223 protein-coding genes, 4 tRNA genes, 1 other RNA gene, 1 pseudogene and 2 other annotated features (2 of these 231 running past the window's edge) are annotated in these 230,686 nt (G+C 50.0%); of the genes and pseudogenes, 178 read left to right on the forward strand and 51 right to left on the reverse strand.

Features of this window, described 5'->3' with window-relative positions:
• From addA to JOE45_RS00855, 4 genes are all read left to right on the forward strand, one after another.
• Positions 1-3,356, forward strand: the 3' portion of a protein-coding gene (addA, locus tag JOE45_RS00840; protein ID WP_210021986.1) for a helicase-exonuclease AddAB subunit AddA. Its footprint begins 613 nt before the window's first position; the window shows 3,356 of its 3,969 coding nt (coding positions 614-3,969); the start codon falls outside the window, past its left edge; the stop codon is at positions 3,354-3,356.
• 12 nt (positions 3,357-3,368) lie between these two features.
• A complete protein-coding gene (locus JOE45_RS00845) occupies positions 3,369-4,541 on the forward strand; it encodes an exonuclease SbcCD subunit D (RefSeq protein WP_210021985.1) in 1,173 nt (390 codons plus the stop codon).
• A gap of 77 nt (positions 4,542-4,618) precedes the next feature.
• Complete coding sequence (locus JOE45_RS00850) at positions 4,619-8,074, forward strand: AAA family ATPase (protein WP_210021984.1); 3,456 nt, start codon at positions 4,619-4,621, stop codon at positions 8,072-8,074.
• A gap of 103 nt (positions 8,075-8,177) precedes the next feature.
• Positions 8,178-10,358 (forward strand): stalk domain-containing protein, encoded by a 2,181-nt coding sequence (locus tag JOE45_RS00855; RefSeq protein WP_210021983.1) that lies wholly within the window; start codon positions 8,178-8,180, stop codon positions 10,356-10,358.
• An 88-nt stretch (positions 10,359-10,446) separates the two neighbouring features.
• Here the strand turns inward: JOE45_RS00855 and JOE45_RS00860 are convergent, their stop codons facing one another.
• Positions 10,447-12,372, reverse strand: coding sequence for an FAD-dependent oxidoreductase (locus tag JOE45_RS00860; RefSeq protein WP_210021982.1), 1,926 nt, complete (start codon positions 12,370-12,372; stop codon positions 10,447-10,449).
• A gap of 637 nt (positions 12,373-13,009) precedes the next feature.
• Here JOE45_RS00860 and JOE45_RS00865 point away from each other — a divergent pair.
• The 24 genes from JOE45_RS00865 to rnpB all read left to right on the forward strand — a co-directional run bounded on the left by JOE45_RS00865 (position 13,010) and on the right by rnpB (position 33,748).
• Positions 13,010-13,354: a histidine triad nucleotide-binding protein gene (locus JOE45_RS00865; RefSeq protein WP_210021981.1), complete on the forward strand. Its 345-nt coding sequence runs from the start codon at positions 13,010-13,012 to the stop codon at positions 13,352-13,354.
• Between the two features lie 130 nt (positions 13,355-13,484).
• Positions 13,485-13,658, forward strand: coding sequence for a 30S ribosomal protein S21 (gene rpsU / locus JOE45_RS00870; RefSeq protein WP_010491812.1), 174 nt, complete (start codon positions 13,485-13,487; stop codon positions 13,656-13,658).
• Between the two features lie 12 nt (positions 13,659-13,670).
• A complete protein-coding gene (locus tag JOE45_RS00875; protein ID WP_210021980.1) occupies positions 13,671-14,114 on the forward strand; it encodes a GatB/YqeY domain-containing protein in 444 nt (147 codons plus the stop codon).
• A gap of 128 nt (positions 14,115-14,242) precedes the next feature.
• Entirely contained in the window at positions 14,243-15,634 is a 1,392-nt protein-coding gene (locus JOE45_RS00880; RefSeq protein ID WP_210021978.1) for an NfeD family protein, read from the forward strand.
• A gap of 28 nt (positions 15,635-15,662) precedes the next feature.
• Positions 15,663-16,655 carry a flotillin-like protein FloA gene (gene floA / locus JOE45_RS00885; protein WP_210021977.1) on the forward strand — a complete coding sequence of 331 codons (993 nt, stop codon included), beginning with the start codon at positions 15,663-15,665 and terminating at the stop codon, positions 16,653-16,655.
• Between the two features lie 29 nt (positions 16,656-16,684).
• Positions 16,685-17,161: a hypothetical protein gene (locus tag JOE45_RS00890; RefSeq protein WP_210021976.1), complete on the forward strand. Its 477-nt coding sequence runs from the start codon at positions 16,685-16,687 to the stop codon at positions 17,159-17,161.
• Between the two features lie 184 nt (positions 17,162-17,345).
• A complete protein-coding gene (gene yqfC / locus JOE45_RS00895; protein WP_210021975.1) occupies positions 17,346-17,624 on the forward strand; it encodes a sporulation protein YqfC in 279 nt (92 codons plus the stop codon).
• A 21-nt stretch (positions 17,625-17,645) separates the two neighbouring features.
• Complete coding sequence (gene yqfD / locus JOE45_RS00900) at positions 17,646-18,827, forward strand: sporulation protein YqfD (RefSeq protein ID WP_210021974.1); 1,182 nt, start codon at positions 17,646-17,648, stop codon at positions 18,825-18,827.
• Between the two features lie 63 nt (positions 18,828-18,890).
• On the forward strand, positions 18,891-19,853 hold the full coding sequence (locus tag JOE45_RS00905) for a PhoH family protein (RefSeq protein ID WP_461479639.1): 963 nt from the start codon (positions 18,891-18,893) through the stop codon (positions 19,851-19,853).
• Between the two features lie 20 nt (positions 19,854-19,873).
• A complete protein-coding gene (locus tag JOE45_RS00910) occupies positions 19,874-22,120 on the forward strand; it encodes an HD family phosphohydrolase (protein WP_210021973.1) in 2,247 nt (748 codons plus the stop codon).
• 9 nt (positions 22,121-22,129) lie between these two features.
• The gene (ybeY, locus tag JOE45_RS00915; protein WP_210021972.1) at positions 22,130-22,651 is read left to right on the forward strand and encodes an rRNA maturation RNase YbeY; all 522 of its coding nucleotides are present in this window, start codon (positions 22,130-22,132) and stop codon (positions 22,649-22,651) included.
• On the forward strand, positions 22,648-23,349 hold the full coding sequence (locus JOE45_RS00920; RefSeq protein WP_210021971.1) for a diacylglycerol kinase family protein: 702 nt from the start codon (positions 22,648-22,650) through the stop codon (positions 23,347-23,349). Before ybeY ends, JOE45_RS00920 begins: the two co-directional genes overlap by 4 nt.
• 32 nt (positions 23,350-23,381) lie before the next feature.
• On the forward strand, positions 23,382-23,798 hold the full coding sequence (locus tag JOE45_RS00925) for a cytidine deaminase (RefSeq protein ID WP_210021970.1): 417 nt from the start codon (positions 23,382-23,384) through the stop codon (positions 23,796-23,798).
• The gene (gene era / locus JOE45_RS00930) at positions 23,798-24,715 is read left to right on the forward strand and encodes a GTPase Era (RefSeq protein WP_210021969.1); all 918 of its coding nucleotides are present in this window, start codon (positions 23,798-23,800) and stop codon (positions 24,713-24,715) included. The genes JOE45_RS00925 and era overlap by 1 nt, the downstream gene beginning before the upstream one ends.
• Positions 24,716-24,856: 141 nt before the next feature.
• Positions 24,857-24,994 carry a YqzL family protein gene (locus tag JOE45_RS00935; protein ID WP_210021968.1) on the forward strand — a complete coding sequence of 46 codons (138 nt, stop codon included), beginning with the start codon at positions 24,857-24,859 and terminating at the stop codon, positions 24,992-24,994.
• Positions 24,995-25,056: 62 nt separating this feature from the next.
• A complete protein-coding gene (gene recO / locus JOE45_RS00940) occupies positions 25,057-25,806 on the forward strand; it encodes a DNA repair protein RecO (RefSeq protein ID WP_210021967.1) in 750 nt (249 codons plus the stop codon).
• 239 nt (positions 25,807-26,045) lie between these two features.
• Positions 26,046-26,858 carry a pyruvate, water dikinase regulatory protein gene (locus tag JOE45_RS00945; protein WP_210021966.1) on the forward strand — a complete coding sequence of 271 codons (813 nt, stop codon included), beginning with the start codon at positions 26,046-26,048 and terminating at the stop codon, positions 26,856-26,858.
• 91 nt (positions 26,859-26,949) lie between these two features.
• A complete protein-coding gene (locus JOE45_RS00950; RefSeq protein ID WP_210021965.1) occupies positions 26,950-27,411 on the forward strand; it encodes a YaiI/YqxD family protein in 462 nt (153 codons plus the stop codon).
• A 39-nt stretch (positions 27,412-27,450) separates the two neighbouring features.
• Complete coding sequence (gene dnaG / locus JOE45_RS00955; protein ID WP_210021964.1) at positions 27,451-29,286, forward strand: DNA primase; 1,836 nt, start codon at positions 27,451-27,453, stop codon at positions 29,284-29,286.
• 52 nt (positions 29,287-29,338) lie between these two features.
• Positions 29,339-30,457, forward strand: coding sequence for an RNA polymerase sigma factor RpoD (gene rpoD / locus JOE45_RS00960; protein WP_210021963.1), 1,119 nt, complete (start codon positions 29,339-29,341; stop codon positions 30,455-30,457).
• 116 nt (positions 30,458-30,573) lie between these two features.
• On the forward strand, positions 30,574-31,410 hold the full coding sequence (locus tag JOE45_RS00965) for a hypothetical protein (protein ID WP_210021962.1): 837 nt from the start codon (positions 30,574-30,576) through the stop codon (positions 31,408-31,410).
• Positions 31,411-32,175, forward strand: a complete 765-nt coding sequence (locus tag JOE45_RS00970; RefSeq protein WP_210021961.1) for a tRNA (adenine(22)-N(1))-methyltransferase — start codon at positions 31,411-31,413, stop codon at positions 32,173-32,175.
• The gene (locus JOE45_RS00975) at positions 32,151-33,266 is read left to right on the forward strand and encodes a Nif3-like dinuclear metal center hexameric protein (protein ID WP_210021960.1); all 1,116 of its coding nucleotides are present in this window, start codon (positions 32,151-32,153) and stop codon (positions 33,264-33,266) included. Before JOE45_RS00970 ends, JOE45_RS00975 begins: the two co-directional genes overlap by 25 nt.
• A gap of 72 nt (positions 33,267-33,338) precedes the next feature.
• Positions 33,339-33,748: RNase P RNA component class A (rnpB, locus tag JOE45_RS00980), an RNA gene on the forward strand.
• Between the two features lie 76 nt (positions 33,749-33,824).
• Here the strand turns inward: rnpB and JOE45_RS00985 are convergent.
• Positions 33,825-35,678, reverse strand: a complete 1,854-nt coding sequence (locus JOE45_RS00985; RefSeq protein ID WP_210021959.1) for a S8 family peptidase — start codon at positions 35,676-35,678, stop codon at positions 33,825-33,827.
• 216 nt (positions 35,679-35,894) lie between these two features.
• Here JOE45_RS00985 and JOE45_RS00990 point away from each other — a divergent pair, with 216 nt between their 5' ends.
• From JOE45_RS00990 to JOE45_RS01050, 13 genes are all read left to right on the forward strand, one after another.
• Positions 35,895-36,395, forward strand: coding sequence for a YpuI family protein (locus JOE45_RS00990; RefSeq protein WP_210021958.1), 501 nt, complete (start codon positions 35,895-35,897; stop codon positions 36,393-36,395).
• Positions 36,396-36,475: 80 nt separating this feature from the next.
• The gene (locus JOE45_RS00995) at positions 36,476-37,615 is read left to right on the forward strand and encodes a glycoside hydrolase family 15 protein (protein WP_210021957.1); all 1,140 of its coding nucleotides are present in this window, start codon (positions 36,476-36,478) and stop codon (positions 37,613-37,615) included.
• Between the two features lie 66 nt (positions 37,616-37,681).
• Positions 37,682-37,891 (forward strand): DUF1540 domain-containing protein, encoded by a 210-nt coding sequence (locus JOE45_RS01000; protein ID WP_210021956.1) that lies wholly within the window; start codon positions 37,682-37,684, stop codon positions 37,889-37,891.
• A 30-nt stretch (positions 37,892-37,921) separates the two neighbouring features.
• On the forward strand, positions 37,922-38,344 hold the full coding sequence (locus JOE45_RS01005; RefSeq protein ID WP_210021955.1) for a hypothetical protein: 423 nt from the start codon (positions 37,922-37,924) through the stop codon (positions 38,342-38,344).
• 148 nt (positions 38,345-38,492) lie between these two features.
• Positions 38,493-39,185 (forward strand): lytic transglycosylase domain-containing protein, encoded by a 693-nt coding sequence (locus JOE45_RS01010; protein WP_210021954.1) that lies wholly within the window; start codon positions 38,493-38,495, stop codon positions 39,183-39,185.
• 87 nt (positions 39,186-39,272) lie between these two features.
• A complete protein-coding gene (locus tag JOE45_RS01015) occupies positions 39,273-40,442 on the forward strand; it encodes a cysteine desulfurase family protein (RefSeq protein ID WP_210021953.1) in 1,170 nt (389 codons plus the stop codon).
• Positions 40,439-41,650, forward strand: coding sequence for a tRNA uracil 4-sulfurtransferase ThiI (thiI, locus tag JOE45_RS01020; protein WP_210021952.1), 1,212 nt, complete (start codon positions 40,439-40,441; stop codon positions 41,648-41,650). The genes JOE45_RS01015 and thiI overlap by 4 nt, the downstream gene beginning before the upstream one ends.
• Positions 41,651-41,671: 21 nt before the next feature.
• The gene (locus JOE45_RS01025; protein WP_210021951.1) at positions 41,672-42,334 is read left to right on the forward strand and encodes a TerC family protein; all 663 of its coding nucleotides are present in this window, start codon (positions 41,672-41,674) and stop codon (positions 42,332-42,334) included.
• A gap of 194 nt (positions 42,335-42,528) precedes the next feature.
• On the forward strand, positions 42,529-44,370 hold the full coding sequence (gene typA / locus JOE45_RS01030) for a translational GTPase TypA (protein WP_210021950.1): 1,842 nt from the start codon (positions 42,529-42,531) through the stop codon (positions 44,368-44,370).
• A gap of 91 nt (positions 44,371-44,461) precedes the next feature.
• Positions 44,462-44,734 (forward strand): YlaH-like family protein, encoded by a 273-nt coding sequence (locus JOE45_RS01035; RefSeq protein WP_210021949.1) that lies wholly within the window; start codon positions 44,462-44,464, stop codon positions 44,732-44,734.
• 40 nt (positions 44,735-44,774) lie between these two features.
• Positions 44,775-45,230 (forward strand): hypothetical protein, encoded by a 456-nt coding sequence (locus JOE45_RS01040; RefSeq protein ID WP_210021948.1) that lies wholly within the window; start codon positions 44,775-44,777, stop codon positions 45,228-45,230.
• A gap of 7 nt (positions 45,231-45,237) precedes the next feature.
• Positions 45,238-45,510 carry a hypothetical protein gene (locus JOE45_RS01045; RefSeq protein WP_210021947.1) on the forward strand — a complete coding sequence of 91 codons (273 nt, stop codon included), beginning with the start codon at positions 45,238-45,240 and terminating at the stop codon, positions 45,508-45,510.
• A 138-nt stretch (positions 45,511-45,648) separates the two neighbouring features.
• Positions 45,649-46,101, forward strand: a complete 453-nt coding sequence (locus JOE45_RS01050) for a pyridoxamine 5'-phosphate oxidase family protein (RefSeq protein WP_210021946.1) — start codon at positions 45,649-45,651, stop codon at positions 46,099-46,101.
• Between the two features lie 34 nt (positions 46,102-46,135).
• Here the strand turns inward: JOE45_RS01050 and JOE45_RS01055 are convergent, their stop codons facing one another.
• Entirely contained in the window at positions 46,136-46,657 is a 522-nt protein-coding gene (locus tag JOE45_RS01055) for a YhcN/YlaJ family sporulation lipoprotein (protein ID WP_210021945.1), read from the reverse strand.
• A gap of 107 nt (positions 46,658-46,764) precedes the next feature.
• On the opposite strand from JOE45_RS01055, the gene JOE45_RS01060 reads away from it, so the two are divergent.
• On the forward strand, positions 46,765-48,099 hold the full coding sequence (locus JOE45_RS01060; RefSeq protein WP_210021944.1) for a PhoH family protein: 1,335 nt from the start codon (positions 46,765-46,767) through the stop codon (positions 48,097-48,099).
• A gap of 165 nt (positions 48,100-48,264) precedes the next feature.
• Here JOE45_RS01060 and JOE45_RS01065 read toward each other — a convergent pair whose 3' ends face one another.
• From JOE45_RS01065 to JOE45_RS01075, 3 genes are all read right to left on the reverse strand, one after another.
• Entirely contained in the window at positions 48,265-48,786 is a 522-nt protein-coding gene (locus JOE45_RS01065; RefSeq protein WP_210021943.1) for a hypothetical protein, read from the reverse strand.
• Positions 48,787-48,879: 93 nt separating this feature from the next.
• A complete protein-coding gene (locus JOE45_RS01070; protein WP_210021942.1) occupies positions 48,880-49,983 on the reverse strand; it encodes a hypothetical protein in 1,104 nt (367 codons plus the stop codon).
• Between the two features lie 190 nt (positions 49,984-50,173).
• Positions 50,174-50,782 (reverse strand): hypothetical protein, encoded by a 609-nt coding sequence (locus tag JOE45_RS01075; RefSeq protein WP_210021941.1) that lies wholly within the window; start codon positions 50,780-50,782, stop codon positions 50,174-50,176.
• A 181-nt stretch (positions 50,783-50,963) separates the two neighbouring features.
• On the opposite strand from JOE45_RS01075, the gene JOE45_RS01080 reads away from it, so the two are divergent.
• On the forward strand, positions 50,964-52,094 hold the full coding sequence (locus JOE45_RS01080; protein WP_210021940.1) for a class I SAM-dependent methyltransferase: 1,131 nt from the start codon (positions 50,964-50,966) through the stop codon (positions 52,092-52,094).
• A gap of 54 nt (positions 52,095-52,148) precedes the next feature.
• On the opposite strand, the gene JOE45_RS01085 is transcribed toward JOE45_RS01080, so the two are convergent.
• A complete protein-coding gene (locus JOE45_RS01085; RefSeq protein WP_210021939.1) occupies positions 52,149-52,379 on the reverse strand; it encodes a DUF2626 domain-containing protein in 231 nt (76 codons plus the stop codon).
• Between the two features lie 309 nt (positions 52,380-52,688).
• On the opposite strand from JOE45_RS01085, the gene JOE45_RS01090 reads away from it, so the two are divergent.
• From JOE45_RS01090 to ileS, 33 genes are all read left to right on the forward strand, one after another.
• Positions 52,689-53,339, forward strand: coding sequence for an RsfA family transcriptional regulator (locus tag JOE45_RS01090; protein ID WP_210021938.1), 651 nt, complete (start codon positions 52,689-52,691; stop codon positions 53,337-53,339).
• Positions 53,340-53,489: 150 nt separating this feature from the next.
• On the forward strand, positions 53,490-54,497 hold the full coding sequence (locus JOE45_RS01095) for a 2-dehydropantoate 2-reductase (protein ID WP_348632459.1): 1,008 nt from the start codon (positions 53,490-53,492) through the stop codon (positions 54,495-54,497).
• A gap of 33 nt (positions 54,498-54,530) precedes the next feature.
• On the forward strand, positions 54,531-54,923 hold the full coding sequence (locus JOE45_RS01100) for a DUF3397 domain-containing protein (RefSeq protein WP_348632578.1): 393 nt from the start codon (positions 54,531-54,533) through the stop codon (positions 54,921-54,923).
• A gap of 12 nt (positions 54,924-54,935) precedes the next feature.
• Positions 54,936-55,223: a late competence development ComFB family protein gene (locus JOE45_RS01105; protein WP_210021936.1), complete on the forward strand. Its 288-nt coding sequence runs from the start codon at positions 54,936-54,938 to the stop codon at positions 55,221-55,223.
• Between the two features lie 205 nt (positions 55,224-55,428).
• Positions 55,429-57,066 (forward strand): bacillithiol biosynthesis cysteine-adding enzyme BshC, encoded by a 1,638-nt coding sequence (gene bshC, locus JOE45_RS01110; RefSeq protein ID WP_210021935.1) that lies wholly within the window; start codon positions 55,429-55,431, stop codon positions 57,064-57,066.
• Positions 57,067-57,106: 40 nt separating this feature from the next.
• Positions 57,107-58,372 carry an adenosylhomocysteinase gene (locus JOE45_RS01115; RefSeq protein ID WP_210021934.1) on the forward strand — a complete coding sequence of 422 codons (1,266 nt, stop codon included), beginning with the start codon at positions 57,107-57,109 and terminating at the stop codon, positions 58,370-58,372.
• A gap of 203 nt (positions 58,373-58,575) precedes the next feature.
• Entirely contained in the window at positions 58,576-59,625 is a 1,050-nt protein-coding gene (locus JOE45_RS01120) for a DUF4349 domain-containing protein (protein ID WP_210021933.1), read from the forward strand.
• A gap of 126 nt (positions 59,626-59,751) precedes the next feature.
• Entirely contained in the window at positions 59,752-60,189 is a 438-nt protein-coding gene (gene mraZ, locus JOE45_RS01125; RefSeq protein WP_210023478.1) for a division/cell wall cluster transcriptional repressor MraZ, read from the forward strand.
• Between the two features lie 36 nt (positions 60,190-60,225).
• On the forward strand, positions 60,226-61,182 hold the full coding sequence (rsmH, locus tag JOE45_RS01130) for a 16S rRNA (cytosine(1402)-N(4))-methyltransferase RsmH (RefSeq protein ID WP_210021932.1): 957 nt from the start codon (positions 60,226-60,228) through the stop codon (positions 61,180-61,182).
• A gap of 12 nt (positions 61,183-61,194) precedes the next feature.
• Positions 61,195-61,635 carry a cell division protein FtsL gene (gene ftsL / locus JOE45_RS01135; RefSeq protein WP_210021931.1) on the forward strand — a complete coding sequence of 147 codons (441 nt, stop codon included), beginning with the start codon at positions 61,195-61,197 and terminating at the stop codon, positions 61,633-61,635.
• Positions 61,636-61,665: 30 nt separating this feature from the next.
• On the forward strand, positions 61,666-63,957 hold the full coding sequence (locus JOE45_RS01140; protein WP_210021930.1) for a penicillin-binding transpeptidase domain-containing protein: 2,292 nt from the start codon (positions 61,666-61,668) through the stop codon (positions 63,955-63,957).
• A 154-nt stretch (positions 63,958-64,111) separates the two neighbouring features.
• A complete protein-coding gene (locus tag JOE45_RS01145; RefSeq protein ID WP_210021929.1) occupies positions 64,112-66,067 on the forward strand; it encodes a stage V sporulation protein D in 1,956 nt (651 codons plus the stop codon).
• 141 nt (positions 66,068-66,208) lie between these two features.
• On the forward strand, positions 66,209-67,702 hold the full coding sequence (locus JOE45_RS01150) for a UDP-N-acetylmuramoyl-L-alanyl-D-glutamate--2,6-diaminopimelate ligase (RefSeq protein WP_210021928.1): 1,494 nt from the start codon (positions 66,209-66,211) through the stop codon (positions 67,700-67,702).
• Positions 67,703-67,746: 44 nt separating this feature from the next.
• Positions 67,747-68,709, forward strand: coding sequence for a phospho-N-acetylmuramoyl-pentapeptide-transferase (gene mraY, locus JOE45_RS01155; protein ID WP_210021927.1), 963 nt, complete (start codon positions 67,747-67,749; stop codon positions 68,707-68,709).
• 2 nt (positions 68,710-68,711) lie between these two features.
• A complete protein-coding gene (gene murD, locus JOE45_RS01160; RefSeq protein WP_210021926.1) occupies positions 68,712-70,130 on the forward strand; it encodes a UDP-N-acetylmuramoyl-L-alanine--D-glutamate ligase in 1,419 nt (472 codons plus the stop codon).
• A gap of 110 nt (positions 70,131-70,240) precedes the next feature.
• On the forward strand, positions 70,241-71,338 hold the full coding sequence (gene spoVE, locus JOE45_RS01165) for a stage V sporulation protein E (protein WP_210021925.1): 1,098 nt from the start codon (positions 70,241-70,243) through the stop codon (positions 71,336-71,338).
• Between the two features lie 8 nt (positions 71,339-71,346).
• Complete coding sequence (locus JOE45_RS01170; protein WP_210021924.1) at positions 71,347-72,420, forward strand: undecaprenyldiphospho-muramoylpentapeptide beta-N-acetylglucosaminyltransferase; 1,074 nt, start codon at positions 71,347-71,349, stop codon at positions 72,418-72,420.
• Between the two features lie 196 nt (positions 72,421-72,616).
• Positions 72,617-73,522, forward strand: a complete 906-nt coding sequence (gene murB / locus JOE45_RS01175; RefSeq protein WP_210021923.1) for a UDP-N-acetylmuramate dehydrogenase — start codon at positions 72,617-72,619, stop codon at positions 73,520-73,522.
• Between the two features lie 15 nt (positions 73,523-73,537).
• On the forward strand, positions 73,538-74,806 hold the full coding sequence (gene murA, locus JOE45_RS01180; RefSeq protein ID WP_210021922.1) for a UDP-N-acetylglucosamine 1-carboxyvinyltransferase: 1,269 nt from the start codon (positions 73,538-73,540) through the stop codon (positions 74,804-74,806).
• 98 nt (positions 74,807-74,904) lie between these two features.
• Complete coding sequence (locus JOE45_RS01185; RefSeq protein WP_210021921.1) at positions 74,905-75,705, forward strand: cell division protein FtsQ/DivIB; 801 nt, start codon at positions 74,905-74,907, stop codon at positions 75,703-75,705.
• A 178-nt stretch (positions 75,706-75,883) separates the two neighbouring features.
• Entirely contained in the window at positions 75,884-77,128 is a 1,245-nt protein-coding gene (gene ftsA, locus JOE45_RS01190; protein WP_210021920.1) for a cell division protein FtsA, read from the forward strand.
• Between the two features lie 49 nt (positions 77,129-77,177).
• Positions 77,178-78,320 carry a cell division protein FtsZ gene (gene ftsZ / locus JOE45_RS01195; RefSeq protein WP_210021919.1) on the forward strand — a complete coding sequence of 381 codons (1,143 nt, stop codon included), beginning with the start codon at positions 77,178-77,180 and terminating at the stop codon, positions 78,318-78,320.
• Positions 78,321-78,558: 238 nt separating this feature from the next.
• The gene (gene spoIIGA / locus JOE45_RS01200) at positions 78,559-79,467 is read left to right on the forward strand and encodes a sigma-E processing peptidase SpoIIGA (RefSeq protein WP_210021918.1); all 909 of its coding nucleotides are present in this window, start codon (positions 78,559-78,561) and stop codon (positions 79,465-79,467) included.
• Between the two features lie 71 nt (positions 79,468-79,538).
• Positions 79,539-80,261, forward strand: coding sequence for an RNA polymerase sporulation sigma factor SigE (gene sigE / locus JOE45_RS01205; RefSeq protein ID WP_210021917.1), 723 nt, complete (start codon positions 79,539-79,541; stop codon positions 80,259-80,261).
• Positions 80,262-80,433: 172 nt separating this feature from the next.
• Positions 80,434-81,216: an RNA polymerase sporulation sigma factor SigG gene (sigG, locus tag JOE45_RS01210; protein WP_210021916.1), complete on the forward strand. Its 783-nt coding sequence runs from the start codon at positions 80,434-80,436 to the stop codon at positions 81,214-81,216.
• A 154-nt stretch (positions 81,217-81,370) separates the two neighbouring features.
• Complete coding sequence (locus JOE45_RS01215) at positions 81,371-81,670, forward strand: YlmC/YmxH family sporulation protein (RefSeq protein ID WP_210021915.1); 300 nt, start codon at positions 81,371-81,373, stop codon at positions 81,668-81,670.
• Between the two features lie 133 nt (positions 81,671-81,803).
• A complete protein-coding gene (gene pgeF / locus JOE45_RS01220; protein WP_210021914.1) occupies positions 81,804-82,673 on the forward strand; it encodes a peptidoglycan editing factor PgeF in 870 nt (289 codons plus the stop codon).
• A gap of 83 nt (positions 82,674-82,756) precedes the next feature.
• Positions 82,757-83,440: a YggS family pyridoxal phosphate-dependent enzyme gene (locus JOE45_RS01225; protein ID WP_210023477.1), complete on the forward strand. Its 684-nt coding sequence runs from the start codon at positions 82,757-82,759 to the stop codon at positions 83,438-83,440.
• Between the two features lie 33 nt (positions 83,441-83,473).
• Entirely contained in the window at positions 83,474-83,899 is a 426-nt protein-coding gene (locus tag JOE45_RS01230) for a cell division protein SepF (RefSeq protein ID WP_210021913.1), read from the forward strand.
• Between the two features lie 20 nt (positions 83,900-83,919).
• The gene (locus tag JOE45_RS01235; RefSeq protein WP_210021912.1) at positions 83,920-84,189 is read left to right on the forward strand and encodes a YggT family protein; all 270 of its coding nucleotides are present in this window, start codon (positions 83,920-83,922) and stop codon (positions 84,187-84,189) included.
• Between the two features lie 40 nt (positions 84,190-84,229).
• Positions 84,230-85,009, forward strand: a complete 780-nt coding sequence (locus JOE45_RS01240) for a YlmH family RNA-binding protein (protein WP_210021911.1) — start codon at positions 84,230-84,232, stop codon at positions 85,007-85,009.
• Between the two features lie 99 nt (positions 85,010-85,108).
• Positions 85,109-85,588 carry a DivIVA domain-containing protein gene (locus JOE45_RS01245; protein WP_210021910.1) on the forward strand — a complete coding sequence of 160 codons (480 nt, stop codon included), beginning with the start codon at positions 85,109-85,111 and terminating at the stop codon, positions 85,586-85,588.
• A gap of 123 nt (positions 85,589-85,711) precedes the next feature.
• Positions 85,712-85,977: a binding site (T-box leader), on the forward strand.
• A 52-nt stretch (positions 85,978-86,029) separates the two neighbouring features.
• A complete protein-coding gene (gene ileS, locus JOE45_RS01250; protein ID WP_210021909.1) occupies positions 86,030-88,798 on the forward strand; it encodes an isoleucine--tRNA ligase in 2,769 nt (922 codons plus the stop codon).
• 53 nt (positions 88,799-88,851) lie between these two features.
• On the opposite strand, the gene JOE45_RS01255 is transcribed toward ileS, so the two are convergent.
• Entirely contained in the window at positions 88,852-89,616 is a 765-nt protein-coding gene (locus JOE45_RS01255) for a TraR/DksA C4-type zinc finger protein (RefSeq protein WP_210021908.1), read from the reverse strand.
• 112 nt (positions 89,617-89,728) lie between these two features.
• Here JOE45_RS01255 and lspA point away from each other — a divergent pair, with 112 nt between their 5' ends.
• The 8 genes from lspA to JOE45_RS01295 all read left to right on the forward strand — a co-directional run bounded on the left by lspA (position 89,729) and on the right by JOE45_RS01295 (position 98,031).
• The gene (gene lspA, locus JOE45_RS01260) at positions 89,729-90,250 is read left to right on the forward strand and encodes a signal peptidase II (protein WP_210021907.1); all 522 of its coding nucleotides are present in this window, start codon (positions 89,729-89,731) and stop codon (positions 90,248-90,250) included.
• A 3-nt stretch (positions 90,251-90,253) separates the two neighbouring features.
• The gene (locus JOE45_RS01265) at positions 90,254-91,204 is read left to right on the forward strand and encodes an RluA family pseudouridine synthase (protein ID WP_210021906.1); all 951 of its coding nucleotides are present in this window, start codon (positions 90,254-90,256) and stop codon (positions 91,202-91,204) included.
• A 16-nt stretch (positions 91,205-91,220) separates the two neighbouring features.
• Positions 91,221-92,387 carry an aminotransferase A gene (locus tag JOE45_RS01270; protein WP_210021905.1) on the forward strand — a complete coding sequence of 389 codons (1,167 nt, stop codon included), beginning with the start codon at positions 91,221-91,223 and terminating at the stop codon, positions 92,385-92,387.
• A 149-nt stretch (positions 92,388-92,536) separates the two neighbouring features.
• The gene (locus tag JOE45_RS01275) at positions 92,537-94,093 is read left to right on the forward strand and encodes a helix-turn-helix domain-containing protein (protein WP_210021904.1); all 1,557 of its coding nucleotides are present in this window, start codon (positions 92,537-92,539) and stop codon (positions 94,091-94,093) included.
• A gap of 240 nt (positions 94,094-94,333) precedes the next feature.
• Positions 94,334-95,287 (forward strand): ABC transporter permease, encoded by a 954-nt coding sequence (locus tag JOE45_RS01280; RefSeq protein WP_210021903.1) that lies wholly within the window; start codon positions 94,334-94,336, stop codon positions 95,285-95,287.
• Positions 95,277-96,230 carry an iron chelate uptake ABC transporter family permease subunit gene (locus tag JOE45_RS01285; protein ID WP_210021902.1) on the forward strand — a complete coding sequence of 318 codons (954 nt, stop codon included), beginning with the start codon at positions 95,277-95,279 and terminating at the stop codon, positions 96,228-96,230. Before JOE45_RS01280 ends, JOE45_RS01285 begins: the two co-directional genes overlap by 11 nt.
• The gene (locus JOE45_RS01290; RefSeq protein WP_210021901.1) at positions 96,224-96,982 is read left to right on the forward strand and encodes an iron ABC transporter ATP-binding protein; all 759 of its coding nucleotides are present in this window, start codon (positions 96,224-96,226) and stop codon (positions 96,980-96,982) included. The genes JOE45_RS01285 and JOE45_RS01290 overlap by 7 nt, the downstream gene beginning before the upstream one ends.
• Before the next feature lie 95 nt (positions 96,983-97,077).
• The gene (locus JOE45_RS01295; protein ID WP_210021900.1) at positions 97,078-98,031 is read left to right on the forward strand and encodes a siderophore ABC transporter substrate-binding protein; all 954 of its coding nucleotides are present in this window, start codon (positions 97,078-97,080) and stop codon (positions 98,029-98,031) included.
• Positions 98,032-98,074: 43 nt separating this feature from the next.
• On the opposite strand, the gene JOE45_RS01300 is transcribed toward JOE45_RS01295, so the two are convergent.
• Together JOE45_RS01300 and dapD are read right to left on the reverse strand one after the other, a co-directional pair.
• A complete protein-coding gene (locus JOE45_RS01300) occupies positions 98,075-99,223 on the reverse strand; it encodes an N-acetyldiaminopimelate deacetylase (RefSeq protein ID WP_210023476.1) in 1,149 nt (382 codons plus the stop codon).
• Positions 99,224-99,317: 94 nt separating this feature from the next.
• Positions 99,318-100,031, reverse strand: a complete 714-nt coding sequence (gene dapD / locus JOE45_RS01305) for a 2,3,4,5-tetrahydropyridine-2,6-dicarboxylate N-acetyltransferase (RefSeq protein ID WP_210021899.1) — start codon at positions 100,029-100,031, stop codon at positions 99,318-99,320.
• A gap of 397 nt (positions 100,032-100,428) precedes the next feature.
• On the opposite strand from dapD, the gene pyrR reads away from it, so the two are divergent.
• The 7 genes from pyrR to pyrE all read left to right on the forward strand — a co-directional run bounded on the left by pyrR (position 100,429) and on the right by pyrE (position 109,155).
• The gene (gene pyrR, locus JOE45_RS01310) at positions 100,429-100,986 is read left to right on the forward strand and encodes a bifunctional pyr operon transcriptional regulator/uracil phosphoribosyltransferase PyrR (protein ID WP_210021898.1); all 558 of its coding nucleotides are present in this window, start codon (positions 100,429-100,431) and stop codon (positions 100,984-100,986) included.
• On the forward strand, positions 100,983-101,891 hold the full coding sequence (locus tag JOE45_RS01315) for an aspartate carbamoyltransferase catalytic subunit (RefSeq protein WP_210021897.1): 909 nt from the start codon (positions 100,983-100,985) through the stop codon (positions 101,889-101,891). Before pyrR ends, JOE45_RS01315 begins: the two co-directional genes overlap by 4 nt.
• A gap of 23 nt (positions 101,892-101,914) precedes the next feature.
• Positions 101,915-103,198 (forward strand): dihydroorotase, encoded by a 1,284-nt coding sequence (locus tag JOE45_RS01320; protein ID WP_210021896.1) that lies wholly within the window; start codon positions 101,915-101,917, stop codon positions 103,196-103,198.
• A gap of 49 nt (positions 103,199-103,247) precedes the next feature.
• The gene (locus tag JOE45_RS01325; RefSeq protein WP_210021895.1) at positions 103,248-104,426 is read left to right on the forward strand and encodes a carbamoyl phosphate synthase small subunit; all 1,179 of its coding nucleotides are present in this window, start codon (positions 103,248-103,250) and stop codon (positions 104,424-104,426) included.
• Entirely contained in the window at positions 104,413-107,628 is a 3,216-nt protein-coding gene (gene carB, locus JOE45_RS01330) for a carbamoyl-phosphate synthase large subunit (protein WP_210021894.1), read from the forward strand. The genes JOE45_RS01325 and carB overlap by 14 nt, the downstream gene beginning before the upstream one ends.
• A gap of 107 nt (positions 107,629-107,735) precedes the next feature.
• Complete coding sequence (gene pyrF, locus JOE45_RS01335) at positions 107,736-108,452, forward strand: orotidine-5'-phosphate decarboxylase (RefSeq protein WP_210021893.1); 717 nt, start codon at positions 107,736-107,738, stop codon at positions 108,450-108,452.
• Between the two features lie 43 nt (positions 108,453-108,495).
• Positions 108,496-109,155, forward strand: a complete 660-nt coding sequence (gene pyrE, locus JOE45_RS01340) for an orotate phosphoribosyltransferase (protein ID WP_280874412.1) — start codon at positions 108,496-108,498, stop codon at positions 109,153-109,155.
• Between the two features lie 58 nt (positions 109,156-109,213).
• Here pyrE and mtnB read toward each other — a convergent pair whose 3' ends face one another.
• The 7 genes from mtnB to JOE45_RS01375 form a co-directional block, all read right to left on the reverse strand.
• Entirely contained in the window at positions 109,214-109,858 is a 645-nt protein-coding gene (mtnB, locus tag JOE45_RS01345; RefSeq protein ID WP_210021892.1) for a methylthioribulose 1-phosphate dehydratase, read from the reverse strand.
• The gene (locus tag JOE45_RS01350; RefSeq protein ID WP_210021891.1) at positions 109,855-110,517 is read right to left on the reverse strand and encodes a 2-hydroxy-3-keto-5-methylthiopentenyl-1-phosphate phosphatase; all 663 of its coding nucleotides are present in this window, start codon (positions 110,515-110,517) and stop codon (positions 109,855-109,857) included. The genes mtnB and JOE45_RS01350 overlap by 4 nt, the downstream gene beginning before the upstream one ends.
• Positions 110,514-111,791: a 2,3-diketo-5-methylthiopentyl-1-phosphate enolase gene (locus JOE45_RS01355; RefSeq protein WP_210021890.1), complete on the reverse strand. Its 1,278-nt coding sequence runs from the start codon at positions 111,789-111,791 to the stop codon at positions 110,514-110,516. Before JOE45_RS01355 ends, JOE45_RS01350 begins: the two co-directional genes overlap by 4 nt.
• A gap of 15 nt (positions 111,792-111,806) precedes the next feature.
• On the reverse strand, positions 111,807-112,676 hold the full coding sequence (proC, locus tag JOE45_RS01360) for a pyrroline-5-carboxylate reductase (RefSeq protein WP_210021889.1): 870 nt from the start codon (positions 112,674-112,676) through the stop codon (positions 111,807-111,809).
• 51 nt (positions 112,677-112,727) lie between these two features.
• Positions 112,728-114,002 carry a glutamate-5-semialdehyde dehydrogenase gene (locus JOE45_RS01365; RefSeq protein WP_210023474.1) on the reverse strand — a complete coding sequence of 425 codons (1,275 nt, stop codon included), beginning with the start codon at positions 114,000-114,002 and terminating at the stop codon, positions 112,728-112,730.
• A 49-nt stretch (positions 114,003-114,051) separates the two neighbouring features.
• The gene (gene proB, locus JOE45_RS01370) at positions 114,052-115,164 is read right to left on the reverse strand and encodes a glutamate 5-kinase (RefSeq protein WP_210021888.1); all 1,113 of its coding nucleotides are present in this window, start codon (positions 115,162-115,164) and stop codon (positions 114,052-114,054) included.
• A gap of 348 nt (positions 115,165-115,512) precedes the next feature.
• Positions 115,513-116,718 (reverse strand): pyridoxal phosphate-dependent aminotransferase, encoded by a 1,206-nt coding sequence (locus tag JOE45_RS01375; protein ID WP_210021887.1) that lies wholly within the window; start codon positions 116,716-116,718, stop codon positions 115,513-115,515.
• Between the two features lie 437 nt (positions 116,719-117,155).
• Between JOE45_RS01375 and JOE45_RS01380 the strand changes: the two genes are divergently transcribed.
• The 10 genes from JOE45_RS01380 to JOE45_RS01425 all read left to right on the forward strand — a co-directional run bounded on the left by JOE45_RS01380 (position 117,156) and on the right by JOE45_RS01425 (position 128,286).
• Positions 117,156-118,259, forward strand: a complete 1,104-nt coding sequence (locus JOE45_RS01380) for an S-layer homology domain-containing protein (RefSeq protein ID WP_210021886.1) — start codon at positions 117,156-117,158, stop codon at positions 118,257-118,259.
• Positions 118,260-118,663: 404 nt separating this feature from the next.
• Positions 118,664-119,446 (forward strand): IclR family transcriptional regulator, encoded by a 783-nt coding sequence (locus JOE45_RS01385; RefSeq protein WP_210021885.1) that lies wholly within the window; start codon positions 118,664-118,666, stop codon positions 119,444-119,446.
• 258 nt (positions 119,447-119,704) lie between these two features.
• Positions 119,705-121,009 (forward strand): MFS transporter, encoded by a 1,305-nt coding sequence (locus JOE45_RS01390; protein WP_210021884.1) that lies wholly within the window; start codon positions 119,705-119,707, stop codon positions 121,007-121,009.
• Positions 121,010-121,096: 87 nt separating this feature from the next.
• Positions 121,097-122,248, forward strand: a complete 1,152-nt coding sequence (locus tag JOE45_RS01395) for an iron-containing alcohol dehydrogenase (RefSeq protein WP_280875109.1) — start codon at positions 121,097-121,099, stop codon at positions 122,246-122,248.
• A 23-nt stretch (positions 122,249-122,271) separates the two neighbouring features.
• Entirely contained in the window at positions 122,272-123,714 is a 1,443-nt protein-coding gene (locus JOE45_RS01400) for an aldehyde dehydrogenase family protein (RefSeq protein ID WP_210021882.1), read from the forward strand.
• A gap of 80 nt (positions 123,715-123,794) precedes the next feature.
• Positions 123,795-124,916 carry an amidohydrolase family protein gene (locus tag JOE45_RS01405; protein ID WP_210021881.1) on the forward strand — a complete coding sequence of 374 codons (1,122 nt, stop codon included), beginning with the start codon at positions 123,795-123,797 and terminating at the stop codon, positions 124,914-124,916.
• Positions 124,913-125,263, forward strand: coding sequence for a Rieske (2Fe-2S) protein (locus JOE45_RS01410; protein ID WP_210021880.1), 351 nt, complete (start codon positions 124,913-124,915; stop codon positions 125,261-125,263). The genes JOE45_RS01405 and JOE45_RS01410 overlap by 4 nt, the downstream gene beginning before the upstream one ends.
• A gap of 49 nt (positions 125,264-125,312) precedes the next feature.
• Entirely contained in the window at positions 125,313-126,443 is a 1,131-nt protein-coding gene (locus tag JOE45_RS01415) for an amidohydrolase family protein (RefSeq protein WP_210021879.1), read from the forward strand.
• Positions 126,443-126,814 carry a Rieske (2Fe-2S) protein gene (locus tag JOE45_RS01420; RefSeq protein WP_210021878.1) on the forward strand — a complete coding sequence of 124 codons (372 nt, stop codon included), beginning with the start codon at positions 126,443-126,445 and terminating at the stop codon, positions 126,812-126,814. The genes JOE45_RS01415 and JOE45_RS01420 overlap by 1 nt, the downstream gene beginning before the upstream one ends.
• A gap of 110 nt (positions 126,815-126,924) precedes the next feature.
• On the forward strand, positions 126,925-128,286 hold the full coding sequence (locus tag JOE45_RS01425; protein ID WP_210021877.1) for an MFS transporter: 1,362 nt from the start codon (positions 126,925-126,927) through the stop codon (positions 128,284-128,286).
• A gap of 82 nt (positions 128,287-128,368) precedes the next feature.
• Here the strand turns inward: JOE45_RS01425 and JOE45_RS01430 are convergent, their stop codons facing one another.
• On the reverse strand, positions 128,369-129,298 hold the full coding sequence (locus JOE45_RS01430; RefSeq protein WP_210021876.1) for a LysR family transcriptional regulator: 930 nt from the start codon (positions 129,296-129,298) through the stop codon (positions 128,369-128,371).
• 134 nt (positions 129,299-129,432) lie between these two features.
• Between JOE45_RS01430 and leuC the strand changes: the two genes are divergently transcribed.
• The 16 genes from leuC to JOE45_RS01510 all read left to right on the forward strand — a co-directional run bounded on the left by leuC (position 129,433) and on the right by JOE45_RS01510 (position 152,643).
• Positions 129,433-130,851, forward strand: coding sequence for a 3-isopropylmalate dehydratase large subunit (gene leuC / locus JOE45_RS01435; protein WP_210021875.1), 1,419 nt, complete (start codon positions 129,433-129,435; stop codon positions 130,849-130,851).
• 32 nt (positions 130,852-130,883) lie between these two features.
• On the forward strand, positions 130,884-131,468 hold the full coding sequence (gene leuD, locus JOE45_RS01440) for a 3-isopropylmalate dehydratase small subunit (protein WP_210021874.1): 585 nt from the start codon (positions 130,884-130,886) through the stop codon (positions 131,466-131,468).
• A 204-nt stretch (positions 131,469-131,672) separates the two neighbouring features.
• Positions 131,673-132,545: a 3-hydroxyacyl-CoA dehydrogenase family protein gene (locus tag JOE45_RS01445; protein WP_210021873.1), complete on the forward strand. Its 873-nt coding sequence runs from the start codon at positions 131,673-131,675 to the stop codon at positions 132,543-132,545.
• Positions 132,542-133,756 carry an acetate kinase gene (locus JOE45_RS01450; RefSeq protein WP_210021872.1) on the forward strand — a complete coding sequence of 405 codons (1,215 nt, stop codon included), beginning with the start codon at positions 132,542-132,544 and terminating at the stop codon, positions 133,754-133,756. Before JOE45_RS01445 ends, JOE45_RS01450 begins: the two co-directional genes overlap by 4 nt.
• A 72-nt stretch (positions 133,757-133,828) precedes the next feature.
• Positions 133,829-135,127 carry an asparagine--tRNA ligase gene (asnS, locus tag JOE45_RS01455; RefSeq protein ID WP_210021871.1) on the forward strand — a complete coding sequence of 433 codons (1,299 nt, stop codon included), beginning with the start codon at positions 133,829-133,831 and terminating at the stop codon, positions 135,125-135,127.
• Positions 135,128-135,148: 21 nt separating this feature from the next.
• Entirely contained in the window at positions 135,149-135,829 is a 681-nt protein-coding gene (locus tag JOE45_RS01460) for a DnaD domain-containing protein (protein WP_210021870.1), read from the forward strand.
• 332 nt (positions 135,830-136,161) lie between these two features.
• Positions 136,162-137,025, forward strand: a complete 864-nt coding sequence (locus JOE45_RS01465; protein ID WP_210021869.1) for an ABC transporter ATP-binding protein — start codon at positions 136,162-136,164, stop codon at positions 137,023-137,025.
• Complete coding sequence (locus tag JOE45_RS01470) at positions 137,018-138,088, forward strand: efflux RND transporter periplasmic adaptor subunit (RefSeq protein WP_461479642.1); 1,071 nt, start codon at positions 137,018-137,020, stop codon at positions 138,086-138,088. The genes JOE45_RS01465 and JOE45_RS01470 overlap by 8 nt, the downstream gene beginning before the upstream one ends.
• Positions 138,088-141,018: an ABC transporter permease gene (locus JOE45_RS01475; RefSeq protein ID WP_210021868.1), complete on the forward strand. Its 2,931-nt coding sequence runs from the start codon at positions 138,088-138,090 to the stop codon at positions 141,016-141,018. The genes JOE45_RS01470 and JOE45_RS01475 overlap by 1 nt, the downstream gene beginning before the upstream one ends.
• 4 nt (positions 141,019-141,022) lie before the next feature.
• Positions 141,023-141,904: an ABC transporter ATP-binding protein gene (locus JOE45_RS01480; protein ID WP_210021867.1), complete on the forward strand. Its 882-nt coding sequence runs from the start codon at positions 141,023-141,025 to the stop codon at positions 141,902-141,904.
• 59 nt (positions 141,905-141,963) lie between these two features.
• Positions 141,964-143,439 carry an ABC transporter substrate-binding protein gene (locus tag JOE45_RS01485; protein WP_210021866.1) on the forward strand — a complete coding sequence of 492 codons (1,476 nt, stop codon included), beginning with the start codon at positions 141,964-141,966 and terminating at the stop codon, positions 143,437-143,439.
• A gap of 45 nt (positions 143,440-143,484) precedes the next feature.
• Positions 143,485-145,659 carry a hypothetical protein gene (locus tag JOE45_RS01490; protein ID WP_210021865.1) on the forward strand — a complete coding sequence of 725 codons (2,175 nt, stop codon included), beginning with the start codon at positions 143,485-143,487 and terminating at the stop codon, positions 145,657-145,659.
• Between the two features lie 211 nt (positions 145,660-145,870).
• On the forward strand, positions 145,871-146,380 hold the full coding sequence (locus JOE45_RS01495; RefSeq protein ID WP_210021864.1) for a GbsR/MarR family transcriptional regulator: 510 nt from the start codon (positions 145,871-145,873) through the stop codon (positions 146,378-146,380).
• Positions 146,381-146,467: 87 nt separating this feature from the next.
• Positions 146,468-149,578, forward strand: coding sequence for an efflux RND transporter permease subunit (locus tag JOE45_RS01500; protein ID WP_210021863.1), 3,111 nt, complete (start codon positions 146,468-146,470; stop codon positions 149,576-149,578).
• 49 nt (positions 149,579-149,627) lie between these two features.
• Positions 149,628-150,881, forward strand: a complete 1,254-nt coding sequence (locus JOE45_RS01505) for an efflux RND transporter periplasmic adaptor subunit (RefSeq protein WP_210021862.1) — start codon at positions 149,628-149,630, stop codon at positions 150,879-150,881.
• A gap of 31 nt (positions 150,882-150,912) precedes the next feature.
• A complete protein-coding gene (locus tag JOE45_RS01510; protein WP_210021861.1) occupies positions 150,913-152,643 on the forward strand; it encodes a hypothetical protein in 1,731 nt (576 codons plus the stop codon).
• A 95-nt stretch (positions 152,644-152,738) separates the two neighbouring features.
• On the opposite strand, the gene JOE45_RS01515 is transcribed toward JOE45_RS01510, so the two are convergent.
• Positions 152,739-153,725, reverse strand: a complete 987-nt coding sequence (locus JOE45_RS01515; RefSeq protein ID WP_210021860.1) for a phosphatidylinositol-specific phospholipase C/glycerophosphodiester phosphodiesterase family protein — start codon at positions 153,723-153,725, stop codon at positions 152,739-152,741.
• Between the two features lie 142 nt (positions 153,726-153,867).
• Positions 153,868-154,377, reverse strand: coding sequence for a 2'-5' RNA ligase family protein (locus tag JOE45_RS01520; protein ID WP_210021859.1), 510 nt, complete (start codon positions 154,375-154,377; stop codon positions 153,868-153,870).
• Between the two features lie 155 nt (positions 154,378-154,532).
• Here JOE45_RS01520 and JOE45_RS01525 point away from each other — a divergent pair, with 155 nt between their 5' ends.
• From JOE45_RS01525 to JOE45_RS01550, 6 genes are all read left to right on the forward strand, one after another.
• The gene (locus tag JOE45_RS01525; protein WP_210021858.1) at positions 154,533-155,090 is read left to right on the forward strand and encodes a phosphatidylglycerophosphatase A family protein; all 558 of its coding nucleotides are present in this window, start codon (positions 154,533-154,535) and stop codon (positions 155,088-155,090) included.
• Positions 155,091-155,224: 134 nt separating this feature from the next.
• On the forward strand, positions 155,225-155,389 hold the full coding sequence (locus JOE45_RS01530) for a hypothetical protein (protein ID WP_210021857.1): 165 nt from the start codon (positions 155,225-155,227) through the stop codon (positions 155,387-155,389).
• A 69-nt stretch (positions 155,390-155,458) separates the two neighbouring features.
• Positions 155,459-155,535: transfer RNA gene (locus JOE45_RS01535), tRNA-Met, on the forward strand.
• Positions 155,536-155,544: 9 nt separating this feature from the next.
• Positions 155,545-155,621, forward strand: a tRNA-Ile gene (locus tag JOE45_RS01540).
• Between the two features lie 11 nt (positions 155,622-155,632).
• Positions 155,633-155,718 (forward strand) — tRNA-Leu (locus JOE45_RS01545).
• Between the two features lie 191 nt (positions 155,719-155,909).
• Entirely contained in the window at positions 155,910-156,128 is a 219-nt protein-coding gene (locus tag JOE45_RS01550) for a spore germination protein (protein WP_210021856.1), read from the forward strand.
• An 87-nt stretch (positions 156,129-156,215) separates the two neighbouring features.
• Here the strand turns inward: JOE45_RS01550 and JOE45_RS01555 are convergent, their stop codons facing one another.
• Entirely contained in the window at positions 156,216-156,689 is a 474-nt protein-coding gene (locus JOE45_RS01555; protein WP_210021855.1) for an Hsp20/alpha crystallin family protein, read from the reverse strand.
• 136 nt (positions 156,690-156,825) lie between these two features.
• Between JOE45_RS01555 and JOE45_RS01560 the strand changes: the two genes are divergently transcribed.
• The 5 genes from JOE45_RS01560 to JOE45_RS01580 are packed head-to-tail and all read left to right on the forward strand — an operon-like array spanning position 156,826 to position 158,473.
• A complete protein-coding gene (locus JOE45_RS01560; protein ID WP_210021854.1) occupies positions 156,826-157,062 on the forward strand; it encodes a spore germination protein in 237 nt (78 codons plus the stop codon).
• 4 nt (positions 157,063-157,066) lie between these two features.
• Positions 157,067-157,285, forward strand: coding sequence for a spore germination protein GerPB (locus JOE45_RS01565; RefSeq protein ID WP_210021853.1), 219 nt, complete (start codon positions 157,067-157,069; stop codon positions 157,283-157,285).
• A 15-nt stretch (positions 157,286-157,300) separates the two neighbouring features.
• On the forward strand, positions 157,301-157,927 hold the full coding sequence (gene gerPC / locus JOE45_RS01570) for a spore germination protein GerPC (RefSeq protein WP_210021852.1): 627 nt from the start codon (positions 157,301-157,303) through the stop codon (positions 157,925-157,927).
• Positions 157,905-158,084 carry a spore gernimation protein GerPD gene (locus JOE45_RS01575; protein WP_210021851.1) on the forward strand — a complete coding sequence of 60 codons (180 nt, stop codon included), beginning with the start codon at positions 157,905-157,907 and terminating at the stop codon, positions 158,082-158,084. The genes gerPC and JOE45_RS01575 overlap by 23 nt, the downstream gene beginning before the upstream one ends.
• Positions 158,085-158,086: 2 nt before the next feature.
• A complete protein-coding gene (locus tag JOE45_RS01580; protein ID WP_210021850.1) occupies positions 158,087-158,473 on the forward strand; it encodes a spore germination protein GerPE in 387 nt (128 codons plus the stop codon).
• Positions 158,474-158,511: 38 nt separating this feature from the next.
• Here JOE45_RS01580 and JOE45_RS01585 read toward each other — a convergent pair whose 3' ends face one another.
• Positions 158,512-158,751 carry a hypothetical protein gene (locus JOE45_RS01585; protein ID WP_210021849.1) on the reverse strand — a complete coding sequence of 80 codons (240 nt, stop codon included), beginning with the start codon at positions 158,749-158,751 and terminating at the stop codon, positions 158,512-158,514.
• Between the two features lie 159 nt (positions 158,752-158,910).
• On the opposite strand from JOE45_RS01585, the gene JOE45_RS01590 reads away from it, so the two are divergent.
• Both JOE45_RS01590 and JOE45_RS01595 read left to right on the forward strand, forming a co-directional pair.
• A complete protein-coding gene (locus tag JOE45_RS01590) occupies positions 158,911-159,306 on the forward strand; it encodes a VOC family protein (protein ID WP_210021848.1) in 396 nt (131 codons plus the stop codon).
• Between the two features lie 212 nt (positions 159,307-159,518).
• Positions 159,519-159,722, forward strand: coding sequence for a hypothetical protein (locus tag JOE45_RS01595; protein ID WP_210021847.1), 204 nt, complete (start codon positions 159,519-159,521; stop codon positions 159,720-159,722).
• 38 nt (positions 159,723-159,760) lie between these two features.
• On the opposite strand, the gene JOE45_RS01600 is transcribed toward JOE45_RS01595, so the two are convergent.
• Positions 159,761-159,982: a DUF2905 domain-containing protein gene (locus JOE45_RS01600; protein WP_210021846.1), complete on the reverse strand. Its 222-nt coding sequence runs from the start codon at positions 159,980-159,982 to the stop codon at positions 159,761-159,763.
• 12 nt (positions 159,983-159,994) lie between these two features.
• Entirely contained in the window at positions 159,995-160,153 is a 159-nt protein-coding gene (locus JOE45_RS01605; RefSeq protein ID WP_210021845.1) for a hypothetical protein, read from the reverse strand.
• A 145-nt stretch (positions 160,154-160,298) separates the two neighbouring features.
• On the opposite strand from JOE45_RS01605, the gene JOE45_RS01610 reads away from it, so the two are divergent.
• The 5 genes and pseudogenes from JOE45_RS01610 to JOE45_RS01630 all read left to right on the forward strand — a co-directional run bounded on the left by JOE45_RS01610 (position 160,299) and on the right by JOE45_RS01630 (position 163,638).
• The gene (locus tag JOE45_RS01610) at positions 160,299-160,544 is read left to right on the forward strand and encodes a hypothetical protein (RefSeq protein ID WP_210021844.1); all 246 of its coding nucleotides are present in this window, start codon (positions 160,299-160,301) and stop codon (positions 160,542-160,544) included.
• A gap of 422 nt (positions 160,545-160,966) precedes the next feature.
• Positions 160,967-161,039, forward strand: a tRNA-Val gene (locus JOE45_RS01620).
• A gap of 863 nt (positions 161,040-161,902) precedes the next feature.
• Entirely contained in the window at positions 161,903-162,184 is a 282-nt protein-coding gene (locus tag JOE45_RS01625; protein WP_210021842.1) for a glycine zipper 2TM domain-containing protein, read from the forward strand.
• Positions 162,185-162,532: 348 nt separating this feature from the next.
• Positions 162,533-162,616 (forward strand): annotated as a pseudogene (locus JOE45_RS23315) (YolD-like family protein); the annotation flags it as partial.
• Positions 162,617-163,290: 674 nt separating this feature from the next.
• Complete coding sequence (locus JOE45_RS01630) at positions 163,291-163,638, forward strand: hypothetical protein (protein WP_210021841.1); 348 nt, start codon at positions 163,291-163,293, stop codon at positions 163,636-163,638.
• Positions 163,639-163,984: 346 nt separating this feature from the next.
• Here the strand turns inward: JOE45_RS01630 and JOE45_RS01635 are convergent, their stop codons facing one another.
• The gene (locus JOE45_RS01635) at positions 163,985-164,143 is read right to left on the reverse strand and encodes a hypothetical protein (RefSeq protein WP_210021840.1); all 159 of its coding nucleotides are present in this window, start codon (positions 164,141-164,143) and stop codon (positions 163,985-163,987) included.
• 271 nt (positions 164,144-164,414) lie between these two features.
• On the opposite strand from JOE45_RS01635, the gene JOE45_RS01640 reads away from it, so the two are divergent.
• Positions 164,415-164,729 (forward strand): hypothetical protein, encoded by a 315-nt coding sequence (locus JOE45_RS01640; protein ID WP_210021839.1) that lies wholly within the window; start codon positions 164,415-164,417, stop codon positions 164,727-164,729.
• A gap of 561 nt (positions 164,730-165,290) precedes the next feature.
• On the forward strand, positions 165,291-165,737 hold the full coding sequence (locus JOE45_RS01645) for an ATP-dependent DNA ligase (protein WP_210021838.1): 447 nt from the start codon (positions 165,291-165,293) through the stop codon (positions 165,735-165,737).
• Between the two features lie 149 nt (positions 165,738-165,886).
• Here JOE45_RS01645 and JOE45_RS01650 read toward each other — a convergent pair whose 3' ends face one another.
• Positions 165,887-166,597 carry a thermonuclease family protein gene (locus JOE45_RS01650; RefSeq protein WP_210024685.1) on the reverse strand — a complete coding sequence of 237 codons (711 nt, stop codon included), beginning with the start codon at positions 166,595-166,597 and terminating at the stop codon, positions 165,887-165,889.
• Between the two features lie 195 nt (positions 166,598-166,792).
• Between JOE45_RS01650 and JOE45_RS01655 the strand changes: the two genes are divergently transcribed.
• Positions 166,793-167,221, forward strand: a complete 429-nt coding sequence (locus JOE45_RS01655) for a cell wall hydrolase (RefSeq protein WP_210021837.1) — start codon at positions 166,793-166,795, stop codon at positions 167,219-167,221.
• A 444-nt stretch (positions 167,222-167,665) separates the two neighbouring features.
• On the opposite strand, the gene bluB is transcribed toward JOE45_RS01655, so the two are convergent.
• Positions 167,666-168,319 carry a 5,6-dimethylbenzimidazole synthase gene (gene bluB, locus JOE45_RS01660; protein WP_210021836.1) on the reverse strand — a complete coding sequence of 218 codons (654 nt, stop codon included), beginning with the start codon at positions 168,317-168,319 and terminating at the stop codon, positions 167,666-167,668.
• A gap of 176 nt (positions 168,320-168,495) precedes the next feature.
• Here bluB and JOE45_RS01665 point away from each other — a divergent pair, with 176 nt between their 5' ends.
• A complete protein-coding gene (locus JOE45_RS01665; RefSeq protein ID WP_245246542.1) occupies positions 168,496-169,437 on the forward strand; it encodes a hypothetical protein in 942 nt (313 codons plus the stop codon).
• Here JOE45_RS01665 and JOE45_RS01670 read toward each other — a convergent pair.
• Positions 169,432-169,863, reverse strand: coding sequence for a PilZ domain-containing protein (locus tag JOE45_RS01670; RefSeq protein ID WP_210021835.1), 432 nt, complete (start codon positions 169,861-169,863; stop codon positions 169,432-169,434). The two genes, JOE45_RS01665 and JOE45_RS01670, sit on opposite strands and share 6 nt — an antisense overlap.
• 104 nt (positions 169,864-169,967) lie before the next feature.
• Positions 169,968-170,195: a hypothetical protein gene (locus JOE45_RS01675; RefSeq protein WP_210021834.1), complete on the reverse strand. Its 228-nt coding sequence runs from the start codon at positions 170,193-170,195 to the stop codon at positions 169,968-169,970.
• Between the two features lie 236 nt (positions 170,196-170,431).
• Here JOE45_RS01675 and JOE45_RS01680 point away from each other — a divergent pair, with 236 nt between their 5' ends.
• Complete coding sequence (locus JOE45_RS01680) at positions 170,432-170,728, forward strand: DUF1811 family protein (protein ID WP_210021833.1); 297 nt, start codon at positions 170,432-170,434, stop codon at positions 170,726-170,728.
• A gap of 95 nt (positions 170,729-170,823) precedes the next feature.
• A complete protein-coding gene (locus JOE45_RS01685; RefSeq protein ID WP_210021832.1) occupies positions 170,824-171,342 on the forward strand; it encodes a divergent PAP2 family protein in 519 nt (172 codons plus the stop codon).
• Here JOE45_RS01685 and JOE45_RS01690 read toward each other — a convergent pair.
• From JOE45_RS01690 to JOE45_RS01710, 5 genes are all read right to left on the reverse strand, one after another.
• Positions 171,311-172,945, reverse strand: coding sequence for an ATP-binding protein (locus JOE45_RS01690; RefSeq protein WP_210021831.1), 1,635 nt, complete (start codon positions 172,943-172,945; stop codon positions 171,311-171,313). The genes JOE45_RS01685 and JOE45_RS01690 overlap by 32 nt on opposite strands.
• 197 nt (positions 172,946-173,142) lie before the next feature.
• Positions 173,143-173,376, reverse strand: a complete 234-nt coding sequence (locus JOE45_RS01695) for a DUF3892 domain-containing protein (RefSeq protein ID WP_210023470.1) — start codon at positions 173,374-173,376, stop codon at positions 173,143-173,145.
• Between the two features lie 58 nt (positions 173,377-173,434).
• Complete coding sequence (locus JOE45_RS01700; protein WP_210021830.1) at positions 173,435-174,628, reverse strand: ornithine--oxo-acid transaminase; 1,194 nt, start codon at positions 174,626-174,628, stop codon at positions 173,435-173,437.
• A gap of 13 nt (positions 174,629-174,641) precedes the next feature.
• Complete coding sequence (gene rocF, locus JOE45_RS01705; protein ID WP_210021829.1) at positions 174,642-175,547, reverse strand: arginase; 906 nt, start codon at positions 175,545-175,547, stop codon at positions 174,642-174,644.
• Between the two features lie 4 nt (positions 175,548-175,551).
• Positions 175,552-176,508, reverse strand: a complete 957-nt coding sequence (locus tag JOE45_RS01710; RefSeq protein ID WP_210021828.1) for a proline dehydrogenase family protein — start codon at positions 176,506-176,508, stop codon at positions 175,552-175,554.
• A gap of 205 nt (positions 176,509-176,713) precedes the next feature.
• Here JOE45_RS01710 and pruA point away from each other — a divergent pair, with 205 nt between their 5' ends.
• On the forward strand, positions 176,714-178,261 hold the full coding sequence (gene pruA / locus JOE45_RS01715; RefSeq protein WP_210021827.1) for an L-glutamate gamma-semialdehyde dehydrogenase: 1,548 nt from the start codon (positions 176,714-176,716) through the stop codon (positions 178,259-178,261).
• A 101-nt stretch (positions 178,262-178,362) separates the two neighbouring features.
• On the opposite strand, the gene JOE45_RS01720 is transcribed toward pruA, so the two are convergent.
• A complete protein-coding gene (locus tag JOE45_RS01720; RefSeq protein ID WP_210021826.1) occupies positions 178,363-179,106 on the reverse strand; it encodes an MBL fold metallo-hydrolase in 744 nt (247 codons plus the stop codon).
• 188 nt (positions 179,107-179,294) lie between these two features.
• Here JOE45_RS01720 and JOE45_RS01725 point away from each other — a divergent pair, with 188 nt between their 5' ends.
• The 3 genes from JOE45_RS01725 to JOE45_RS01735 all read left to right on the forward strand — a co-directional run bounded on the left by JOE45_RS01725 (position 179,295) and on the right by JOE45_RS01735 (position 181,054).
• The gene (locus JOE45_RS01725; RefSeq protein ID WP_210021825.1) at positions 179,295-179,654 is read left to right on the forward strand and encodes a YhjD family protein; all 360 of its coding nucleotides are present in this window, start codon (positions 179,295-179,297) and stop codon (positions 179,652-179,654) included.
• Between the two features lie 252 nt (positions 179,655-179,906).
• Positions 179,907-180,521 (forward strand): stalk domain-containing protein, encoded by a 615-nt coding sequence (locus tag JOE45_RS01730; RefSeq protein ID WP_210021824.1) that lies wholly within the window; start codon positions 179,907-179,909, stop codon positions 180,519-180,521.
• Positions 180,522-180,754: 233 nt separating this feature from the next.
• Positions 180,755-181,054: a DUF1292 domain-containing protein gene (locus JOE45_RS01735; RefSeq protein WP_210021823.1), complete on the forward strand. Its 300-nt coding sequence runs from the start codon at positions 180,755-180,757 to the stop codon at positions 181,052-181,054.
• A gap of 128 nt (positions 181,055-181,182) precedes the next feature.
• Here the strand turns inward: JOE45_RS01735 and JOE45_RS01740 are convergent, their stop codons facing one another.
• The gene (locus JOE45_RS01740) at positions 181,183-181,602 is read right to left on the reverse strand and encodes a DUF1885 family protein (RefSeq protein WP_210021822.1); all 420 of its coding nucleotides are present in this window, start codon (positions 181,600-181,602) and stop codon (positions 181,183-181,185) included.
• A 147-nt stretch (positions 181,603-181,749) separates the two neighbouring features.
• Between JOE45_RS01740 and JOE45_RS01745 the strand changes: the two genes are divergently transcribed.
• Positions 181,750-182,592 (forward strand): HAD family hydrolase, encoded by an 843-nt coding sequence (locus JOE45_RS01745; RefSeq protein ID WP_210021821.1) that lies wholly within the window; start codon positions 181,750-181,752, stop codon positions 182,590-182,592.
• A gap of 54 nt (positions 182,593-182,646) precedes the next feature.
• Here JOE45_RS01745 and JOE45_RS01750 read toward each other — a convergent pair whose 3' ends face one another.
• Positions 182,647-184,116, reverse strand: a complete 1,470-nt coding sequence (locus JOE45_RS01750; RefSeq protein ID WP_210021820.1) for an aminotransferase class I/II-fold pyridoxal phosphate-dependent enzyme — start codon at positions 184,114-184,116, stop codon at positions 182,647-182,649.
• A gap of 282 nt (positions 184,117-184,398) precedes the next feature.
• Between JOE45_RS01750 and JOE45_RS01755 the strand changes: the two genes are divergently transcribed.
• Complete coding sequence (locus JOE45_RS01755) at positions 184,399-185,577, forward strand: MFS transporter (protein WP_210021819.1); 1,179 nt, start codon at positions 184,399-184,401, stop codon at positions 185,575-185,577.
• A gap of 235 nt (positions 185,578-185,812) precedes the next feature.
• Here JOE45_RS01755 and JOE45_RS01760 read toward each other — a convergent pair whose 3' ends face one another.
• From JOE45_RS01760 to JOE45_RS01780, 5 genes are all read right to left on the reverse strand, one after another.
• Positions 185,813-186,541, reverse strand: coding sequence for a hypothetical protein (locus tag JOE45_RS01760; protein WP_210021818.1), 729 nt, complete (start codon positions 186,539-186,541; stop codon positions 185,813-185,815).
• A gap of 93 nt (positions 186,542-186,634) precedes the next feature.
• Positions 186,635-187,273: a DUF1054 domain-containing protein gene (locus tag JOE45_RS01765; RefSeq protein ID WP_210021817.1), complete on the reverse strand. Its 639-nt coding sequence runs from the start codon at positions 187,271-187,273 to the stop codon at positions 186,635-186,637.
• A gap of 188 nt (positions 187,274-187,461) precedes the next feature.
• Positions 187,462-188,508: an ABC transporter substrate-binding protein gene (locus JOE45_RS01770; protein ID WP_210021816.1), complete on the reverse strand. Its 1,047-nt coding sequence runs from the start codon at positions 188,506-188,508 to the stop codon at positions 187,462-187,464.
• Between the two features lie 45 nt (positions 188,509-188,553).
• Positions 188,554-189,318: an ABC transporter permease gene (locus JOE45_RS01775; RefSeq protein WP_245246543.1), complete on the reverse strand. Its 765-nt coding sequence runs from the start codon at positions 189,316-189,318 to the stop codon at positions 188,554-188,556.
• On the reverse strand, positions 189,251-190,090 hold the full coding sequence (locus tag JOE45_RS01780; RefSeq protein WP_210021815.1) for an ABC transporter ATP-binding protein: 840 nt from the start codon (positions 190,088-190,090) through the stop codon (positions 189,251-189,253). Before JOE45_RS01780 ends, JOE45_RS01775 begins: the two co-directional genes overlap by 68 nt.
• A 159-nt stretch (positions 190,091-190,249) precedes the next feature.
• Here JOE45_RS01780 and JOE45_RS01785 point away from each other — a divergent pair, with 159 nt between their 5' ends.
• The 7 genes from JOE45_RS01785 to gndA all read left to right on the forward strand — a co-directional run bounded on the left by JOE45_RS01785 (position 190,250) and on the right by gndA (position 198,481).
• Positions 190,250-191,146: a stalk domain-containing protein gene (locus JOE45_RS01785; protein WP_210021814.1), complete on the forward strand. Its 897-nt coding sequence runs from the start codon at positions 190,250-190,252 to the stop codon at positions 191,144-191,146.
• A gap of 435 nt (positions 191,147-191,581) precedes the next feature.
• Entirely contained in the window at positions 191,582-192,178 is a 597-nt protein-coding gene (locus JOE45_RS01790; protein ID WP_210021813.1) for a hypothetical protein, read from the forward strand.
• A gap of 183 nt (positions 192,179-192,361) precedes the next feature.
• Complete coding sequence (locus JOE45_RS01795; RefSeq protein WP_210021812.1) at positions 192,362-193,375, forward strand: LacI family DNA-binding transcriptional regulator; 1,014 nt, start codon at positions 192,362-192,364, stop codon at positions 193,373-193,375.
• A gap of 4 nt (positions 193,376-193,379) precedes the next feature.
• Positions 193,380-194,648 (forward strand): nickel pincer cofactor-dependent isomerase, group 22, encoded by a 1,269-nt coding sequence (locus JOE45_RS01800; protein ID WP_210021811.1) that lies wholly within the window; start codon positions 193,380-193,382, stop codon positions 194,646-194,648.
• Positions 194,649-196,214, forward strand: a complete 1,566-nt coding sequence (gene gntK / locus JOE45_RS01805; RefSeq protein WP_210021810.1) for a gluconokinase — start codon at positions 194,649-194,651, stop codon at positions 196,212-196,214.
• Between the two features lie 18 nt (positions 196,215-196,232).
• Positions 196,233-197,000 carry an SDR family oxidoreductase gene (locus tag JOE45_RS01810; protein ID WP_210023468.1) on the forward strand — a complete coding sequence of 256 codons (768 nt, stop codon included), beginning with the start codon at positions 196,233-196,235 and terminating at the stop codon, positions 196,998-197,000.
• 68 nt (positions 197,001-197,068) lie between these two features.
• Entirely contained in the window at positions 197,069-198,481 is a 1,413-nt protein-coding gene (gndA, locus tag JOE45_RS01815; RefSeq protein WP_210021809.1) for an NADP-dependent phosphogluconate dehydrogenase, read from the forward strand.
• On the opposite strand, the gene JOE45_RS01820 is transcribed toward gndA, so the two are convergent.
• Positions 198,478-198,837: a hypothetical protein gene (locus tag JOE45_RS01820; RefSeq protein WP_210021808.1), complete on the reverse strand. Its 360-nt coding sequence runs from the start codon at positions 198,835-198,837 to the stop codon at positions 198,478-198,480. The two genes, gndA and JOE45_RS01820, sit on opposite strands and share 4 nt — an antisense overlap.
• A 163-nt stretch (positions 198,838-199,000) precedes the next feature.
• Between JOE45_RS01820 and JOE45_RS01825 the strand changes: the two genes are divergently transcribed.
• A complete protein-coding gene (locus tag JOE45_RS01825; protein WP_210021807.1) occupies positions 199,001-199,513 on the forward strand; it encodes a shikimate kinase in 513 nt (170 codons plus the stop codon).
• Here JOE45_RS01825 and JOE45_RS01830 read toward each other — a convergent pair.
• The gene (locus tag JOE45_RS01830) at positions 199,510-199,803 is read right to left on the reverse strand and encodes a rhodanese-like domain-containing protein (protein WP_210021806.1); all 294 of its coding nucleotides are present in this window, start codon (positions 199,801-199,803) and stop codon (positions 199,510-199,512) included. The genes JOE45_RS01825 and JOE45_RS01830 overlap by 4 nt on opposite strands.
• Positions 199,804-199,916: 113 nt before the next feature.
• Between JOE45_RS01830 and crcB the strand changes: the two genes are divergently transcribed.
• From crcB to JOE45_RS01905, 15 genes are all read left to right on the forward strand, one after another.
• Positions 199,917-200,303 (forward strand): fluoride efflux transporter CrcB, encoded by a 387-nt coding sequence (gene crcB, locus JOE45_RS01835; protein ID WP_210021805.1) that lies wholly within the window; start codon positions 199,917-199,919, stop codon positions 200,301-200,303.
• On the forward strand, positions 200,303-200,662 hold the full coding sequence (locus tag JOE45_RS01840) for a fluoride efflux transporter FluC (RefSeq protein ID WP_245246545.1): 360 nt from the start codon (positions 200,303-200,305) through the stop codon (positions 200,660-200,662). Before crcB ends, JOE45_RS01840 begins: the two co-directional genes overlap by 1 nt.
• Before the next feature lie 15 nt (positions 200,663-200,677).
• On the forward strand, positions 200,678-201,973 hold the full coding sequence (gene aroA / locus JOE45_RS01845) for a 3-phosphoshikimate 1-carboxyvinyltransferase (RefSeq protein ID WP_210021803.1): 1,296 nt from the start codon (positions 200,678-200,680) through the stop codon (positions 201,971-201,973).
• A 52-nt stretch (positions 201,974-202,025) separates the two neighbouring features.
• Positions 202,026-202,874 (forward strand): C39 family peptidase, encoded by an 849-nt coding sequence (locus tag JOE45_RS01850; RefSeq protein ID WP_210021802.1) that lies wholly within the window; start codon positions 202,026-202,028, stop codon positions 202,872-202,874.
• A gap of 25 nt (positions 202,875-202,899) precedes the next feature.
• Positions 202,900-203,328, forward strand: a complete 429-nt coding sequence (locus JOE45_RS01855; RefSeq protein ID WP_210021801.1) for a CoA-binding protein — start codon at positions 202,900-202,902, stop codon at positions 203,326-203,328.
• A gap of 1 nt (position 203,329) precedes the next feature.
• Entirely contained in the window at positions 203,330-203,977 is a 648-nt protein-coding gene (gene thiE, locus JOE45_RS01860; RefSeq protein ID WP_461479630.1) for a thiamine phosphate synthase, read from the forward strand.
• 131 nt (positions 203,978-204,108) lie between these two features.
• The gene (locus JOE45_RS01865) at positions 204,109-204,930 is read left to right on the forward strand and encodes a hypothetical protein (RefSeq protein WP_210021800.1); all 822 of its coding nucleotides are present in this window, start codon (positions 204,109-204,111) and stop codon (positions 204,928-204,930) included.
• Positions 204,931-205,068: 138 nt separating this feature from the next.
• On the forward strand, positions 205,069-206,958 hold the full coding sequence (locus JOE45_RS01870) for a glucose PTS transporter subunit IIA (RefSeq protein WP_210021799.1): 1,890 nt from the start codon (positions 205,069-205,071) through the stop codon (positions 206,956-206,958).
• A complete protein-coding gene (ptsP, locus tag JOE45_RS01875; RefSeq protein WP_210021798.1) occupies positions 206,951-208,717 on the forward strand; it encodes a phosphoenolpyruvate--protein phosphotransferase in 1,767 nt (588 codons plus the stop codon). Before JOE45_RS01870 ends, ptsP begins: the two co-directional genes overlap by 8 nt.
• 53 nt (positions 208,718-208,770) lie before the next feature.
• Positions 208,771-209,304: a type 1 glutamine amidotransferase domain-containing protein gene (locus JOE45_RS01880; RefSeq protein ID WP_210021797.1), complete on the forward strand. Its 534-nt coding sequence runs from the start codon at positions 208,771-208,773 to the stop codon at positions 209,302-209,304.
• Positions 209,305-209,343: 39 nt separating this feature from the next.
• Entirely contained in the window at positions 209,344-209,757 is a 414-nt protein-coding gene (locus JOE45_RS01885; protein WP_210021796.1) for a VanZ family protein, read from the forward strand.
• A gap of 87 nt (positions 209,758-209,844) precedes the next feature.
• A complete protein-coding gene (locus tag JOE45_RS01890; RefSeq protein ID WP_210021795.1) occupies positions 209,845-210,261 on the forward strand; it encodes a hypothetical protein in 417 nt (138 codons plus the stop codon).
• Between the two features lie 147 nt (positions 210,262-210,408).
• Positions 210,409-211,428 carry a catabolite control protein A gene (gene ccpA / locus JOE45_RS01895; protein ID WP_210021794.1) on the forward strand — a complete coding sequence of 340 codons (1,020 nt, stop codon included), beginning with the start codon at positions 210,409-210,411 and terminating at the stop codon, positions 211,426-211,428.
• A gap of 36 nt (positions 211,429-211,464) precedes the next feature.
• Positions 211,465-212,169 carry a 5'-methylthioadenosine/adenosylhomocysteine nucleosidase gene (locus JOE45_RS01900; protein WP_210021793.1) on the forward strand — a complete coding sequence of 235 codons (705 nt, stop codon included), beginning with the start codon at positions 211,465-211,467 and terminating at the stop codon, positions 212,167-212,169.
• Positions 212,170-212,211: 42 nt separating this feature from the next.
• Positions 212,212-213,597 (forward strand): glycine--tRNA ligase, encoded by a 1,386-nt coding sequence (locus JOE45_RS01905; protein ID WP_210021792.1) that lies wholly within the window; start codon positions 212,212-212,214, stop codon positions 213,595-213,597.
• A gap of 88 nt (positions 213,598-213,685) precedes the next feature.
• On the opposite strand, the gene JOE45_RS01910 is transcribed toward JOE45_RS01905, so the two are convergent.
• Entirely contained in the window at positions 213,686-214,867 is a 1,182-nt protein-coding gene (locus JOE45_RS01910; RefSeq protein WP_210021791.1) for an acetoin utilization protein AcuC, read from the reverse strand.
• A 17-nt stretch (positions 214,868-214,884) separates the two neighbouring features.
• Complete coding sequence (locus JOE45_RS01915; protein WP_210021790.1) at positions 214,885-215,517, reverse strand: GNAT family N-acetyltransferase; 633 nt, start codon at positions 215,515-215,517, stop codon at positions 214,885-214,887.
• A 147-nt stretch (positions 215,518-215,664) separates the two neighbouring features.
• Between JOE45_RS01915 and acsA the strand changes: the two genes are divergently transcribed.
• Positions 215,665-217,389, forward strand: a complete 1,725-nt coding sequence (gene acsA, locus JOE45_RS01920; RefSeq protein WP_210021789.1) for an acetate--CoA ligase — start codon at positions 215,665-215,667, stop codon at positions 217,387-217,389.
• 65 nt (positions 217,390-217,454) lie between these two features.
• Here the strand turns inward: acsA and JOE45_RS01925 are convergent, their stop codons facing one another.
• Positions 217,455-220,586 (reverse strand): transglycosylase domain-containing protein, encoded by a 3,132-nt coding sequence (locus JOE45_RS01925; RefSeq protein ID WP_210021788.1) that lies wholly within the window; start codon positions 220,584-220,586, stop codon positions 217,455-217,457.
• Between the two features lie 188 nt (positions 220,587-220,774).
• Positions 220,775-221,073, forward strand: a binding site (T-box leader).
• A 49-nt stretch (positions 221,074-221,122) separates the two neighbouring features.
• Between JOE45_RS01925 and tyrS the strand changes: the two genes are divergently transcribed.
• Entirely contained in the window at positions 221,123-222,379 is a 1,257-nt protein-coding gene (gene tyrS / locus JOE45_RS01930; protein WP_210021787.1) for a tyrosine--tRNA ligase, read from the forward strand.
• A 59-nt stretch (positions 222,380-222,438) separates the two neighbouring features.
• Here the strand turns inward: tyrS and rpsD are convergent, their stop codons facing one another.
• Positions 222,439-223,038 carry a 30S ribosomal protein S4 gene (gene rpsD / locus JOE45_RS01935; protein WP_210021786.1) on the reverse strand — a complete coding sequence of 200 codons (600 nt, stop codon included), beginning with the start codon at positions 223,036-223,038 and terminating at the stop codon, positions 222,439-222,441.
• A 397-nt stretch (positions 223,039-223,435) separates the two neighbouring features.
• Between rpsD and JOE45_RS01940 the strand changes: the two genes are divergently transcribed.
• From JOE45_RS01940 to JOE45_RS01950, 3 genes are all read left to right on the forward strand, one after another.
• On the forward strand, positions 223,436-224,554 hold the full coding sequence (locus JOE45_RS01940) for an aminopeptidase (protein WP_210021785.1): 1,119 nt from the start codon (positions 223,436-223,438) through the stop codon (positions 224,552-224,554).
• A gap of 84 nt (positions 224,555-224,638) precedes the next feature.
• On the forward strand, positions 224,639-224,887 hold the full coding sequence (locus tag JOE45_RS01945) for an HPr family phosphocarrier protein (protein WP_210021784.1): 249 nt from the start codon (positions 224,639-224,641) through the stop codon (positions 224,885-224,887).
• 217 nt (positions 224,888-225,104) lie between these two features.
• Positions 225,105-225,392 (forward strand): Fpa/YlaN family protein, encoded by a 288-nt coding sequence (locus JOE45_RS01950; protein ID WP_210021783.1) that lies wholly within the window; start codon positions 225,105-225,107, stop codon positions 225,390-225,392.
• A gap of 40 nt (positions 225,393-225,432) precedes the next feature.
• Here the strand turns inward: JOE45_RS01950 and cax are convergent, their stop codons facing one another.
• Positions 225,433-226,485 (reverse strand): calcium/proton exchanger, encoded by a 1,053-nt coding sequence (gene cax / locus JOE45_RS01955; RefSeq protein WP_210023466.1) that lies wholly within the window; start codon positions 226,483-226,485, stop codon positions 225,433-225,435.
• A gap of 88 nt (positions 226,486-226,573) precedes the next feature.
• On the opposite strand from cax, the gene JOE45_RS01960 reads away from it, so the two are divergent.
• Positions 226,574-227,359, forward strand: a complete 786-nt coding sequence (locus JOE45_RS01960; RefSeq protein ID WP_210021782.1) for an SDR family oxidoreductase — start codon at positions 226,574-226,576, stop codon at positions 227,357-227,359.
• A gap of 117 nt (positions 227,360-227,476) precedes the next feature.
• Positions 227,477-227,869, forward strand: a complete 393-nt coding sequence (locus JOE45_RS01965) for an Asp23/Gls24 family envelope stress response protein (protein WP_210021781.1) — start codon at positions 227,477-227,479, stop codon at positions 227,867-227,869.
• 21 nt (positions 227,870-227,890) lie between these two features.
• Here the strand turns inward: JOE45_RS01965 and ftsW are convergent, their stop codons facing one another.
• Both ftsW and JOE45_RS01975 read right to left on the reverse strand, forming a co-directional pair.
• On the reverse strand, positions 227,891-229,033 hold the full coding sequence (ftsW, locus tag JOE45_RS01970) for a putative lipid II flippase FtsW (protein ID WP_210021780.1): 1,143 nt from the start codon (positions 229,031-229,033) through the stop codon (positions 227,891-227,893).
• Positions 229,034-229,049: 16 nt separating this feature from the next.
• Complete coding sequence (locus tag JOE45_RS01975; protein ID WP_210021779.1) at positions 229,050-229,397, reverse strand: YugN family protein; 348 nt, start codon at positions 229,395-229,397, stop codon at positions 229,050-229,052.
• Between the two features lie 224 nt (positions 229,398-229,621).
• Between JOE45_RS01975 and JOE45_RS01980 the strand changes: the two genes are divergently transcribed.
• Positions 229,622-230,686 carry the 5' portion of a M20 family metallopeptidase gene (locus JOE45_RS01980; RefSeq protein WP_210021778.1) on the forward strand. The gene runs 117 nt beyond the window's last position, so only the first 1,065 of its 1,182 coding nucleotides appear in the window; it begins with the start codon at positions 229,622-229,624; the stop codon falls past the right edge of the window.

Genomic DNA, 230,686 nt, shown 5'->3' on the forward strand with positions numbered 1-230,686 from the left:
GTGTACGAAAATTCGAGGATTGTTCGGCACTAGCGGAGAATCCGTGGATGCCCAGCTTGCGGGCGTATATCCGGCTGGAACTGCAGGGGTTGTCCGCTTTACTTCAAGATGCCTTACGTACAGCCCAGGAACCCGCCGGACCCGAACCGTATTTGGGAAATTTGAATGACGATATGAGTATCATTGAATCGCTGCTTGAAGCCGCAAATGGATCATCCTGGGAGCGCCTTTATCAAGCGCTTCAGGGGGCAAGCTTCGGGAAGCTGAAGCCCTGCAAAGGAGATCAGTACGACAAAGAGCTGCAGGAGCAGGTGAAAGAGCTTCGTAATGAGGCCAAAGAGAGGCTGGGAGACCTGAAGGAGGAGCTGTTTGGGCGAACGCCGGAACAGTATGATGAGGAGCTGAGAACGATGGCTCCGCTCATGAGGACTCTTGCAGATTTGGTGATCGAGTTTGCTGATCGGTACCGGAAGGCCAAGCTGGCCAAAGGTCTCGTCGATTTCGCCGATCTGGAGCATTACTGCCTGCGCATCCTAAGCTCGGAACAATCCTCTCCGGGAGCCCCGGTGCCTTCTCAAGCGGCTTTGGAATATCGGGAGCAGTTCGTCGAAGCCTTGCTTGACGAATATCAGGATACGAACCGCGTGCAGGAGGCGATTGTCGAGCTGATATCGCGGGAGGCTCCCGGTAACCGGTTTATGGTCGGCGATGTGAAGCAAAGCATATATCGGTTTCGTTTGGCGGAGCCGAGTTTGTTTCAGGAAAAATATAAAAGCTTTAAGCTGGACGGAACGGATCCGGGCAGACGCATTGATTTGGCCCGTAACTTCCGCAGCCGACGCCAAGTGGTGGACGGTACGAATTATATTTTCCGCCAGCTGATGAATGAGACCGTGGGTGAAATCGCCTATGATGAAAGAGCGGAGCTCGTATATGGCGCGGGATATCCGGAAGCGGAGAAAGGGAGCTTCGAGCTGGCCTCCGAGCTTGTTCTCATTGATAGGACGCCCTATGACGAGAGCGCGCCGGGCCAGAAGCCGGAAGGCGAAAGGGTAACGGAGACGGACAACGTATCGGAGACAGACAGCGCTTCTGAGGATGAGGCAGAAAACGTGCGTGAGCTAGAGGCGGCGCAGTTGGAAGCCCGGTATATTGCACAGCAGATTTGCCGCATGATGGGGATGGATGGCGGCGAACGGTTTCAGGTGTTCGATAAATCCGTGAAAGGACTGCGGCCGGCAGATTTCCGGGATTTTGTCATTCTGCTTCGCGCCACTCAGCAGTGGGCTCCTGTGCTGATCGAGGAGCTCCGGCAGCAGGGCATCCCGGCCTATGCGGAGCTGAATACCGGTTATTTTACGGCAACGGAGATTCAAGTCGTTTTGTCGCTGCTCAAGATCGTCGATAATCCGTATCAGGATATTCCTCTGGCCTCGGTGCTTCGCTCGCCAATCGTGGGGATGGATAACGAGGAGCTGGCTCATGTACGGATATGCAGCCGTCACGGTGCTTTTTTCGATGCGGTGAGAGCGTACGCCCGAAAAGATGAAGCGGAGACGGAGGGAGGGGACGATTTACCGGGTCAAGGCGGCTTGAAACCATCTTGCGATGACGAAGGCGCGTTTGTCCGGAAGTCCGAGATTCAACACAAATTAAGGTCTTTCCTTGAACAGTTAAAGCACTGGAGATTGATGGCGCAGCAGGGATCGCTGGCAGACCTGATCTGGGACATCTATCGGAAAACAGGCTATTTTGATTTTGTGGGCGGACTGCCGGGCGGACAGCAGCGTCAAGCGAACCTGCGTGCGCTGTACGATCGGTCACGCCAATACGAGGCGACATCCTTTAGGGGCTTGTTCCGTTTTTTGCGGTTTGTTGAACGCATGCAGAAAAGCGGAGGCGATCTGGGCACCGCCAGAGCGTTGGGAGAGCAAGAAGATGTCGTAAGGATCATGACGATCCACAAAAGCAAAGGCTTGGAGTTCCCGGTCGTATTCGTTGCCGGAATGGCAAAGCAATTTAATCGCCGGGATTTGACGGACAGCTTCCTGCTGCACAAGGAGCTCGGCTTCGGTCCGAAGCTGACCGACCCGAAGACTCGCGTTAGCTATCCGACGCTGCCGTGGCTCGCCATCAAGCGCAAAATCCAAATGGAGATGCTTGCCGAGGAAATGCGTGTGCTGTATGTGGCGCTCACCCGCGCGAGGGAGAAGCTGATCCTGGTTGCTTCGGTCAAAGGGCTTGAAAAACAGCTTAAGGCTTGGAGCCGGTTTGTTCTGCATGACCGCCTGGAGCTTCCGGATGATGCGCTGGCCAAAGCCAAGTGCTATCTGGATTGGATCGGCCCCGCGATGATACGTCACCCGGACGGAGCACCGCTTCGAGATGGAGCGGGCATCCTAGAACCGGATCATTCGATTTTGAAGGATGAATCTTCCGAGTGGAGAGTGCGTCTCATCATGCCGGAGCTGTTCGCCGGTATGGCGCAGGCAGCCGCTGGGATGAGTCCTGCCGACTCACGGTGGCAGTCCGTGGTTCGCTTGGAGCCGGTGGACGATACCGAGCAGTGGGAGCATGAAGTGTGGAGGCGGTTGTCATGGGACTATACCCAAAAGGATGCCACGCTTCTCTTGTCCAAAACATCGGTAACGGAGCTCAAGCGGCTGTCCGAGCATCATAAGCTGCTTGAACTGTTGTCGGATGAGCCTGCAGCGACCCTATGGCCAGGCACGGAGCCAGAACAGGCGTCCAGTCAAAAGGAAGGTTCTGGAACCGGTCAGACGGCATTCCGGCGAATGATTGTCCGAAGACCTCGTTTCATGGAGCAGAGGGAGCTGAATGCGGCAGAGCGAGGCACGGTGTTTCACTCCGTCATGCAGCATATTCCGCTGGATCGTCAGCCGTCGGAGGAGGACGTTCGGGAAACGCTTGCCGGCATGGTGTCGCGGGAGCTGCTGACCGTAGAGCAGCAGTCTCTGGTGGACCCGGCGGTGATTGTATCGTTCTTCCGCAGCGAGCTTGGACAGCGGCTGCTTCAAGCCAAACGGGTGCACCGGGAGGTGCCGTTCAGCTTCGGACTGCCAGCGCAGGATGTGTATGGCGCTGAGCAGGGGGGCATGTCGGAGGAAACAGTCATGCTGCAAGGGGTGATCGACTGCTTGATTGACGAGGAAGATGGTCTTGTTCTGCTCGATTACAAGACGGATCGCTTGAAGGGGGCTTCGCCTCACCGTGTGGCAGAGACGTACCGGATGCAGCTTGACTTATATGCAAGGGCCGTGGAGACAGTTTGGAAAAGACCGGTCATTGGAAAATACATCTTTTTATTTGACGGAGCTCATGTGGTGCAGCTATGAAGGAGGATGGGCATGCGGATATTGCATACGGCGGATTGGCATTTCGGCAAGACGTTAGAGGGAAGAAGCCGGCTGCCGGAGCAGGAAGCTTTTATCGATGAGCTGGCGGCGATAGTAAAGGATCAGCAGATTGATTTAGTGCTGCTTGCAGGGGATATCTATGATTCGGTCAATCCGCCTGCCGCTGCCGAGCAGCTGTTTTACGATGCATTGGCCAGACTCTCCGATCAGGGGAGTCGGCCGGTGTATGTCATCTCAGGGAACCACGATCATCCCGACCGGCTGGCAGCGGCCGCTCCGCTTGCGTTGGACTTGGGCGTGACGTTAGTCGGCCTTCCGGAGGCGAGGGTGCATCATGCGGCTGTCAAGCGAACGGGGGAAACCGCGGTCTTGTTTGCGCTCCCTTATCCGTCTGAATCACGCCTTCGCGAGCTGTTGTCCGAGGAGGCGGAGGAAGGGCTGCTGCGTTTCGCGTACTCGGAGCGCGTGAAGCATATCGTGCAGGAGCAGGCGAAGCATTACCGGAAAGACACGGTCAATTTACTGATGAGCCATCTGTACGTTCTGGGCGGCAAAGAAACCGACTCCGAACGGCCGATCCAGGTAGGCGGCGCCTACACGGTCGATACGGAAGCGTTGACGGCTGGGGCGCAGTACGTAGCGCTCGGCCATCTGCACCGTCCGCAGTACATCCGCTCGGAGACGATGATGCGTTACAGCGGCTCGCCGCTGGCGTACAGCTTCTCTGAAGCGGGACAAGCCAAATCGGTGACCGTGCTTGATATAAAGCCGGGTTCGGTCCCGCTGGTGGAGGAGATATATCTATCCTGCGGCCGCCCTTTGGTGGAATGGAAGGCCAAAGGGGGACTCTCTGAAGTTCACCGTTGGTTAGATGAGGGGAAAGACGCGAACGCCTGGATCGATCTGGAAGTACATCTTCAAGAGACGATGTCCCTTGAACAAATTCATCAGCTTCGTCTGGCACGCGAGGGGTTTATTCACATCCGTCCGGTTTATCCGGAGCTTCAGCAAGAGGCAATGGAGGCCGTTTCCGCATCAAAGCTGCCCATGGACGAGCTGTTCCGGCGGTTTTACGAGCGGCAAACCGGCGGCGCGCAGCCTGAGCCGGAGCTGGTTCGTTTGTTTATGGAGCTGTTGGCTTTGGAAGAGGACGAGGCAGTGTAAATATAGATCGTTGAGCGAGCATCGGTTGTTCAAGTGCAGCAGGGTTCGTTAGATTTGAACAAAAAGGAGGCTTCGGCATGCGGCCGATTCAATTGCAAATCGCCGGACTTCAGAGCTATCGGGAAGCGCAGGAGATTGATTTCACCGCGCTTACGGGCGCAGGGGTATTCGGCATTTTCGGACCGACGGGCAGCGGCAAATCGACTCTGCTTGATGCGATTACGCTGGCGCTTTTCGGTAAGGTGGAGCGCGCTCCCGGCGGTACGCAGGCCATTATGAATCAGGCGGAGCAGACGCTGTCCGTCTCGTTCACCTTCGAGCTGGGCTCCGCTAACGGTGCCATGCGTTACCGGGTAGACCGTCAATTTAAGCGGAACGGGGAAGTTTCTGTGCTGGGCAGCCTGTGTCGTTTGATCCAATACCGGGATGGCGAATCCCTTGTGCTGGCCGATAAAGCGGGAGAAGTCAACCAGCATATACAAGAGATCCTGGGCTTGTCGATGGCGGATTTTACCCGTGCGGTTGTGCTGCCGCAGGGGAAGTTTGCTGAGTTCCTGACGCTCGCCGGCAAGGACCGGCGGGCGATGCTGCAGCGCTTGTTTCATCTGGAGCCATACGGAGACAGGCTCAGCGGCAAGACTTCTGGGCGTCATAAGGAGACGGACGCGGCGATCAAGGAGCTCCAGGCGGAGCAGCAGGGCTTAGGCGACGCCTCGGAGTTGGCGCTGGCGCAAGCGGAGACGCGGCTTAGTGAAGCGCGCTCGGCGGCTGGCGTGCTGCGTGAGCGCCTGGCCGCCTGCGAGCTGCGCGCCGCCGAGCTGCGCACCGTGCGCGAGCTTCAGCGCGAGCGCGCCACAGTCGCTGCGCGTCAGGCAGCGCAGGCCGCGCAGGCGCCGCACGTGGCGGCGCTCGCCGGACGCCTAGCGCGTGCGGCGCAGGCCGAGCGGCTGCGTCCGCTGGTGCGCCGGCTCGCCGCCGCCGAGGTGCAGCTCGCGCAGCAGCGCTCGGCCGCAGCCGCTGCGGCGCAGGCGCTAGGCGACGCGCAGGGCGCGCTGGCGCAGGCGCAGGCAGCGCAGGCCGCTGCGCGCGAGGCGCTGGCCGCGCAGGAGGCGCCGCTGGCTGCGCGCCTCGAGCAGCTGCGCCAGGCGGCGGCGCTCGCGGCCGAGCTCGCGCAAAGCCGCGAGCGGCTCGCCGCGCTGGCCGCCGAGGCCGAGCTGCGCCAGGCGGAGCTCGCGGGCCTGCGTGCGGAGCAAGCGCGCGAGACCGAGCTGCGCGAGAAGGCGCTGCAGCGGCAGGCGCAGCTCAAGGATGAGTTGAAGCTTGTCGAGGTGTCCAGCGCATACAGAGAGCGGCTGCAGGAGGCGCTGCAGGAGAAGCGTGAGCTCGACCGGCTTGCGAAACAGAACGGGGAACAGCACGCAGAGCTGGCAAGCCGGCAAATCGAGCTGGAGCAGCTGAGGAAATCGCTGGAAACGCTCGGGCAAACGGAGCGTGAATGGGCGGGGAGAGGAGCTGCCTGGTTCGAACGGCTGTCTTCTTTACATACGGCATGCCATCAAACGGAACAAAAGCTTTCAGCGATGCAGGGTAAAATCCCCGAACAAATCGTCAGGCTGAAGAGCATGCAAAAGCAGGCCGAACTAACGGCGATGGCGGAAGTGCTGGCGATTCATTTGCATGAGGGTGAGGCTTGTCTGGTGTGCGGCTCCTCGGTTCATCCGAAGCCCGTTTTGGAGCGTGGGGGATTATCCACCGCGGAGAGCCGCGATAACATTCAGGATGAGGCTGTAGCTCAGCTGGAGCGGCAGCAGGACGAAGCCCGGGGGCGGCAGCTTGACCTGCGCCAACAGCTGCACGCTCTGCAATCCATGGAGCAGCAATGGCGTCTGGCCTCTGATGACGAAGGGCGGCAGGGCGAGGGTGATATGCTGTTCGCTCAGAACGAAGCGGCTGCGGCACTCGCTGATTCGTTCACAGAAGGAACGCCAATTTCCACTGAGCAGCTTCGACTCGTGCTGGACATGTCAACGAAAGAACTGGAGCTTGGCCGCCAGGAAGCGCAGGAGCTTCAGCAAGCTCTTCAGACACTGCTGCAGGAGAAAAAGCAGCTGGTCAAGCAGAGACATGATCTGGGAGCAAGGGAGCATACGGCCCGGAGCTTGTATGATTCGGGGTCGCATAAAGCGGCGGAGACGCTCCGTTCGCTCCAAACGCTTGGCACCGGGTGGTCCGACAGGTTTCCGGACTTTAAGCCGGAGGACGTTGCCGGTTTAGCGGAGCGGTTGAAGCAGCAGGATCAGCAGGCGGATGAGCTCAAAGGCCGATTAGAAAAAAGCGTGGAATTTTTGTCGGCTAAGCACGCGCGTATCGAGCAGCTGCAGCAGGAGCTGGGTGACCAGGAGAAGCAAGAGATCCGGATTGCCGCAGAGCAGCGAGCATTGCAGCAGCAGGTAGACGTCCAGGCGGAGCGGCTTCATGCTTGGGTTGGCAGCGAAGACGCAGGACGCTTGGCCTCCGAAACGCAGGCCAAGCTGAATGCACTGCGTACCGAGGAGCAACGGACGACAAAGCAGCTGGAAGCATCGCAATCCGGATATCAAGCGGCGGCTAGCAGCGAAGCGGCTGTCCGTCAGGCGGAGGAATCGGCGCGACTGGCTTTTGAAGAATCCGAACGTGAATGGGTTCAGCAATCATCTGAAGAAGGTTTTTCCACGGTCAAGGAAGTGACGGATGCCCTCATCTCCCCCGAGCAGCAGCGGCAGTGGAGCTCCGAGGTGGAAGAACACGGCAAGCTGGAGCACCAGCTGGCCTCACGCCTTGCGGAGCTCGATCTTGAGCTGGCGGGAAGGGCGGTCACGGATGAAGCGTGGACAGAGGTAGAGCGCGAGCTCAGTCAATGCAAGGCTGAAGATGAAGCTGCGCTGCAGACGACGGCCAAGGCGGAGAGGGATTGGGAGGATTTGCAGGCCAAGCACCAGCGCTGGCGCGAGCTGGAATCGAAGCAGGCGTCTTACCGCAGCGAACTGGCGCTGCTCGGTAAGCTGCAGAGCGTGCTTCGCGGCAACGCATTCGTCGAATATCTGGCCGAGGAGCAGCTTATGCATGTCAGCCGCTCGGCTTCCGATCGATTAGGACAGTTAACCCGGCAAAAATACGCAATCGAGGTGGATTCCGGGGGCGGCTTTGTTATTCGTGACGATGCGAACGGAGGGGTGCGCAGACCTGTGACTACGCTCTCAGGTGGCGAAACGTTCTTGACTTCGTTATCGCTTGCGCTGGCCCTTTCGACACAAATTCAGCTCAAGGGCGAGCATCCGCTTGAATTTTTCTTCCTTGACGAAGGCTTCGGCACCCTGGATCAGGAGCTGTTGGATACGGTAATCACAGCGCTCGAAAAGCTGCATACGGACAAGCTGACGGTTGGTGTCATCAGCCATGTGCCTGAGCTAAGGGCTCGTCTTCCACGACGGCTTATAGTATATCCCCCAGAGCCGGGTGGCCAAGGCAGCCGAATTTCATTGGAGACCATGTGAATGCCTTACGCTTTACCAGCGCCAAGATGGCAGACATAAGAGTGCTCTTCCAGGCATACCTGTTGTATAATATAAGGACACGCATCATCAAGGAGGTACCACAATGTCGCTACATCACTGGAAGTCGGATCGTCCGGATCGCATCCGTTGGAACGTTTTTTTTGTCCGGTCGTTGACGACTTCGACAAGCATCCGAAGGCTCAAACGCCTGCTGGCTGTGACGCTTTGCGCCGGGCTGCTTTTTTCACAGGCTGATCCGATATACGCAGACGCGATATGGGACCGTTGGAAAGCGGCCGATGCTGCCACGGCCAAAGGGAAGCCGGCGGACGCGGTGCCCCATTGGGAGTTTTTGGTTAATCATTATGCGTCTATCGGGGATTGGCAGAATGCAGCGCTCTTTTGCGGCAGACTCAATCAATATTTCGACCAAATCGGGGATTACGATAAGGCGATTCGTTACTACGTGCTGGAGAACGAGTACTGGCTCAAAGACGGCAAGGACTGGGGAGCTGTCGATTTACAGCGCGCGGAGCAAATTCGTACTACCGTGGAGGCCTATATCAGTACTTCGGATACAGAGGAGTTAAAACGGCTGGCCGCTCCACCGGATGGAAAGCTTGCGAAATTCGAGCCGGAATACGGGACGTATATCGGCATGTATTCGGAGCTAGATCCGAAAATGCTCAATTACTACACCCGATCTGAGCAAATTTACGGAAAAAAACACGCCCTTTACTTAGCCTACACCCAAGTAGGCAAGCCTTTTCCGAAGCAGTACGTTGAAAGGGCTAAGCAGGCGGGAGCTGCACTGCAGATCGCATGGGAGCCGATGGATGGACTTGATGCCGTTAAGGAAGAGACGGTACGACAATGGGCTCGTGAAGCCAAGGCGGCGGGGATTCCGATATTTTTGCGTTATGCCAGCGAGATGAACGGCAATTGGGTCGTATGGCACGGTGATCCTCAGAAATATATTCAAAATTTCCGCATGGTGCACGACATTATGGAACAGGAAGCGCCGAATGTGGCTATGGTATGGAGTCCGGGAGAAGTGCCGATGTACTCGATCCCCCCTTACTATCCAGGAGATGCTTATGTCGACTGGGTTGGCGTTAGTCTATACAGCGAGCCGTATGAGAACGGAGATCCGAAGCAGGGGAATATGCAGGCGACAAGCCCGGTGGAACGGCTTGATTATTTGTACAGGACTTATGCCGACCGGAAGCCTCTGATGATCAGTGAAACCGCCGTATCCCATTATGCGAATATTCCGAAGGAATCGTTCACCGACTATGGGCTGCTTAACCTGCAGCGGTTGTATGAAGTCATGCCTTACAAGTACCCGCGTCTGAAGTCCATCACCTATTTCAATGTCAATCTGGAAATGAGAGAATCTAAAAACAACTATTTGCTCAGGGACAACGAAGCGATGATGAAGCTATACAGCCGTATGATCGCACCGCCGTTCTATTTGACCAAAGTCCAGCAGGGAGCAAAGCCTTCGGATCATGTCGGCCATGTTCCGTTGACTGCCCGTGCGGCTATTGCCAAAAGCGCTAAAATTACGCCTTTCGTCAAAATTCCGGATATCTATATCGGGAAGCTTGAATATTACTTAAACGGCAAATTGCTCGAGACACAGACCGCCCCGCCATTCGGCATTGAGCTCAAGGCGGGCGCCGTTCCGGAAGGTTCTGTGTTAGAGATTGTTGTTTACAATAAGGACGGCCGGAGGACAGGGGCGCAATCGTTCCCATTGTCGTCGAGTGTTTCCGTTGAAGTGGACGGCAAGGATGTGAAGTTCGAACAGCGGCCGGTCATCCGGGAAGGAAATACGTTGACACCGGTGCGGGCGATTTTTGAATCGCTGGGTGCTAAGGTCGAGTGGAATGCCGATACTCGAACGGCAACCGCGCGTAAGGGAAATACGGTAGTATCCATACAAATCGGCAGCAAGTTCGCGAGTCGAAACGGAGAAACGATATCTCTTGAAATGCCCGCCCAATTAGTAAACGGGTATACGATGGTTCCGGCACGTTTTGTGGGAGAAGCGTTTGGCGGTGCCGTCAGCTGGGAAGGCACAACGCGAACGGTAGAAATCCGCAGTGAGGGCAAGGCTTCTGCTGCTAAGGTTAGCACAGCGGCAGTGCAGCGAGATTTGCTTATCCCCGAGAACCCGACTCAAGCTGAACAGAACATGGGAGCTGCGGCCTCAACTGTATTCGGATGGATTAAGCAGCAAATCGCTAAGGCAATCAAGCTGTTTAATCATGTGGCGTAAATGAGCTGAATGAAAAAAAACTGGCCACTGGCCAGTTTTTTTGCTGTAGTTATTTGGATTACATGGTTCGTTCGATGGATGAATTGTCCTACGATCCAATATTCGTTGCCAGCTCGGGTTCTTCCAAAATAGACTTGGCTGCCAGCATCGCGCTGGAGAAAGCACGTTCTGCTAGCTCCCCTTTGCCTTGGCATCCGTCTCCGCAGAAATAAAACGGCACATTCTCGATGCGGTTCGGCAGCAAATGGTTCCCTGAGATATTTTTCACACTGGCCACCATCGCTTTTTTAGAAACGCGCTTGACTTCCGTTGCCTCGCGCCAGCCAGGATAGTATTTGTCGAACAGAGCTTCCATTTGTTTTGTTTTATTGTCCAAGTAAGCTTTGCGTTCGGCTTCGTCAGCAAACTTATCGCTCAGGTAAGCGATCCCTTGAAGCAGCTGACCTCCATCGGGAACCAAGGTATGATCGGTAGCTGACACGTCGCTGATAAACAGCTTATTGTCCATATCGCTGATATAACTGAACGGCTTGGCGACGACCTGCTTCAAGCCCACATCGTATACCATGACCTCAGTAGCGGTATTGTCTTCGTACGGAGACAGAAACGGTTCCCATGGCGTAGTCTTCAGCAGCTTGCACACTTGCTGCACCGGCATGGCGAAGACGATGCGGTCGAAAGGCAGCTCTCTGTTTTTTGTTTGCAGCCAAAATTTGCGATCCGCATAACGAATGCCGTCCACGCCTTCTTGTAGAGAGATTTCCCAACGGCGTGACAGTTCTATTTTTTGCTTCAACTGGTTCGTGATCACAGCCCAGCTGCCCAAAACGTAATTAACCGGTTTTCCGGACAGGAACAGGTTATGGTAATACTCGCTAATGACCGCTCCGGAAACTTTTCTGGCTTCTTCAGGCGTGATAAAGAAATTCGAGCACACGAGATGCTCCCACAATTCCTTGACATCCTCGTCGGCGTCCGATTGTGCCAAATAATCCCCAAGTGTATCGTAGTTCCGCACATGGTGAATGTTGGCGATGATCGCCGTAATTTCCCCGACAAAACGAACCTTTTGCATCGGGTTCAAGAGCTCAGTCCTCATCAAATTGACAAAATCGAGCGGAGCAGGCGTCAGCTGCCCGTTCTTGGCATACATGACTCTGCGTTTATCGACCTGCTTGGAGCTGAAGGAAAGCCCCAGTTCTTTTTCCATCACGGACAACGAATGACGATCGATGCCATAGATCGCATGAGCTCCGTAATTTAGCGTAAAACCGGCTTTTTCATAAGTAAACGCTCTGCCTCCAAGCTGCGGACTTCGCTCGAATAATACTCCTTCCACGCCAGGATGCTCTGATAAATACGCGGCTGCGGTCAATCCCGCCAGGCCGCCTCCAATGACAGCCACCTTCATAACATGATCCCCTCTCTGATCCGGTTTGAGTGGTATCGAATCCGTATCCTGAGATGCGCGGATTCCGGTCCAAACCGGGGCCAACTGCCTGTGCATAAGTTCATTCAAATCGTCCTCATCCTGTAAACACCATAGCAGTAACGTTCCGAGATATGCGGATATCAGCATTCTCGCTTTGTTCGGATCCTGCAGCCATTGCAGAAGATGTTCATACAGAATGCGATTTTGTTCCTCAAGCGCGGCTTTGAGCGCATCGTTGTGCATCGACAACGCAATCCAGCTTCGCATTAATTTGGGCGAATACCGCAGGCTCTCAGCCAAGCTGAGGAGTAGTCCGTTGATATGATTTTCCAAGGAGGGGGGGTGACTCTGCGGGCGGTTTGCCCACGTTCGTATGATGGAAATTTGTCTCCTTGGAATTTCCAGTAGAATCTCGTCCTTGCTTTCAAAATAGTGATAAAACGTTCCTTTGGAAGTATTCGTTGCCTTAATAATATCGTCAACGGAGACTTTCTCATATCCGTGCTCGATAAATAGCTTTAAAGCAACTTCCATCATATATTCGCGTTTCTTACGGGTTGCGGCACGCATGAATTTGTTCATGAAATCCCCACCTCGAAACTTACTGACATTCATTATAAATGAAATTAGACTCCCAGTCTACATTGCGAGGCGGAATACGGAAATAAACTCCATTCATGTTTTGTATCATGCAAAATATCATGTTGCACATAATAATAATACGAACATTACAAATTATAAAGTAATATATATACGTATTTAAAATCGATATTTTTGGGATATACAGCGTAGTTTCTTGAAAAATAATAAAAATACAAACAATGATTCATGTTGTCAATTGGAATTCCTTTTTTGTACTGTATATATTTTACTTATTGTAAGATTGATTTCTAACAAACATGCGGAGGATACGTTGTACAAAATGGCTGACGGGGATTTCAGTGCAGGCTCCTTGGCGCATAAAACCTCAAAACCTTCTTATTTGTTATCTGCCATTGGGAGGAGGTAGTTTTGAAAAGGGAAGGAAAGCACTGGCCAATCATGGCCGCGAACGGTTTAAACAGGCGGTAGATTTGGTTGTTGAATGGGTGGAGCTATAAGTTGAAATGGGACCAGAAAAGACTTGTTTAATAATGGTGTTTTCTATTGGATTTTTGATGTCCGATTCGTTATGATATACAGGTAAGGTAACTTATGGGACGAAAAGAGGTGGACATCCATGGACTGCATTTTTTGTAAAATCGTCGAGGGCGCTATTCCATCAAAAAAAGTATTCGAGAATGAACATGTCTTCGCTTTTCACGATATTCAGCCGGCCGCGCCTGTACATGTTTTGATCATTCCTAAGAAGCATATTCCTTCTATGAATAATGTGGAATCAGGGGACCTGCATTTACTCGGCGAAATTCATGCCGCAGCTCAGCAAATTGCCAAGGAGCAGGGGGTATATGAAACGGGGTATCGGCTGATCAATAACTGCGGACCTGACAGTGGGCAAGTCGTTTTTCATATCCATTATCACCTGCTTGGCGGAGAAAAACTTGGGGCACTAAATGCAGGGTAATAGGGGTTCAAACGAATTATTCATTGTTTGCTTTGAATAGGTTGACACCTTGTTTTGTTTTCGCCTATAATGAAATTTGACGAATGTCTTTTGTTGTCTTGGACGGTCTGTTCGGAGGGAGGGAAAACTGGTGTCAGAAACTCGAGTTCGCAAGAACGAAACTATAGATGCTGCACTTCGCCGCTTTAAGCGCTCTATCGCTAAAGATGGCGTTTTGGCGGAGGTTAAAAAACGCAAGCATTATGAGAAGCCAAGCGTTAAGCGTAAGAAGAAGTCAGAGGCTGCTCGTAAGAGAAAGTTCTAGGAGGCTTAATCGATGAGCTTAAGCGAGAGATTAAACGATGACATGAAGCTTGCGATGAAGGGACAAGAAAAGTTTAAACTCTCCGTAATCCGTATGGTTCGTGCAGCTATCAAGAATATCGAGATAGATCAGCGTAAAACCTTAGATGACCAAGAAGTACTTGACGTCTTGAATCGCGAGATCAAACAGCGCAAAGATTCCCTCCAAGAATTTGAAAAGGCCGGTCGTGATGATTTGGCTGAAAACCTGAAGGCAGAGATTGCTATTTTGATGGAGTACATGCCGCAACAGTTATCCGAAGAAGAAGTAAAAGCCATTGTACAGCAGACCATCCAAGAAGTGGGAGCTTCTTCAAAAGCGGATATGGGAAAAGTCATGGGCGCATTGATGCCAAAGGTAAAAGGGCTCGCGGACGGCAAGCTTGTTAATCAGTTTGTCCAACAGCTATTGTCTTAACAACAACGAAAAACACTCCAGTAACGGAGTGTTTTTCTTCTTTTCGGATTATTTTATGAATCAATTGCGCACTCCACGCGTATTACCGTTTATAGGCTTATACATCATGGAGAAAAGGAGGTAAAGCCATGCGTGTTCAAACCGGTGGATGGAAGACGTATTTTTTGAAAAAATGCATCATGTTTATGCTCGCGATGACTCTGATTCTGTCGGCCATACTAATCGGACTGCCGGACATGAAGACCGCACATGCGGAAACGAAGCCTCTCGCGGCGCCGGTTGTCGTCATTCCGGTGCACCAAACCGTTGAAACTGGCCTGTACAATTTTTTGGAACGGGCGTTTCGTGAAGCGGAAGAGATGAACGCGCTCCATATTGTCTTGGACATTAACACGTTCGGCGGACGAGTGGATTCGGCGCAGGAGATCGGGCAACTGATCAAGAACAGCCCCATTCCAACTATCGCCTACGTACGAGGGAAGGCGATTTCAGCCGGCAGCTATATCGCGTTAAACGCAGAGCAGATTGCGATGGAACCTGGCAGTTCTATTGGAGCGGCTGCGGTTGTCGATATCACAGGAAATGAGATTGAGAATGTGAAGGTCATTTCTACCTGGTCTGGGCTCATGAAAGGCGCAGCCGAGATGCGAGGACGCAATTCGCAAATTGCCGAAGCGATGGTGGATAAAAACGTCGGTGTCACGATGCCCGAAATCGGAAGAACCGTGCCGAAGGGTGAAATCGTTACGTTAACGTCACAGGAAGCGTTGAAGGTCGGCTATGCGGAAACCGTTGCAGCGAGTCTGGAGGATGTCGTCAAGTTTGTCGGCGGAGAGAATCATCCGCTGATGATGATGGAGCTTAGCGTAGCCGAGAAGATCGCACGTTTTGTGACTCAACCGTGGGTAACTACTCTGCTGCTGCTTATCGGGATCGCCGGCGTAGCCATCGAGATTATCGTACCGGGATTCGGTCTTCCTGGCATTCTGGGATTGCTCGGCTTCGGTTTGTATTTCTTTGGCCATTACATCGCGGGCTTTGCGGGGATGGAGGATATCGCGCTCTTTGTGGCCGGCATCATACTACTCTTTCTGGAAATTTTCGTTTCCAGCTTCGGCATACTGGGTGTCTTGGGAGCTCTATGCTTGTTCAGCGGAGTGGTTTTGTCAGCTTACAACAAAGAAATGGCAGTGTGGAGCCTGGGAATCGCCTTTGTCTCGGCGGCTGTGATTGTCGCGATCGTGATCCGGATATTCAGGCACCGTGGTGTTTGGAATCGTTTCATCTTGAGTGAGAAGCTGACAACGGAGCAAGGATACGTGTCCGCATCGTCCCGGAAGGAATTGCTTGGCCAAACCGCTCTTGCGCTAACGCCGCTCCGGCCTGCAGGAACAGCAGCCTTCGGTGAGGAACGTGTAGATGTCGTCACTTCAGGCGAATTTGTCGCAGCTGGCCGCCCTGTGACGGTCGTTCAGGTCGAAGGTTCGCGAATCGTTGTTAAAGAATTGAAAGAAGTTTAGACGAAAAATGAGATAGGATGGTGTTTGTATGGATGCTTCTCTAATTACGTTTTTATTGCTCGTGGTGGTTGCGATCATCGCGTTGTCGGTGTTTTTCACCTTCGTTCCGGTGATGCTGTGGATTTCTGCACTCGCTTCCGGCGTGCGGGTCGGCATCATTACGCTCGTGGCTATGCGCCTTCGTCGCGTTATTCCGAGCCGGATCGTCAACCCGATGATTAAAGCGACCAAAGCCGGTTTGGATTTAAGCATAAATCAATTGGAAAGTCACTTCTTGGCGGGCGGTAACGTGGATCGCGTCGTGAATGCGCTTATTGCGGCGCACCGCGCCAACATTCATTTGGAGTTTGCACGGGCGGCTGCTATTGATCTGGCGGGCCGGGATGTGCTCCAAGCAGTACAAATGAGCGTTAACCCGCGTGTGATTGAAACACCTACGGTTTCTGCCGTAGCCAAAGACGGTATTGAAGTGAAGGTTCTTGCAAGAGTAACGGTTCGTGCCAACATTGACCGACTTGTCGGGGGTGCGGGGGAAGAGACTATCATTGCCCGTGTAGGCGAAGGGATTGTCACCACTGTCGGTTCCAGCAACTCTCACAAGGACGTGTTGGAAAACCCGGATATGATTTCGCGTACGGTATTGGGCAAAGGCTTGGATGCCGGAACGGCCTTTGAAATTTTATCCATCGATATTGCCGATGTGGACGTAGGTAAAAATATCGGCGCCATTCTGCAGACGGAGCAGGCGGAAGCAGACAAGCAGATCGCACAGGCTAAAGCGGAAGAACGCCGGGCGATGGCTGTTGCCCTGGAGCAGGAGATGAACGCGCGCGTCGTGGAGATGAAGGCTAAAGTGGTTGAAGCTGAATCCCAAGTTCCTCAAGCGATGGCCGATGCGCTTCGTGAAGGCAAAATGGGCGTGATGGACTATATGAACCTGAAAAACATCGAAGCTGACACCCAAATGCGTTCCGGTCTTGGAAAAATGAACAACCCGGATAAGAACAACGGAGACGCTTAAGCGTCTTTCGTTCGGAAAGGCGGGAATGAATGATGGGGATTATAGAGTTTATTCTCAACAACTGGTTCATTCTGGTGATTATTTATATTGTGATAAGCACCTTCACGAAAAATAAAAAAGGCAGAGCCGAACAGCCGGATAAGCCGAACCGGCCTGCAAGACCGGCTCCCGGAGGCATGCCTTCGTTCGGCGGCGACGGTCCTGGCTTGCCTAAACGCACCAAGGAGCGTCAGGGGCCCATGGCTGCACCGCCTGCCGAGAATCGAGCGATTGTTCCTCAGGAAATCCGTCAGGAGCCTGCGCCAGCACAAGCTCCGCGGCCAGAGAGGATGCAGCGGTCAAGGTCTACGCCGCAAACACAAGCATCAGGCCTCCGGAGGCCTTCCGTACGGCAGCAAAGCCCCGTGACGGCCTCGTTCCGTCCGACGCCCGAGGATTTAGCACGCGGCGTGCTATGGGCCGAGATTCTGGGCCCGCCGCGAGCCAAACGTCCTTACCGGCGGTGAAATCTTAAAGCATCTAATCACTGATCTTTTGATCAGCGGTTGGGTGCTTTTTTTATGATGGCAGATGATATTGGGCGCAGCTAAGCCTTCTAAGGGCATATTTTCAGTTTGCAGGCATATGGTGTAAATAGCCCGTGTTCTGGCTTTTGGATGCCTGAAGGGCAGTTTACGGAGGAGGTAACGTATGCGCAGATTGACCCGTAGATTCAATCAATGGACCGCCAAACTGCTCGACCTGCCTCAGGACGTAGCGATGGACTTGCCCCGCATGACGATGATCGGCAACATGCAGCTGTATATTGAAAATCACCGGGGGGTCCTGCATTTTTCAGGCGATTTGCTTACTCTGGCTTTGACAAAAGGCCGGGTTGAGGTATATGGCTCGGAGCTTGTGATACGTGCCATTTTGTCGGAAGAAGTGTTTATTGAAGGCGTGATTCGAGATATCAAATACATTCCTTAGCCCGGAAAGGGGAAGTCGAACGTGAAATCATCGTTTATCCATCGCCTGCGCGGATTTGTTCTGATTGAAGTGAAAGGCCGGCAATTGGAAGAGCTGATCAATCGCATGACGGTCATGCGAATGTCCGTCTGGGACATTCGTTATTCGGCTGAACATCAGGCCCTGATGTTTGTGACCATTCCTGACTTTTTCAGGCTTAGGCCGTTGTTAAAAGAGACAGGCTCCAGGTTCAGAATCAAGGAAAGACACGGCGTTCCCTTTTGGCTGGACAAGCTGGAGAAGCGTAAATTTTTTGTTATTGGGATGCTCGGCTTTTTCATCGGAATTTATTTGCTCTCCTCGGTTGTATGGCAGGTGCGGGTAGAGGGCAATAATGCGATTGAAACCGAACGCATTTTACAAGCCGCGCAGCAGGAGGGAATTTATAGGCTGCAGTGGAAATTCAGGCTGAAGGAACCTGAGACGCTGTCCAGATCGCTTCTCAGCCATCTGCCGGGTACGGCCTGGGTTGGTGTGGAGGTCCAAGGCACTCATGTACTCATTAAAATCGTCGAAGCTACGATTCCGGAGAAGCCGCCGCTGCTCAGCCCGCGTCATCTGGTAGCGTCCAAAAACGCGTTGGTGACGGATGTTTTTGCGGTGAGGGGCAAGCCTGCCGTGAAGACCAATAGCTATGTTCGCAAAGGAGATATACTCATCTCGGGCATCCTGGGGGATGAGACAAATCAGCAAACGGTTGTTGCCGAAGGCAAGGTGAAGGGGCTGGTTTGGTACAAGCCTACGGTAGAAGTGCCGCTGTTTTGGCAATACAAGGTCTACACGGGTGAGACGAAAACCCGATCTTTTCTCGTTTTAGGCAGCCGCGGCGTGCAAATGAGCGGTTACGGGAAAGTCCCGTTTGGACAGTATGAAACGCTTCCTGAACAAAAGTCGCTGGCTTGGCGAAATTATACGCTGCCGATCGGATGGCTTCGCGAGAAGATCATGGAAGTGAGCATGGAAGAGCAGCAGGTTGACCCAAGGGAAGCGTCGGCTATCGGACTTGAGCAGGCTAGGGGGCAAATTTTGTCCGCTGCAGGCAAAGAATCTCGAATTGTATCCGAAAAAATTTTGCATGAAAAGACAGAGAGTGGTAAAGTTTATATGGAAATACTTTTTGAGGTGGAAGAATCGATCGGGGTCGAACAACCGATCGTCCCATAATCTATAGATAAAGACGTTTTCGGAATTCTATTCACCGAAAACCCGGAGGAGAGATTAAACCTGTTGACAGATCAAGCAACCGTGAAAGTGGCGCTTAAAAATACGGCCGAAGGACTGGCCCTGTTCGGGCCGCAGGATAAGTTTTTACGCCTGATCGAAAAGGATATGCCGGCTCAGATCTTCACGCGTGAAGAAGAGATCGTGATTCAAGGTCCGGCTTCGGAGATCGCTCGCTTGGAGCATCTGTTTACCGTGCTCCTTACGCTTATCCGCAACCAGTACACGCTGACTGAGCGCGATGTGAATTACGCATTGGATCTCGCCAAAGAGATGAAGGCAGACCAACTGCTTGATTTGTTCAAAGGCGAAATCGCTGTCACGTTTAAAGGCAAACCGATCCGCGTTAAGACGATCGGCCAGAAGCAGTATGTAGATGAAATCAAGAAGAAGGACATTGTTTTTGGTATCGGACCGGCCGGAACAGGGAAAACGTATATTGCCGTCGTCCTCGCCGTCGCGGCACTGAAGGAGGGTAAAGTCAAGCGGATCGTACTTACCCGGCCTGCTGTGGAAGCGGGAGAGAGCCTTGGCTTTTTGCCGGGAGATCTCCAAGAAAAAGTTGACCCTTATTTAAGGCCATTGTATGATGCTCTTAACGATGTCCTAGGTCCTGAACAGGTAGCCAAATCACTGGAGCGCGGCTTGATCGAGATCGCCCCGCTGGCATACATGCGCGGAAGAACGCTCGACGATTCGTTTATCATATTAGACGAAGCTCAAAATACGACGCCGGAGCAGATGAAAATGTTTTTGACCCGTTTGGGCTTCGGCTCGAAGATGGTGATTACCGGTGACGTTACCCAGATTGATTTGCCGCGCGGGAAATCCTCCGGGCTAGTGGAAGCACATCGTATTCTGCGCTCGATCGATGAACTCGGCTTTATCGTTTTTGATGAACAGGACGTTGTGAGACACTCGTTGGTGCAAAAAATCATTATAGCCTACAATGAGGACAAAGAAGGCTGAGAAAGGGCTGACCTTTCGTCATGAAAAATCTCGTTTCCATTCCAGGGAAATTTCAATATCGGCTGACCGGTTGGAGACACAGCTCCGTTGTGCGCTTTCTTCTGTTTGCATTGCTTGCGCTTGTGTTTTACATTACGATGTTTCATCAGGTCGTGCCGCAAACCTATGACATTACATTAAATTCCACTGCGGAGAAAGATATTCTCTCAACGAGAGCAATCAAGAATAATGTAGCCACCGATCAAGCCAAGGAAGAAGCGGCCCAGCGCGTGCAGCTGGTCTACAAAATCGTGCCGCTCCGAAACGAGCTGGCTATAGAAGCGATTTTCGAGAAACTTCAGCAGATCAATAGCGATACAGACGTGTCGCAGACGGATAAGGTCAGCATTTATAAGACCGTCATCCCAACCTTGATTCAAGACCATCTCGACCGCCAATTAATGACGTATATGAACAGCGGACAATACAGCGACCAGCTGATGACGGAGATGAACAAAAGCTTTAGCGATCAGCGTTATCGGATTCCGGAGGAGTCGTTTTATAAAATTCCGAGATTGTCCACAGAGGACCTGAGCGTGATGGAGCCTGTGGCTAAAGAGATTGTAAGCAAGCTGATGAACGATCAGATATTCGACGCGCAGGCGGCCCGCGTGAAGGTGCCTGAGCTGGTGAACGCTTCAACATTAACGAAAAGCGTGACTCGCGAGCTAGTTCAGGAGCTTGTACGGGCCGCACTGACGCCCAATAAGTTCTACGATCAAAAGGGAACCGAAGAGGCCAAAACTCACGCGCGGGACAATGTGAAGGAAATATATATTAACAAAAATGACGTTTTGGTTTCCAAGGGTGACGAAATCACGGAGGAAGTGTACAACCGTTTAGCTGAGCTTGAACTGCTGAAGGATGACACCAGCTCTTGGCCGAATATGGGACTTTTGTTATTCGTTATTTTATGCTGTCTCGTTCTGTTCATGTTTGTCCGTCAAAGCACGCTGCCTGTAAATCATAATAACGTTCAACTGCTGATGCTGATCTTGATTATGATTCTTACGGTTGGGTTAATGAAGGTGTTCTCCATGGCCCAAAGCCTGAACTTTCCTTTCATCGGTTATTTGGCGCCGACAGCGATGGGGGCAATATTGATCACTATTTTACTTAACGCTCAGCTTGCATTTATCGCTTCGGTCGTATTCAGCGTTATCGCCAGCGTTGTCTTCAATGCGGATCATCTGTTTCCGTTCGATTTCAAATATGGCATGCTCACGCTGACCAGCTCATTTGCGGCGATATTCTCCATCCAAAGGGCAAGCCGACGCTCCTCGATCCTGAGAGCGGGGCTGATGGTTTCATTATTCGGTCTTATCCTTGTTGCGTCACTCTTGATGCTGGATGATGATATAACGCAAAGAGACGCGTTGTTTGCCACTTCCTTTGCTGTCGGAGGAGGGATGTTAACCGCAGTGCTCGTTATCGGCTTACTTCCGTTTTTTGAGGTCTCATTTGGTATTCTGTCGCCTCTCAAGCTGGTGGAGCTGTCGAACCCGAATCACCCGCTGTTGAGAAAGCTGCTCACAGAAACTCCGGGTACCTATCACCACAGCGTCATGGTAGGCAACCTGTCTGAAGCTGCGGCGGAGGCCATCGGAGCGGATGGTTTGCTCTGCCGGGTGGGTGCGTATTATCACGATATAGGTAAGACCAAGCGTCCGAGTTATTTTATCGAAAACCAGACGAATATTGAGAATCCACACGACAAAATCGATCCGGCTCTCAGCAAATCGATTATCGTGGCGCATGCCCGGGACGGTGTCGAGATGCTGAAGGAATATAACATTCCGAAGCCGATCCGTGATATTGCAGAGCAGCACCACGGCACGACGCTGCTGCAGTATTTTTATCATAAAGCCAAGAAGCAGGCGGAAGAGAAGGGCGAAAAGCCGCCGGAGGAAATCGAGTACCGATATCCAGGTCCGAATGCTCAGACAAAGGAAACAGCGATCGTCGGCATAGCGGACTGCGTGGAAGCTGCTGTCCGGTCCTTGCGCAATCCGACCGTGGAGCAGATTGATACCATGGTGCGTAAAATTATTAAAAGCCGGCTGGATGATGGTCAATACAACGAATGTGATTTGACGATCAAAGAGTTGGATCAAATTGCCAAGACGCTTAACGAAGCTCTGCTGGGTATCTTTCATTCCAGAATTGAATACCCGACCGAGATGCCGTCACAGAAAGCTGATTCGGGAAACAAGAACAAGACAAAATGAGGTGAAGCCATGAGCCTTATGCTTTCATGGAACAATGAACAAGAGATTTATGAGATAACGCCAGCCCTAATCGAAAAGCTAGAAGAGCTTCTTCGTTTGGCAGGCGCCCTGGAGCAAGTGACGGACGGGGAAGTGGCGCTGACGTTTACGGACGACGCTGTCATACAGGAGCTCAATAAACAATACCGAGGTCTCGATAAACCGACGGATGTTCTGTCATTCGCCATGCAGGAAATGGGTGACGATGAAATTGAGATTATCTACGGGGATGAGGATGACGGTATAGGGGATGGCGATACGGATGAAGAGGACGAGGAATTTGATGAGCCGCTCGGCGATATTATCATTTCGGTGCCTCGAGCTATCGCCCAAGCTGAAGATTATGGGCATTCGATTGACCGGGAGCTAGGCTTTCTATTCGTGCACGGCTTTCTTCATTTGATTGGATATGACCATCAAGACGAGGACGAAGAGCAGGTCATGTTCGCCAAGCAGGAGCAAATATTACAGCAGGCGGGTTTAACGCGGTGAAGCAGCCGGTTAAATGGCAGCGAAGCTTTCGTTATGCTTACGAGGGTGTGAAATATGCTCTGGCTACCCAACGAAATATGAAATTTCATTTTTTCGCGGGGGTCGCTGCGCTTGTGCTGGCTTTGTTCTTTGAACTATCCAAAACAGATATCTTGTTCATCTTATTGGCTGTGACGCTCATGTTTATGACGGAGCTCATCAACACGGCCGTGGAAAAAACGGTCGACTTGGCCATGCCGGAGCTTCATCCGCTAGCCAAAATTGCCAAAGATGTAGCTGCAGCCTCCGTGTTGGTGACTGCAGCTTTTGCCGCTATTACGGGCATGATTGTGTTCTACGAGCCGATGGACCGGTTAGTACGGACGGCGCAGGCGGGGAAAGGTCATGTTTTGACTGCGGCTAGCGTCTGGATTCTGCTCTCCTTGGTTGCCATCATAGCCATTATGGCGCAGACCCGCTTTTCCGACAAAGGGGTATGGATCAAGCCAAGCCTTCTGACATCGGTTGCCTCTGCCATAGCCAGCCTGATTGCGGTCAGAGCCCAGGATACGCTCGTAGTGCTGCTTGGATTTTTGCTTGCGGGCGTCCTTATGCTGGCCCTGTACGATAAACGGAAGCGGAGCCTCGGCTCGCTGCTGCTGGGCGCATTGCTCGGAAGCATGATTACGGTATTGGCTTATTACTTTATTTCTCTATGAATCCCAAGCTTGCTGGGAAAGGAGCGCGTCTCATGGATAAAACCGAACTGATCGCTCAAGCTAAAGAAGCGCGTGAGAAAGCTTATACCCCTTACTCGCAGTTTAAAGTTGGCAGTGCGCTGCTGGATGCCCAAGGGCGTGTGCATCTCGGGTGCAATGTGGAGAACGCAGCTTACGGACCGACGAACTGCGCCGAACGGACGGCTTTGTTTCGCGCCATAGCAGACGGGGAGCTGCCCGGTTCGTTTCGTGCGATGGCTGTTGTTGGCGATACCGAACAGCCAATCGCTCCATGCGGCATATGCCGACAAGTGCTGGTAGAGCTCTGTCGTCCCGATATGCCCGTGTACCTTACTAATATGCGCGGAGACGTCAGCGAGACGACAGTCGGAGCACTGCTGCCCGGCGCATTCACATCAAATGATTTGGACGGAGGAACCATTGACTAATGTCTTATTCTGATAAAGAAAAACAAACGGACTTTAAATCGGGCTTTGTCGCCATCATCGGCAGGCCCAACGTGGGCAAGTCCACGCTCATGAACCAGGTGATCGGACAAAAAATCGCGATCATGTCCGATAAGCCGCAGACGACCCGAAATAAAATTCACGGTGTGTATACGACAGAGGAAGCACAAATCGTCTTTTTGGATACACCAGGCATTCACAAATCCCAGTCTAAGCTGGGGGACTACATGATGAGAGCAGCGGAAAGCGCCCTTAGCGAAGTAGATGCTATTCTTTTTTTGATTGATGTAGTGGAAGGCCTTGGCGGAGGGGACCGTTACATTATCGAGCAGTTAAAAAAAGTGAAAACCCCTGTGCTGCTGGTGATGAACAAAATCGACCAAGTTCACCCCGAAGCGCTGCTGCCTGTCATCACCACGTACAAGGATCTGTATCCTTTTGCTGAGATCGTGCCCATCTCCGCGATGCAAGGGAATAACGTGAATACGCTGCTGGATCAGGTGATCAAGTACTTGCCTAAAGGACCTCAATATTATCCGGCCGATCAGATTACGGACCATCCGGAGCAGTTTGTATGCGCAGAGCTCATCCGGGAAAAAATATTACATTTGACGCGGGAGGAAATTCCTCACTCCATCGCCGTTTCTATTGAGGATATGCGCGTGGAAGAGAACGGCGTCGTGCATATCTCCGCAGTAATTTATGTCGAGCGGGATTCGCAAAAGGGAATTATTATCGGTAAGAAAGGTGCGCTGCTCAAAGAGGTAGGCCAGAAAGCCCGTGCAGACATCGAGGCTCTTCTCGGCTCCAAAACATTCCTGGAGCTGTGGGTTAAGGTAAAGAAGGATTGGCGTAACCAGGATCGCGTCCTGCGAGATCTTGGATTCCGTCACGAATAGCGGCTTCGCCGGTTTCAAAGGAATCCCAATGTGTTTAATGTAATGCAGACATACCATTTTTTGTTCAGCATACTTCTGTTCAAACCAAACCATCCTAAACCTAAGCAACTTGTAGACGCGTTACCAAGGGGAGGATGTACCATGAGAGATTTTTCGTGGAAGTATTTTTCGATCACTGGACATGTGGATGCCTACTTGCTTTATAAAGAATCTCAGGTTCAGCCCAGGGAGGAGCCTGAGCTCTTGGAAGAGGACGCTGCGGCTGAAGCTGTAGAGTAAATGCAATCAAGCAGTTCGATGGATTTCAGTTGCTGGTTTGGCTACATGGGGAGAGGCTGACGGTGCAGTACAGAGTGCAGGGAATTGTGATCCGCAGCATGGATTATGGAGAGGGCAACAAAATTATTACCTTGTTTACCCGTGAACAGGGTAAGATGAGCGTCGTTGCGCGCGGCGCAAAAAAGGTGAAGAGCCGATTTGGTTCCTCCGCCCAGCTATTTACTTATGGCGATTACTTGTTTTTTAAATCGAGCCAGCTGGGCACCTTAAATCATGCGGAAATTATTGAAGCCTTTCATAAAATAAGAGAAGATTTGCATAAGGCTGCCCACGCCTCCTACCTTGCAGAGTTAACGGACAGGATGATGGGCGATCAGGAGGGGCAGCCTTATTTGTTCGATCAGCTGAAGGCCAGCCTGCAAGCTATCCAGGAGGAAAAGGACTTGCAGATTATCGGTCATCTGTATGAGATGAAGATGCTGATGCATGCAGGATATACTCCAGAGCTTGAGAACTGTGTGGTGTGTCGCGAAAACTCATCCCCTGCAGTAGCGATAAGCGTTGGCATGGGCGGAGTGCTATGTGAACGGTGCCTGCTGCGTGATCCTGCTGCCGTCCGTTTGACACCGGGAGCATATAAACTCCTTCGTCTGTTTGTACAGATGGATGCCAGACGTCTCGGTCAAATCGATGTCAAACCGCAGACAAAGCAGTTATTGAAGCAAATCATGCGCTCGTACTTTGATACGCACGCGGGCGTAAAGCTAAAATCGCGCGATTTTTTGGATCAAATGGATAAATACGGGGTATAGTTTTTATGATTTTCAAAAGATTTGCACTGAATTGACATGTTTTTGGCCTAATGATATTATAATATGATACACCCAAGTTGATACCTCTCGTGACGGAGCCTGTGCGCAGGCTTTGGCAGCGGGATTTTTTTGTGATAGGAAGTCAGTGAAACATATATTGCCAATGTCTCGTAGTACTATAGTAGATTGAAATGCCGCTTTCATGAATCGAATGATAAAGAACGGAAAGGCGGGGTCTCATGGGAGGAACCGGCAAATCGGTAATATTCGTCGCTTCGGATTCAGCGGGGGACACGGGAGAAGCGGTTGTCCGCGCAGCGGCGGTGCAGTTCCATCCGCAGCAGGTGGAGATCAGACGGGTGCCTTTTTTGCATGATGCGTCAGATATAGATCGACTGATTCGCACGGTGCTTGAACGTAATGGAACGATTTTGTTCACACTGGTTATTCCGGAGTTGAGAGACTACTTGATTGAACAGGCGGACCGATACCGGATCCCTTATATTGATCTGCTCGGGCCTATTATCCGTACGCTTGAGCAATCATTGAAGCAAGAGGCTAGTCACACGCCGGGAATGATTCATAAGCTCGACGAGGATTATTTCAAGAAGGTTGAGGCTATTGAATTTGCCGTTAAGTACGATGACGGCCGTGATTTCAGTGGGGTGCTTCAAGCGGATATTGTACTGGTCGGTGTATCGAGAACGTCGAAGACGCCGTTATCTATGTATTTGGCCCACAAAATGTTCAAGGTGGCCAATGTTCCTCTCGTACCCGAGATTCAGCCGCCGGAGCAGTTGTTTATGGTTTCGAACCGCAAAATTGTCGGGCTGCGCATCAGCCCTGAAAAATTGAATGTGATTCGAACAGAGCGGCTCAAAACACTGGGGCTTCCGGACAGCGCCACTTATGCTAATTCGGAACGCATTCATTCGGAGCTTGACTACGCGGATCAAATCATGAAGCGGATCGGATGTGAGGTAATCGACGTCTCGAACAAAGCCGTGGAAGAAACCGCCAGCGTCATCATTGATATGTATCGTTCCAGATAGATTTCATTTTAGGCAGCAAGCAGGATTTTTTGTAAATTCATCGTATATAATATTAACGGTAGTACTTCAGTCACAAATCCGGTGGGGGCATATGACGTATAAAATAGTAGTAGATGCCGATGCATGCCCGGTAAAACAGGAAATCGTCCATACGGCAACCAAGTTCAGAGTGGGTGTCTTGATGGTGGCTTCTTTCGATCACCGGCTCCAACCGGCGGAAGGCGTGGAGATTGTTCAGGTGGACCGCTCAGACCAATCCGTCGATTTGTATATCGCCAATAGGATCTCGGCAGGGGATATACTCATTACACAGGATTTTGGACTTGCGGTGCTGGGTTTGGGCAAGAAAGCGATAGCCATGTCCAACCGCGGACAAATGTACAGCGACCGTACCATCGGCTTTCTGCTTGAGCGCCGGCACGAACAAGCAAAGCTGAGACGGGGAGGAAAGCATTCCAAGGGGCCTAAAGCGTTTACGGACGAGGATCGGCAAGAATTTCTACAAACTTTGACAAAAGTTTTGTCCCGTATGCAGGAGAATGGCGGAGTGTAGCGAATAATATTACGTGTTATTTGAATGAAGGTGGTTAGGATGAGTAACGGACGCATTCCCGAGCATGTCATTGACGCGGTCCTCAAATCCCACGATATTGTGGAGGTTGTCGGGCGGCACGTTCACTTGACAAAGCAGGGGCATTACCTCAAGGGTCTCTGTCCATTTCATTCAGAGAAAACACCGTCCTTTACCGTCACCCCGGAAAAACAAATCTATCATTGCTTCGGTTGCGGTGCGGGTGGCAACGCCATTCGATTCATCTCCGAGGTGGAAGGTTTGTCCTTTGGCGAGGCGGTTCGCAAGCTGGCGGACGAAGCGAAGCTTGATGTGGGCCTGGCTCCGCAAACAGGAAAGGAAGAAACAAAGGAGCACGCGGAACGGGTTAAGCTGCTGGCAGGTTATGAGCTTGCAGCAAAGCTGTATCAGTACATCCTTCATAACACCGAGCAGGGGAAGGCAGCTAAAGCTTACTTACGGGATCGGGGAATGAATGATAAGCTGATCGAAACCTTCGGGCTTGGATACGCGCCTACAAGGTGGGATACGTTAACCAACCTCTTGGACAAGAAACAGTTCTCGCTTCCGCTTATGGAACAAGGGGGGCTAATTTCGGCCAAACAAGACGGCAGCGGGTATGTGGATAAGTTTCGCGACCGCGTCATGTTTCCAATTTACGATTGGAAGGGACAGGTTATCGCTTTTGGCGGAAGAACCATGGGTGACGCACAGCCGAAATATGTGAACAGTCCTGAATCGATGCTTTTCCACAAAAGCCGGACACTGTACAATCTCCATTTGGCCAGACCCCAGGTTCGCAAAATGCAGGAGATCGTTCTGTTCGAAGGCTATATGGATATCATTCGAGCTTGGGAAGCAGGCATAAGAAACGGAGTCGCCACGATGGGTACGGCTCTCACTCCGGAGCAGGCGGAAGCGATTCGCAGGCTAGCCGAACGTGTGACGGTCGCCTATGATGGTGATCAAGCAGGACAATCTGCCGCTTACAAAAGCATTCCTATGCTTGAGAACGCGGGCTGTCAAGTCAAGATCGCCTTGCTGCCGAATGCACTCGACCCGGATGAGTATATTGCTAAACACGGTTCTGAACGATTTGTACGGGAAGTTATTGAAACCGCCGTACCTTCGATCAAATATAAACTTCTTTACTTTCGCAAAAATTACAAACTACAGGAGGATGGAGAAAAGCTCCGGTACATCAAGCAAGCACTCAAATTGATTGCAGGACTGTCATCACCCATCGAAAGGGAACATTATCTCCGAGAGTTATCGTCCGAATTCCGGTATTCTTTGGATGCTTTACAGCAGAATTTGAACGAAATCCGGCTGCAATCGGAAAAAAACGAAAGATTTGGGGATAATAAAGACAAACCGTGGAATAATGTTATGAATAACGGGAAGCCTCGGGAACACGTCCCTTCTATGGTTCCTGCCTATCAATTTGCAGAGCGACAATTGCTTGCCGTCATGATGCTGGACCGGGACATATCCGGTCATGTCGAGCGTCGATTGGGAGACGGTTTTAATATGGAAGCTCATGCGGCCCTGGCCGCATACTTGTATTCCTACTATGCCCAAGGGTATGAGCCGAATGTTGGCACATTCATAGGCATGCTGCAGGATGACAAGCTGGAGAGCTTGGCCAGTTCCCTGACCTTAATAGACAACCGCAACGGGATCAACGATGCCGTTATTGACGATTACATCCGGGAAATAAAGAAGTATCCTCTCTTGCAGTCTTTGGAGCAAAAGAAAGAAGAAGTGAAACAAGCAGAACGTTCAGGGGATATCCCTAGAGCACTGCAGCTGGGCAGTGAGATTATTTCCCTAGAAAAGCAGTTGAAATCATCCTAGAGCCGACCAAGCGGCTGACGGGGTGAAATTCTAGGGAGGAGGGAGTTGTATTATGGCGAACGATCAACGTACGGAAATAGAGACAGAGCTGACGTTGGAACAAGTAAAGGAACAGCTGATTGAACATGGCAAGAAGCGTTCCGCAATCACGTACAAAGAAATTATGGAAAAACTTGCTCCATTTGACCAGGATCCGGAGCAGATTGACGAGTTTTTCGAGCAGCTTCAAGAGATGGGCATCGATGTCGGCAATGAAGCGGATGAAGACAACGGAATGAGTCCGATGGAGCATGAGCACGATGAGTTTCATTTTGATGACGATTTGTCGCTGCCTCCCGGCATCAAGATCAACGATCCGGTTCGGATGTATTTGAAGGAAATCGGCAGGGTTCCGCTGCTTTCCGCCGAGGATGAGGTTGATTTAGCGAAGCGTATCGAGCTTGGAGACGAAGAAGCCAAGCGCCGCTTGGCGGAAGCGAATCTTCGGCTTGTAGTCAGCATCGCGAAGCGCTATGTTGGTCGAGGGATGCTGTTTCTGGATTTGATTCAAGAAGGCAACATGGGCCTGATTAAAGCGGTAGAGAAGTTCGATCATACTAAGGGCTACAAATTCAGTACCTACGCCACTTGGTGGATTCGTCAGGCGATTACTCGCGCGATTGCTGACCAAGCCCGGACTATCCGGATTCCGGTACATATGGTTGAAACGATCAATAAGCTGATTCGGGTATCCCGTCAGCTGCTGCAGGAGCTTGGTCGTGAACCGACACCGGAGGAGATCGCTAAAGAGATGGATCTAAGCACCGACAAGGTGCGGGAGATTATGAAGATCGCTCAGGAACCGGTGTCTCTTGAAACCCCGATTGGTGAAGAGGACGACTCGCATTTGGGTGATTTTATAGAGGACCAAGAAGCGCTTGCACCTGCGGACGCTGCTGCTTATGAGCTGCTTAAGGAACAGCTCGAGGATGTGCTCGACACCTTGACGGAGCGTGAAGAGAATGTACTTCGCCTTCGTTTCGGACTGGACGATGGCCGTACGCGTACATTGGAGGAAGTCGGCAAAGTATTCGGAGTTACCCGTGAGCGGATTCGTCAGATTGAAGCCAAAGCACTACGTAAGCTTCGTCATCCCAGCCGAAGTAAACGGTTAAAGGATTTTCTTGAATAATAGGTTATGCCTAGACCTTTCTGCGCACCGATGCGCGGCAAGGTCTAATTTTTTGCATTCCCGCAGCCGATATTCAATTATGTAAAAAATGCTGGGCTCAGGGGAGACAAAAGCCTATGGATGATAAAAAGAAAGTTATTATTCGTGAGATCGAGCAATGGCGCCATAGTAAGCTACTGCCAGAGCACTACTGTGATTTTTTATTGAACATTTATGATTTGGAACATGGTCAAGGGGAGCCGGAGCCTGGCGGTGTGTTAGGTGTCACACCGGACAAAATAAGAAACAGCAATTGGAAAATCTGGATGCTTGTATTGCTGTTCATCATCGTTTTATCTTTTACTGCTCTTAATTTTAACGCTTTTGAATTACCAATGCAAATAGCAATTTCCATCATCTTTTTGGCGGGCTGTTATGGATGGGGAGGTTCCAAGTTAAAGAAGGAACCGATGTCAGCGCAAATTTTGATCGGAATGGCCTGTTTATTTCTTTTGTTTATTGGTGTTTATTTACTGAGGTTGTATGGCGTTCAGGCTTCGGTGCCGGTAGTTGGATACGTGGCTTTCTGCAGTTTGGTTTGGATTATGACCGGGCTGCTGGCAAGACTGGCGTTATTCCAGCTTTGCGGATGGGTCAGCTTGGTGTTCTGCTACGGATGGCTGCTGCATTATCAGCTGGAGACATTGTCGTGGATCACGCTGCAGTTTAGCTGGCTGCCGCTTGCTATTTTATTTTGCTGGATGTCTTGGATCATCCATGAGAAGAACAGGCAGATCGGGCTGGTCTTCTTCCTGCTAAGCTTAATCGTTTGGTATATGCCTGAGTTATATGCTATGCTTTATGCTGAGAAATACGGCTCCCTAGCCGTGCAACGGCTGCTTTTAAGCAAGCTGCTGGTGGAGGCGGGGCTGCTGTTTGCTTGGAGAAAAAAATGGACTGAGTGGGTTGTATAAATGGTAAGATTATCAAAACGACTTGAAATGATCGCGCAAGAGGTACCAGCAGGCAGCCGGCTGGCGGATATTGGATCGGATCATGCTTTGCTGCCATCCTTTCTGTCGTTACAGGGAACTATTGTCCGCGGTGTAGCCGGAGAAGTCAACGCGGGGCCGTTTGAGGCGGCTTTGAAACAGGTCCGATCCGCCGGATTGGACGAGATTATCGAGGTAAGGCACGGTGACGGACTGCAGGTGATTTCACCTGGAGAGGTGGATGTCATTACTATCGCTGGTATGGGAGGTGCTTTGATCGCTTCGATACTGGAAGCGGGGAAAAGCAAACTGGCCGGTGTTCGTCGCCTGGTGCTTCAGCCTAATGTAGGCGAATCCAATGTTAGGCAATGGCTTCTTGAGAATGAATGGGTGCTCACAGGGGAACATATTCTGGAAGAAGACGGGAAAACATATGAAATTTTAACGGCTGTTCCCACAGAACTGGCTCCATATAGCAACGTCGAATTATACGCTCCACGTCCGCTGACCGGTGGTTTGGTGGTGGATCGGGAGCGGATGCTTCACATGGGACCTTTCTTGATCCGGGAGGCGTCACAGATTTGGATGGACAAGTGGTTTAGTGAACTAGATAAGCTCAACCGCATTTGTGAGCGGCTGTCTCATTCCGAACTTTCAGCATCGCGCAACAAGGAGGCAGAATTCAGAAGGGAAATGGACCGAATCAAGGAGGTGCTTGAGCAATGTATGCCAAAGGACAAGCGGTAATCGGGCTAATGGAGGAGCTAGCTCCGAAATCGTATGCTGTAGAGGGTGATAAAATCGGATTGCAAATCGGTACGCTGCAGAAGGATATCCGTAAAGTGCTTGTGACGCTTGATGTAACCGAAGAGGTGACTGACGAAGCGATTCAGGGCGGAGTTGATTTGATCATTGCTCATCACGCGATTATTTATCGTCCTCTGCCGCATATTCAGACGGACACCCCTGCAGGTCGGCTGTACGAGAAGCTGATCAAGCATGACATCGCTGTTTATATTGCACATACGAATTTGGATGTGGCAGAGGGCGGAATAAACGATATGATGGCGGAAGCGATCGGATTAACCGTCACCGAGCCACTGGATGAAGTACATACGGATAAGCTGAAGAAGCTGGTTGTGTTTGTTCCGACAGATTATGCCGATAAAGTGAGAGAAGCGATGTTCAATGCAGGTGCGGGCGGGATAGGCAAGTATAGCCATTGCAGCTTCAACATTGAAGGGATCGGTACTTTCATACCAGACGAAGGTGCAGACCCGTTCATCGGTAGGCCGGGCAAGCTGGAAGAGGTCAAAGAGGTACGGGTGGAAACGATTGTCTCGCAAAGCGTGGAGCGTAAGGTCGTTCAAGCTATGCTTAAGGCTCATCCTTACGAGGAAGTGGCCTATGATTTGTATTCGCTCGATCTGAAGACGCGTACCTTCGGCTTGGGACGGGCAGGTAAGCTTTCCAAGCCCATAACGCTGCAGGAGCTGTGTGAGCAAGTAAAACAGGCTTTTGACGTTCCGATGCTGCGTGTAGTCGGTGACCCGGCGCAGGTGATCCGAAAAGCGGCTGTGCTTGGAGGTTCGGGAAGCCGTTATGTCAAGAATGCAATGTTTGCCGGCGCAGACGTGCTCATCACCGGGGACATCGACTACCATACCGCTCACGATGCTTTGGCGGCCGGTATTGCCCTTATTGATCCGGGTCATAACGTAGAGAAAATTATGAAGCAAGGCGTAGCGGAATATTTGCAGCGAAAACTTTCCGAAAGAAAATGGGCGACAGCGGTCGCAGCTTCACAAATTCAGACGGAACCATTCCGTTTCGTGTAAAATTGGCTAAATACGGTGGTTGTTTTTTTGTGCGATTCCTTGTATACTAACTCAAGCATCTATTTGCAAAAGAAAGTTTGACAGACAATCGCTGGTGGCCTAAAGCCACGAGAGGAAAGTCCGGGCTCCGTAGGGCAGGATGCTGGATAACGTCCAGTCAGCGCAAGCTGAAGGCTAGTGCCACAGAAATGGACCGCCGATGGCAGCGGGGCGACCCGTATGCACAGGTAAGGGTGGAACCGTGGTGTAAGAGACCACGAGGAGCTATGGTGACATCGCTCCTGGTAAACCCCATTTGGAGCAAGACCTAGAGGAACGCAGTCCCGCAAGGGGCAGCCTTTGCCCGAGGCGCGTTCGGGTTGGTCGCTTGAGCCAGGCAGCAATGTTTGGCCTAGATAGATGATTGTCGCTTCAACGGTGGCAGGGTGGCACCCGATACGACCACCGGAAGCACAGAACCCGGCTTACGGCAAACTTTCTTTCAGCCATTATGCAATAGAGTGTTTATACGTGCAAAGAGCCGCCTCAAGGGCGGTTCTTTGCTTTGGGTATGCTTGTTTATTCATTCATGAGCAATCTTCGCAGCCATTGAGGCCAGCCGCTTAACTGAGTTTCTGTTTCATGACCGGCAGCTCTCGGCTGAGCGGCTTTCAGAGCGGCAACGACATCAATCAAGCCATAGCCAAAATATTTATCTTTACCGGCGTCTCCAAGATCCATGGCCGTGTCTCTCATCAACTGCATAACCTCAGTATTTTTCAATTCAGGGTTAGCGGAGCGGATCAATGCAGCCAGCGCAGTAACATGAGGGCTGGCCATGGAGGTGCCGGAGAGGGCCGCATATTGGTTCTGCGGATAGGTGCTGGCGATGCTTACTCCTGGTGCAGCCACATCGATATAATCGCCATAATTAGAGAACGACGCCTTCGACTTCTGGGAGTCCACCGCGGCTACAGCAAACACTTCCGGGTACGCGGCCGGATAGCCGGGACGCTCGGTATTGTCGTTTCCGCTCGCTGCAATCAGGATAACATCCCGGTCAAAAGCGTAGCGAATTGCATCGTGAAGGAACTCAGCGTCCGCGTAATTGCCCAGGCTCATGTTGATGACCTTCGCGCCGTGGTCTGTCGCCCAAATGATGCCTTGTGCAACGGCGTATGTGCTTCCTGCACCGGATTGGTCGAGCACTTTCACTGGCATAATTCGATTGTACCAGCTCATTCCTGCGACACCCAAGTTATTGTTGACGAGTGCTCCGACCACTCCTGCTACATGGGTGCCGTGGCCCACATCGTCCATAGGGTCTGATTCAGGATTGACCACGTTATAGCCGCTGACCAATTGATTGCTAAGATCTGGATGTTTTATATCGACACCGGTATCTACAACAGCTACGATAACGTCTTGAGAGCCTTTGGTAATATTCCAACCGGCTTCGGTTTCTATCTGGGGCAGATTCCATTGATAGCGACGGTAGAGTGAATCGTTGGGGGTGATCACCGAATCCGTGTTTGACGCCTCGGGACCCGCAGTTTGATTCGTTAAGTAAAGAAAATGCGGCTCGGCATATTCGATGTTCCATTTCTTAAAGTAGCTCATCAGTTGTTTGGCTTCCATGTTTCCTGATTCGAAGACATACGTATAGCCCAGCTTGCGGAATTGTCCCCCCCCGATGTCTTTCCGGATTTGGGCGAGATTATTTTCAGTTGGTTCATTCTTAAATTTGACAACGACCTGGTTTACATGATAGTGACTCGTGCCTTCGTTGTCCTCAGGATGATCGACCTTTACGTCTTGGAGTGAATCTGCATCCACGGATTCGATGTTATATCGTCCTTCACTTGGGTAAGCGACCATCCGCAGGTTTTTACGCTGATGATCGGCAACTTGCTGCAAAATTTGCTGACGTACAGCACTCAGAAGCGCAGTCGACCCGTCTCCCGATGGAATGCCTATAACAAAATACGTGCTTCCATCCGCCTGAATCGCATTCGACTGATAGGCTTTGCCTGCATCTACTTGCCGCTTAGCTTCTATAAGGTATGGTTCTACTGTTTGCCTAGCCGTGTCGCGCAAAGCGCCGGTTGTAACTCCTTGGGTGAGCGGCTGCTGCGCCTTTGTCCAAGTCAGCAGCTCCATATGCGGCTGCTCGGCCTGAACCTTTTTCAAGGTATTTATGACTTCGGCGCTTCCCTTCGTTTTCAGTTCCTGTACGGTGCGGTGGAGCAGCATGCTGCACTCACTGCGGCAGAGTTCATCGGTTCTTGCGATATCTTGATTCATTATCATTTGTTTCATTTGCAGCTCAGCTGCAGACGTCACTGTCTCGGGACGGGGCATTTCATCTCCACGGGGGAAGATCAGCGCCACGCCGGCGACAACAAGCAGAACGGACATCACGTATTTCCACATAGACTGCTGCCTCCTAAATGTTTGCTGTTATGTTTTCCATGATGACCGATTTGCTATAACAGTAATGTTATCCAAACGAGACATACACCCGAAACGGCGAATTATACTTTTAGACGTTTTTCATGTTACTTTTATAAGAGATTTATGGTAGGATGAAGGTGCAGGTCATTAATAAAGTCCATGTTGGTTTCTAAGTTGAGGAGGTCTACTTTAGCTATGGCAGTGTTTAACGTAAAAAATCTTTGTGAAACATCAAGAACGAAGCTGAGCGAAGCAATCGCAAAAATGGAGAGTTTTCTGAACGAGCATTCTTTGCAGCAGCTGAATACGGACAACGACGAAGCTATGGATGAATTTTACAAGGGCTATTTATCCGATACGAGACATCTGCTTGTGTTTTCTGAAGTGTCTTACGAAAAGCTTGGCGTGGCTCTCCGTCGCCCCAATTTCAATGTAGAATATGCAGAGAAGGTGCTTTACGAGGTGTATCATAGCTGCGTGAACAGTTTCTTTTACCCTAAGAATGAATGCTATTCCGAAGATGGCAGGTATGCTTATACCGGTCAGGATGCTATCCGATTCCGCAAAAAGCCAACCCGTGTAGTTCGGGACTTGACGATCGAGCTATCGAAAATATTCGAGATGCTCCGGGACGAGCTGGCTTATTACGAAACCGACTATATTACTCAAAAGCGTATGCAAGGCGAGAAAGTATAATTTTGCCCGCTTGGAGTACAATGATAAGGAAGAGGTGCTTCGCCAGAGGCATCTCTTTTTGTATAAGGAGGGTTTGATGCGTGTCGCAGACAATGGATTTGAAGCAGCTTGCTGAGGACAGTGTCCGCCTGATCCGCCTGAACCAGCATCCGAGCGGCGGATATGTTGCTAGTCCTCTGTTCGCTCATTATAACTACAGCTGGCTTAGGGATGGCAGTTTTATCGCCTATGCCATGGATTGTGCAGGAGAGCATACGAGTGCAGGACAATTTTACGAGTGGGTCAGCCGTATCGTTGAACGAAAGCAGGGACATATTCAATATTTGCTGGAGAAACAAAGCCGCGGCGAGCTTATTGGGCTCAATGAATTTTTACATACAAGATATCATTTGGACGGACGGGATGACGTTACATCCGAATGGGGACATTTTCAGCTGGACGGATACGGAACCTGGTTATGGGGGTTGATCCAGCATCTGAAGGCTGATGGTCAGAGTCGAATTCCGGATCGCTTTCGCGCCAGCGTTGATGCAACGGCGGCCTATCTCCAGGCGTTTTGGAGGCTGCCGAACTTCGATTGCTGGGAAGAGCATGCAGAGCATATTCATCCTTCGACGCTTGCTTGCATTTATGGCGGGTTAAAAGGCGTCGCCGAGCTGGACGGCAGGTCTGATCTGGAGAATGTTTGCAATCAGATCAAGACGTTTTTGCTGGAACATGCGGTTCATCCGGAGCAGGGCCATTTTGTCAAATATGTGACTCCGTGTCATGGAACAGATTCGCCGGCTTATACGATCGGTAATGACGGAGTAGACGCGAGTCTGATGTGGCTTAGCCAGCCCTTTGGCTTGTTCGATCCAGAACATGCTAGCTTGAGGCGAACGCTGGAGAAAATCGAATCGGATCTGCGCACAACGCAGGGTGGAATCCGCCGGTATACATCTGATGCGTATTATGGAGGCGGAGAGTGGCTTCTGCTGACAGCATGGTACGGATGGGTGAGGATGTCTATGGGGGATCGGCCGGAAGCTTTGCGAACGCTTCAGTGGGCGGCTTCCAAGGCGGATGAGCAAAGAAGGCTCCCGGAGCAAGTGCCGGATGCGCTGGAGGATCGGCGCCAGTATGATGAGTGGGTTGCTAGATGGGGGCTGCCCGCTATGCCCCTGCTGTGGTCTCATGCCATGTTCTTAGTCGTGTACCACAAGCTCGGCGAGCTTTAGCTTTGCCATGTTGCGGTAAGAATATCCCCCCTTCATAACGGGCAAGATTAGACGGGGGTGATAATCATGCCGGAAGTAAAATGCAGCGTTGCCAACTGCGAATATTGGGTGCAGGGGAACAATTGCAATGCAAGTACGATCATGATCGAGGTAGACAAACACGCGAACCTTGGTTATGATACGGAATTTGCCGCAGATTTCGTGGATCATAAGGATAAGGCCAGTAATGTTGCTAATACCTGTTGTCACACCTTCGAGCCGAAAAAATCGAAATGATCTTCTTCGTGAGAAGGGAGCGATCATCGCGTGAAAAGAAAGCTCGGGGGTAAATATCCCGAATCCGCTCGACAAGACATTCCTTTGCAGCGGCGTAAGCAGGAGCGGTTGCGTAAAGAGTCGAGGTTGAAGGTAAACGAGGAGTTTGCTGCTGAAGCGGCATATCCTCTAAACTCTTCTCGTTCCCGTCTAGAAGGGCCTAAGGCGTCCGTGAAATCGGAAGCGGGACAGCCATATGTGGCTCCATCTGTTTCGTACCGTTGGCTCGGCTATACCGCTCTGATCCTTGCGGTGCTATCGCTCATGATGTTCCCGGTACTGCTGGGCTCGTCAGCGACGCTGCTCGGATTGTTCGCCTTTATGCTCGGGCAGAGAGCCTTAGGGACTTGGTCTATCGCGATCGGACTGATTTCTTTGGCGGGTTATTTTGTTTTGGTACCCTTGTATACGTAATGGAGCTGATCGAGAAAAAGCAGGCCGAACAATGGCCTGTTTTTTTTCGACATAATGCCCTAAAATATGAGTAGATGACAAGCTCAAAAAGGTGTACAATAACGATATTGAGATTGTGAGATAGTAAACCAAGGAGCTTAAAGCCATTATGAGTTTGAATCCTGGATCAATCGATCCCAGAACCCTAAAAGAATTGCTGCGGCTCCAAATGTTGAGCAAATCCGATCTGCTGTCCTCTCCAGGCGGAACCACCGGTGAGGAGGGGAACAGCGACTTCTCGGAGCTCCTAGGCGGCCTGCTCGCCATGAAAGATCAGCAGGATATACCACCTGCTCCTTCCCTTAAGCCAACGCTGATGTCCATGCCAGGCCTTATGTCCATGAACCCGCTGGTTCAGGAGCGTCTTTCAGCCAGCAAGCCAACCGAGTATGAAACGCTCATTCAAGAAGCAAGCCGGCGGTTCGGTGTGGAATCGAGTTTGGTTAAAGCTGTCATTGATGCGGAATCTTCCTTCAACCCTAATGCGGTATCCCGAGCAGGTGCCAAAGGGTTGATGCAGCTGATGGATGCGACAGGGCAAGGTCTAGGTGTTACGAATCCGTTCGACCCTGTACAGAATATAGAAGGCGGCACACGCTACTTATCCAATCTTCTTGTAAAGTACAACGGTAATGCCAGTACTGCTCTCGCGGCGTATAACGCAGGACCGGGGCGTGTAGACCGGTTAGGCATCAAGAACGATGCTGAACTGATGGCCAAGCTCCATTTGCTGCCGGGCGAAACACAGCAATATGTTAGTAAAGTGATGCGTCTAAAGCAGGATTACGAGCCCATAGTGTAATGAGGTCATAAGACCAATTGCAGTCTTCCGCATCGGTTGCCGGGAGGAAAGCTGCAGTTGGTCTTTTGTTAAAAGGAGGAACAGTTTTTGCTTTATATGGATTATGCGGCGACAACGCCGATGTACGAAGAAGTGATTGACACGATGACGGAAGTGATGAGAAAGTTCTATGGCAATCCGTCTTCTTTGCATGCCATGGGAGCTGATGCGGAGCAGCTTGTAGCCCGAGCACGGCAAACCATTGCTGCTATGCTAAAGTGTGCTCCTGGAGAAATCCGCTTCACATCAGGCGGGACGGAGAGTAATAATTTGGCCATTCGCGGCGCGGCAGGACGGTACCGGCACAGGGGAAACCATCTGATTACCTCCATGGTCGAGCATGCATCTGTGTATGAAACCTTTCGCAGGCTGGAGGCAGAAGGCTATCAGGTCACCTACCTGCCGGTGGATGAAACGGGGCAAATCCGCCTAAATGATTTAAAAAAGGCACTGAAGGATGAAACGATTCTTGTTAGCGTAATGCATGTAAATAACGAGATGGGACGGATTCAGCCCATGGAGCAAATCGGCCAATTGCTTCGGGAGAGGCCCAAAACGCTTTTTCATGTCGATGCAGTGCAGTCCGTAGGTAAACTGCCGGTCATTCCCGAGCGGCTTGGGGCCGATTTATTGACTTGTGCAGCACATAAGCTGCGGGGTCCTAAAGGTATTGGCTTTCTGTATTGCCGTCGGGGTGTGGAGCTGGAGCCGCTGTTGCACGGAGGCGGGCAGGAGGAAGGCTTTCGCTCAGGCACGGAGAATGTTCCTGCGATCGTGGGAATGGCCAAAGCAGTTCGGATGGCGATGGACGAGCAGCAAGCCTTCGCTGAGCATACGGCTGGCTTGAGGAAAGAACTTGTTCGTTGTATTTCTACTATACCGGAGCTGGTACTCAGCGGCTCGAAGCAGCCGGAAGACATGGCCCCGCATATCGTTCATTTTTCGTATCCCGGCATGAAATCGGAAGTGCTTGTACATGCTCTAGAGCAGCGGGGCGTCTGCGTCTCGGCCCGATCGGCATGCTCTTCCGGAGCGGAGAAGCCGAGCCGGGTGCTGTTGGCCATGGGGGCTAGCCATGCGGCGGCGGTAAGCGGCATACGACTCAGTTATTCGCTTCAGCAGACACATGAGGACGCGCTGAGGTTTTGTTCTGCGCTGCAGGAAGTGGTCGCCGAGCTGAAGCCGGCCGCTTCACAGAAAGGAAGGAGAAACTCATGATTAGACCACAGCAAGCCATTCTACGGCTAGGGGAATTGACATTAAAGGGGCGCAATCGGCACCGCTTTGAGAAGACAATATTCGAACAAGTCAAACGTACGCTACGTTCTTTTGAGACTATAACGTATCAGAAGGAATTCGGGAGAATCATATTGCACTTAAACGGTGTGGACTATGAAGAATTGGCGCCATTTTTGCAAAAAGTGTTAGGCTTGGCGTCGTTCAGCCCGATTTATACCACCTCCTTGGAGTTGGAACGTATACAAGATACGGCTTTTAAAGTTATGGAGTCATTACAACCCTTCCCGCAAACATATAAAGTAAGTGTACGAAGAATAAATAAAAGCTTTCCTTACGATTCCCAAGAAATGAACCGTTTGGTAGGGGGGTATGTATTAAGGGCATTTCCTGATTTAAAGGTGGACGTGCACCGGCCGGAAGCCGAACTCAGAGTAGAGCTTCGCGAACAGCAAGCGCTGCTGTACTGCCGGGTAGATGGAGGGGCCGGAGGCTTTCCGCTCGGTTCCAATGGGAAGGCGATGCTGATGCTCTCCGGCGGAATTGACAGCCCGGTCGCGGGTTACCTAGCGCTAAGACAAGGCCTTAAACTGGAGGCCGTACATTTTCACAGCTATCCCTATACGAATGAAAAATCGCAGCAAAAAGTGATGGATCTGCTAAAAAAGCTGTCTGCTTACGCCGGTCCCGTGAAGCTCCATATGGTCTCCTTCACATCGGTACAGACTAAAATCCATGGGGCGTACAATAAGAATCTGCTGATTACATTGCTTCGCCGCGCGATGCTCCGCATTACGGAAAAGCTGGCGGAAGAGAATAGGGCCGGAGCGATTGTAACGGGAGAGAGTCTCGGGCAGGTGGCAAGTCAAACGCTGTCCAGTATGAACACCATCGGACGAGCGGTAAGCTTACCGATGATCCGCCCTCTGGTATGCATGGAGAAGCGGGAAATTATACAAGTGGCTGAAGCCATAGATACATTCCAGATTTCGATCCTACCCCATGAGGATTGCTGTACGTTGTTTCTACCGCCAAGCCCCAGTACAAACCCGAATCTCAAAGTGGTGGAGAGCATTGAAAGCAAGTTGGAGTGGCTTCAGGACGAGATCGAGGAAGCTGTTCGAAACACACAAACCATCTGGATTGACGATAAAGAGATCAAGGAAGACAAATTCTCTTCCTTTTTCTAATAAACTGGAGGTCGTGTCATCTTGATTGAATGGATCGTGCTTTTTCTGCAAATTATGCTGATTAACATCGTGCTCAGTGGGGATAATGCGGTGGTCATTGCGCTTGCCAGTAAAAAGCTTCCGCTGGAAGAACGAAAAAAAGCCATTTGGTGGGGTACCTTCGGAGCGATAGGCATACGCATCATATTGACCCTCGCTGCAGTATACGTTCTTCAGGTACCTTACATCCAAACCGCAGGCTCGGTTCTGCTGCTGTGGATCGCGATCAAGCTGATGATGGACGAGGAAGACCACTCCAACGTTAAAGAAGCCTCGACACTGGGCAAGGCAATTTGGACCATTATTGTAGCGGATTTCGTCATGAGTCTTGATAATGTACTAGCTATTGCGGCTAAGGCGGAAGGCGAAATCGGTATTATTATTCTCGGTATCGCAATGAGCGTTCCCATTATTGTCTGGGGTAGTACGCTTGTGGTGAATTTGCTTAAAAAATTCCCTGTGCTTGTTTTTGTGGGAGCGGGGATCCTGGGTTATACCGCGGGTGAAATGTTTATGGCGGACCATCAGGTATCCAGTTGGCTGCTCGGGAATATATCCCATTATGTTTTGCCTGTCATTACGACGCTCATTGTTATCGGATCCGGACTTTTGAAAAAATTTGTGTTAACGCCAAGGTCTTCCTGAAATTAACGATCTTACTGATTAGTGAAGCTCATTCAAGTCCTTGCGTTTTAGTTCCATTTCGCGTATAATGAAGAGTGAATTGTAGCGTCGGCGCTTACGTCCGACGCTTCTTTTATGAACGGGCTTCCGCGCAGGCTTCATACGTGCCCGCTCGCGGATATCAAGCCACATCTGAAGAGAGGGTTTTGTGACTTATGCATTCAAGAGACAAGATAAGAAATATTGCCATCATTGCTCACGTTGATCATGGCAAAACGACGCTGGTAGATAAGCTGCTTCAACAATCCGGAACGTACCGCGATAACGAAGCAGTTCAGGAACGTGCCATGGACTCCAATGATTTGGAGCGTGAGCGGGGCATTACGATATTGGCGAAAAACACGGCCATTAATTACAAAGACTATTTGATTAATATCGTGGATACGCCAGGCCATGCCGACTTCGGCGGTGAAGTAGAGCGAATTATGAAAATGGTTGACGGCGTTCTGCTTGTTGTAGATGCCTTCGAAGGTACCATGCCGCAAACGAAATTCGTTTTGCGCAAAGCACTCGAGCAGCATTTGACTCCGATTGTCGTCGTGAACAAGATCGACCGTCCGAATGCCCGTCCTGCCGAAGTAGTGGACGAGGTGCTTGATTTGTTTATCGAGCTTGGCGCCGATGACGACCAATTGGACTTCCCTGTCGCATACGCTTCTGCGTTGATGGGAACCTCCAGCATCGACCCGGAACGTCAGGACGAGAACATGCAGGCGCTCTATGAGACCATTGTCCAGCATATTCCACATCCGACGGAAGCTGTGGACCAGCCGCTGCAGTTCCTCGTTACATTGATGGATTATAACGAATATTTAGGCCGGATTGCCGTCGGTCGTGTGAATCGCGGTACCGTGCGCCAAGGCCAACCGATCGCTGTTATCAACCGTGAAGGGCAGATCAAGCAAGCTCGCGTTGAGAAGCTGTTCGGATTCCAAGGCTTGAAGCGTTTGGAGATTGAAGAAGCGGGGGCGGGCGATATCGTTGCTATCGCCGGTATTAAAGATATCAATATCGGAGAAACGTTGGCAGATCCGGCTAATCCTGAAGCGCTGCCGGTGCTCAAGATTGATGAGCCTACGCTGCAAATGACGTTCCTCGTGAACAACAGCCCGTTTGCTGGACGGGAAGGCAAATGGATAACGTCCAGAAAGCTGCGGGAGCGTCTGTTTAAAGAATTGGAAACGGATGTAAGTCTTCGCGTGGATGAGACGGACAGCCCTGATGCTTTCGTCGTAGCCGGACGCGGTGAACTGCATCTTGGAATTTTGATTGAAAATATGCGCCGTGAAGGCTTTGAGCTACAAGTATCCAAACCGGAGGTTATTATTAAGGATATAGACGGACAAAGAATGGAGCCGATCGAGCGCCTCATTATCGACGTTCCGGAAGAGAGCATGGGCTCGGTCATGGAGAGTTTGGGCACCCGCAAAGCGGAAATGGTCAATATGATCAACAACGGGTCGGGGAATGTACGTCTCGAATTCCTTATTCCTGCGCGTGGTCTGATTGGCTACCGGACTTATTTCTTGACGTTGACTCGCGGTTACGGAGTTATGAACCATGCGTTCGACAGCTATGGTCCTTATGCGGGCAGCGGAGTTGGTGGTCGTCACGAAGGCGTATTGGTTTCCAGTGAGACGGGTGTTACGACGTTCTACGGCATGATGTCGGTAGAAGACCGTGGTACGTTATTCCTTGAACCGGGAACCGAAGTTTACGAAGGAATGATCGTTGGAGAGCATACCCGCGACAATGACATCATCGTTAACATTTGCAAAGAGAAGCAGTTGACCAACGTACGCTCTGCTACGAAGGATGACACCGTGAAGATGAAGACGCCGCGGCTCTACTCCCTTGAGCAGGCGCTCGAATATTTGAACGACGATGAATACTGTGAAATTACACCGAAATCCATCCGCTTGCGGAAGAAAATTTTGAACAAAAACGAACGTGAGCGCGCTGAAAAGCACCGCAAAATGGCGGAAGCTGGCGTGTAATGAATGATCATATGCTTCACAAAGAGGGCTCTGAGAGATCAGAGCTTTCTTTTCCATAATGAAAGATAGTTCCACAAAGGGAGGTGTCATTATGACCGAATGGTTTCGCGCGCATCCTTACATCACTTGGATTTTGATTTTTGTTCTTATCACTTACGTGTATAATAAAGTGTTTCGGGTACGGAAGCTACCGATCCTAAAAGACGCCATCATCTACTTGATGCTCGCGTTAGGCTCCGGCATGCTGCTTTTCTTTCAATTAGCGGGTCTGCCGATTGTGCCGAGCTTATCTCTCGCCGTGGCATTGATGTTCATGGTCAGAATCCGTTACTTCGTTCAAGAGCGAAACGAAAAAAAGGAGTAGAGCATTCTAAGCAACGCGCTCGGATGGGAGTGAATACCCAATGGCTAAATTTTGGCTGATACCGATCCTGTGGGATGGGCAATATGCCCTGCTCGGCGAGGATAAGATTCTTTTGGAGCCGGAAGAAGCCCGCATTCGATTTGTCGAGGCGCTTCGCCCGGTTCATCCTCGGCTGCTTCTAAGCTTCAAGGCGGAGCTCCTGCTCGCGGACGAAGCGCTGGACGCATGCGGAACGGACATGCTTCCGTTTGATTTGGGACATGGACTGGCTATCCGTCTAGTCGCCGGTGAACAACAAGACACGGAGTCCATTCAAGCGGAAGAATACCCTTTATCCCATTGTGCTGAAGCGTATTTCAACCGTTTGATGACACCGCAAGAGGCTTCTTCCTTACTATTAGACACGGTCAATGATAAGGATACGGGGCCATGGTTGCAGACTATGCGGAAGTGGCTGGCTGAAGGCCGCCATGTAATTTTGCTGAGAGAGGACTGAAAGCGTTTTGAAATTACAGGATGCGCTGTTCAATTGGCTGCAAATCAGCATCGTCGCCGAAGCTCGTCCGGAAGATCACGCAGCCGCCGAGACGAGAGACTTTTTTGAAGTGATATTACGGGAAGACCATCATCTCACCCGATTTAGTTATACCTCGGATAATAGCGTATACCGGATTCAATATGAGACGGCGGAGGAGCATCGAACTCAGGAGTTTGACCGAGAGTCTGCGGAACAACTGCTGGAGGACATTAATTCGAACCCAAAATACAATGAATGACATAAACCATGAGGCTTGGAGATACAATAAAATATTAATATTCGAAGGGAGTGTCATGACAACTGTTTGTAGCTGTCACTATGCACCTATGATATAATGAATTTAGAAACAGCTACAATACCTGTAGGAGGGGAATCCATGGCCGAAACGATCACAGCTCTTTCGGAACAGCTATTCGACACATTGCAAAAGGAATCGTTTGCTTTGTTAAGCACGGTTGATCATGAAACCGGTGCGCCGGGCATGAATGCGATTTCCTGGCTCTATGCCAAGGATCAGAAAACGATTCGTTTCGCTGTGGACCAGCGTTCCCGCATCGGGACCAACATAGGGAAGCAGCCGCAAGTGAATTTGACCTTCATCGGCGCCGGCTCGGTACATGCCATTTACGGTACAGTTCGTCTTGTTACCGAAGCGTTAGACGGAGTTCCGTTTAAGCTGGCCTGTTATGACATCGATATTTCCGCGGTGCGGGATGCGATGTTCTACGGAGCGCGCATTTCCGTTGCCCCTGAATATGAAAAAACATACGACAAGCGTGCCGCTGAGAAGCTGGACACGCAGGTGTTTGACGCCATGAAAAAAGCCTAGAATCGTTTCGCATTCTAGGCTTTTTTTCTACAGATTAACGGCCTGGGTTTGTTTGCGGCGGCACTACATCCCGCGGCAGTTGTGGAACAATTCTTCCGATTATGGCTGCCATTTCCTCCGCGAACCCGTTGATCGCTCTGCCGTTCTGTATATGATCTCTGACGAGCCGCAAGCGCTCGGCAAGATCCATATCCGCAGTTACGATTGCATCTACACCATAAGGATCATGTTTTAGCGCTTCTGCCACAGACAGCTTGATCGTACCGACTTTTGCTCGATCCATGCCTTGCGGAACATTGACTCCCACGACAGCCGTATTGCCGAACACGACGCAATTGGCGCTCTCCACGTTCGGCACACTGACTGCTAGTTGCTCCAGCCTTTGGGCAACGGCTCCGGGATCTGTAATCTCTTTCTTTTGAGGAGCTGTTTGGTTCACTTTTACTTGACGGTTCTGTTCAACAGTCTGGGAAGGAGCAGCTCCATTCTTTGGTGATTGGGTACAACCTGTTAGCACAGCGGACAACAACATTATGATCCCGACAAATTTCATCATTAATCCTCGTTCCTTTCTTTTCATCATCTATTTTGGTTAGTTTGTCCTAACTGGCTAGTTCCTATGTATTTAGCTTTTGCCAAACACCAAATCTGGGAGGGACCAAGATGAAAAAAGTTTATGTGCTGGATACCAACGTGCTGTTGCAGGATCCAAATGCCATATATGCTTTTGAGGATAACGAAGTGATTATACCGGCAGTGGTGCTTGAGGAAATTGATTCCAAAAAGCGCAACGCGGATGAGCTCGGGCGTAACGCCCGCCAGATTTCCCGGATGTTGGATGGACTCCGAAGCAGCGGAAGGCTTTTTGAGGGCATTGATCTCGAAAACGGCGGAAGTTTGAAAGTGGAACTCAATCACAGAAGCTTTGCAAGGCTTCAAGAGGTGTTTGCAGATGTAACGAACGATAACCGGATTTTAGCGGTTGCACTTAATTATCATCTGGAGGAAAATGAGAAGCCTGATCCGAAGCCGGTTATCTTGGTTAGTAAGGACGTACTCGTACGGATAAAGGCGGATGTTCTCGGGATTACAGCGCAGGACTATTTAACGGACCGGATCGTAAGTGTGGCGGATGAAATTTATACCGGTCATCTGACCATTCTTGTGCATCCTTCTGTTATTGACGAATTTTATACGTACCGTAACCTTAGCGCAAGCTCCTTGGGCCTGACATATCCGGTGCATCCTCACGAATTTATTATTCTTAAGGACGAAATGGGGACCAGCAAATCGGCGCTGCTGAAGGTGGACGCTGACGGCAAGAAGCTGGAGCCGCTCTTTTTGAGCAACGACCCGATTTGGGGCATCGCGGCGCGAAACGCCCAACAGCGGATGGCGCTGGAGCTGCTTCTCAACGATGAGATTCCTTTGGTTACCCTGACCGGTAAGGCGGGTACAGGCAAGACGCTTCTGACGCTTGCAGCTGGCTTAATGAAGGTGGAAGACGAACGGAAATACAAGAAACTTCTGATCGCCCGCCCCGTTGTTCCTATGGGTAAAGACATCGGTTATTTGCCTGGAGAGAAAGAGGAGAAGCTGCGCCCTTGGATGCAGCCGATTTACGATAACTTGGAATATTTATTCGATACGAAAAAACCGGGAGATATCGAGAAAATATTGGCCGGGATCGGCAGTATACAGGTTGAAGCGCTGACTTATATCCGCGGACGTTCCATACCGGGACAATTTATTATTATCGATGAGGCACAGAATTTATCCAAGCATGAGGTCAAAACGATCGTGTCCCGCGTCGGCGAAGGCAGCAAAATCGTTCTTCTTGGGGATCCGGAGCAAATCGATCATCCTTACCTCGATGCATCCAGCAACGGTCTGACTTATGTGGTGGAACGCTTTAAGGAGCAAAACATCAGCGGGCACATCATGCTGGAGCGAGGCGAACGCTCCCATCTGGCGCAGCTTGCGGCAGATTTGCTATAAAGTAGTGGACCTTGAGCGGAAGGAAAAGAAAACGTTGGGGCTTAATGTGACGATGGGGTAGGAAATATAGATCGTTACTACAATATCAAGCGGCTGATTAGCGATATCCTATATCGTTATCAGCCGCTTTTTCTGAGGCTGAAGGAGCGCATAGCGGCCGCCGCTCTAAGGCCCATATGTCCATTCGATTTTGCAGCCGTAGGCGCGGGCAATGCCTTCGGCAAGCTCGGCGTGCTGCTTCTCCAGGGTGTACACTGAGCCGCTTTCATCGGCAGAGCTCCAATCCGCCAGCAGATGTTCCTCCAGCTGAGCTTCCGCTTGCTCGGGCTCATACGGCCGGCCGGATGGCTCTTCCGGTTTCTTCAGCTTACATACGACGGTCATATCCGCATACAGATAGGGGTTCTCCAACCGAGTGATAAAACCGTAATCATCGAAGGATGGATGCGTTCGCACGCCGGAAGGTAGCAGCAGCAAATCCATCTCCTCGTATGGAATGTTATACTGGCGCATGATCGGCTTTGCTTCATCGCGCTCCAGTAAAGTGGAGAAAATCAGGAGCTCTTTGTCCCGATCGAAGACGCTTGCTTTGCCGGCCAGTGCTTTCACGATTTGGGCATAGTATCCAGCTCGCTTGTCCTCGGGCATATCCATAGCCAAACCGTATTTGATTTGTAATTCCCTCATATGAGCCGTTCCTCTCTTTCTACCTGTCTCAACAATTGTAACCTTTTACTAAACCATTATGCGCAAAAAAAGCCGGCCAGCGCAACTTGTGCGTCACAAGGCCAACTTTAGCATAACACTCAGCTTTCCATCCTCGATTGTGACCCCGGTAACCCGCAGAAAAGCGGCGATATTTTGCGGATAAAGGCCCAAATCGAAGTCTTTCTCCAATGCTTCGATCGTCGTGGAAGGCAGCGTAAACCCGTTAAATCGCAGTTCCGTAATCCGAAAGCGCAGATAGGCCATGCTTTGGTCCTCGCCTTGGGAAGTCATCTCATAGCTGCCGACCATGAGTAGGGAAATCCCGTCACGCTCTCCGGAAGCTGTCATCTTGTCAGGGCTGAACCTGAAGGTCATATCTGTGAAAATCTCATTTTTTTGCCTTAAAAAATCGTTAAGTTCTTGGTCGGTTACTTGAAAAGTATAATTAAATCCGTTCATGATCAAATTCCCGCCTGAGCCTGAACCGGCCGTCACTATCTCGGGCAGCTGCTTCAACGCTTCACCTAATGCCTGGAAATAGATTCTGAGCATGGGCACTCCCTTGTCATGCCATAAGCGGTTCAGTTCCAGCATTTGCTGTTGTAGCTGGACTGCCGTTTCTTTATTTTCCGCTAACGTATCGTCCACTTCCTGTTGTAATGAGACAAGACGCGCCCGCTGTGCCAGATAAAGCGATTTGGTTTGCTGTAATCCCGTTTGTGCTTCGATAAGTCCAGCTTTCACTTGGTTCAACTGTCTCCATGCGTCCGTGTGACGTTTGAGTGCCTGCTGATCATTTCTTAGAATCATCTGCAGATAATCTAATGAAGCAAGCGCTTCTGAGAAGCTGCGGATGGAGAACAGCAAGTTCCAGAGGGAGTCTCGGTCTCCCATATAGTAAGCTCGGATAACTTGGGCTGCGTGGGTCCTCGCCTCCGCAGTTGAACGATTGGCTGTATGAAGCTGCTCTTCGGCCGTCACAAGCTGGGATTGCAGCTGCGCCTCCTGCTCCATGATGCGCAAAAGCTCCTGGTCGATCTCATAAATGGTCAATCCTTTTTGCATCAGTTCCTTGTTGTGTTGCAGCGTTTCCGCTTTCATGGTTGGGAGCCCCAAGCCGAGAATACACCAGCTTGTTAAAAGCAATCCTATGACGGCTCGTCTTAACTCTTTCATCGGCAATTTCACCTGCGATGTTCCCCCCATCCTCTCAACTAAAGATTATCATAGGAATGGGAAAATGATGACAAAAAAATGGCTTTCCGCCGGAAATCGGCGAAAAGCAGATTGAAGCTATGAAGATTTGGGCGCTGCAGGGAGTAAGCGCAGGATGTCTAGAAGGTTCTTTACCTGTTTTGGTGCTTCTTTAGTAAAATTCAACTTTTGATTTACATCGTCTATTTTTTGAGTCCACTCGATTACATTCACAGCTTTGCCTGGTGTCCTTATCTGTAAAGCTCAGCCTGCCGGATTGCTCCCTGTTAAAGCCTTGTTCGTCAATCAGCGTACTGATGGAAGCGGGGGCGGTCATTCTCCAGCGCTGTGTCAATGCTTTGATGCTTTCCGTCTGATCCGCGGAGATTAGCCCGCCGGTCATCAGGTCGTTCAATAGGCCAGGCAGAAAAGCTGAGAAATGCGTGGAGACCTCAGACCGGTTATTCTCGTTCACTGCCAGCGAAATCCGTTTGGCCGGTTCGCCGGTAGATAAGGCTACGTCCTTGGAGCCGGGCTCCAACCATTCCGGGTCGATGCCTTCCAGTAGCTTGACGTTGATACCTGAAGCAAGACCGGCGGTCTGATTCAATGTGCCCGGCATAATCTCGAGCGGCAGCATCATATATTCATCCGTTTGGTTTACCGCTGGCAAGTGCAAATACATTTTGTTATCTTTAAGAAGGATGGGCAGCTCGATTGGGGAGGCAGCACCCTTAGGCGTTATTGTGAACGTTGCTTCCATGCGAATCGGTTCCGCCATCGAGACGATGCCATCATACCGGATCGTGCTATCCTTAAAAAGACCAAGCATCATAGAAGCAGCAAGGGAATCATTTTTCGAGTGTTAAACAAGGTTGTGCTCTTTCCAATCGTTGTCTTCATTCATTATAGTTGCCGAAAGCTGCTTTGTCTGTAGTAAAATGGTGTTAGGCGGTGAAGACATGAATAGGGAACAATCAGGGAGTGAAAAGCTTCTAAGGATCATCAGAGAACGTATAGAAGAGCGAGGGGACCGGGCGATTTCCTTTTGCGAATATATGGACTTGTGCTTATATCATCCCGATTACGGCTATTATATGAAAGAGAAAACGAAGATTGGAAGGGACGGCGACTTCTATACCAGCGCTTCCATCGGCTCACTTTTGGGGGAAATACTTGCTGAACATGTCCGGAGTATAGCACCTGATACGCAAAGTCCGTTCTGGTTGACCGAGTGGGGCGGGGGAAGCGGAATACTGGCGCTGCATGTGCTGAATGCACTGAAGCTATCCTCTCCGGATCTCTATGATCGACTGCAGTACGTCAGCATTGAGGCAAGTCCCTATCACCGGAAGCTTCAGGCTGAAACGCTTGCGGATCATGCAGGGCGGGTTCGCTGGTTGAAGGAGGACGAATGGGTAAAGGAAGGTCCTTGGAATGATAGCGTCGTATTTTCCAATGAACTGGCGGATGCGCTGCCAGTACACCGCATAGCTTATCGAGAAGACGGTTGGCTGGAAAGCTTCGTGACATGGGATGATGCGGCTCAAACGCTGACGGAGCGGGAAATGCCTTTGACAGACAGGACGCTGAGGGAATTTGTAACTAAAGAACGGATGCCGCAACGGGAAGGGCAGAGGTTCGAGGTAGGACTTGCGGCTGTAGGTTGGTTAAAGAAAGCAGCTGAAGGCTTGGGACAGAGAGCCGAGATCATTACGATAGATTATGGAGATGCGCGAGAGGAGCTTTATGCACCGCATCGAATGAACGGGACACTTCTATGTTATCGGAAACATCAAGCCTATGATATGCCGCTCTTGTACCCAGGTGAGCAGGATATGACCTCTCATGTCAATTTCAGCGCTCTAATCGATGTAGGGCGCGAGAGCGGGCTTGGCCAATACCGGTTTATGACCCAAAAGCAGTTTTTAGTGGAGAATGGGCTGTTGACCGGACTTCAGCAGCATGATGCCTTAGATCCTTTCTCTCCGGCGGCCAAGCGGAACCGAGCCATTCGCCAACTGCTGTTAAGCGATCAAATGAGCGAGCTGTTTAAGGTGCTGGTCCAAAAAAAAGGTGAGCCGCTGTCATAAGCGGTTCACCTTTTTGTCGTTTACGAGGGAGTCCCGAGCTGCATCGCTTCAAGATTATACAGACATTTTGAAGAAAGACCAGTACGTAAATCCTGTAAACGAAATAATCATGTACCCCCAAAAAATCAATATGTAGGCACGCTCGGACAATTTCATGTATCCTAACAGAACAAAAATCGCCGTTTGGGCGAAAAAGATCATAGCGAACGGAATCATATGCCCAGCAAGCGCCGCTAACCCGATTACAAGCGTCCAAAAGCCGAGAACACGAAACATGCGATCCATTCTGCATCCCCCTCTCTTCCATCACATACGTTGCTTTTTTCACGTTACTACTCAACATTATAGCGAAAGCTGTTTCTCGTGTAAACGTCCAATCCGTGACGAAATTGAGTCATTTTTATGCCTCACATATAAAGATCATTCCCATTCTCCATGAAATGATGTATGACTACCTTCAAAAATGGCAATACAAATTACTAGAAATGTATTCTATGAACTCTACCATGGGCATAGAGATAAAGTAACGCAATATATCATGTACCACCTATCATAAATGTGGATGAACCTATAGGGGTTAGGAGGACTGCTTTCATGACGGCAATCAGACAAGATGCATGGAGCGAGGAAGACGATTTAATATTGGCGGAGGTGACGTTAAGGCATATCCGGGAGGGCAGTACTCAGCTCTCCGCATTCGAGGAAGTTGGGGAAAAGATCGGTAGGACCGCGGCAGCTTGCGGCTTCCGTTGGAATAGCTTTGTGAGGAAAAAATATGAAGCGGCAATACAAATTGCCAAGGCCCAGCGCCAAAAGCGCAACCAGCAAAGAAAGCATTCGGCTGCTTTTGCCACCGTTGCAGCTAACGGAATGGCAGGCCCGCTTGCGGAAGGAGGCTCAGTTCGCAGTGACGGCATTGTTGAGGAGCTGTCCATTGATGCAGTGATCCGATTTTTGCGGCAGTGGAAAGGCAGCTACCAAGAGATGGTTCGTCATGTACGGCAATTGGAAAAAGAAGTGAATGAGAAACAGGATGAGCTGGAGCGGCTGCGTTCAATCAATGACGAGCTGAGCAGGCAGGTGAGCGATGTTTCCACAGACTACCGCGTGGTAAATGACGATTATAAAGCTTTGATTCAAATCATGGACCGGGCGAGGAAGTTGGCATTTTTGGCTGAGGAAGAAGAGGAGAACAAAGCACGTTTTAAGATGGATGAGAACGGAAATCTCGAACGGATTGAATAAGTTGAATGCCAAGAAAATATACAAGACTACTCATACATAGGAAACCCTGAACGCCTGCGTCTTGCAGCCGTTTGGGGTTTTTGTTATATGGCCTGCTTTTTTGTTATGATAGAGTGAATATAGTTCGTTTAGATAAAAGGATGTGGGGATGTGAACCGGATCACAGTCATCGGGGCTGGTGCGCTGGGTATGCTGTTTACCGTTAAGCTTGCTGAGGCGGTCCCCGATATGGAATTGGTAGTTCGCCGTCCTTCCCAGAAGCAGCTGCTGATGTCTGCGGGAGTTTCTTTAACTGAAGCTGGCTCCTGGTTGGACAGGAAGGAAAAAGCTGCGAGAACCAGCACGGTTTATCCTAAGGTTGTTTTGATGAATGAAGAGAGGCTAATCCAAGACGACAGTCTAGCGGAACGAGAGAATACCACGCATTGGATTGTGCTGGCTGTGAAGCAATCCGCATTTACGAAAGACTTAGCCGAAGCGGTTCGGAGAAGGATGGGCCCCCATTCCTGGGTTGTTTGTTTGCAGAACGGAATTGGACATGTGGAAGCGATTTCATCAATTATACCAGAGGAACGGATAGTACTGGCCGTAACTACGGAAGGCGCTTTAAGACGTTCGGAAACGGAAGCGGCACATACCGGGCGAGGCGTCACTTGGATTGGCGGGGCGGGTTCAACTGATGATGAGGTGGCTGCGGCGGCGCAAAAAAAATGGGTAGAGCTGCTGGAAGTTGCAGGATTTCAGGCATTTCTGTCGAAAAACATCACTAGCCGCGTTTGGCATAAGCTTCTCATTAATGCCGTCATCAACCCGCTAACAGCGATATTGCAAGTGACCAACGGAGAACTGCCGGGGCTGCCGCAGGCGCAGCAGCTGATGCGCGCTTTATTCGATGAAGGAACCGCTTTGGCAGCGGCGCTTCGTATCGAGCTGGACCCGGACCTGTGGGAACAATTGCTCGAAGTATGCCGTCGGACTTCGGCCAATCGTTCTTCCATGCTGCAGGATGTACTTGCCGGACGCCCTACGGAGATCGACGCGATTAACGGAGGCCTGCTGAAGAAAGCCGAGTCGGTCGGTCTTTTCATGCCAGCACATCAAGCCGTTTACCAGCTTATGAAAGCTTTGGAAGGACGTTTATCGCTAGTTAGACATTGAACTTTATTGAGGGTTGGTGATGATCGCTTGAATGTGGTATTAGAGTGGCTCCATCAGCTTTACAAGGTGATTGCCTTTGTCCCTTTCGTGGCTTTTATGATTATTTGGCTTATCGGGTATTACAGTTATGGCCGTGATAAGCGCAAAGCGACTCACCTCAGCATGGATATTACCACGTTGTTTCTGATCGGCTCCGTAGCTTACATGAGCCGTAATCTGTTCGGGTCTGGGATGCTGCTTTGGACGATCGTACTGCTCTTTTTGATCGCGGCCGGTTTGCTCGGTAATCTGCAGAACCGGATCAAAGGACGTATTGACGTTGTCAAAATCGTCCGCACGCTTGGGCGACTTGGCTTTTTGCTGCTGGGAGCCTGCTATGTGCTGCTGCTGTTTATCGGTATCGGCAAATATATGATAAACTCTTGAGGAGCGTACCCCATGAATGTACATAACCTAATGGAAGATGTAGTGAAAAGCTGTCTGAAAGACTTGATGCATAACCAAGAGTATTTGGCCAAGCTTACGATCGAGGAGCAAAGTGACATTATCGCCATTGCCCTGAATAAACTCCCGGCTAAATATGTTTCGACAGTCAAGGGGGAGGTATTTGTCAAAACCCAGCTGCGGATGCAGGTGGAGACTGATGTGTACCGGGAGTTGTCCAATGCCATAGATATTGTTATGAATTCGGACAGAAAGTCGGCATTACGGGGCGACAACGATTAAACATGACCTGATTTACCCTTTGTATTAAAGAAGATAACCGTTCGCCGGATTTTGGCGAACGGTTCTTGCTGTTTCCAGGTGCAGGCATTTTGACGATTTTCCTGATCATGTGTACAATATAGATGCTACTTGCGATTACAAAGCGAAAGCAGCTTTCTTTACATAAGTATAAGTGAGAACAAGTTTGGGAAAGGTGGCGGGCAAAGTGCGTTTGGAAGCAATACAATGGGAATCCGGCCAGCCTTTGACGGACGATTACGGGAGCCGTTTTGAGAAGACGGGCGAGCTTTATGATTATAATCCATGGGAAATGGAAAGCTGGCGGGCCCGGGCATCCTGGCTTGACCATGAGCGCGTTCGTGGTGCGGACCGTCAGCGTGTGGCGGACGTTTTGCGCCGATTCAATGAGCGGGCGGGTAACGCTTGTGAAGCGATGGATGCGATCGAGCGGCTGAGGGACCCCCAGACGCTGTGCGTGGTTGGCGGTCAGCAGGCGTCTCTTTTCACCGGACCACTGCTTGTTATTTATAAGGCGATTACTTTGATTAGAACGGCAAGGGAATTCTCGGAGAAGCTGAACCGCCCGGTGGTCCCCGTTTTTTGGATTGCCGGCGAAGATCATGATTTCGATGAAGTTAACCATGTGAATTACCTGACTTCAAACCTTCAAGTGGATAAAATCAAGGTCGACCATCCTACAGGCTTGCGTACGTCTGTAAGCCAGACGAAGCTGAACCGGGAGCAATGGGAAGAAGCGCTGCAGCAGCTCGAGCAGTCGCTCATGCCGACAGAGTTCAAGGATGGCCTTGTGCAATCGTTAAGAGCTGCAGCGGAGGAGTCGGCCACCCTGGTCGATGGTTTCGCCAGGTTGATGGCTAAGCTGTTCGGTTCGTACGGCCTCGTGCTCCTCGACTCCGACGACCCGGCCCTGCGGAAGCTGGAGGGTACGATGTTCCGGACAATGGTGGAACGAAGCAGTGAGCTGAGTGATGCCTTTTTGATGGGGCGTGAACAATTGCTCGCAGCAGGCTATGAGCCCCAAGCCGAGCTGCATACGAAAGCAGCGAATCTATTCGTTTACGACGAAGAAGGCGAACGGACCCTGTTGTATGCGGATGATAATGGAGGCTTTACAGACCGTAAGGGCGAGCGCAGATTTTCCCGGGAACGGCTGCTCGACTGGGCGGATACCGCTCCGGAGAGGCTCAGCAATAACGTCATGACCAGGCCGCTGATGCAGGAGTTTATACTGCCTGTGCTGGCTGCGGTGCTCGGTCCTGCGGAGATTGCCTATTGGGGTTTGACACGAGAGGCGTTCCACCGACTCGGGATGCGAATGCCGCTGCTGGTTCCCCGCCTCGGTTTCACGCTAGTCGAGGGTACGGTACACAAAAACATGCAAAAATACGGGCTGACGTTCGAGGATGTGCTGCAGCGTCTTGAGGACAAACAGCAGGAATGGCTGCGGGCTCAGGACCGTTTACAGCTTGAGGCAAGGTTTAGTGAAGTGAAGGAACAGTTCCGAATAGGCTACGAGCCCTTGATTGCGGCTATTTCCGAAATTAATCCGGGCCTTAAGAAATTAGGCGATACCAATCTGGGCAAAATTATCGAGCAGATCGAATTTTTACAGCACAAAGCGGAGGATGGACTGCGTTCACAGAACGAGGCAGGGCTGAGGCAGTTTCAAAGAATCGGTCTTTCGATAGTGCCCGGCGGGAAGGCGCAGGAACGCGTTTATAATATCTCCGCTTATTTGAATAAGTACGGTGAAGGTTGGCTGAAGGAGCTGCTGGAGCTTCCGATGAACATGGACGGAAAGCATTATATATGTTATATGTAGTACATTATCTAATTGAGGTTATCAAGGAGGAGCAATACCCATGAAAAGTACCATTGATAAAAGCGTGATCCGTGACATCGCCCTGGCGCCGGAAGGCCATTTGAAAATCGATTGGGTGAACGCCCACATGCCGGTGCTAAACCGTATTCGCGAGCAGTTCGAGAAGGAGCAGCCGTTCAAAGGCTTGAAGGTAGCAATATCGCTTCACTTGGAGGCGAAGACAGCTTATCTTGCTAAAGTAGTGCAGGCCGGTGGAGCTGATGTGACGATTTGCGGCAGCAATCCGCTGTCGACGCAGGATGACGTGTGTGCTGCGCTGGTGGAGGACGGGATCACTGTATTTGCCAAATATAACCCGGAACCGAATGAATATAAGGAAATGTTCATCAAAACGCTGGAAACCGAGCCGGACCTGATCATTGACGACGGCGGCGACCTGGTTATGATTCTGCATTCGGAACGCAAAGACCTGATCAAGAACGTCCGCGGCGGCGCAGAAGAAACGACCACAGGCATTCTCCGACTGAAATCACTCGAAAAAGACGGGCAGCTGCAGTTCCCGATGGTAGCCGTCAACGACGCCTTCTGCAAATATTTGTTCGATAACCGCTATGGTACAGGCCAGTCCGTTTGGGACGGCATCAATCGGACGACGAATCTTGTCGTTGCGGGCAAAACGGTTGTTGTTGTAGGCTACGGCTGGTGCGGCAAAGGTGTGGCCATGCGGGCCAAAGGACTTGGCGCCAATGTCATCGTTACGGAAATTGATGCGATCAAAGCAGTTGAAGCATATATGGACGGATTCGAAGTCATGCCAATGCTGGAAGCGGCCAAGGTAGGCGACTTTTTCGTAACCGTAACAGGCAATCGTGACGTGATTCGCGGAGAACACTACGAGGTCATGAAGGACGGTGCCATTCTATCCAATGCAGGACACTTCGACGTGGAGGTTAACAAGCCTGAACTCGAAGCACTCTCCGTTTCCATACGCACAGTTCGCCGTAATATCGAAGAATATACGCTGAAGGACGGCCGTAAATTTTATATTTTGGCAGAAGGCCGTTTGGTCAACCTGGCAGCAGGCGACGGACACCCGGCGGAAATCATGGATATGACCTTCGCTTTGCAGGCGATGTCTCTGAAATATGTAAACGACAATTATAAGCAAATCGGCCCTAAAGTCGTCAATGTGCCATATGAGTTGGATGAGCAGGTGGCTCGTTTCAAGCTTTCTTCACTAGGCAAAGGTATTGACTCGCTCACTGAGGAGCAAAAAAGCTACCTAGACAGCTGGACTGAGCACTAAGATCAAGGCTTGCCGTTCATACTATAGCGTTTCTTCCCCTGCCATAGAGTAGGGGATCTTTTGTTTCTGCGCCCGACAGATGGTATGGATATTTGCAACAAATTTCCATTTCGCTGCAACAACGGTTTCATCCTCAGCGTCTTATCATTAACACGGTCGGTTTTCTTGCGAAACGTGCGACGATAAAACAAGGGGGATTATCTATGCCAAAGGTGCAGAGAGGATTGGTAAGGAAGCCTCGAGCCATGTGGACTCGCATATGGAGAGGAATAGCGATTGCTCTGTTAGCTGTATTGGCATTGGCGGGCTGCAGCGCCTCGAGCGACGAGGCCGCTTCGTCAACGTTTGCGGATACATCGTTGTCGAGCCAGAACGAAGCTTCGGATAGCAATGGAAGCCCGGGGGCGGCTCCTGCTCATCAAGCAAACACAGCGGAGAAAGCGTCGGAGAGCTCAGGAGCCGGGGGCAGCACCGCAGGTGTCACAGCACCTGCACAGACAGTGTTGGAGCCGTTCAGCCGCAAGATCATTTACACGGCCAACCTGGTGATGCAGGTGGACGATTATGCGGAAGCGGAGTCCAGGGTGCAGGAGGTTATTAAGCAGTCGGGCGGGTACATTTTGCAGTTCAACGAGAATTCATCGGCTGTGGAAAAATACGGGGTTTTTACGATTAAAGTGCCTGCCAACGGATTCCAATCCATGCTTGACCTTCTAGAGCAAATCAACCCGAAAATGCAAAAAAACATGCAGGGTCAAGATGTTACGGAGGAATACGTCGATCTGTCTGCACGGCTAAAGGCGAAGCAAGTGATGGAAGGCCGATTGGTCGCTTTTATGGAAAAAGCGGAGAAAACGGACGAATTGGTCGCTTTTTCTAACGAGCTGGGCAAGGTACAGGAGGAAATTGAGCGCATCCAAGGGCGAATGAGGTACTTGGAGCAAAACGTGGCCTATTCCACCATTGAGCTCAGAGTTGCGCAAAAGATCGGTTCTGCGGAAGTGATCAAGGCGCAGGACCAAGGACCGCTGATCGGGCGAGCGGCGGCGGCACTGAACGGAACAACGACGGTGCTTGCTTTCTTATTCCAGTGGGTGGTTGTGATCGCAGCGGGGGCGCTGCCTGTTCTGCTTCTGCTGGCGCTGGCCGTTATTCCTTTCTATTTGATACGGAAGCGGCGTAAGGCGAAACTGGAGGACATTCGGACTAGGCTTTCTGAACAGAATCAGCTTCAAGAACCGAAAAACGAATAAGGTAGTTTTTTAAAAAAATCCTGTGAACGTCTCATGACGGAGCAGGATTTTTTGTTAACATGGCGAAATATTATAATTCAAGTGGTGAAAAGTGGGGTAAAGTGGTGGAGAAGGGGGTGGCGAATGGTGTTCATGGGCGAGTTTCAACATACCGTTGACGAGAAAGGCCGCATGATCGTGCCGGCAAAATTTCGCGAAGCCCTTGGAACATCGTTTATCGTCACTCGAGGCTTAGATCAATGCTTGTTCGTCTACCCAATGCAGGAATGGTCGGTTCTGGAGCAGAAGCTCAAATCGCTGCCGCTTATGAAGTCCGATGCCCGTGCATTTACCCGGTTTTTTTTCTCCGGCGCCACCGAGTGCGAGCTGGACAAACAGGGCAGGGTGAACCTGCCGAACAATTTAATTGAACATGCCAAGCTGGACAAGGATTGTGTTGTTATCGGCGTTTCCAATCGGGTGGAGATTTGGAGTAAGTCGATTTGGGAAAACTATTTCCAAGAGTCCGAGGAATCTTTTAATGAGATTGCTGAAAAATTGGTCGACTTTAACTTTGATTTGTAATCCGTAATTATGGACGCCTCAGGAGGAGTATAGCGCATGTTTCATCACATAACCGTACTTAAGCAGGAAGCAGTGGAAGGTCTACATATAAAACCGGACGGCGTATACGTGGATTGTACGCTTGGCGGTGCTGGGCACAGCTTGGAGATTGCATCGAGGCTTGGTCCCGGGGGATTGCTGATCGCATTCGATCAGGACGATGCAGCGTTGGACAATGCCCGGCAGCGATTAGCCGGTGTAGCGGATAGGGTGAAGCTGGTTCGCAGTAATTTTCGTTTTATTGAACGGGAATTGGCGCGAATCCCTGAGGCCTTAAAGGATGGTCGCCCGCAGGTAGACGGCATTTTGTTCGATTTAGGCGTTTCCTCGCCTCAGCTCGACGAGGCGGACCGGGGCTTCAGCTACAACCATGATGCCGAGCTCGATATGCGGATGGACCGGACTGCGCCGCTAACGGCCAGAGATATCGTAAATGACTGGTCTGACAAAGAGATTGCCGATATTTTATTCGAATACGGTGAGGAGAAATTTGCCCGAAGAATCGCTGCAAAAATCATTGCTGCGAGGGCCGAAGCACCGATTGAGACGACCGGTCAATTGGTTGAACTGATAAAAGAAGCGATACCTGCAGCCGCACGGCGCACGGGACCTCATCCGGCCAAACGGAGCTTCCAAGCGCTGCGCATTGCCGTTAATGACGAGCTAGGAGCATTCGAAGAAGCGCTGGAACAATCGATCCGCTGCTTGGTTCCGGGAGGAAGAGCGGCTGTCATCACGTTCCATTCACTCGAAGATCGTATCTGTAAACAAACGTTTACCAAATATGTATCCAAATGCACATGTCCGCCGGATTTTCCGCTCTGTGTGTGCAACCCTGTCGGTGTTGTCAAGTTGATTAACCGGAAACCGATCGAAGCGGGTACGGAAGAGCTTGAAGATAACCCGCGTGCCCGGTCGGCAAAGCTGAGAATAGCTGAAAAATTACCTTCTTAAGGGGGAAAAACGTTGCCAGCTTACATGCATGGAAATTTAGCGACAAAACAAAAAACGCAGCCCAAAGTAAAGATCAAAGAAACCAAAAAAGTCATTTACCGAAATAAGGCGCTGCCGCTGCAGGAGAAGCTTCTTTATTTGTTCACAGTCCTCATTTGCGTTGTGGTTGCAGGATTGATCATCTGGCGGTATGCTCTAATCTATGAAATGAATGCGGACATCAAGTCCATCGAACAGAAAATCAGCAAGCTGGAAGCAGAGAACAGTATTTTGAAGCAGCGGGTGGAGGGATTGTCTGATCCGAGAAGGCTGGAAGAGGAAGCCAAAAAGCTCGGTTACGGAGTTCCTGCTGACAACCAGGTCAAGCCGTCCGGCACCGCTAAATCGGGTTCATCGTCAGCGTCTTCTCAAGGCATAGCTGCAAATACGAAAATACCAAAGGATCAACCCTGATCCGCCATTGGAATAGGGGGAAGAATTCGTATGACTGAAAAAGTAAAGCTGCGATCGCTAATTATTGGAGGGGCCTTCACCCTCCTTTTTGTTGTCTTGGTTACCCGTTTATATTGGGTACAAGTGGTCCAGGGAGCGGAATTACTGTCAGACGCGAAAATGATGTGGGCAACAGACAAGGAGCTCAGACCGGTGCGCGGTGCGATTTTGGACCGCAATGATAAAGTACTCGCCGAGGATTCGCCTGCTTATACGCTGGCGCTGAATCCGAAAATCATTCATGACAAGGGCATCGAGAACGAAGTCGTTCAGGGGATTTCCGAAATTTTGAACATTTCGAATGATTCTGGTGCCTTGTCAACGCTAGCAGACAAAATCCGTACCCGGATTAATCAGAAGAGAGATGATGGTTCGTATTATACTCAAGTTGAAATTCGGAATGAAGGCTGGAAGATCGACGCAGAAGTGGCCGATAAGATCAAAGCGCTGGAGAAAGAGCTTCAGCTGAAGCTGAATACAAAAAAAAGCCTGGGTATTCTGCTGCTTCCTGAAAGCAAACGGTTTTACCCATCCGGAGGCTTGGCGGCTCATTTGCTCGGCTATACGGATAAAGAAGGCAAGCCTATTATGGGACTAGAAACCCAGCTGGATTCTTATTTAAAGGGAGAGTCCGGATGGCTTAGCTACGAGAAGGACCGTTACGGCGTGGAGCTGCCTCATTCCCAAAGTAAATATCAGCCAGCCGTCAACGGTGACAATGTGAGACTTACGCTGGACAAAAACATTCAGTTTTATATCGAGAGCGCGATGCAAAAAGTGGTTGATAGATGGCGTCCGAAAAGCTTGACGGCCATCGCGGTCGATCCGAATACAATGGAAATACTCGGACTGGCCAATATGCCCTCGTTCAACCCTAACAAATATTGGGAAGCGAAACGGCAAAGCGATTTTATAAACCATGCGGTAGCTTCTCAATATGAACCGGGATCGACCTTCAAGCTGGTCACGCTCGCTGCCGCGGTTGAAGAAGGCATTTTCAATCCGAATGAAAAGTATCAATCCGGTTCGATTGCCGTTCCGGGGCGGAGACTGCATGACCATAACATCTCGGGCTGGGGCCAAATATCCTACCTCGAAGGCTTGAAGCGCTCCAGTAACGTTGCTTTTGTCAAAATGGGGTATGAGAATCTCGGTCAGAACAAGCTGCGATCATACATCGACAAGTTCGGCTTCGGCGAAAAAACCGGTGTGGACATTGCCGGAGAAGTAGGCGGAATCGTGAATATGCGCTATCCGGCGGAATTCGCTACGGCCACATATGGCCAAGGTCTGACGGTTACGGCGATGCAGCAAACGGCGGCCTACGCTGCCATTGCCAATGGTGGAAAATTGATGTGGCCTCATCTGATCAAAGAAATTTATAACCCGGAAACGGGAGAGAGTGTCAAGAAATTCGAACCGAAGGAAATCCGCAGAGTAGTTTCGGAAAGCACGGCAAAGCAGGTCGGTGAATATCTAGAGCAGGTTGTAGCCGATCAATCGCTAGGTACGGGAAGAAAAGCTTATATCGAAGGCTATCGTATAGCCGGTAAGACAGGTACGGCGAACAAGGTAGTTCAGGGTGAGAAAGGGTATGCTGAGGGTAAGTGGGTGATTTCGTTTGCCGGATATGCACCGCTTGAAAATCCGCAAATTCTCGTTACGATCATCGTAGACGAACCGGACCTGGGGGGCAACTACCATCTCGGGGGAGATGTAGCCGCTCCGGCGTTCAAGGAAATCGTATCGCAGACCTTACGTTATATGGGCACCGCGCCTAATACTGCGGATCAGCAGCGTGTTCAGGCTGCGGAACGGGAGATGCTTACCGCGGTTCCCGATCTGACTGATCTGCCGCTGGATCAAGCTCGAAGAACGATGGACAAATTCGGCGTGACTGTAGAACCGATTGGTCAAGGAGATAAAGTCATCGCCCAATCTCTGGTCGCAGGAACCGAAATCGGAACCTCGCAGCGAATATTTATATTGATGCAGGAGGGCGGAGACGTTCCTGTGCCGGTTATGACTGGTAAATCGCTACGGGATGCGGTCGGACTTTGCTCTTTTATAAACCTGCGTTGTCTGGCCGAGGGAGAAGGCTATGTGGCGAACCAAAATCTGGAGGGCGCTGGGGAAGACCGAGTTCTGCATCTTCAGCTTCGGCCTTATGGTGAGAAAGCGGAGAGCACCGAACCGAAGAAGTCTGAAGCTGAGGAGTCTTCTGATAGCGAAGAGGATAAAGAAAAAGAGGAGTCCCCTGTATCAGTTCCCAATGGAAACTAGTCCATAAAAGTTAACGCACCACCGCGATAGCTTGTTCTAACCCCTGGTTGTCCCGAATAGGGATGATATGAAACGATTTTTTGCTAACAACGGACAACGATAATTCAGACGTTGTGACCGTTGCAGCATTGTTCAGAAGGGGGAAGAAGCGGGCATGAGGGCATCGAACGTAACGGTTCGTCGACGTTTATTCGCCGCACTGATCGTGGGCACGATTCTTTTCTTGGCGCTGGTGGTGCGGCTCGCGTACGTGCAGATTTGGGTTGGTCCGGAGCTGTCGGACAAAGCGGAGGACTCATGGCGCAGGGACATCAAAGTCACGGCCAAACGAGGAGAAATCCTCGACCGCAACGGGGTGCAGCTAGCTTACAACATCAGTTCGCCAACGGTTGTGGCGGTTCCAGCCCAAATTAAAGATCCGAAGACAACAGCGGCTAAGATCGCCGCAGTGCTGCAGATCAGTGAGGAAACAGTCTACAAACAAATCACAGTCCGGAAATCCAGTGTATACATCAGGCCAGGCGGACGCAAAATTACGATTGAAAAAGCGGATGAAATCCGCGACCTGCAGCTACCTGGCATATGGGTAACAGAGGATAACAAAAGGCATTATCCGTTCGGTGGCTTGGCAGCCCATGTGCTTGGGTTTACGGGCGATTATAATCAAGGTTTGACAGGCATAGAATTGAAATATGACAAAACGTTGACGGGTATTGACGGAAGTATCTCGTATTTGTCCGATGCAGCCGGGCATTTGATGCCGGGATCCACGGATGAATACAAGGAGCCGCTGGCTGGCTTAAACCTGCAGCTCACGATCGACAGTCATATCCAATCGATCATGGAGCGTGAGCTCGACCAAACCATGGTCAAATATCAACCCAAGCATGTAGTTGCCATCGCGATGGATCCGAATAACGGGGAAATACTGGCCATGGGTTCCCGGCCTGGCTTTGAGCCAGGCAATTACAAAGGGTATCCGGTAGAGAATTACAACCGGAACCTGCCGATTTGGATGACCTATGAGCCGGGCTCAACATTTAAGATCATTACGTTGGCGGCTGCCCTCGAGGAGAAAAAAATAAGCTTGACCGAAGGATTTCACGATCCCGGCGCCATTGAGGTCGCAGGGGCGAGGCTCCGCTGCTGGAAACGGGGCGGACATGGAAGCGAGACCTTCCTTCAAGTGGTTGAGAATTCCTGCAACCCCGGCTTTGTTGTTATGGGGCAAAGGTTAGGCAAAGAGAAGCTGTTTGATTATATCCACAACTTCGGCTTCGGCAAAAAAACAGGCATCGATTTGGGCGGCGAAGAGAATGGAATTATGTTTAAACTGTCGCGTGTCGGTCCTGTTGAACTTGCAACGACCTCGTTTGGGCAAGGCGTATCCGTCACTCCGATTCAGCAAATCACGGCGGTATCTGCGGCCATTAATGGCGGCAAGCTATTTAAACCGCACGTAGCCAAAGGCTGGTATAAGCCCGAAACAGGCGAGCTTGTCGACTCCATGAAGCCGGAGGTGGTACGTCAAGTGATCTCACCGGAGACATCCAAGCAGGTGCGTGAAACATTAGAGAGCGTCGTTGCTAATGGTACCGGACGAAATGCATTCGTCGATGGTTATCGCGTAGGAGGAAAAACAGGGACAGCGCAAAAAGTCATCAACGGGCGTTATTCATCCGACGAGCATATTGTTTCGTTCATTGGGTTTGCTCCCGCAGACGACCCTAAGGTCGTTATTTATGCCGCCGTAGACGATCCGCAGGGCATCCAATTTGGCGGTTTGATTGCTGCTCCGTTGGTTAAGAATATAATGGAAGATACGCTGCGGTACATGAAGATTCCGCCGAGGAAGGATCAAATGGAGCGGAAGTATGTGTATGGGGATACCAAGATCGTGGAAGTGCCTAATTTGGTAGGGATGAGCATTACGGATATATATGAACAGCTCAACATGAATTTCCAGCTTGCCAAATCTGGAGTCGGGCGAACGGTGATAAATCAAGTGCCAAAGCCCGGTACGCGGATTGAGCAGGGATCTACAATCCGGATTTATTTATCCGATGCGCAGTCGGCTCCAGATGGAGGAGCCAAACCGCAAATGCAATAGCAATGTTGTATGTTGACGTGTTGTCCTTGCTCCTTTTGAAAAAAGGCTGCAGAAGCTCGTACCTTTTTTCAAAAGGGGCTTTTCAGGGCACATATTTTTGTCCATAATAGATACCATGTGTAAAAACGGAGGGGACGCTTGATGCAACTGAAGGAACTCGCTTCTCAGCTCGCGGTAAGCCGTCTCGTCGGCGATGGCCGCATCGAAATTACCGGATTGCAGACGGATTCCCGCAAGGTGATGCCCGGTGATTTGTTTTTTTGTATCCCGGGACTGGCCGTAGACGGACACGATTATGCGGGGAAAGCGGTAGAGCGGGGGGCTATGGCCTTGGTTGCCGAGCGGGAAATGGAATTGGACGTTCCCGTGCTTATCGTGAAGGATGCACGATACGCGATGGCGGTGCTTGCAAACCATTATTACGGTTATCCTAGCCGAGAGCTGAAGCTTATAGGTGTGACAGGAACTAACGGAAAAACGACTACCACCTATTTATTGGAGAAAATCTTGAGTGATCAAGGCTTTCAAACCGGATTGATGGGCAACATTCATGTCAAGATCGGTTCCCGATATATCGCTAACTCGATGACCAATACGCAGGAAGCGCTGGAGCTTCAGCGAATTTTACGTGAGATGGCTGACGAAGGAACAGATTACTGTATCATGGAAGCATCCTCACACGGTCTGGAATTGGGCCGGGTTAAGGGATGCCGCTTCCGTACGGGCATTTTCACAAATTTGACCCAGGACCACTTGGATTTTCATGGTACCATGGAGCAATACAAGGCTGCCAAAGGGTTGTTGTTTTCCCGTCTCGGCAATGAATTTTTTGAGGATCCGGGCATGAGTAGGTTTGCCGTGCTCAACGCGGATGATCCGGCATCCAATGATTACGCGAAGCTAACCTCAGCGCAAACTATAACGTATGGAATTGAGGATCCATCTGCCGATGTCAGAGCTGAAGCCATCGAGATGACCTCCAAGGGTACCCGGTTTAGCTGCGTTACATATCGTGGAACGGCCGAGGTGAATATGCGGCTAGTTGGGCGATTTAATGTATATAATGTGCTGGGGGCAATCGCAGCCGCGCTTGCGGAGGGGCTCGAACTTTCCAAGATTGCCGAAAGCCTCAGCCAAGTGGATGCCGTTGAAGGCCGGATGGAGATTGTGAATGCCGGGCAGGAGTTTCTTGTGCTTGTTGATTACGCGCATACCCCCGATGGTCTGGAGAACGCGCTCTCGACTATACGTCAGTTTGCCGAAGGCAAAGTATACTGCGTTTTTGGTTGCGGAGGTGATCGCGACCGAGTCAAGCGGCCTCTGATGGGAGGCGTTGCGGCCGAGTACGCGGATCATTTATTCGTCACTTCAGACAACCCGCGCACCGAGGATCCAGAGCGCATTCTCCAGGACATCGTTCCGGGGCTTACCAAAGCGGGATATGATCCAAGCCGCTACGAGCTGATTACAGACCGCAGGGAGGCCATTCACAAAGCAATCCGTCGTGCGGTTCCGGGCGACTGTATATTGATTGCCGGGAAAGGGCACGAAACCTATCAGGACATCATGGGCGTCAAGCATCCTTTTGACGACCGCGAGGTGGCCAAAGAAGCGATTATGCATCGTTTCCGTTGAACGTGTTAGGAACGATGGGGTTCAAGCAATTGGGGGGATAACGGGTGGATTTTAATATTGTGTTGATCACGCTTGGCGTGGCTTTTTTACTAGCTGTTATTATGGGGCCTCTGTTCATTCCGCTCCTCCGCAGGCTCAAATTCGGGCAGCAGATTCGTACGGAAGGTCCTCAGGGACACTTAAAAAAAGCGGGTACGCCGACGATGGGCGGGGTCGTCATTATGCTAGCGCTGGCGGTTGCGGTGCTCCGTTTTGGAGAGAAAAACTTAGAGACGGTCATTCTTCTGGTTGCGGCGCTTGGTTATGGACTCATTGGTTTTCTGGACGACTATATTAAAATATTGTTCAAGCGTTCTCTTGGTCTTACGGCCAAACAAAAGCTGCTTGGGCAGTTGGTTTTATCGGGCATTGTTTGCATTCTGCTGGTCCAATCCGGACAGAGCACGGATATACGGATTCCATACATCGATTTTTCGTTCGATGCTGGCTGGCTTTATTTTCCATTTGTGGTTTTTTTGATGCTGGGCACATCCAATGCAGTGAACTTTACGGATGGACTGGACGGACTTTTGGCTGGTACCGCAGCTATTGCCTTCGGAGCATACGCTGTCATTGCCTTAAACAACTCGCAGCCGAATATAGCGATATTTTCCGCCGCCATGGTAGGCGCTGTGTTGGGCTTCCTCGTGTTTAACGCGCATCCGGCGAAAGTGTTCATGGGCGATACCGGGTCCCTCGGTATTGGCGGGGGTCTTGCTGCGGTAGCGATTTTGACCAAAGGGGAAATTCTGCTTGCCCTTATCGGCGGAGTATTCGTCGTCGAAGTATTATCAGTTATTATTCAGGTCGTCTCCTTCAAAACGAGAGGGAAGCGGGTGTTCAAGATGAGCCCGATTCACCATCACTTCGAGCTTGTTGGTTGGTCGGAGTGGCGTGTGGTAATCTCCTTTTGGACGGCGGGTCTGATTCTTGCAGGCGTGGGACTATATATTAATGAGGTGTTGTAGTAATGGAACATCCGCAAAATTACCGCGGCCGCCAAGTTGTCATCTTGGGGCTTGCGCGCAGCGGCGTCGCTGCAGCCAAGCTGTTTCATGACAAGGGAGCTTTGGTTACGGTTAACGATAAGAAGGAACGCGAGTTATGCCCTGAAGCCGACGAATTAGAGGCTCTGGGTATTTCTGTTGTTTGCGGGGGTCACCCGACAGGCATAATTCATGAAGGAATCTCTCTCGTGGTGAAAAATCCTGGGATACCTTATTCCGCCGACCCGTTAAGGCGCGCGGCGCAGCTTGGCATTGAAGTCGTTACCGAGGTCGAGGTAGCCTATCATATTTGCAGGGCTCCTATGATCTGCATCACGGGCTCCAACGGAAAGACGACTACGACGACCTGGACCGGCCTGATGCTGGAAGCGGGAGGACTGAAGCCGATCGTCGCCGGCAACATCGGACGCGCGCTGACCGAAGCAGCCTTGGAGGCTGAGGATGACAACCATATGGTCGTTGAGCTCAGCAGCTTTCAGCTAAAAGGAACTCGTACGTTCCGTCCTCGCGTCGGATGTCTACTTAACGTATACGAAACGCATCTCGACTATCACGGAACCATGGAAGATTATGTTGAATCCAAGACGAAGCTGTTTGCGAATCAAACGGCAGAAGATACAGCAGTACTGAATTGGGACGATGCCGTATGTCGTAAAGCAGCAGGAGAGCTCAAATCCCGGGTGCTGCCGTTCTCCGTTCGGTCTGAACTTGCTCACGGTGTCTTCGTATCTCCGCCGTTCGGTGGTGAGGGGGAAGACGCTGAGGGTGTGATCGTGTACCGGGATAACGAAGGTGTATTGCATCCCATAGTTCCCGTGAAAGAGCTGGGCATTCCTGGCAAGCACAATGTGGAGAATGCGCTCGCGGCCAGCGGGATGGCGCTCGTTTCAGGCGTGCCTATCGACATCATTGCTCAAGTCCTGAAGGAGTTCCGTGGCGTGGAGCACCGCTTGGAGTACGTGGCGCTTAAGGAGGAAGTTTTATTCTATAACGACTCCAAGGCAACCAATCCGACGGCAACGATCAAGACGATTGAATCGTTCTCGCAGAACATTATCCTGATCGCCGGCGGACTTGACCGGGGCTCCGACTATGTGGAACTGCTGACCGCATTCCAGAAGCAGGTGAAGGGGCTGGTCGCACTCGGTGAAACGAAGGAAAAAATCGCCAGTGTGGCGCGGCTTGCAGGCATGAGCCAGGTCAAAACCGTCGATACTGCTAAAGAACTGCAGGATACGGTTGCGGAGGCGGTTCGAGCCGCTTACGCCATGGCTAAACCTGGAGATGTGGTGCTGTTATCGCCCGCATGCGCCAGCTGGGACATGTTTCCTTCTTATGAGGAAAGGGGAAGAATGTTTAAGCAGACCGTGCATAACCTGTAAAGAGGGAGTATACAAGCCTACGGTCTTTTTGATACAGCGACATCTTGCCGCAGCTATGGCCGCTTGGGACAATCCCTCACATCAAACTCAAGGTTAGAGGTGTGGGCGGTATGGTTAAAGCACGGTCGGCTCCGGACATGTTGATGCTAGGCTCCACGCTGCTCCTGCTTGGAATTGGCGTGGTCATGGTGTACAGTGCCAGCGCGGTGCTGGCGTTTCGAGAATTCGGCGATGCATTCTATTATTTGAAGCGGCAGGCGCTGTTTGCTGCCCTAGGCATCATGGCCATGGTTTTCACAATGAACACGGATTACTGGGTGTGGAAGAAGTATTCCAAAATCGCGCTTATCATTTGCTTCATTTTGCTAGTTGCCGTGCTTATTCCTGGCATCGGCGTTGTGCGTGGAGGAGCGCGCAGCTGGCTGGGTATCGGATCGTTCGGCATTCAGCCCTCCGAATTTATGAAGATGGGCATGATCATTTTTTTATCTAAATGGCTTTCCGAAAAACAAAGCACGATTACGCTGTTCTCCAAAGGCCTGATTCCTCCGCTCGGGCTTGTCGGACTAGCCTTCGGTCTCATCATGCTGCAGCCTGATCTTGGCACGGGGGCTGTGTTGGTAGGTGCTTCGCTCCTGATTATTTATACCGCGGGAGCACGTCTTACTCACTTGTCTTATCTTGCACTTGTCGGAGTCCTGGGATTTGTCGGATTAATCGCTGCAGCGCCTTACCGTTTGAAGCGGATCACGGCTTTTCTGGATCCTTGGCAGGATCCGCTTGGCGCCGGTTACCAGGCAATTCAATCACTCTATGCGATTGGTCCGGGAGGGCTTGTCGGACTCGGACTGGGTATGAGCCGGCAAAAATACAGCTACCTTCCTGAACCGCAGACCGATTTTATTTTCTCTATCATCGCGGAAGAGCTAGGCTTTATCGGAGGATCATTCGTACTCGTCTTGTTTACACTTCTATTGTGGCGCGGGATGCGTACGGCCATAACGGCTCCGGATACGTTCGGCAGTCTGCTGGCTGCAGGCATCGTCGGAATGATCGCCGTACAGGTGATCATCAATATCGGTGTCGTCATAGGCATGTTCCCCGTTACGGGCATCACGCTTCCGCTCATTAGCGCCGGAGGCTCATCACTTACGCTGATGCTGACCTCGATCGGTGTTTTGCTTAACATTTCCCGATTTTCGAGGTGATCCGCAATATGAAAAAAATCGTCTTCACCGGCGGTGGAACGGCAGGACATGTCACGCCGAATTTGGCTATCATGGCTCAGCTGCGCACGCAAGGTTGGGAGATCGAATACATAGGTTCCCGTGACGGTATCGAAAAAGAAATTATCGATCACGAGGGTATTCCGTTCCATCATATCGCTTCCGGTAAGCTGAGGCGCTATTTCGATCTGAAAAACGCGAAGGACCCGTTTAAAGTGCTTTTGGGGGTTGGGCAAGCTTACCGCCTGCTCCGACAGATCAAGCCTCATATTGTGTTCTCTAAAGGGGGCTTTGTTACCGTCCCTGTCATTCTGGCGTGCAGGCTGCATGGAATTCCTATCATTTGTCACGAATCGGACTTAACGCCGGGGCTCGCCAACAAAATTTCAATGCCATTCTCATCTCGCATTTGCGTAACCTTTCCTGAGACGCTTGAGCATATCCGCAGCGATAAAGCCGAATGCACGGGACTCCCGATTCGCGAGCAAATTCTGCAGGGTAATTCTTCCCGTGGAATGCAAATGTGTGGATTTCATTCACAGAAGCCTGTTTTGCTTTTTATGGGGGGGAGTCTGGGAGCCAAGAAGATCAACCAAGCGGTGCGCGAGTCTCTCGATCCGCTGCTTGCAGGCTTTCAAATCATCCACATCTGCGGCAAAGGCAATACTGAGTCTGCCTTGAACGAGGTGATGGGCTACCGTCAGTTCGAATATGTCAAAGACGAGCTGCCCGACCTGTTGGCCTGCGCGGATCTGGTTATTTCCCGGGCAGGTTCGACTTCCATCTTCGAGCTTTTGGCGCTCCGCAAGCCCATGCTCCTGATCCCGCTGTCTCGCGAGGCAAGCCGGGGAGACCAGATATTGAATGCCGAGTCATTCCGAAAAATGGGTTACAGCAAAGTGCTTTACGAGGAAGATCTTTCCCCGCAATCCCTTGTTTCCGGTGTTTCTGATCTTTACGAAGAACGTGCCCGGATGAAGGAGCAAATGTCACGCAATCCTTTCGGCAATGGAACCGAGAGAATCGTACAGCTGATCGAAGCCTGTCGTTTGCCAGAAGCATGACATAAATTTGCCCTGGGCATTTGTCACACTCTGCATTGATTCACATAAACTACACTATAACCGTGACAGACACCTGGCGAAGCCGCAAGTGAGTGCGCATCCAAAGAGAAACGGTGCTCATCGCTTGAGGGCTCTCGGGCTTTCGGGCTTACGCCTGAAGCCGACCGTCTTGTCGTTCTGTGAAGGAGGTTTTCCCATGCAACAGGTCATAACGGAATTGCTGAACGGATCCTATGGTGATGTTCGATTGAACGAACCGCTTGCCCCATACACCACTTGGAAAATCGGCGGACCGGCCGATGTCCTGCTTATTCCGCATGATATTAAACAATTGGTCAGCGCGGTTAGGTTGCTCCATCAGCACGAGACGCCATGGACTGCTCTGGGCAGAGGCTCCAATCTGCTCGTAAGCGATAAGGGAATCCGTGGAGTGGCCATTAAGCTGGGGGATGCGCTGGAGACCGTGCGTTTTGAAGGGGAGTATGTCTATGTCGGCGGCGCATATTCGTTCATCAAACTGTCGGTCATGGCAGGCAAGGAAGGGTTGACCGGGTTGGAGTTTGCCGGAGGGATTCCGGGAACCGTGGGAGGCGCCGTTTACATGAACGCCGGGGCGCACGGGGCGGATGTGTCGCGCATATTACAGCGGGTTGAAGTGCTGCTCCCGACAGGGGAGTTGGTGACGCTGCAAAAAGATGATTTGGCGTACGCTTACCGGCATTCGATTTTGCACACGAAACCGGGGATAGTAACGGAAGCGGTCTTTAAGCTCAGCTACGGCGACCGGAAGGAGATCGCTGCGGCCATGGCAGCCTATAAAGACAGGCGGCTGAGAACGCAGCCGCTTCAGCTTGCCTGCGCGGGCAGCGTCTTTCGTAACCCGGAAGGACATCATGCCGCTAAGCTGATCGAAGAGGCCGGACTCAAGGGCTTAAGAGTCGGTGACGCCGAAGTATCGCCACTGCACGCCAACTTCATTGTCAACACCGGGCAAGCGACAGCCCACGACGTGCTCACTCTGATCGAACAAGTGCAAAATGCCGTTTCCGAGCGTTTCGGCATTCGTCTTGTAACTGAGGTATTGGTGGTGGGTGAGCGGTAAATCGGAGGTGGGACTTTGGAAAAGTTGGTTATCGAAGGCGGGAAACCTCTTACGGGAGCCATCAGGATTCACGGCGCGAAGAACGCCGCACTGCCCATACTGGCAGCCAGCATCATGGCGGAAGGAACAATTACGATTCAGAACGTGCCCGTTTTATCCGATATTGATGTGATGCTTGGCATTCTACGCGCCCTTGGCTGCCAAGCGGAACTCAAGGGCGATGCGGTGATTGTGAATACGAAAGCAGTGAATCAATATCACATCCCTGAAAGCCTGATGAGCCAGATGCGGTCTTCTATTTTCCTAATGGGTCCTTTGTTGTCTCGTCTGGGACGGGTGGAGCTGTATCAGCCGGGGGGCTGTGCCATCGGTGAACGAAAGATTGACCTGCATTTGCGGGGATTGGCTGCCATGGGGGCTTGCATTGAGGAGAGCGGTAACAAGATCGTTTGTACGGCCGATGAGCTTGAGGGTGCCGAGGTTGTGCTTGATTACCCCAGTGTAGGGGCTACGGAGAATATTATGATGGCTGCTGTGATGGCCCGTGGAATGACCACGATCACCAACGCGGCTAGAGAACCCGAAATCCAGGATTTACAAAATTTCTTGAATACTATGGGCGCCAAAATTATCGGAGCCGGTACGGATACGATTACGATTGAAGGCGTCACGGAACTGTTACCTTGTACTTACCGCATAATCCCTGACCGGATTGTAGCCGGTACGCTTATGATCGCCGCTGCGGCAACCAGAGGTAATGTGACCTTGGAGCGGGCGAATCCCTCCCATTTGACCTCCGCGATCCACGTATTAAAGCGGGCGGGTGTTCAAATCACGATTAACGGTGATATAATGAACATATGCGCCAAAGCCCGACCCAAAGCTGTGGGGCGTATCGTCACCTCTCCTTATCCTTCATTCCCGACGGATTTGCAGTCACAAATCATGGTGTTGCTTAGCTTGGCGGACGGTCCAAGTGTTGTAAGGGAAACCGTATTTGAAGGCAGGTTTAAGCATGTCGATGAGCTTTCGCGCATGGGTGCGGATATTCGGGTGGACTTGAATGCGGCATTCATCCGGGGAGTGTCGAGGCTGTACGGCGCTACGGTAGAGGCCACCGATTTGCGTGCCGGGGCTGCGCTGGTCATTGCAGGCCTTGCTGCCCAGGGGACGACGATCATAGAACAGATTCATCATATTGATCGCGGATACGATAGGATCGAGCAAATGCTTGGCACATTGGGCGCCAATATTGAACGAATTACGCCGGTTAGGGCAGAGTAGCCCGAATTCATATGACCTCAACCGTTCAAATATCCCTTTTCCCTAGCGGAAAGGGATATCGCGGTTTACATATTATTCCTGAGCACAGGAGGATTTCAATGATCGCAGAAGAAAGGCTTCCCGTAATCAAAAAACCTGCTCCGAGAAACCGCGGCAGCAAAAGGCTGCTCCTGTTTCTTTTTGTTTTTTTTATTACGTTGCTCCTGGTGCTCTTCTTTCAATCGTCCTTGAGCCAAATTACGGAAATCGAAGCTCAAGGTCAAGAGCTTGTATCTGCCGAAGAGATTAAGGAAGCCGCCGCAGTGAAGCTGGGGGATCATTTTTTCTCCGTTTCTTCCAGCGGGATCGAAGCAAAGGTAAAGGCTTTGAAAATGGTAGAATCTGTTAAGGTATCCAAACAATTTCCCGGGCGGATTCTCATTGAAGTGAAGGAATATCCGAAGGTAGCCTATCAGATCGGAGAAGCCGGTCAAATTGAAGCGCTGCTGGCGGACGCTAGTGTCATACCCGTTACGCTTCAGGGCTTTGTACCGGACAAGCCCTTATTGACGGGCTGGGAGAAGGAAGATCCCCTAATGACGAAGCTGTGTCTTGTCATGTCCAAGCTTTCCGCTTCTTATTTTGCCGACGTATCGGAGATCAAGCCAGACCCGAGCGCTTCGTATCCGGACAAGATTAAGATGTATACACGCTCTCAATTCGAAGTACAGACAACGATAGAGTACCTTCCAGAAAAGATCATTCACTTGAACACCTACATCGCCAACTTAAGAGAAAATAACCAATCGGGCGGCGTTTTGCGGCTGCTGGAAGCTGATTCCCATACGCCCTTCGATTTAGAAGAGAGCAGCGGGAAGAAAGAGGCTGACAATACTCCGGATCCTATCGTAATGGATTGAAAAAATCCAGCTACTCAACCTCACAAAAAAATGGTAGAATTGTAATTATGGGATATTTTATGCTTATTACGAAAAAAATTGTGAAAAAAAGAGGAAACGAACGAGCCGTGTGGAATAACTACAGGAGGTTTGCTTGCCAAGGCTCATATACATTACATGTCACAGGAGGTGCCACAGGTTGAGCAGCAATGACATCATTGTTAGTTTGGACATCGGTACATCCAAAGTTCGTGCTATTATTGGGGAAGTCGTTAACGGCGCCATTAATATAATTGGAGTTGGATCTGCCGACTCGCAGGGAATCCGTAAGGGAGCGATCGTCGATATCGATCAAACGGTTCAGTCGATCCGAAGTGCGGTGGACCATGCGGAGCGGATGGTGGGCATTCAAATTTCGGAAGTGTATGTAGGCATTTCCGGAAACCATATCTCTTTGCAGACCAGTCACGGCGTAGTGGCTGTGTCGAATGAAGACCGAGAAATCGGGGACGATGATATTGAACGCGTCATTCAAGCGGCTAAAGTGATACCTTTGGCTCCGGAGAGGGAAATTATCGGTGTTGTGCCCAATCAGTACGTTGTTGATGGAACGGATCAAATTCATGATCCCAGAAGCATGATTGGCGTAAGGCTGGAAGTGGAAGCGACGATTGTAACCGGAACAAAAACCGCAATACATAATTTACTCCGTGTTGTGGAGAAGTCCGGACTGAAAGTAGCCGGATTGGTTCTAATGTCGCTCGCTGCAGGCCATCTGGCCTTGTCCAAAGATGAGAAGGCGATTGGAACCGTATTGGTAGATATCGGTGCGGGAGCAACCACCATCGCCGTTTTTAATGAAAACAATTTGGTTGCGACAGCCACGCTTCCGATCGGCGGAGAATATATTACGAATGACATTGCTTATGGTCTCCGGACGCAGGCGGATATCGCAGAGAAAATTAAGCAGAAATTCGGATGCGCACTTGTAGAGCATGCGGCAGATGATCAAGTGTTTAAGGTGAACCGACTCGGTAGCAATGTGGACAAGGAGTACTCCCAAGTCGATTTGTCAAATATTATCGAGCCTCGCGTACAAGAGATTTTTCATTTGATTCAGCTGGAAGTGCAGCGGTTAGGCTTTACGGATCTGCCGGGCGGATATGTATTGTCCGGCGGGACAGTTTCCTTACCGGGTATGCTGGCTGCTGCGCAATTAGAGCTGGCTACATCTGTTCGAATCGCCGTTCCGGATTTTATCGGTGTCCGGGATCCAGCTTTTACAAGCGGAGTAGGAATCATCCAATACGCATTTAAATATATGCGCGGCTCCAAGCAAAGCACCGGCGTGAAGAAGCTGGTCAACAAAAAGTCGTCTTCCGGTCAAGAACAGAAGCCATCGGCCATGGAACGGTTTAAAAATTGGTTAAGCGAATTTATTTGATCGAAAACAGCTTGCACGATGTAAGCCTAATGAGGGGGAAGACGCTAGTATGTTTGAATTTGATGTGGACATGGACCAGTTAGCGAAAATAAAGGTCATCGGCGTCGGCGGAGGCGGCAGCAATGCAGTCAACCGAATGATCGACAACGGCGTGAAGGGTGTCGAGTTTATTACCGTCAATACGGATGCTCAAGCTCTGCATCTTGCCAAGTCAGAGCAAAGGCTGCAGATCGGGGACAAGCTGACGCGCGGTCTCGGAGCTGGAGCAAACCCGGAGGTTGGCAAGAAGGCCGCGGAAGAATCTCGTGAATTGATAATGAATGCCCTGAAGGGTTCCGATATGGTGTTTGTTACTGCGGGTATGGGTGGCGGTACAGGAACGGGTGCTGCTCCGGTCATTGCCGAAATTGCCAAGGAATGCGGCGCTTTAACGGTAGGTGTTGTTACAAGGCCTTTCACGTTCGAAGGCCGCAAGCGGCACATGCAGGCAGAACAGGGGATCGCAGCCCTGAAGGAAAAGGTCGACACGTTGATCGTTATTCCGAATGACCGTTTGCTTGAAATCGTAGATAAGAAGACTCCGATGCTTGAAGCGTTCCGCGAAGCGGATAACGTGCTTCGCCAAGGGGTTCAAGGGATCTCCGACTTGATCGCGGTTCCCGGACTTATTAACCTTGACTTTGCCGATGTAAAGACCATTATGACGGAGCGCGGCTCGGCGCTAATGGGAATCGGCGTAGCTACTGGTGAGAACCGTGCTGCTGAAGCGGCGAAGAAAGCGATCTGTTCTCCGCTGCTCGAGACTTCCATTGACGGTGCACGAGGCGTGCTGATGAACATTACCGGCGGCATCAACCTGTCGCTTTATGAAGTGAATGAGGCAGCCGATATCGTAGCTTCCGCATCAGATATGGAAGTGAACATGATTTTTGGTGCCGTCATCGACGAAACCCTGAAGGATGAAATTATTGTTACGGTCATTGCTACAGGATTCGAGCATAAGCCTGCTCCGACCCCGGGTGCAAGAAAGCCTGCGGGCGCAACATCTTCTGCGGGGAGTACACAGCAGGAAGCATCGGATTCCAGAGTGGGCAATCTCCGTCCTTTCGGTGGAGGACAGACATCTAACGATCAGCTGGATATTCCGGCCTTCTTGCGGAATCGCAATCGTGGCGGCGGTATCGACAAGTAAACCCAATACGTTAAGCAATAACGAACAGCCGTCTCGGCAATCAGAGGCGGCTGTTTTTTATATGTACAACCCCTTAAACGAAGCCCCTATCATCCTCAAAAAAGCTTTCCAATCGTTTCCCATATACGACAAAAAAAGTCACCTGCTATCGGCATGTTTAGACAGACTTTGGAATAGGATTGCTATATACTTGTCTCATTCGCGACTGAGAGGGACAGATGGCAGGAGGTTGCGGAAAATGATCGTGTATATCGATGTCATTTTCCTGTTTAACGTGTTGATTGACGGTGTTTTACTATGGACGACGGCTTGGTCGCGTAAGCTGCACTTTCGTTGGTGGAGACTCGGGCTTTCCGCAGCGATTGGCGGCAGCTACGCGATCATGCTTTTTTTTCCGCCGCTGTCGTTCTTATACACGTTTGCGGTCAAGTTTATGCTGTCCTTGCTGATGCTGCTCACGGCGTTTGGATTCGGGGGATTACAGCATTTCGTGCGAAATCTCGGGGCGTTTTACCTCATTAATTTCGCTGCGGCTGGTGGGGTTGTCGGGTTCGTGTACTTTTGGCAATCTTCGGGCGAATTTGTACAAGGAATTTTGATCAGCCGGGATCTGAAGGTGACGCTTCCGCTGCTGCTGTTCTCGATTCCTTTTACCTTATGGATTTATCGACAAGTGACGCAGGCGCTGAGACGGAAGCAGGTGCTGACGACATATATCGTCAAGGTGGACGTACATATTGACGATTTCGCATCCACCTGCACCGGGCTGATCGATACGGGAAATCAGCTTTATGATCCTTTAACGAAGACGCCAGTCATGGTGATGGAGGCTGCACAATGGGGAGAGCACATTCCGGAAGCGTGGATGGTCAAAATACGGCGCGCCGAAGTCGATCAATTGGTTTCCTCGATCGGAACGGAGCCTTTTATATGGCAGGATCGGCTGAGGCTGGTCCCTTATCGGGGGGTGAACCGCAGCACGCAATTTATGCTGGCGATTAAACCGGATCGGGTCGTCATTACAACGGAAGGCAAACAGATTGAGACGATGAAGGTGTTGATTGGTCTTGACGGCGGCCGGCTCAGCTCGGATAATGCCTACCAGGCCATTATTCATCCGGCACTGATGGAGAGCGTTCAATCTTAAGACATGAACGGATTGAGTCATGCTCAACCAGCCCGCATAAATCATCTGTACCGAATAGGAGGAAGCGTAATATGTTAGTCAAGTGGAAGCTGATGATGCAGATATTGTATTTCCGACTTTTGCTGCTGCTCGGGCTTAAGGGAGAAGAGATTTACTACATCGGAGGAAGCGAAGCGCTGCCGCCCCCGCTCACCCGCGAAGAGGAAGAATATTTGCTTGAGAAGCTTCCGTCTGGTGATTCAGCTATTCGGGGGATGCTGATCGAGCGGAACCTCCGGCTTGTAGTTTACATTGCACGTAAGTTTGAAAATACGGGGATTAACATTGAAGACCTCGTATCGATTGGTGCGATCGGTTTGATTAAAGCTGTAAATACGTTCGACCCGGAGAAAAAAATAAAGTTAGCCACATACGCTTCCCGCTGTATCGAGAATGAAATCTTAATGTACCTCCGCCGCAACAGCAAAATTCGTACGGAGGTATCCTTCGACGAACCCTTAAACATCGACTGGGATGGTAACGAGCTGCTGCTCTCGGATGTGCTTGGAACCGAGAACGACACGATTTATCGTAATATCGAGGAGCAGGTGGACCGCAAGCTGCTGCATAAAGCGCTGGATAAGCTATCGGAGCGGGAGAGGATCATCATGGAGCTGCGCTTTGGTTTGCAGGATGGTCAGGAAAAGACGCAAAAGGATGTTGCCGATATGCTGGGTATTTCACAATCTTATATTTCCCGACTGGAAAAGCGTATTATTAAGCGGCTCCGTAAGGAATTTAATAAAATGGTGTAAACTGGTAATGTGTTTTTTTAGTCAATTATGAAAGCGAAATCTTCCTTACCGGGTATGACTTTAGATGGTTTTGCACACTCCGCAGCGTGGCCGGGGGGACCGAAGTCGGCGCATAAAAAAAACTACCAAGGAGATAATTAACAATAATGTTTCTCCTTGGGAGGTAATCGCGGTGACCCGAAACAAAGTCGAAATATGCGGCGTCGATACGGCAAAGCTTCCGGTTTTGACCAATGCGGAAATGCGTGAACTTTTCGTTCAGCTGCAAACGAATAATGAACGATCTGCAAGAGAGAAATTAGTCAACGGCAACCTTAGGTTGGTGCTGAGCGTTATCCAGCGCTTCAACAACCGGGGGGAATATGTCGACGATCTGTTTCAGGTAGGCTGTATCGGACTGATGAAGGCGATTGATAATTTTGATTTGGGCCAGAATGTTAAGTTTTCCACCTATGCGGTACCAATGATTATCGGTGAGATTCGTCGTTATTTACGGGATAACAACCCGATTCGAGTCTCCCGGTCCTTGCGGGACATCGCTTATAAAGCGCTGCAGGTACGGGATCAGCTCACCAACCAGAATTCGCGTGAGCCCACGATATATGAAATTTCCGAAGTGCTGAACGTGCCAAAGGAGGATGTGGTATTCGCGCTCGACGCCATTCAAGATCCGGTATCATTGTTCGAGCCGATCTATCATGACGGCGGCGATCCAATCTATGTGATGGATCAAATCAGCGACGACCGCAACAAAGACGTTTCCTGGATTGAAGGCATAGCTCTTCGGGAGGCGATGCGCAAGCTGAATGACCGAGAGAAAATGATTTTATCTATGCGCTTCTTCGATGGGAAAACGCAGATGGAGGTGGCCGACGAGATCGGCATCTCACAGGCACAAGTATCCCGGCTGGAGAAGTCGGCGATATCACAAATGCAAAAGCACGTGAAAAACTAAAACTCTCTCTTTCGAAACTCCGACCTGACCCACATCTTATAGGGTACGGTCTTTTTTTATTCCAGCAAGGTATTTTATTGAGGTTTCTCATATAATAATAAAAAAGGCAGTGACGCAAAACTTATCCAAGCCTTCTTCGGTGGTGGAAAACAGCGTGAAACTATCCGACTTTCAAATGAAGGATGTCATCAATATTGTAGACGGCAAAAAGCTGGGTCAGATTAGCGATTTGGAGCTGGATTTGTGGCATGGCCGGATCGAGGCCATTGTTGTACCGAATGGAACTCGTTTCTTCGGTCTGCTAGGCGGCGGAACGGATGTGATCATCCCTTGGGAGAATATCGTGAAGATCGGGTTGGACGTTGTGCTCGTTAAGCTGGAGGATATACGAAGCTACCGACGGCAGGACAGGACGGATCTGGCTTATGAATCTTACCGAGAATACCGCGGTTAATACGGTGAATCCGGAGTTGGCTTTCGAATTCTCGCTAGAGGTGTTCTACTTTGCCTGATAGCAGGACAGGATGCTCTTTTTTTTCGTTTCGTGTATACTTGTTAATAATCTGAGTACAGGGGATGGGATGGAGATGCAAACGTCGGAACCTTTCGTTCTGGATAAAGCCGATAACGGCTGCGGGCTGCTGAGACTCACGAGCTTGATGAGCTCGAATCCAAGGCTGACTGCCGGATTTACGACACGGAGCGGCGGAGTGAGCGGTGGGGCTTTTGACAGCTTGAATTGCGGACTCCATGTGGCAGACGCTCCAGAGGATGTTGTGGAGAACCGCAGAAGGCTGGCAGAAGCGCTTGCCGTGCCTTTTGAGGCTTGTACATATGCGGAGCAGGTGCACGGCAAAGAGATCCAGATGGTAACGAAGCAGCAGCGCGGTGCAGGTAACGATTCTAGAGAGCGGGCACTACAGGCCAAAGATGGCTTTATTACGAACGAGCCGGGAGTATTCTTGCACGCGCTCTTTGCCGATTGTGTGCCGCTTTATTTCTATGATCCTGTTCATAAGGCAGTAGGCTTAGCCCATGCGGGCTGGAAGGGGACGGCCCTTGGCATTGCCAAAGCGGTACCCGAGGCGATGAGTGCTGCTTATGGGACCAAGCCCCGTGACCTGAAAGCTGCCATTGGACCGTCCATAGGCATGTGCTGCTATGAAGTGGACGATGCTGTTATTTCACGAATGGATAGAGTCATTAAAGAACTTACGCTGATGTCCGGTTATGAACACGAGGGAGAAGTCCCGCTCTATGTAAAAAAAGCAAACGGAAAATATAATTTAAACTTGCAACAAATAAACCGACAAATTATGATGAAAGCAGGAATTTTGCCATCAAATATCGAAATAACTGGTTTATGCACAAGCTGTCGACTCGACTTGTTTTACTCGCATCGTAAGGAAGGCGGATCAACAGGTCGTATGGCCGCATGGATCGGTTTGCGGGAATAGTTTTGAGGAGCCCTTCGGGATTTGGGGTTTCGTCAACTTAAGGTTTGACGCAGCCGGGAGGTAGGTGAATACGTATGGTGGCCATAGAGCTGGAAACAAGGATCAACGAAGTAAAAGGGAAGGTAGCTGCAGCGTGCGCGCGTGTAGGAAGGAAACCTAACGATGTAGGGATCATTGCCGTAACCAAGTACGTATCGCTAGCTACGACAGGTCGAGTGCTGGAGCAGGGCCTCACGGATATCGGAGAAAACCGCTGGCAGGATGCGGCGGCCAAATGGGAAGCTTTCGGCGATCAAGGAACATGGCATTTTATCGGACATCTCCAAACAAATAAAGTAAAGGATGTTGTCGGACGTTTCGCCTATATCCATTCGTTGGACAGGCTGTCGCTTGCCAAAGAGATAGAAAAGAAAGCGGCTTCCCTAGGAATGGAAGTGCCCTGCTTCATCCAGCTTAACGTATCCGGGGAAGAAACCAAATACGGGCTGCAGCCGGAAGCGTTGGTTGATTTCGTCAAAGAAATTCGCGAATATCGTCATATCCGGATCGCAGGCTTGATGACGATGGCGCCTTATGAGGCAGAAGCGGAACAAACCCGCCCGGTATTCCGGGGATTAAGGGAATGGCGTGACCGGCTGAACGAGGAAGCTTTGCTCGATTACGAAATTACACATTTGTCGATGGGAATGTCTAACGACTTCGAAGTAGCTGTTGAAGAAGGAGCTACTTGGGTGCGTCTCGGTTCAATTCTGGTGGGTAAAGAGTAAGGAGAGGGCATCATCATTTAAGGAGGAGAGGACATGGGCGTAATGAACAAATTTATGAATTTGATCGGTTTACAGGACGAAGAAGAAGTAGTGGAGCGCGAACGCATCGTAGAGCAGCATGAAGAAGTTGAAACCTCAGCGCAAGATACACGTAAACATAAGGGGAACGTTGTGAGCATACACTCACAAAAAAATGTTCGGGTCGTACTGAATGAGCCTCGTACGTATGAGGAGACCCAGGAGATTGCCGATCATTTGCGTTCCCGGCGTTCGGTAGTGGTTAATTTGCATCGTGTTCGTCCAGACCAAGCGACCCGAATCGTCGACTTTTTGAGCGGTACAGTGTATGCGCTGAGCGGCTCAATATCAAAAATTGGCCCCAACATCTTTTTGTGTACTCCGGATACCGTTGAAATTCACGGTTCCATTTCGGAAATCATGAATCATGATGAAGGGTAGCCCCCACTATACTAAACGAGGTGAACAGCTTGATTGAGGGTTACATACGCACTCTAGTCGATATTTACCAATACGTGCTCATCGCCTATATTTTGCTCTCCTGGCTGCCGAATGCGAGAGAAAGCTTTATCGGGGAATTTCTGGGGAAGCTCTGCGAGCCCTACTTGGGTATCTTCCGCCGCTTTATTCCTCCGATCGGCGGGATGATCGATATTTCTCCAATCGTCGCACTCATTGCGCTTAGGTTCGTAGGCGAAGGGATCGTTGCTATCGTTTCCGCCATTTTTTAGGCAGGTTAGCAGTGGCTTGATTTGAAGGAGATTTTCATTAATGAATGAGAACATTTATGCCCACTTTCATCCGGATGAGCATCGCTTTGTGGACAAAGCGGCTGAATGGGTGGAGCGGGCGGAGCAACATGCTGTTAAACTTACCGATTTTTTGGACCCTCGCCAAGCCTTTATCGTGACGACGCTGATCAACCGAAGTGCAGACGTTCAGGTGCGTTTTGAAGGAGGTCATCCGGGAGCCGAGCGCAAACGCGCATGCATTGCCCCCGATTATCGTGTATTGGATGAAGAGGACATGGGCATTCAATTGATTGAGGTGACTTCTCCCGATGAGAAGCTGCAGGAGCTCGACCATGGGGATTATATGGGTGCGATCCTTGGGCTTGGCATCAAGCGCGATAAGGTCGGCGATATTTATGTTCGCCCGGACGGCTGCCATTTTCTTGTTGCTGCCGAGGTTGCCGATTATATGCGGCTCAACTTGAGCGCGGTTCATCGCGTTCATGTGCAAACCGAGCTTTTGCCTTTGGAGCGGCTGGTGAGTACAGAGGTCAAACTGGACGAGATGAGCTTGTCGGTCGCTTCGCTTCGCCTGGACGGTATTGTCAGCGATGTATATCGGCTGAGCCGTGCCAAAGTGCTGATTCCGATTAAAGCGGGACGCTGTAAGGTGAACTGGAAACAGGTGGAAGATCCGAGTAAGCAGCTGAAGGAGGGGGACGTCATATCTCTGCAAGGCTTCGGACGCTTCAAGCTGCTTGAGGTGGAGGGCGTGACCAAAAAGGGGAGGTATCGCTTGAAAATCGGCAAATATGCATAAATGCCGATTTTTTTATTTGCAATTGCAGGAAAATGCAGGCTATTGTCGAATATAGCAATACGTGCTAGCTTGGTTGCTAAATTTGCAGGAGGTGCAGCAATGGCTTTAACCCCGCTCGACATACATAACAAAGAGTTCAGACGTTCTTTCCGCGGATACGATGAAGATGAAGTCAATGAGTTTTTGGATCAGGTGATCAAGGATTACGAAGTGTTAATCCGTGAAAATAAAGAATTCCAGAATCAGTTGAACACTATTCAAGAGCGGCTGGATCATTTTTCTAACATTGAAGAAACATTAAGCAGGACGATCATCGTCGCACAGGAAGCCGCCGATGAAGTAAAGACGAATGCGAAGAAAGAAGCGCAGCTCATCATTAAGGAAGCGGAGAAGAACGCAGACCGCATTATTAATGATTCGCTCGTGAAGACACGCAAAATTGCCGTGGAAATGGAAGAACTGAAGAAACAGGCTTCGATTTACCGTACTCGCTTCCGTACCCTGATTGAAGCGCAGCTGGAGCTGTTGAGTAAAGAAGACTGGAGTTCTCTTGAGCGCACTGAGGTGGAGCAGCCTTAATCTATAAGGACTGCTTGGAATAAAGCGGTTGTACTTGGGTATATGCTTGTATTGAGCACAGCATATACAGGAAAGTTGACGCCGCAGTTTATTTCCGCTATACTCCACTATAAGTTTACATAAGCAAAAGCGACGATTGGGACGAGTACTTGGCGTCAGGCTGAAGTCAGCGAACCGGGGGTTGGTGGGAGCCCGGACCTCAGCGGCGAAGGAAAATCACCCAGGAGCATCTCTTGAACCCCTATGAAGTAAAGAGCATCGGCTGATCCCGTTACCGATCATGGAGCGAAGACGCTTCGATAAAAGCGGGCTTGAATTGATTCAGGCCGATGCCTTTATCTGGTTGCCGTCTTAATTTGGGTGGTACCGCGAGACTTCTCGTCCCTTAGATAGGGATAAGAAGTCTTTTTTGTGTTTATATCAAGTAAGGAGTGAATGAGCATGGATTATGGCAAAACATTAAACCTGCTACAGACTGATTTTCCGATGCGCGGAAACCTGCCGCAGGCTGAACCGAAGATGCAGCAGCACTGGGAAGAAATTGATATCTATAGGATGGTTCAAGAAAGCCGCAAAGGCAAACCGAAATTTATTTTGCACGATGGCCCACCGTATGCGAACGGCGATATTCATATCGGACACGCGCTGAATAAGGTCATAAAGGACATCATCGTCCGTTTTAAAACGATGCAGGGCTATGACGCGCCTTATGTGCCTGGCTGGGATACGCATGGACTGCCGATTGAACAGGCCATTGCTAACGGCGGCAAGGTAGACCGCAAGAAGATGAGCGTGCCGGAGTTTCGCGATTATTGTAAAGCCTATGCCTTGGAGTGGGTAGAGAAACAGAAGACTCAATTCAAGCGTCTATCCATCCGTGGGGACTGGAATAACCCGTATGTGACGCTTCAGCCGAAGTATGAAGCACAGCAAATCCGTGTTTTCGGGGGAATGGTGAATAAAGGCTACATCTACAAAGGACTGAAGCCTGTCTATTGGTCCCCGTCATCCGAAAGCGCACTGGCAGAAGCAGAGATCGAGTACAAGGACAAAACGTCTTCTTCGATCTACGTCGCTTTTGGCGTGAAGGACGGCAAGGGCAAGCTGCCTGAGGATGCTTCCATCGTCATCTGGACCACAACGCCATGGACACTGCCGGCTAACCTGGGCATTAGCCTGCATCCGGAATTCGATTATGCTTTAGTGGAGACTGGCGGTAAGAAATATGTGCTGGCGCAAGGGTTGCTGGAAGCGGCATCCAAAGAAATCGGCTGGACGGATGTCAAGGTATTGTCCACAATGAAGGGAAGCGAGCTGGAGCACGTACTCTGCCAGCATCCGTTCTATGATCGTACGTCGCTCGTGATGGTTGGCGAGCATGTGACGCTCGATGCGGGTACCGGCTGCGTACACACGGCACCGGGTCACGGTGAGGATGACTTTGTGATCGGGCAAAAATACGATCTCGGCGTGCTTTGTCCTGTTGATGATCAAGGGCATTTTACGGCGGAAGCCCCGGGCTTTGAAGGAATGTTCTACGACAAAGGAAATAAGGTCATCACGGAGAAACTGCAGGAATCTGGACATCTGCTCCATATGAACATGATTCAGCACCAGTATCCTCACGATTGGCGGACGAAAAAGCCAGTCATTTTCCGTGCTACGGAACAATGGTTTGCTTCCGTTGACGGCTTCCGGCAGGCCATGCTGGATGAAATCAAGCGGCTCCGCTGGACGCCGGAGTGGGGCGAAACCCGTCTGCATAACATGATTGCCGACCGTGGGGACTGGTGTATTTCGCGCCAACGCGCTTGGGGAGTTCCGATTCCGATCTTCTACTGCCGAAGCTGTAACGAGCCTCTCGTTAACGAAGCGACGATCGAGCACGTAGCATTGATTTTCGAACAGGAAGGCTCTAATGCCTGGTTCTTGAAGGATGAGAAAGAGCTGCTTCCAGGCGGTACGGTTTGTCCGAAATGCGGGAACGATCATTTCCGTAAGGAAACGGACATTATGGACGTCTGGTTTGACTCCGGCTCCAGCCATTCCGCTGTGCTGGAAACCCGCGAGGAGCTGCAGTGGCCGGCGGATTTGTATCTGGAAGGCTCGGACCAATACCGCGGCTGGTTCAACTCATCGTTGATTACCGGCGTGGCCGTTAAGGGCACTGCGCCTTACAAAGGAATTTTGAGCCATGGCTTTACTCTGGACGGCGAAGGCCGCAAGATGTCCAAATCGCTTGGCAACACGGTAGATCCGAACCAGGTCTCCAACAAGCTCGGTGCCGATATCTTGCGTCTATGGGTGTCTTCTACGGATTACCAGTCGGACGTGCGCATCTCGGATAATATCCTGAATCAGACATCCGAAGGGTACCGCAAAATCCGCAATACGCTGCGATTCTTGCTTGGGAACCTATACGACTTCACCCCGGCGACGGATCGCGTGAGCGTGGATCAGATGAACGAGCTCGACCGGTATGCGATGGTGCGCTTGCACCGGATGACAGACCGTGTCATTGAGGCATATGACAATTACGAGTTCCATGTTGTCTATCAAGCGGTGCACCATTTCTGCGCAGTAGAGATGAGCGCCTTCTATCTGGATATCCTGAAGGACCGTCTTTATGCGAGCACGCCGGAGGACCTGGAAAGAAGAGCGGCGCAAACCGTATTATATGATGCCCTCACGGCAATAACTAAACTGATTGCTCCCATTTTGCCGCATACGGCGGATGAGGTCTGGAACTATATCCCCGGAACCGAGCTGCCAAGCGTACAAGTTGCGGATCTGCCGCAGGTGGACAGCCGCTTGTTTGACAGCCAGTTGGAAGAGAAATGGGAGAAATTCACGGAGCTTCGCGACGATGTGCTGAAGTCACTTGAGGAAGCGCGGAAGGCGAAGCTGATCGGAAATTCGCTCAGTGCTGCCGTTCATTTGTACCCTGATCAGGAGACGCTGCAGTTCTTAAATGGATTTGATCGGCTTGACTTGCTGTTTATCGTGTCGGCAGTACATGTACACGAGGCTGGTGCATCAGTACCCGAAGGCGCTCATTCCTATAAAGGAATGTCGGTAAACATCGAAGTGGCCGAGGGAGAGAAATGCGAACGCTGCTGGATCGTTACACCGGAGGTCGGCCACAATGAAACGCATCCGACGCTGTGCAAGCGTTGTTCAGAGGTTATGGTGTCCGGCGCAAACGAGTAAAAGAAAAAACGAGCTGATCCATGGGACTTAATCCAAGGAAAAGCTCGTTATTTCTAAGACATATGTTCGTCTTCTATATTTAGTTCGGGTTCGAGCAGACCGTATCCTTCGCCGCTGCGCATATAGTCCTTGTAAGCTTTATTCCGGACTACAGTCACATGCTGACCGTAGATGTCCGTGGCCAAAAAGCTTTCGAAAGGTTCTACGTAACCGACGGTTTCATCCGCTTCAATTTCCATTTCGTTATAGCTGTCCGATTCATTAGGATTTTCTGCCATCGCAGGGGAGTTAGATGTGCCCCAGCTTTCTACAATTTGCCAGGCATCTTCACCGTCGAATTGATTTTGCTCGGGAAGTTCGTCAAGGCTGGTTCGCCCGAATGGAGGAGCCAGCAACTGCTCCTCTACGGGACGCCGGTCGGAAGAGTGCGGGTCGGGTACGTGTTCAACGCAGTAAGCCGCAGTAGGGACCGCCTGGAGACGTTCGAAGGGAATAGGCGTGCCGCAGTTTCGGCACACGCCGTAAGTTCCGTCCTCGATACGCTGGAGCGCCTCATTGGCATCAGCTAGATGGCGTTCGGCGTTCTCGTTCAGCGCAATATCTTTGCCGCGCTCGAACATCTCGGTACCCAAATCAGCGGGATGATTGTCATTGGTGGACAGCTCACCGGTTTGAACACGCATCGAGTCGCCTAAACCGAAATGATCGCCATCTTTTAAATGCTCTTCGAGCCAACGTTTTTCTTCGCGCAGCGTGTCAGTCAGTTGTTTAAGCTGCTGCACTGTAAGCGAATGGGATGGTAATGGTCCGATCGTCATAGAGTACGCCTCCTTTTTCACATATCGCAAGTGATGTTATTTTTCACGGTCCCGGCTGTTCTTAGGCAAGGGAATCGTTGTTAGTAGGGAAACGGATAAAGGAGCTGTTACGTTGAAATATTACATTTACGCGTTGATCGTACTGCTGCTGGATCAAGTAACCAAATGGTTCATCGTTACCGAAATGACGCTGGGAGAAATCCGTCCGGTAATCGGAGAATTTTTTCAGATTACGTCGCACCGGAACCGCGGCGCTGCCTTTGGCATATTGCAGGATCAGCGTTGGTTTTTTATCGTAATCACGATTGCCGTAGCGGTTGGTGTCGTTTGGTACTTGCAAAAGACTTTAAAGGAAGGCAAAAAGCTGCTGCCCTTGGCTTTAAGCTTATTGCTTGGCGGCGCACTGGGCAATTTTATAGATCGCGCTTTGTTCGGTGAAGTGGTCGATTTTTTAATGTTCCGTTTTCAATTTAACTGGTTCGGCACTCCTGTAGATTATACGTATCCCATTTTTAATGTGGCCGATATGGCCATTGTGATCGGCGTTGGTTTGATCTTCGTGGATTCGTTCATCAGCTGGCGTCAAGAAAGCAAACAGCAGGCACAAAGCAACACGGAAGGCGGAGATCTGTAAGTCATGAGCATAGAGGAAGAGCGTGAAGCTTCAGACAACCGGTTTGAATGGATTACCGAGACGGAAGAAGCGGGAGAGAGAATAGATAAGTTCCTGACGGAAATGCTGGAGGAAGAGGTATCCCGTACGCAGGTGCAGCAGTGGGTTAAAGACGGACATGTAACCGTAAACGGGCGAAGTGTTAAGCCCAATTACAAATTGTCAGATGGGGACAACCTTGTGCTGGTGATACCGGAGCCTGAGGAGCTGGAGCTTGCCCCTGAGGCTATCCCGATCGAAGTCGTCTACGAAGATTCGGATGTAATTGTGGTCAACAAGCCGCGCGGGATGGTTGTGCATCCGGCTCCGGGACATTCGGGTGGGACGCTGGTAAATGCGCTTCTGCATCATTGTAAGGACTTATCGGGGATTAACGGAGTAATGCGTCCGGGGATCGTTCATCGAATCGATAAAGATACATCCGGCCTTCTGATGGCGGCCAAGAATGATTTGGCGCACAACGGTCTTGCCGAGCAGTTGAAAGCTCATACAGTGAATCGTAAATACTTTGCTCTCGTTCATGGTAACGTTCCTCACGATAACGGTACGGTTGATGCTCCGATCGGCCGTGATCCGAAGGACAGAAAGCTGTACACGGTTACAGAGCGAAACAGCAAGCATGCGATCACTCACTTTGTAGTCTTAGAACGCTTAGAGGATTACACGCTGCTTGAGCTGAAGCTGGAAACGGGGAGAACACACCAAATTCGGGTGCATATGAAGTTTATCGGTCACCCGCTGGTGGGCGATCCGGCCTACGGGCCTTCGAAAAGCAAGGGAGTCCTTATGGAGGGACAAGCGCTTCATGCCGCTGTGCTAGGTTTCGAGCATCCGCGGACAGGCGAATCGCTGCAGTTCGAAGCTCCGATGCCGGAGGATATGCTGAGATTACTGGAAGTTTTAAAAACAAGGTAGGGGAAGAGAAACGGACATGGAGCACTTAGAGCGCTTAATTAATCCGAGAGTCAAAGACATTCAAATATCCGGTATTCGCAAAATATCCAATCTCGTGGCGACCTATAAGGATGCGATTACGCTTACGATCGGACAACCCGATTTTCCGACGCCCGAGCATATATTACGGTCCGCTGAGCAGGCTATTGCTGACCACCGGACTACATATACGCCGAATCCGGGAATCCTTGAGCTAAGACAGGCGGCTAGTAGATTTGTGGAGCAAAAGTACGGTCTGAAGTACGGCGCAGCAGATGAAATCATTGTGACCACAGGCGCGAGTCAAGCGCTTGATATTACGCTTCGTACGATTCTGGACGAGGGAAGCGAGGTCATCCTGCCCGGGCCGATTTATCCGGGATACGAGCCTTTGGTTCGCCTTTGCGGCGGCGTTCCTGTGTATGTGGATACACGGGCTAATGGCTTCAAGCTGACTGCGGAGCTCCTTGAGCCGCATTTGACAGAAAAAACACGCTGCATCATTTTGTGTTATCCATCCAATCCGACGGGGCGCATACTATCTGAAGCAGAGCTGTCGGAAATGGCCCAGCTGCTTGCACAGAGAAATATTTTTGTCATATCTGATGAAATCTATAGTGAGCTGATTTACGACGCTCCACATCAGTCGATTGCCACATTATCGGGGATGCGGGACAAGACCATCGTAATTAATGGCTTGTCCAAATCCCATTCGATGACCGGCTGGCGTATCGGCTTTACGCTCGCCCCGGCTTATTTATCTCAACACATGGTCAAGGTACATCAATATAATGTCACCTGCGCCAGTTCAATCAGTCAGTATGCGGCACTTGAAGCGCTGACCTCAGGGATAGACGATGCCCGGCCGATGAAAGAAGAATACCGGAAGCGCCGCGATTACGTGTACGACCGGCTGATCGATATGGAATTTGAACTGGATAAGCCGGAAGGCGCGTTTTATTTATTTCCTTCGATCGAGCGGTTTGGATTGTCATCCATGGAATTCACGATGAAGCTGCTGGAAGAGCAGCGTGTTGCTGTTGTTCCAGGCGATGCTTTCTCCATTTATGGTGAAGGGTATATCCGTATTTCCTACGCGTACGGTATGGGAGTTCTGGAGCAGGCGATGGAACGGCTGGAAGCATTCGTTAAGAAACAAGGTTGATAAGACTGCAATAAAGGTTATTTGAGCCCCGTAATCGCTGAATGAGCGTTGTTACGGGGCTTTTCATTTCAAGCAATTGACAATGATAATCATTTTCATTAATATAAAACAATGATATAAGCTGAAAAGAAGGGACGCGTTTGTAACCTATGAACCATACTCGAGAGTCTTCTTTGCACTATTTGAACACGGAGGAGCTTAATGTAGAGAGCCTGCACAGCATGGAGCTTCCAGAGAGTGATGATCCTATGTTCGGATTCGTGATGAAAGAAAGCGTGAAGGTGAGCCTGGAATCGGAAACCAAACGACGGGCAGGTAAAGTATTGAGCGGAGAATTATTTTTCATACCTCCTAACTGCCGATGTATGATTGAAAATAATGAAGGCGGAGCTTCTCAAGTCATTATCATTCGATTTCGTAGTGAGCGGAGCACCTTATCCATAATACAGCCATCGGTACAAAAATTCAGGATGTCCGATGAATTTCGCCTATACAGCTTTCGGATGCCGCAAATACGCAGCTGGATTCAGGATTTCATGAGTGATTGCGGACATGATGAACCTGTGCTTTATTACCAACTGCAATCGCATTTGTATGCCATGGCTTCCGCGTTTATATTGTCTATACAAAAATCAGGGGCCGTGGATGACGATCTGATCGATTACGTCGAACAAACGAAGCTATATATGCTGGAGCAGTATTACGCATCAATGGATATCGAAGAGATCGCCCGTTTGTCAGGGTTAAGCCCAAATCGCTTTTATCAGTCTTTCAGAAGACATACCGGGCTTAGCCCGCATAAATTTATTACCACCATCAGGCTGAATGCTTCATTATGCTTGTTGTCTAATACCCCTTCATCTGTTATGGATGTGGCTCATTCGGTAGGATATTCGGATGAGTTATACTTTAGCAGGTTGTTCAAAAAGCATATGGGGATGTCTCCAACAGAATATGCGGCAAGCGCCAGAATCCGAATTGCCAATCTATCTCCTGTTTTTCAGGGCGATCTATCTGTTCTGGGAATTACCCCCAAGCTTACTTTGAGAAGAGGCTGGTCAGATTATCAGGAGAAATATGTGCATCAGATTGCGAGCTGCAAGCCGGAGCTTATTTTAACGTCGCCCATACCGGAAGACCTGTATCGGCGATTATCGCAGATCGCTCCAGTCGTCATGCTTCATTGGAAAGGGATGTCGTGGAAGGAGCGACTGCTGAATATCAGCCAAACTCTTGGGCTGTCGACCGTTGCCGAGCGTTGGTTATCTTATTTTGACATGAAGGTGGAGAACGCGCGATTTCACATTCGCCGGCAGCTGGGGAACGAACCTTTTTTATTGGTTGGCACATTCGAAGATCAGTACCGGGTGTTCGGGATGCAGCACAAAAAAATGAGAGATTTGTTCTATGATGACCTGCAGGTTACACCGCCGGCCCGAGCTGGTGAGGTAAGCTTCCTTAAGGTCATGACGCTCAGCGAGGTGGCCTCTTTGGACTGTAATAATGTACTGTTTCTGGTGCCTACTACGGCCTCAGAACAATTTTGTGTAAAGCTGGAGGAAGACTGGCGGAGATTAAAACGAAACCGACAGGATAAACATTGTCTTTTCATTCGTTATGATGAACCGCTGCTGTACAATCCATCCATGCATGAAAGCTTGCTTGATCAAACCGTCAATCAACTGCTGCTAACCGCGAGCAAATGAGAAAAAGTCCATACGTAAAATAAGGAATGTCCATTCAAGTGACTGAGAATTTGTGTAAAATAGATAAAGGTGATAATGATTATCACTGTATCGCATGCTCGTATCAATCAAATGTTATAGGGGCATGAACGGGAGGATTGATGGACATGAATAGCAGTCATTATTTTTTTGATTTATATTGAGAATGATTATCTTTATTATTTATGTCTGTAATAATAATCCTGCGGATAAGGAATCGTTATGAAAAAAAGACATTTACTTATGGCTCTCGTGATTTTATCCATTACTTCTGTTTTTATCGGAGTCAAGAACGTAACTCCTTTGAATCTGTTCCATTTAACTGAGGATCAAGCTCAAATTTTGATAGATAGCCGGCTTCCCCGCTTAGTCAGCATCCTTATCGCCGGAGCCAGCATGAGTATCATTGGACTGATTATGCAGCAGCTAACTCAAAATAAATTCGTATCGCCAACAACGGCTGGCACAATGGATGCCGCCAGACTGGGCATCCTGGTTTCTCTGCTGATATTTACTTCAGCCACTCCTTTGCAAAAGATGCTCGTTGCTTTTGTATTTGCACTGCTGGGAACCTTTATATTTATGAAGATTCTAGACAAAGTGAAGATGAAGGATACGATATTCATACCCCTTGTAGGACTCATGTTTGGAAATATTCTTAGTTCGATTACTACATTTTTTGCTTATAAACACGATCTCATCCAAAGTATTTCCACATGGCTTCACGGGGATTTTTCGATGATCATGACCGGGCGCTATGAGCTTTTGTACATCAGTGTTCCGCTAGTCGTTATCGCATATCTGTTTGCCAACCGGTTTACGATTGCAGGAATGGGTGAGGAGTTTTCCGTTAACTTGGGATTGAATTATAAACAAGTGGTTTACATAGGTCTAACCATTGTAGCGTTAGTATCCTCTGTAGTCATACTTACAGTTGGAACATTACCTTTTCTGGGACTGATTATCCCTAATATCGTCACCATTTATCAGGGAGATCATTTGAAAAAAAACCTTTCTCATACCGCATTATTAGGTGCCGTTTTTGTATTATTTTGCGACATTCTCGGCAGGGTCATTATTTATCCGTATGAAATTTCAATAGGCCTTACAGTCGGCGTGTTAGGAAGCGGTATTTTTCTTTATTTACTCATGAGGAGAAAGGCACATGGCTTATAGAAGCAAGCTCGGATTTCTAGCAATTTTTGCGATTCTGCTTACGGTACTCTTTTTATTTATCGATATAGGCTCCAATTGGGATTATGTTCTTCCCCGAAGGATAAAGAAAATCCTTGCTATTATCCTGACCGGCGCTGCCATCGCTTTTTCGACTGTGGTGTTTCAAACCATCACGAATAACCGGATATTAACACCCTCGATGATCGGTTTGGATTCACTGTATATCTTAATCCAGACTTTTGTAGTCTTTATGTTCGGGGCATCGACCCTCACGATGATGGATAAAAACGTTCATTTCCTGCTATCGGTTGGAGTCATGATTCTATTTGCAGGTGTATTGTATAAAATCCTATTTAAAAAGGAAGGCAGCCAGCACATCTATTTTTTGCTGTTGATCGGATTCATATTCGGGACGCTGTTCTCCAATCTTTCGTCTTTCATGGAAATGCTTATTGATCCGAATGAGTTTCTGATTGTACAGGACAGGATGTTTGCCAGCTTTAATAATGTCAACACGGATCTTCTGTTGATCTCGTTCTTGACGGTATTCGCGACAGCAATTTATTTTATGAAATATGCCAAGTTTCTGGATGTGCTGTCACTAGGAAGAGAGCATGCTGTGAATCTGGGGATTCCATACGAACGAGTTGTAAAAAGGCTGCTCATCATAGTCGCCGTGCTGATATCCATATCGACTGCTCTGGTCGGGCCGATCACCTTCCTAGGCTTGCTTGTCGTGAATGTGGTTCATCAGTTTTTACGAACGTACAGGCATACCCATTTAATTTCAGGCTCGATTCTCATCAGCGTGATCGCTTTGGTCGGAGGACAATTGATTGTCGAGAGGGTGTTCACCTTCTCTACGACTCTAAGTGTAATTATCAATTTCATAGGCGGCGTTTACTTTATTTATCTTCTATTGAAGGAGAAAAAATCGTGGTAGAAATAAGGGGAGTATCTAAACAATACGGCAATAAACATGTGGTCGACGATGTTTGTATCAACCTATCGAAAGGGAAGATCACCTCTTTAATCGGACCTAATGGAGCAGGGAAAAGTACGGTCTTGTCTATGGTCAGTCGTCTGATTCCAAAGGATCGCGGTGAAATTTTCATTGACGGACAGGAAATCAGCCGTTGGAAAAGCAATGAGCTTGCCAAGAAAATATCGATATTAAAACAATCCAACCATATCAATGTCCGCTTAACGATCAGGGAATTAGTTTGCTTCGGTAGGTTTCCTTATAGCCAAGGAAAGCTTACTAAGGAAGATTTGAAGCATGTCGATGAGGCTATCAGCTATATGGAGCTGGAAGATATCGAGCACAAGTACCTCGATCAATTAAGCGGCGGGCAAAAACAAAGGGCATTTATTGCGATGGTGATTGCCCAAAATACAAATTATATCCTTTTGGACGAGCCGCTGAATAATTTGGATATGAAGCATTCCGTTCAAATTATGAAAGTGTTAAGACGAATGGTTGATGAACTGGGTAAAACGATTGTTATTGTAATTCACGACATCAATTTTGCCTCTTGTTACTCTGATTATATCGTAGCCCTGAAAGACGGGAAGGTTGTAAGAGAAGGGACCACCGACGAAATTATTAATCCATCCGTTTTAAAAGATGTCTATGACATGGATATTCACATTGAGGACATCCAACAAAATAAAATATGTGTTTATTTCTCATAATGGATGGTTTCAGATCAGACATTATTTTGATGGTTTTTAGTCAAACTGCTGCACCATCAATATAATAGATAAAAAATCTTGGGAGAGTGGATGAAATGAGTAAAAAGTTATCCGTTATTTTCTTCAGCATCATGATGGTTTTATTTGTCGCAGCGTGCGGCACGACCGGTTCGAATGAAGGCTCCAGCGCAGCCCAAGCGCCTGCTACAAACGAAGATCTGATTATTAAGCATCAATTGGGTGAAACCAAAGTAAAGAAAAGTCCTGAAAAAGTGGTTGTTTTCGATTTTGGTACATTAGATTCGTTAGATAAGCTGGGGGTCAACGTGACCGGCGTGCCGCAAGCGAACATTCCTCCGTATCTTTCAAAGTACAAAGATGCAAAGTATATGAATGTAGGCAGCTTAACGGAGCCTGATTTTGAAAAAATCAATGCGATTGGACCGGATCTTATTATTATTTCTGGTAGACAGTCTGCTGCATACGAGGAATTAACGAAGATTGGCCCTACGATTTTTATGGGGATTGATAACGCAAAATATATGGAGTCCTTTAAGAAAAATGTAACGACACTCGGAACGATATTCGATAAAGCATCCGCTGCGCAAGAAGAGCTGGCCAAAGTGGAGGATGCGATCAAAAAAGTCAATGAAAAGGCAGCTGCCAGCGGTAACAATGCTTTAATCATTTTGGCTAACGGCGGAAAAGTCAGTGCTTACGGACCGGGGTCCCGATTTGGAATTCTACACGATGTGCTTGGCTTTACTCCTGTAGATCAAAATATTGAGGTTTCGACTCACGGTCAGAGTATCTCCATGGAATTTATCGTTGAAAAAGATCCGGACTATCTATTTGTCGTCGATCGGGACGCTGCCGTGGGGAGCGGATCTTCCGCAAAGCAGGTGGTGGAAAACGAGCTGGTGAAGAAAACGAAAGCCTTTAAAAATGGTCACATCGTATATCTGGATCCCAACTACTGGTATCTTTCAGGCGGAGGACTGATTTCCGTTGCAGAGATGGTGAAAGAAGTGGAGGCAGGATTGAAATAAGAAGAAACACCGAGAGGGGCATCCCTTCTCGGTGTTCTTTATATTAATGGCTTGATTTCCAAGTCAGGTATCGGCTCATGAGGCCGATGGCCAGATCGATGGCCCGTTCATCAGGCTCAATCTTGGCATGATGCAGGCCGTACGGCGTGCCGACGCCAAGCCAGAACATGAAGCCTGGGACGGATTCCAGAAAGTAACCGAAATCTTCGCCGGTCATCGCTTCCGTGCATTCGATCAGCTCTATGTGATGGGGCTGCTGTGTTTCGCGTACCCACTCCATGAACTCTCCGGTTACCTTTGCCTCGTTATATACTTGCCGGTAGTTGGAGCCATAATCAATTTCAGCCTTGCACGCAAACGCGGTTTCCAGACCCTGGACCAATGCTTCGATGCGGGACTTGACGAGGGTCATCGTCTCCGCAGAAAGCGTGCGGATGGTGCCTTCCAGCCGAGCCTTTTCCGCGATAATGTTTTGCTTTGTGCCGCCATCGATTTTGCCTATGGTGATCACGGCCGAATCCAGCGGATTCACGTTGCGCGAAATGACGCTCTGCAGCTGGCCTACCAGCTGGCAGGCGGCAATTACCATGTCGTTGGCGTTGTGAGGGAATGCCGCATGGCCTCCTTTGCCGGTCAGATCGATGAATAACTCGGAGGTGTTGGCGAACAAAATTCCGGGTTTCGTTGCAATCGTTCCTACCGGATATTCCGGCGCGATGTGCAGTGCGAAGATTTCATCCGGCATCCACTCCTGAAGCTCTTCGGTTTCGAGCATCGGCTTGGCGCCGCCGGGGCCCTCCTCAGCCGGTTGGAAAATAAATGTCAGGTTGTCTTGGATGGGATGGCTGGCAAAGTGCGTAAGGATGCCGAGGCCAATCGACATGTGCAGATCGTGACCGCAGGCGTGCATGTAGCCGGGATGCTTGGAACGGAAATCGTAACCGGTGTCTTCCTGGATCGGGAGGCCGTCCATATCCGCCCGATAGCCCAGTCTGCGCCGCGGCTGTGTACCCCGGACATTGACCAGGACGCCCGTGCGCCAAGTTCGGATTTCAATATGCTCCTGCGGTAGGGTGGAGATATAGTCAAGCAAATACTGCTGCGTTTTGAATTCTTGAAAGCCCGCTTCGGGCATTTGATGCAGGTCGCGGCGAATTTCCACGAAACGGCTGGGAGTAGCAGTGACGCTCACGGTTGTACAGCCTCCTTTACTAAGTTGGGCCCTTACAAAAGCCGATTCTAATAGAAAGACCCGGCGTCGCAACGCCGAGCCTCTATGCTTTGAATTACAGATTGCGCAAATCCTTCAAAATTTCCGTTTTGGACTTCGTCTTGTCGTCCACTTTCTTGATAACGCGAGCAGGCGTACCGGCAACAACGCTGTATTCCGGCACATCTTCTACAACGACGGCGCCTGCGGCAACAACGGAGCCTTTACCTACGCGCACACCTTCGAGAATGACTGCGTTGGCACCAACCAGTACGTCGTCCTCGATCACAACCGGTTGGGCTGAAGGAGGCTCGATTACGCCTGCGAGCACGGAGCCTGCGCCGATGTGGCACATGCTGCCGACTTTAACGCGGCCGCCGATGACGCAGCCCATGTCGATCATCGTGCCTGCGCCGATGGAAGCGCCGATGTTGATGACTGCGCCCATCATGATGATGGCGTTGTCGCCAATGCCAACCATGTCGCGGATAACCGCGCCCGGCTCGATGCGGGCATTGATGCCCTTCATGTCAAGCAGCGGCACAGCCGAGTTGCGGCGGTCATTTTCAATCACAAAATCCTCGATTTTGGAGGAATTCGCGTCAAGCACGCTTTGGACCTGGGACCAGTCTCCGAAGATTACGCCGGAATTGCCGGTGATAAATGTTTGAATGCCTTCGCCGAAGGAAATCGACTCGAGGTCGCCTTTCACGTAAACTTTAACCGGGGTTTTCTTGGTGCTCGTTTTAATGAGATTAATGACTTCTTCTGTATTCATTTCGATCGACATAACTATATTTCCAACTCCTCTATGTAATGGTACCGTGAACGATGGGTGACATCCGTCTCCAATGTTCTGGCTGAGAATGAACTACATCTTTTATAGCATAAAATGACCGCTTCCCGCAATCTTTACGGAGGCAGGATTCGAGATCTATTGACAATAAGTGTCGAACGTGGGATAATTATTTTAGTTGAATAGCACCTTTAATATCAGTCCCGTGAGGCTGGCAAGGTGAACGATGAATTCGAACGCTCTACCCGGAGCGCTGCGCAGCATACGCTAGGCGAAGCGTACTAGCATCCGGAAGATGAGTTCTGTTCTTGCGTACAAACCTTGCCCAATCGGCAAGGTTTTTTTTGTCTCACGACCGATTCATAAAGCTCAGAAGGAGGTTGCCCTGCGGATGCAGCAAACCGAGCATGTGCTGATGGATGAGATCGCCATAAGGCGGGCGTTAACGCGAATCGCTCACGAGATATTAGAACGAAACAAAGGCTTTGAGAACTGTATGCTCATCGGCATTCGAACGAGAGGAATACATTTGGCCGTTCGGGTGGCAGAGCGAATCCAGGAAATTGAAGGCGTACCGGCCCCCGTTGGCGAGGTGGACGTCACAAGGTACCGGGATGATCGTAGAGTAGCTGCGGGGAGCAGTGATGAAAATGCTGCATTGGAGCCCAAGCTGGAGGTTCGTAACAAAAAGCTGATTCTGTTCGACGACGTACTGTATACGGGACGAACCGTTAGAGCGGCGATGGATGCGCTGATAGATCTGGGCCGGCCGCAAATGATTCAGCTCGCGGTGCTGGTGGACCGCGGACACAGGGAGCTGCCGATTCGGCCGGACTATGTAGGCAAGAACATCCCGACCTCCCGGTTGGAGAACATAGATGTCCAGCTGCAGGAAGTGGACGGGATCGATCAAGTCGTGATTACAGGGCAGAGGGGACCAAACGAATGACACAGCTGCAGGCAAACACGCATAAGCATCTTCTCGGTACCAAAGGGCTAAGCGCTGCGGAGTTGACCTCCATATTGGATCGGGCGGCTTACTGGGAGCAACACCCTGTGAAGGTATCGAACCATCTGCAGGGACGCTTTGTGGCCAACATGTTTTTTGAGAACAGTACGAGAACTCGCTTCTCCTTTGAAGTGGCGGAGAAACGGCTCGGTGCGGAAGTGCTGAACTTCACGGCGGCCGTCTCCAGCGTGCAAAAAGGCGAATCGATATACGATACGGTCCGGACCCTGGAGTCGATGGGGATCGATGCCGGCGTGATCCGGATGAAGCCGAACGGCCTTCTTGCGGAGCTGGTGCAGAAAATTAAAGTGCCGCTAATCAATGCCGGCGACGGAAATAACGAGCATCCTACGCAGGCGCTGCTCGATTTGTACACGATGCGCAAGCACTTCGGCCACATCAGCGGTCTTCATGTAGCGATTATCGGTGACATTCAACATAGCCGGGTAGCCCGATCGAATCTGTGGGCGCTCCAAACGCTGGGGGCCAAGGTAAGCTTCTGTGCTCCCCCGGGCATGCAGGCTGCGGAGCTGGCGGAACATGCGCCTTACATCACGATAGACGAAGCTTTGAAAGCCGACGTAATTATGATGCTTCGCGTACAGCTTGAGCGGCACGAAGGCTCGCTGTTCGGCTCGGCTGAGGAGTACCGTGCCGCTTACGGGCTGACTACGGAGCGATCGGCCAAACTGGCGCCGCACGCCATTATCATGCACCCTGCGCCGGTGAACCGGAACGTAGAAATCGACGATGAGCTGGTCGAATGCGACCAATCAAAAATTTTCCCGCAAATGAGCAACGGCGTACCGATTCGGATGGCTGTGATCGAACGGGCTTTAAGTTAAAAAAAAACGATGCGGAGGTACCGATGGGAATCTGGATTCTGAACGCTGCGGTAGTAAGTGAAGGCAAGGAACAAACGATTAAGCATGTTCTGGTAGAAGGAAATCGAATCGAGAGCATAATAGAAGCAGGGACCACGCCCGATACGGCCGGACATACGGTGATCGATGCGCAGGGCAAGCTGCTGACGCCTGGGCTGATCGATATGCACGTTCACCTGCGCGAACCGGGCTTTGAGCATAAAGAAACGATTGCGACGGGAACACGTTCGGCAGCGCGGGGCGGCTTCACGACCATTGCCTGCATGCCGAACACAAGACCGGTAATGGATACGGTAGAGACAGTGAAATATGTGTTGGACAAGGCTGAGACCGAAGGCATCGTGCGTGTGCTGCCTTACGCCTGCATCACAAAGAATGAGCTGGGCCGGGAGCTGACCGATTTTGAAGCACTGAAAGCGGCTGGAGCGATTGGCTTCACCGACGACGGCGTTGGTGTGCAAAGCGCTCAGATGATGAAAGACGCCATGGCTAAAGCGGCTTCGATCGGAATGCCTGTCATCGCTCACTGTGAGGACAACACCCTGGTCGAGGGTTTGTTTGTAAGTGAAGGGGCGTTCGCCCGTAAGCACGGGCTGAAGGGTATTCCGAATGAATCGGAAGCCATCCATGTGGGCCGCGACATTCTGCTGGCCGAAGCGACAGGGGTTCACTACCACGTATGCCACGTCAGCACCGAGCAGTCCGTACGGTTAATCCGTCAAGCCAAGCAAATCGGCATTAAAGTTACGGCGGAGGTTTGTCCGCACCATCTGCTGCTCTCCGACGAAGATATTCCGGACAGTATGGATGCCAATTGGAAAATGAATCCGCCGCTTCGTACGCCGCGCGACGTGCAGGCTTGTATCGAAGGACTAGTGGACGGCACGATTGACATCGTGGTTACTGATCATGCCCCGCACAGCGACGAAGAGAAAGCACGCGGAATGCAGCTGGCGCCGTTCGGTATCGTCGGCTTCGAAACGGCATTTCCGCTTCTTTATACGAAGTTCGTGGCGACCGGAGAATGGACGCTGCAGTTCCTGGTGGACAAGATGACCAAGCTTCCGGCCGAAGTATTCGGATTGCCTTGGGGTACCTTGGAGGTCGGCCGGACGGCGGACCTGACACTGATCGATCTGGAGACCGAGAAGGAAGTGGACCCAGCGGAATTCGAATCCAAGGGACGCAACACGCCGTTCACCGGTTGGAAGCTCAAGGGCTGGCCGACCATGACCATAGTCGAAGGCAAAGTCGTTTGGTCGGAATAAAGCTTGTCGGTTTAATGTAACTTACGAAGAATGAAGGAGCTGACTATACATGCAGGCTAGATTGTTATTGGCAGACGGTACGTTGTTTACCGGTAAAGCATTCGGAAGCACCGGCGACTCGGTTGGCGAGGTCGTCTTTAATACAGGGATTACAGGATATCAGGAGGTTCTCTCTGATCCGTCCTACTGCGGACAGATCGTGACGATGACTTACCCGCTTATCGGCAATTACGGTATCACTCGGGACGACTTCGAATCGATTCGCCCGTTCGTGCACGGCTTTGTCGTCCGTGAGCATGAGGTAGTGCCGAGCAACTGGAGAGCGGAGTACTCGATCGATAGCCTGCTCAAGGAATACGGTATTCTCGGAATCAGCGGTATCGATACGCGGATGTTGACCCGCCGGATCCGTCATCAAGGCTCAATGAAAGGCATTTTGACTACCTCAGACAAGCGTGTGGAAGAGCTGCTGGAGCAATTAAATGCGACGCCGATCATGACGGACCAAGTGTCCCGCGTATCCACGAAAAGCGTATATAGCTCCCCAGGCACGAAAGAACGCGTCGTTCTTGTAGACTTCGGTTCGAAGAGCGGCATTTTGCGCGATTTGACCAAGCGCGGCTGTGATGTAGTTGTTGTGCCGCAGGACACGACGGCTGATCAAATCCGCCGCCTGGCACCGGACGGCATTATGCTGTCCAACGGCCCTGGGGATCCGAAGGATGTTCCGGATGCCGTCAAAATGATCTCCGAGCTGATCGGCGAATTCCCGATATTCGGCATCTGCCTGGGTCATCAACTGATCGCTCTGGCCAGCGGCGCCGATACAGAAAAACTCAAGTTCGGGCATCGCGGCGGGAACCACCCGGTGAAGGATTTGAAGTCCGGACGATGCTATATTACTTCACAAAACCATGGCTATACCGTAAAGGAAGAGTCCATCGGCGCTACCGACCTGGAAGTGACGCATATCAACAACAACGACCGTACGATCGAAGGCCTGCGTCATAAAAAGCATCCGGTGTTCTCCGTACAATATCATCCGGAAGCGGCTCCCGGACCATTTGATTCCAGCTATCTGTTCGACGATTTCCTGGAAATGATTCGCGAACATAAGAAGAATTATCCGCCGGTACCGCGCCAAGCGCAAATCGCATCGGCTTATCAGGCGAGCAGCGCCAAATCCGCTTCCGCATCGAAAGGAGAACTGCACTATGCCGAGAAATAATGACATCAAGAAAATACTCGTGATCGGCTCCGGTCCGATCGTTATCGGACAAGCAGCCGAGTTCGACTATGCCGGTACGCAGGCTTGTCAGGCGCTAAAAGAAGAGGGCTTTGAAGTCGTACTTATTAACAGCAACCCCGCTACGATCATGACCGACACTAACATGGCCGATAAAGTATATATCGAACCGATTACGTTAGATTTTGTCACTCAAATCATCCGTCAGGAGCGTCCGGACGGCTTGCTGCCTACATTGGGGGGCCAAACGGGCCTCAACATGGCTGTGGAGCTGGCGCGTGCAGGCGTGCTGGAGCGCGAGAACGTGAAGCTTCTCGGAACCCAGCTTACAGCTATCGAGAAGGCGGAAGACCGCGACCTGTTCCGTGAGCTGATGCGCGAGCTGGAGCAGCCGGTGCCGGACAGCACGATCGTTACGACTGTGCAGGAAGCCGTTGATTTTGCGAATGAGATCGGTTATCCGATCATCGTACGTCCGGCTTACACGCTCGGCGGTACGGGCGGCGGCATTTGCGCGAACGAAGAGGAACTCCTTGAGACGGTTTCCTCCGGGATTCGCTACAGCCCGATCGGTCAATGCCTGATCGAGAAAAGCATCGCAGGAATGAAAGAAGTTGAATATGAAGTCATGCGTGACGCGAACGACAACTGTATCGTCGTTTGTAACATGGAGAACTTTGACCCGGTTGGCGTACATACAGGCGATAGCATCGTCGTGGCGCCGAGCCAAACGCTGTCCGACCGTGAGTATCAGATGCTCCGTTCGGCTTCGCTCAAAATCATCCGCGCCCTGAACATCGAAGGCGGATGTAACGTACAGTTTGCGCTTGACCCGTACAGCTACCAATACTATGTTATCGAAGTGAATCCACGTGTCAGTCGTTCATCCGCGCTTGCATCCAAAGCGACTGGCTATCCGATCGCCAAAATGGCGGCCAAAATTGCCATCGGCTTTACGCTGGACGAAATCGTGAACCCGGTAACGGGACAAACTTATGCTTGCTTTGAGCCGACGCTCGACTATATCGTATCCAAAATCCCTCGCTGGCCGTTCGATAAGTTCACGGCAGCCAACCGGAAGCTCGGTACGCAGATGAAAGCTACGGGCGAGGTCATGGCGATTGGCCGGACGTTCGAGGAATCGATTCACAAAGCGATTCGTTCTCTGGAAATCGGCGTACATCGTCTGCATTTGAAGGAAACCGACAAGCTGGATAAAGAGATATTGGATCAGCGTCTCGAGAAGCCGGACGACGAGCGGATGTTCCTGATTGCCGAAGCACTGCGTCGCGGCTACACCGTGCAGCAGCTGCAGGATCTGACGAAGGTGGACTGGTGGTTCCTGCACAAGCTGGAAGGGTTGATCAAATTTGAAGCCGAGCTGCTGCAGCCTGAGCTATCAGAGGAACTACTGCGTGAAGCGAAGCGCAAAGGCTTTACGGACCGCGCGATCGCCGAGGTAAGAAGCCAGGCAGAACAAGGGCTTAACCTGACGAAGGAAGCGGACGTACGCACTTACCGTCTTAGCCTGAACCTGAAGCCGGTATACAAAATGGTAGATACGTGCGCGGCGGAATTCGAAGCTACGACACCTTACTACTATTCCACATATGAAACCGAAGACGAAGTAAAAGAAACTTCGAAGCAAAAGGTCGTCGTACTGGGCTCCGGTCCGATCCGGATCGGACAAGGCATCGAGTTCGACTACTCGACAGTGCATGCCGTATGGGCAATCCAAAAAGCGGGCTACGAAGCGGTCATCATTAACAACAACCCGGAGACCGTATCGACGGACTTTAATACATCAGACCGTCTTTATTTCGAGCCGCTGTTCTTTGAAGACGTGATGAACGTTATCGAGCGTGAGCAGCCAATCGGCGTTATCGTTCAATTCGGCGGTCAAACGGCGATTAACTTGGCAGCCCCGCTGTCCAAAGCCGGCGTACGCATTCTGGGTACGGATTTGGAAAACATCGATGCTGCGGAAGACCGCAAAAAGTTCGAGGCGCTTCTTCGCACGCTGGAGATTGCTCAACCGCCGGGCGGCACGGTAACCTCTGTCGACCAAGCGGTAGGCATGGCTGCGAAATACGGCTATCCGGTGCTCGTTCGTCCGTCCTACGTACTTGGCGGCCGTGCAATGGAAATTGTGTACTCCGACGAAGAGCTGCTGAGCTACATGGAGTATGCGGTTAAAATCAACCCGGAACATCCGGTTCTGATCGACCGGTACATGCTGGGTAAAGAAGTGGAAGTCGACGCGATCTGCGATAAAGAAACCGTAGTGATCCCAGGCATCATGGAGCATATCGAAAGAGCGGGCGTTCACTCCGGTGACTCGATCGCAGTTTATCCGACGCAGACGGTCTCCGAAGAGCTGAAACAAAAAATTATCGATATCACAACCAAGATTGCCAGAGGCTTGCAGGTTGTCGGTCTTGTGAATATTCAATTCGTTATCTATCAGAACGAAATCTACGTCATCGAAGTTAACCCACGTTCCTCGAGAACCGTACCGTTCTTGAGCAAAGTGACGAAAATTCCGATGGCAAACGTGGCAACTCGCGTTATCATGGGCGAGAAGCTAGCGGATATGGGCTATCAAACTGGATTGTGGCCTGAAGATGATTTTGTGTCCGTGAAGGTGCCTGTGTTCTCCTTTGCCAAGCTGCGCCGCGTAGACACCACGCTTGGGCCGGAGATGAAATCGACCGGTGAGGTTATGGGCCGCGACAAAACATTCGCCAAAGCCTTATATAAAGGCTTGATCGGCTCCGGCATGAAGGTGCCGCCGACGGGTGCGATTATTGCGACGATCGCCGATAAGGATAAAGAAGAAGCAACGGCTATCTTCCGCTCCTTCGAACGACTTGGATATCGGATCGTGGCGACGGGCGGAACGGCGAGGGCGCTTGAGGAAGCAGGACTGAAAGTAACCCGAGTGAACAAGCTGAGCGAAGGCTCGCCGAACATTCTGGACCTGATTCGTAACGGCGAAGCGCACTTCGTAGTCAATACGCTGACCAAGGGTAAAACACCGGAGCGCGACGGCTTCCGGATTCGCCGCGAGGCGGTAGAGAACGGCATTGTTTGTATGACGTCGCTTGATACAGTAAGCGCACTGCTGCACGTGCTAGAGTCCATCTACTTCCAATCGACGGCTATGCCGGTATTTGAAGCATAACACCATCTGTATTAGCACAGTGTCCCGCTGACCGCGAGGATGCTGTGCTAATCCCTTGATTAGGCATATAAAAGATAGCTTTCATTCCTTAATAGGAGGCGGGGAACATGGCGTTTGATAAGAATAAGGCAGAGCGAATCATGGTTGCGCTCGATTATGCTCATGCACAGCAGGCGGAAGTACTGGTGAAATCGCTCGCAGGTATTCCTTGCTACATGAAGGTGGGCATGCAGCTGTTCTACAGTGCCGGTCTTTCCTTTGTCCAGATGCTGAAAGAACAAGGCTACCATGTGTTTCTGGACCTCAAGATGCACGATATTCCGAACACGGTCAAGGGCGGTGCGGAAAGCATCGCAAGACTTGGTGTGGATATGTTTAACGTGCATGCCGCAGGAGGCAAGGCGATGATGGAAGCGGCGTTGGAAGGCTTGGAGAAAGGGCTTCAAGGAGGCCGCAAACCGATGGTCATCGCTGTTACTCAACTGACGAGCACAGGCGTAACAGTTATGAATGAGGAAATCGGTATTGCGGGTACGGTGGAGGATGCCGTGCTGCGTTACGCTCGATTAGCCCGGGAAGCGGGTTTGAACGGCGTAGTCGCTTCCCCGCTGGAAGTTGTCCGGATCAAAGATACATGCGGCTCGGATTTCGTTACCGTTACGCCTGGAATTCGCCCGGCAGGAGCGGATATCGGTGACCAGACCCGCGTCATGACGCCTGCAGAGGCGTTCGCTCAAGGTACGGACTATATTGTCATCGGCCGTCCGATCACAGCCGCACAGGATCCTAGAGGGGCTCTGGAAGCGATCTTGGCCTCCGTCTAGAGAAAAGCTTGTCCATATGAGAGAACAAATGGAGAGGAATGATATGAGCGTGCAAACAACCATTCGAACTAACCATCAGCTGGGAGAACGCATAGCTTCGGATCTGCTTGAAATCGGAGCTGTAGCGCTTCGTCCGAATCAGCCTTTTACCTGGACATCGGGGCTGAAATCGCCAATCTATTGCGACAACCGCCTGACCATTTCTTACCCCGAGATTCGCGACCGTATCGCAGAAGGCTTTGTTTCGCTGATCCGCGATAACTTTCCGGATGCGGAAGTCATTGCCGGCGCGGCAACGGGCGGCATTCCACACGCCGCTTGGGTGGCGCAGAAGCTCGGTTTGCCGATGGTCTATGTTCGTGATAAGGCGAAAGGTCACGGCAAGGAAAATCTGATTGAAGGCTATATTAAGCCGGGTCAGAAAACGGTCATCATCGAGGACCTAATTTCGACTGGCGGCAGTTCGCTTAAAGTGGCGCTTGCGGTGAATGACGCCGGTGCCCAAACGCTTGGCGTTCTCGGCATTTTCTCTTACCAGTTTGACAAAGCGAAGGAAGCTTTCGAAGGCACGGGGATTCCTTTCGAAACGCTGACGAATTACACCGCGCTGCTGGATGTTGCACTAAAGGTGGGCAGTATTCAGAAGCAGGATCTGCAAGCGCTCCAAGCATGGCGGAGCAATCCGGCCGAGTACGGGAAGTAAAATGAAAAACTCCGGTTAACCTTGTCATGGTTAATCGGAGTTTTTTTGGTGGTTACGGCTATTTTTTGAGCAAAGCCAAACGGTAAGCGTACTCGAACAAGAATTCAAATGCTTCCAGATGGCGCTTGGCCTCAAAGGCGTTCGCTCCCCAGGCATAGATGCCGTGCTTACGCAGCAGGATACCGGGAATACGGGGGATGATCGCTCCTTCCACAAGCTTGGCAATGCTCGGAATGTCGGCGAAGTTCGGCAGAATCGGAATTTCGATTTGCGCTTCCTCTTCCCAAATGTTGAATGCCTTGATCAGCTCCACGCCGTCTATAGGCACGCTGCCGCGCTCTCCATAAAGCTCGGATACCAAGTTGTTGAACACCGTATGTACGTGGAAAACGGCGCCGCAGCCGGTTGCACGGTAAATTTCACAATGAATGAGCGTCTCCGCGGACGGTTTAAGGCCGGTCGTTTCGATCGGCTTGCCGTTCTGGTCCACCAGCAAATAGTCTGACGGAGTGTTGACGGACTTGTCTTTACCACTGGACGTAATCGCAAAAGCGAACTGATCCGGGGAGAATTCGCCCGTACGTATGGATAAATTACCGCTTGTACCGGGAAACCATCCTCGCTCCGCAAAGAGCGTTTTGACCTCGCGCAGCTCGGCGAACGCCTGCTGCTTCTCTTCTAAACGAATGGCGCTGAAACTCAACGTATCTTCATCTCCTCGAGCTGCTTAATGACATCAAAAAAGTTTTCAAAAGGGTAATAATTCAAGTTGAGATCTTCACACAGCTTCACCAAGTGAGAACGGGCAAAGACGATGTCCGCCAACTTGGCGCCTTCAAAATCGGTGACGCTGTCTCCGATCAGAATACGCTCGTAAGACTCCGCAGGATATTGACGGATGATCGTCGTCTTGCACATACCGCAGTCGTTCGCGCAATGCTTGTCACAAGAATGCGGCCATTCAATCTGAATGTGTGATCCGCTGAAGTTGCTGCCGTTGCAGTAGATGTACTCCTTTGGAATCGGGAACTTCGACAGGACGGGATAGACGAAAAAATCAATGCCGCCGCTGGTCACCAAAAAATGAACATCCTCACACTTGCAGTACTCAAGCAGCTCGCGGAATCCGTCACGGATCGTTACGTTGCCTATGGCATAATCGATGACTTCCTGCTGCATGGAAGTGGGGAGCAGGGCGAACATGCGTCCTACGCCCTCACGAATTGTAATCTCTTTGTTAATGATTTGATCAACAAGCGTGTCCCAGCCTGGGGGCTGAAAATGCTTCATGATCGCAACGATGTTGTCGTTCACAGTGATGGTTCCGTCAAAATCGCAAAAAATAATCCGTTTTTTGCTCATTCCTTAATCCCCCAAGCGTCGATTGCCGCCTGCAGCTCCGGGTGACCGTCAGCCGCATATTCACGAAGCGGTTTGCCGGTTAAACAGCCGTTGATGGCCTGCCGGAAGGCGCGGCCTCCGGCGGCGGCACCCATTGGATGACCGTGAACCCCGCCTCCTGCATTGACTACGACCTGTGTGCCGAAATCTTTGAGAATCAAAGGCACAAGACCGGGGTGAATGCCTGCAGACGGAACAGGGAAGCTTTGAGCCAAAGGGGCTTGTCCGTTCGCGGACGAGACATACGCCGCTACGTCTGTGGTTAGCAGCGCTTCTTTGATCGCCATGTTCTCCTCGCGGGGCATAACCACCGAGCCGTAAGGGGAAGGGAACAGGACGAGGTCTGCGCCGGCCAGCCGCATCAGCTTGCCGAGCAGCACGCTGGCTGCGATCCCGTGATAAGGCGACGGGTAGAACGCTCCGGCCAAGGCTGGGTGGGCCATAATCGGCACGCGGATATCCGGGTGCCGGCTTAGCTCGGCCAAGGCGTCAAAGCCGTAGGCCAGTACATTAAAGAGCAGTGCATTGGCTCCAGCGCTAATGGCTTTCTTCGCTTGCTCGATCAAGCCGAAGGTCGGGCCTGTCAGGTTGACGGCATACAGCAGTTTTTGCCCGGTTTCCCGTTGTGCTTCAGCCGCGGCTTGCATGCAGGCTTCCACACGCCGTTCGATCGGGGAAAGCGGATTCTCGAACAAGATTTCATCGTCCTTAATCAAATCGACGCCGCCTAAGGCCTGCTGCAGGAACTGCTCGCGCAGCGCCGGAAGATCATGACCGACAACCGATTTGAAGATGCTCATCAAGAGCGGCCTGTCATGAACGCCGAGCAAGTTGCGGACACCTTGAAGGCCGAATCTTGGTCCGGGAAAGTCGGACAGGAAAGCCTCGGAGAACGAAAGATCAATCAGCTTGATGCGGCCGTCCATCGACAGCTTGCCGAATACGGTGACGAGCAGGGCAGGGATGTCCCGGCTGAAGTTGATTTCAGGGTAAGCGATTTGGATATCGGCGTACCGTTCAGATGCGGGCTCTCCGGCCGCAGGCTCATGAACGTCCACGCGGACAACGCGGCCCAGATGTTTTTCCATCTCGGCTTTTCGCGCTTCGGGAAGGTCTGTCCAGCTTCCTAGGGTTAGGCCGACGGCGATGCCTGTTGCTTTTTTATGAAAATCGGCCTTCTCGTCATAGCAGCGGTAGGTTGCTACGCAATACGCGCCATGGTTGTCAAAATTCAATGCCTGACACCTACTTTACTTGGTTTGGGAAGTGACGGAGGCGCTGATTGCTGCCCCCATCTCGCCGGCGCGTTCCGCCGCGCGGAGCACCGCTTTCGTGACCGCTTCGGGGAAGCCGTGGCTGTCAAGCGTCTCGAGTGCAGCCTGTGTCGTGCCGTTCGGCGAAGTAACTTTGAGACGCAAATCGGATGGGTTCTCTCCGGTTGCCTCCACCATACTTGCGGCCCCGAGCACCGTTTGCACGGTCAACCGACGCGCTTCTTCAGGAGCAAGACCGCCCTGAATACCGCCTTGAATCATGGCTTCCATCATGTAATAAATGTAAGCCGGCCCGCTTCCAGATACACCGGTAATCGTGTCGAGCAACGGCTCTTCGACGACGGAGACGACGCCGGTAGATTCAAACATTTGTATAGCGATCTGGCGTCCTTCTGGTGAGACATGGGAAGAGAAGCTGATGCCGGTAGCTCCAAGGCCGATCGTGCTCGACGTATTAGGCATGGTTCGTACGATGGAGTAATCCGCTCCGCCAAGCAGTTCCTTCATCGTATCGGTGGTCAGGCCGGCGATGACGGAGATGAGAAGCTGTTCTGCGCTCAGCAGGTGCTTGATCCCGATTAGGCCTTCAGCGGCATCCTTCGGCTTAAAGGCCAGGACGACGATATGACCGGATCGGATGGCGTCTTCCTTCTCCGATTCGATCACAGAATAGCGAACGCCATAGCGTTCTCGGAGCTCTTCAAGCCGAGCATGATTGGTACGGTTCATGACGAAAATGTTCTCCCCATGCACACCGCCCTTCGTGATCAGCCCGCGAATGATGGCTTCAGCCATCGAGCCGGCACCGACAAAAGTTATTTTCATATGAGACAAGGATTGAGTCATCTGGAATGCTCCTTTACAAGCGCGGAAAGAAGAGATGCCGGAGGCACACTCTTATCCACGGATTTGTCCGTTTCCGCTAACGCGGAATTTGCTTGAGGTTAGGGCGGGCAAGCCCATCGGACCGCGGGCATGCAGCTTCTGCGTGCTGATGCCGATCTCGGCGCCGAAGCCGAATTCAAAGCCGTCAGTGAAACGGGTGGAGGCATTATGGTAAACGGCAGCCGCATCCACCTCGGCAAGGAAACGTTCTGCGTTCCCGGCATCGTCGGTAACAATACACTCCGAGTGCATGGTGCCGTGGCGTCGAATATGCTCAAGCGCTTCGTCCAGGCTATCGACAATGCGTACGTTGAGAATATAATCGTTATATTCCGTATCCCAATCTTCTTCAGAAGCTGCTGTCATAGAAGGCATGAGCTTCCGGGCGGCTTCGTCGCCGCGCAGTTCAACCCGCTGCTGCGTAAACTGCTCCCCGATCATCGCCAAGTGACGCTCGGCAAAATTACGGTGTATCAGCAGTGTTTCCATTGCATTGCAAACGGACGGACGCTGCACCTTGGCATTAATGGCGATGCGAAGAGCCATATCCGGCTGTGCGGTTTCGTCAATAAAGGTGTGGCAAATACCGGCCCCGGTTTCGATGACTGGTACGGTGGCATTCTTCACCACATTTTGAATGAGCGATGCCCCGCCCCGTGGAATTAAGACGTCAAGCAGGCCGTTCAGCTTCAGCATTTCGTCGACGGATGATCGGCTCGGATCCAGTACCAGCTGCAGCGCATCCGGAGGAATATCCGTCGAAGCGAGAGCGGTGTGAAGCACCTCTACAATGCGTTTGTTCGAATACAGAGCGGACGAGCCGCCGCGCAGGACGACTGCATTGCCGGTTTTCAGGCATAAGCCCGCCGCGTCTACCGTAACGTTGGGACGCGCTTCATAGATAATGCCGATAACGCCCAACGGTACGCGAACTTTCCGGATGTTCAAACCGTTCGAGCGGCTGATCTCCTCCAATGTTTCTCCGATCGGGTCTGGCAGCGCTACAACCTGACGCAAGCCTTCGGCCATCGCTTCAATGCGTTGCAGGTTCAGTGCCAGACGGTCCAGCAGCGAGGTGGTGATTCCGCTTTCGCGTCCGCGATGCAAATCTTCCGCGTTAGCAGTAATGATCGATTCGGCATGCTCTACAAGCGCATCCGCCATGCGCAGCAAAGCGTTGTTTTTCTGCTCCGTCGTTAATAGACCTAGCTTAGGTGCCGCATGCTTCGCAAGCGTTGCCTTTTGTACCACTTCGCTATGAGTTAAAGTTTGATCCATGTTCGTCATCATTACCATCTCCTTTAGGATGTGATTTATCAATGTATGAACGGTATTTTTATTTGACCGCCGAAGAGAGCGTAATCCATTCATCTCTATGAATGACTTCGATACGGGCTACTTCGATTCTCTTTTGGACTTCTTCTGTGCTGAGCCCGCGTACGGCTTGAAGCTGCCAAGCGGCGTAGTTCACAACCCCGCGGCCTATCGTCTGCAGGGTAGGTCCGGCCACTTCAATGACATCGCCGGGATGAAAGTCGCCGATGACTTCCTTAACACCTGCCGGAAGAAGGCTTTTGCCTCGCGTCACGAGTGCGAGCTCCGCGCCTTCGTCCACGACCACTTTCCCCAGCGGCTGGGAGTGAAAGCCGAGCCACTGCTTTTTCATCGGCAGGTTGTGAGCACTTGTATCAAAGTAAGTACCCTTGCCCGTACCTTCGACGGCAAGCAGCATATCTCCGGGCTCTAGAACTCTCCCTATGAACACGGGTACACCTCCGCGCATCGCAATCCGTGCCGCCTCGATCTTGGATCTCATGCCGCCTGTTCCGACCATAGAGCCGGAGTCCCCAGCGATTTTATAAATTTCTTCGTCAATCTGAAGCACACGGTCAATGCGTTTCGCATCGGCGTTCTTTCGCGGATCTTCCGTATACAAACCATCCGTATCGGTTATGATCACCAGCTTCCGCGCACGGACAAGATTAGCCACCAACGCAGACAGGGTGTCGTTATCTCCGAATTTGAGCTCGTCGACGGCTACGGTATCATTTTCGTTAATGATCGGCAGAATGCCGTGCCGTAGCAATTCCTCGATCGTCATCTGAGCGTTATGGATTCGCTTACGGCTCACAAAATCGGAGCGGGTGAGCAATATTTGCCCGACGCCGATCTCGTGCTGTCCGAACGCGGCCTGGTAAGCCTGCATGAGCAGTGCCTGACCGACGGAAGCGGAGGCCTGCTTCTCGTGCAGCTGCTTGGGACGGATGGCGTAGCCCATCTCCCGAAAGCCTGCGGCTACAGCGCCGGAAGTGACAAGGAGCACGGCATGCCCTTGTTTGCGAAGCTCCGCGAGCTCCGCTGCAAAAAAATGGATTTTGGCTCGGTTCAATCCGCCTTCGTCGGAGGTGAGCGAGCTGCTGCCGATTTTGACTACAATCGTTTGCTGCATCCGGATCACTCTTTCCTAACTTTGTCATATCAATACAAAAAGGCCCCGTCCTGCTAAGGACGAAAGCCTCTACTTCCGCGGTACCACCTTACTTGATGATTGATGAAAATCATCCGTCTTCCATCCCCAGTAACGGCAGGGAGCGCCGTCCAACTCCTCGTTGGCCGTTCAGGGGCGGGTTCGGCAAGGCTCCACGGTAAATTCTCGCAGCCGGTGGAATTTACTCTCTGGACGTGCAGTGGCTTCCTACTGTTCCCATCATTACGTTTGCTATTCATTTAAGGATAGCATGCGTGGTAAGCTTTGTAAAGACGGGAAGCGGGGGATGGCTTTGTACAACCGACAGAGCTATCCGAACAAACCGAGCGCTTTAATGCGCTCCACCGCTTCCTGCAGCCTGTCCTCCGTGCTCAGTAAGCCCAGACGAACGTAGCCTTCGCCGTGTTCGCCAAAACCGACGCCGGGAGCGACGACGATCTTTGCTCTCTCCAGCAGCATGTCAGCCAGAGATTCGGATGTGTATCCTTCAGGGACAGGCAGCCATGTAAAGAAAGAGCCTTGCGAACGGTTCGCTTTCCAGCCAATGCTATCAAGCGCTCTGAACAAGGTGTCTCTGCGGCTTTGATAGACCGAGATAAGCTCCTTCACGCAATCCTGAGGGCCGGTCAGCGCAACGGACGCTGCCTCCTGAATCCCGCCAAACAGGCTGCAATAGTAGTGATCTTGGATCAAATTGATCATTCTAACAACCTCGGCGTTGCCGAGACAAAACCCGACTCGCCAGCCGGCCATGTTGTACGTTTTGGACAGTGTGTAGAACTCAATTCCTACTTCTTTGGCTCCAGGAGTTTGCAGGAAGCTGAGCGGTTTTTGCCCGTCGAATCCGATGGCCCCGTAAGCAAAATCGCTGGCCACCACAATCCCGTTTTTGGCTGCGAAATCTACGGTTTCCTTATAAAAGGAAGCGGGAGCGGAAACGCCTGTCGGATTGTTCGGGTAGTTGATGAACATCAGCTTCGCCTTGTTGATATCTTCCGGAGACAGAGCGTTATAGTCAGGCAGAAAAGCATTCTCCTCGCGCAGCGGCATGAAAGCCATCCGAGCTCCGGACAAAGCGACGCCTGACCAGTAATCGGGGTAACCGGGGTCAGGAACGAGACAAATGTCTCCGGGGTTCAGCAAGCATTGAGCGATTTCTACAAGCCCTGTTTTGCCGCCGAATATGATCGCCACTTCCTTCTCCGGATCGAGCTCGACACCGTAATCCTCCCGGTATCTTTGGGCTACCGCTTCTTTCAAAAACAAATAGCCGTTAAACGGCGGGTAACGGTGGTACTGCGGGTTTTCCGCAGCTTCCTGCAAAGCTCTCACAATATGAGGAGGAGTGGGGCGGTCAGGATTGCCCTGTCCCAAATTAATGACATCATGTCCCGCAGCGCTTTGCTCATTGGCTTTGCGCACGAGCTTAGCGAAAAACTGTGTAGGCAGGTCCGTGAGACGCTGCGCTTGTTGAATCGGAAAAGCGCTGATGGCGCTTTGAGATGCATTGTTCATTTCAAAGGTCACTCCAATGGGTTCAAGAATTGTCCGTAAACGCAAAAAGATCCCGCGGTATTATCCCGCAAGGGCGGATAGGAATAATGTAACACGAAAAAGCCGGCAGGTACAGACGGTTTGCAAAACCGTCGAGGATTGTCCTAATTCCGACCATGGATTTTAGACACTTGGGTGATATGCTCACACTGAATTCCGATGTTTGAGAACGGCCTCATTCTACTATTATATATAAGCCTGCTTCTCGCTTTAATACGAGTAACTGATGAGAATGAATATGAACTATTTTTCCTGCTCCAAAAGGCCTGAATTTCTTCCCGAAATAGGAATAAAAAAATACATTTTAGATATTTTGTCCTGAGTGTTTCAGCTTATTGGGCCACGGGTAATACCCATACGATAGTTTGCTAACACGTTATATAAAAAGGAGAGGATTCATGTTGAAGAAGCATTGGAAGCGTTTAATGCTCGGGGTACTTTCCGCAGTGCTTATGGTGCCTGGAGGTGCTGCTGCGGCTAAAGAATGGAAAGGAGATGAGGTTAATAAGGCTAAAGCAAATGCGGGACTCCGTCTGCAATGTGTGGCAGACCAAAGAACAGCCGTCAAAGGTGGAAAAATCGGGTACCACATTCTGTATCACAATGTGAAGGTAGACAAGAAGTCCGGAGGCTGGATGATGGTAAAGATCCCGGATGGTCTTGAAATCGATACCATTGAGGATGCTGAATGGGATTCCAATGCGCAAACGCTGAAGTGGAAAATCGATGGCAAAGATGATGACGCCGATGTCGTTCACTTTAAGTTGAAGGTAAAGGAAGACGCGCCGAACAATGCAACCTTCACACTGGCCTGCGAAGGCGGGCTTGACAGTGGAGTCCAAGCGGCGACAGCACCGGTTACCGTAGTGTTAGGCAGCGAATTGCACCAACCGGTATTTAACGGATATCCGGACGGAAATTTTCAACCGGAGAAATTTTTGACCAGAGCCGAAACGGCGGCTGTGATTGCCCGCGTGTCAAATCTGAACGGAGACGGGAACGCTGCGGTTTATAGTGACGTTTCTGTAGACCATTGGGCTTCCAGGTATATTCAGGCAGTGACCGCAGCCGGTTACATGTCCGGGAGCAACGGCCAGTTCCATCCGGAGCATCCGATCACCAGGGGAGAGTTCGTGACGCTGATGCTGCGCGTCCGCGGGATTGACGCCATTCCCATGATGTCAGGCTTCACGGATACAGACGGACATTGGGCGAATGATGCTGCGGCTACGGCAGCCGCACTAAGGTTCATGGAGGGTTCAGCCGGCGGAAGAGCCCAGCTCGACGGCGCAGTGGAACGCCAGATGGCAGCCAAATGGCTGAGCATGATTTATTATCGCGGAGCGCTGCAGGATGGGGAAACGCAGGTAATCCAGCATTGGCCGGATGTTCAGCGCGGGCATTGGTCTTTCGGTTGGGTTGAGGAGCTTTCCATGATTGCTCATGAAGGAGTAATGCAGTCCCCGATGGAGGAAAGACTGATTCGTTATGTAAAGGATTAATCTGAGAATCATTGAACCGGTCAGGAATCTGACCGGTTTTTCCCGTTCTCTTTATTCATTACGGTCTCGGAACATCTACGGAGGTGATGATACTTTACCAAAACAGGAACCTTTAGACATGTAATAAATCCAAACGTATAAAAATAAATATCAAGTAGTGAACAAGATTCACTAAATTCAAATGATAAAGGGAGCCATGAAAAACTCCAATTCAAACAAAAACACAGTTGAATATGCAGTGAAAGGGTAATTGAATTTTCGATACCTGAGTGATTGAGAGAGTTTTATGGGAAATAACTTATAAACAGGGGGGAATGCAAGTCGAGTTTCGGTATTGACAAATTTTTCATTCAACTATACAATTTATTTGGTGAATGTGATTCACTAAAAGGAGGTGAAAACAAATGGAGACTACAAAAAGCTCCTACGGTAACGTAGCTCATGCTTTAGACATTCTACTAGCTTTTAAGCATAAAAGTGAATTTTCATTAGTTGAATTGTCGGATTATTTAAAAATTAGAAAAAGTTATTTGTTAAAAATACTGGATGGCTTAAAAGAAAAGCAATTTATTAGCCAGGATCCCAGTACGGGAAATTATCAACTGGGTTTGGCTTGTCTTGAATTAGGATATGCCTTCGAAAAGCGGTTGGATATTCGTAAGGTGACCCATCCTTTACTTGTAGAATTGGCTAAAGCTACGAATGAACTTGTACACTTTGGTGTACTGGATGCTAATGTCGTAGTGCTGCTGGATCGTGTCGTTTCGAATGATTCATCTTTACGATTACAGTTTCACTTGTCATTAACGTCACCACCTTATTCCACGGCACTTGGAAAAGTCTTATTGGCCTTCAGCGATGAAGCTCGAGTGGAACACTATTTATCAATGACGAAAATGGAAGCTTATACGACTCACACAACCATTGATCCTAGTATATTCCGGCTAGAGTTAGCGCAAATTCGGAAGCAGGGCTACTATCTCTCTTATGAAACCTTTGAAAATGGGATTTCATGTGTATCTGCTCCTGTCTTTTCTAAAAATGGATCGATTGCGGCGGCTATAAGCATCTGTGCGCCAACCATTCGAATTATGTCCAAAGAAAAAGAATTAATTGAATATTTACTTGGAACGACTTCCAAGGTATCAAGTAAATTAGGATACATTCCAATGGAGGTGACTAGCTAACACCATGACACGAATTGGATAAAAAAGAGGGACCTTTTCATAATAATGGCAAGCGACCAAACTCCCATTTGAAAAGATGCACCTCTCATACTAAGTTTACCACACTCACTCAAGAATTTGAAAAAGTTTAGACGACTTGGCCTTCCTACAGGTTACTAGAGGTTCAGTACAATTACTTCATTCAATTTATGTAAGCGCTATATATGTATGAGATCATTTTTGATAATAAAAAATCACTTACATATAGGGAGGAATAGTATGGCTCAAATTCAACTTGCAGCTCAACCGGAGCTTAATAAGAAAAAAGCAAACAGAGCATTGTTAGCAAGTATGGTCGGAAGCTCCATTGAGTGGTTTGATTTTTTTCTTTACGGTTCCATGGCTGCATTGGTATTTAATAAACTGTATTTTCCAAGTGAGGATCCCGTAGTCGGTTTATTGCTTGCTTATTTGTCGTTTGGGCTCTCATTTTTCATTCGTCCATTAGGCGGAATTGTATTTAGTCATATTGGCGATAAGATTGGGAGAAAGAAAACGCTGATGTTAACCTTAATGCTGATGGGTGGAGCAACTGTTCTGATTGGTTTATTACCAGATTATAATGCGATCGGGATATGGGCGCCTATAATACTCGTCTTCCTGAGATTGTGCCAAGGTCTTGGGATCGGTGGGGAGTGGGGCGGTTCTGTGCTGTTAGCAGTAGAATATTCATCCAAAAAGAACCGTGGGTTCTATGGAAGTATCCCGCAGCTTGGCGTGCCCGTCGGAATGCTTCTTGGAACCGTTGCCATCTCGTTGTTAAGCCAGTTGCCGGAAGAACAATTTCTCTCATGGGGCTGGCGATTACCTTTTATCCTGAGCGCTGTATTGATTGTTGTAGGACTTTGGATTCGTAAAGGCATCGATGAAACGCCGGTTTTCCAAGAAGCGAAAGAGAGCGGGGATATCGCCAAGGTACCACTCGTGGATACGATCCGTTATCACTGGAAATCGGTGTTAATCACTGCGGGAGCTAAATTTGTAGAAACATCACCTTATTATATCTTTGCCACTTTTGTAATCGCTTACGCAACGGGATATCTGGGTTATGAAACGGTTACTGTACTTAATGCCGTAGCCATTGCCAACCTGGTAACGATATTCATGATCCCTTTCATGGGGAAACTTTCGGATAAAGTCGGTAGAAAGCCGCTATACATTGGCGGAACCATTGCCATGCTGCTGTTTGCTTTCCCGTATTTTTATTTGATATCGCTGCAGTCCGCCTTATGGTTGACGGTAGCGACAGTTATCGCGATAGGCATTATATGGGCTCCGCTAGAGGCTGTGATGGGAACGATGTTCTCGGAAATCTTTAGCACCAATATACGTTATACAGGAATTTCTGTGGGGAATCAGTTAGGTGCTGCAGTGTTTGGAGGCACAACTCCGATGGTTGCACTTGCACTGCTTAATGCTTTCAATGACTCTTGGGTACCCATAGCTCTATATATTATTTTAGCCTGTGTCATTTCTCTTATTTCGCTTTTGGCCATACGTGAAGGAAAAAATGTGGATTTATAATCATCATCAGATCGTTTGACAGGAATAAATAAAGAATCTAATCGGATTCAAATCAAAAAGGAGTGGATGATATTGTCCTCGGTTTTTATGCCAGTGAGAATAGAATTCGGAATAGACAGCAGCATGCAAATAGGTAGTGAATTTTATTCACTAAAGTGTGGGAGGGTAATGATTGTTACGGATAGTGGAATTATACAGTCTGGTTTGTTGGAAAAAATGACTCAAAGTTTGACTGAAAGCAATATACAGTTTGCGTTATACGATAGAGTGCTGCCAGATCCTAATATAGAGTGTGTGGAACAGGCGAAGGAATTTTATATTGCAGAACAATGCGACGGAATTTTGGCGGTGGGAGGCGGAAGCTCCATTGATACCGCCAAAGCAGCCGGGATCTTGGTTACCAATTCGGAACCCATTATGAGCTTTACGGGAATAGATCAAATCCAAAATCCGCTTCCACCGCTGATTACTATACCGACTACATGCGGAACGGGATCTGAAGTAACGAATGTAACGGTTGTCACAGATGAACATCATTTTAAGCGGCCTATTATATCATCGTACATTATTCCTAAAGTGGCTATTTTGGATCCGAATTTACTTCTTAGTCTTCCTCCTCATCTAGTTGCTTCGACCGGTATGGATGCATTAACTCATGCCATCGAAGCTTTAACGAACAATATTCAAAATTGGTATGGGGATTCATGCGCTTTGGAGGCGATCCGTCTTATTAGTACATCCTTGAGGCCTGCGGCAGCGAACGGAAACATTACCGATCTTAGCCGGATGTTATATGCCAGCACCTTGGCAGGTATCGCCTTTACCGTATCGCGTTTAGGTTTAGTTCATGCCATGTCCCACCCTGTCAGCGGTTTTGCCGGTGTTCCGCATGGTGTAGCCAATGCTGTTTTATTACCTTATGTGATGTCCTTTAATTTGGTAGGCAATCCACATGGGTATGCGTTAGTTGCCGATGCATTAGGAATCTCCCGACAGGAGAATGAGATGGCTGCGGCCATGGCGGCAGTCAAGGAGGTAATAAAATTAAATCATCAGCTCGGCATTCCAAAATCGTTTAAAGAACTGGGAGTCAATGAAGAACTGATCCCACGCATGATTGAGGATACATTCAAAAGCGGTAATATCGCCATTAACCCTAGAAGGGTAGCCAAAAAAGATGTTGAACAAATCTATAAAAAATCGTTGTACGGGGAAAGCCCGCTAGGATTTATCGAGTGAAAGATCATCAGAGGAGGAAAAATATGCGTTATTTAAACTACATTAACGGGCAATGGAAAGAACCGGTTTCAGGGGAGTACAAATTAAATTTGAGTCCGCATAATCAAGAGGTTTTGGGAGAATTTCCATCAAGTGCGGAAGAAGATGTTCAGGAAGCGGCGGCAGCGGCAAAGAAGGCCTTTTCTTCATGGAAGAAGCTTTCGTTTCAACAGCGAGCGTCATTTTTGATGAAAGCAGCAGCCATCTTGAAAGAGAAAGTCGAAGAAGTCGGTCGGGATTTAACGTTAGAAGAAGGAAAAACACTGGAAGAGGGTATGGGTGAGACACGGCGCGCCATTAGTATTCTTGAATATTATGCGGCGGAAGCCCGGCAGCCGATTGGTGAAGTGTTTCCTTCCGCCAATGCGGAGACATTCTTGTATACCACGCGTGTACCAGTTGGTCCTATTGGACTAATAACCCCATGGAATTTTCCGATTGCGATTCCGGTGTGGAAGATGGCCCCTGCGCTTATTTATGGAAATACGGTCGTGATTAAGCCGGCCGACATTACGCCAAAATGCGTGTACCATATCATAAGTGCTTTGGATGAAGCGGGACTGCCGGCAGGCGTCGTCAATTGTGTATTTGGCAGAGGTTCTGTCATAGGTACGGAATTGGTTCAGAATCCAGACATTAAAGCGATTTCCTTTACCGGTTCCAATCAAGTGGGTCAGCAGATTCAGGGTCAGGCAACGGCTTCAGGCAAGAAAGTGCAATTGGAGATGGGAGGCAAAAATCCGCTTATTGTGCTGGCCGATGCGGACTTGGAGAAAGCAGTGGATATCGCGATCAGCGGTGCATTTAAATCCACCGGGCAAAAATGTACGGCAACGAGCCGGGTCATTGTGGAGGTAGGGATTTATGAAGCCTTTCGCGACCGGCTAGTCGAACGTACAAAGCAGCTGAAAGTGGGTAATCCGTTGGGGGGAGGCGTCTTCATGGGGCCTGCTGTATCCAAAACACAGCTCGATGGCGTGATCGACATGATCGAAGCGGGGAAAGCGGAAGCAACATTGCTATGTGGAGGAGAACGGCCGACGGATGAGTCGCTTGCAGACGGCTTTTATGTGATGCCGACCGTATTCGAGAATGTGTCACGTGATGCGCGAATTGCACGCGAAGAAATATTCGGGCCCGTCATAGCGCTCCTTAAGGTAAAGAATTACGATGAAGCGATAGAAATCGCTAATGATACGGAATTTGGCCTAAGTGCGGCCGTTTGTACGAACAACTTGACGCTGGCGGAGCGATTTATTGATGACATCGAAGCGGGTATCGTGCACGTCAATTCGGAAACGGCGGGCGCGGAGCCGCAGGTCCCGTTCGGCGGCTGCAAGAATTCAAGTACAGGCTCCCGAGAACAGGGCAAGACGGCTATCGAATTCTATACGCAGGTGAAGACCGTGTATAAGGACCGGATCTAATACGGTTTCGGAGATGATTAAATCGCAATTATTGTGTCTGGGTTATCTTTAAAATTTTAATAAAAGGAAGGTTGAACCATATGATTACCTCCAATGCAAAATCAAAGCCGTTGTTAAAGCATGGAATTATCGATTGTGATTTTCACCAGACCTTACAAAGCTTTGACGATCTAAAGCCTTATCTTCCCAGAGTCTGGTGGCCCAGGTTGAGCGCCCCTGAAGCTACATTGCCTATCACGATCTTTAAACCTATTCCGTTGTCCCGGAGAGATGCAACGCCCGGCAACGGGCTTCCTGCCGGTTCCGACCCGGAATATGCAAAGGCCGATGCGCTTGATCGCTATAACATCAGCAAAGCGATTCTTACAGGCAGCCTGCTAACCGTATCCGCGCATAATAACCCGGATTACGCAGCAGCTGTGGCCTCGGCATTCAACGACTATACGCTCGACACATGGATACCAGCGGATGATCGCTTTCTGGCGTCCATTCTCGTGGCTACTCAGGATCCGCTTCTGGCAGCAAAGGAAATCGACCGCCTCGGTTCGCATCCGAAAGTGGTTCAGGTCATTATGGCAGTCTCGTCACGAGAACCTTACGGACAACGCCGGTTTTATCCGATATACGAAGCTGCGGTGCGTAACAACCTGGTTGTTGCGTTCCACGGCGGCGGCGAAGGGGACGGGATCAATCCTCCCATTTCGGCAGTAGGTTACCCAACAACGAATTTTGAACGCCATAATATTTTGGCGATTCATCATATGTCTCAGATAAACAGTATTGTTTGCGAGGGTGTGTTTGAAACCTTTCCATCGTTGAAAATCGCCTTCATTGAGGGAGGTTTAGCATGGGTTCCGCATTTGATGTGGAGAATGGACAAAAATTTTAGGGCCATGAGAAACGAAGTCCCGTGGCTGCGAAAGAAACCAAGCGAATATATCATTGAACATTGTCGTTTTACAACACAGCCGATCGAGGAGCCAAGTAATCAGGAGCTCATCCAAATGCTCAGCATGATGCGCGCAGAAAAAACGGTGATGTTTGCAACCGATTACCCGCATTGGGACAATGATACGCCAACCTTTGTCCTCCATAAACTGCCCGAGGATATGCGCAGACGCGTAGCCTATGAGAATGCCGCTGAGCTTTATGGAATAAACGATGATCATCTCAGGAAAGAAGAAGGTGACATGGTGGGATGAAATACAATGCAGCCGAAGTTGGAGAAATTGAAATCGGAACATGCAAGATCGTAAACATCGATGGACGAAGCATCGGGATTTATTACGATGGTGAGAATTATCATGCCATACGCAATGTGTGCCCGCATGAACAGGCCGAACTATGTAAAGGACATTTTTCGGGAACCACTTTGACTTCGAAGCCGCATGAATACATCTATGGAATGGAAGGAGAAATTCTGGTCTGCCCTTGGCATGGATGGGAGTTCAATGTGAAAACAGGGGAGTCGCTTGTGGACCCGGACAGGTATAGGGTAAAGGTATACGATGTATCCGTTGAAGAGGACAGAATTGTGGTACACATCTAATATTGCAGGGACAAGTAAAAGGTTAAATAGATCTAAGGAGTGAAAATGAATGGAAGTAACCGAAGTTAAGATAGCGGAACCGAAAATCAAAATGAAGCGAAGTATTATTGACGTCGACATCCATAATTATACTCCGCTTGACGAGATCAAGCGCTATTTGCCTCGAGCTTACCGTGATCAGATCGATTTGTGGGGATGGAGGCTCCCGGGCTCATTATATCTCAACGGAGGGGTTAAGGTGGGTCAGATGACTGACTCCACTCCCCCTGGGGGAGGCTTCCCCGGAAGCGACCTGCAGTTCATGAGAGAACAACTATTGGATCGATATCAAATCGACTATGGGGTGTTAACTGGTAGTGATTACTCGTGTCAAGCGTCGCCCGATTTGGATTACGCCGCAGCGGTCAGCTCCGCGATTAATGAATATACATTGGAGCATTGGCTTGCGAAGGAGAGCAGGCTGAAAGGATCCGTGTTTATTCCTAAGCAGGATCCGCTGCAGTCCGCAAAAGAGATTCACCGTGTTGGCTCACACCCGGACATGGTACAAGTCATCGTGTCCAGCGGGGCTGAAAAACCATACGGGCATAGGTACTATCATCCGATTTACGAGGCATGCGTCGAGCATAATCTTCCTTTTACGATTCATGTGCTGATGGAAGGGGTTGGCATTAACGGACCTAACACCGGCGCTGGTTACGTTAGCTATTACCCTGAGTATCGGGCTAGTAGACCGATGGTGATGGCGGCGCACCTGGCCAGCTTCATCTATGAAGGCGTTTTTGAAAAATTCCCGACCTTGAAGGTCGTTCTTCAGGAGGCAGGCGTGTTTTGGATTGCGCCATATTTATGGAAGATGGACGAGGATTGGAAAGCGCTGCGCTTCCAAACGCCATGGGTGAAGAAAAAGCCGAGTGAATATTTCCGCAGCAACGTGAGAGTGTCCTCACAGCCGCTTGAGCCGACGCCGAATCCAGAGACTTTCAATCAAATGATGAACTCTGTTTATGCTAATGAAACCTTAATGTTTTGCAGCGATTACCCGCATTGGGATTTTGATTCACCTTTGCGTGCGTTTCCCAAATTGGAAGATTCATTATGGGAGAAAATCTTTTATCAAAATGCGGCTGATTTATATAGCCTGCCGGCAAGAGGAGCGGGAAAGGAAGGTGCGAGGTGATGTCCGGTTTTCTAGTTGGTAAGGCATCCGAGATTCCTGAAGGAGATAAAAAGATTGTTGTAGCGGACGGACGAAGCATTGGTGTTTATAACATCGGGGGACAATTTTATGCCATCCGCAACACCTGCCCGCATCAGGGAGCGGCCCTTTGTACCGGTATTACGGCAGCGTTCATTACCTCTTCGGGTACAGGCAGCTTTGAGTACGAACGTGATGGCGAGATTGTACGTTGCCCCTGGCACCAATGGGAATTCGACATTAAAACGGGCTGCATGGTCATTGATCCGAAGATGAGAACGAAGAGCTATGAAGTAACCGTGGAACGCTACGATGTTTCCATAGAAGATCAAGATGTATATATCCATCTTTAGTATAACCCTAAAGTCGGCCGATCCTGACTAGATGTGTGATTGAATTTAAATCATAGACTACCCTTGATATTTTCAGATCAGGGGTAGTCTAAAAGGGGTGGACAATTTTCATGCAAAAACAGCAGGAATCAAAAAAAACATCAACAAAAGCACTTGTAGCGAGTTTAATAGGAAGCTCTATTGAGTGGTATGACTATTTTCTCTATGGAACGCTTGCAGCACTCGTATTCAATAAAATATTTTTTCCAACGATAGATCCTGTAGTGGGCTTGCTTCTCGCCTATACATCGTTTGCCCTTCCGTTTTTTATTCGCCCGCTTGGCGGCGTTATTTTTAGCCATATCGGGGATAAAATTGGACGGAAGAAAACACTCGTCCTCACATTGGGATTAATGGGCGGCGCCACGGTCTTGATTGGATTGCTTCCATCTTATGAAACGATTGGTATATGGGCGCCGATTTTGCTTATTACTCTAAGGCTTATACAAGGGCTTGGAATCGGAGGAGAATGGGGCGGCGCTTTGCTCCTTGCAGTTGAGTACGCACCTAAAGGGAAAAGAGGTTTTTTTGGAAGCGTGCCTCAAATGGGTGTTACCATCGGAATGCTTCTCGGTACCTTGTCCATTACCCTCATGACGGCATTGCCCGACGACCAGTTTTTAGCGTGGGGCTGGCGCGTTCCGTTTATTTTAAGTGCCGTGCTCGTTCTCCTCGGGTTATGGATCCGTAAGGGAATTGATGAAACCCCTGCGTTTCAAGAAGCAAAGGAGAGCGGCAACATTGCTAAGGTTCCGATTGTTGATACTTTCCGTTACCACTGGAAATCTGTACTTATTGCCGTGGGGCTAAAAGCCGGAGAAACGGCTCCGTTTTATATTTTCTCGACGTTCATTATTTCCTACGCTACGGGGCACCTTGGATTCTCAACTACACCTGTGCTTAATGCCGTCACTATCGGAACGTTAATTACAACCATCGTGATTCCTTTTATGGGGTCTTTTTCCGATAAAGTGGGACGAAAACCCTTATTCATCGGGGGAATGATTGCGATTATATTGTATGCGTTTCCTTACTTCTATATCCTCTCGTTAGGCTCGACCCTATGGTTAACGATAGCGACAATCATCGGTTTAGGCGTATTGTGGGCCCCGGTTACGGCTGTACTTGGGACGTTGTTTTCCGAAATATTTAGTACGAACGTTCGGTACACCGGTGTAACCGTCGGCTATCAATTAGGGGCTGCGTTGGCAGGAGGTACCGCTCCGCTGATTGCTACTGCACTGATGAACGGTTTTAACAATTCCTGGATGCCTGTTGCGGTCTACATGATGTTTATCGGATCACTTTCACTTTTCGCAATTATCAGTACGCGAGAAACCAAAGACCTTGATTTTGAGAGTAACGATTTTGAAAGTAAAGAAGAAGAAAAAGAATTTATTCTTATACCTCAGGGTGAGGCGCAGAAGGGTTAAAGGTTAATTTATCGCTTATCATCAACGCGTCGCGCTGCTTTTTTTCGATCCTACTATTGTATTTGATGTATCGTTCAACCGGTCAATTATCTGACCGGTTTTTGGCGTTCTCGGTGTTCATGGTATCTCGAAACGTTTCCATGAAGGCGACAACCGCTTTCGATAAATACCTGCCTTTACGGTAAGCGACGACAAGCGTTCTTGTCGGCCTGAACGACAGTGGAAGGTAAGCCGGAGCGAGCTCGCTCCAACGTCCCCGGGATACCATATGCGGCACAAAAGCAATGCCCATTCCTGCGGCGACAAGCGACTGGACGGTTTCGATGTTGCTGCTCTCGAACACGATATTCGGTGTAAAACCGCCCTTCTGGCATAAGTTGAGCGTAATTTGTCGGAAGCCCTGTCCTCTTTTTAAAGTAATGAAAGGTTCGTCTCGTAGTTCGGCAATATCGATCACGTTTCCATGTCCATCGGCCGTATGACGGGCTAACGGGTGAGTCTTGGGAACGGCAAGCACGATTTCTTCTTCAATAACCGCCTCATAATCAAGCGCATCATCGATAAGCGGCAATGACAGGAGGCTGATATCGGCTTTTCCGCTTGCCGTGAGCTGTTCGAGATTGAATGTCGTCTCCTCCACGAGGACGATGTCGATTTCCGGATAGCGTGCCTGAAATACCGGCAGCACCAAGGGGAGCACATGGGCGCCCGTAATCGGCAGGCTGCCGACGACCAGCCTGCCTTTACGCATTTGTGAGATGTCTTCCATCTCTTTTTTGAGCTGCTCGACCATGTCGAGTATTTTTTGCGCTTTCTCTACAAACACTGTTCCGGCATGTGTGGCTTCTACCGAGTTCGTGGTTCGCTGAAATAAAAGCACGCCGATTTCCTTCTCCAGCTTGGACAACTGCTGGCTAAGCGAGGGCTGGGCAATGTGCAGTTTTTCAGCGGCTCGTGAAAAGTTTTTGTCTATGGCGATTTGCAGCGCATATTGCAGTTGACGAAGTTCCATGAGTAGCGGCTCCTTTATAGTTCCTTATAATCAAAACCTATCAATCCTATAGATATTATATCTTGGATCAATGAAGATGGAAATGGTACGATATTACGCATAGGATGCATCATATTGATATTGAGGTGGAACCGATGGCAAAAACTATTATCGAAAAAATTTGGGATAACCATGTCATTCATTCGGAGCCGGGTAAGCCGAGCATTATTTACATCGATCTTCATTTGGTTCACGAAGTGACTTCCCCGCAGGCGTTCGAAGGTCTTCGCATCTCCGGCCGCAAAGTACGCCGTCCGGACCTGACGTTCGCGACGATGGACCACAACGTCCCGACGAAAGACCGTTTCAATATTACCGATCCGATCTCCAAGCAGCAGATCGACACGCTTTCCAAGAACTGTGCTGATTTCGGTGTAAAGCTGTTTGACTTGAACCACATCGATCAAGGCGTTGTGCACGTTATGGGTCCTGAAGTTGGACTGACGCATCCGGGCAAAACGATCGTGTGTGGCGACAGCCATACGTCCACGCATGGTGCGTTCGGCGCGCTGGCCTTCGGAATCGGTACCAGCGAAGTAGAACACGTGCTTGCAACGCAATGCTTGCAGCAATCGACACCGAAAACGCTGGAAGTACGCATCAACGGCAAGCTGAAGCCGGGCGTTACGGCGAAAGACTTGATTCTTGGCGTTATCGCTCAATACGGTACTGACTTCGCTACAGGTTATGTTATTGAGTACACTGGCGAAGCGATTCGCGGCTTGACCATGGAACAACGTATGACCGTCTGCAACATGTCCATCGAAGCGGGAGCAAGAGCAGGTCTGATCGCTCCGGACGAGACAACGTTTGAATACCTGCGCGGTCGTGATTATGTACCGCAAGGTGAAGCATATGATCAAGCGGTTGCTCAGTGGAAACAGCTGACTACGGATGAAGGTGCGGTTTACGATCGCGTAGTGGAATTCGATGCAGCTAGCCTGATTCCTCAAGTAACCTGGGGTACAAGCCCGGGTATGGGTACGGATGTTACGGCTAGCGTGCCGAACCCGGCTGATTTTGCAACGGAGAACGAGCGTAAAGCGGCTGAGAAAGCGCTGGAATATATGGCTCTCACACCGGGTACGCCGATGACGGAGATCGCTATTGATTATGTGTTTATCGGCTCCTGTACGAACGGTCGGATCGAGGACCTGCGTGCAGCTGCGGCAGTGGCGCAAGGCTATAAGGTGGCTTCGAACGTAACCGCCATCGTAGTACCGGGTTCGGGCCGCGTCAAAGCGCAAGCGGAACAAGAAGGACTGGATAAAATCTTTACTGAAGCCGGATTTGAGTGGCGTGATGCGGGCTGCAGCATGTGTCTGGCGATGAATCCTGACGTGCTTCAACCGGGTCAGCGCTGTGCATCGACCTCCAACCGGAACTTCGAAGGTCGTCAAGGTCGCGGCGGACGTACACACCTCGTTTCTCCGGCGATGGCGGCAGCCGCTGCGGTCGAAGGTCGTTTCACGGATGTGCGCGACTGGAAATTCAAAGTGAAGCAAGAAGCTTAAGATCAATTTTCTCATGTGAGGAGTTTAACGACATGGAAGCTTTTAAACAGCATACAGGCCTGGTCGGTCCGGTGGACCGCGTAAACGTGGATACAGACGCTATTATTCCTAAGCAATTTTTGAAGCGCATCGAGCGCTCGGGCTTCGGTCAATTTCTATTCTATGAGTGGCGCTTTGACGAGCAAGGCGCCGTCATTCCGGAATTCAGTCTGAACCTGCCCCGTTATCAGGGCGCGTCCGTACTGATCTCCCGCGCCAACTTCGGCTGCGGCTCCTCCCGTGAGCACGCGCCATGGGCGATTCAAGACTACGGCTTCAAAGTAGTGATCGCGCCGTCGTATGCCGATATTTTCTACAATAACTGCTTTAAGAATGGCATTCTGCCGATCCAGCTGAGTGAAGAGCAGGTAGAGGAGTTATTCCAACGTACCGCAGCGAACGAAGGCTACCAACTGAGCGTTGATCTTGAGAACAAAACGATCAAGGACAGCCAAGGTCTCTCCATCAGCTTCGATCTGGATGAGCATCGTCGTCAATTCCTGCTTCAGGGGCTCGATGATATCGGCCTGACGCTGCAGCATGAAGCTAAAATCACGGCTTATGAGGCTTCCCACTAATTACAAATTCATTCTATTGTGCATTATGCAGCCCGTCAGTACCCGGATCCCGGGAATTGGCGGGCTTTTTTATGTGATTTCACGGTCTGCCGTGAAAAGGTTCATATGGAGATGTTTTTTGACATACAAATCTGGTTAATATTTTTTATTTCCTTCTTTGGTTGTATATAATAGCACTGGGAGCATGATAGAGAGGTGTTTGCCATGATGGTTAGCAAAGTCGGGGTCGTCGGCGCCGGCACAATGGGACAAGGCATTGCCGAAATGCTCGCTGGCAAAGGACTCGATGTAATTTTGATCGAACGTACGCCAGAGAAGCTGGATCAGGCGATAGAGCAAATCGAAGTGAGTCTGGATAAGCAGCTGGAGAAGTGGGCGATTACTGCCGTTGAAAAAAAGATCATTTTATCAAAAATACACAAAGAAGCCTACTTGCACCGGATGATGGAGTGCGATTTGGTCATTGAATCGATCAGCGAGGACTTGGAGCTTAAGAAGCAGCTGCTTGGCCAGTTAGATGACGTTTGCCCCCCGCACATTATTCTGGCCAGCAATACGTCCACCTTAAGCTTAACGGAGCTTGCCGCGGAGACGAAAGCACCGGAACGGGTGATCGGTCTTCATTTTGTACATCCGGTATCGAAAATCCATTTGGTGGAAATTGTGAGAGCACTCAAAACGAGTGACGACACTTTTACCCGAACGAAGAGGTTCGTGGAAGAGACGATTCAAAAACGCGGGATTCAAGTGTATGAATCGCCGGGCTATGTTACCACGCGTTTAATCTGCGTGCTGATTAATGAAGCGATGCATGCGCTGTCCGAGCGTGTGGCTGATGCGGAGGATATTGATAACGCGATGCGGATCGGGTATGATTTCCATTACGGACCGCTTGAGATGGCTGACCGGTTCGGTCTGGATTCGGTGCTCGCGGCTATGGATCGGATGTTCCGTGAATTCGGAGACGTCAAATACCGTCCGTCCGTACTGCTGAAACAGATGGTGCGTGCCGGACATCTTGGTACGAAAACGGGACAAGGTTTTTTTAGCTATGATAAGGACGGTGACCGTCTATGATCATTCTGGTCATTAATGCAGGCAGCTCATCTCTAAAATTTCAATTATACAATATGAAGGAAGAAACGGTGCTCGCCAAGGGTAGAGTGGAACGCATCGGTATGGAATCGGCGATTTTGTACTTTGATCCTTCAGGAAAACAGGAAATCCGCGAAGTGCGGGAAATTTTGGAGCATACTACGGCTATCCGTAAAGTGCTGGACATCCTCGTTCATCCGGTACACGGAATACTAGAATCTACGAAACAAATTGAAGCGGTAGGACACCGGGTGGTCCACGGGGGAGAATCGTTCTCCAGCTCGGTGCTTGTGAACGAAGAGGTCAAACGCGAAATTAAACGGCTGTTCGACTTGGCTCCGCTGCACAATCCGGCACATATCCTGGGGATCCAGGCCGTGGAGGCGAATATCCCTGACATTCCGCAGGCTGTCGTTTTTGATACGGCGTTTCACCAAACGATGCCGCCATCCTCTTACTTGTACCCGATTCCGTTAGTGCTTTACAAAAAGCACAAAATCCGTCGTTATGGCTTTCACGGCACGTCCCACGCTTATGTGAGCGAGCGGGCCGCGGCTTTACTAGGCCGTCCACTCAAGGAGCTGAAGCTCGTGACCTGCCATATTGGCAATGGCGCGAGCTGTACGGCTGTTATGGGGGGCCGTTCGTACGATACGAGCATGGGAATGACCCCGCTGGAGGGTCTGATGATGGGTACCCGCAGCGGAGACATCGATCCTGCAATCGTGCCGTTCGCGATGGCGAAAGAAGAACTGACGCTGGCCGAAGTGAACTCCATGCTCAATAGGCATAGCGGACTCATGGCCATGTCGGGCATCGGAAGCGACATGAGGGAGATTGGACAGGCGATGGAAGCGGGAGACCGCAATGCCGGGCTTGCCTTCGATATGTACGAATACCGGCTGCGTAAATATATCGGCGCTTATGCCGCAGCGATGAATGGTTTGGATGCTATCGTGTTTACTGCGGGCGTGGGGGAAAATTCCGCCTTGCTTAGGGCTGATGTTTGCCAGAATTTGAGCTTTCTCGGAGTCGAGCTGGATGAACATGCGAACGAACGAATGGAGTCTGGGGAACGGGCGATTACAACGCCAGGGTCAAAGGTGCAGGTGCTTGTCATTCCGACGAATGAAGAGCTGGTCATTGCACGGGACACATACCGTTTGATTTTACACCGCAATGATGTAGAATAATGAGATAAGGCTTATACCGAACGTCTGTTCATTGATATACTAAGCATAGCCAAACGCAGGGAGGATGGTTTCATGGGCCGGAATTTATGTATGATTCGGGAAGCTGGTCACCACGCGAACGAAACCGTAACGATCGGGTGCTGGCTGCACAATATTCGTTCCAGCGGGAAAATCCGCTTTTTGCAGCTGCGGGACGGTTCCGGGTTTATTCAAGGTGTGGTTGTGAAGAACGAAGTGGATGAGAAGGTATGGGAGGATACGGGGAAGCTGACGCAGGAGAGCTCCTTGTACATCACGGGTGTTGTTCGTGAGGACACCCGAAGCAAGGGCGGTTATGAGCTGACCGTTACTGGAGTGGAAATCATTCAACTGACGAGCGATTATCCGATTACGCCCAAGGAGCACGGCGTCGATTTTCTGATGGATCACCGTCACTTGTGGATCCGATCTCCGCGGCAGCGGGCAATTCTGGTGATCCGAGCCCAAATCATTCGGGCGGTCCAGCAGTTTTTCGACGAGCGCGGGTTCCATCTGGTCGATCCGCCCATTTTGACACCTTCTTCAGCTGAAGGGACGACAAGTTTGTTTCATACCAAATATTTTGATGAGGATGCGTTCCTGACCCAGAGCGGTCAGCTTTATATGGAGGCCGCAGCCATGGCGCTCGGCAGAGTCTATTCGTTCGGGCCAACGTTCCGTGCGGAGAAATCTAAGACGCGCCGTCACTTAATCGAGTTCTGGATGATCGAGCCGGAGATGGCCTTCGTGACGCATGAGGAAAACCTTGAAGTGCAGGAGCAGTTCGTCGCATACATTGTGCATTCGGTGCTGGAGCACTGTCGCAAGGAGCTTGAGGTGCTGGAGCGGGACGTGTCCAAGCTGGAGGGAATCCAGGCTCCTTTCCCGCGGATTACATATGATGAGGCGGTTAAGTTCCTGCAGCAGAATGGTCATGAATTCCAGTGGGGCGAAGACTTCGGAGCTCCTCACGAAACGGTGATTGCTGAGGCATATAACAAGCCGGTATTTATCACGCATTATCCGACCGACATCAAAGCGTTCTATATGAAGCCTGATCCAACACGGCCGGAAGTGGTGCTGTGCGCGGATATGATCGCTCCGGAAGGATACGGTGAAATCATTGGCGGCAGTCAGCGTATTGACGATCCGGAGCTGATGGAGCAGAGGTTCCAGCAGCATGAGCTGTCGAAGGAAGCGTATCAGTGGTATCTCGACCTACGCAAGTACGGCTCTGTTCCACATTCCGGCTTTGGTCTGGGGCTGGAGCGTACGGTGGCATGGATTTGCGGCCTCGATCACGTTCGCGAGACGATTCCGTTCCCGCGGCTGCTGTACCGTTTATACCCGTAACATCCGAAAGGAAGGGCTCGCATGAGACGTAGCGATCAAGACGCAAAGGAGCTGCCGTCTGTGCTGCTCGCAGGATGGCAGGAAGGAAACGTGGCTGTTCCGTATTGGCTGCTCCGATATTATACTCAGCTTCGGCTCCAGGAGCCTGATGTGATGCTGATTCTCCACGTGATGGCATTCAAGCAGAAGGAGCACAAAGATTTTCCTACACTAGAGGAGATTCAGTCGCGGATGGCGATTCCGCAGGAAAAAGTGATTGCGGTACTGCAAAAGCTGCTGAATGAAGGACTGCTGCGAATTGACGAGGAGAAGGATCCTTTGTCTGCCGTACACAGTGAGAAGTATAATTGGCAGCCGCTTATGGAACGGCTGGCGGAGTGCCGTCTGGAGGAAATGCTGGAGGAGCGCGCGGCAATGCGCAGGCAGATGGGTGCCGGGGCATCTGGGAAGAAGGATATTTTTAGTATCTTTGAAAATGAATTCGGGCGCCCGCTCACCCCGATGGAGCTGGAATCGATCTCGGGATGGATCGATAAGGATGGACATCCCGAAGAGCTCATTCTTGCCGGCTTGAAGGAAGCGGTATTCGCGGGCAAGGTACATTTCCGTTACATCGATCGGATTCTGCTGGAATGGCAGCGTAACCGGATCCAAACCGTCGAACAGGCGAAGGAGCATTCGCAGAAGTTCCGTGCGCGGTGAGCGTGAGAGCATCTTAGGACATATTGAATAAACTTGAAATCCCTCGAAGGGAAGGACTATGGAAGTCCTTCCCTTCGAGGGATTTTTTTTCATGAATTAGGCTGATGAAGAATAAGGATTACGATAATTTCAGCGTCCGGTTATCCCGCGGTCAAATATTCTTAGGCGAATGACCTCTTCCCCGCGGGGTAGCAGGCATTCGATCATACTTTGGAAATAATTTTTAAAAATGGATGTCTATTCTGTAACCTTTTTTTGAACATCAACGTCTAAAGGATGGAAGACACATTCTGACAGTTGATAGAGACGCAACTGCTGAAAGGAGTGCCTACATGATTCGTTGGCTGCGCAAACATAATGACGGGAAGCGGACGGAATCGAACTCCGAAGCTCCCGCAATACAGCCGGACGGGCACCCGGGAGCAAGCACCGGGCACACGACGGCAGCAGCTGAGGGCGCCGCTGCGGCACAGGACCAGATGGACAATCGTACGGAATCCGAACCGGCTCTCCATATGAGCATACCGCTGTTGACCGTATCCGGGGTAGAGCGCTCTTTTCCAGTCGGAGGACAAGAGCTGCATGTGCTCAAGGGAATTGACATGGAGTTGTATCCGACTCAGCTTGTCATGCTGAAGGGAAGATCCGGCTCGGGCAAGACGACGCTGCTGAATTTGATCGGAGGTCTGGATCTGCCGAATCGCGGTGAGATCCGGTTTAAAGAGCATTTGATTCATCAATGCAGTGACGATCGGCGGACGTACATAAGAAAAACAGAAATTGGATTTATTTTTCAATCCTTTGCACTCATGCCTCTTTTGTCCGCTTGGGAGAATGTGGAGCTGTCGCTGCGGATGGCCGGCCGGCCAAGATCCGAGTGGAAGGCCCGCGTGACGCACTGCCTGGAGCTCGTAGGTCTGGGCAAACGGATGCATCACAGGCCATTCGAGCTCTCCGGAGGAGAACAGCAGCGCGTGGCTATTGCTAAAGCAATTGCTCATAAGCCCAGCCTGCTGCTTGCCGATGAGCCGACGGCAGAGCTGGATTCACAAATGGGAGCTCAAGTCATGACTGTCTTTCGGGACATTATCCGTACGGAACGAATGACGATCTGCATGACTACACATGATCCGACAATAATGGAGGTTGCCGACCGTGTATTCGAAATGGTGGATGGAAAATTTGTCAATGGTTAAGAGAACGGCCAAACCTTTTCTTCTCGTATGCATCGCAGCGTCGCTAGCGGTTTCTTCGGGCTGCTCGCTCCTGCCAAAGGAAGAAGAGGAGGAAATTGTGCCTATCGTCAAGCCGCCCCAGCTGTCCAAGAAACCGGAGTATGTGGTGAAGACGGATACGCTGGAGACGAAGGTACGCGGTTCCGGAAAACTGATGGCGACGGTGGAGGAAGACTTGTATTTCACTGATGAGAACAGCCGTCGTATCAAGAACATTACGCTTAAGAGCGGTGATCAAGTGACACAAGGGCAAGTGATCGCCGAACTGGATGTCACGGAGCTGGAGAGTCAGCTAAAGCAAAAACGGCTGCAGACACGCAAAGATGAGCTCACGATGATAGAGACGCTGCGCAAAGCTGACGAGATGAGCGCTGAGCAGCTGGAGCAGGCAAAGATTGATTTTGAGCTGAAGCGGGAAGAGCTGATTAAACTGGAGAAGACGATTGCCGGGGCGACGCTTACGGCTCCGTTCTCGGGGACAATCGTATCCGTTTATCTGAAGAAGGGCGATACGGCCAAAGCCTATGACGCGGTCGCAACTATCGCCGACTTGTCGCAGCTGACGGTGGGAGCGACACTTAGCGCAGACGATTTGAAGAAGGTAGCTGTCGGCATGGAGGTTGTTGTAGATATTAACTCGGCCGGCCAGCACAAAGGAAAGGTGCAGCAGCTGCCGAACCCGAAGGAGGACGATGGCAGTGGGGGAATCGGCGGGTTCCCGGGAGCCGGCCAAGGCAGAGAGCCTGACTCGATTGAAAACTATATGATCGTCCAATTGGATCCGTTCCCGGAGAATCTGAACCGCGGCACACCGCTCAGCGTATCGGTCATCACGCAGCGTAAGGAGAACGCGGTCGTTATTCCGCTTGCTGCGCTTCGCTCCTATGCCGGCCGCAACTATGTGCAGGTCGTAGATGAGCAAGGCGGCAAACGGGAAGTGGATGTGGAAATCGGCCAGCAGACATCTACGGATGTAGAGATTGTGAAGGGTCTTACTCCTGGTCAGAAAGTAGTGGGACGCTGATGGCGATGATTCGTTTTTTATTTCGCAAAATGTGGAACACGCGCTGGCTTACGCTCAGCACGTTAGCCGGCCTCATTATGGCCGTTGCGTTCACTACCAGCATACCGATGTATTCGGACGGCTCTTTGAAACGGGTCGTATCCTCGACGCTGCAGGAGAAAAGCGAGGGGATGTCGGCCGGCTCGGTGATGATCCGCTATCAAGCTGCCGGTAATGACCGGGCGGATCTCGGTGCATTCACCGATGTGGATTCATATATCAGAGAAGAGCTGCCGCAAGAAATCGGGTTTCCGTATGAAGCCTATGTTCGAAGTATGTCCATTCGAGGTTCGCAGCTTTCTCCTGACGACCCGACAAAAGTGGATCCGAGCAAGCGCAGGCAGATGACGCTGATGGCGCAGAACGGACTTAAGGAACAGATTGAGCTGATACAAGGTAATTGGTTCTCGGATCATCCTCAGGGAGGCATAATCGAAGCGGTTATTCACGAGGAAGCCATGTTTCGCGGTGATATGCGCGTCGGCGACGTGTTTAATTATCCGATTTCCGGCGGACTCGGCATCGCACCGCTGAAGGTAAAGATCACGGGCATATTCAAGCCGAAGAATGATGTTGATCCCTACTGGTTTCAAGGAATGGAAGGACTTATCACTACCTTTTTTATGAGCGAAACGGGATTTAATGACGAGCTTTTAACGAAGAAAAAGATTCCGCTCAATCTGGCTAACTGGTATTACGCCTTTGATTTGCGGGAAATCCAAACGAGTCAGATCTCCTCGCTGGAGCGCAAGCTGGAGCGGCTCGACATTACGGTGTACCAGAAGCTGAAGGACACCCGTGTAGATGTATCGTTCATTCCTCTGCTGCAGGAGTTTAAAGTGCAGAGTGTGCAGCTGCAAATTTTGCTGTTCACCTTGGCGGCTCCCATGATTGCTATGGTGTTTTACTACATCGTCATGAATGCCAGGCAGTCGCTCGACCGGCAGAGAACGGTTATTGCCGTCATTCGAAGCCGGGGCGGGAGCACCAGGCAGATTATTTGGATCTATCTGCTGGAGGGATTGCTGCTCGGAGCGACAGCTATGATCATAGGTCCCATGCTCGGTTGGTTTATGGCCAAGAGCATAGGTTCGTCCAGCGGTTTTCTGACCTTCGTGGATCGTAAGGCGGTACCGGTCGGTGTGTCTGAGGAGGCGCTGCTCTACGGAGCGGCTGCGGTGATCATCGCGCTGATGGCTAGTGTCATCCCTGCGATCGTCTACGCGAGAGCCTCGATTGTCAGCTATAAACAACAGGTGGCTCGCTCTGACAAGAAGCCGTTTTGGCAAAAGTGGTTTCTGGATGTGCTGCTGCTGTGCTTGGTCGGATATGGGTATTACTTGTTCGGACAGCGGCAGGAATTGTTTGCACAAACGGGAATGACGACGGACCAGCTGCAGGTGCATCCGCTGCTGTTTTTCATTCCGGCCTTATCGATCATCGGCCTCGGATTGTTTTTTTTGCGTATTTTTCCATGGTTGCTCCGCTTTGGTAATTGGCTTGGCAAGCGCGTGTTGCCTGTTCCGGTGTACTTGACGCTGACGCAGCTGTCCCGGTCGTCTACGGCTTATTATCCGTTGATGCTGCTGTTGATCCTGACGCTGGGGCTAGGGGTGTATAACGCTTCGGCCGCGAGGACGATCGATCTAAACTCGACGGACCGAATTTTGTATGCCTACGGTTCGGATGTGGTGATGAAAGCGGATTGGCAGGCCGTCTCCGATGAGCTGCCGCAAGCTCCGAATCCGGGAAGCGGCCAAGGTCAAGGGCAAGGACAGGGCAATTCGGGTGGCAGTCCGCAAGTCCCTGGAGGTTCGAATCCGGGCCAAGGTCCGGGAGGCCCCGGACAACCAGGAGGTCCCGGAGGCGGCATGGGGGGGCCCCCGCCGGTGATGCGCTATATCGAACCGCCATTTGAGGTGTTTCGCGAGCTGGAAGGCGTGGAGCATGCGGCGCGCGTTCTTCTTTCTAAGAGCAACGTCGTTGTGTCGGGCAAATCGTTGGGTCAAGGCATGCTGATGGGAATCGATAACGTCGATTTTGCAGGGGTGGCGTGGTTCCGTAATGATTTGTTCTCTACGCATCCGAACAACTACTTGAATCTTCTTGGACAGTACGAACAAGCGGTCATCATACCGACTTCGTTCGCCGAGAAGCACCAGATCAAGCCGGGCGACTTGATGAATATTACCCTATCCGGTCAACCGGTCGAGTTCATCGTCGTGGCTGCTGTTCCTTACTGGCCGAGTCAGTATCCGGAGCAGACTCCTTTTATGATCGCGAATCTGGAATACATTTATGATCAGGCGCCGATAACGCCTTATGAGGTGTGGCTGAAAATGGAAGAAGGCGCCAAGGTCACACCGCTGATTGAAGCGCTCAATGAAAAGAAGATTGACATTGCGAGCGTTAAGGATGTCCGCAACGAGCTGATCTCGCAGAACAAGCATCCGGCCCGCGGAGGCGTGTTCGGTATTCTGAGCCTTGGCTTCCTCGTCTCGGTGCTTGTATCGCTGATCGGATACATCCTGTACTGGTTTTTCAATTTGTCCAGCCGGGTGGTGCAATTCGGCGTATTGCGCGCGATGGGACTATCTAGACGTCAATTGACGGGAATGCTTCTGCTAGAGCAGACGTTCACTGCAGGTTTGGCGATTGCGCTGGGGCTGGGCATAGGCAAATTGACGAGTTACCTGTTCCTGCCTTTCCTCCAAACGGCGGAGAACATCAAGACGCAGGTGCCTCCGTTTCGCGTGATATTCGATGCACGGGATACCGATCAGCTCTATGTCGTCGTAGCCGTCATGATGCTAACCGGTGCGGGATTGCTGTTCCTTCATATCAGACGCTTGCGCGTCCATCAGGCCGTGAAGCTGGGAGAGGAGAAATGATGCAGTGATTCATTGCGATGGACTCGTCAAAATTTATAAGAGCGACGAAATCGAAGTCGTTGCGCTGCAGGGGCTTAATATTTCCGTAGATAAAGGAGAAATGATGGCCATTATCGGCAACAGCGGAAGCGGTAAGTCGACGCTGCTGAACATACTGGGCGGCCTCGATCGTCCTTCGGCCGGGCAGGTGCGTGTAGGGGAATGGAATCTGCTCAAAATTACGGACGAGGAACTGGTCCAGTATAAGCGCAGTACTGTCGGATTCATCTGGCAGAACAATGCCCGTAATCTGGTGCCGTATTTGACCGCGCTTGAGAATGTTGAGATGCCGATGATGCTGAGAGGGAAGTATGACCGCTTTTACGCCAAGCAGCTTCTGGAATGGGTCGGCCTCAAGGATCGGCTGAACAATAAGCTGCAGCAGCTCTCCGGAGGTGAGCAGCAGCGCGTTGCGATCGCCATAGCGCTGGCCAATCGGCCATCCCTGCTGCTTGCCGACGAGCCGACCGGCTCCGTCGATACGAAGACGTCGGATATGATCATGGACATCTTTCGCCGCTTCAATACAGAGCTCGGGGTAACGATCGTCATCGTAACGCATGATATGGCGCTGGCCGGCAAAGTGGACCGCGTGGTTGCGATTCGTGACGGTATGACAAGTACCGAATTCATCAAGCGGAATCCGAACCTGGATCAAGCCGAAGGCGAAGCTGCCGCTGGCAGTGGGACGATCCATGATGTGCATGAGGAGTATGTGGTACTTGACCGGGCAGGAAGGCTGCAAATACCTAGAACGTATTTGCAAGCGCTTGGAATCGACGGCAAGGCATCCATGGAGTTTGATGGGGAGAAAATCATCATCAGAACCCCAAAATCACTGGACTAAACCGCAGTGCAGCTGCAAAGAAATGCATCTTAAACCATTCAATCGGAGGGGTTTTCAGTATGAACAAATGGATGAAAAGAACTGCGGCGCTGTCGCTTAGCGTAGGTATGATGACGCCTGTACTTGCAGCTTGTACGAGTCCGAACACCACGGACAACACGGAGCGCACTCTGCGCATCGCTACTACGATGGGATACGCCGCGAACGATGAATATTTTCGCCAGCGGTTTACCGAGCTTTATGAGTTCGCGAATCCGAATGTGACGATCGAAATCATTCCTATGCAAGACGATCGGTATATGTACGGGGGCCAGCCAGAGGGAGGCGAGAAGCCGGAGGATCCGCTGGAAAAGCTGAAGGGAATGATGCAGGGCGACAATCCGCCGGATATCGTCATGATCGGATATGAGCAGATGCCGGATTTAATCAACAATAATATGCTGACGCAGCTAGACCCATTGATTACAAAGGACAAATTCGATATCAGCGATTTCGTTCCGGCGGTGATCGAAGGCATAAAGAAGGCGGGTGAAGGTAAAATTTATGCGCTCGCGCCAACCTTCAACTCGTCAGCCGTCATTTACAACAAAAGGATGTTCGACGAAGCGGGCGTAACGTATCCGACGGACAAAATGACCTGGGAACAAACGTTTGACTTGGCACGGCGGTTGGCCAAGGGAGAGGGTGAAAACCGAAAGTACGGTTTCTCGTTCTCCACTTACAATATGGGCGGAGATATGTCCTGGGCAACACAGCTGTACACAGCGCCTCTGCAGCTGAGAATGTTCGATGACAATGGCGAGAAAATGACGGTCGATTCGGATCAGTGGGAGAACGCTTGGAAAACGATGCTGCAGATTAACACCGAAAAGCTTGTACCCGGTCCTTTCGATATGTCCAATATGAACGGGAAGATGAGCCCGAATGAACCTTACAATCCGTTCCAGCACGACGATTTTCTGTCGGGACGCGTAGCCATGTCTATCATTAACTATGGTGAGCTTGATCGTTTAATCAATGCGATGAAGAATGCTGAACATTACAAAGGCTTTTCAGCATTCGAGTGGGATGTTGTGACACTGCCTGTGCATCAAGAAGCACCTGATATGGGCGGCTATATCGGGATGGAGGGCATTATGTCCATCAACGCGAAAGCTCAAAATGCAGAGGAAGCCTGGAAGTTCATGAAGTTTATTAACGGAGAGGATTGGGCACGTCTGAAGGCCAGCAGCGCTCATAATATCGTGTCCCGGCAAAAATATATTAAGAAAAAAGACGGAGCAGAGTACAATCAGCAAGCGTTCACTACTTTACTGCCGGTACCGTTCCAGGACAACAAGCTTTATCTTGAAAACCCGAGATTGTATGATGTGCAAGGCATCGGCCACCAAAAGCTCCAACAAGTCATGGAGGGCAAACTCGAGGTTCGCGAGGCTCTGAAGCAGTGGCAGACCGAAGGCGACGCGATGATTCAGAAATTCAAAGAGAATCCGGATGCCCAGCCGGATAAGTCAGGCATGATACCGTTGGGATAATCCCACGTCAAACCTATGCAAATTCAACAGGGAGGCTAGCAGCAGATGAAACCGAAACGCAAACGAACGAAAACAAGCATCCTTTATCTAGCGACCGCACTTATATTCGGCTCCGCCGTTCCCGCCTTTGCGGCAGACGGCGGTACGCCGCCTGCAGTGAGCAGCGCCGAAATATCCATGGGAACCGCACCGGTGCTGGGCAAGGTTGACATCGGCGGCAGCCATTATTTTGAGCTGAAGAATGTGACCATGCTACCGGAGCAGGGGAGCAAAACCGTTACGTTTACAGTGACGGTCCATAACGGGGGAAGCAGCGATTTGCTGTTCATCGATTATTGGGTCCGGCTGAAAACAAAATCAGGTAATCAAATCTCGGTTCGCGTATTGCCGCAGGATAAAGACAAGAACCGGATCACTCCGAAGTCCAGCCAAGACATTAGCTTCTATGCCAGCGTGAATGGAACGACGGAGCTGAACGATCTTATCTTCGAATTTATTAAATGGGATTTCTCGCAGACGGACTTCGAGCGCAAAATCGGTGAAGTGGCCGTTCCGGCGAATTACAGCATTGTAACGGCGGCAGGAGAAGCCCATACGATCCAGATTACCGGCAATCCGGTCAAAACGACAATCAAGAAAGTGCTGCTGAGCAAAAACGAGAAAAATTACACTCCCACGATTGTGCTGAATATGGAGAATGTAGGCACACGAAGCGTTGTCGTACCCGGGTATCAGTATTTGCTGCGCTCAAGCGAAGGCTACATGTATCCCTTAGATGCCAAAGGCATCAAGGATCTCTCCATTAACCCACAGGTGAACGAAGAGATTGAGCTATCCGGCTCCGTGCCCGTTTCGGTGAAGCTGGAGGGCTGGCAGCTTGTGATCGTTCAGAACGCGGCTGATGTAAAGCTGAACCTGCCGATTGCGTATTATGCACTGCCTGACGTGTCGAAATCGGAAAGTGTGGATACGGGCAAAGAGTATAACTTCTCGAATAAAGAAGGAACGTATACCGCTCAGTTGAACACCGTTCAGCGTCTGCCATGGGAGGATCAGGACATCCTGACCGCCGGTTTTACGCTTGCCAACAAAGGCCCGGAATCGCTCCCGATTCCTGCCATGACGGGATACTTTATGCTCGATAACGCGGTGAAAGTGGAAGCAAGGCTGATCAAAACGGATAAAGTCATTGGCTTAGCTCCGAACGCATCGGCGCAGTTCCAGTTTATCGGGAAAATTCCGTATACCTACGAATTTGGCGAAGTAAAGCTGGTTCTGCAGGAAAAGAGTTCTTCCAGCGAATCCCAGAACGGAGGGCCGACGCAGGCGAGCGCTTTACTGGAGTTCGTACATCGAGCGGAGCTAATGAACATTACGTATAACAACATCGGCCAAACGTATAACGTAAAGAGCGTAGGGCGAAGCTCCAGCTTTAAGGTTCGTGAGGTTAGAACGTACACCGGCGAAACGACCAACACCTTTGCGGCCATAATAGAAGTTAAAAACCTGGAAAAGCGCTTCTCCGATATGACTCAACTGGTAGCCCACTTCAAAACCGTGGACGGCACCATGTATCCTGCAACCGTATCAGAAATCAAGAACAAGGTAAGCCCTGGAGGTGCGGCGCTCCTGATGCTGTCGAGCAAAGTACCAAAAACATTCCCGATTACCGGTACGCATATCATGATCGGTGAGGCCGTTACGGAGGATAAGCTAACGGAAATCGGGAAAAAACCGGATGCTTATGTCAATGCAACGGCATTCTGGCTGCCTCAAGAAAGCCATACCGTCCAGGATCGATTAAAAGATATCGATCTGGCGCCTTATACTCTGTCCCTCGGCAATATTCATACGAAAATCGACGGAGCTGGATTGACGCTTAAGTTCGATTATGAGCTTGCTAAGGATATGCTGCTTGTCACGAATATGGAAAACCGAAAGCTGATCGTGGAGCTGGAGGACGACGGGGGCAAGGTCAAGCTGACCAAGGAATTTGCTTTTGAACCATCGACAGGAGTAGGCTCTCAAGCATCCGAGGTGGCGGGAGACAAACTGCTTCTCGGCAAGCATAAGGATTTGGAGATGAAGCTAGGAGACAGTGAAATCATCTATCTGGTCCGGTTCCTCTCCGGCTATAAGCTTCATATTTACGAGTCTTTCGACGGTCAAAAAAAGCTGCTGGCCTCAAAACATATTCAATGGTTTGAAACTGTAGAGTAAACAAAGCCATTATTCATCCTTGATTTAATAATGCTATAGAAACCGTCTCTGTCAAGTTGTGCAGGGGCGGTTAATTTAGGTGAAACAGGATATTTATGAACAATTGGTTAATTTTGTTCTGGAAGGATTGACAGTTTTTTCAGAATAACTTATGTTTATATCGTTAACAACATTCTTAACGATAATTACATAGATAACCGAGGAGATTACCATGAATTCTAAGCCGCAAAACTTTGCTGAACTGAAGCAAGCTGCAAGTAACCACTTGTCTCTCTCTTTTGAGACAGACGGATTCAGCCCATTGGTCGGGAAAATTTTCGCGCTGCTGCTTTTTGCTCCTGAGCCCTTGAGCCTGCAGGAAATGGCGGATGAGCTTGGAGTAACGAAGGCCGCTGTCAGTGTCCAGGTACGCGCTTTGGAGAAACATTGTATGTGCCAGAAAATTCCTACCGGCAATGATCGTAAGGACTACTATCATATCGCCGATGATTTTAGCTTGATCACACTGCGCTCGATGCGGCATAAGGTGGAGTCGATTACAAAGCAGTTGGATGACACGCTGACGATTTTATCTCAAATAGACGATGTGAAGGAGGAGGAGAAAGCTTCTTTTCATGTAACCCAGCGCCGTTTTGTAGAGAGTGCGGCGATGTACCGACTAGTGATGTCGCGACTAGAAGGCATAGAGGAAGAATGGAACCAGTTAAGGGAGCAGCTGTGATATTGAACCAAAAAGGTTCTGAAATTGAAGGGGATATATAAAAAACCTCGTCTAAGTAGTCAGCAATCCTAATGGAGGAGTAGAGAGATGAATCAATTATCGAGTTTTTCTATGAAGAATGTCGCAGCCGTTATCATAATATGTGCGATGTTGTTCGCCGGGGGCGGTTTTGCCGCAACGAGCATTAATCAGGAAACGATGCCGGATATCTCGCTTCCCCTGGTTTTTGTCAGCACGACGTATGTCGCGCCTCCAACAGACGTTATGGAGGACGTGACCAAGCCTCTGGAGAAAGCGATCGTTGGTCTGGAAGGACTTAAAAAAATCACTTCAACTTCCGCCGACAACTTCTCAACGATTCAAGTCGAGCTGGAAAATGGCATGGATCCTGATGATGCGAAGCGGGAAATCGAAAGCATGCTTTCCAATGTCAGGCTTCCTCAAGGCGCTTCCGAGCCTAAAGTGGCCAAATTCGGCTTCAGTTCGATTCCGGTCTACTTCTTGGCCATGAGCGGTCAGAACGGCGTAAACCAGTCTGATCTTGACCGGATCTATAGCGACATCATTGATCCTACTTTGAGCACACTTGATGGGATCGACCGTTTGGACGCCGTAGGGAATCAGGAAGCAACCCTGAATATGAAGCTGAATATGAATGCGCTCATTAACTATGGCTTGACTCCGACACAGGTTTCGCAAAGTATTAGAGCGGCTCTTACGACAAGTCCTGCAGGTTCCGTCGATATTAACGGCAACACGCAAATGGTACGCGTACGAAGCGATTTGAACTCCATCTACGCTCTCGAAAATATGAAAGTCAATACCATGGACGGAAATACGGTCCTGCTGAAGGATATTGCCAAGGTCGAAGCGATTTCTGAATCGACATTCTTGTCCAGATTGAACGGCGAACCTTCGATCAGTTTGACTCTTTATAAAGCTAAAGATGCGAACACCGTTGAATTTGTCAGTAAAGTAGAAACTTTGGTTGCCGGGTGGGAAAAGGAATTTCCTAATGTGAAATTCACCCCTATCATGAACCAGGCAAAAGAAGTAAAGAAGTCCATTAACGGAATGCTGGAAAAAGGTATTCTGGGTGCCTTATTCGCCTCCATCATGATTTTGCTCTTCTTAAAAAATATTCGTATGACCATTATCGTTTTAGTCTCCATTCCCTTATCGATATTAATTACGTTGTTAGTCATGGTGCCTTTGGACATCACCTTGAACATTATGACCCTAGGCGGATTAACCATTGCGATCGGCCGGGTAGTGGACGATAGTATTGTCGTTATTGAGAATATTTACAGCGAGCTGGTTAAGACTCAGGAACGCAACGAATCTGTTATTAAACTGGCTACGTCACAGGTTGCCTCCGCGATCACCTCGTCGACCTTGGCGACGGCCGGCGTCTTCGTACCGGTTGCCTTTGTCGGAGGCATCGTAGGCGAGGTATTCAGACCATTTGCCATTACGATCGCAGCAGCGCTTCTGTCTTCATTACTTGTTGCTTTGACCGTTATTCCAATGCTTGCCAAGCTGCTCGTTCTGAACCATAAGAAGCTTAAACACCATGAGGATCCTAACGGCGGAAGGTTCATGACTAGATATAAGAAGCTCCTCGTCTGGACCCTTGATAATCCTAAGAAAACCCTTCTAGCTTCCGTTCTTTTGTTTGTTGTGACGATTGGGGGAACGGTTCCATTTCTGGGATATGAGTTTATGCCAGAAAACAGTACGGCAAAGGATGTTCAATTTTCGATGAAATTGCCGCGTGAAACGTCTTTCGAATCGATGGATCAAAAGGCTAAAGAAGTGGAGCGGATGCTGCTTGAAGCCAAGGCTCCGAATAATGAACCTGCGTTTACCTTTGTAAATACCATGGTCGGTTTTGACTACGGTGAAGATCGGATTGCTTATCATACCTCGATTATGGCAGCGGCATCCGAAGCATCTGATACGAAAGAGCTGCTGGAAGAGATGAAGGTCAAGATCGCCGAGTTGATGCCGGCGGGCTCAGAGGTAACTGGTAATTTGACCGAAGCAGGCGGTGCTCCTGGAGGCGGCGCGGATTTTATCTACATGCTGAAAGGCGAGGATCTGGATCAGCTCATGATTGGAGCTGAGAGGGTTAAAGATAAAATGCGTGAATTCCCGGAGCTGACGGAGATCGAGGACAGCTTAAGCGAGAAGAAATTGGAGCTTGAAGTCAGGGTCGATCAAAACAAAGCGCGCTTGTACGGCTTGTCTTCCGCTCAAATTCTGGATGGTATCCGGAGCTGGCTGGCAGAAGATAGTATCGGCGATCTTCGATTCGACAACACCGTATTTAATACGAAGGTGATGCTCGACGACGACTTCAAGGACTCACAAAACAAAATAGCACAGTTCCAGATTCAGACGCCGACAGGGGCAACGGTTTATTTGAGCGAGGTGGCTCAGGTCCGTCAAATCGATTCTCCGGCGAGCATTACCCGTGAAAATCAAGAGCAATATGTGAGAATCACAGCATCTATTGAAAGTAAAAACAAGGGCGGCGTAAGTAATACAGTCGGTGCGGCGCTGCAATCGGTTGAGCTTCCGAATGGTGTTCGGACTGAAGTTCAAGGCGTTAGCAACGACATTCAACAAACGATTACGGATATGGTCGTTGCCATGGCCGCTGCGATCGGTATTGTTTATCTGATTATGGTCATTGCCTTTGGTAACGCAAGTGCGCCATTCGTTATCTTGTTCTCGCTCCCTCTGGCCGCTATTGGCGGATTCGTGGGACTAGTGATAACGGGAGAAACGATTAATATCACGTCTTTGATCGGCTTCCTTATGCTGATCGGGGTGGTGGTTACCAATGCGATCGTATTGGTTGACCGCGTACAGCAAAACGTAGTGGCCGGGCATTCCATCCGTGATTCGTTGATTGAAGGGGGAATAAGCCGTTTCCGCCCGATTATCATGACTGCTGGGGCTACGATTACGGCGATGCTGCCTATGGCCCTCGGAGCTGCCGAGGGAGGGCTCATATCGAAAGGGTTATCGGTTGTCGTGATCGGCGGACTAACGACCTCTACTATCCTCACCTTGGTTGTTGTGCCTGTTATGTATGAGCTGGTCGAAGGAGCGAAGCAGCGGGTAAGCAGATTGTTCAAGCGGAAAAAGGAAAAGGCTGCTGCCGTTAAGGCAGAACCTGTGACCCAATAAACCAAGATGTGACCGGTAGTTATAGATAAGGAAAAAGGAGAATCGGCAAATGAATCGGACTTTCAATAAAACAGTCAAACATAGTACCAAGGTAATGGGGGCTGTCGTGATCAGCGCGGCTCTCATTACGGGATGCTCTTCTGATCCGTCGGCCCAGCCCACGGCGAGTGCAGCAGAATCTCAACTGAAGACCGTTAGAGTGGCACCAATTGAGAAGAACAAAATCAGTGAGCCTCTGGAACAGGTTGCGGATGTCATTTCCTCCATACAGCTTGATATCGTCACAAAGGCAGGCGGGGATGTCCGGGAAATTCTGAAAAACCGCGGCGACATGGTGGAAAAAAATGAAGTGATTTTCCGTATGGACCCGACGGATGTGCTCATCCAGAAAGAAAAAGTACAGATTGCTTTGGCTACCGCTCAACAGCAGATGACGAAATCGAGACAAGATTTGGCGAATTCCAAGCAGGACCTCCAAAACGGAATTACCAAGCTTGAACAGTCGATTAGAGACATGGAGAAAGACTATAACAAAATGCGCAACGATTACGACATGGGGCTTGTGACTAAATTCCAGCTGGAGCAAATGGAGTCGCAGCTGAACAACCTTCGCCTCGACCTAGAGAGCTCGAATAATAAGCTGAGGACACTTGAAAGCACGAATTCGTTGGCTCAGCTCGAGCAGGCGGTGCAAACATCGAACGTATCTATGCGCGAGATTGAACGCACGCTTGGAAATATGGAAGTGAAGGCTACCGTCAGCGGCGTTCTGACTGAGCTGCCCATCGAGGTAGGCATGTATCTGAATGGAGGGTTCCGTGCAGCCCAGGTGCAGCAGCTTGACCCGATCAAAATCAAGGCGGAGCTAACGGAGGATGCGGCAAAGCTGGTAAGAGGAAAATCGGAGCTTACCTTCTATATTCCGGGCACGATGGATCAAACGAAAGCCAAGGTGAGCTATCTGGCCGATGTCATGAGCTCCCAGTCAAAATCGTATACGCTGGAGCTTGAGGTCCCGAATGCCGACCGTAAGCTCAGACCAGGGATGAAGGCGCAAATTTTGCTTACAGAGGAAAGCGACCAAATGGTAGTAACTATTCCTTCACTCAGTGTTGTGCGTGAAGGCGGTGAAACCTTCGTGTTTGTGCTCGTGGGTGACCTGGCTGAGAAGCGGAAGGTGGAACTCGGACGAGTGAACGAAACGATTCAAGAAGTCATCTCGGGTGTCAATGAAGGCGAACAGCTCATTATCTCCGGGCAGAACCAATTGAAGGACAAAGAGAAAGTACAACTGGCCAAGTAAATTACAACAGACCCGACAGGAGGAAACTCAATTGAACCACAAGTTGAAAAAAACCGTAGCATCCGTTGTCATTACCGCCTCAATCATGAGCACCGGCTACTCTGCTTTAGCTGCTGAGGCTTCGGAGCCTGCAATAAGCGCACAGAAGGTAGCTACATACAAATTGACCGAAGCTTTGGAAGTGGAAGTTAAAAGCGTGTTGAACGAACGTGTACAGGAAGGAACGCGTTTAGGGGTCGTCATTCGAATGAAGAATAACGGCAATACGGTTACGAGAGTACCGGAATATGAGCTGCGCGTAAAGACGAGCGAAGGGATACAATATACCCTTCAGCCTAGCGGAGTCAATGCCAAAGCGATTCAACCTAAAGCCAACACGGAGCTTAGCTACATGACGGTGATCGATCGTACCGACAGCGTGAGCTTGACAGAGGTTAACTGGACAGACGTGGACGTGTATGTGTATCCGAAGAAAGAGACGCTGATCGCAGCGGCTCCCATTCAAGGAGAAGCGTGGAAAGGCATCGATACGCCGATTACGAATCCAACGGCCGTTAAGAAGTGGTCGGAATCCTTCGTTATTCCATCGGTCATCTCACCGATTCAATATACACCGGTAGGCATTAACAAGGAATCGACCATAGAAGGTACCTTCTATGTAGTACAGTTTCTTGCCTACAATCCGGCGAATAAAAGAGAATCTGTTCCAAATTTCGTTGTGGATGGCAAAACGGATGGCAAGATTTACTCGGGTAAACGGGTAGAGCAGGGTATCGTCGCATTGGAGGCTAAGGAACAAAAATATATCCATTTTGCCATCCCTGTCGATCAGGATGCCGTGCTCACCAGCATAAATATTCTCACACCCGAGACATTCGCTCAGGGCGGTGGAGCAGGAGCTGCGGGAGGGCCGGTTACCTACAATGTCGGACGGTTGAACGTTCTGCTGCCGACCCAAGGGAATATTAATAATCACCAGGCTTATACACTCGGCACGCCTATGAAGTTCGACAGCCTCAGCACCCTCATCCATCCGAATATGGAAGTTTCCGTTGTGGAGCTGCATATGGATGAGAACAAAGTGGAAGGCTTCAATAACGTCACGGCCAAATTTAAACTTGCAAATAAGAGCAATCGTCCGATTGCCGTGCCGAATTTCCATTCGGATATCATGAGCGCCGATGGATATCAGTATAACGGCAGCAAGCAGAACATCACTACGCCATCCGTTCTGCCGAATTCTTCGCTTACGGTCAGCTTTACCTATTCGGTGCCAGCATCTGAGACGGGCAGCGGACTTGCGCTTCGAGTGCTGGATGCCAAGACGGCCGCTCCTCATAAAACAACGATCGCAGCGTATAATGTAGAATTACAAGCTGCTGGAGAGAACAGAGAGTTCAGCGTGTATCCGTTCGATGTGAAGGTGAGAAACTGGACGATCGGCGCACAATTCAATTCGATGACGCTCAGCTATAGCTACAAAGCTAAGTTCTTCTTTGATATTCAGCGACAGCAGCAAGTACAGGTAGATCCGAGCTTCTCCCATTTGCAGTTTGAGTTCTATAATTCTGCAGACAATTTGCTCGGAACGTCAACTGCTTCCTTTATTGGTCTGAACCGGCTTGTATCGGGAGAAAACAACATCAGCATCCCTCAGACGTACGACCAGCTTGGGTTCCCGCTTAAAGTTCGTATCTACGAAGTGTTCAACACGGAGACGGGCGCCGAGGGCAAACGTCTGCTGGGAGAATACAAGCAATAATTCAATCTCTTATTCATTTTATTTAAGTAAGGGGCTGTCCCAAAAGCTATGGCTTTTGGGACAGCCCCTTTATTCTTTCTACGCGATTAGGCCGTTTAAGACGTCTTAAGAAACTGGATTAGTTTGGAAATCCACTGCTCGACAATTCCAGAGTCCGGTCGGGACGAGCTAACGTCTTGAACCTGCATATCTGGTTTTACCGCGAACTTTGTTTCGATGGCTGGCGCTTTCGGTGCAGGTAAGCCGGCTTGATGATAATCGAGCCGATCTGTGTAGAAGCCGTACACTCCAATTCGGTCGAATTTGACCAGCTCAGCCTGATCGTTCGTCGTATGCACGTACACTAAGGCACCCGCTTGGTTTAGTTTGCGAATATAACTTTCATTCGCTCTTTCGAACGGCATTGCTATGGCCGGAACGTTGTTCTTTTTTACAAAATCAACAACCCGATTCTCTGGCAAGCCGGACAAATATAACGAGAAAATGTAAGAGGGAAAACGATGCATCTGCTGCACTTGTTTGATCATCTCCGGGGAATACAGCTCCGGCACGACCCGTTTCAAGATCTCAGGATCCACGGAGCGAGTGATCTCCAAGATTTGCTGGAATTGTTTCTCTATCAGACGTGGATCTGTTTCCTTGGTGTCGGTGATGAGGTAAGAGTCGGGATACTGTTTGAGCAGCAGCACCAAGTCCTCATAGGATAAAGGTTTGAATTCATTTAATATTTTGGTATTTTGGAAGGCTTGAAGTGTCATCGGCTGATCTTTTCTATTCTGGGCTGTCGGCTGCTTCAATAGGGTAGATAAATAATCAGACCAATCGTGACGTGCCACCAGCTGGTCATCCTGCGTCAGAATTAAATCGGCTTCGAATACACGGTGCCCCCTGTTATAGTTGGTTATGAAGGCTTCATACGAATTGGTCACGGACACGGAAGATATTTCGCCCAGCCCGTGAGCGATCAGGCGATAATCCGTCCAAGTACCTTGTGCGTGTGTCACTCCGCCAGGAACAAGCAGAAGACAGATCAGGACGATACAGCCTGCTGTCCAGTCTTTCCATCGGGATAAAGTAAGCAATAACTCCATCTCCTTCTCTCTTTTTCTTTTTATATAACCCGGAGAGAAGAGATTGTAACATGTATTTACTGCTAGAACGTATAAATGGATATCTGTCCCCAAAATAAAAAACCGCCCCATGGGCGGATAAATGGCGGATAATTTACAGTAAGGAGAATTCTCTTATGGGGCTCCATGAGCCGTTCGGTTCCTGCCGCAGCAGGGAGAACCGGTCGATGGTGCACTCCAGGCTCAGCGATGTATTTCTTAAGCTGGAGAGCACGTCGTGCAGCTCGTCGGTTCCAAGCTGCTGAGCAACCGTTACATGCGGCGTATAACTGTAAGGTTTTTCGTTGTCGGATAATAATTCCGTACAAATCCGGTTTCTCAGATCCACCATGGGACCTGGATTGGCCAGAGCCATATAAATGACATGGTTAACGGGATAAAAGGTAGAGAATCGGTTGAAATTCAGCTCGAACGGATCGACCTCTTCTGCTGCACGCTCCAATTGGCTAATGACTCCAACCAGCTGCTCATTGTCCCAAGCTTCTTTATCACGCAGCGTAAGATGGGGTTTAATCAACGGGTAATGGGGATCGTACCTTCTGCGGTAAAGGTCCGCGAATTCTCCGATTTCGGTTGGTGGAAAGACAGCGATGCCATAGAACATATCAATCCCTCCTTTGGTTTTATTATACCCGCTTCAGGTGAATCTTTCCAAGAAAAAAGCCGAGGGAAGAAAAAGACAACAAAAATCCACATTTTTATACAAGCGTTTACATAATATGATATAATGATATGATTTGAGACAAAGGGGTGGGGCCAATGAAACGTCAGGTTCACAGCAATGAAGTCAAGGCCGCGGTATACCAAAAGCTGGAGGAACGCGGAGTCACAATTGAGGATATAGCCCTGATCGTGAGAGAAATGCAGCTGCCTTATGATCCCGGCTTAACGCTGCAGAGTTGTACAGAATCAGTACATGCAGTATTGCAAAAGCGCGAGCTGCAGCATGCGATCTTGGTCGGCATCGAGCTGGACGTACTGGCGGAGAAAGGGCTACTGAGTGAACCGCTTTTGTCCATTGTCCGATCCGATGAAGGTTTGTTCGGTTGTGATGAAACGCTTGCACTCGGCTCCGTTTTCGGCTATGGGAGCATTGCCGTCACCACCTTCGGGCATCTGGACAAGCATAAGATCGGCATTATTCAGCGGCTGGATACTAAAGCGGGCTTCGGTGTTCATACGTTCCTGGATGATCTTGTGGCGAGTATTGCTGCATCCGCATCAAGCCGGATCGCCCATCATAAGCGCGATGCTGATGAGCGGGAAAACGTTGTGCCTTATGTGCCCAAAGCTGATTCGGAAGAGCAGGTTAGTTAAACAACATCCTTTCAAACGGCTCCCCTTATCTGTTATATATTGGATAAGCTTCCTTAGTAAATAAGGGGGCTTTCTTTGGGTTAAGCTACTATAAGAACTTTATCCTCATCTAATATTCAAGCGGAGTGAGAACAATGAACTGGATCTATTGGGGTAAATTGTACGACAGTAAATTTCAAGCCGGCTGCTTAGCGAAGCGGATGGAAGAAGATTGGTGGATATATGGTTATGAATGCCCATCGGAGGTAGAAGTATTCCGGTCCCAAAAAGGACGTTTTGGCGTAAGGTACACGGTATAATTTTATGCTTGACTTAGATGTTTTATTTGGTGTATATTTATTTTTGTCGCTTGTAAGGCGAACCATTAACGCGGGGTGGAGCAGCCCGGTAGCTCGTCGGGCTCATAACCCGAAGGCCGCAGGTTCAAATCCTGCCCCCGCAACCAAATATATTAGGGCCCTTAGCTCAGTTGGTTAGAGCGGTCGGCTCATAACCGATTGGTCGGGGGTTCGAGTCCCTCAGGGCCCACCACATAAGATCATGCCGGAGTGGCGGAATAGGCAGACGCACAGGACTTAAAATCCTGCGGTAGGTGACTACCGTACCGGTTCGACCCCGGTCTTCGGCAGTTCTTAGAATGAATGTGAATAAAGGGTGTTGCTTTGCATGTCAAAGCAACACCCTTTATTCATAGTAATAGAATGGTTCTTCATCGAAAGGGCTTCGAATAGAAGCTTTTTTATATTTTTGGATTTGGAGTGTTTTTTTATCCTCCCACTCATATACTTATATAATCACACAAAGAGGAGGAGGGATTCCATGCCTTCGATTATTTTTGCGCCCATCAAAGTAACCAGCAACTCTGGAGAGCTGGTGTTTGGCGACGTGCTCCAAATTACGCCGAAAAGCACATCCAAAGCGAATGCAGGGTCCGGAGGAAGCAATACCGGTGATTTCAGCGCCACGTTCTCGCTCATCAGTCTTACGAATACAGTCGATCCAGATATAGCCGATTCGAACAATGCAGGCAACAATTAGGCTACATATGCTGACATTGATGCAGTCTTAATTAAAGGCGCAGCCCCTTCGCTCCAAGAGGAACGGACGGGATGCGCTTTTTGGCTTTTACGTAAACCGGATATCGATCTCTTGATACGGGTTCTCGTGGCTTTGCTTTCGCATATGGAACTGCAGAATGCCGTTACGGTAGACTGCTTTGCAGCTTCCAGGAACGACGGGGCTGGCTAGTCGGATCGTCTGGATATTATTGTCCGGCAGCCCCTCTAACCGGATTTGACTCACGTTCAGCAGGGCTCTCAGCTTGCGTGCTTGCGCTTTTTCCGGGACATGCACCTTAACAATGACATTGTTGTGAGTGTCAAATACCTCGGAGTGAAAATGATGCTTGAGCGATGGAGAATCCATGTTGGGCAGCGCTTGCTTCATGACATCCTTCACATAGTTTTCAACCCAAGCCATCGGTTCGCCATCCTTCCCAAGGTTCGACGGCCCGGCAAAAGGCATCTTGCCTCCAAAAAATTGCTCGAAATTTTTCCAATTCATATCAAAGAAGTTTTTATTGTTTTTGCTTCCGTCCATGTTCACCACTCCTTACTGCTTCAAGTATATGAACGCATTACGCAAAGCATAACTCTTGAAGTGGCGCGAAAGAACATACTTCTTGGCGTCCGAACATATAATGAATCAAATCCATAACGGGTAAGGTGTTGCTGTCATGCCGGCCATCGTGGGTGTAATTAAGATTGTGAATGTAGGTACAGGCTCCGTTGTACACATCGGCGACGCAATTCAATTGGCTCCCAAAACGGTAGCCAAAACGTTCGCGGGGGCGGGCTCTTTTAATACCGGAGATCATATTAGAACCTTCAACATGGTAAACTCCACTAATACCTACGATAATGACGTAGCCGATTCCAACGTGATTTCGGCGGATAAGGCAGGTGTCATCTGATCCTATGCAGTTAACCATTCATCAGAATATCGTCATACATCAACTTAAAATCGGCGCAGTGACGAATTCGTCCGTCCTCCAGATCGGTACGGCCGGGACGATCCGCTCCTTGGCGAATTTGTATAATACGGGAGGGTTCACCGGACCTGCTCCTGAATTGGGGGGGACGCCCGCCGCTCCTTCGACCGTGCCTTTCGTGCCGCTTCCTGCACCATCCAGATAAATGGAGGAATATTCGATGAATTCATCCTACTCCGAATCTTACTTTCAACAATTGAACGAATATTTGAGGTGGCAGACGGAACGCATCCGTTATTTGGAGAGCCGTATCGAGCTTATTACGCAGGAGCTGGAATCGCTCAAGAGGCAGCGAGGAGTAACCATTGAGAGGATCGAGTACAAATTCGACCAATTAAAAGTGGAAACCCTGGAAGGCACATTAAACTTAGGCTTGTCCCCGTCCGGTCTTGGAGCTCAGTCATTAGATGACGCTACGGTAGGAGGCAAAGTCATCGGAACTAATACAGCTCGGTCGGAATCCTTTGCCCGCGTACAGAGACAGGTCTATGATTATTTGCGGCAGTCCTGCCCTGAAGAGCTTGCCGGCCTGGAATCAGAGTATGGTATAGAGCTCGGACGAGATTTTGCGGACTTTGTGGTCGGGGATTTACAGGGGCAAGCCGCGCAGCGGATCGAGTACTACTTGGATACGATGGTGGACCCGAAGCAGCCCATCCTGACGCAGGAGCAAGAGCTAAGGATCACCGACAAAGTGATTGGAGATATCCGGCTCGCAATGGAGCAATATGTCATAAAGATGAATCAACAAGGAGGTGCTGCGGATGATTCTAAAGGTAGAAAATAATGCACTGAACGTCGGGAGTGTGAAAGTGACAGCTGTGGCCAGTTCCTCCATACTTCTCATTGGCGACACACAGGTAATCACTTTGTCCAGTGTGTTCGATACCCCGCCGGAGTCGCTCATTATCGGACCTCTTGAACCATTGTCTCCAGAGGAATAAGCATGGCACTCCCGGTTCGAACCTCCGTCGTGAATCGAGTCATGATTTACAGTATCGGCTATGCGTCCTTCTTTAATGTAGGCGATATTGGTGATTTCTCGCCGGTGACGTTCGCTTTAGCTGTCCAACGGGAGATTCCCGTATTCTACGGTAATGAGGGGAATTTAAGATCGTACCCGCTGTTTACGAGTCCGATCCCGCTCCCGAAGGGAGAAAGTGGGGCACGCATGACGGTAAATCACGCCGTTCCGGTCATACGGGTCAATGACGTTGAGGTACTGGCTGTTTCCACATCCTCTATAGTGCAGATCGGTTCCATCAAGTCCATACGGGCAGAATCTCGTATTAAGCATATTCGGCAGCTGCTCCGCGGTCTGCCGCCCAGGTAGGCACAAGAGACCCCTCAGAGGAGGTCTCTTGCGGCATTTTAGTACACATGAGGATAGCCAGCCGGGTACATCGGGTGCGTTTGGTAAGGGGGAAACGCTTCGCCGACCTCCCAGGATTCAACGATTTGTCTAGCCGTATAGAAATCATACCCGCGTCCCAATAAATAACTGATAGCCGCCGCCTCATACATGGCGTGATGAACCGATGTTTTAGGCGCCTCATACAAGCTGTGGTGAACTGCCGGCATAACCACTCTCAATACGTAATCCCGATCCATTCCGAAGCCACGTCCTTCCAAGAGAAAAGTTAGTCTTGCTTACATCCATACTATATTCGCCTACGGGCCAAATGCCCTCGGGCTCCAGCCCAAATTTGTTTTATGATATAATAGATTAGAGTAGAGTAGGATGGATGGAGTGAAGGGAGAGGAAATGCATTGGCACGAAGAAAGGTGGAGCATGTCGGTGTCATGGTGAAGGACATCGACGCTTCGGTACAATTTTATAAGGAAGTGGTCGGGCTCGAGCTGAAGGATACGCTTGATCATTCGAACGGTGTGATCAAGCTTGCTTTTCTGGGCTTCGGGCAGGCCGGCGAGACAGAGCTGGAGCTGATTCAAGGCTACAACGACGGTCTTCCGCAAGAGGGTAAGGTGCACCACTTGGCATTCACTGTGGATGATATTGAAGAAGAGTGGGCCCGGATCGGTGAGATGGACGTTCGGCTCATCGATCAAGAAATTACTACACTGCCTAATGGATCCAGGTATTTTTTCTTCTACGGACCGGACGGCGAATGGATCGAGTTTTTCGAGTCCACCCGCTCAACCTGACGTATGAAGAACGCTAATTCTTTGGATAATGAGAGAATCAATTGCTTTTTGTGCAAGCACTTTTATGTTACATGGGACCCGAGCTTCCCCAGAGGCTGCCGACTTTACGAATTCAAGACGAGCGAGCTGCCTTCGGCAGTGGTCAAGCGGTCTTCGGGAAAGCCGTGCATGGCGTTTGAGAAAAAACAATAAAGCTGCGGGAGAGTATAGTTATGCTGTTCAGCAAGAGTCAAAAGAAACTGATATTGGAAGTTTTACTTAAAGAGAGACGGCGGTTGTTTTCCAAGCATAAAGGAGAGCTCCTCGATCAAACGATAGCCGACTTATCGCAAATGGTGCGTAACGAAGATATCAATATTACCGAGCCGAAGGATAACTCCATTGATTGGAGCTCCCGGCGAAAGAAACGGAAATAGTGAGTTCTCATGAAATAAGGCATCCCGCCCGGGATGCCTTATTTCGTAAACCAACGGATCAAATACATCCCGAGGGATAATACGACACTGATCACAATGCATGTGACGATCGGGAAATAAAATTTCACATTCTCCTTCTCCACGACAATGTCGCCGGGAAGCCGGCCGAGATTCAAAAATTTGCCGCCTACGGACCAGAGCAGCCCGACCACAATCATGACCACTCCGCCCCAGATCAATAACTTGGGAATTGAATCCATGCTTGCCGCCCCTTATTTAGTAATCAGCTTTAACTTCACCGCTTGTTCTTCCGTTAAAATGAACTCTTCATTAGGCCAGAACTCCTCATCCTTATCTCTGCCGAAAAGCTTGAGCAGTTCAATCCAAACTCCCTTTTCCATCGCTTCGGATGCAGAAATCATAATTTTCATAGGAATCGCCTCCTAATTAGCGGTATATGCTTATTTTACACTAAAATCAATGTTAAAAAACACCATCTTTGAATAGGGAACATTAAATAGGTTTCTTACGTCTTATCATATAGACAGTAATTGAATACAAGAGGAGACTGTGTTGATGAAACAGAGATGTAAGGTGTTCATGTTCCTACTGCCTTTGTTTTGGATAGGGATGTCCTATATAAAGCCAACCATGGCCTGCGCATGTGCAGGGGAGGATCCAGAGCCCACTCTTGCCGACTGGTTGTATGTTTCCGCAGGTAGTATTGGAATCGCCGGAATGGTGATCTTGACCGCTGTACTAACCGTAAGGGCAGGAATGGCTCACAGCAAAAAAGACGGGAAGGCTCCCGTCAACGAATGAATGATGCTTGGCTTAGGCTGTGGCTGATTTTTGAAGTTCGTTCTGATCGGTACTAGCCCCAGTCTTACATATTCCGGCGCTATACATCGTGGAGTTCATGTAATGAAAGCCGGTTTTAAAAATGACCTCATTCTTCGTTGATAAAGAAGGGTGCACCTGATTACATGCTATACAATAGTACATAATAATCTCCTTTCGCGCCGATGTGACATTTATAGACATATTATATGCCCGAAATTGTGATTTAAGACACAATTTATTTTGAATATTTTCTAAAGTTTTATTTAGAACTTTGCATAGAGGAGGAAAGAGATGGATACTTGGTGAATAACACTTATATCTTGGATTGAATTGATAATAATTCTTGACTTTTTTTTATGAGATTGGTATTATTAATAACGTCCAAACGAAATTAATATCATGACTTGTTAGCTCAGCTGGGAGAGCACCATCTTGACAGGGTGGGGGTCAGTGGTTCGAGCCCACTACAGGTCATACCGTGAAAGTCCTTGTGCAGCAAGGGCTTTTCGCTTTTTTTAGGGCAGTGTACATGGTGAGGCTATATCACATTTAAAACCAATGAAAGATTATGATTTGCACAGTTTCGAGCCGTCAAATGTTAAATCCAAACAAGCAATTGATAAATGGAAGAGTTGGGCCTCAAGAAAGTAGAGCACAATCCAATATTGACTCTTTGATTAACCCCTGGTGTTAATTGTTCAATAGGGGGAACTCATTCTTTCATAAAGGCTTCAGTTATTAGGCGGCTGTTTCAATGTTTTTGATTCAATTCATTTAAACTGGGGTAATAAAAAGTAGTGGGAAGTGGTGATGGTGACCGAAAGGTTGGTTGAATAACCATGAAATCACTAAAGAGGATGAAACGAAGATTTCTTCGGGTCCTTTCAGGTAAGATTCCCTAGCGGTTGGAAAATAGCTTAGTTACTATTAACGTTTGCAAGTTAAATAACATGATCACGTCTTCCCATAGAAAACCCTACGGTTAAAATCGTAGGGTTTTCGCTTTGTTCCATCTATTCAGGTGCTGCGATTCATATCTAGATCTAATCGTTAACAAACGGCTATCATTGATTTTGAATGTCAAAAAGCAGCTCGCCCGTGAGGAACGGCTGCTTTTTGGTTTTTTAGTTACTTTTACCATTACAGAGTCCCCATTTTCTAAAAATCTAGACTTTAGCCGGGCTCTCAAAAAGGGATACCATTAATCGAAGAACGTAAGGTTGTTTTTGAAATATAAATTTAGGAATTCTTCCATCCCAGTCGGGCAAACTATGTTCTGGGAATGCGCTGGCAAAACGCTGCTCTTCCTTATCACAAAACGAGGGAGTGAGATTTGGATGACTGAAAAAAACAATAATCGGAACGGTGCTGGTGATCGCAACACGACCGATACGGCTGGCATCGACACCGGTGAAGCTGTGGGAACCGTAGGCGGTGCAACCGCAGGCGCTGTTGTGGGTTCCCTTTTGGGACCGCTTGGCACTGTTGCAGGTGGCATCGTCGGCGCAGCGTTGGGCAACGAAATGGGTGAGGGTATCGGGGGTGCCAATAACAACGCGAAAAACGCGCGTGATGCTGGAGGTAACGGCGGCGCCACAACACCGGATCAAAAAGAATAAACAGCGCTAGAACCAACCTACTAGTGAGGAAAAGCAGGGCGCAGGGGCAACCCTGTGCCCACTTATTTATTGGGCAGCACTTCAATGAGGACCACACCAAATGGTCTATTTTAGTGTTTACTAATCCACTAATTCGCAGGATAACGAATGAAGACGAGGCCAAAATTCTTAGCTCCATGTGACCCACATTGTGGTAATATAAAAAACAAATCATGGATTTACTACAAAAAATAGCGTGGTCAGTTGCGATCCCTTCATTTCTGCACATCCATAAGCTTTATTTTATAAGATATTTTAGGAATAGGAATAGGAATAGGAATATAAATAGAATTATTACGGGGGAAAAGGGTGGCAAAGGCAAAGGTAGCAAAGCGGCCAACGAGGGATGAATTTGTTTTAGAGGAGATAAGAAATCAACATAATGAGAGTAGATTATCCACGGGATTAGATCCGGGGTTTTTTATGACAAGATAAAACGTAAAATTTTATACTGAGATTGGTGATAAAACTGCAATGTCTTTATTACTAGGAGGTTATCATTATTGAATAATTCAAAAAGGATTCGGACTACTATTGTATTATTATTTGGTTTGTTATTTATCTTCTTTGTGATTTCAAGTGCGTATTTGATAATGACGGACAAAGACAATTATAACTTGAGTTGGATGATGTTTATGGCTCTAATGTTTTTTGGACTAACCCTAGGAAATGTAGTTGCATTATTAATGAAAAGAAAGAAAAAAATGCCCTGGGTATAATAAATCTGAGGCCAGTGGATTGAGCTTATAGCAACGAAAAAAGGAGCCACTACCACTACGAGTGCCTCCCTTTTCCGGAACATGATGACAGCACCTTTCTAGTTAGCCAGCTCAACGATCATCACTATGAGCGTGAGCAAAGCGATGAGTTCTGATCTACTCATTCAGTTCTCCTCCATCTTGATAGGATGGCTCTCCAGTCCGGCTTCCCCTCTCCCAAGGAGAATCATTACGTTCTATTAAATGCTTATGCAGGTGGAGAAAATAAGATGACATGACTATATTTTTAATATAGGAAATCCGTTGAATAACAGATTTACCTACCTGAAAGAAAGGGGTTGCTTAGTATTGTCCAGAACCATTGAATTTACTGAAACGAGTTTAATATTAAATCTAAATGGATTAAAGAGTTTGGCGGCTTTAAGACGTAAAGTTGAAATTCCATATTCAGCAATACAAAAAGTAAATACTGAGGACTTCAAAATATCTTTGCTCTCATTTAGAGTAGGCACCTCTATATTCGATATTAGACAGGGACGATTTATGCTGACAGACAAATGGTCGTTTATTTCATATGAGAATCATAAAGATGTAATTGTTTTAACACTGAACAACCATGAATTTGAAAAGGTTGTTTTCCAAATTCATAACCCCGAAGAAGTTAAGAATCAAATTATAGAACGAATTACCGGATAAATGGCTGATGTTTGATGAGGGGACCTTCAGAAAACCTCGAAATAGATCCACTTGCGGGGTACTTGAGTGTTTATCGTTTTTTGTGTTGATGAAAAAAATAGATGGGGGATTTCTCCCCCACTCATTACCCTTTTAAGGAAAGCAGCCATTCGGCATAACAAGGACTGCAGAGGACTTCAAATCGTTCTTCAGTGCCGGTTTTATTATATACTGTAATACTGTGTGCAGACTTTGCTTCCTTTTCACAATAACAACAGTTATACGACATTGAATTACACCTCTTCCTTGGATTTAGGGCAAGAGTATTATTCCCATGGAAGAAGCAATTATAATTTTCCTTAACACTCTAAATATCAATTCCATCTAGTTTTTCGTTAGGTTGTCCATAATTGCGAATCGGTACAGTGTCATCAGCTCTGAAACCAATGCGTTCATGTACTCTTGTGTCCTCGTACATCGTTTCCGGGTTTCCATCTGTTTCTTTATCTATTTTCTCATTTGGCATGGTTTGACCTCCTTGTAATTAGACATATGAGTTATCTTCTACACGTGTCGTGTTATTTAATCCCTAAACATTCCTCCTATTTTTTCTTTAAAAAGCAGCAATGATAAAGCACCTTATTCAGGTGCTTGTGATGGAGCTTCCTAGCCCATTTTGAAAATAAAATACTGGATTGAAAAATAAACAGAGTGGTAAAATGAAGGGAAACGCAATTGTTCAACCTGCTTATTTTATGAATTGATGGAGGAAAATATGTAGGTGTAAGGAGAATCAGATGAAAACTTGGATGAAGATTAGACTCGCTGATGCCATCAAAACATATGATGCCCATCCCGATTATGATTATAAATGCAGCATTGACGTTCTGGCTTGGGAACATGCTGAGGAGCGCGGCATCGATCAACAGAATGGGGTAGTTGTCTCCATTATCATAGGGATTGTCAAGGAAGAGCAGGCCGAGATCCGGGTTCAATATGAGAAAGAAGACTATGAAGCTCATAAAACGAATCTGCTTATACAGAAGGCGGTCAAGGAAGGCATGAAATGGATTAAAGAAGAACTGGACACCTATTTGTCGAATCGGATGTGAAACATAGAACGAGCGAAGCCGTCTTTGCCGCAGCAAAAAATAAAATGGAGCACGTGTATAAAGATTCGTAATTCTGGCCATCATACTATTAACGGTGAAAAGAGAGGTGTGGTTCCGTTGGGCGATCTAACGAGCAATACCATGGAAGTTGTTGTTGAATCAAGATAGAAGCGGAGGTGTGTGCCAAAGACACGTTACTGTAGTATACGTACTGCAAGATGTGAATGAGGTTTAGAACCCCGAGCTTATGGAAAGATTCAAGGCAAAATACCATAACGTTCACCGTTGGAAGGGACTCCGAAAGGGGTCCTTTTTCTATTGTCGTTTTCGTCCCATATCGCCCTTCTTTTCCCTGCTTATTCAGTGAATCTCCCATGATACATTGGATTCAGGTGATGCATATGTTGATTGGTCCTATGCTCCTTGAGTCTCAAGACAAGCCTTTTTCAGACCCATCTTATATCTTCGAGCCGATGCTGGATGGTCATCGTCTGATATTGATTAAGAAAGGCAGTGAGATACGTCTTTTTACAAGGCACAAAACCGAATGTACACGCCAATATGGACCGTTTGCAGTTAACCGAGCGAGTGAAAATCCACTCCTTCGCCAAGCATCGTTCGGTTCATTATGTGGTCTGGGATATTCTTCATCATAAAGGCCGCGACTTACGTGAGCTTTCATTAATGAAACGAAGATCGATCCTTGAATCCATTATGAAGACAAATGCTTCCTATCACATCATACCTCAAATGGATGAGAGGGGCGAAGACCTCTACAAGCAGCTGGTCGATCAATCCATGCAGGGGATGGTAGCGAAGAAAAAAGACAGCCCCTACGTTTCCCGGCGTTCTCATGACTGGTTAAAAATTGTGAATTATAGGTACGAGGATGTTTTTATTACAGGATATCGAAAAGTGGGTTCTGGATGGCTGGCCCATGTTCAATTTGTTCAATGGACGCGTCACGGCTTTCTAAGGAAGCCATCCTTGGTTGAATTTAAATTTTAATGTTCTATTCATCTATTTTAAAGATTCTTTTCATGATCACATATCATAATCAAGCTTGTACCCCATCTTTATATATATTCGTTGCATCCCCGCTGTCGCAGCCATCGACGAAGCGGGGAATTTTTTTATTACTCGAATATTTCGGAAGTTTATTCACAGGCTATCCCATCGCCATCCCGGTCCAAACCGCTGCGATAGCCCGGGTCCCCACGATGAAGCGGAGCTTTTCCGGCAGCCCGCACCTCAGCGCACTTCGCATAATAGACATCCTCGTTCTGCGATGCTTTCGGCTTGGTTGGTACGGGTGCCGTACTGTCGTCATATCCTTTATCTGAGACATAATCTTCGATACTCCAAATGCCGAGCTTAGCCTTCTGAGCTTCCTTTTGGATTTCCCTGAAGCGATCGGCATGCTTGACGTCCGGCGGGAACACAGAAACCCTTGCTAATCCTTTTTCCAGCAGCACTTCATTGAACATTCTATCATTCACATAGACATAGGCGAGAATACGTCCGTATCGATCTCGCTCAGAGACATCGAGCTCCAGCCTGACTTCCTTGCCTTCCAGCGTTTCCTTGGCGAGGGCAGACGCTTCGGGGCCGAACGGCTGCATTGGCTTGCTAGGATGGACGGTTTCTGGCGTATCTACCATAATCATACGGACGGTTTCCTCCTTGCCCTCCATCTCAATTTTGATCGTGTCTCCATCGACGACCCTTGTCACTTTTGCGGTGAAGAGCATCTTGTTCTCAACTGGCGCAGACGCGGCAGAAGTTGAGGCGGCCTGTGAATTGCCACAACCTGAAATCATAATCGCTGCTGTTAACACCAAGGCTGACATTCTGGACCATTTTTTCAAATCAAGGTTCCTCCTTAAACATGAACGAAATCAACAAAGCCCCTGAGGTGCTTCCTCAAGGGGCTTTACCGGCGTATCCGGTCTAGATAACTTACCACGAATAACCATATCGGTCAATAAACTAATCTAAGGCAGTCACCCATTGGCTCGTTATGCAATATCTTATGGTTATAACATAGTAAAGAGGTGAAATGAATGGCTGTAGTAAAGGCCAGGGATCAAGATGTTGCGCTCTTAGCCAGATTACTTAGAGCTGAAGCGGAAGGGGAAGGCGAGCAGGGTATGCTGCTGGTCGGGAACGTAGGGATTAATCGAATCCGGGCCGATTGCTCCGATTTTAAAGCAATTCGCACCATCCCTCAAATGATCTATCAGCCCCACGCATTTGAGGCTACGATACACGGGTATTTTTATCAGAAAGCCAGGGATCGGGAAAAACGTCTGGCCCGGAGATCTATTAATGGCGAAAGATACTGGCCGGCCAAATTCAGCTTATGGTATTTCAGACCACCCGGAGATTGTCCTCCAACGTGGTACGATCAGCCCTTTGTGGGACGTTACAAGAAGCATTGCTTTTACCAGCCTACGGGTGAAGAATGCGAAAATGTATATAACACGTTCTAATATGTTTGTTTGTTTTGAGCCGAAAGGCTCTTTTTTATTGATATAAGGCTCTCCAGTTGTTGGTTGCTGGAGAGCTCGATGGGGTCTCATGATGATATCCTTTGCTCTTCAGCGGTTATTTTTTACGTTTCTTTATATTGGATATCGTTGCTGTGTAAGGTGCAAAAGGTCCTACATCTCTTTCGATAAAAGTGTAGACGTGATTATAAACAGGAACACAGTGATGACGATTGATCACTTCAATAGGCTGGATGACCTGAACGAGCTGAGGATGATAGAAATCTCTAACGACGTGAACAGGTCTTTGGACAATCGGTTGTGCCGGGGGACAGCATTTACGTGCATGAGTCAATGGATATCACTCCTTTCGTATTTGATCCAGTATACGTGGTACAGGGTGATATCGATTGTTCATCTGCCTTGATGTTAGTTTTTTTTCCCAAATCAGGTATATTTGCTTGGCTTTCCCCAAGCTTCGCTAAAGATCAGATCCGGGAGGGTTCTTCTTTTTTCCCAATTCGAGGATTCTAAAATAGGTTTGGATGGATATTGATCCGTATATCCAATCGATATCAGCGCGATCGGATCGATATGAGGCGGGATTTCCAAGATATCTCGGATGTCATTCTTTTTATAAAAGCTAACCCAGCCCATGGCCAAACCTTCGGCACAAGCTGCCAGCCACATATTTTGAATGGCGCAAGCCGTTGACATGATATCGGTTTCGGGAATCGAATTACGCCCCAATACATGGGAGCCGCCCCGTGTGGGATCACACGTTATGCAGATCGTCAGCGGAGCTTCCTTAATCCCCTCAATTTTAAGACTCAAGAACTGGTCTTGTCGTTCATCTTCATAATGAATGGCTAAAGCGCGTCGTTCTTTGTCTGCTGCCCAAGCCAGTTGTTCTTTAACCTCTTTGGATGAAACGAGTATAAAATTCCAGGGCTGCATGAACCCTACCGAGGGACCGTGGTGTGCTGCTTGCAACAGTCTCATAATCATTTCATCCGGTATCGGATCGGATAAAAATGTTCGAATATCCCTTCTTGTATAAATAATTTTGTACAGAGCTTCTTTTTCCATTTCATTAAACATCTCACTCACCCCGATCTGACGAAATTTCGCTATTTCTTGCTGCTTTATAATATTAGCAAGGAAACCTAACGATTGTAAATCGGCAGATACGTTTTGAGCTTACCTCGGCATGTGTTTCCGGCAAGGCTTATGCTATAATGACAACAGAAGACAAGCTTCTAGAAAGAGGGATTTTCATGAGAGACTTTCCTGGGATAATGCAGCCTCCTTTCGGGGGCGGGGAAGAGCAGAACACCGGTATTGGGGCCTTGGATTGGGGTGAGCAGGAGTGGGGGACACACCGGTTTCATGTACGGAGTCTGGTTCAAGAATCCATTCAACTGCTTGCGAAGCCAGAGAAGGTGGTTGTGCTAGGAGCGGGAAATCACGGTGACGTGGATCTGCCGGGCTTGGCCGTTCATTTTCAGCAGGTCACCGTGCTGGATACGGAAGACAATATGCTGGAGGAGTGGCTGAATGAAACGGGAGGACTTGCACAAAGTCGTCTGAAATCGCTCACCCGGGTTGATTATACGTGCCTGGATCACATTTCATTCTACGAAACGTTTGAAGAGATGCTCATGAACGGGGTATCCGGTGCGGAAGTCGCAGGTTATCTTAGGGATTGTGTGTTCGAGGCGCGGCGTAACGAAGCTTTACCTCATTTGAACAAATCATTCTCGCTCGTCGTTTCATCGGGCGTACATACCCAATTATTTTATATTGACGCGCTTACGCAGTTTTACAGCCACATAGAGCGATACGGAGATCAGGACATTCGTCTGATCATGGAGGCGCTCGCCTATTTGCGTAATAACTTGATGACCGATTATAACGGGTTGCTCCTATCCCTGGTTAAGCCGGAAGGAAGAGTGACCGTGTGGACGGATATGATTTTGCTGGATGAGGATAAGAAGTGGATTGCGGAGGAGCTGAGCCAGCCGCGTGAAGACCGCGAGCGTGCGCGGTTTCTGTTCGAAGCCTTCGGTAAATACGGGATGGAAGCGGCGGTTGTCGGATTGAAGGATCTTCACGACCGGCTCAGGCCGGAAAAGCTTCTGTTTCGAAGTTGGGTGTGGCATACGGAATCTGGCAAAACGTATATCGTTGCCGGTTTGTCAGGCCATCCACGTTCATAAGGGCTTGAATCCAATCAAATCTTCGTCCGTACAAAAGCTGCATCCGGTGAGTACGGGGGTTTTCCGAAGCTTGACGGACATTTGGTTCAGCATGCCGGTTAAGGCAGCGGTATCCGTCTCATCCAATGAAAATTGTGCGCTGTACTCATAATGCCCCTCTTCCGGCAAAATAGAGCGGGCGATGGTACCGACTGGTTTGTATTCTTTGCCCATGGCGGTAAATTTTAGCTCGACGAGAAGATGGTCCTCTTCCGGCAGCGGTGATGCGGTATAGAATCGCGCTCCGCCTGCGCTTAGGTTAACCAGCGCGGCTTTGACGATTTTGGATTCGGGATCGATCACTTCGTAATCAATGATCTTTAATTCGGCGCATAGAGGGTGCTGAAATTCTACACGAAAAAAGCTGCGCTTGTTATTGACACTCATTATGACAACAATCCTTTACATAAGTATAAATAAATGATACCAACCTTACTATACCGTAAGGGGTTTGTTTGTGGCAACATAGACCAGTAATAAAAAACCGCTCATTAATAGAGCGGTAATTGAATACTGTTGTTTTCCTTCGTATTATGCAATATCGCATTGTTGCCGATGATTTCGATTCGATCAATCTCCCCAAGCGAGGATGGACCGTTCAAGGAAGAAAGTGTGCTCTTGCGTTCCAGTACGGTGATCAGCTGAGGAATCGCCTTCTGATCGCTCGAAATGAAGCTAATGGGAATCTTACGGTCATGAAAATGTAATTCCGTTGTCATTGTCAGAATTCCTCCCTTTCATGATTCATATATTTATTATACATGATTCAAACGGAAAATCGATGAGAACTTTGTAACAAATCCTGACACTGCCGTGGGTGTTTAGACATGGAAATTTGACGATAAACTCGAATTTCGTCGTATGGTGTGAATGTTTCGTAAATAAAGATTGCACGATATCATTATTAAGAGCACAATCAAAGACTAGACCATACATAGTAAGGGGAGCATATACAATGAAAAAGCTGTTTAGTCAAATGACGCCGGAGGAGCTTCAGACGGAAATGAAACTGCTTCAATCGGAGATGCAGCGGGTCGAGTTCCCGAGTCAGCGATCGGTGCTGGAACGTAAATATTTTGCCGCTATGGCCTATACGCTGAATCCTGCCGATTATCCGCCAGGTTTGTATAAAGTGGACGGCGTACAGCTGCCGTTCGAGGTTCATTATGTGAATGGAATTATGGCCTGGGGCAAGCTGGGACAAGAACCGGATGCCAGCTTCCCGATTTCCATGCTGGCCCGTCTCTCCTAGTTACGCCACATCGTGGAAACGATGTCCCAAATTTGATTTTCTATAGATGTATAGAAATCCGGGAACATTTAGATGCTAAGCTTGAGGTGATGGCTATGAACCGGGCGTTATGGACGTCCATTGCAGCTATAGGTACGGCTCAAGCGTTGAAAATATCGGCCAGGGTTAGGGCGAAGGAGCACTGGGCGTGGAGAGACCTGTTTCGTACGGGCGGTATGCCGAGCTCCCATTCCGCTGGAGCCGTCTCTTTGGCCACCTATATCGGTTTGAAGAAAGGCAGTTCCTCTATTTCGTTTGCGCTAGCGTCGCTGCTCAGTCTGGTTGTAATGTATGATGCGATGGGGATTCGTCGACACGCAGGGCTTATTGCCATGGAAGTGAATCTGTTGGAAGAAACCGTAGTCAAGCTGACGGAGCAGCATCCTCCTCATGTACATCAGCAGCGGGGAGAAGACCTGGAAGAACGTTTAGGCCATCTCCCCAAGGAAGTACTGGGCGGGGCGCTCCTAGGGGTCTTAATCGGATGTCTCGGCTACGCAACGGAGTCCGGGCGGACAGGGCGGTTTGAGAATGGGTTCAAGTTTATACGGAAATCCTTGACCGGTTTGGTGTGACCTGTCGTTCCGCAGCTTCTGGCGCAGTTACCGTAGGCAGTGTGATGGTGAATTTGGTTCCCATATCCGGGACACTTTCCACTTCAATTGTTCCATCGTGGTCCTGTACGATTTTGTGACAGATAGATAATCCGAGTCCGGTTCCAGACTCTTTGGTGGTGTAGAACGGAATGAAGATTTGATCAAGTTCCGACTCCGGTATGCCTTTGCCCGTATCGGTCACCTCGATGACGGCATTTTGGTTCTGCAGGTAAAGCCGTAAATGTACCATTCCTTGCTCAGGCATGGCCTCGAGGGCATTTTTGACAAGGTTAAGCAGCAGCTGCAGCATTTTGTCTTGGTCCATCAGCATACAGGCTTCTTGTCCTTCGTCTTCAAAGTAGATTTGGTGACCCAAGCGCGTTACCTCCGAATCGAGCAGAGAAATGACGCGGGTAATGCAGCCATCAATGGACTGGATTTTGAACTGGGTGACATGCGGCTTCGAGAATTGCAGAAATTCGGCGGTCAGCATGCTCATCCGGTTAATTTCGTCCATAATCAGGTCGTACCAAGGCTCCACATTGTAATTCCCCGCTCTGGACAGCTGCAGAAATCCTTTGACCGTCGTCAGCGGATTGCGAATTTCGTGCGCCATGCCGGAAGCCAGCTCACCGACAACGCGCAGCTTCTCGGAACGCAGCATATGCTCCTCCCGCTTCAGCCAGCTTTCCCTTTTCATTAAGTATAAATTATGCTCCGCCACCAAGATCAAATCGTCTTTATGCATTCCGTCTTCAGGATAGCAGGCCAGCCCAAAGTTGATTTCGATGCCCGTCAGCTTGGGGAATTCGGAAGCGAGAAGTTGGGTAACCGTATGGATCGTTCGCTTCATGTCGGTAGGTTCGATGACGATGGCGAATTCATCACCGCCGTAACGGGCAACAAGGGAGGCATCCGGAAACATAATACAGAGCAGATCGGCTGCTTGCTTTAGTATTTTGTTTACACCCTGAAAGCCGTTCGTCGTGTTAAGAGATTTCAAATTTTTGCAATCGATCAATACAAGAATAATGGATTCCTTTTGATCCATAAAAATGCCCATTTGTCTGTGGAATTCCTGGAAGTTGCACAGTCCCGTGAGAGAATCATGGGTACTCAAGTGCATTTTTTCGTTCGTCAATCGTTGCTTTTGCTGTTCTATAGCGTGCATATACTTTCGGAAGAGGAAGGCCATTAGTAAGCAACTGGCCGCTTTAAAGATGGTATCGGCTATCGTATACAATGTCATGGTGCTGTAGGTCATTACGGAAAAGGAAAAGGCCAACATGATGCCTACATTGTAGGATAAGGCCGATACAAGAGAAGGTACCTTATAAAAAATGATGCCCATATGCAGTAAATAAAGGGGCAAGCTCCAATCCGTCGCGCTAATGATATGGAACAGGACCAGAAGCGTCAGTTGAATGGCCTGAGGTATGGGGATGAATTTGCTTGCCACATGGGACAGGATATAGCTTAAGGTTAGGCCAATGAGCAGAAGTGGACTTTCGGTTTGCTGGAAGTAAAGGGAGGAAGCGCAGACAAAACCAGCATAAATGAGGAAGACCAGGCTACCGTTCATAGTGAAACTCCAACTCCCGACTAATTCAATTGATAATATATGGATTCTGTGTCCATACACTAATTCCTGCCAGCCACGCATATTTTATTTAGGCTAGGGCCCGGTTATATATTTCGTTCATAGTTATTTTTTTGGGTTATATACAAAAAGAATCAAGCCGGACGGAAGACCGTACCGGCTTGATTGACAGGGCAAGTTTAGAACCCGGGAAGTTGATCGAGATTGTTGGTCGGGTCTCCGTCCGCATTGGAACGTAAATGTTCCTCCCCGTCCCGTCCCCGAAACACATTGACATTCACCAGCTGTCCGCTTTTGGCAAGCTGTTGAGCTTCCAAATAATCCACGACCTCACCGGATGACAGCCTTAGCTCCACGATATCTCCATCGCCGTTCTTGCGTACGGCAACGACATGCGGCTTGGGTTGATTCATCATTTTGATCTCCTCCTTGCCCATAGCATGCTCAGGATGGAGGCAAATGATGCCTGATTTACCCGAGCACCTCAGCAATTCGCTCATAGGCCCAATCCAGCTCGGATGTGGAGATCGTGAGCGGCGGCGCCAAACGAATAACGTTGTCATGCGTTTCCTTGCATAGAATTCCTTTGCTCATCAGCTTCTCGCAATAAGCTCTGGCCGGCGTCGCAAGCTCCAGACCGATGAACAATCCACGGCCCCGAATGTCGCGGATAAGCGGATGCGTCAGCTGGCGAAGGAGACCGAGAAAATAGTCTCCCAACTCCAAGGAACGTTCCGCGAGCTTCTCATCCAGCACGACCTGCAGGGCGGCCGTCGCCACGGCGCAGGCGAGGGGGTTGCCGCCGAAGGTTGAGCCGTGCGAGCCCGGCTCGAACAACTCCAGTACTTCACGATTTGCCGCTACAGCGGAGACGGGCAGGACGCCTCCGCCCAGCGCCTTGCCGAGGATGTAGACATCCGGCTCTACGGATTCCGCATCGCAGGCGAAGCGGTAGCCCGTTCGTCCGAAGCCCGTCTGGATTTCGTCGGCGAGCAGCAGCACTTCCCGCTGCTTGCAGATGTCAGCTGCTTGCCGCAAGTAGCCGGGAGGCGGGAGCACGACACCCGCTTCTCCTTGTATCGGTTCGACCAGGAAAGCGGCCGTTCTGGGGGAGATGGCCTGTTCCAGGGCATTCGCATCGCCGTAAGGAATGACCGTAAAACCGGGGGTGAAGGGTCCGAAGCCGTGCTTATACTCCGCATTTGAGGAACAGGAGGTAACGGTTATCGTTCTGCCATGAAAATTGTCTTCGCACACGAGGATTTCGGCTTGATTGTCTGGGATGTTTTTTTGTGTATATGCCCAGCGGCGGGCTGCTTTGATCGCTGTTTCTACGGCCTCGGCCCCAGTGTTCATCGGCAGGATTACCGCTTTGCCGGTGTAGTCGGATAACCGTTCATAGAACTCGCCCAGCCGATCGTTGTGGAACGCGCGAGAGGTTAAGGTCACGCAGTCTGCCTGATCCTTCAACGCGCGGATAATACGGGGGTGACGGTGGCCCTGATTGAGCGCCGAATAGGCACTAAGCATATCGAGGTATCTTCGTCCCTCGGGGTCAAAGACCCATACCCCCTCGGCTTTGGATATTACTACGGGGAGCGGAAGGTAATTCCGCGCCCCAAACCGGTTCGTTGTATCAATGATGTTTTCCGACGTCGGTTTCATAGCGCTCCCCCTCCTATAGAATGCGCTGCCCCAGCAGGGAGAGAATCAGCTCCACTGCCAGTCTTGCGGTTTTGTTATCCCGCTCGAGCGCCGGGTTGACCTCTACCATCTCCGCGGAAACCATGACGCCGGATTCGTGAAGCAGCTCCAGCGCCAAATGCGCTTCACGGTAGCTGAGGCCGCCTTTGACAGGCGTTCCGGTTCCCGGAGCCTCGAGCGGATCGACGCTGTCGATGTCGAAGCTGACGTGTACGCCGTCTGTACCGGCGCTTGCCAAGCGTAACGCTTCCTCCATCACCCTTGCGATTCCCATGCGGTCGACCTCATGCATAGTGAAGCACGTAATGCCTTCTGCGTGTATGAGCTCTTTCTCTCCCGGGTCAAGCTGTCTGGCTCCGATGATGACGGTATGCTGAGGCTGAATTTTGGGGAGAACACCGCCGATTCGTGTCAGCCGGTCGTGTCCCTTACCGAGCGCCGCCGCAAGGGACATGCCGTGAATGTTGCCTGAGGGGCTTGTGTCCGGCGTATTCAAATCTGAATGGGCGTCAAACCAGATGACACCTAAGCTTCTGTAATGCTGCCTAAGCCCGGTCAGCGTGCCAATCGCGATGCTGTGGTCCCCGCCTAACACAAGTGGGAAGCGTCCGCGGTCTAGTACAGCCTTGATCTGTAAAGCGAGCGATTCATTGACCTCCACAACCTCATTCAAGTGCTTGAGCGCCGCTGGCTGAGTAGAGGCGGCTGAGAGCAACGGGGCAGGGACCGGTTCCGGAAGCTCGAAGGAGAAGCCCAACTGCCGCAGCTTCCGTTCCAAACCGGCCCGGAGTATCGCATCCGGGCCGAGCCTTACGCCTTTACGCCCGGCACCCAAGTCAAATGGTACTCTTAGAATGGATAGATTCGGTTTCCTTGTCATGGTTTTATTCCTCCTTTCCGTTCTGGGCGGATGGGCGGTCGCGCCAATTTTTCAACACGAACCACAGATTGGCGGGACGTTCGGCCAAGCGGCGGACAAAATACGGGTACCACATCCGTCCATAAGGTACATAGCAGCGCACCTTGTGGCCCTCTCGGGCCAGCTGTTCCTGCAGCGGCATACGCACGCCATACAGCATTTGAAATTCATAGCGGTCTGCTCTTACGCCATTTCTTTTAGCGTATGCTTTCGTCCAGGCGATCAGCTGCTCATCGTGGGTCGCTACCGCGGTATAGACGCCGGAATCCAGTCTTACCCGGATCAGTTGCTTCATGTTGGCGTTCACGTCGTTCATGTTTTGGTAAGCAAGCGGCTTGGGCTCCTGGTAGGCGCCCTTAACCAAGCGGAGATTCACATTCGCTTTGGTGAGCCGCCGCACGTCCTCTCTGCTTCGGTATAAATAGGCTTGAATGACGGTGCCTACTTGAGTTAAGCCTTCGGCATGAAGGCAGCGGATCATGGCGATAGTATCATCGGTGTAAGGCGAATTCTCCATGTCGATGCGGACGAAGCTGCCAAGCTTTTGGGCTTTCCTGACGATGTCCCGGATATGGGAGAGGCAGGTCGGTGGGTCCAAAGCCAATCCCATCTGGGTAGGCTTTAAGGAAACATTCGAGTCCAAATCTTCGGTGTGTATCCTCTCGAGAAGCATAATATATTCCCTTTTAAACCTGTCTGCCTCCGATAAATCGCGAATGCTCTCGCCAAGCACATCCAAGGTGGCTGCGATTCCCCTGTCATTTAAACGGCGGATCTGCAGCAAGGCTTCATCGGCTGTTTCTCCCGCGACGAACCGGCTGGCTCCGAGCTTCATTCCGTACCGGTGAGCCGTCGCCTCGACAGCCCGGTTTCCGGCTAGCGCAAGCAGAGTGGAACGGAACAGTTTGGTACCGATATCCAAACACGATCACCCTCTCTCCGATTTGCTTCTTGTGGGCGGCGCGGCGGCATACATATGTAGTAGAAGTGCAGCTTCGTTTGGCCTGAGGAGTCGGCGCCGCTGGTTCGGTGCTAATCTATTTTATTCCGCAAGAACCCGAAATGAGACTTCAATTAATCAAATGAGATTTCCCATAACTTTGTATCGAGCAGAGGAGGAATGACTCATGGTAGAACCTTTTCGCAACGAGCCGTTCACAGACTTTACCCAGTCGGGGAATCGAGAGGTATTAGCAGCGGCGCTCGAGAGGGTCGAAGCGCAGCTAGGGCAAGAATACAGCCTGCGGATTGGCGCTGAACGGCTGCTCACGGACCGGAAGGCCGATTCGGTCGATCCTGCCGATCCGACGAGGGTGATCGGAACGGTAAGCCAAGCGGATCAAGCTTTGGCAGAGAAAGCGATTCTCGCCGCAGCGCATGCGTTTACGTCATGGAAATCGGTGCCCCCGGCGGTACGGGCCCGCTATTTATACAAAACCGCCGAGCTGCTGCGCAGCCGGAAAGCAGAGTTTTCCGCTTGGATGGTGGTGGAAGCGGGGAAGAGCTGGGCGGAGGCGGATGCCGATACCGCAGAAGCGATTGATTTTCTTGAGTTTTACGGCCGGGAAGCGGAGCGTCTGTCGGAGCGGCAGCCGCTTACACATATTCCGGGAGAGGACAACGAGCTTACCTATATTCCGCTCGGGGTCGGCATAGTTATCCCTCCATGGAACTTTCCGCTCGCTATTATGGCGGGAATGACGTCGGCGGCTGTGGCGGCCGGCAACACGGTTGTGCTGAAACCGGCCAGTGCGACACCGGTCATAGCCGCTAAGTTTATGGAGATGCTCGACATGGCTGGCTTGCCGGATGGTGTGGTCAACTTCCTGCCAGGCTCCGGGCAGGAGGTGGGCGATGTTTTGGTGGAGCATCCGTTGACCCGGTTTGTTAGCTTTACGGGATCCCGCGAAGTGGGGCTGCGTATCAACGAGCGGGCGGCCAAAACCGCCCCCGGACAGCGCTGGATCAAGCGGGTCGTCGCCGAAATGGGCGGCAAGGATGCGATTATCGTCGATAGCGACTGTGACCTGGAGCTGGCAGCGGAGGCGATTACGGCGTCGGCCTTCGGGTTTGCCGGACAAAAGTGCTCCGCCTGTTCTCGCGCCATAGTGCATGAGAGTGTATATGATGAGGTGCTTCGCAGGGTGGCGGAACGCGTAAGCCGTCTGCGTGTAGGTGATCCGTCAGATCCTGAAATGGATGTCGGACCGGTCATCGATGCCAAGGCTCACCGTAAAATTCTCGAATATCTGGAAATCGGTCGTATGGAGGGCCGTGTGGTGTGCGGAGGCAGAGCGGGGAATGCCAAGGGGTATTATATCGAGCCGACTATCATCGCAGATGTCGACTCGAAGGCACGAATCGCGCAGGAGGAAATTTTCGGGCCGGTGGTTGCGTTCATTAAAGCGTCCTCGTTCGATCAAGCGCTCGAGCTGGCCAATGATACGGAGTATGGGCTGACCGGAGCGGTCATCACGAGGAACAGGGCGCATTTGGAACGGGCTCGCTCGGAGTTTCATGTCGGTAATCTATATTTCAATCGCAAATGCACAGGAGCGCTTGTAGGGGTTCATCCGTTCGGCGGCTTTAACATGTCCGGAACGGATTCCAAAGCGGGTGGGCGCGATTACCTGCTCCAGTTTACTCAAGCCAAGGTCGTCTCGGAACGATTCTGAAGGGTACTGCAGCAGCAAAACCTGACCCCAACGGGTCAGGTTATGGATGGCGTCTGTTGGGATGAGATGGCGTCCATGAAACGCGGCGCGATCGATGATCCTTACGACGGCAAGGTATACGTTTTGAACTGCTCCATGAAGGTCATATGACCCGTTTTTCCGATAAATTGGGACATGTTGTCTCCATAGTGCATAAGCAGCACCTTCTTTTGTACGTCCGCGGGCAGTGTAAGCAGCTCGTCCAGGCAGGCGTGCACGGTTCCTGGACAGAACAGCTGACAATCGTGCAGGATGACTTCACAGCCTTGTTCGTGCAGTCCAAGCAGCAGCGGAGCGCTAAATTTCATATCTGCGCTGTAAAATATGTTGCCGTTAAGCAGCAGAGAGTAGCTTGACTTGCCGGGAATATGATCTGTCGGGATCGTCTCCACGCTTAGTCCCGGATGGAGGGCAAACGGCGTCCGCTCCGCCAAAGAAATCACTTCAAAATAATCGTTCAAGCTGACAAGGCCTTCGGCCGTATTCTCAAGTCCTCCCCGAAGCGTATGCTCCCAGAGAACGGTTTCCAATGGAGCAGGAACCAGCAGCTTGATTTTGCGTTTGAACACGTACATATATTGAAAAGCAAGCTCTTCAAGCCCGCCCACATGATCCGCATGGATATGAGAGATGAGCACCGCATCGATCCGATCGAGCGGAATCCCGAGTTCGTACAACGCCCTTGGAGCGGTAATCCCGCAATCGATTAATAATGTAAAGCCGTCCGAATAGACCAATGCGTTGTTATTGTAAAATGTTTTGGCAAATGCGCTTCCCGTACCGATCATTTGAATTTGCAGGCTCACTTGCGGTCCTCCACTCGCCTATGACATACCAGCTGAATATTTATTTAATCTACCATGTTTTTCATGAAAGATTCAAGAATATTTTGTCAGGTTTTGGCTTCAATAAAGGAATAGGCTTGTCTTTGTTGAAAAGGGAACAAATGTTCTATATAATGAGTGTACAAATCTTTTGTTTCGGGTGGGCGAACATGCGGAATAGTACGGTGGAGACGTGGGTTCATCAATATGTTGTGACGTTGCATCTGCTTAAAGCGCTGGAGCTGGACCGTAAATATGCCGAAGCGATGAAGCTGTCCCGGATTTGGAGCGGATTGTTCGAACGGCTGTCCATACGGGTGGAAAGGGAACATATCGGCATCAAGCAGCGGCTTCGCAAGAGCGGCTGCCGCATTGTGCTGGAAGAAATTACGCCAGAACGGAACTATCACGTTATGTATGTATTTCAGGGCTACGAATTTCACTGCTCGATCATGCCGATGGTGCTCAGGGGGAAGTGCGAGGAGAAGCTGCAGCAGCTGCTTGGGGCAGAGGATGAGTTCACACGTTAGAAGGAAAGAGGGGAATTTCCCGGGCAAGCGCATGAATCTTCACCGCTCGTCAAAAAGGATGGTGTGATTCGACATGCGCGCCCGCCTCTTTATTGCCATATTTTGTATAAATGCTACGTGAAATCCCTGGACAATAACTAGATGTAGATATTTATCAAAAAAAGTTTGGGGTTTTCCCATAAAACACCGCAACTCTTACGAACCATCGGAGTATAAGATAACAAACCAAGAACATGATGGAGGTTGCTGGAAATGAAGGTGCCGCGATTACTGACGCTGATGCTGTCGCTTTCCCTGTTCGGGACGGCAGGGGTCTACGCCAGTTCCATGTGGGGCGAATTTGAAGGTTATGTTAAGGCAAAAGTGATGATTAACAATGCGGAAAGGCCGTTCAAAGACGGTGAGACCCCCGCTTTTTTGATTAAAGGAAGCACCGTGCTTCCCGTTCGTGCCTTATCCGATTCCTTGCAAGCTCTAGTCAAATGGGATGACGCCTCGAAGACGGTGTCCATCTACAAGCCAAACGTACATATGTTTGTAGCCAAGAAGGTCGATAACGATTATTCCATCACACAGCCGTTTGGTGGAGTCGAGAAGGGCGACCGACTGGATTTTGCGGTATTTGCTCAAGTGGATAGCCTGACCATACCGATTCACTCCTTTAAAATGTCTATCGTATCGCCAGGTGGCAAAGAGGTAGGGGTTCATGAGAAGGTCGTCGGCGGGCAAAGAGAAAGCTTCTGGTATCCGTGGCCGTTCAACATATCGTTTGATGAATCCGGCAAATATGTTGTGAAGTTTTCCATTAAGGAGAGCGAAACGAGCAGCTATACCGTAGTATCCGAGAAGTTGATCGTCTCCAAATAACACATATAGAAGATAAGGGATAGCGTGACGGCCGCTGTCCCTTTTTTTGTTGTATTTTAAGAGGCTCCATCATAACTTCTCTGTATATCAAGACCAGAACCCGGTGCCGAATCGATCGCTGTACACTTTAACGAATCCTAGACAGGGAGGCGGTCCGCTTCATTGACTTGGGCTCCGTGAGCGTGGTACGATACGGAAGTACGACCAATTTTATAATGAAATGAGGTTTTCCCATGAGCGAGCACATTCATGATGCTTCCTGCGACCATGATCATGAGGATGATATTTTTATAGTAACCGATCAAGACGGCGTTGAGCATGAGATGGTTATGGTTTATACCTTTGAGGCGAGCGACCGGGCGTATGCGGTGCTTCTGGACCGCAACGACGTGGAGTCTGATGGTGTAATTTTCCGGATTGAAGAAGAAGACGGTGAAGCCTTTCTCACTAGTATCGAGGATGAGGAAGAGTGGGATCGCGTTGTTCAGATTTATAACGAGATCGTGGAAGAACAACAAGAGCAGCAGTCATGACATTAGATGCGAAGAACCCTTCTTGAGTGAGAGAAGGGTTCTTCGCTTAAATACGGGTATGGATGAGAGATAATAATTTTGTACTGATATCAGCATGATACCTTGCAGCCCATCGGGAAGCTGAAGCGCTACTTCCGGGGATTGAAGTACATAATGCGTCCGTTGAACAAATGAAGCTCGGCTTTCCACAGCTTGGCTAAATATTTGCAATACTCATTACCCTTCGCTTTGTCTCCATGCGTACAGTCGTCAGGTAATACGACCTGTACGTAATGGCGCTCTGTATCTGTTTGCGTCTCGGAGCCGACACCCATGACGATATATTTGTAGAGCGGATTTTTTCCTTTTAAATAAAACCACTGGCCCTCGGCTTCGGCCTTTGTTTCCAGCGTGTACGGGAAGCCGGCATCATCGTACTCCCATTCGAGCTGCCGGCCTGTGAGTGCCAGCTGATCCTGGTAATGCATGAGCTGGTTCTTCAATTCATCCAGCGTTAACGAGGAAACGGCGGACCCTTCTACGAACTTAATATAAGCGCTTTGCGCCATGATGAATGCACCTGCCTACATAATGGACTGGAAAGGTTTTCTTGCTTCAAGCACCATGACCATCATAGCATTAAGAAAAACCAAATACAATACTTGCTTAAGGCTTTTGCGGACAGCTGAGCGGATAGGCAGAAAAAGAGGTTTCCTATGATCGACAGCCAATTCTTCAGCAATTATTTGCTGGTAACAGATATGGACGGGACGCTGCTGAGCAGCGGCAAGGACATTAGCCCTGACAATCTTGCCGCCATAGAGCGGTTTACAGCGCATGGAGGAAGGTTCACTTTGGCGACAGGTCGCATAGCGTCTTCCGTCAGGCGTTATGCGAATCGGCTGCCAGTGAATGCTCCGGTCATTTTAAGCAACGGAGCCGTCATATACGATTACGCTTGTGAGGAGACCCTATGGGTAAGGACGCTGCCTGCATCCAGCAGGAGAGTGCTGGAGAGGGTCATGGAACGGTTTCCAGAGCTGGGCGTTGAAATCTATGCGAAGGACGGGACTGCTCCTTATACCCTGAGGGACAATGAAACTACAGAGCGGCATCGGCGTATTGAGGGGTTTCCGCTGCAGGCGATTAGAATTTCCGATGAGCTGTCAGAGCCCTGGATCAAAATATTGTTCGCTTGGGAGCCGAGTCGGCTGGATGACGTCGCCATGGCCGTAAATGAACTTACGGAGGATGCGGAGGTGGTCTGGGTTCGATCGGACGATAAATATTTGGAGATGCTCTCGCAAGGGGCGACCAAAGGCCACGCGCTGGAGGAGCTAAGCGTGCACGTTGACATTCCGATCGAGCGCTGCGTGGCCATGGGAGATCATCTGAACGATCTGGAGATGATCCGCAGGGCAGGGATCGGCATCGCCGTTGCCAACGCCCACCCGGAGCTGCTGCAGGCTGCTGTCCGTTCCTGCAAGCACCATAACGAGCATGCGGTGGCCGACGTCATTGGTTGGCTTGAGGAACAGATTAAGCAAGGAAGCCTATAAAACGGAACAAGGCCAGCCCGGGCAGGGCTGGCCTTGTTGAGCAATCCGGCGAGGTTAAAAAATCGCCGGTGTTTCCACGATGACTTTGACTTTTTCAATGCTGCGGTCTTCAGGCCCTTTAACAGGCAAGCCGACCTCGATGTGCTCCGTAATGTAGTCAATCAGGTCCTGGGTGATGAGTTCACCCGGCAGCAATATCGGTATGCCCGGAGGGTATACGTAAATGAATTCCGCGATAATGCGGTCCGCGGATTCCTTGAACGGGATCATTTCGGTATCCCCGTAGAACGCGTCACGCGGAGACAAGGTGAGCTGCGGTATTTTCGGAATTTTAATCACCAGCTCATTCGCTTGACGGATGGAGTAGTTCTCTTGTGAGAGCCTGCGGAGGGCGGTGAGAAGAATATCGATGTTCTCTCGCGTATCACCAGGAGTGACCAGACACAAGATGTTGTACATATCGCTAAGCTCAACTTCAATATTGTACTGCTCCCGGAGCCAGTTTTCCACATCGTAGCCGGTAATGCCCAGATGGCGCACATGGATGCTGACCTTCGTCGGGTCGTAATTGTAAGTGGCTTCCTTGCCCAGGATTTCTTCTCCGAAGCAGTAAAGACCAGGGATGCGGTTGATTTCTTCCCGTGCGTAGTCGGCAAGCTCAAGCGCCCGGTCCGCCAGCTCTTTGCCGCTCAGAGCTAGGTAGCGTCTTGCGCAGTCGAGCGACCCGAGCAAAATGTACGAGGTGGAGGTGGTCGTCAGCATGCTGATGATCGTCTTGGCGCGCATCACATTGACACGGCCTTCGCGAATGTTAAGCACCGAGCTTTGTGTCAGCGAGCCGCCGAGCTTGTGAACGCTCGTAGCCGCCATATCCGCGCCTGCCTGCATGGCGGACATCGGCAGCTTATCGTTGAAATGGATCAGCACGCCGTGGGCTTCATCCACCAGCACCGGAATGTTATAACTGTGAACGATGTCGACGATTTCCTTCAGATTGGCGCAGACGCCATAATAAGTCGGATTGATGACCAGCACGGCTTTGGCATCCGGGTGAATTTCCAGCGCTCGCCGTACCGACTTCGTCGATACACCATGATCGATCCCTAAGGAATCATCCCGCACCGGCTTCAGGAAGACGGGCTTTGCTCCGGCGAAAATAATCGCCGACATGACCGATTTGTGAACGTTGCGGGGGACGATGATCTTATCTCCTTGTGAGCAGACGGTTAAGATCATTGTCATGATGGCGCCGCTTGTCCCTTGTACGGAGAAGAAGGTATGATCGGCTCCGAACGCTTCTGCAGCGAGCTTTTGAGATTCCTCAATGACGCCGGTAGGCTGATGCAAATCGTCGAGCGGAGCTATATTAATCAGGTCGATGGACAGCGCGTTATCGCCGATGAACTCTCGAAATTCCGGGTCCATCCCGACCCCTTTCTTATGTCCTGGAATATGAAACTGAACCGGATTACGGCCGGCATGCTCTTTAAGCGCGGTAAACAAGGGAGTTTTCGTTTGATCCACGGCTCATCCCTACCCTTCTTGATCGATTTATCGTGACACAGCAAAAAATAAGCAAACAAAATGAGTATAGCAAAATGTGACAAGGATGCAAGCAGTTTTTGCAGGAGATTTGGAATTGATCTTGTCAAAGACTGTTGATCCTTGATAGTTTGATAATTTTGCAGAGAAATTAATCAGGGGTTTGTCCATTTTGTTAATCTTATCTAAAGTTCGTTTCCATCGGCAAAAAAGATGTGGTACGATAAGGGAAACTATCGCAGATCGGGAGGAACCCATTACCACATGAACAAACAGCTTGCCATAATCATGGTTCTGCTGATGACGATTTTTGTCGGCTTCGGCATAATCATTCCGGTACTTCCCGATGCCGTGACGGGATCGGGAGCGGAAAACTTTCATTTGGGTATGCTGCTCTCGGTTTACTCGCTGGCTTCTTTCCTTATGTCCCCGGTGTGGGGAGGGCTGTCCGATCGAATCGGTCGACGTCCGCTTATCATAATCGGCGCACTCGGATTCAGCCTTAGCTTCTTTCTGTTCGGCCTAGCCCTGGAAAGCCTATGGCTTATGTACGTTTCCCGCATATTGGGAGGACTGTTCTCCGGAGCCGCAACCGCCTGTGCGGTCGCATATGTTGCCGATATCACAACAGATGAGGAACGTACCAAAGGAATGGGACTTGTAGGGATGTCAATCGGGCTCGGCTTCATCTTCGGGCCTGCGCTGGGCGGCCTTCTTAGTCACTGGGGAACCCATGTGCCGTTCTTCGTTGCCGCCGCTCTCGCATTCGGTACCTTCGTGTTCGCGTACTTCAAACTGCCGGAATCGCTGACGGAAGAGAAGCGGCATAAACCTCAGGGAGCCAAAGCTTCCCGCTGGAGCGCGTTTGTCGGACCGCTCAAATATTTATACGTGCTATCCTTCTTTGTTTCATTCTCGCTAGCGGGACTGGAAGCGACGCTGCTCTTGTTCCAACGGGATCGCATCGGAGCAACGCCGACACAGCTTGGAATTATGTTCGCCGTTAGCGGCATCGTAGGAGCGTTGATCCAAGGGGGGGTCGTCCGGCGTCTTATCAAAAAAGGACAAGAGGCACGTGTGGTCGGCCTCGGTCTCGTTCTCTCGGCACTCGGCTTCATACTGATTTTGTTCTCATCGAATTTGCTTACCGCCTCGATCTATTTGAGCGTCTTTGCTGCGGGTAATGCGCTGATCCGCCCGTGCGTCACCTCGCTCATTACGCAGAAGACTTCCGTCGGGCAGGGCATCGCGTCGGGCTTAAGCTCATCCATGGACAGCTTGGGACGCATCTTAGGTCCGCTGCTCGGAGCAGGCGTTTATGATTACAGCAACAGCTTGCCTTTCCTTACCGGGGCTTTGCTGTCTGTAGGAGCACTCTATTTGCTGTACCGCTTTATGGTATTGGACCGGATTGGTACTAGAACATCAAGCCAACCGCTGTAAATCAAACCCAATAAGCTGCCGCTATCGAATCTTTCGCTTGCGGCAGCTTATTGGGTTTGCGTACTTAGGTGCGTTCATTCCACGACTCCTGGTAACGGAGTATATTTTTCACCTTGGATGTCTTGGAGATTCATGGCCATTCCATTCATTTGAGCACGATGACAGGCTCCTTTCTATGGTTTGACTTGGGTACACAAAAAGACGAGGGAGGGCCCCCGTCTTTAACATGTGATGCTTATTCCGTTGTTTTCTTATCGCCGGTAGAATGCTTGCGTTCAACCATTTTCTCAATCCATGGCGTCATCTCGTCCTTGATCTGACCAATCAGTTGCTCCTTGGTCATGCCCTTGCTCTGAGCGATCTCTGTCAAGGATTTACCGGCTCTGAGCTCATCTCTCAATTCGTCCTCCGTCATTCCGAGAATACCGGCAAGCTTGTCTTTAGCAGGCATCAACTGATGCTTGCCTCCTTGCATTCGTTTCTTTTCTTCGCCGGTCAACTTATGGTTCACCATAAATTTCAGGTGCTCTCCCATGTTCTGCTTCAGCTTCTCCGCTTTCTCAGCGGTCAGTTTACCGGAGGCCAAGGCCTCATCGATTTTTTTCGTTCGCTCGGCTTGAAGCTTGGCGATCAGATCAGCCTCGCTAATCTTTTTCTCCGCAGCAAGCTGCACCAGCGTCTTGTCCTTCAGCGACTGTTTCAGCGTCTCCTTGTCCATCCCGAGAATGGCTGCGGCTTCCTCAAAGATCGGCATGGATTTGCCGTGCATGCCTCGTGCATTATCGCCTTTCTTTGCCCATTCTTTACCTTCCGCAGGTTTGTCAGTATTGCCCTGCGATTGGACGGCCGCATCCGGCGTCTCCGCGCGAACGAATTGCTTTGTGCCATAAAGCGCTCCGCCACCCAGTACTAAAGCAAGTGCTAGGGAGGAGACGATTATTTTTTTGGCGTAAGTCTGCTTCATCGCTGCACTCTCCTGTAAGTAGGTTTCGGTTTTCACCAACTATAGGATATGCAAGAAAGATTAACCTTACTTTAAAGCAAGCTTAGGCTTAAATTAATTTTTGATCCCCAAAGATAAATGATATAAGGGCAGCAATTGATTGAACGTTTCGTTCGTGAATGCAATAAACTTGTTCCCGTCCTGAAGTACAGGGTCGTCTTTCATGATATTTCGTCCGATCAGCAGCTCCGCCTTTTTTACATCGCGAAACCGTTTAAGCCCTTGTTCCCACTGTTCTTCGTCCATCTGAGAGAGGCTCAGGGCATCCTTTTTCATATGATCGAACGAAAGCATCATATCGGATGGTAAACGTCGTTTAATCTCGGAGGCCTGCTGCAAAAACTTCTCTGCGATCTCTTTTTTGTTCGGAAGCTCGTAGATAAACGCTAGCCAGATGAATACCCGGTCGTCGAACAGGCCGATTTGAAAATGAGGATGCTGCTTATAACCGCGTTTATTATTAGCTATAGCCATCCATGTGTCAACCGGCGGATTGACTTTTCTGCGGGCGTGCTTCGCAATATGTAAGAACATCTCCAGTCCCGAACGGACGGAAAGAGACTGTAATAGCTCATCGCTGATCGCTTGAAATTTGGGCTGAATACGAGTTTGAATGGCTTTCATTCTCTCTTCCAGTCCGTCAATCGTAAATGTATCGAAATCCGCTTGCTGAAACCCCTTGAATGCTGTCATACTGCTTACCTCCATGCGTCCTATTTCTTCAAACAATATAACATAATCGAAGACAGATGACCACGGAAGCACAGCGAGATTCGACGATAACCGACATTTCCTCCCGCAGTTGTAGAACCTAAAAAACGATAGCGGATTGATTTTCAGCAAAAAAATAACGGAGCTGCGTGCTGCAGCTCCGTTTCACTTTACTTGCCTTGCTTGACTTCTTCCAATAAAGAAAGATCGAGGAATTCACTTAAATTGAGCTCTTCCTTCTTCATGCCCTTGATATAGCCCGCATCGATAGATACGCCTGCCATTTGTTCAATGGCTTCTTTGCTGACGTCGGTCGTCAGGTTCAGGTGGGAAAGCGCGGCCTTGATCAGGTTCACGTCCATCCCTTTGCCGCTGAACTCTTTCAACCGGTTGTTGATCAGCTCATACGATTTGTCGGGGTTGCTTTTGATGAATTCGATCGCTTCCGCATTCGCTTTGATTGCTTGCTTTGCCAATTCACGATTTTCGTTCAGGAATTTATCGCTCGCGACCAGAAGAGTGAGCGGATAGTTCCCGTTGTTCGGCGGAATTTGATCCCAAGGCACGATGACCTTACCGATGCCCTCTTGCTCCATCTGCGTTCCCCACGGCTCAGGAATCAGTGTAGCTTCGATTTCTTTCTGGCGCATGGCGATGAGCGTATCTGCCGGAGCGCGAGCGATAATTTGTACGCCGCTGGTATCCGTGGTTACTTTCAAGTTGTTCTCTTCGAGCAAGAGACGCAGCGAAATTTCATTCGTGCTGCCCTTGGTCGGGATGGCGATCGTCTTGCCCGTCAAATCTTTCACACTGTTGATGCCGGAATCTGTACCTGCTACGAGTACCGCGCCTCCGTTATTCGAGCCGGAGATAATGCGGAAGTTTTTGCTTTTGACATATTGGTTCGTAGCCGGTCCGGGACCTACAAAGCCGAGGTCGATTTGATCCGTTGCCAAGGCGGTGGAGAAGTCGGAGCCATTGTCGAAGGCTTGAACCTCGATTTTGACGTTATCTCCCCAATGCTTTTGGAACAACCCTTGCTCCAGGGCTACATAGCCTGGCGCATGCGTCACGTTCTTGAAAATACCAAGACGAACCGTCTTAGCTGCTGCGTCGCCGCCGGCAGCATTATTCGGCGTTTCTGTGCTGCCGCCGCATGCTGAAAGAGCCAGCAAGCCGGACAGCGCTAAAGCGAGTAGTGCAGATTTTTTTTTCATCTCTGTGTTCTCTCCTTTGAGGTATGGTCGGATCCGAGGGGATCCTTATTTTCTATTGCTGATCAGACCGTAGCGAACCAATAGCTTATCCTCCAGGCGCTTAAAGCAGAAATGGTCGGACAGTGTACCCAGTACGGCAATGATAATGACGATACACAGCATCAGCGCCGTATCCGCCAAATTTCGGCCATCCTGCAGCAGCTGGCCGAGACCTACGCCTTTGGCGATCAGTTCTCCAGCAACAAGCGCCCGCCAAGCGAATGCCCACGCGACCCGCACCCCGGTCATCATATGAGGGAAAGCGGCGGGAACCATCACCTGATAAAACATCCGTAGCCCATTTCCGGTGCCCATCATATGCGCGGCCTTAATGTAAATCGTCGGGATGTTCTTAATTCCGGTCCGGCTGGCCATGGCCATCGTCCAAGTCGCGCCGAGCGTGGTGATGAAGATAACGGCAAAATCGCTCATCCCAAACCAGATGATGGCGAACGGCAGCCAAGCGATACTTGGAATCGTCTGTAGCGCAACGACCAGAAAGCCAATGGTATCATCAATGAAACGATAACGCGCGAACAGAAAGCCCAGCACTGTTCCGACCACGATGGCCAGAATGAAGGCCAGCAAAAGTCTCTTCATACTTTGGAAGGTAGCTTCCAGCAGCTGTCCATGAACCAATCCGTCGTAAAAAGCTTGGAAGGTCTGAAAGACGGAAGGAAATTTCCAGCCCCAGTCGAAAATTCTATATCCCGCTTCCCACGCTATCAGCAGAAGAATCAGAAAGATGCTTCTTCTTAAGGCTGTACTCATCGCCCATTTCCTCCTTTACCACTTTTTCCAGCTCGTCAGCCAGCGCTTCCATGATGCTGCCTTCCACGTGGTGCAGGACGGAATCGGAGTAATCCCGAGGGCGGGCCGCTTTCACGGCGAACTCCTTCTTGATCGTACCCGGTCGGGTCGACATGACGAGCACGCGGTCCGAAAGGATGACGGCTTCCCGGATATTATGCGTAATAAAGAGAATAGTCTTGCGCGTACGCATCCAAATTTCTTCCAGCTCTTTATGCAAAATCAGCCGAGTCTGCTCATCCAGCGCCGCGAATGGCTCGTCCATCAGTAAAATTTCGGGATCCATCGCAAGCGCGCGGGCAATTGCCGCTCTTTGCTTCATACCGCCGGAAAGCTCGTGCGGGTAACGATCGGCGAACTTGCTGAGGTGCACGGCCTTAATTTGCTCCATAGCGATCGCTTCGCGTTCCTTTTTACCTATGCCTTTTTGCTTCAAGCCGAAAGCTACGTTATCGAGAACAGTCAGCCACGGGAACAGCGCATGTTCTTGGAACACGACAACGCGGTCGGGACCCGGCGTGCTGCACGGCTGTCCATTTACGGTAATCGTTCCTTGCTCCGCTTGCTCCAGTCCTGCCACGAGATTCAGCAGTGTCGATTTGCCGCAGCCGGAAGGTCCGAGCAGTGAAACGAATTCGCCTTTGTTAATCGTGAGCGATACGTTATCTATGGCCGTAAAGGTACCGCCGGTGCGCTGATGAAACGTTTTGCTGACGTCTTTAATTTCAATCAACGGTGTCACTCTCCTTGGTGTGAAAAAAGTCATACCAACTAATTTTATAGGAATGAAAAGACTTGTCAACAACAAATTTTGCAGGATTTTAAGCTAAACGTGTCGAATCATTGTATATTATGTCCTTTATTTTCCTTCTATAGAAAGGTTTGAATGACGATGAATCGGATCAAACGCGTATTTTGGATGACCGCATTAATAGGAAGTACGTTTACCGCAGGGGTATATGCAGAAGATGTACTGCAGCGGGTAGAGGCTTATTTGCGCCCGGATTTCCAATTGGTATTGGACGGTAAGTCTGTTCAATTGTCGGGTCCGCCGCTTATTTATGAAGACAAAAGCTATTTGCCGTTAGCCGAGCTGGGCCGCTTGATGGGGGCTAACATATTATGGAGGGGTGAGACCAAGACAATTTACATCAACAGCCGGATTAACCCGGAGCAGCGGGCGGAGGATCGCAATCCGGTTTATGAATCCATCGAGCTGTACAATTCTTATTCGATCACGCTGAAATATTTAGGGGCGGAATATCCGATGCTGATCACTTACAACAATAGTACAACCAATTTTGCCCCTTATTACCGCGAGTCAGACGTCAAGCGAATGGGTGTGGATACGAATGGGCTCAATAAAGCCAAGGAACGCTTGACGGGTGCTATATTCATCAGTGAGAGCGAGCTGAATAAAAGATTGCGCCAAACCCCTGAGCATGTGTATTCTGCCGATTACGAAACATATGTTATCAGCGAGGAGCTTCATCCCGAGAAGCTGAAAATGCTGCGCAGTCATGTGAAAAACACGCTTACCATCAATTATGACAACATCTATACCAATAAAAAGCCGATTATAATTGACAAAGTTGCAGGAGAAGCGGACTTGTACGATTATTATTATCTAGAAACCGTACGTGCGCAGAATGGGTACGTACTTGAGCGCTACTCGAAGGATCGTCTTAAGGTGAGCAAAAGCACCGACTGGCTGAATACAGGCTATACTGTCAATATAACCGCTAAGACGGATTTAGAATCAGAAGCGATAAAACGGGAGCATCCATAAGGGTCATGTTCCCAATATGGTAATCCTGTTGATTTTTTCTAACTCCAATTGCCGAAATTAAGTCATCATAGACTATTATTCCCTCGCCCAGGAGCTGCTTCTGGGCGTATTTGCATAACCATGCCAACCCTTCCCACAAATAAATGGTTAGGAGAGCAGGCCTTTTTAACGTTAGCGCTTACAACGCCCAGCAGCAGCCAGGCCTTGCAAAAAAATAGGTTCGAAATTCGAAAAAAAAAGACAATAAACCAAGTTGCTAAAACATATGATTCATAATAAGATAGAACTAACAAACAGAATAATCAGAAAATTCATTCAAAGTAATTGCAGCTCGATTCAACTACTTGTCAATTTTAGAGACGAAGCTGGACGCAGCACCGTTCACCACAAGCGACAAAGCTTGGATATCGCTATTCAACCTGAGGAGGGATTGCCGTGAGTAAAAGTCATGAAGTGGAATATTGTAACCTTGAGTTACGATTTGATCGTCGGCTAATCCGTAACTTCATCAAAACGCTTATACAAGAAGGCTATTCCTTGTATTGGAACGAAAGTGAACAGCAGTTTATCGTTTCGATCCGAACCGGCCGCAAGCTAGTAAAATTAAAGTTCCAACGTATCGGCGAACGATATAAGATCGTCGGAAATTACTCTTTTAAGGATGAGAAGCTGGCAGAGCTCATGGAAAAAATGATCGGGGACACACGCGGTCACGCGGTCGTCAAACGGTTCAAAGACCGGCAAATCCTGATCGAAAACATAATGTTTGGCGAAATCATTCGGATGGTAGAGATCTCGGGGGTGGAGCACAAAGTGTTATTCCAAAAAGAACCTGTCGTGACGGTAGAAGAAATGATGCAGGCGTTCCGTTCCAAACGCCCGGATGAACGCATCCCGGTACTGCGACTGGAGCTTGACTATGAGCTGGCCGTACTGCATGAAGCGCTTCAAGCTGGAGACCATGAGACGTCCAATACTTGCAAAGAAAGGCTGAAGGAGCTAAGGCATGAAATGCTACTGCTTGAAATGTGAATACGACATGTGAAACGGCCTGTGTATACGCGCAGGTCGTTTCGCATGTTATCCTAAGTGGAGTAAAAAAAAGTGGTAGGAATATACGGTGAAAGACGCTTAAGGGAGGACAAAAACCTGTAAAAAAAGAGCGTTGTTAACGTGTGCAGGTCTATGTTATGATACCAGCAGAGGTGGTTGAATATGAGCAGCGTTACGATCAAAGACATCGCTAAGCTCGCTGGCGTATCGCATACAACCGTTTCCCGGGCACTGAACGATAGTCCGCTGATCAACCCGGAAACGAAGGAAAGGATCAAAGCGATTGCGGGAAGCTTGGAGTATACTCCGAATTACAGTGCTCGCAGCTTGGTGCTGGATCGATCCTACAACTTGGGGCTGTTTTTTTCAACTCTGCATACGGGTACTTCCGCCGGTTTTTTGTACGAGGCGATCAAAGGCGTGAATGATGTCATTAAAGATGAGTATAATTTGATCGTTCGCGGGATTGACGACTATAAAAGCTTTCACCAGGTAAATCGAAAAAGCTTCGATGGCATTATTGTAATGAGTCAAAGCGCAAGCGACCAGCCGTTCATCGAATACGCAGCGGAGAAAGGCATCCCGCTCGTCGTGCTAAACCGTGAAATCGAACATGTGCAAGTCATGAATTTTGTACCGGACGATCAGACCGGTGCCTATCGGATGACCGAGTATTTAATCGAGCAGGGGCACCGCAGGGTTGCGATCATTGAGGGTAAAGAAGGCTTCAAATCGACCCAATCCCGCCGTGACGGCTATCGCGATGCGTTGAAGAAATACAAATTAGAGTTTTATGAAGCCTTGTCGGTTCAAGGAAATTACGATCTGGAAAGTGGTTATGCCGCGATGAATCGGCTTCTGGATCTGCCGGAACGTCCCACAGCCGTTTTTTGCTGTAATGACGATATGGCGCTTGGAGCAGTGAAAGCCGTGACGGAACGCGGGCTGACGGTGCCGGACGATCTTTCTGTCGTTGGTTTCGACGACCATCTGTTTTCTGCGTTCATGACGCCTGCTTTAACGACCGTTCGCAGACCGATCGAGGAGATGAGCCGGGCGGGAGCGGAAAAACTGCTTACTTTTATCGAATTCAAGCAAATGGAGACTTCTACCGTCTTCTTCCATACGGAGCTCGTCATTCGGGACTCCATCAAAACCATCCCGGGAGGCCAATAGGCAAATGAGCATATTAAGAGAACTGCTTCAAGACATTCCGATTCCGCAAGTGGTCCGAATCAGGCAAAAATTCAACGGAGACAAGCTGCAGCATCCGGCTGAAGAGCTTGCCAAGGAGCTTCAGAAGCCGGGCGCGATCGACCGAATCAACCCGGGGCAGCAGGTTGCCGTCGCTGTTGGTAGTCGGGGCGTGGCTAACATCGCTGAGTTTACCCGAACGACGATTGAGGCCATCAAGCAGGCCGGAGCGCATCCTTTTATCGTACCTTGCATGGGAAGTCACGGAGGAGCAACGGCTGAGGGGCAGAAGGAAGTGCTCCATCATCTTGGCGTAACCGAGGAAGCGATGGGAGCACCGATTCGTTCCTCGATGGAAGTGGTAGAGATTGACCGACTTCCGAATGGTCTTCCGGTGTATGTGGACAAGTATGCTTCGGAAGCGGACGCCATCATCGTCATCAACCGCGTAAAGCCGCATACGGCATTCCGTGGACCTATTGAAAGCGGTATTATGAAAATGATTTCTATCGGCCTCGGTAAACAAAAGGGAGCGGAAGCGTGCCATCAGCTCGGATTTAAATATATGGCGGAGAATGTGCCAGCCATGGCGCGCATTATGCTGGATAAACTACCGATTGTATTCGGGGTTGCACTGGTTGAGAACGCATATGACGAAACGTGCATCGTCGAAGTGCTTCCTGCGGAGCGAATCGAGGAGCGTGAGATCGAGCTGCTGCAGATCGCCAAAGCCCGGCTGCCGAAAATTTTATTCGATCAAATCGATGTGTTGGTTATTGATTTTATCGGCAAAAATATCAGCGGCGACGGCATGGATCCGAACGTGACCGGGCGGTACCCGACGCCTTATGCGCACGGCGGCCCGGAAGTGTCCAAGATGGTTGTCCTCGATACGACGCCTGAGACGAAGGGGAATGCCAATGGGGTGGGAACGGCCGATTTCACGACTCAACGGCTGGTCGACAAGATGGATCTGGTAGCCACATATGCGAATGGTCTGACCTCAACCGTATGTGCACCGACCAAAATTGCGACTACGCTCGAGAACGATTACTATGCCATCAAAGCAGCGGTCAAAACCTGTAATATTCTCGATTATTCGAAATGCCGTTTGGTACGAATTCAAGATACGCTGCATCTGGGCGACATCGAGATTTCCGTGAATTTGCTAGAGGAGGCAAAGCTTCATCCGGACATCGAGATTTTGACCGATCCATACGATTTGTCATTCAATAGTGAAGGGAACTTAGTATAAATGAACGGGAATGGTTTGTCTGTACAAAAGCCTTATATTATTTCAGCAGATATCGGCACAACGAGTACTAAAACACTGGTGATCGACCGGAGCGGTCGGGTAATCGCATCACACTCCGTGGAATATCCCCTTCATACGCCGAAACCTGATGTGGCCGAGCAGGACCCGGATGAAATATTCCAGGCGGTCCTGACCGCAATCCGGTCTGTGGTGAGCAAGGCGGCTGTACTGCCGGGCCAAGTGCTGTGCGTATCGTTCAGCTCCGCGATGCACAGTTTGATCGCGATAGATAAGGAGCTGCAGCCGCTTACCCGCTGCATCACATGGGCGGATAACCGCAGTGCTGCTTATGTAAAGGTACTGAAGGAAGAGTTGAATGGACATGAGATTTACCTCAACACAGGCACTCCGATTCATCCGATGTCACCGCTGCTTAAGCTGATGTGGCTCCGCGATCACCGTCCGGATTTGTTTAAGCAAGCTTATAAGTTTATTGGGATAAAAGAATATGTTTTTGCCAAATTGTTCGGTAAGCTTGTAATTGATTATTCGATTGCGAGTGCTACAGGGTTGTTCAACCTGCGCCGGCTCGATTGGGACGAAGGAGCATTGGCAGCATGCGGCGTTCGCCGCGAACAGCTGCCTGATCCGGTCTCCACCACGCATCTTCTGGATGGATTGAGTACAGATGCGGCCGCTTCGATGGGCCTGTCGGCAGATACGCCTTTTGTTATCGGTGCTTCTGACGGCGTACTGGCCAACCTCGGTGTGGGAGCCTTAGATCAGGGTGTCTATGCGGTAACCATCGGGACAAGCGGCGCGGTTAGAGGCGTGATGCGCGAGCCGGTGACGGATCCGAAAGGCCGGTTGTTCTGCTACGCTCTAAATGAGGATTTCTGGGTTGTCGGCGGAGCGATCAATAACGGAGGCATTATGTTCCGTTGGGTCCGCGATCAACTGGCCACGGCGGAAGCGGAGGAAGGCAGGCTTCGCGGAATGGACCCGTATGATTACTTGACTGAATTGGCACGGGAAGTAGCACCCGGATCGGATGGGTTAATCTTCCTTCCGCTGCTGTCGGGAGAACGTGCGCCATACTGGAATGCGAATGCGCGCGGCGTCTTTTTCGGCTTATCCTTGTATCATCAAAAGAAACATATGATTCGCTCCGTGCTTGAAGGCGTTATGTACCGGATCCATTCCGTCGTGACTGCTCTGGAGGAGCTAAGTGGCCCGACTAAGGAAATACGTGCTTCGGGAGGGTTTGCAAGATCGCCCTTCTGGCTGCAGATGATGTCTGATGTTCTTGGAACTACGGTAGCGGTTCCGAATACGATTGAGAGCTCGGGGCTCGGGGCTGCGCAGCTGGGTATGCTGGCACTCGGAGAGATTAAAGACTTCTCCAGCGTGCACGACTGGATGCATGTGGAGCAGTCACTTGCGGCCAGTGAACAAAACCATGAAATATATCAACAGTTGACAAAGATTTATAATCGTGTGTACCATCAGTTGAAGGACGAGTTTGATGCCATAGCCGCTTTCCAACTGAAGCACACGCAATCCTAGGAGGAAATGACCATGAGCATGAATTTATTCGATCTGACAGGGAAAACAGCCGTTATCATCGGCGGGAACAGCACATTGGGAGGCGCCATGGCTATAGCCTTGGGAGGACACGGCGCAGATGTGGCAATTGTGGGACGCAACATGGAGAAATCCAAAGAGGTGGCTAAGCGGGTGGAGGAGGCGGGAGGCCGAGCTCAATGCTTCTCCGCTGACGCTACGAGCGCAGACGATTTGCAGCGCGTGCTGTCAGAGGTAACGGCTTGGACCGGCCGCTGCGATGTGCTGATGAACTGTCCGGGTATGAACAGTCCGACTCCGTTCTTTGAGCTGAAGATGGATGAATGGGATTCGATCATGGATGTGAATCTTAAGAGTGTGGTGTTGGCTTGTCAAATTTTTGGGAAGTATATGGTAGACAAAGGCGAAGGAGGCAGCATCATCAATATTTCCTCCGTTTCCTCCGAGCCTCCGCTCTCCCGCGTGTTCACATACTCCGCCTCGAAGGCGGCGGTTAACAACGTGACGCAGTTTTTGGCGCGTGAATTCGCGCCGGCGCGCGTGCGTGTTAATGCTATTATTCCGGGTTTCTTCCCAGCTGAGCAGAACCGCAAAATTTTGTCTCCGGACCGAGTTGAATCCATTATGAAGCACACTCCGATGAACCGGTTCGGTGATGCGGAGGAGCTTCAGGGCGCGGCTGTGTATCTGGCTTCGGAGAAGGCCTCCAGCTTTGTTACGGGTACTCTTCTTCGAGTGGACGGGGGCTTCGGAGCGATGACGATCTAAAGAGTGAGCTGCTTCGCTTCTGAAATCGTCGATAAATAAATAAGGATTAGGAAGGAAGAGAGAAACTTATGTCTAAACAACAGGTAGGCGTGATCGGTCTCGCAGTCATGGGCAAAAATTTGGCTTTGAATATTGAAAGCAGAGGGTTTACCGTATCCGTGTACAACCGCTCCCGCGAGAAGACCGATGCGCTTCTGTCGGAATCGCCGGGCAAACAATTGGTCGGTACATACAGCATTGAAGAATTCGTCGCTTCCCTTGAGAAACCGCGTAAGGTTTTGATCATGGTTCAAGCAGGAAACGCGACTGACGATACCATTAATCAACTGATTCCTCATCTGGAGCAAGGGGATATCATTATCGACGGCGGTAACGCGTTCTTCCCGGATACGCAGCGCCGCAATAAAGAATTGCAAGCGCATGATCTCCGCTTTATCGGTACCGGCGTATCAGGCGGTGAAGAAGGCGCTTTGAAGGGGCCGTCGATCATGCCTGGCGGACAGAAGGACGCCTACGAGCTGGTGGCTCCGATTCTCACCGCCATTTCTGCCAAAGTGAACGGCGATCCTTGCTGCACGTACATCGGTCCGGACGGCGCAGGCCACTATGTCAAAATGGTCCACAACGGCATCGAGTATGGAGATATGCAGTTGATTTGCGAAGCTTATCAGCTGCTGAAGGACGTTCTGGGCGTCAGCACACAGGAGCTTCATGAAATTTTTGCAGAGTGGAACAAAGGTGAGCTGGATAGCTATCTGATCGAGATTACAACGGACATCTTCACCAAATATGATGCCGAAACCGGTAAGCCAATGGTCGATGTCATCCTTGACTCGGCCGGCCAGAAGGGTACCGGCAAATGGACCAGCCAGAGCTCGCTTGATCTTGGCGTACCGCTTTCGATCATTACTGAATCGGTATTCTCCCGCTTCCTTTCCGCGATGAAAGAAGAGAGAGTGGCCGCGAGCAAGGTGCTTGGCGGTCCGAAAACGGCAGCATTCGAAGGTGACCGTGCAGCGTTCATCGAATCCGTTCGCAAAGCGCTGTATGCAAGCAAAATTTGTTCTTATGCGCAGGGCTTCGCTCAAATGAGAGCGGCAAGCGAAGAATATGGATGGGATCTGGATTATGGCAGCATCGCCATGATTTTCCGCGGCGGCTGCATCATTCGCGCCCGTTTCCTGCAAAATATCAAAGACGCATATGACCATAATCCGGAGCTGAGAAATCTTCTGCTTGATGAGTACTTCAAAGGCATTGTGGAAAACTATCAAGAAGCTTGGAGAAGCGTCGTAGCGACTGCCGTTACCCGCGGTATTCCAGCGCCGGCCTTCGCTTCTGCGCTGGCCTACTACGACAGCTATCGGACGGAGCGTCTGCCCGCCAATCTGCTGCAAGCGCAGCGTGACTACTTTGGGGCTCATACGTTCAAACGTGTGGACAAAGAGGGAACATTCCATTATCAATGGATGGAAAACTAAGCCTGTTCATCATCTGGAGAAGCTTTGCGGAACGTATTGACTCTGCCCGGATGCAATCCGTGGGATGCCTCGGCCAGCCAAATCTTCAGCCGGTCGGCTTCTTGATCAAATCCGTTGCGTCGTTGAATTAGCATCAAAGCGATCTCGGCAAAATAACGAAAGTTTTGAAGCAGTCGTGGCTGGGAAAGATCCATTAAATTCGGATCTTCCTCGGCCACCTTTTTTTTAATAAATTCGAGCATCCAAATAATATCTTCCTTGCAAAGCGGCCTGGAAGAATCCAAGATTTGTTGAAGCTTCTGATCCGTTACCATAGGAGCGGGTACTTTCGGTTTCGGGAGGGCATTGGGTATCATAATAAAGCGTTCTCCTTTCGCAGCAAAAACAGCATTACCAGCTTAACTGTTTCAGCTAGTATTTATTCACATCCATCATATGTGTTCACTAAACTTTCTATTCACGTTAAGACAAGCTATGATATGATAGGGTAAGATTAAAGACGATAGCTAGAGGTGTATTATGGGGAAGAACCGCAATATTGTGCTGATCGGTATGATGGGATCAGGCAAGACTACCGTAGGACAAGCGCTGTCTGCCAAACTGGGCTGGACGTATATAGACACGGACTCGGAGATCGTACGAAGCCAAGGTATGAGCATCAGCGAAATGTTTGCAAAACAGGGAGAAGAGGCGTTTCGACGGGCGGAAAGTGATACCATAGGGGATGTGCTGAGAGGAAGCAAGCAGGTTATCGCAACGGGTGGCGGAGCGGTACTGCTTGAACAAAACCGGCACGCCATGAACGAGAACGGCTTTGTCGTTGCTCTCTCGGCATCGGTAGAGACGATCATCGAGCGCGTAAGAGGGGATCAAAACCGTCCGCTGCTTCAGGGTAATTTGGAGGAACGGGTAAATCATATTGTGGTAAGCCGGAAGCACGCTTATGACTTTGCCGATTTAAAGGTGGATACGGACGGTCTACCGGTAGACCGCATCATCGATGTGATATGCAGCGCGATGGGAAATGCTTAGAGCGATTCCCATTCCAGCATGCCGCCGGTCATGTTTTTGAGCCCTTTGAGGCCCTGGGCTTCAAGATATTCATAAGCACGACTGCTGCGGTTGCCGCTGCGGCATACAAGAATCGTTTCTCCAAGCTGCGGGATGTCTGCTAACCGCTCGGGAATTTGCATCAAAGGGATGGATTTGGCACCTGGGATCATACCAAGAGCGATTTCCTCCGGTTCACGGACATCGATAATATGAAGCTCCTCGCCGTTTGCGAGTCTTTGTTTGATTTCTTCTGGAGTAATAGTCTGCATGAAAAAGTCCTCCTTCAATGTATGGGCCGTATGGCCGACTGCATTCATCATAATGAATAAATGGAAGTCGTGTCAAACCTGTAATGCCGTGTACTTCAGGAGGGATATGGGGAATGACAGCAGTATACATAGGTCTGGCGGGAATGGCGGGAGCCTTATCGCGCTATGGCATATCTCTTGCCCTAAACAACGGGGTTAGCTCCTATCTTCCCTGGGGGACGCTGCTGTGCAATCTTGCCGGCTGCCTGCTGTTAGGGAAATTGGCTTACTCGGAGTGGCTTGCCCGTTATCCAAAGGCAAGGGCTGCCGTAACGACGGGATTTATCGGTTCGTTCACGACATTTTCAACCTTAAGCTGGGAGTTCTTTGAATTGCTGGAGCATCGGCTTTATGCCAGTGCCGTACTGTATTTTTTGTTCAGCTTATGGGGTGGGCTGCTGTGCATTCATCTCGGCAAGCGCGCCAATTTTTTGCGTTTGAAAAGGGGTTCTTCCGAGTGATGTCGAATACATTATTGAACATGCTTTTGGTGGGAGCAGGAGGCTTTGCGGGAGCGGTCAGCCGATATTGGATGAGCGGCCGGATTGCCCAGCGCTTTCCCGGGTTGATTCCTTACGGTACGCTTTCGGTCAATGTTCTCGGCTCCTTTATGCTTGGATGGTTTTTAGGTCATGGAGCGGATGCCTGGATGACCGCGCTGTTCGGAAGTGGATTTATGGGCGCGTTCACGACATTTTCTACCTTTAAATTGGAGTCTGAGGGGCTACTGTCGCAAGGCCGTAAACGTTCAGCTTGGTTATATATGGGGCTCACTTATACAATGGGCTTTGCTTTTCTATATTTAGGATATGCTATATAAGGAGAGATACATACGATGAAAGCCATTGTTAAACCTACGCCGCGCTTGGAAGGAACCATTAATGCATTGTCATCCAAAAACTATACGACTCGTTATCTGTTGATTGGAGCATTGGCGGATGGAACCAGTACGGTATATTACCCGGCTCACAGCGAAGACAGCGATGCTATGCGCCGCTGCATCCGGGATTTGGGCGCGGTCATTGAAGAGGACGAAGAGAAAATGACGATTCGCGGCTTCGGCCGTAATCCTAAACATGTGAAAGAATTGAATGTGGGCAATGCGGGGGCTGTTTTGCGTTTTCTGATGTCTGTTGCTGCGTTTTGCCCGGAAGTAACTTTTGTTAATTCATATCCGGATTCGTTAGGAAAAAGACCTCATGACGATCTGATTGACTCTCTGCAGCAAATGGGTATCCAGGTGGAGCACCGAGAGGGCAAACTCCCCATCACGATCCGTGGAGGAAAGCCTCGAGGCGGGAAGATTACTGTGTCTGGCAATGTCAGTTCGCAATTTTTAAGCTCACTGCTGTTCACGATGCCACTTTTGGAAGAAGACAGCGAAATAACGGTTCTCCATGACTTGAAGTCGAAGGTCATCGTAGGGCAGACGCTGGAGGTCATTGCGCAAGCAGGCATTAAGATCGAAGCTTCTGAGGATCTGATGCACTACAAAATTCCAGGAGGACAGCAATATTCACCTCAGAAGTATGTTGTACAAGGCGATTATCCGGGCTCTGCGGCCATTTTGGCTGCTGCAAGCGTTACGAATTCGGATGTCACGGTACTTCGTCTTTCCGAGAACAGCAAGCAGGGGGAGCGGGCTGTGGTGGACGTGCTGCGGGCGATGGGTGTGGACTTGACCCACGAGAACGATGTTGTTCGCGTACGCGGCAACCAAATGCTGAAAGCCGGTGAGTTCGACGGCGATCATTTTACCGATGGCGTTCTGGCCATGGTGGCGGCCTCCCTGTTCGCCGAAGGCACTTCCCGTTTCTACAACGTAGAGAACCTTCGATATAAGGAATGTGACCGGATCACTGACTTCGTTACGGAGCTGCGTAAAGCAGGTGCTGACGTAGAGGAAAGACAGAGTGAAATTATTGTCCACGGCCGCCCTCAAGGTATTACCGGGGGTGTGGAAATCAATGCGCATTACGATCATCGCGTGATTATGGCACTGACGGTTGCAGGCTTGCGGTCAGAGAAAGGCCTCATCATTAACGATGCGCATCATGTGGCCAAGTCCTACCCGCAATATTTTGATCATTTAGTATCTCTGGGCGCGCAGATTGAGCTTGTACAGGAATAGAGAAGATCAAGTGTTTATTTATAATCCGTTTATGGCAAGGCGGTGGTGATCGATGACCATCTTGTGGAAAGGAATTCAAGTTACGTTAGGTTTGTTTCTGATGGCGGGGCTGTTATTCGCCAGCGGTGTATTTGCCGTATTGCTTTACGCCAAAATTACCGGACAAACATGGTTTGATGAACCGGTATTAAGCGGGACCGTTATCTACGCGGGCCAAGCAGGACAGGGAAGGCCGACCCCGGGCGGAAATAACGCCAATGCTGCTGCAGCCTCGGATAAGCCGGCAGAACCAAGGCCCAAGAGCGCTATGCTGGAGGCCCCGGTTGTTCGTCAGCTTCCGGAACTTCCTTCCGGCTGCGAGGTAACGAGTCTTACTATGCTCCTTCAATACTACGGCGTGGACAAATCGAAAATGGAGCTAGCCCAAGAGATGAAACGGGATGAGACGCCAATCCGATACAACAAAGATGGTTCTATCGCATTTTGGGGTAACCCGAACTTGGGATTTGTCGGTGAGGTGACTGGGGCTGCCAAAGGCTTCGGCATTTATCATACCGCCTTGTACGATTTGCTGGAGGCTTATGTGCCTACGGCTGTCGATATGACCCGGGAGCCCTTCTCTAAGCTGGAGGATCAATTGATTCAAGGGATTCCTTCTGTCGTTTGGACGACCATAGATTACAAAGTACCAAGTAAATGGGTTGTGTGGGATACGTCGATCGGACCTATTCAAACGACTTTCATGGAGCATGCCGTACTGCTGGTAGGATTTGACGAGGAGTTTGTGTATGTGAATGACCCGCTTTCGGGAAAAGGCAAGCACAAAATTGAAAAAGCGCGTTTCTTGGCTATCTGGGAAGCGATGGGAAGTCAAGCGCTTAGCTATTCTAAAGCAAACTAATAAGGTGTGATAAGGAGTGAGCAGGATGTCGTTTCAAAATCCGTCTCGTGAGGCTATTAAAGAAATATTGATGAATGCGAAGAACATTGCTGTAGTTGGATTGTCTGATAAGCCTGACCGGGAGTCTTATATGGTGTCAGAGGCTATGCAAAAGAAAGGCTACCGCATCATTCCGGTAAACCCAATGGTCAGCGGTACGATCCTGGGTGAAACTTGCTACAGCTCGCTTACGGATATCCCTGAGCCGGTTGATATCGTCAACGTCTTTCGGAGAAGTGAACAAACGGTACCTGTAGCCGAGGAAGCAGTGCGTATCGGAGCCAAAGTGATTTGGCTGCAGCTCGGCGTTTTCAATGAAGAAGCGGCGGAAGTTGCCAAAGCCGGAGGACTGGAAGTTGTGATGGATCGCTGCATTAAGGTGGAGGACTCCATTCTGCTGCCAGGAGGGAAATAAGTTGTTTCGGGAAAATATACAAGAGCGTTTAGCAGTTTATTTGGTTATGGGATTGGATTCATATGAGGGAAGAACTGCACTGGAAACAGCGAAAGCCGCTTTGGAAGGCGGCATTACGATGCTGCAGCTGCGTGAAAAGCAGGCGCCGCTGTCCCGGGTGCTCACTGAAGCTCGAGTGATCCGAGAATTATGCCGGGAATACGGAGTCCCCTTCCTCGTCAACGACAGGGTGGATGTAGCTCTGCTGCTTGAAGCCGATGGCGTTCATGTTGGCCAAGACGATATTCCAGGGAGAGAAGCCCGTAGACTTCTTGGTCATGATGCGATCGTGGGTATCTCTGCGAGTTCAATGGAAGAAGCGGAATGGGCGATGGAAAATGGGGCCGATTATCTGGGTGTTGGGGCCATTTATGCTACGCTGACCAAAGGCGATGCAGGTGAGCCGATCGGAACCGAATTAATAGGCCGGATCAAGAAGCGCTGGGGCCGTATTCCTATGGTTGGCATCGGCGGAATCGAACATGGCCGCGCCGCTTCCGTCGTAGAGGCTGGTGCAGATGGCGTAGCCGTTGTTTCCGCTGTCGTCCGGAGCCAAGATCCGCGTCATGCTGCCGAACGCTTAAAGCAGGAAGTGCTTGGCGTGAATTGACGCTTTTCAAAAAAAAGATCCGATCAGTTATAAAAAAAATCCTCCTTGAAGAAAATAAGAAAAGCTTTCGGAATGGAACGGACGAATGCACCCGGAACCGGAAGACTTCTCAATACAAGGAGGATTTTCTCATGTACAACCAACAAGGCTATCAAAACAGCTTTCAAAATCAGATGGGAGCTAACACCAGCTCTCAATCCCGCCAAGCCAGATACCAACCGGCAGGCTCGGTTCAATCCCAGTATAACCAATCCTTGAACCAAGGAACGAACAGCCAATTCTCCGCAGGGATGAACCAGTCTAACGGTTCCCTGCAGAATACGGCATCGTACCAAACGGCTAACTACCGCGGTAACCAACAAGGTCACGACGCGTATCTGCGTGCTGATTCCACTCAGCCATCCCAAAGTCAATACGGGATCGGCGCCAGTCAGATGGGAATGGGAGCAAGCCAACTAGGCAATCAATTGAGTTCTTCCTACAACACAACAGGAATGAACCAACAATTCGGCGCTTCCAATCAGCAATACGGCCAAAACCAAAACCCACAATCTTTTCACACGGCTAACTACCGCGGGGATCAATCAGGTCATGATGCCTACCTCCGCGCGGATTCCACGCAGCCGGCTCAAAGTCAATACGGCATCGGCGCAAGCCAAATGGGAATGGGAATGGGTACAAATAACCAACTTGGAATGGGTACTAGCCAAATGGGGATGGGAATAACCCAAATGGGCAATCAAATGAGTTCTTCCTACAACACAACAGGAATGAACCAACAATTCGGTGCTTCCAATCAGCAATACGGCCAAAACCAAAACCCACAAACCTTTCACACGGCTAACTATCGTGGAGATCAACCAGCTCATGACGCATACCTGCGCGCAGACTCCACACAGCCTTCTCAAAGTCAATTGGGCATGAGCACAAACAATATGGGCTACAGCAGGTAACCAAGTATAATTCATAAAATGGCTTGAAGGAGGCGGACTTTTCAGTCCGTCTTTTTCTCTATTACGGCTTCATTTCGCTGTTTGACAAAAGAGAGTCCAAGGCTTACCATCTTAATAGGAAAGGGGGAACGGCTTGCTTTGAATTGGATGGGAAACTTGCAGCAGCTTGGACGCTCACTGATGCTGCCGACCATAACGCTTCCCGTTGCAGCTATTTTGCTGCGTCTCGGATCGCTGCCTTGGGAACAAATGCATATGCCCCAAATTGGGGAAATTTTAACGTTGGCCGGAACAACGATCTTTACTTATTTGCCACTGATCTTTGCCGTAGGCGTTGCGCTGGGCTTGACGGAGAGCGCGGGCATTGCCGGTATGTCTGCCTTAATCGGTCATTATATGTTCAGTGAATCTCTGAAGCATTTTCTGGGCGAATCGTTCCAGCTTGGTGTACCGGGCGGAATCTTGATCGGCCTGCTTGCGGCGGTGATTTATCACCGGGTGAAGCATATTCAGCTCCCCGAATATATTCAATTTTTCGGCGGTCCGCGGATGGTGCCGCTGCTCATGGGTCTGGCCATTTTTATATTGATCGTAATCATGATTCAGATAGGGCCTTTTCTGGAAGCGGGCATGCAAGCGCTAACGAATGTCATCTTGGGGCTTGGCGGATTCGGAACGTTCTTATACGGAATCATCCACAGGCTGCTTGTGCCTTCGGGATTGCATCATGTGTTTAATAATTTTTTCTGGTTCCAGTTGGGCGCTTACGACGCTAACGGACAGCCGGTGTTCGGCGATTTACCGCGATTTTTTGCGGGTGATCCTGAAGCGGGTTTTTATATGGCGGGATTATATCCGGTGATGATGTTTGCACTGCCGGCTATCGCGCTGGCCATTATTCAGGAAGCGCGTGAAGATTTGAAGCCGAAAATTCGCGCCACTTTTTTGACCGCGGCCTTCGCCTGCTTTTTAACCGGAGTGACGGAGCCGATCGAGTTCGCATTTTTGTTCGTGGCGCCGTATCTCTTTATTGTCCATGCCATCCTCTCGGGTTTTGCGATGTGGATCGCTTTTGCTTTGGACATACACCACGGCTTCTCGTACTCGGCAGGGGCCATCGACTTTTTGATCAATCTTCATCTGGCGAAGAACGGGCTGCTCCTGATTCCGATCGGGCTGGGCTACGGAATTGTCTATTATGTACTGTTTCGCTGGGCGATTCGTCGATTCCGGATCCCTACGCCTGGCCGCGAGGAAGGCTCGCAGCTGGAAGAGTGGGCAGGGGACATTCCTTATCGCTCACCGCTGATTCTGCAGGCACTGGGCGGTAAGAACAATATCAAGAACATTGAGGCTTGTATCACCCGCCTTCGTCTAACTCTCGTTAACGACCGTCAGATGGACACCGCGGCGCTTAAACATTTGGGCGCAGCCGGTGTCATCCGTTTGGGAGGGGGCAACGTGCAGGTGGTGTTCGGCACCTATTCCGAATTAATCCGGGAAGAGATTAATAAGGCGCTGCGCAAGGACATTGAGCAGGTGCTGTTTAATTCGCCTATGCAGGGCCGCATGATTCCGCTCGAGGAAGTGCCGGATAAAATTTTCGCAGGGAAGCTTGTCGGTGACGGCGTGGCATTCCTCCCCGAGAAGGGGGAGCTTGTATCGCCGGTGGCTGGTAAGATCATTCATGTTTATCCATCGCTTCATGCCATAGGGATCGAGACGCAGCAAGGGCTTCAAGTACTGCTGCATATTGGTATCGACACGGCCCACCTTGAGGGTAAATACTTTACGTGCTATATCAAAGAAGGAGACCAGGTCGAGCCGGGGCAGCTGCTTGTTCGTTTCAATTTGAATAAGGTGAAAAAGAACTGCAAATCGCTTGCGACGCCGATGCTGATCACCAATGTTGATAAGGTGAAGTCATGGAGCTTCGCGCCTTATAAAACAGTCAAGAAGGGTCAGGCGTCCGTTATGTCGGTCGTACTCAAGAATGCCGTCACAGAGGGAGGGAACGCTTTTGGTTGAGGGAATCGGAGCATCATCCGGTATCGCCATGGGCAAAGCCTTTGTCATTCCGACTTGGGAATGGGACTTTCCCGAAAAGCTGATCGATGTTGCGGATTTAGCTTATGAATTCGAGCGGTTGTATGACGGAATCCATCACTCCAAGGTAGAAATTGAACAGATTAAGCAGGAATTCGTCAGTGTGCTGGGGGAAGAGCAGACACAAATTTTCGACGCTCATCTGGCCATCCTTGAAGATCCCATTTTTATGAGCGAAGTGCAGGGCATCATGCAGCGTCAGTACAAAGCGGCAGAGGTAGCGGTCAAGGAAGCGATTGAGAAATTCGTCAATATGTTCGATCTGCTCGATGATCATTACATGAAGGAACGAGCGCTCGATATTAAGGATGTCGGAAATCGGCTGCTCAAGCATTTGCTTGGAGCGCTCGAGGAGACGCTGCCGCCTAAGGATCAACCGTATATTCTGGTAGCCAAAGAATTGATTCCGTCCCAGATGGTTCATCTAGACGTGAGCCAAACCATGGGAATTGTCACCCTGATGGGGGGCAAAACGTCTCACGTGGCTATCATGGCTCGGGCCATGAGCGTTCCTTATGTGCTCGGTCTGGAGGGTAAGCTCCAGACACCGATTCAAAACGGCGATTACCTCATCATCGATGGAGATGAAGGCATCGTATACGTCAATCCGAATCAAGAGGTTGTCGAACAGTATGAAGCTCGAAGGGAATCTTGGAGGGCAGTTCAGGAGCAGCTTCAGAAATTAGCGCATCTGCCTTCCTGTACGGAGGATGGCTGGTCCATGCAGTTTGCGGCCAACATAAGCTCGGTCAAAGAGCTGGATTTGGTCATCCGCAACGGAGCTTCGGGCGTAGGTCTGTTTCGGACGGAATTTTTGTATATGGACCGGAGCACCTTCCCGCAAGAGGAGGAACAGTTTGTCGTATACCGTGAGGTGGCAGAACGGCTCGGAGAAAAGTCGGTCGTCATTCGGACGCTGGATATCGGCGGAGACAAACATTTGGATTATTTGGCACTTCCCGAGGAGGAGAATCCGTCACTAGGTTATCGTGCGATTCGGATTATGCTGGACCGGACGGATTTGTTTAAGACACAGCTGCGAGCTATTCTGCGAGCCAGCCATTACGGAAGCGTCAAAATCATGTATCCGATGATTTCCAGCTTAGAAGAGCTCCATAAGGCAAATGAACTGCTGGAGGAAGCCAAGCAGGAGCTGAGGAATGCGGATGTTTCTTTCAGCGAAGACATCAAGGTAGGCATTATGATCGAATTGCCTGCGTCGGTCATGATTTCGGACCTGCTGGCCCAAGAGGTGGATTTCTTTAGCATCGGCACGAATGATTTGGTTCAGTATGTACTTGCCGTAGACCGGATGAACGAACAAGTGGCGCACCTGTACGATCCCTTCCATCCGGCTGTGCTCCGCATGCTGAAGCTCACTGTGGATAATGCCAAGCGTTTCGGCACGAATGTCAGTGTATGCGGAGAACTTGCAGGGGACATTCGTGCCCTTCCGATCTGGCTATCTCTCGGGATAAAAGAATTAAGCATGTCAGTGCAATCGATCCTGAAGGTGAAGAATAGCTTGCTGCAAAGCCGGTACAGCGATGCGGTCGGCATTTGGGACGAGCTGTCCAAATGTAAGTCCAGCTCGGCTGTGATGGATGTGCTTGGGCGATATTTGGAGACGGATTTGGCGGAGGAGACACAGCCTCCGCGGCCGGCAAGCGGCTGCCTCTAAGCCGCTTGCCGTTTCCTGAGACTATAGATCAACCCCTAGGAGGAGAATGCATTATGGAATTAAAAGGTTACCGAGTGCTTGCTTTTGTAGATGAGGATTTTGAAGATTTGGAAATGTGGTATCCGGTGATGCGGCTGAGGGAAGCGGGGGCGGAGGTACATCTCGCCGGACCCAAATCGAATACGGTGTATCATGGTAAATACGGAGTTCCGCTTACGACGGATCATGCGCTGGATGAAGTTCGTTCGGAGGAGTATATCGGGTTGTATGTCCCGGGAGGTTGGGCACCTGATAAATTACGTCGTTATGAATCCGTGCTGCGGCTTACTAGAGAGTTCCATGAAGCAGAGAAGCCGATCGCTCAGATATGTCACGCCGGTTGGGTGCTGGCATCGGCTAAAATATGCAAGGGCTACACGATGACCTCGACGCCCGGGATTAAGGACGATTTGGAGAACGCGGGAGCGATCTGGGTTGACGAAGAGGTAGTGGTTGACCGTCATATCGTATCGGGCCGTAGACCGCCGGATCTTCCCGCGTTTACGAAGACCTTCGTCGACGTTTTGGCTAGTTATTCCCGCAAGTAATAGCTTCGGCAAGTAGAGAGAAGCAAGGAGCCAAGCCTAATGAACTCGTTCATTCGATGGCTGCCTTCCCTGCTGTGGATGGCGGTCATTTTTTATTTATCTTCCCGAACCGGTGAAGATTTGGGCGGCTGGCTGGACTCCGTCCGCCGCTGGGTTCCGATGATGGAAGGCTTTAATTGGGGACATTTCGCAGCCTACTTTATCTTGGCATGGACTTATTTATGGGCGCTTCGCCCCAAGCGGTTGAGCCTCGGGATTAGGCTTGTGGTCGTACTCATGTGCGTACTTTATGGTGTGACGGACGAATACCATCAGTCGTTCGTTCCGGGACGGACGCCCGATCTGATGGATCTTCGCAATGATGCTATCGGTGCCGCGTTAGCGATGCTTCTGCTCTATCTTCCGTTTGTCCGGCGTTGGTACAGCCGCCTATCCGGTGCTAAATATTACTAACTCACTTTCAGAAGGAAATGCTGAACGGAGGTAGAATATTTGAACATAGAGAAAGGTTTGGGTTGTCGCCAAAAAGGAGTGGTTTTGTTGCAGAAGCAGTGCAAATGCGGTGAGCATATGGGTATCCGCCTCCGCACCGTCATTTATCAAAACAAGGTTGAAATCGAAAATGTCCCTATTTTTTCGTGTGAAGCTTGCAGCCGCAGCGAAGTGTTCCCAGGGGTTAAGCCGGAGCTGACCGGACTGATCGGCACGCTTGGCAGCAAGCCCGGCAAGCAGCATTTGCAATTTGAAGAAGTGAGCGAAGTGGCTCATCTGATGGTAAAGGTGACCGAGAAGAAACGGGCGGCCGATCCCGTGGAGGCCATTATTCAGGAGCGCATTAACGAGCTGCTTGATCTGCTGCTTCTTGCCCAGTCGCTGAACGACGAGCCCTGGGTTGATGATGTAAGAATGCGGTTGTCTCAAATTGCCAAACATTCCATAACGGTACACGATTTCTGAAAGCCACTGCCCCGCAGTTGGCTTTTTTGACTTAATTTGATACTATTATCATAGGACTAAGCCTATATTCGTTGCGAAACCAAGCATTTTGTCGTATGATAAGGCTAAATAACATGATCGCATTATACTTTTTAAACATTGGAGAGAATGGCCGTGACTGTGACAATTTATGATGTAGCAAGAGAAGCGGGCGTTTCCATGGCGACCGTTTCCCGGGTAGTCAACAATAATCCTAACGTGAAGCCGCAAACACGGAAGAAGGTCTTCGAGGCCATTGAACGCTTAGGCTATCGACCTAACGCGGTGGCAAGAGGCTTGGCCAGTAAGAAGACGACAACCGTCGGCGTGGTCATTCCCGATATTTCCAATTCGATATTCTCAGAGGTTGCCAGAGGCATCGAGGACATCGCTAATATGTATCACTACAATATTATTCTTTGTAACGCGGATAAGAAGAAGGATAAGGAAATCCGCGTGATTAACACGCTTCTGGAGAAGCAGGTGGACGGACTGCTCTTTATGGGGGGCGCGATTACGGACGAGCACATTCAAGCGTTCAAGACGTCTTCGGTACCGGTAGTGCTTTGCGCGACGGTGGATGAACAGAAATCCATCCCATCGGTCGATATTGACCATGAGAAGGCGGCTTACGATGCGGTACAAGTACTGCTGCAGAACGGTCACCGTCAAATCGCCATGATTTCCGGTACCCTGCAGGATCCGACTAATGGATATGCGCGGTACCATGGCTATAAGAAGGCGATGGAAGAAGCCGGGATTCCGGTAAGTGAGGATTATGTTCGGATCGGCAATTACCGTTACGAATCCGGTCTTGAAGTCACAAAGTATTTCTTGGAGCTGGACGAGCGTCCTACAGCTATTTTTGCGGCAACGGACGAAATGGCCATCGGAGCAGTTCATGCGCTTCAAGATAGCGGGCTGAAAGTGCCTGAAGATATATCTGTCATCAGTGTGGACAATATCCGGATGGCTTCTATGGTACGGCCGCAGCTGACGACAGTAGCTCAACCGATGTATGATATCGGTGCCGTGGCGATGCGTCTTTTAACCAAGCTGATGAATAAGGAAACGAAAGATGCCTCAGAGCTGACGCAGGTTACTTTACCGCATGATATTATCCATAGAAATTCGGTGGCTCCACGCTAACGTGAGCCACTTCTTTTTGTAAAGGAGGACCTGGGTTTGGCCTATTCAAAAATTGGCATTATCGGTGCGATGAAGGAAGAGATTGAGCTTTTCCACAACCACATGGATCAGGTAAGCGAATCGGTGAAAGCGGGCATAGTGTTCTACGAAGGACGGTTTCACGGACGGCAGATTGTGCTTTGCAAATCCGGTGTGGGCAAAGTGAATGCCGCGATAACTACGCAAATCCTGATCGATACATACGGGGTGGAGTCCATTGTATTTACGGGAGTGGCCGGAGCGGTGGACCCTGAGCTGAACGTGGGGGATATCGTCGTGTCTACGGAATGCCTGCAGCATGATATGGACGTGACGGCGCTCGGCTTCCCAAGGGGTACGATACCTTATGAGGCGACATCACTGTTTACTGCAGACGAGCGTTTGCGTACGCTTGCTGTAGAAGCCAGCGTCGAGTTATTCGGCGGACGGGTGAAGGAAGGGCGAGTGCTTTCCGGAGATCAGTTTATTGCGAGCCGGGAAACGGTAGCACAGTTGTACTCGGAGCTCGGCGGAGCGTGCACGGAGATGGAAGGCGCGGCTGTAGCTCAAGCATGCTACATGAACGGAATTCCATTTGTAGTCATCCGCTCCATGTCTGATAAAGCCGATGGATCGGCGCATGTCAACTTCGCGGAATTTACCGTACAGGCTTCGGAGAATTCGTACCGAATCGTAGATCAAATACTGAAGCGGCTGCAATAAACTGCCGCAGCGGCTTATTATAGAGAAGGAGAGTAGTCTACAATGTCTTCTGTTACAATGGATCAGATCGTCGCTCTGGCGAAGCACAGAGGTTATATTTTTCCAGGCTCCGAGATTTACGGGGGTCTTGCGAACACATGGGATTACGGTCCACTCGGCGTGGAGCTCAAAAACAACATTAAACGGGCATGGTGGAAAAAGTTTATCCAAGAGTCGCCCTACAATGTCGGTTTGGACGCAGCCATTTTGATGAATCCTCAAGCTTGGGTGGCTTCGGGTCATGTAGGCAATTTTAACGACCCCATGGTCGATTGCAAAAAATGTAAGGTGCGTCACCGCGCAGACAAGCTGATCGAGAACGCTTTGTCGGCCAAAGGGATCGAGATGATCGTGGACGGATTATCTTTTGCCGATATGGAGAAGTTGATAGCCGAACACCAGATCGTTTGTCCGGATTGCGGCGCAATGGATTATACAGAGATTCGCCAGTTCAATCTGATGTTCAAGACGTTCCAAGGTGTTACTGAATCAAGCGCTAACGTTGTGTATATGCGTCCGGAGACGGCGCAGGGCATCTTCGTTAACTTTAAGAATGTGCAGCGTACGATGCGCAAAAAGCTTCCATTTGGTATTGGACAAATCGGTAAGAGCTTCCGAAATGAAATTACGCCGGGCAATTTTACATTCCGGACCCGTGAATTCGAACAGATGGAGCTCGAGTTTTTCTGCAAGCCGGGAGAGGATTTGCAGTGGTTTGAGTACTGGCGCGCCTTCTGCCGTGATTGGCTGCTCGCTCTCGGTATGACGGAAGGCAGCATTCGCCTGCGAGATCACTCGGAGGATGAGCTGTCACATTACAGTAACGGCACAACAGACATCGAATATAAATTCCCGTTCGGATGGGGCGAGCTTTGGGGTATCGCAGATCGTACGGATTATGATTTGAAACAGCATATGACGCATTCCGGTGAGGATTTCCATTATATCGATCAAGAAACGAACGAACGATACGTTCCTTACTGTATCGAGCCTTCGCTGGGCGCTGACCGTGTGACGCTGGCCTTTCTGATCGACGCTTACGAGGAGCAGAAGCTGGAAGGAGAAGACAGCCGTACAGTGTTGCACCTGCATCCCGCGCTGGCTCCTTACAAAGCGGCAATTTTCCCACTCTCCAAGAAGCTCTCGGAAGGCGCGAATAAAGTGTTCGCCGATTTGGCCAAGCACTTTCTGGTTGACTATGATGAAGCCGGTTCGATTGGCAAGCGGTACCGCCGCCACGACGAAATTGGTACTCCGTTCTGTATCACGTATGACTTTGAATCTGAGCAGGATGGACAGGTGACGGTTCGTGACCGCGATACCATGGAGCAAACGCGGATGCCGATCAGCGAATTGAAAGCATTCCTCGAATCGAAAATCGAATTTTAATAGTAAAGCCCGCATGGACCGGTTTGAAGGTCAGCGGGCTTTTTCATTTGCAGAATGGATAATCATAGGATCATTTCTTTCGGCACATTTATTTAGGCAAATACATCATGGCGAGCTCTTTGATATGTCTATTTTTTAGTGTAATTTCGTTTCGGCGAGGCATGGGTTCCCATGTTTCTACATGGTCCAGCCACGTGGAGGGAAGTTTTTCACTGCTGTAGGGCTGCCATTGATTAAGCCATGAGGGCGGCAGAGCCAATCTTGGCTCCTTCTCCAACTGCCCGATTAGCGGGTGCTCGCTCATTTCAAGCCAAAGCAGGCTCCATGCACGGGGAACAACACGCCAAATATCATATCCGCCGCCGCCCAGCGCTACCCAACGACCGCCGCAATATTCATGAGCCAGCTGATGGATGAACCGCGGCATCGCCCGGTATATTTCCATACTGCAGTGCATGTGAGCGAGTGGATCGAAAGCGTGTGCATCACAGCCGTGCTGTGATACGATTAAATCAGGCTTGAACTGTGCCGCCACTTTGGCGAGCACTTCCTCAAAGCATTCCAGCCACGATGCGTCTTCGGTATAGGGCTCCATCGGTACATTAATGGTAGCTCCGAAACCGGTTTCATCTCCTCGTTCATTCACTGCTCCAGTTCCCGGAAACAAATATTTCCCCGTTTCATGGATGGAAAAGGTGCAAACGGAAGGATCCGTGTAGAAGCTCCATTGCACGCCATCACCGTGGTGCACGTCCGTATCGATGTATAGTACTCGAAGGCCGTAAGCGCTTTTAGCATGCGCAATGGCAATCGCCGCGTCGTTGTAAACACAAAACCCTGCACCTTTGCTCGGCATGGCGTGATGCAGTCCACCGCCCAAATGCAGTGCATGCTCTGCTTCGCCGGTTATGACAGCATCCACGGCCCGGATTGATGCCCCGACTATGCTTAGCGTGATGTCGTTCATTCCGGGGAAGAAGGGGGTATCTTCTGTGTCCAGCCCGTATTTCCCTGCCAGCTGCAGCCATTCCTGTTCAGGTGCAGGGTGACTTAGCGCGGTAACGGCAGATACATATTCCTTGGAATGCACGCGATAAAGCTGGTTTTCTTCTGCTTTGCCCGGGGTAATAACGGATTCAGGTGCCAGGGCACCCGCTTGTCGCAGCAGATCTACTGTCAGAATCAATCTTTTCTGATTAAAGGGATGATTATCGTTGAAACGATATGCTGTCTCATTCTCGTCATATATGAACAAAGCTTTCGCATTCATGTCTTCTCGCGCCTCCATCAGTACATAAACCGCTGTCGGAAACGAACACGGTCGAACTTTTCGACAGAGGACAGAGGTACGTTTTTGCCGATGCGCACCATCAGACAGTTGGCGGGATGGGAGCAAATTTCCGGATCGTCGGTGGCATACCAGACCATATCGACGCTTTTCATCAGCTTTTCCATCATATCGCGATACTGCCAGACCGTGAGCCCGCTTGATTCCAAATCCCAATGCCAATAATATTCTGTAGTGAACGTGATGACGTTCTCCAATTGCTCGCCTTCGAATGCCAGTTGGATCAACTTTTTCCCAAGGCCTACGCCACGATAATCATTAGCGACTTCAATCGCACCAAGCTCGATCAGGTCCTCCATACCGCCTTCTGACCAGCGCTCCAGCTCATCGGGATAATGGAAGGTAACATAGCCTACGATTTGATCGGAAATTCGTGCGGCTATGATCCGTCCCTCCGGCAGTTCTGAAATTTCAACTAATGCTTCCGATTGCTCCTTGGGACGGCGAAAGGCGTCTAGATCCGGATGAAGGGTGTACGTACGCAGCCGTTCGGGAGAAATGGGGCCCTCTACTATCATCTCAGTGTTCTGATATGGGATAACCAGGGAATGAACTATTTTGATATGCTCCATCTGCGTTGATCGACTCCCTTCCAGAACTTTCACAATGTTAGCATAACAAAAATTTGGTCGAATAAAAAGGGTTGTGGTATAATAATAATCGATCCCTATGAAAGCGTTTTAATTAAATAGGTAAGATGGATCTGGGAGGTATGTGGAGTGGACCACGCGAATGTAGAAAGCATTGCACCCGTATCAACATCATCTAACATGAAAAATTATGAAGAAGAGCGTGCCGGGTTCAACTGGGAAGCGATCGAAAAAACGTTTACCTGGTCCGATACCGGAAAAGTCAACATGGCCCACGAGGCGATTGACCGCCATGCCGATTCTACTCGGAGAGACAAGATCGCGCTTTATTATAGCGATGATCGAAGAGACGAGAAGTACACTTACCTCGATATGAAGCTGCAGTCCAATCGCTTTGGAAATGTGCTTCGGAAGCTGGGGGTAGGGAAGGGCGAGCGTGTGTTTATTTTCATGCCGCGCACACCTGAGCTATACTTCGCATTACTGGGATCGATCAAGATCGGCGCTGTTGTGGGGCCGCTTTTTGAAGCTTTCATGGAAACCGCCGTTAAGGACCGGCTGGAGGACAGTGAAGCCGTTGCGATCATTACGACGCCTGCTTTGCTTGAGAGGGTGCCAGCAGCGAATCTTCCGCAATTAAAGCATATCATTTTGGTGGGGCAGGATATTACGCTTGCCGAGGGCCAAGTTGATTTTCATAAAGAAATGGCTTCCGCTTCCGAGGAGCTGGACCTGGAATGGGTTGACCGTGAAGATGGACTTCTTATACATTATACGTCGGGTTCTACAGGCAAGCCGAAAGGCGTTTTTCATGTTCATAATGCGATGCTGCACCATTATTACACCGGCCGGGTCGTGCTTGACCTGCAGGAGCAGGATGTTTACTGGTGTACCGCCGATCCGGGTTGGGTTACTGGGACATCCTATGGTATTTTTGCGCCATGGCTTAATGGTGCGACCAATGTAATCCGCGGAGGAAGGTTTAGTCCCCAGGACTGGTACAAGACGATCGAGAAATACAAAGTCTCCGTATGGTACAGTGCACCAACCGCATTCCGCATGCTGATGGGAGCAGGGGACGAGGCCGTGAAGCAGTTTGATTTGTCCTCGCTCCGCCATGTGCTTAGCGTCGGGGAGCCATTGAATCCGGAGGTCGTGCGTTGGGGTCTGAAGATATATGGCCAGAGAATCCATGATACGTGGTGGATGACTGAAACCGGAGGTCATTTGATCTGCAACTATCCTTGCATGACGATCCGTCCTGGTTCGATGGGCAAACCAGTCCCAGGAGTCGAAGCGGCGATTATTGATGATGCGGGCAACGTACTGCCTCCTTACCGTATGGGTAATTTGGCCGTGAAGACGCCTTGGCCGTCAATGATGCGTAAAATTTGGAAAAACCCGGCCAAATACGAGGAGTATTACCGCATTCCCGGATGGTATATTTCCGGCGATTCCGCCTATATGGATGAAGACGGTTACTTCTGGTTCCAAGGCCGAATTGACGATGTCATCAACACAGCCGGGGAGCGAGTAGGTCCGTTTGAGGTGGAAAGCAAGCTGATCGAGCATCCGGCCGTAGCCGAAGCTGGCGTTATTGGCAAACCGGATCCAATGCGTGGTGAAATCATTAAAGCGTTCATTGCGCTGCGGGAGGGATATACTCCTTCTGACGAATTGAAAGCCGATATTTCACAGTTTGTCAAAGTTGGGCTGTCCGCTCACGCCGCTCCGCGAGAAATTGAGTTCAAGGATAAGCTGCCGAAGACGCGCAGCGGGAAGATCATGCGCCGCGTGCTTAAAGCATGGGAGCTGAATTTGCCGACAGGCGACCTCTCTACGATTGAAGATTAATAACCATGCAACAACGAATAAACCCGGTCAACTGTGACCGGGTTTATTCGTTGTTGATCAAACCATTATTTTTTGTATCTTACTGGTGCGGATTGTTTGGATTCCCCTGCATTGTTCGACGCTGAAATCCGATAATATCCATCATACGAAACCGCGTAATAGCGGAATTCCGTAGCTCCGGTTACGCTTCCGATCTTCGAATAGCTTCCGTCTTCCTTGTCGCTGTAATAAACGGTATATTGTTTCACTTGATCTTTACCGGGGTTCGCTTTCCATTTCATCTCGATTCCGCCGCCGCTGGACTTTACACTCAAACCCGTTGGAGTGGAGGGGGCCTGTTTGGGGTGTTCTGTGTTCGCGGGATCCGAACCTGCTCCCGAATCATTCGGGAGCCCTGATACGCCTTGACCTGCTCTGGGAATGGTCAGCGATTGATCTTCCTCGTTCGGAGGTGTGAGCAGCTGACCTAGCGACCCGTCTGTATAAGCCGCTTGGCTCGGCGCGGATTCCTTACCCGCTACGTCTACCGCAGTGACGTAATACCCGTATATGCCTCCTCCAGATACCGTGTCTGTAAACTTCGTTTCTTCTCCTGCGATAATGACTTTTCCATTTGCCCGTTGGAACGTATTACCGTTAGCCGAACGATAGAGACGATAGCCTACGGTATCCGCACTGCCGCTGGCTTGGAACGTGATGACGTTGGTATCTCCCGAACGGGTAGATACAACGGTCGTCGGTACGGCAGGAGGGTTCCCGTCATCTTTCCGAGGATCGTTTTTCGACGGCGCGTCCGTAACATAGTCGGCCGGACGATAGAAGCTTAGGCTTCTTTTGCGGTTCGCCGGGAGCTTGCTAATGACGCTCTCAAGCTCTGTAAACAGCTCGTTAAGCGGTTTTTCTCGCCGTATGACCAATCTCTCCTGAACGAAATCAGCCGGGGTTTCCGCTTGAGCGATATAATTAATTCCCTTGTAAGAAATAATGGGCAGCCTGACCAGAACATTGTCTTCTTCGGTTGGCAGGAATTTCTTGTTAAACAAGTCTGTTACTTGTTTACCGGCTTTCGTCGTCGCTTCGCTAGGAAGTTTACCTGATAAGCTGGATACTGTCATTTGCACAATATTGTCGGGACGCTTGAACTCTTTGGTAGGGAACAGCTCAGGACGCTTGTCGATTGCGATATCCATGGTTGTGGCCCAAATATTTTTGGCTCGGTTTGTCCCGCCGGTCTGTTTGCTGAGCTTATGGATCGGCAGCTCGTAACCGGCCCACACACCCAAAGTAATATCAGGCGTGTATCCCATAAACCAGGCATCTGCGTCATCCTGAGTGGAACCTGTTTTGCCGACGATCGGGATTTGGCGATAATGCTTGAATTTCTTCATCAGGTCGGTAGCCGTACCTGAAGTAATAACGGTGCGCATCATATCCGTCATTAAATAGGCTGTCTGCTCGGAAAAGGCGGTGGTCGGGTTAAGCTCGTGTTCGAAGACGGCTTTACCGTTCGAGTCCGTAATTTTTCTGATCATATAGGTTTCGTTATAGACACCATTATTGCCGATCGTCGCATACGCGTTAGTTAATTCCTTTACCGTTACACCGTACCTTAAGCCGCCGATGACACCGGTTTGGGCAACATAATCGGCCTCCGTGATCGATTTAATGCCCATCTTGCCGGCAAATTCCCAAGCTTCCTTAATACCGACGACATCAAGAAACAGTTTGATCGCCGGAATGTTGTACGATTGGTCTAAAGCTCTTCTGGCGGTAATCAGCCCACGATATTTGTTGTCCCAGTTTTCCGGGATGTGATAGCCGCGTGTTCCATCCCTTAGGATGACCGGAGAGTCATCGATGACCGATGCGGGTTGAAGGCCTTTTTCCATGGCGGGCAAAAATGCGGCGATCGGTTTCATGGTAGACCCCGGCTGACGGTACGCTTGGGTGGCGTGATTTAGCTGCTCTTGAAAGAAGTCACGTCCTTCCATCATCCCAAGAATCGCACCTGTCTTACTTTCCATCATGACAGCTCCGATTTGTTCCATTCCCTTGACCTTATCATCAGGCGAGAAGTTTTTCGGATCCTGTGCGATGGTGCGCATCGAGTCGTAAATCTCTTTGTCGATCGTCGTATAAATATGATATCCGCCGCGGCTAAGCTGCACTTGGATATTTTTGAGTTCTTCGTTATATTCTTCAGGACTTTCCCGCGGGTTCAAATCCGGATGCTCCGCTTTCAGCAGTGCTTTGGCGGCTTCCTTCTCTACTTCCATCATTAAATAAGGGTAGGTGGAGTAAGCTTTCTTCACCCGCTCGGCGAGCGATCCCTTCAGATCAAATTGCAGCGCTTCCTGGTACTGCTGCTCGTTGATCTTTCCTTCCTCCAGCATCCGACGAAGCACCAGCTGCTGGCGCTGTACCGCACGTTTGAAGGCGGCACTGTCAAATACTCCGCTGCTGTTGAAGGTGGAATAATTGCTCGGCTGTTGGGGGAGACCGGCCAAATAAGCAGCTTGGGCAACATTCAGCTGATTCAAGTCTTCAATATTGAAAATCCCTTTGGCAGCGGCCTTAATTCCATATAAATTGTAACCGGATGAGCCATTGCCGTACGGGATTTTGTTCAAATAAGCAAGAAGAATTTCGTCCTTAGACATCACGCGTTCCATCCGCATCGCAAGCAAAATTTCCTTCGCCTTCCGGCTATCGGCTTTCTCCAGAGAAAGGTAGACACGTCTTGCCAGCTGTTGGGTAATGGTACTGCCCCCGGTTTGGATGTCTTCATTCAGAAGCTTTTGGGCGACCGCACGCATCGTTCCTTTCATGTCAATTCCATTGTGTTCATAAAAGTGGTTATCTTCAATGGCGAAAACGGCATCAATCACAAGCTGCGGGATTTCGTTCAAGTTGGCCATTCTGCGGTCTTCCTCGGTACGGATTTGACCAACAACCGTATCATCGCGGAAATAGACGAACCCGGTCAACGCATCGTCTTGCATCTGGGCCAGCATGGATTCCTTGGCGCGCACGGGATCGTCCTTGACTAAGGCCGATACGTAACCGAAAGCTGCACCTCCGCCGAGAAATCCGGCGATGATTCCAACAATGAAGATCCATTTGAATGAGAGCAGCGTGTATTTTCCAATAGATAATAGAATTTCTTTATAGTTTTCAGGTTGTTTTTCTTTCTCCATAACTGCGGTTTCCTCCCGATTGGAAAACATTACTTAAATAGTATAGCATAACGAGTCAAGTTGGGCATCGAAGTAAGGCCTCTTTAAGAGTGACTGTTCCATGACATTTGGCTTATTCAAGGTTATGTATTGAGGGGTTTGACACCGTTTGCGGCCGTGTGGTATAACTAGGTTTAATTACATCACAGTCAAATGCGTTGAAGGACATCCAGTAGGATAAGGACCCAAGATTTCAGAGAGCCGGTGGAAGGTGTGAACCGGTACTTGACCTTAAGCTGAATTACCGTCCGGAGCAGTGGAAGGGAACGCTTGCTCGCCGTTATACGGCGGAAGGCTGGTAGCTTCTGATCGGGCCGCGCCCGTTATCCCTTGAAGTGAAAGCTATGATAGACAGTATACCTGGTGCTGCGGATTTGCGTAATACATGGTTTCGTCTGTTAGGCTTTAATTAGGGTGGTACCGCGAGCTAAACCTACTCGTCCCTTGAGGATGAGTAGGTTTTTTTGTATTTTCACAATCTGGGAGGAATAAAGCTAATGGTAAAATGGGAACAATTGACTTCGGAACAGCAGCAAGAGGTGAATCGCCAGCTGGAAACGATCCGGCGCGGCGTTGTAGAGATCGTGCCGGAGGACGAATTGAAGCAGAAGGTGATCGATTCCGTAGTAACAGGCAAACCGCTTAAGGTTAAGCTCGGTCTGGATCCCTCGGCTCCGGATATTCACGTGGGGCATACGGTGGTACTGCATAAGCTTCGCCAATTTCAAGAGCTCGGACATCAGGTCCAGCTTATTATCGGTGATTTTACAGGCCGCATCGGGGATCCCACTGGAAAGTCGGAGACGCGGAAGCAGCTGACGGAAGAAGACGTAAAGCGGAACGCATTAACATACCAAAAGCAAATTTATAAAATTCTCGATCCGCAAAAAACACAGCTGTTCTATAACTCGGAATGGCTTGGACCGCTTCATTTTGCTGATGTCGTTCAGCTTTCTGCCAAGGTGACTGTGGCGCGGATGCTTGAGCGGGACGATTTCTCCAAACGGTATGCTGGAGGTCTGCCGATTCACATCCATGAGTTCTTTTATCCGCTCATGCAAGGGTATGACTCGGTTGCGTTAAAAAGCGATATCGAGCTCGGCGGAACCGACCAGAAATTCAATTTGCTGATGGGCCGAACGCTGCAGAAGGAATATGGCGTTCCAACGCAAGTTGCCATTATGAACCCGCTTCTTGAAGGACTTGACGGTGTACAGAAAATGAGTAAGAGTCTCGGCAATTATATCGGAATCGATGAAGAGCCGAACGAAATTTACGGGAAAGCGATGTCTGTCCCGGACGAGCTAATGCTCAAATATTATGAGTTGGCTACAGATATTTCGAATGATGAGCTGCTGAAGCTGCGTGATGGCATAACACAGGGAACTGTACATCCGCGCGATGCCAAGATGCGCCTGGCTCATACGCTTGTCCGGATGTATCATGGAGAGCAGACGGCTAATGATGCACAACAGCATTTTGTCACCGTATTTCAGCAGCGGGCATTACCGGACGATATCGAAGAGGTGCTCCTCCCAGCGGATGCGCTCGAGGACGGAAAGATCCGCATCTCCAAGCTGCTTGTTACGCTCGGACTGCAGGGCTCAAACAGCGAAGCTAGACGGAGTGTACAGCAGGGCGGCGTGAAGGTGAATGAACACAAAATCGAGGATCCGAATGAGGAGCTGACGCCTGAGGGCGGAGAAATCGTACAGGTCGGGAAGCGTAAATTCGCCAGAATCAAGCTCGGATAGAACAAAAAAACCTTGGTTCTTTGTAAAAAAGAACCAAGGTTTTTGTTTTATTCTCAAGATTAACGGCTGTAGAATTCGACGATTTGCTTCTCATCGATTTCTTGAGCAAGCTCGGAACGCTCAGGCAGGCGAACAAATTTACCTTCTACTGCGCCTTCGTTGTACTCAAGGTAAGCCGGCAGGTAGTTGCGGTTAGCCAAAGCTTCTTTAACAGCAGACAGGTTACGGCTTCTTTCACGAAGACCGATGACGTCGCCAGGAGTCACGAGGTAAGAAGCGATGTCTACTTTCTTGCCGTTTACAATAACGTGACCGTGTGAAACGAGCTGACGGGCACCCGCACGGGAGTTGGACAGGCCAAGGCGGTATACGAGGTTGTCCAAACGGCTCTCAAGCAGGATCATGAAGTTTTCACCGGAGATCCCTTGCATCTTCGTTGCTTTGTCAAACAGGTTGCGGAATTGCTTCTCGTTCAAACCGTACATGTGACGCAGCTTTTGTTTCTCTTGCAATTGTACACCGTAGCCGGACAGCTTCTTGCGTTGTCCCGGACCGTGTTGTCCTGGAGGGAAAGGGCGTTTCAATTCTTTGCCGGTACCGCTCAAGGAGATGCCGAGGCGGCGGCTTAACTTAAATTTAGGACCAGTGTAACGTGACATGGATTAGAGTGCTCCTTTGTAATTAAAATTAGGTTAGGTTTAATAACGGGTGAAGCGTGTGCCCGACTTTGTTTCCATGCCATGGTGGCATCCGAAGGGAAATACCCAGCCGCGGTCCCGTCGGCAACAAAATCTAACAGAGGGTGACACAAACTTCCACGATAAGCATGCTGGGGTAAAACCCGAAGAAACATACTTATTCTCGACTTCTAATTTTATAAGATAATACAGGGTTGTGTCAAGTCACAATCCGGTTCGAGAATCCTTTCTTTTTTTGGTACAATGGGGAAAGCTTTTAGAAGAAGGTTGGAGCATGGCCAAATTGGAAAGGTCATCACTTGTCGGCAGTGGATGATAAACGGGGGAGAAAGAGACCCGTTGAAAAGGAGAGAGGTTCATGCGCGATCCGCGACTGCAGCAGTTAGCCAGAAGTATCGTAAGCTATTCCTTGGATGTCCAGGCGGGGGAGAGGGTGCTGATCGAAATGATCGGTTCCGAGCGGGAGATCGTCAAATGCTTGGTGGAGGAAGTGCATGCCAGAGGTGGCTATCCGTATGTTGAGCTGGTAGATAACAGCGTTCGCGCGGCTGTGCTGCGTTCAGCTACGGAAGAGCAAATGGAGCACTGGGCCCATATGGACCTGCAGCGAATGAAGGATATGAACTGCTATGTAGCCATTCGTTCGGGAGAGAATGTTAACGAGCTTTCCGATGTACCTGACAGGAAAATGAAGCTGTACAATCAGATCTATCGTAAAAAAGTTCATTTGGAGCAGCGTGTAAAGCGGACGCGTTGGGTGGTGCTGCGTTATCCGAACGCTTCGATGGCCCAATTGGCCAGCATGAGCACAGATGCGTTTGAAGATTTTTATTTTGACGTTTGCAATTTGGATTACTCCCGAATGGCTGCTGCTATGGATCCGCTGCAGGAGCTGATGAACCGAACTGACCTGGTTCGTATTGTAGGTCCGGGCGCTACGGATATTTCTTTCTCGATTCATGGCATTGGATCGGTCAAATGCTGCGGGCGCCGGAACATCCCGGATGGCGAGTTGTATACAGCTCCGGTACGCGACTCGGTGAATGGCGTTATTGCCTACAATACCCCTTCCGTCTATTCAGGCGTAACGTTCGAAAATATTACATTCCGGTTCGAGCACGGAAAAATCGTGGAAGCATCGGCGAATGATACGAAGCGTCTTTTGGAAGTGCTGGATACGGACGAAGGTGCCCGATACATCGGGGAATTCAGTTTGGGATTTAACCCTTATATTTTACATCCCATGAAGGATACTTTGTTTGACGAGAAGATCGACGGGAGTCTTCATTTCACGCCCGGGCAAGCGTACGAGCAGGCGGATAACGGGAACCGTTCCTCTGTTCACTGGGATCTGGTACTCATTCAACGGCCTGAATATGGGGGAGGGGAAGTCTACTTTGACGAGCGTTTGATCCGCAAGGACGGACGTTTTGTAGTCCCGGAACTGCTGGGCTTAAACCCCGATAAATTAAAATAATCGAGTGTGAAAATGTTGTTGCATGTTATTCTCTTCCCATGTATCATAAGCTAAAACAATGCAATATTTCTTGGAGGGATAGTTATGCCTAACGCAAACAACGCGGCAATCGTGGAGATTTCCCAAACGGCAAATAAATTCAGATCTTCGATTGTCTTACAGTATGACAATAAGTATATTGACGTGAAGAGCATTCTTGGCTTATTCACTACACTGCTCACATCCGGCAAATACGACCTCCACGTCCACGGTCCGGATGCGGATGAAGCGAAGAAAGCCATGGCTGAAGTGTTTGAGAAGCATGGGCTGACGATCAAGAGCATTCAGGAATAACGAAAAACGATACGAATTCAAGGAGAGGCATTTTCGCACGGCGGAAGTGCCTTTTCTTAGTCGATGACTTGTGTATTCCGGCATTTTCGACTAAAATTAAATTATTGGAGCGTGAATGTTTTCATTCACGTCATTTCGGGAGAACCGGGAGGGCGAAACGAATTTGGGAATCGTGGGCCGAGTTTCGCTTCATGGCGTAATACAGGGGGGAAGCTTCATGTCGTCGGATGTGATGCTCAGCTTGTCGCAGAAAGCGCTGAATCTGCTTCAGGAGGATGCGGACAAGATTGAGAAGCTGATTGAAGTGCAAATGGAAAACTTAACTACGCGCAAATGTCCTCTATATGAAGAGGTGTTAGATACGCAAATTTACGGGCTGTCAAGGGAGATCGACTTTGCTATTCGTGCCGAGCTGATAGGTGAAGCGGCCGGTAAGCTTATCCTGGTGAAGCTTGAACGCAATTTGGCCGAGCTTTATGAAGCGTTGAGCCAAAACAAAGAGTAACCTTCTCTCGAAGGTTACTCTTTGTTTGTATATGCGGTGTTTATACCAGGAAAAAAGCAATGCCAAGGATCAGGTAAACGACGAGCAGCAGGACGCCTTCATACCAAGTGGTGCTGCCATCCCTTGAGATGGACTTGGCAATGAACGCAGCCACCCCGATCGCCACAAGCTCATAGGAAGTAAACACAATGTTCATGGGATTACCGAACACAAGTGAGAGCAGGACAAGCACTGGAGCCACGAATAGGGAGATTTGGAGGCTGCTTCCGATCGCGATTTCCACGGCGGCGCCCATTTTATTCTTCCGGGCCATAATAATCGCTGCGCTGTGCTCGGCCGCATTACCGACGATGGCAATCAGGAAGGCACCGACGAATAGCTCGGACAAGCCAAATTGATGGCTGAAAGGCTCCAGTGTGGAGACCAGCCATTCGCTCTCAAAAGCGACCATCGTCGTGGCCAGCATTAGAAACAGAATGGAAGTCCTCTTGGACCAAGCGGCCTCTCCATGCTCAAGAACTTTGTCCGACAGTTCATTTTTGTGCGTAATCATGGAGAAAAGCAGCCACAACAAATAGGCGATGATCAGGATAACAGAAACGATGATACTAAAGGTTTCCGTCTCTTCTGTCGTCAGGCTTCGCGCGAATACGGCCGGAATAAATAAAGCAATGACCGCGAGCAGCATCAGCGACGCGTTGTGACCGGCGAGCTTCACATTAAACTGCTGTTCCTTGTATTTCAACCCGCCGAGCAGTGCGCTGAATCCAAGCACGAGCAGCATATTCCCGATGATCGAGCCGGTGATGCTCGCCTTGACGATATTGAACATTCCGTCCTTCACCAGGAATATGGCGATAATCAGCTCTGCGGCGTTGCCGAAGGTAGCGTTTAGAAATCCGCCAAACCGTTCTCCTGCGTATTGGGCCACGCTTTCAGTAGCTTTGCCGAGAAAACCGGCGACAAATATAATGGCCACAGCCGAAATGAAAAATTGCAGCGTGGGGTTGAAGGCAGGATCACCTATATAATGTGCCACCGCGCTGAGCACAAAGCTCAAAATCAGACAAATCGTAAAGATGTGGCGTTTCATCATTTTCACCTCATGTGGTAAAGTATACCTGAATGGATCAAAACCTATTCTTGAATATCCCATCACAGACAAGAAGGAGAGTATTCGAATGGATTTGCGATTGAAAGGAAAAAACGCCGTTGTTACCGCTTCCAGCAAAGGGCTGGGACGGGCCGTGGCGGAGCAGTTGGCGGCAGAAGGCGCAAGCTTGCTTCTATGCAGCCGGGATGAGCAGGCGGTGTGTGATGTCGCTGCACAGCTTGGGCAGAAGTACGGCGTAGAAGTGGCGGGGATGGGTGTAGATTTGAGCAGCCCCGAACAAATCTCATGGCTTGTACAGCAGGCGTCAGATCGTTTCGGTCATGTGGATGCGCTGGTGTGCAACGCAGGCGGTCCGCCTAGCGGCAGCTTTTTGTCACTGGACGAAGAGGCTTGGCTTCATGCTTTTCAGTTGAATTTGATGAGCGTTGTCCGTTTAACAAAAGGATTCTATCCATTGATGAAGGATCAAGGGGGAAGGGTCGTAACGATTGCTTCATCGTCTGTGAAGGTGCCGATCCCCGGGCTCGTATTATCTAATACGCTGCGCACGGGAATTCTCGGGTTAATGAAGACGCTATCCATCGAGTGGGGACCGGATGGTATCCTGTTGAATACGGTGTGCCCGGGACGAATTATGACCGACCGGCTCATTGAACTGGATTCCATCAATGCTTCCTTGGAAGGGAAGGCAGTGGAAGAAGTGCGGGAGAGCATGACTAAGGACATTCCCCTGGGCCGCTACGGCGAGCCGGAGGAGCTTGCATCAATGGCAACATACCTGCTGTCGCCGCGAAACAGCTACATGACCGGTTCTGTCTTCTACATCGACGGAGGCATGGTTAAAGCCATATAGATATACTGAGCGCTCGACCTTGGTTTATTGCGGGTATAAGCTTTCTCATGCGATGCAGTTGCTTTCCGTGCTGGAAGTTATTACAATAGAGCTAGAATCCTTGAAGGAGTGATCCTCATGAGCGAAGACATTCAAACAGGTCTTATCCGTATTTCAGATGACGTAGTGGCAACGATTGCAGGATTGGCTGCACTTGAAACTCCGGGGATCGCCGCCATGTCGGGAGGTATTTCGGAAGGATTAGCCAAGCGCTTGAGCGGGAAGAACGTACAAAAGGGCGTTTCGGTAGAAGTGGGTCAAGTGGAAGCGGCGATCGATCTGCGTGTGATTGTCAATTATGGAAGCAGAATTCAAGAAGTTTGCCGCGATTTGCAGGAGAACGTTCGCGATGCGGTGGAGAATATGACGGGTTTATCTGTCGTAGAGGTTAATATTAAGGTAGAAGGTGTTGCGTTTCGCGAAGAAGAGGTACCTGCTAGTATTGAGGATCCGCAGCATCGAGTTAAATAACATAAAAAAGAGAGCCTGTCCTCAGGCTCTCTTTTTTACTTCACGTTCTTTGTCCGGTTTATTGTGCTCTCTTGAAATACTTAGCAGAATGCCAAGGCTTATCAACGTCACAAGCATGGAAGTTCCGCCATAGCTGATAAGCGGGAGCGTAACCCCTGTCATCGGAATCGTATTGGTTACCCCTCCGATATTAATAAACGCCTGAACGCCTATCATACCCACGATCCCCACACCCACTAGAGTACCGAAGGTTTCCTTACATCGAAGAGCAACGATAAGACCTCTCAGCAAAAATGCCAAGTAAATAAATAAGAAGATAGAAGTACCGATAAAACCAAGCTCTTCACCGATAATGGAAAAAATGAAATCATTGTGCGCCTCAGGTAAATAATGCAGCTTCTGTATGCTTTGTCCAAAACCAGCGCCTGTCAGACCGCCGTGACCGAAGGCATAAAGCGATTGAATAAGCTGATGCCCTGTGTCGAGCGGATCCGACCAAGGATCTAGAAAGGCGGTAAATCTGGCAATTCGGTAGCTATCGCCATCAGTCTTCAGAAAATATATGGAAATAATGATGGACAGTACTCCCGCAGCAGCGCCGCCCAGATAAGCAATATGCTTCAGATTGGCTCCGCCTACGATGATGACAAGCATGGCAGACAGCATGAGAATCATGGTTGAGCCTAAATCCGGCTGCAGCATGATGAGCGAGCAGATGAAGCCTACTACGACCAAGGGAGGAAATAATCCTCGTTTGAAATCGCGGATTCGATCCCCTTTTTTGCTGATAATGGCTGCCAAATACATAATGACCGCCAATTTGGCGAATTCGGTTGGCTGAAGCCCGAAGCCGCCGATATAAATCCAGCTCTGCGCACCGTTTCTTTCCGGTGCGATGATTGGCACCAGCAGCAGTAGGAAGACGGTTGCAGCCATAAATGGGACAATCCATTTTTGAAACTTGCGGTAGTCCACATTCATGCAAAAGAACATGGCGACCGTTCCAAGGCCGATGGCAAATGCCTGGCGAATGGCTAAGTACCATGGCTCGCTTGACCGGTATGCCATGCCGGCGCTGAATACAAATGCCAAACCGAAACACACAAGCGAAAACGTCAAGAAAAGCAGCAGAAAATCGGGCGTTCCTCGTCGCGGTGGAGTCATAGGCTCTGTTCCACGATTATTGGGACAACTTTACTTTCAACTCCGCCAATTTACCGTTGGCCGCTTTCATGATGGCGTCGGGAATAGGCGATTGATAGTCCAAACCATGCGGGAAAGTCGCTCTGCCAATATAGATTTCTTCGATATAAAGAATCGCATAAGGGGATTCCAGCTTGCCGGATTCAACCCGTGTATTGACGCGCAGGAAATATTCGCTTTGGGTTGCTTTATCTTCTAGCTTAAGGTCGTAGGTAGCACGGTAATATTCCCACTGCCAGCGCACGAAACCGAGCTTATCCATAGAATCGTCCAAATGAGCGAGATCACTTTTTAAGCCTTTTAATCCACTGTTCTCAATAATCACTGCAAACCCTCCTAAATATATGTACAACTCAGCTAATTATCCTCTATTTATGATAGTATGTTTCCCTTACTTGTGCAAGCCTAATGCATTTGACCCCCAAATCGATATGGTAAAGTTTGAATTTCTTGTGACACATGGATGAAACCATTCATGAGATTTGATAAAATAATACTGAGAATAGAGGGCCACGTTAATAAGATAATGCAGAGAGGGGAGAGGATACGATGATAACGATAAATGATACGTTGGATGCGGTAGTTTCTGAGATGATCGCTTGGCGCAGATATCTGCACCGGCATCCGGAGCTGTCATTTCAAGAATCGGAAACCGCTGCCTTCATTGCAGGACTGCTCCGGGAGTGGGGGCTTGAGGTGCGAACGGGGGTAGGCGGACACGGTGTGGAAGCCAGATTGCGAGGTGGAGAAGCCGGACCTACGGTCGCACTGCGGGCAGATATCGATGCCCTTCCCATTCAAGACTTGAAAGATTGCGAGTATTCCTCGAGCGTGCAGGGAGTGATGCATGCTTGCGGCCATGATGCCCATACGGCTGCATTGCTCGGTGTAGCCAAGACGCTTAGCAAGCACAAGGATCAGCTTCGCGGGAACATCGTATTTTTGTTCCAGCCCGCAGAGGAAGTCACCCCCGGAGGAGCGCTCGGCATGATAAAAGACGGCGCACTCAAAGGGGTGGACGTTATCTATGGCGTACATCTTTGGACGCCGTTCGAGGTAGGGGCCGCGTATTGCAAAGCAGGTCCCATGATGGCGGCAGCCGATGAGTTCGTGATAGAGATTAAGGGCAAAGGCGGACATGGAGGTCTACCCCACGAAACGGTGGACAGCATCTTAGTGGCATCCCAACTGGTAGTCAATTTGCAGTCGATTGTGAGCCGCAGCACCGATCCTACGGAGCCTTGCGTTGTTTCCGTAGGATCAATCCACAGCGGTTCCAGCTTTAACGTGATTGCTGAAACTGCCGTATTGAAGGGAACGGTACGCACGTTTAATGCTTTATTACGAATGGACGTGAAGGCGCGTTTGGAAAACATTGTCCGACAAACCTGCCTCATGCACGGAGCCGATTTTTCGATAGACTACAGGCTTGGTTATCCTCCCGTTGTTAATCACGAGGAAGAAGAAAAGCGCTTTTTCCGTGCAGCCGAGGCTGCATTGGGGGCGACTGGCGGAAAGAAGGCTCCACTGGTCATGGCGGGTGAAGACTACGCTTATTATCTGCAGCAGGTGCCAGGCTGCTTCATGTTTGTTGGTGCGGGTAATCCGGACCGC

The organism is Paenibacillus sp. PvR098, assembly GCF_017833255.1.
In the GTDB taxonomy this organism is placed as follows: domain Bacteria; phylum Bacillota; class Bacilli; order Paenibacillales; family NBRC-103111; genus Paenibacillus_G.

Coding starts and splice junctions, on each gene's coding strand:
- JOE45_RS01150 (WP_210021928.1), top strand. CDS start 66,209: ATGCAACTGAAGGAACTCGCTTCTCAGCTCGCGGTAAGCCGTCTCGTC.
- ftsZ (WP_210021919.1), top strand. CDS start 77,178: ATGTTTGAATTTGATGTGGACATGGACCAGTTAGCGAAAATAAAGGTC.
- JOE45_RS01460 (WP_210021870.1), top strand. CDS start 135,149: ATGAGACGTAGCGATCAAGACGCAAAGGAGCTGCCGTCTGTGCTGCTC.
- JOE45_RS01695 (WP_210023470.1), bottom strand. CDS start 173,376: ATGAATCAACCCAAGCCGCATGTCGTTGCCGTACGCAAGAACGGCGAT.
- JOE45_RS01635 (WP_210021840.1), bottom strand. CDS start 164,143: ATGCCAAATGAGAAAATAGATAAAGAAACAGATGGAAACCCGGAAACG.
- floA (WP_210021977.1), top strand. CDS start 15,663: ATGGATGCTTCTCTAATTACGTTTTTATTGCTCGTGGTGGTTGCGATC.
- JOE45_RS01795 (WP_210021812.1), top strand. CDS start 192,362: ATGAGCAGCGTTACGATCAAAGACATCGCTAAGCTCGCTGGCGTATCG.
- JOE45_RS00910 (WP_210021973.1), top strand. CDS start 19,874: ATGAAAAATCTCGTTTCCATTCCAGGGAAATTTCAATATCGGCTGACC.
- JOE45_RS01595 (WP_210021847.1), top strand. CDS start 159,519: ATGCTGTTCAGCAAGAGTCAAAAGAAACTGATATTGGAAGTTTTACTT.
- JOE45_RS01760 (WP_210021818.1), bottom strand. CDS start 186,541: ATGAAGCAGACTTACGCCAAAAAAATAATCGTCTCCTCCCTAGCACTT.
- JOE45_RS01140 (WP_210021930.1), top strand. CDS start 61,666: ATGACTGAAAAAGTAAAGCTGCGATCGCTAATTATTGGAGGGGCCTTC.
- JOE45_RS01445 (WP_210021873.1), top strand. CDS start 131,673: ATGATGGTTAGCAAAGTCGGGGTCGTCGGCGCCGGCACAATGGGACAA.
- yqfC (WP_210021975.1), top strand. CDS start 17,346: ATGCGCAGATTGACCCGTAGATTCAATCAATGGACCGCCAAACTGCTC.
- JOE45_RS01105 (WP_210021936.1), top strand. CDS start 54,936: ATGAATGTACATAACCTAATGGAAGATGTAGTGAAAAGCTGTCTGAAA.
- JOE45_RS01430 (WP_210021876.1), bottom strand. CDS start 129,298: ATGGAACTTCGTCAACTGCAATATGCGCTGCAAATCGCCATAGACAAA.
- ybeY (WP_210021972.1), top strand. CDS start 22,130: ATGAGCCTTATGCTTTCATGGAACAATGAACAAGAGATTTATGAGATA.
- JOE45_RS01040 (WP_210021948.1), top strand. CDS start 44,775: ATGGCTAAATTTTGGCTGATACCGATCCTGTGGGATGGGCAATATGCC.
- JOE45_RS01065 (WP_210021943.1), bottom strand. CDS start 48,786: ATGAGGGAATTACAAATCAAATACGGTTTGGCTATGGATATGCCCGAG.
- JOE45_RS00845 (WP_210021985.1), top strand. CDS start 3,369: ATGCGGATATTGCATACGGCGGATTGGCATTTCGGCAAGACGTTAGAG.
- JOE45_RS01485 (WP_210021866.1), top strand. CDS start 141,964: ATGAACAAATGGATGAAAAGAACTGCGGCGCTGTCGCTTAGCGTAGGT.
- JOE45_RS00990 (WP_210021958.1), top strand. CDS start 35,895: ATGGCAGTGTTTAACGTAAAAAATCTTTGTGAAACATCAAGAACGAAG.
- JOE45_RS01880 (WP_210021797.1), top strand. CDS start 208,771: ATGGAATTAAAAGGTTACCGAGTGCTTGCTTTTGTAGATGAGGATTTT.
- JOE45_RS01295 (WP_210021900.1), top strand. CDS start 97,078: ATGAGTAAAAAGTTATCCGTTATTTTCTTCAGCATCATGATGGTTTTA.
- JOE45_RS01640 (WP_210021839.1), top strand. CDS start 164,415: ATGAAAACTTGGATGAAGATTAGACTCGCTGATGCCATCAAAACATAT.
- JOE45_RS01800 (WP_210021811.1), top strand. CDS start 193,380: ATGAGCATATTAAGAGAACTGCTTCAAGACATTCCGATTCCGCAAGTG.
- JOE45_RS01375 (WP_210021887.1), bottom strand. CDS start 116,718: ATGAACAATGCATCTCAAAGCGCCATCAGCGCTTTTCCGATTCAACAA.
- JOE45_RS00860 (WP_210021982.1), bottom strand. CDS start 12,372: ATGAACAAATTCATGCGTGCCGCAACCCGTAAGAAACGCGAATATATG.
- JOE45_RS01925 (WP_210021788.1), bottom strand. CDS start 220,586: ATGGAGAAAGAAAAACAACCTGAAAACTATAAAGAAATTCTATTATCT.
- JOE45_RS01610 (WP_210021844.1), top strand. CDS start 160,299: ATGAAACAGAGATGTAAGGTGTTCATGTTCCTACTGCCTTTGTTTTGG.
- JOE45_RS01425 (WP_210021877.1), top strand. CDS start 126,925: ATGCAAAAACAGCAGGAATCAAAAAAAACATCAACAAAAGCACTTGTA.
- JOE45_RS01675 (WP_210021834.1), bottom strand. CDS start 170,195: ATGACAACGGAATTACATTTTCATGACCGTAAGATTCCCATTAGCTTC.
- JOE45_RS01390 (WP_210021884.1), top strand. CDS start 119,705: ATGGCTCAAATTCAACTTGCAGCTCAACCGGAGCTTAATAAGAAAAAA.
- JOE45_RS01865 (WP_210021800.1), top strand. CDS start 204,109: ATGTACAACCAACAAGGCTATCAAAACAGCTTTCAAAATCAGATGGGA.
- JOE45_RS01000 (WP_210021956.1), top strand. CDS start 37,682: ATGCCGGAAGTAAAATGCAGCGTTGCCAACTGCGAATATTGGGTGCAG.
- JOE45_RS01690 (WP_210021831.1), bottom strand. CDS start 172,945: ATGAACGGTAGCCTGGTCTTCCTCATTTATGCTGGTTTTGTCTGCGCT.
- JOE45_RS01415 (WP_210021879.1), top strand. CDS start 125,313: ATGGAAGTAACCGAAGTTAAGATAGCGGAACCGAAAATCAAAATGAAG.
- JOE45_RS01380 (WP_210021886.1), top strand. CDS start 117,156: ATGTTGAAGAAGCATTGGAAGCGTTTAATGCTCGGGGTACTTTCCGCA.
- JOE45_RS01670 (WP_210021835.1), bottom strand. CDS start 169,863: ATGAGTGTCAATAACAAGCGCAGCTTTTTTCGTGTAGAATTTCAGCAC.
- rocF (WP_210021829.1), bottom strand. CDS start 175,547: ATGACAAGGAAACCGAATCTATCCATTCTAAGAGTACCATTTGACTTG.
- JOE45_RS01120 (WP_210021933.1), top strand. CDS start 58,576: ATGCCAAAGGTGCAGAGAGGATTGGTAAGGAAGCCTCGAGCCATGTGG.
- JOE45_RS01050 (WP_210021946.1), top strand. CDS start 45,649: ATGGCCGAAACGATCACAGCTCTTTCGGAACAGCTATTCGACACATTG.
- JOE45_RS01565 (WP_210021853.1), top strand. CDS start 157,067: ATGCAGTTAACCATTCATCAGAATATCGTCATACATCAACTTAAAATC.
- JOE45_RS01855 (WP_210021801.1), top strand. CDS start 202,900: ATGTCGTTTCAAAATCCGTCTCGTGAGGCTATTAAAGAAATATTGATG.
- sigE (WP_210021917.1), top strand. CDS start 79,539: ATGTTAGTCAAGTGGAAGCTGATGATGCAGATATTGTATTTCCGACTT.
- JOE45_RS01905 (WP_210021792.1), top strand. CDS start 212,212: ATGTCTTCTGTTACAATGGATCAGATCGTCGCTCTGGCGAAGCACAGA.
- JOE45_RS01520 (WP_210021859.1), bottom strand. CDS start 154,377: ATGTTCTATGGCATCGCTGTCTTTCCACCAACCGAAATCGGAGAATTC.
- JOE45_RS01395 (WP_280875109.1), top strand. CDS start 121,097: ATGCCAGTGAGAATAGAATTCGGAATAGACAGCAGCATGCAAATAGGT.
- leuD (WP_210021874.1), top strand. CDS start 130,884: ATGGAAGCTTTTAAACAGCATACAGGCCTGGTCGGTCCGGTGGACCGC.
- JOE45_RS01010 (WP_210021954.1), top strand. CDS start 38,493: ATGAGTTTGAATCCTGGATCAATCGATCCCAGAACCCTAAAAGAATTG.
- pruA (WP_210021827.1), top strand. CDS start 176,714: ATGGTAGAACCTTTTCGCAACGAGCCGTTCACAGACTTTACCCAGTCG.
- carB (WP_210021894.1), top strand. CDS start 104,413: ATGCCGAGAAATAATGACATCAAGAAAATACTCGTGATCGGCTCCGGT.
- pyrE (WP_280874412.1), top strand. CDS start 108,496: ATGAGCGTGCAAACAACCATTCGAACTAACCATCAGCTGGGAGAACGC.
- JOE45_RS01530 (WP_210021857.1), top strand. CDS start 155,225: ATGAACTGGATCTATTGGGGTAAATTGTACGACAGTAAATTTCAAGCC.
- JOE45_RS00950 (WP_210021965.1), top strand. CDS start 26,950: ATGACGTATAAAATAGTAGTAGATGCCGATGCATGCCCGGTAAAACAG.
- JOE45_RS01785 (WP_210021814.1), top strand. CDS start 190,250: ATGAATCGGATCAAACGCGTATTTTGGATGACCGCATTAATAGGAAGT.
- typA (WP_210021950.1), top strand. CDS start 42,529: ATGCATTCAAGAGACAAGATAAGAAATATTGCCATCATTGCTCACGTT.
- JOE45_RS01240 (WP_210021911.1), top strand. CDS start 84,230: ATGAATGAGAACATTTATGCCCACTTTCATCCGGATGAGCATCGCTTT.
- JOE45_RS01885 (WP_210021796.1), top strand. CDS start 209,344: ATGAACTCGTTCATTCGATGGCTGCCTTCCCTGCTGTGGATGGCGGTC.
- JOE45_RS01080 (WP_210021940.1), top strand. CDS start 50,964: ATGAATAGGGAACAATCAGGGAGTGAAAAGCTTCTAAGGATCATCAGA.
- JOE45_RS01810 (WP_210023468.1), top strand. CDS start 196,233: ATGAATTTATTCGATCTGACAGGGAAAACAGCCGTTATCATCGGCGGG.
- JOE45_RS01420 (WP_210021878.1), top strand. CDS start 126,443: ATGTCCGGTTTTCTAGTTGGTAAGGCATCCGAGATTCCTGAAGGAGAT.
- JOE45_RS01825 (WP_210021807.1), top strand. CDS start 199,001: ATGGGGAAGAACCGCAATATTGTGCTGATCGGTATGATGGGATCAGGC.
- gndA (WP_210021809.1), top strand. CDS start 197,069: ATGTCTAAACAACAGGTAGGCGTGATCGGTCTCGCAGTCATGGGCAAA.
- JOE45_RS01145 (WP_210021929.1), top strand. CDS start 64,112: ATGAGGGCATCGAACGTAACGGTTCGTCGACGTTTATTCGCCGCACTG.
- gntK (WP_210021810.1), top strand. CDS start 194,649: ATGAACGGGAATGGTTTGTCTGTACAAAAGCCTTATATTATTTCAGCA.
- JOE45_RS01060 (WP_210021944.1), top strand. CDS start 46,765: ATGAAAAAAGTTTATGTGCTGGATACCAACGTGCTGTTGCAGGATCCA.
- JOE45_RS01365 (WP_210023474.1), bottom strand. CDS start 114,002: ATGACGAACATGGATCAAACTTTAACTCATAGCGAAGTGGTACAAAAG.
- JOE45_RS01085 (WP_210021939.1), bottom strand. CDS start 52,379: ATGGATCGCATGTTTCGTGTTCTCGGCTTTTGGACGCTTGTAATCGGG.
- cax (WP_210023466.1), bottom strand. CDS start 226,485: ATGAAACGCCACATCTTTACGATTTGTCTGATTTTGAGCTTTGTGCTC.
- pyrF (WP_210021893.1), top strand. CDS start 107,736: ATGGCGTTTGATAAGAATAAGGCAGAGCGAATCATGGTTGCGCTCGAT.
- JOE45_RS01665 (WP_245246542.1), top strand. CDS start 168,496: ATGAGAGACTTTCCTGGGATAATGCAGCCTCCTTTCGGGGGCGGGGAA.
- JOE45_RS01315 (WP_210021897.1), top strand. CDS start 100,983: ATGACACAGCTGCAGGCAAACACGCATAAGCATCTTCTCGGTACCAAA.
- crcB (WP_210021805.1), top strand. CDS start 199,917: ATGACAGCAGTATACATAGGTCTGGCGGGAATGGCGGGAGCCTTATCG.
- JOE45_RS01560 (WP_210021854.1), top strand. CDS start 156,826: ATGCCGGCCATCGTGGGTGTAATTAAGATTGTGAATGTAGGTACAGGC.
- ccpA (WP_210021794.1), top strand. CDS start 210,409: ATGGCCGTGACTGTGACAATTTATGATGTAGCAAGAGAAGCGGGCGTT.
- JOE45_RS01745 (WP_210021821.1), top strand. CDS start 181,750: ATGATCGACAGCCAATTCTTCAGCAATTATTTGCTGGTAACAGATATG.
- JOE45_RS01400 (WP_210021882.1), top strand. CDS start 122,272: ATGCGTTATTTAAACTACATTAACGGGCAATGGAAAGAACCGGTTTCA.
- spoIIGA (WP_210021918.1), top strand. CDS start 78,559: ATGATCGTGTATATCGATGTCATTTTCCTGTTTAACGTGTTGATTGAC.
- JOE45_RS01965 (WP_210021781.1), top strand. CDS start 227,477: ATGAGCGAAGACATTCAAACAGGTCTTATCCGTATTTCAGATGACGTA.
- spoVE (WP_210021925.1), top strand. CDS start 70,241: ATGGTTAAAGCACGGTCGGCTCCGGACATGTTGATGCTAGGCTCCACG.
- aroA (WP_210021803.1), top strand. CDS start 200,678: ATGAAAGCCATTGTTAAACCTACGCCGCGCTTGGAAGGAACCATTAAT.
- JOE45_RS01580 (WP_210021850.1), top strand. CDS start 158,087: ATGGCACTCCCGGTTCGAACCTCCGTCGTGAATCGAGTCATGATTTAC.
- ftsW (WP_210021780.1), bottom strand. CDS start 229,033: ATGACTCCACCGCGACGAGGAACGCCCGATTTTCTGCTGCTTTTCTTG.
- JOE45_RS01185 (WP_210021921.1), top strand. CDS start 74,905: ATGATCGCAGAAGAAAGGCTTCCCGTAATCAAAAAACCTGCTCCGAGA.
- JOE45_RS01245 (WP_210021910.1), top strand. CDS start 85,109: ATGGCTTTAACCCCGCTCGACATACATAACAAAGAGTTCAGACGTTCT.
- JOE45_RS01655 (WP_210021837.1), top strand. CDS start 166,793: ATGGCTGTAGTAAAGGCCAGGGATCAAGATGTTGCGCTCTTAGCCAGA.
- JOE45_RS01915 (WP_210021790.1), bottom strand. CDS start 215,517: ATGGAGCATATCAAAATAGTTCATTCCCTGGTTATCCCATATCAGAAC.
- JOE45_RS01505 (WP_210021862.1), top strand. CDS start 149,628: ATGAATCGGACTTTCAATAAAACAGTCAAACATAGTACCAAGGTAATG.
- JOE45_RS01625 (WP_210021842.1), top strand. CDS start 161,903: ATGACTGAAAAAAACAATAATCGGAACGGTGCTGGTGATCGCAACACG.
- JOE45_RS01700 (WP_210021830.1), bottom strand. CDS start 174,628: ATGAAACCGACGTCGGAAAACATCATTGATACAACGAACCGGTTTGGG.
- JOE45_RS01265 (WP_210021906.1), top strand. CDS start 90,254: ATGAGCATAGAGGAAGAGCGTGAAGCTTCAGACAACCGGTTTGAATGG.
- JOE45_RS01525 (WP_210021858.1), top strand. CDS start 154,533: ATGAAACGTCAGGTTCACAGCAATGAAGTCAAGGCCGCGGTATACCAA.
- thiI (WP_210021952.1), top strand. CDS start 40,439: ATGATTAGACCACAGCAAGCCATTCTACGGCTAGGGGAATTGACATTA.
- JOE45_RS01820 (WP_210021808.1), bottom strand. CDS start 198,837: ATGATACCCAATGCCCTCCCGAAACCGAAAGTACCCGCTCCTATGGTA.
- JOE45_RS01550 (WP_210021856.1), top strand. CDS start 155,910: ATGCCTTCGATTATTTTTGCGCCCATCAAAGTAACCAGCAACTCTGGA.
- JOE45_RS01725 (WP_210021825.1), top strand. CDS start 179,295: ATGCGGAATAGTACGGTGGAGACGTGGGTTCATCAATATGTTGTGACG.
- JOE45_RS01765 (WP_210021817.1), bottom strand. CDS start 187,273: ATGACAGCATTCAAGGGGTTTCAGCAAGCGGATTTCGATACATTTACG.
- JOE45_RS01475 (WP_210021868.1), top strand. CDS start 138,088: ATGGCGATGATTCGTTTTTTATTTCGCAAAATGTGGAACACGCGCTGG.
- JOE45_RS00880 (WP_210021978.1), top strand. CDS start 14,243: ATGCGTGTTCAAACCGGTGGATGGAAGACGTATTTTTTGAAAAAATGC.
- JOE45_RS01740 (WP_210021822.1), bottom strand. CDS start 181,602: ATGGCGCAAAGCGCTTATATTAAGTTCGTAGAAGGGTCCGCCGTTTCC.
- JOE45_RS00875 (WP_210021980.1), top strand. CDS start 13,671: ATGAGCTTAAGCGAGAGATTAAACGATGACATGAAGCTTGCGATGAAG.
- JOE45_RS01680 (WP_210021833.1), top strand. CDS start 170,432: ATGAAAAAGCTGTTTAGTCAAATGACGCCGGAGGAGCTTCAGACGGAA.
- JOE45_RS01495 (WP_210021864.1), top strand. CDS start 145,871: ATGAATTCTAAGCCGCAAAACTTTGCTGAACTGAAGCAAGCTGCAAGT.
- gerPC (WP_210021852.1), top strand. CDS start 157,301: ATGAATTCATCCTACTCCGAATCTTACTTTCAACAATTGAACGAATAT.
- JOE45_RS00985 (WP_210021959.1), bottom strand. CDS start 35,678: ATGTGGAAATACGTGATGTCCGTTCTGCTTGTTGTCGCCGGCGTGGCG.
- leuC (WP_210021875.1), top strand. CDS start 129,433: ATGGCAAAAACTATTATCGAAAAAATTTGGGATAACCATGTCATTCAT.
- JOE45_RS01115 (WP_210021934.1), top strand. CDS start 57,107: ATGAAAAGTACCATTGATAAAAGCGTGATCCGTGACATCGCCCTGGCG.
- JOE45_RS01385 (WP_210021885.1), top strand. CDS start 118,664: ATGGAGACTACAAAAAGCTCCTACGGTAACGTAGCTCATGCTTTAGAC.
- JOE45_RS01555 (WP_210021855.1), bottom strand. CDS start 156,689: ATGGACGGAAGCAAAAACAATAAAAACTTCTTTGATATGAATTGGAAA.
- asnS (WP_210021871.1), top strand. CDS start 133,829: ATGGGCCGGAATTTATGTATGATTCGGGAAGCTGGTCACCACGCGAAC.
- JOE45_RS01325 (WP_210021895.1), top strand. CDS start 103,248: ATGCAGGCTAGATTGTTATTGGCAGACGGTACGTTGTTTACCGGTAAA.
- JOE45_RS01465 (WP_210021869.1), top strand. CDS start 136,162: ATGATTCGTTGGCTGCGCAAACATAATGACGGGAAGCGGACGGAATCG.
- dnaG (WP_210021964.1), top strand. CDS start 27,451: ATGAGTAACGGACGCATTCCCGAGCATGTCATTGACGCGGTCCTCAAA.
- JOE45_RS01470 (WP_461479642.1), top strand. CDS start 137,018: ATGGTTAAGAGAACGGCCAAACCTTTTCTTCTCGTATGCATCGCAGCG.
- dapD (WP_210021899.1), bottom strand. CDS start 100,031: ATGTCGATCGAAATGAATACAGAAGAAGTCATTAATCTCATTAAAACG.
- JOE45_RS01850 (WP_210021802.1), top strand. CDS start 202,026: ATGACCATCTTGTGGAAAGGAATTCAAGTTACGTTAGGTTTGTTTCTG.
- rpoD (WP_210021963.1), top strand. CDS start 29,339: ATGGCGAACGATCAACGTACGGAAATAGAGACAGAGCTGACGTTGGAA.
- JOE45_RS01755 (WP_210021819.1), top strand. CDS start 184,399: ATGAACAAACAGCTTGCCATAATCATGGTTCTGCTGATGACGATTTTT.
- JOE45_RS01945 (WP_210021784.1), top strand. CDS start 224,639: ATGCCTAACGCAAACAACGCGGCAATCGTGGAGATTTCCCAAACGGCA.
- JOE45_RS01285 (WP_210021902.1), top strand. CDS start 95,277: ATGGCTTATAGAAGCAAGCTCGGATTTCTAGCAATTTTTGCGATTCTG.
- JOE45_RS01840 (WP_245246545.1), top strand. CDS start 200,303: ATGTCGAATACATTATTGAACATGCTTTTGGTGGGAGCAGGAGGCTTT.
- murD (WP_210021926.1), top strand. CDS start 68,712: ATGGAACATCCGCAAAATTACCGCGGCCGCCAAGTTGTCATCTTGGGG.
- JOE45_RS01685 (WP_210021832.1), top strand. CDS start 170,824: ATGAACCGGGCGTTATGGACGTCCATTGCAGCTATAGGTACGGCTCAA.
- JOE45_RS01075 (WP_210021941.1), bottom strand. CDS start 50,782: ATGGCGGAACCGATTCGCATGGAAGCAACGTTCACAATAACGCCTAAG.
- JOE45_RS01035 (WP_210021949.1), top strand. CDS start 44,462: ATGACCGAATGGTTTCGCGCGCATCCTTACATCACTTGGATTTTGATT.
- JOE45_RS01605 (WP_210021845.1), bottom strand. CDS start 160,153: ATGAAAATTATGATTTCTGCATCCGAAGCGATGGAAAAGGGAGTTTGG.
- JOE45_RS01775 (WP_245246543.1), bottom strand. CDS start 189,318: ATGAGTACAGCCTTAAGAAGAAGCATCTTTCTGATTCTTCTGCTGATA.
- JOE45_RS01585 (WP_210021849.1), bottom strand. CDS start 158,751: ATGGATCGGGATTACGTATTGAGAGTGGTTATGCCGGCAGTTCACCAC.
- era (WP_210021969.1), top strand. CDS start 23,798: ATGTCTTATTCTGATAAAGAAAAACAAACGGACTTTAAATCGGGCTTT.
- JOE45_RS00975 (WP_210021960.1), top strand. CDS start 32,151: ATGTATGCCAAAGGACAAGCGGTAATCGGGCTAATGGAGGAGCTAGCT.
- JOE45_RS01410 (WP_210021880.1), top strand. CDS start 124,913: ATGAAATACAATGCAGCCGAAGTTGGAGAAATTGAAATCGGAACATGC.
- rsmH (WP_210021932.1), top strand. CDS start 60,226: ATGTTTCATCACATAACCGTACTTAAGCAGGAAGCAGTGGAAGGTCTA.
- JOE45_RS00945 (WP_210021966.1), top strand. CDS start 26,046: ATGGGAGGAACCGGCAAATCGGTAATATTCGTCGCTTCGGATTCAGCG.
- JOE45_RS01170 (WP_210021924.1), top strand. CDS start 71,347: ATGAAAAAAATCGTCTTCACCGGCGGTGGAACGGCAGGACATGTCACG.
- JOE45_RS01255 (WP_210021908.1), bottom strand. CDS start 89,616: ATGACGATCGGACCATTACCATCCCATTCGCTTACAGTGCAGCAGCTT.
- proB (WP_210021888.1), bottom strand. CDS start 115,164: ATGCAGCAAACGATTGTAGTCAAAATCGGCAGCAGCTCGCTCACCTCC.
- ileS (WP_210021909.1), top strand. CDS start 86,030: ATGGATTATGGCAAAACATTAAACCTGCTACAGACTGATTTTCCGATG.
- JOE45_RS01055 (WP_210021945.1), bottom strand. CDS start 46,657: ATGATGAAATTTGTCGGGATCATAATGTTGTTGTCCGCTGTGCTAACA.
- JOE45_RS01090 (WP_210021938.1), top strand. CDS start 52,689: ATGACGGCAATCAGACAAGATGCATGGAGCGAGGAAGACGATTTAATA.
- JOE45_RS01070 (WP_210021942.1), bottom strand. CDS start 49,983: ATGAAAGAGTTAAGACGAGCCGTCATAGGATTGCTTTTAACAAGCTGG.
- JOE45_RS00925 (WP_210021970.1), top strand. CDS start 23,382: ATGGATAAAACCGAACTGATCGCTCAAGCTAAAGAAGCGCGTGAGAAA.
- JOE45_RS00865 (WP_210021981.1), top strand. CDS start 13,010: ATGGACTGCATTTTTTGTAAAATCGTCGAGGGCGCTATTCCATCAAAA.
- pgeF (WP_210021914.1), top strand. CDS start 81,804: ATGCAAACGTCGGAACCTTTCGTTCTGGATAAAGCCGATAACGGCTGC.
- JOE45_RS01280 (WP_210021903.1), top strand. CDS start 94,334: ATGAAAAAAAGACATTTACTTATGGCTCTCGTGATTTTATCCATTACT.
- murB (WP_210021923.1), top strand. CDS start 72,617: ATGCAACAGGTCATAACGGAATTGCTGAACGGATCCTATGGTGATGTT.
- JOE45_RS01490 (WP_210021865.1), top strand. CDS start 143,485: ATGAAACCGAAACGCAAACGAACGAAAACAAGCATCCTTTATCTAGCG.
- JOE45_RS01275 (WP_210021904.1), top strand. CDS start 92,537: ATGAACCATACTCGAGAGTCTTCTTTGCACTATTTGAACACGGAGGAG.
- JOE45_RS01645 (WP_210021838.1), top strand. CDS start 165,291: ATGGACCGTTTGCAGTTAACCGAGCGAGTGAAAATCCACTCCTTCGCC.
- JOE45_RS00855 (WP_210021983.1), top strand. CDS start 8,178: ATGTCGCTACATCACTGGAAGTCGGATCGTCCGGATCGCATCCGTTGG.
- JOE45_RS01320 (WP_210021896.1), top strand. CDS start 101,915: ATGGGAATCTGGATTCTGAACGCTGCGGTAGTAAGTGAAGGCAAGGAA.
- JOE45_RS01270 (WP_210021905.1), top strand. CDS start 91,221: ATGGAGCACTTAGAGCGCTTAATTAATCCGAGAGTCAAAGACATTCAA.
- JOE45_RS01940 (WP_210021785.1), top strand. CDS start 223,436: ATGCGCGATCCGCGACTGCAGCAGTTAGCCAGAAGTATCGTAAGCTAT.
- proC (WP_210021889.1), bottom strand. CDS start 112,676: ATGACTCAATCCTTGTCTCATATGAAAATAACTTTTGTCGGTGCCGGC.
- JOE45_RS01450 (WP_210021872.1), top strand. CDS start 132,542: ATGATCATTCTGGTCATTAATGCAGGCAGCTCATCTCTAAAATTTCAA.
- tyrS (WP_210021787.1), top strand. CDS start 221,123: ATGGTAAAATGGGAACAATTGACTTCGGAACAGCAGCAAGAGGTGAAT.
- JOE45_RS01910 (WP_210021791.1), bottom strand. CDS start 214,867: ATGAATGCGAAAGCTTTGTTCATATATGACGAGAATGAGACAGCATAT.
- JOE45_RS00970 (WP_210021961.1), top strand. CDS start 31,411: ATGGTAAGATTATCAAAACGACTTGAAATGATCGCGCAAGAGGTACCA.
- JOE45_RS01770 (WP_210021816.1), bottom strand. CDS start 188,508: ATGAAAAAAAAATCTGCACTACTCGCTTTAGCGCTGTCCGGCTTGCTG.
- JOE45_RS01730 (WP_210021824.1), top strand. CDS start 179,907: ATGAAGGTGCCGCGATTACTGACGCTGATGCTGTCGCTTTCCCTGTTC.
- rpsD (WP_210021786.1), bottom strand. CDS start 223,038: ATGTCACGTTACACTGGTCCTAAATTTAAGTTAAGCCGCCGCCTCGGC.
- JOE45_RS01405 (WP_210021881.1), top strand. CDS start 123,795: ATGATTACCTCCAATGCAAAATCAAAGCCGTTGTTAAAGCATGGAATT.
- JOE45_RS00965 (WP_210021962.1), top strand. CDS start 30,574: ATGGATGATAAAAAGAAAGTTATTATTCGTGAGATCGAGCAATGGCGC.
- JOE45_RS01830 (WP_210021806.1), bottom strand. CDS start 199,803: ATGCAGACTATTACTCCAGAAGAAATCAAACAAAGACTCGCAAACGGC.
- JOE45_RS01350 (WP_210021891.1), bottom strand. CDS start 110,517: ATGAGCAAAAAACGGATTATTTTTTGCGATTTTGACGGAACCATCACT.
- JOE45_RS01950 (WP_210021783.1), top strand. CDS start 225,105: ATGTCGTCGGATGTGATGCTCAGCTTGTCGCAGAAAGCGCTGAATCTG.
- JOE45_RS00890 (WP_210021976.1), top strand. CDS start 16,685: ATGATGGGGATTATAGAGTTTATTCTCAACAACTGGTTCATTCTGGTG.
- bluB (WP_210021836.1), bottom strand. CDS start 168,319: ATGTTTAATGAAATGGAAAAAGAAGCTCTGTACAAAATTATTTATACA.
- JOE45_RS01575 (WP_210021851.1), top strand. CDS start 157,905: ATGATTCTAAAGGTAGAAAATAATGCACTGAACGTCGGGAGTGTGAAA.
- JOE45_RS00850 (WP_210021984.1), top strand. CDS start 4,619: ATGCGGCCGATTCAATTGCAAATCGCCGGACTTCAGAGCTATCGGGAA.
- JOE45_RS01500 (WP_210021863.1), top strand. CDS start 146,468: ATGAATCAATTATCGAGTTTTTCTATGAAGAATGTCGCAGCCGTTATC.
- pyrR (WP_210021898.1), top strand. CDS start 100,429: ATGCAGCAAACCGAGCATGTGCTGATGGATGAGATCGCCATAAGGCGG.
- JOE45_RS01230 (WP_210021913.1), top strand. CDS start 83,474: ATGGGCGTAATGAACAAATTTATGAATTTGATCGGTTTACAGGACGAA.
- JOE45_RS00935 (WP_210021968.1), top strand. CDS start 24,857: ATGAGAGATTTTTCGTGGAAGTATTTTTCGATCACTGGACATGTGGAT.
- JOE45_RS01735 (WP_210021823.1), top strand. CDS start 180,755: ATGAGCGAGCACATTCATGATGCTTCCTGCGACCATGATCATGAGGAT.
- JOE45_RS01960 (WP_210021782.1), top strand. CDS start 226,574: ATGGATTTGCGATTGAAAGGAAAAAACGCCGTTGTTACCGCTTCCAGC.
- JOE45_RS01600 (WP_210021846.1), bottom strand. CDS start 159,982: ATGGATTCAATTCCCAAGTTATTGATCTGGGGCGGAGTGGTCATGATT.